We start from the raw sequence: 224822 nt of genomic DNA, 5'->3' as shown, positions 1-224822 counted from the left end.
GCAGCAGCTCGGCGCAGGGCGGGCAGCCGGGCGCGAAGAAGCCGACCAGGGCGGGCGTGGCGAGGGTGTCCCGGGAGACGGTGGAGCCGTCGACGGCGGTGACCGAGAAGGGGCCGGCGACCGCGCCGATGCTGGCCGCGTCCGAGAGCCCGTCGTGGGCGGGCGGCTGCGGTGCGCCCTGGGCGTTGAGCCGCCGGACGATCCCGAAGGAGAGCACGAGGTTGAACAGGCCGAGTGCGCCCAGCAGGACGACGGCCGAGATCAGCACGGGCATGGCGGAGCTCCTAGCGGGAGGGGGCGAAGAGGGCGGCGAGGTCGTCGAGCGTGGCGGCCGCGGTGGCGGCCAGGGCGCCGGCGCCGACCGCGAGGAGCAGGGCCGCGGCCTGCGCGCCGCCGTCCGGGGGCGGCCGGTGGACGGCGGCCAGGGCGGTCAGCGCGGCGGCCGCCAGCAGGGTGTTGCGCACCAGGTGGCGGACGCCGAGCGGTGCGGCGGCGGCTCCGAAGCAGGGGCAGGGGACGACGGCGCCCCGGCGCAGGGTGACCGCGATCGACGCGGTGAAGCCGGCGAGCAGCGCGGCGGCCAGCAGCAGTCCGGCCGTCACGGTCGCGGGCACGGCCAGCAGCACGGGCAGCGCGGCCTCCGCCGCGACGACGAGCCGGGCGGTGCGGCGGACGTGTCCGGACGGCACCAGCCGCATGGCGCGCAGCGCGGCCTCGAACGCGGAGAAGGCGCTGCGGCTGCGCGCCTTGGAGACGGCGGAGGCCGCGAACACCAGGGCGAGCAGGACGCGGCAGGCGACCGCTGCGTAGTACATCGGAAGTCCTCTCCACGGGCGGCGAAGTCGCAGCGTAGGAAAGGGAGATACACGGCGCGTACTGTGCGGGCGAGAGGTGTGCTGTATGCGGGGCGGTTAGCGTCCACGGCTGTCCGGCCGCACTCGGCGGTCGGTGGGAGTGAGGAGTACGTGATGAGCAAGCTCCAGCAGTTCGCGGATGCCGTGGCCGCCCGTTTCGCGCCGAAGATCACGGCGGACGCCACCTGGTGGTACCAGACCCGCTGCGTCAGCTCGTCCGGCTGCGGTGTCCGCAACCTGCGCCTCCAGCAGAACAAGTGCTGGGACAGCAGCTTCTGCACCGGCTGGGAAAACACCGGCAGCTGCTGCTGAGTCGCGCGGCGCCCGGGTGCGCGGACGGTGGCGGCCTGCGGGCCGCCGCCGTCCGCGCGGGCGCTTCGCCGGCAGGTCGTTTTTCAGGTTGGCATCGGCAGGCGCAGTGGCGCGAGGAGGACGTCCGTGCAGGACCGATCGGGGCTGCGGGCCCACCGTGCGGTGGCCCGCGGGATCGGCCACCATGCGCTGCCGCTGGTCTCGGCGGCGCTCGCGGTGCTGGTGGCCGCGGCGGCGGTGACGGTACTGGCCGCGCTGTCCGGCCGTGCCGTGACCGACGGTGTGCGGCGGCAGTTGGCGGGCGACCGGCGGCTGTCGGTGGCCGTGCAGACGGAGCTGGGCGCGACCGGCGCGCAGGCGGCGGCCGACCGCTCGGTGCGTGCGGCGTTCCGGCGGGTGCTGGCGGGTGTCCCGTACCGGGTGGAGACCGCCGCGCGGACGGGCGCGCCGCTGACCACGGCCCGGCCGGCCGGGCAGCCGGCCCTGCCCTCCGGGTCGGTGCTGCTGCCGGTGGGTGTCGCGGACCCCGGCCGCCATGCGCAGCTGACCGCGGGCGACTGGCCGGCCGGCGGGATCGGCGGGGAGGTGGCGGCGGCGCTGCCGGACGAGCTGGCGCAGCGGTTGGGCGTACGTCCGGGCGATGCGCTGGTGCTGACCAGCTCCCGGAACCACACCGTGACGCTGCGGATCACCGGCCGGTACCGGGTGCTGCCGCAGGGCGGCGCGTTCTGGCAGGGCCTGGCCGAGCCGGGCCGGGACGTGGCGCAGGTCGCCGCCCTGGTCTCCCCGGCGGCGTTCGGCTCGGAGCCGGCGCTGGCGGACAGTGCTCTCGCCGAGTGGGTGGCGGTGCCCGACGCCTCCGGGCTGCGGGTGGCCGGGCTGGCGGGGCTGCGGGCCCGGTCGGCCGCTTTCGGCACGGGCGACCCGGTGCGGTCCGTGTACCGGGACGCCCCGCCGCCCGTCGGCGGGACGACTGTCCGCACGGCGCTGCCGGAGTTGCTGGCGGACACTGCGCTGCCGATGCTCGCAGCCCGTTCCTCGCTGTACGTTCCGGTCACCCTGCTGACCGTGCTCGCGGCCCTGACCCTCGCGCTGACGGCTCGTCAGTTGAGTGACGGCAGGGCGTCAGAGACGGTGCTCCGGCTGGCCCGGGGTGCGGGCGGCGGGCAGCTGCTGCTCACGGCGGCGGCCGAGTGGTCGGCGGTCGCGTTGCCGGCCGCGTTCGCCGGGGCCGTGCTGGTGGCGCCGCTGGTGATGGCCGGCGCGGGCGTCTCCGCCGGTTCGGTGGCCGCGGTCGGCGTGATGCTGCTGGTGCACGGCGCCGCCGTGCTGCTGCCGGTGGCCCGGCTCGCCCTGTCCGGTGCGCGGGACGGTGCGGTGCGTCGCCGTTCGGCCCGTCGGACGGCCGCCCAGCAGGCCGGGGTGGACCTGGCGCTGTTGCTGGCGGCCGTGCTCGGTTACCTCCAACTGCGGCACTACGGCGGTCCGGTGGCCGATCCGGGCCGGGTCGGGTTCGGCACCTGGGCCGACCCGGTGCTGGTCCTCACCCCGGCCGCCGTGCTCGCCGCCGGCGCCCTGCTGCTGCTCCGGCTGCTGCCGCCGCTGATGCGGCTGGCCGAGCGGCTGGCGGCCCGCAGCACCGGTCTGGTGCTGCCGCTCGGCAGCTGGCGGATCAGCCGCCGGCCGGGCGGCCCGGCGGCCTCGATGCTGCTCTCGGTGCTGGCGTTGGCCGTCTGTTCGTTCTCCGCCACGGCCCTCGCCTCGCTGGGGCCGAGCTACCGCGACCGGGCGGCCGTGGCCGTCGGCGCTGACCTCGCCGTCGGCGGCGGGGACCTCCCGTCGGACCGGCGCTTCACTGCCCTGGCGGCGCTGCCCGGTGTCCGTGCCGTGACGCCGGTGGTCGAGGCCCGCGCCGACATCGGCAACCTGCCGGTGCAGACGGTGGCGGTCAACACCCGCACCGCGCAGCAGACCCTCTCGCCAGCGGGCACGGTACTGCCCGCGCTGCGGGCGGACCTCGCCGACCGGCCGCTCGCCGCACTGCTGCCGCTGCTGCGGGGCGGCACGCCCGAGTACGGTCTGCCCGTTCCCGAGGGGACGACCGGGCTGGAGCTGTCGGTGAGCCTGTCCGCGGACGGTCCGCTGCCCGCCGACGCGGTGCGGCTCGCCCTGCTGATCGAGGACGCGGACGGGCTCGCCCGCACGCTCACCGCCCCGCTGCCCGCCGACGGCACCGCACGGACCCTTCGGCTCGATCTCTCCGCCGCGGTCACCGCCGACCGGCCGGTGCGGGTCGCCCGCATCGCCGTGCAGCCCGCGGCGGAGCTGCCAGGGCGGCGCAGCCTCACGCTGGACGTGGAACGGCTCACCGCCGTCGGTGCGGCCGCCCGGCACGACCTCGCGGTGCCCGCCGGCAGCGGGTGGACGGCCACCGCTCCCGGCGCGGGCCGCCCGGAGAACATCGGCTGCCCCGGACACCCCGCGAGCAACACCGCGGCCCGCATCCCCGACACCAGTGACGACCTGGCCGGCCCGTGCACCGTCGCGGAGCGGCCCGGCACGCTGCTGCGGGCCGTGCTGCGCACCCAGCAGCCGAACGGGATGAGCGACGGCCGTGCCCCCGAGGTGGCGTACACGGTCACCGCCGACCCCGACGCGCCGCCGCTGCCGGTGCTGGCGAACGACGCGCTGCTCGCCACCGGGCTGCGGGTGGGCTCCGCGCTGCTGCTCGCCTCCGGCACCGACCCGGTGGTGCGTGCCGTGGTCGTCGGGCGGATCGCGGCCGTCCCGGGCCTGCCGCGGGAGCGGCCGGCGGTGCTGGCCGACTCCCGGGCGTTCGCCGCCCAGCGGATGCTCGGCGGGGCGCAGCCCGCGCCGGAGGCCCGCTGGTGGCTCGCGGCCGGGCCGGACGGCGGGCACGCCGCGCAGGCGGCGCTGCGCGGACGGCCGGACCTGGGCGCCGTCCGGAGCCTGCGGGACGAGGCCGGGGCGCTGGCCGCCGGTCCCTACCAGGCCGGGCTGCGCCGTGCGCTGTGGCTGTGCCTGCTGCTGGCGCCGGTGTTCGCGCTCGCCGGTGCGACCGTGCAGGGGGCGGCCGAAGCCCGGTCGCGCAGCCGGGAGTTCGCGGTGCTGCGGGCGATCGGTGTCGCGCCGGGCCGGCTGGCCGCGGTGCTGCGCCTGGAGACGCTCGCCCTGACCGGTCTGTCGGTGCTGCTCGGCTCGGTGCTGGGCGTGGCGGCGGCGGCCGTGCTGCTGCCGCTGGTCGTGGTGGACGGCGGCGCCGGGGCGGTGTTCCCGGCGCTGCGGACGAGCCCGGGGTGGGCGGCGACCGCGGCCGCCGCACTGGCCACGGGCGCACTGGTGGGTGCCGGCTCGTCGGTGCTGGCACGGCGGTTCGCCCGCGTCGACCTGGCGCGGGCGCTGAGGGCAGGGGAGGACGGATGATCGCCGGCCGGTGGCCGCGGGCCGTATCGCGCCGACTGCCGCTGTACACACTGCAGTTCGTCCTGGTGGCGGTGCTGGCGGCGTTCGCGGCGGCCTGGGAGCCGTCGTACGACCGCCTGGCGACGCGGGCGCTCGCCCAGGAGGTGGAGCAGGCCGGCTCGGACGGGCCGCTGGTCGCGGTCAGGTCCGGGCTGCGGCCGCCGGCGGCCGACGACGGGTCGTCGGTGGCGCCGAAGTTCGGCAGCCTGGAGCAGGACCTCGGCCGGCTCGCCGAGGGGATGGCGCGCGGGGCGGGCCCGCGGCTCGCGGCAGCGCTCGGCGCGCCGGCCGCGCGGATCGAGACCGGGCCCGTCCCCGTCGGCGGCCCCGCCGTCCGGCAGCCGTCCGGCACCGTGCCGACCGGCCAGCTCGTCTACGCGCAGGACGCCGGCCGGGAGGTGCGCTGGACGGCCGGGCGGGCACCGGGCACCCCGGCGGGCGATCCGGCGCTGAGCCCCGTCGAGGTCGCCCTGTCCGGGCCCAACGCGGACGCCCTCGGGCTGGCCCCCGGCCGGCGCGTCACGCTCCGCGGGCCCGGGCTGGACACCGAGGCGGTGGTCGTGGGCGTCTTCGAGCCGGTCGCGGAGACCGCCGACCTGTGGCAGCAGTTCCCCTCGCTGGCCAGGCCGTTGGTGAGCGACACCACCCGGGGGCGGCGCACCGCCGTCGAGTTCCTGGTCGGCGCGGCCGGCATCGAGGCGATCGAGGCTCGCGGCACGGCCGGCCCGTCGGGGCTGGCCCTGACCCTCGGCTACCGCGTCCGGGTGGACGGCGGCGGTGATGCGGGAGCGGCCGGGCGGCCGGGCGAACTCGGGCGCGAGGCGACCGCGTTCGTCCAGGGTGCGGCCGTCGGCGTGTGCGGCGACCGGACGCTGGCCACCCTGCCGTGCAAGCTCGACCTGCGCCGGGTGTCGCCGCCGCAGGTGACCGAGCGGCTGTCCGCCGTGGTGTCGGCCTTCGAACGGCGCAGCGCGCGGACGCAGGCCCTGCGTTCGTTCGCCCTGGCGGGGCTGATGACCGTCGCGGTGATCGGCGCCCTCGCGGGCGCCCGGCTCGCCGTGCGCCGCGAGGCGGGCGAGCTCGAACTGCGCCGCGCCCGCGGGGCGGGCCTGGCCGGGCTGGCCGGCCTGCGGCTGCTGGCCTGCGCCCCGGCGGTGCTCGCCGGGGCCGTCGCCGGCTGGTGCACGGCTGCCGCGACGGTCGGCGGGGCCGGCCCGACCGGGGCGCCGGGCCGGGCCGTTCTGGCGGCGGCCGGGGCGGCGGTGCTGCTGGTGTGGTGTGCGCCGCCGGGCACGGTCTGGGCCCGGTACCGCGAGCCGAGGCGGGGTGCGGCCGGCCGCGGGCCGCGCACGCCGCTGGCGCGGCGCCTGGTCCGGGACGCGACGGTCCTGCTGGTGGCCGCGGCCGGGGTGCTGTCGCTGCGGCTGCGCGGGAACTCCGTCGACGCCTCCGACCCCCAACTGTTCCTGCTCCCGGGCATGCTGGGGGCGGCCGCGGTGACGGTGCTGCTGTGGGTGTACCCGGTGCCGGTGCGACTGCTCGGCCGGTGGGCGCGGCGGCGAACCGGGGCGGTACCGCTGGTGGCGTTCGCCCGGGCCGGGCGGGAGGCGCCCGCGGCCGGGGCGGCGGTGCTGGTCCTGGTGCTGGCGCTGTCCGGGGCCGTGCTGGGCGGGCTGGTCTCCGACTCGGTACAGAGCGGCCGGGAGCGGGCCGCGGCCTGGCACACCGGCGCGGACGCGGTGGTGCTCGGGCCCGCCGGCCTGGACTCCGCGGCGAAGGACCTGGCGCAGCTGCCGGGGGTCGCGGGCACGGTCGCGGTGACCGGGGCGGCCCGGGACCTGCTGGCCTCCGACGGCGAACTGCTGCACTCCGCGGCGGTCGTCCGGGTCGACCCGGCCGGGCTGCTCGCCGCCGTGCCGGGTTCGCGGCTCGGCCGGGCGATGCGGTCGGCGGGGCTCAGGTCCTCCGGGAACGCGGATGACGTGCCGACCGTCGAGGTGCTGGCGGACCGCGAAGTCCCGGACGGCGAACTGGAGGTCGTCGAGGCGGGCCGCACCGTGCTCCGGCTGCGGATCGCGGGCATCCTGCCGGCCGCCGCCCGGCAGGACCCGGTGCTCGGGCCGGTGCTGGGCGAACTCCCCTCCGGCGGGCCGCTGCTGGTGGCCGCCGCAGGCCCGCGGCCGGACGGCCCCACCGTGCGCACCGCGGTCCTGCTCCGCACCGGCCCGGCCGCGGCGCTGCCGGACGCCGAACGGCTCCGCCGGATCTCGGGCGACGCGTACCGGGCCTCGGCGGCCGCGGGTGCGCCCGGCGAGGTGCTGCGCCTGCAGGTCCGCAGCCGGGCGGCGGAGTCGGTGCGGCTGGGCGGCGACGGCCTGGTGCGCGCCCTGGACGGCGCCTCGCTGGTCTGCGGCGTCGCCGCCCTGCTCGTCGCGCTGCTGGTGGTGGCCGTGGACCTGCTGATGAGCGCGCGGGAACGGGCCCGGACGGTGGCCTGCCTGCGTACCCTCGGCATGGGCAGCCGGGCCGCGGCCGGGCTCCAACTGCTGGAGCTGCTGCCGCTGGTGGTCGCGGCCGGCGTCGGCGGGACGGCGCTCGGGCTGCTGCTTCCGGCGGCGCTGGGCCCCGCCCTGGACCTGGCGGACCTGACCGGCGCGCCCGGCGGGTCCGGGCCGTCCGTCGACTGGGCGCTCACCGCCGCGCTCGGATCGGGGCTCGTTGTGATGGTGCTGGCGGTCGCGGTGCTGGAGACCGTGGTCGGCCGGCGGCGCCGGCCGGCGGCCGTGTTGAGACTGGGGGAGGCCCGGTGAGTGCGATGTCGGAGGCACCTTCGCTGGAGCGGCTGCATGCGGCGGCCGCCCGGCGCCCCGAACGGGAGGAGGGGATGGTGGTGTGCGAGAACCTGGTGCGGATCTTCCGCAGCGAGGGCGTCGAGGTGCAGGCGCTCCAGGGCCTCGATCTCACCGTGGCGGACGGCGAGTTGCTGGCGCTGGTCGGCGCGTCCGGCTCCGGCAAGTCGACGCTGCTGTCCATCCTCGCGGGGCTGGACGTGCCGACCGCGGGCAGCGCCTCCGTGGCGGGCCGGGACCTGCTGTCGATGCGGCGGCGCGAACGCCTCGAGTACCGGCGGCGCACCGTCGGCTTCGTCTGGCAGCAGACCGCGCGTAACCTCCTGCCCTATCTGACGGCGGTCGAGAACGTCGTGCTGCCGATGCGCTACGCGGGCCTGCCGCGTGCGCAACGGCAGTCCCGTGCCGAGGAGTTGCTCGGCCTGCTGGGGCTCGGCGGCAAGCTCGGCCGGCGCCCCGGGGAGCTCTCCGGCGGCGAGCAGCAGCGGGTGGCGATCGCGGTCGCCAACGCCAATGCGCCGGCGCTGCTGCTGGCGGACGAGCCGACCGGCGAGCTGGACAGCGCCACCGGTGAGGAGGTGTTCGCCGCCCTGCGGTCCGCCAACGAGGAGTTGGGGGTCACCGTGGTGATCGTCACCCACGACGCGATGGTGGCGGAGCAGGTGTCCCGTACGGTGCGCATCCGCAACGGCCGCACCTCCACCGAGGTGCTGCGCCGGCAGGAGGGCCGCCCGGGTGTGGAGTACGCCGTGCTCGACCGGGCCGGGCGGCTCCAGCTGCCCGCGGAGTTCACCCGGGCGCTGCGGCTCTCCCGCCGGGTGCGCCTGGAGTTGGAGAAGGACCACATCGGTGTCTGGCCGGTGGCGGACGGACCGGAGGAGGAGCCGCGGTGACGGATGTGATGGTCTCGGCCGAGGACGTCCGGCGGAGCTTCGGCAGCGGCCCGCAGGCCGTGCACGCCCTGCGCGGGGTCTCCTTCGAGGTCCGCCGCGGCGAACTCACGGCACTCAAGGGCAGATCCGGGTCGGGCAAGACCACCCTGCTGAACCTGCTCGGCGGGCTGGACGCGCCCACCGCCGGCCGGATCACCCTGGACGGCACCGACCTGGCCGGGCTGGACGAGGAGGGCCGGCTGGCGTTGCGCCGCGACCGGATCGGGTTCGTCTTCCAGTCCTTCGGCCTGATCCCGGTGCTGACCGCGGCCGAGAACGTCGGTGTGCCGATGCGGTTGCGCCGGATGCCGGCGAAGGAGCGGGACGAGCGGGTCCGCCTGCTGCTGGCGCTGGTCGGGCTGGCGGAACACGCGGACCAGCGGCCGGCCGAACTCTCCGGCGGACAGCAGCAACGCGTCGCGATCGCACGGGCGTTGGCGAACGAGCCGGCCCTGGTGATCGCGGACGAGCCGACCGGCCGGCTGGACTCGGAAACCGGCCGCTCCATCATGGAACTGCTGCGCGCGGTGGTCCGCAGCGAGGGCGTCACCGTCCTGGTCGCCACCCACGACCCGGCACTGATGGAACTCGCCGACCGGGTGGTGGAACTCGCCGACGGCCGCGTGGTGGAGCACTGCCTTTGAAGGTCAGGGCAACCACTCGGGGGCGCGCCGTCCGAGTGCCCCGCCACAGGGCGTGCGGTCAGCCCACCGGGACGGGAACGTCGGTGACCAGCCGGCGGTAGAGCGCGTCGAGCCGTACGCCGGGGCCGGTGCCCAGCTCGCGGCGGTGGGCGGCCTCGGCGGCCCGGTACGCCGCGGTGAGGCCGTCGAACTCGCCGAGCCTGTGGTGGGCCCGCATCCGCAGCTCCCATGCCCGGCTGCGCAGCGGGGCGGCGGCGAGCAGGCCGGCGAGGTCGCGGAGCGCGGAGCGCGGTTCCGCGAGCTGCAGTTGGGCGTCGGCGAAGTCCTCGACGGCGCGCATCCGCTCCTCGTCGAGGTGGCCGAGCCAGGCTTCGAGGGGCCCGTTGCGCGGGACGCCGACGGCGGCCTCGTCGCCCTGCCACAGGGCGAGTGCGCCGGCGAGGCAGGCGGCGGCGCGGTCCGGGTCCCCGGCTTCCAGGGCGGCCCGCCCGGCGCCGGCCCGGTCGAGGAAGCGCAGGTGGTCGCACCGGTCGGCGTCCGCGTGGAGCTCGTACCCGCCCTCGGTGCCGAGCAGCGGGGTCTGCGGGTCGAGCGACTGTCTCAGCCGGCTGGCATGGGTGCGGATGTTGGCGACGGCGGAGCGGGGCGGTTCCTGGTCCCAGAGGGCCTCGGCCAGCCGGTCGAGGGTGACGGTGGTGCCGGCCCGCAGCAGCAGGGTCACCAGCAGGGCGCGTGCCTTGGCCCCCTTGACGTCGAGGGGCGCGCCCGGCCCGTGGTCGGGCTGCAGGCGGACTCTGCCGAGAATCTGGAACGTCGTCACCGGCTCGTCGTGCTCACTTCCTGGCGTGGGTCCGCCCCCCGCTGGCCGGCCCCGGCGGGGTAGAGCCTGCCTGCGAACGGATTCCATTTCAAGGGTGTTGCAGCAAGTTTCGGCAAGATGTTGCATTGTGGACGCACTCATGGGGCATACACCCCCATAGCCACTCCGGTCGGAACATCGGAAAATCCGTCCGCCGCGGGGGCGGTTCGGCGTAGCTTTCCGGCCGTGACACTCTCCTTCGGCGGCCGAAGACTGCTGCCCGCAGCCGGCCTCCTCGCCCTCGCCCTGTTCAGCGCCGCATGCGACCCGGCGGCCACCGCCGCTCCCCCGCCGGCCCGGGTGGCCTCCACCGCGGCCGCCACCTCCCCGACGCCCACGGCCACCGTCTCCACGGAGCCGGCACCCACGCCGTCGGCCGTGCAGAGCAGCGCCGAGGCCCCCTCCCCCGCGGCCGCACCCACCACCGCACCCGCCCGGACGACGGCCCCCGCGCCGGCCCTCCCGCCAGGACCACGAGCCGGCCCGCGGCCGCACCCACCGCCGCGGCCGGCCGGTGCGCCCACCACACGACCGGGGCCTGCGGCTGGGACGCCGGACTGAGGCCGGTCTCCTCCTCGCAGATGGCCGAGTGCAAGGACGGCACGCCCTCCTACTCGGCGAACTTCTCCGGGACCTGCTCGGGCCACGGCGGCGTCCGCTACTGGTTCAAGTAGTCGGCGTCCGCGCGGCCGGGAGTCAGCCGGTCCCGAGCGCTTCGCCGGTCAGCTCCGCCGCCCGGGCCAGGGCGGCCCGGGCGTCCGTACGGAACAGGCCGTGGGCCCGTTCGGCGAAGCGCTCGGGCGCCCCGGGCAGCCGCCCGGCCGCGTCGACCGCGCCCTTCTCGTTGATCAGCCAGCGCCCGGCCCGGCCGTGCAGCGCCTGGGCGAGCAGCCCGACCACCCGGAACAGGCAGCCGTGCACATAGGCGGTGTCGTGCGGGGCCTTCGCCGCATTGGCGAGGGTGAACGGCGCCTCCCAGCGGGCGGCCGCCACCAGGGCCTCGCCGAGCGCCGGCGGGTAGGCGGCGGTCTCGGCCCGGAGCCGGGACAGTTCGCCGGTGGGGTCGGCCAGCACCCGGCCGAGCGCCAGCTCACCGGGGTAGGCGTGGGAGGCGAAGCCCAGCGGGTGCCCCGCCTGGATGCCGGTCTCGTACCGCCCGGCCCGCGCCTCGTCCCAGCAACGGCGCACCCGGTCGACGTCCCGGTAGATCCAGTCGACCCGGGCGCCGCCGATGGTCAGCCAGGCCCCGCCGTCCACCCACGGCCCCCAGCCGCCGGGCTCGGTGACCTCCACCGGCCGGCCGGCCGCTTCGGCCGCCAGGGTGCGCAGTGCACCGGTGTCCAGCGGGCCGCGGTAGTAGAGGCCCAGGTCGTGGTCGGAGTCCGGCCGGTGGGTGCCGCGGGCGCGGCTGCCACCGAGGCAGACGCCCACGACACCGTCCACGGCGGCGAGTTCGGCAGCCAGGCCGGTGACGGCCGAGGTCGACAAATCGGCGATCTGGTCCATCCACCGATGATCCGACAGCGCCGGGTCAGCCGTCGAGCGGCTTTCCCATGCAGACGCTCTGCTCGGAGTCCTTGTAGTAGCCGAACTTGGTGATCGGCAGGTAGCCCTCCGAGCGGTAGAGGGCGATCGCCTCGGGCTGCTCGGTGCCGGTCTCCAGGACGAACCGGGTGCGGCCCGCCTCCCGGGCCGTGCCCTCCAGGTGGCGCAGCAGGACGCGGGCGAGGCCGCGCCCGCGGGCCCGCTCGACGACGTACATCCGCTTGAGTTCGGCGTCGCCGTCGAGCAGCCCGTCGCCGTTGCCCTCCTTGACGCGCCAGCCGCCGCAGGCGACCGGATCGCCGTCCAGGTAGCCGACGACGAAGAGGCCGTACGGCGGGTCGAAGTGGTCCTCGTGCATGGACGTCTGGTCGATGTCCCCGTAGCGGCGGACGTACTCCTGCTGGACCTCGGCGGCGAGCTTGGCGGCGTCCGGGTGGCCGTAGCCGGTGGTGCGGATCTCCAGGGCCGAGGCGGCCGGGGCGTTCGACGTGTTCGACATGGGCACCAAGCCTAGGGCTTGCGATCAGCGGCCCTCGAACCGGGCGACCAGTGCGTCCTTGCCGAACATGCGGGCGGTGTCGAGGGCGGAGGGGGTGCCGGCGGCCGGGTCGGCGCCGCCGTCGAGGAGGGCGGCGACCACCTCGTCGTAGCCCTTGAAGACGGCGCCGGCGAGCGGCGTCTGGCCGCGGTCGTTGGCGCGGTCGGCCTCGGCGCCGTGCTGCAGCAGGGTCTGCACGGCGGCGGTGTGGCCGTGGTAGGCGGCGAGCATCAGCAGGCTGTCGCCGCGCTCGTTGGAGAGGTCGGCGGGGGCTCCGGCGTCGAGGTAGGCGGCGAGCATGGCGGCGTCGCCCGCGCGGGCGGCGTCGAAGAGCCGGCCGGCGAGCTCGACGACCTCGGCGTCGGGGGTCTGCGGGGTGTCGTCGGTCATGAGCGGCCCTTTCCGATGTCGCTTCCGGGCGCACCTCGGGTGCGCGGATTCCGGTACGCACCGTAGCGGACGACGACGGCGCCCAAAGGTCACGCATCCGTTCGGGCGAATTTCCCGATTCCGCCGAGGGCGATCACGCCGCGGGGGGACGCCTTGGAGCGCACGGCCGGGGCTCGGTGCGCATACCTCCGAACGCTCCGGACACGAGCAGGTCCACCCGTTCGCACGCTCCATCAGCTATTACCTTTTGTCACGATTAAGACACTTTCGGTAACACTGTCCCCGCCCCCTCACGAGGAGCTGACCACGTGATCCTCTCCATTTCCGGCATCGTCCTCTTCGGCACCATCGCCTTCCTCTTCTTCCGCCGGGACGGACTCAAGGTCTCGCACGCCCTGGTCTGCGCACTGTTCGGGTTCTACGTCGCGGGCTCCTCCATCGCCCCCAGCATCACGGCGGGCGGGGCGACACTCGCCAGCCTCATCGGCGGCATCAAGTTCTGATCCCACGGCACGACTGCGGCCCGGGAGCGGACCCCACCGCCCCGGGCCTTCCTCCTTCCGCCCCTGTCCCACCGCTCGGGGAGCCCGCCATGTCCCTCACCCGCCATCTCAACCGCGGCCGCGACCTCGCCCGCACCGCAGGCGACCACGCCGCCGACATGTTCGCGCCGCTCACGCTCATCGGCCGCGGGCTGCGCCACCACCTCGGGTGGACCAAGAGCCGCTGGGCGGCCACCCCGAAGGAGCGGCGCGGTCCCACGCTGTTCCTGACGGCGGCCCTGGCGCTGGGCGTCTTCCTGCTGCCGCACGGCCTGCTGTTCACGCTGGCCGCACTGATGGCGAGCGCCGCCTGGGCCGGCCGCCGCCCCAAGGCCGCCGCCGCCCCCGAGCCCGACGCCGGCGACCTCAAGCTCGCCGCCCTGTACACCGCCCTCACCCCGTACCTCGCCGGGCCGGACGACATGAGCCCGCTCTACAGCCTCGACGGGCACTACAAGAACGCCTTCGGCGGCTGGGAGTTCGACGGCGACGGCCGGCTCGCCGCCCTCGAGATCGCCTATCCGGCGTACTTCACCGACACCGAGCCCGCGGCCCGCGCCCGGATCGAGCAGGTCGTCCAGGGCAAGGCGGGCCGGGCCCGCGAGTACCGCTTCGACTGGGACGAGGAGTCCAACCGGCTGCGGGTGACCGCGCTCGCCCCACTGGCCACCGACATCACCGCGCAGCGCTTCGTCACCGCCCCCGGCGAGATCGTGCTCGGCTTCACCGACACCGCCGGCAGCAGCCGCACCATCCCGGTCACCCAGGGCGGCACCGTCACCCAGCAGCCGCCGGTGGTCTGGCGGGTCGGCCCGCGCAGCGCCGAGCCGCACCTGCTGGCGCTCGGCTCCACCGGCTCCGGCACCTCCACCCTGTTGCGCTCGGTCGCCCTGCAGGCCCTGCCGCACGGCGACCTGGTGGTGATCGACGGCGCCGGCACCGGCGAGCACGCCTGCCTGGTCAACCGGCCCGGGGTGCACACGGTGGAGACCAGCCTGCACGGCGCGGTGGCCGCACTGGAGTGGGCCGCCAAGGAGACCGAGCGGCGGCTCGGCCTGCTGAACGCCGCCCGGCACAGCGGCATCGCCGCACCCGAGGACGCCACCCGGCCGCTGTGGCTGCTGCTCGACCACCCCACCGAGCTCAGCGAGCTGGCCCAGGCCGAGGAGCGTCCCGACCCGCAGGACCTGCTGGAGATCCCGCTGCGGCACGGCCGCGCCGCCCGGGTCACCGTGGTGATCGCCGAGGACGTCGAGGCCTACAACCGGCTGCGCCCGACCGTACGGGCCGCAACCCGCACCAAGGTGGTGCTCGGCCCGGTCACCCCCGACCTCGGCCGGGCCGCGCTCGGCGCCGCGCTCGACATCACCCCCGCCGCGCACACCCCGGCCGGCCGCGGCTACGCCCGGGTCGGCACCGCCGCTCCCGTCCGGCTGCAGGTGCCCGCCACCGTCGACCCGCTCGACGAGGACGCCCCGGCGCAGCTGCGGGACGCGGTGATCGCGCTGCTGCCGCACCGCGACACCCGGACGGAGGCGCCGGCACCGTCCGCGGTCACCGACCGGGCCGAGAAGCTGGTCGCGGAGCTCGGCGCCGACCTCGGCGTGGAACTCGGTGCGGAACTCGGTGTCGAACTCGGGAAGGACACCGGGACGGTCCGGCCGCGTCCGGTCTGGTGAACCGGCCGGGGCTTCACGGTGTCGGCCGTTCGTGGAGCCCGAGTGGGTCGTCCGGGTGATCGCTGTGCGCACCAGGAGTGGTACGCAGGGTGACATCCCCGATCAGATGTGACAAATCGGGCGCCGATGGGTACAAACGTGGGCGGCACGACAGGCGACGCATGTCCCCGGACGGGAATCTTCGTCGACGGCCGAGCGTTGACCGAACGACGAAGACAGCGACCACTAGTCCTGTGGGCCATAAGCCCGGGAGGCACGATTCATGAGCGAGCGAGCTCTCCGCGGCACGCGACTCGGGGCCACTAGCTACGAGACCGACCGTGGTATCGATCTGGCTCCCCGCCAGACCGTCGAGTACGCATGTCAGAACGGACACCGCTTCGAGGTCCCGTTCTCCGTTGAGGCGGAGATCCCCTCGGTGTGGGAGTGCCGTTTCTGCGGCCAGGAGGCCGTACTTCTCGACGGCGAGGAGCCGGAAGAGAAGAAGACCAAGCCGACGCGCACCCATTGGGACATGCTGATGGAGCGTCGGACACGCGAGGAACTGGAGGAGGTGCTGGCCGAGCGGCTGGCCGTGCTCCGCTCCGGTGGCATGAACCTCGCGGTACACCCGCGCGACAGCCGCAAGAGCGCGTGACGCCGTCCCCGGCCCAGCCGGGGGTGGCACCGAGAAGGGCCCGGGCAATGTCGCCCGGGCCCTTCGGCGCTCCCAGCAGCCGTCGGCGTTCCCCGGCCCTTCGGCAACCGGGAAAGCCCTTCGGCAACCGGAAACGGCCGGGGCCTCCCGCACGCAGCGGGAGGCCCCGGCCGTTGTGCCCGCAGGCTCAGCCGGTGATCGGCGGACGGTACTCGGTGTCCGGGCGCGGGCCCGCGCCCGGCTCGACGACCTCGCCCTGGATGACCGTGCTGCCCGGGCGGTGGATGCGCAGCTGCTCCTGCAGCCGCATCGCATCGGCGAAGCGGTCGTCACCGACCGGGGCGGTGGAGCGCAGCGCGCCCTCCGCCGCACGGCGGGCGCCGGCCCGCCACAGCGCCCTGGTGGGCGGGAAGAGCAGGGTCAGCGCCAGCGCGTCCGACAGGAAGCCGGGCAGGATCAGCAGCACGCCCGCGAGCACCGTCATGGTGGTCGGCGTCTGCGCCTGCCTGGGCTTGGGGTCGCGGCTCTGCTCGACGGCCGCGCTGAAGGCGCGCATCCCGGCGCGCTTGATCAGCCAGCCGCCGAGGAACACGCCGCCGAGCAGCAGCAACAGCACGGTGAACCAGCCGGCAGCCGATGCGACGACCGTCAGCAGCCAGATCTCCAGGACCAGCCAGGCGGCGATCAGCAGGGGCAGCACCCGGCGCAGGGTGCTGCGCCGGGCGGGGCGGGCCGGGGTGGCTTGCTGGGTCACGGTAGGAATCCACTCCATCGGGGTGCTCTCCCACCGGCCGGCTGCTCCGGCCGCGACTACGGCACCACCCGGTTCAACGGTTCCGCGTCCTCGGGTGTTCCGCCCGAGCGGCGCCGGCGGACGGCGCCCGCCGCGACGGCGCCGCAGGCCAGCAGCCCGGCGACGGCCAGCGCCCACTCCGGCGCGGCGCCGACCCGGTCCGCCACCGTGCGGGAGTCGCGCAGCGGCACGGTCGCGTTCAGGACGGCCGGGGTGAGCTCCTGGGTGCGGGAGACCACCGAGCCGTCCGGGGCGATCACGGCGCTGATGCCGCTGGTGGCGGCGATCAGGACGGCGCGGCCGTGCTCGACGGCGCGCAGCCGGCTCATCGCGAGCTGCTGCTCGGTCTGGCCCTTGCGGTTGTAGGTGGCGTTGTTGGTCTGGACGACGATCACGCGACCGCCGTCGTTGACGGTGTCGCGGACGATCTCGTCGTAGGCGATCTCGAAGCAGATCACGTCGCCGATGCGGGCCGGGCCGAGCTGCATGACGCCGTTGTGGTCGCCGGGGTAGAAGTCGCGGGCGACCCGCTGGAGGCGCTCGATCACCTTGGAGAGCTCGGCGCGGAACGGCACGTACTCGCCGAACGGCACCGGGTGCTGCTTGGTGTAGGAGGCGCCGGGGCCGGTGGCGGGGCTCCAGACGATGCCCTCGTTCTGGACGTGCTGCGCGTCCGGGCCGTCGACCAGGGCGCCGACCAGGGTCGGCACGCCGATCGCCCGGACGGCCTGGTCGATCCGCTGGTAGGCGGCGGGCTCGGAGAACGGGTCCAGGTCGGAGGCGTTCTCCGGCCAGATGACGACGTCCGGCTTGGGGGCGCGGCCGGCCGCGACGTCCGCGGCGAGCTTCTCGGTCTCGGTCGCGTGGTTGTCGAGGACCTGCATCGGACGGCCGAGGAAGTCCATGCCGGGGCGCGGCACGTTGCCCTGGACCAGGGCCACCTTCACCGTGTCGTCGCCCTTGGTCGGGACGGGGACGACCAACCCGGCCAGCAGGGCTGCGACGGCGCCCAGCCCGGCGAGGGCCGCGGCCTTCGGCGAGCGGCGCGGGCCGCGGCGCAGCCGCAGCACCGCCCAGGCGAGCAGGGTGCCGCAGAGCGCCACCGCGAAGGTCACCAGCGGGGCGCCGCCGAGGGCCGCGAGCGGGGTGAAGGGGCTGGCGGTGTTGGCGAAGGCGAGCCGGCCCCACGGGAAGCCGCCGAGCGGCAGCCGGTCGCGGGCCCACTCCTGGGTCACCCACAGGCAGGCCCCCCACAGCGGCCAGGCGCGCAGCCGGGAGGTGGCGGCGAGGCCCGCGCCGAGCGCGGCGAGGAACAGCGCCTCGATCACCGACAGGCCGACGGTGGCGTCCCAGCCGACCACGCGCAGCCAGGCGAGCAGCCCGAGGAAGAACGGCAGGCCGAAGGCGAAGCCCGTCCAGGCGCCCTGACGGAGCGTGCGGCCGCGGGTCAGCAGCGACAGCGCCGCGACACCGGCGATCGACAGCGGCCAGAGGTCGTACGGCGGGAAGGCTGCGACGAGGAGCAGCCCTGCGAGGACCGCCAGCGCCGTCCTGGGCAGGCTCGCGCGGATGCGGGCGAGCCGGCCGGGCCGCTGGGCCTCCTCGGGCCGCGGCGGCCGCGCGGCGGTGTCCGCCTCGTTCGCCACCGTGCGCTCCTGTTCCACCGGCACTGCCACCTGCGCACCGTCTCTCTGGCTGTACCGCCTGGATCGTCGGTCCGCCCCCGGTGGCGTCCCGTCCGAAGACGGTACCCCGGATCAGTGTGCATCCGGAGGACGGGGGTGCGGCCGGGGAGCGGTCCGGTCGGGGCCCCGGCCGCGGCAGGGCGACGGCGGGGTCAGGCCGCGGCGGGTCAGGTCGCGGCGGGAGCGGCTTCCGCGGGCGCGGGGCGGCGGCGCTGGCCGGGCAGGCGCAGCGGCGGCAGCGGCGGTGCGGCCGTCGGCGGGCGGAGCAGCAGCAGGGCGGCGCCGGTCAGTGCGGCGGCCACGATGCCGTCCAGCCAGTAGTGGTTGGCGGTGCCGACGACGACCAGGAGCGTGACGGCCGGGTGCAGCAGCCACAGCAGGCGCCAGCGGGAGCGGGTGGCGGCGATCAGGCCGACGGCCACCGTGAGGGCCCAGCCGACGTGCAGCGAGGGCATCGCGGCGAACTGGTTGGAGAGGCTGTCGGTCGCCGGGTCGCCGTAGACCGCCGGGCCGTAGACGCGGGCGGTGTCCACCAGGCCGGTGGCCTCCAGCATCCGCGGCGGGGCGAGCGGCACCAGCAGGTGCAGGGCCAGGCCTGCGCCGGTGAGGACGGTCAGGACGCGGCGTATCCACACGTAGTGGCCGGGGCGGCGCCAGTACGTCCAGAGCAGGAAGAGCACGGTCGCCGGGAAGTGCACGGTGGCGTAGAAGGCGTTGGCGGCGTGCACCAGCAGGTCGCTGTGGAGCAGGACCCGCTGGATGTCGCCCTCGCCGGGCAGGTGCAGGGTGCGCTCCAGACTCCAGACGTCGGCGGCATTGCCGAACGCCCGGGGGACGTGGCCCTCCGCGGCGATCCGGCCGAGCCGGTAGACGGTGTAGAGCGCGGCTATGAGGAGGAGTTCGCGCAGCGGGTGGGGGCGGAGCCGGCGCCCGGCGGGCGGCACCGGCTCGGTCGAGGTGTTGGGTGGCATGTCCGTCCTGTGGGAGGTGCGGTCCGGGAGGCGGGGTCAGAGGCCGAGGGCGGGCAGGACCACGGCGTCGACGTAGTGGGCGAGGTACTCCGGGTCGGCCTCGACGCCCTCCAGCAGGGGGCGGGCGGAGAGTGCGCCGAGCACCATGTGCGGGACGAAGGGCGCGGCCGGGCAGTCCGGGGCGAGTTCGCCGCGGCGGACACCGCGGTCGAGCATGGCGCCGAGGGCGGCGGTCTCGGGCTCGACCACGAGGCTGCGGAAGGCGCGGAGCAGTTCCGGGTCCTTGTGCATCGCCTGGCCCAGGGCGCGCATCAGGGCGGCGTCGCGGAGCGAGGTCGCGCAGCGCAGGCGGAGGAGTTCGCGGAGGTCACCGCGGAGGGTGCCGGTGTCGATGTCGGCGGCGGTGATGGGGCGGCCGCTGCGGAGGGCTGCCGCGACCAGCTCGGGCTTGCCGTTCCACTGGCGGTAGAGGGTGGCTTTGCTGGCGCGGGTGCGGGCGGCGATGGCGTCCATGGTCAGCGCGTCGTACCCGACCTCGCGGAGCATCTCGATCACGGCCTCGTACAGCTCGTGCTCGCGCTCCTCGGTGAGGCGGCTGCGGCGCGCTCGCGGCTCGGCGTCCGATGTCACGGCGGCCTCCCGGCGAACGAGAGGGAACGAAACGGTTTCGTACCCGTTCACACCCTACGCCTGCGAACAGGCCCGGTCCCGCCGGGGCCACCCCCGCGCGCCCGTTGGGGGTGGCCCCGTGTGTGGGGTGCGCCTGTCAGGCCCGGTGGACGGTGCGGCCGCGGACGACGGTGCGGAGGCAGGTGGGGAGGGGGTGGCCGGGGGTGAGGTCGGGGAGGCCGGGGGTGCCGGAGCGGGGGTCGGTGGACCAGCCGGCGACGCGGGAGTCGGGGGCCTGGACGACCAGTTCGTCGGTGTCCCAGACGGCGTAGCTGGCGACGGCGCCGGGCACCAGGACGCCGTCCGCGTCGCGGCCGAGGGCCCGCCAGCCGCCCCGGGTGTGGGCGGTGAAGGCGGCGCGGACGGAGATCCGGTGCTCCGGGGTGCGGTGGAAGGCGGCGGCGCGGACGGTGCCCCACGGGTCGAGCGGGGTGACGGGGGCGTCGGAGCCGAAGGCCAGCGGGACGCCGGCGCGGAGCATCGCCGCGAAGGGGTTGAGTGCGGCGGCCCGCTCCGCGCCGAGCCGCTGGACGTACATGCCGTCCGGTCCGCCCCAGGCGGCGTCGAAGGCGGGCTGGACGGAGGCGGTGAGGCCGAGTTCGGCGAAGGCGGCGATGGACTTGTCGTCCAGGTGCTCGGCGTGTTCGACCCGGTGCCGCAGGGCCCGGACCCGGTCGATGCCGACCCGGTCGGCGGCCGCGCGGACGCCCGCCACGACGGCGTCGACCGCGGCGTCGCCGATGGCGTGGAAGCCGGCCTGCAGGCCGGCCTCGGTGCAGGCGGCGACGTGGTCGGCGATCTGGTCGGCCGTCAGGTAGGCGGTGCCGTGGACGGGGGCCTCGGCGGTGCCGGCGTCCCGGTAGGGGGCGTGCAGGCAGGCGGTGCGGGAGCCGAGCGCGCCGTCGACGAACAGGTCGCCGCCGGCGCCGACCGCGCCGAGGCGGCGGGCGGTGTCGACGGCTCCGAGCTCGCCCCAGTAGCCGAAGACCTCGGGGCCGTTGCCCTCGGCGGCGAGGGCGAGGAGTTCGGCGAGGTCGTCCTCGGAGGAGATGTCGGGGCCGGCGCACTCGTGCAGCGCGCCGATGCCGAGGGCGGCGGCGCGGGCGAGGGCGGCCTGCTGGGCGGCGCGGCGCTGAGCGGCGGTCAGGTGGGCGAGGGCGGTGCGGCGGACGGCGTGGTGGGCGTCGCGGCTGAGCGGGCCGTCGGCGTCGAAGCCGGGGAGGTCGGCGAGTCCGGCGGCGAGGGCGCGCAGGGCGGTGGAGGCGAGCGCCGAGTGCACGTCGGTGCGGGAGAGGTAGGCGGGGGTGCCGGCGGTGGCGGCGTCGAGTTCGGCGAGCGTCGGCGGGCGGCCCTCGGGCCAGCCGCTCTCGTCCCAGCCGTGGCCGATGAGGACGCCGTCGGTGGCGCGGGCGGCCTCGGCGACGCGTTCCAGGGCCTCGGCGAGGGTGGGGCAGCCGGTGAGGTCGAGGCCGGTCAGCGCGAGGCCGGTGGAGGTGGCGTGCACGTGGGCGTCGACGAAGGCGGGGGTGACCAGGGCACCGTCGAGCTCGACCACCTCGTCGGCGGTGTCGGCGTACGCCTCGGCGGCTCCGTCGCTGCCGACCCAGGCGATGTGTTCGCCCTCGACCAGCATGGCGGTCGCGAAGGGGTCGGCGGGGCTGTAGACGTTGCCGCCGCGCAGCAGGACGGTCCGGAGGGTGCGTTCGGTCATGGGGTCAGTCTGCACCCCGGGGGCGCCCGGTCAGAGCTTCGGGGGTCGCGCCTCGTACGGGGTGGACAGGACGACGGTGGTGCGGGTGGAGACGCCGGCGGCGGAGCGGATGCGGGCGAGGAGGTCCTCGAGGTCGCCGGGGGCGCCGACGCGGACCTTGAGGATGTAGTTCTCGTCGCCGGCGACGCTGTGGCAGGCCTCGATCTCGGGGAGGCCGACGAGGCGCTCGGGGGTGTCGTCGGGGGCGCTGGGGTCGAAGGGCTTGACCGAGATGAAGGCGGTGAGCGCCAGGTCGACGGCCTCCGGGTTGATGATCGCGGTGTAGCCGCGGATCACCCCGCGCTGCTCGAGGCGGCGCACCCGCTGGTGCACCGCCGAGGTGGACAGGCCGGTGGCCTTGCCCAGGTCGGTGTAGCTCATCCGGCCGTCCTGGAGCAGCAGCTGGACGATGCGCTGGTCGAGATCCTCCACAACGCGCAAACCTACTCGATGGTGCGAGTGCGCGTCGCCACCGCATCGGGGGCGCTTCCGGGCGCGGGTGCGCCCGGGACGTGCGGCGGGCGGGTCAAGGGCGCACGGAGGCGGCTTGGCGGGCACATGCCACCGGAATGTGGCGAAGGCCACAGGCCGTGCATCACCGTGCGCCGCTCTGCAGGGTTATGACCCCCTGTCGGCGGGAAGTGCTGCTGGTGGCCGGGTCCGACGTAGGCCCGGTCCGATCCGAGGGGGATCACATGTCTGTTACTGACCACCGTCCGCGCAGCGAGGACGAGGAACGCACCGAGTTCGAGTACACCCTGGGCGCGGACCCGGGCGAGGCCGACACCTGGGAGATCGTCCGGGTGCACTGCCCGTCCTGCGACCGCCCGATCGCCCTGATCGGCGACGAGGAGCGGCTGCCGCAGCACGCCGTGCTGCCGACCGCCTGGCACCCCTTCTCCGCGGCGCTCTGCCCGGGCAGCGGCGTGCCGACCGACGAGCTCGCCGAGTGCGACGAGCCGGCCGACGACGCCGACGCCGGCCTCGCCGCCCTGCTCACCCTGCCCGCCGAACTCGACTGGCGCACCCAGCCGTTCTCGCACGCCGGGGCTCCCGGCGACGGCCCCGCGCGGATTCCCGCGCAGCGCTCGCGTTCCCACCGGCGCTGACCGCCCGGCGAACGCTTCCCCGGCGCCGGGCTCCACGCCCGGCGCGCATCTTCCCTCGCCCCCGGTGGTGCACCTGCCGCTCGACCGCAGCTGCACGCGCGGGTGATCCGCTCCCCGGGCCGGTTGACGCCTCAGGCAGGCCCGCAGGTCGGGCGGGTCGCCGACCACGGCCCGGGCGGCAGTGCGGGTGCCCGGCCGAGGTGTTCCGTCGCGGGTGGTGCGCCGCCGTACGCTGGCGGCATGACGGAACTCGGTGATCTCGCGACCCGGCTGGCGGCACTGCCGCCGTCCCTGGGGCCGGTCCGGCTGGTCGCGGTGGACGGGCACGCGGGCTCGGGCAAGACCACCTTCGCCGATCGGCTGGCGGCCGAACTCGGCGACGCGCCGGTGGTGCACCTGGACGACCTGGCCACCCACGAGGAGCCCTTCGGCTGGGCCGGCCGGCTGCACGACCAGGTGCTCGCCCCGCTCGCGCGGGGCGAGGACGGCGCGTACGAGGTGTACGACTGGACGCTGCGCCGCTTCGGCGAGGTGCGCGCGGTGCCGGCCGCGCCGGTGGTGCTGGTGGAGGGGGTGGGCGCGGGGCGGCGCGCGGTGCGCCCGGTCCTCGCCCAGCTGCTGTGGATGGACCTTGACGCGGCATCGGCCAACGCCCGCGGGCTGCTGCGGGACGGACCGGAGCTGGCCGCGTTCTGGCAGGGCTGGATCAGGGCGGAGCGGGCGCATTTCGCGGCCGATCCGAGTCGGCCGCACGCCGATCTGGCGGTCGACGGGATCACCGGGAGGATCGTCCGTTGCACCCACGGTGAGCATCCATCCCCCTCTTGACCTGGGGTGTTGCCAGGTCTTAAGTTCAAGGCGTCGCGAGATTAGTTGATCTCGCAACCTTCAGACACGGCATCTCCGGCTTGTTCCCCCGTGAGCCGGAGATGCCGTTCTGCGTTCGCGGCGGTGCCGCCCTCCCCCAACGCCCGCGCTGCCACGGATATTTGACCCGGCGCGGCACCCTTCCGGATCAGCCCCGCCCCGGTACGATTCCAGGCAGGCGCGCATGCGCCCCGGGGGCTGCGCGAACTGACGGAAGGTCCGTCCGGCGATCCGTCGGCCGACCGGGCCTCGATGCACACTGCGGGGGGCGTGGGGTGACGGTGGACAGCGGCAACGGTTCCGGCGGCACAGGACCGCACAGGCAGGCCGACCGCGCATGGCTGCGCGCGATGGACGCCTACGCGGCGGGCTCCTACGCCCGCGCCGAGGAGGAGTTCCGTACGGCGGTCCGGCTGGACCCGGGCATGGCCGACGCCTGGCTCGGCCTGCACGCCCTGCGCTGCGACACCTCCGGCGCCCTGCTGGCCATGCACCGCCACCGCGACCGGTTCGGCGAGCAGCGGCTGCGCCACCGGCGTCCGCTCAGCTCCTGGTACTGGCTGGGCTGGTGGGTGCAGCCCGTACTGGAGGACGCCCGCGACCTGGCCCTCGCCCACGCCTCGCACTGGCTGGACGGCCGCCACCTCGCCGAGCTCGACCGGGCGCTCGCCGACTGCCCGCCCGCCGACCAGGACCCGTCGGTGCGCTTCCTGCACGCCTGCCGCTCCTACCTGGTCAAGGACTGGGAGCAGCTGATCCGGGACACCGACCGGCTGCTGGACGACCCGCTGCTGGGCATCGAGGCCGGGCTGTTCGGCGGCATGGCCAGAGTCAGGCTCGACATGTGCGCGCAGGCCCAGACGCCGCTGGCCGCCTCGCTGGCCCGCTGCCGCTCCGAGCAGCCGCAGCGCAAGGAGCTGCGCTACTGGCTGGCGCGCGCCTACGAGGGCGCCGGGCGCAGCGCCGCCGCGCTCCCCCTGTACCGGGCGGTGCACCGGGCGGACCCGGCGTTCATGGACACCGCGGCCCGGCTCGCCGCGATCACCGCCGAGGACGGGGTGCTGGACGGCCTGCTGGACGGGGTGGAGCCGGTGGACGGCCCCGACGCCCTGGACCCGCTGGACGTGCTGGAGACCGCCCCGGAGATGCTGCCGCCGGCCCTGCCGTCCGGTTTCGGGGAGCTGTCCGACGGCCCCGACCTGCCCGGTTTCGTGGACCTGGGTGATCTGTCGGACCTCGCCGAGCCTGCGGGCCGGCCGGCGCCGGCCGGGCTGTCCGGGGCGTCCGCTCCGCCGGCCGAGCCGGTGGCGGAGCGCTCGGGCGGCGGTGAGGGCCTGTCCGCCGCTCCCCCGCGCACGCCCGGCGAGGCCGAGGCCGCCGCCGGGCAGGCGCCGGCCGTCTCCGCGGCCGGGCTGAGCCTGCAGCAGGAGCTGGACGCGGCGCTGTCCGAGCTGGAGCGGATGGTCGGCCTGGAGCCGGTGAAGCGGCAGGTGCGGGCGCTGTCGGCGCAGCTGCGGATGTCCCGGCTGCGGGCGGAGCGGGGGCTGCCGGTGCAGCCGCCGAAACGGCACTTCGTGTTCTCGGGGCCGTCCGGCACCGGCAAGACGACCGTCGCCCGGATTCTCGGCCAGGTCTTCCACGCGCTGGGCCTGCTCTCCGGCGACCACCTGGTCGAGGCCCAGCGGGCGGACCTGGTCGGCGAGTTCCTCGGCCAGACGGCGGTGAAGGCGAACGAGCTGATCGACTCGGCGCTGGACGGGGTGCTGTTCATCGACGAGGCGTACAGCCTGTCCAACTCCGGGTACAGCAAGGGCGACGCGTACGGCGACGAGGCGCTGCAGGTGCTGCTGAAGCGGGCAGAGGACAACCGGGACCGGCTGGTGGTGATCCTGGCCGGTTACCCGGAGGGCATGAACCGGCTGCTGGCGGCCAACCCCGGGCTCAACTCCCGCTTCACCACCCGGGTGGACTTCCCCAGCTACCGTCCGGTCGAGCTCACCGAGATCGGCCGCACCCTGGCGCTGGCGGGCGGCGACGGCTGGGACGAGGACGCCGCCGAGGAGCTCGCCTCGATCTGCGGGCACGTGGTCACCGAGGGCTGGATAGACGAGCTCGGCAACGGCCGGTTCATCCGCACCCTGTACGAGAAGTCCTGCGCGTACCGCGATCTGCGGCTCAGCGCCCACCGCGACCTCCCCAGCCGGGAGGACCTGGCGACGCTCCGCCTGCCGGACCTGCTGCAGGCGTACGGCGAGCTCATCGACGGCCGCACCGGCTGAGCCCCTCCCCCCGCGGCGCCGGCTGAGCCGTTCCGGTGAGCCGCCCCGAGCGGGCGGCCCGTCGCCGGTGTTGCGCGCGGCCCGCCTGGTACCAACAAGGGTGCTCGCGACGACCCGGCGCCCCGCCCCGCAGACCGTGGCGCTGCTGCTGCTGACCGCGGTCACCGGCATGGTCGAGGCCGCGAGCTTCCTGGGCCTCGGGCACGTGTACACCGCGGTGATGACCGGCAACATCCTCTTCCTGGGCTTCGGGCTGGGCGGTGCTCACGTGTCGGTGGCCGGCGCGGGGTTGGGCCTGGCCGCGTTCTCCCTGGGTGCACTGCTCGGACACCTGATCAACGACGGGCTGGTGCGGCAGCGCGGCAAGCTGTGGACACCGGTCGCGGTGGCCGGGGTCGGGATGCTGCTGGCGGTCGGTGCGGTGGCCGCCATCGGTGTGGAGAAGCAGCAGGATCTGCCCTCGGGCCGGGCGCTGGCGGTGCTGGGCGTGCTGGCCCTGGCGATGGGCTGGCGGAACGCCATCGCGCTGCGGATCGCCGCCCCGGACCTGCCGACCACCGTGCTCACCCGCGGGCTGACCGGCCTGCTGCGGGTGCACGCCGAGATGGACTCGCGCGAGCGGGAGGCCGCCGCGGTGGTCGTGATGTGCGGCGGGGCGGCGCTCGGCGCCCTGCTGCTGCGGGCCGGTCCGGCGGTGCCGCTGGCGGCCGCCGCGGCCGTGGAGCTCGCCTCCGCCGCCGTGTTCGCCGTGTTCGGCAGCCGGAAGACCGCAGGCCCCGCGCGGTGAGCGCGGGGCCTGCGGACCGGAGTGCGGCCGCTACAGTGCGGCGCTGCGGTGGTCCGGGTCGTGGACCTCGCCGACGAGCTCCTCGAGGACGTCCTCCAGGGCGACCAGGCCGAGCTGGCGCCCGTCGGCGTCGACCACGGCGGCCAGGTGGGCGGCGGCCCGGCGCATCGCGCCGAGGGCGTCGTCCAGCGGCAGCCCGGCCCGCACGACGGTGATCGGGCGGCGCAGCCGCTCGGGCATCGGCGCGTCCGGGTCGTCCGCGTCGAGCACGTCCTTGACGTGCAGGTAGCCGAGGACGGTGCCGCCGGCGTCGACCACCGGGAAGCGCGAGAAGCCGGTGCGGACGGCGAGCCGCTCGATCTCGCGCGGGGTGACGCCGAGCGGCACGGTGACCAGCTGGTCGGGCTGCAGCAGGACCTCGGTGACCGGCCGCTCGCCGAGCTCCAGGGCGTCCTCCAGGCGCTCCTGGCGGCGCTCGTCGAGGAGGCCGGCGTCGGCCGAGTCGGCGAGCAGGTGCAGCAGTTGCTCACTGTTGAAGACGGACTCGACCTCGTCCTTGGCGTCGACCTTGAACAGCCGCAGGACGCCGTTGGCGAAGGAGTTCAGGAAGGCGATGAAGGGGCGCAGGATCCGGGCCAGGCGGTCGAGCGGCGGGCCGAGCCAGAGCGCGGCCTTCTCCGGGCCGGCGAGGGCGATGTTCTTGGGCACCATCTCGCCGACCACCATGTGCAGGAAGACCACGACGGCGAGCGAGACGGCGTAGCTGAGCGGGTGCATCAGCGACTCGGGCACGCCGACCGCGTGGAAGGGGTCGTGCAGCAGGTGGGCGATGGTCGGCTCGGCGAGGGCACCGAGGCCCAGCGAGCAGACGGTGATGCCGAGCTGGGCTGCGGCGAGCATCGCGGAGACGTTGGACAGCGCGTGCATCACGGTGCGGGCGCGCCGGTTGCCGGCGTCGGCGAGCGGTTCGATCTGGCTGCGGCGCACCGAGATGACGGCGAACTCGGCGCCGACGAAGAAGGCGTTGCCGAGCAGCAGGAGGACGGCTGCGGCCAGTTGGAGCGCGGTCATCGGCCCTTCCTCCCGTCCGTGTCGGTGTCGTCGCCCGCGAGGTCGCGGTCGATCCGCTGGATGCGGACCCGGCCGGTGCGGTGGCGGTCGACGGCGAGGACGGTGAAGCGCCAGCCGGGCAGGTCGGCGGTGTCGCCGACGGCGGGCAGCTTGCCGAGCAGGTCGGCGAGCAGGCCGCCGAGGGTCTCGTAGGGGCCTTCGGGGGCCTGCAGGCCGATGGCCTCGAGCTGCCCGGTCCGGGTGAGGCCGTCGGCCTCCCAGACGGGCAGGCCGTACTCGGGCGGCATGGGCCGCAGGTCGGGCAGGTCGGCGGGGTCGTGCTCGTCCTGCACCTCGCCGACGATCTCCTCGACGATGTCCTCGACGGTGACCACGCCGGCGGTGCCGCCGTACTCGTCGACGACGATGGCCATCGGCTGCTGGCGGCGGAGGCGCTCGAGGAGCTGTTCGGCGGGCAGGGTCTCGGGGACGAGCAGCGGAGCGGAGGCGAGGTGCGCGACGCGGGTGTGCGCGCGGCGGTCCTCGGGCACGCCGAGCGCGTCCTTGAGGGTGACGGTGCCGGTGACCTCGTCCAGGCTGTGCACGTACACCGGGAAGCGGGAAAGGCCGGTGGCGCGGACGAGGTTGACGACGTCGGCGGCGGTGGCGTCGTGCTGCAGGGCGACGACGTCGACGCGCGGCGTCATGACGCTCTCCGCGGTGAGCCGGCCGAGGCCGAAGGTGCGGACGAACAGTGTCGCGGACTGCTGGTCTATGGCGCCCTCGCGGGCGGAGTGCCGGGCCAGGGCGACGAGTTCGGCCGGGGTGCGGGCGTGGCCGAGCTCCTCCTGCGGCTCGATGCCGAGGGCGCGGACCATCCGGTCGGCGGAGCCGTTCAGGAAGCTGATCAGCGGGCGGCAGGCGGCGGAGAAGGTGCGCTGCGGGCCGACGACGGCGTACGCGACCTGGAGCGGCCGGGAGATCGCCCAGTTCTTGGGGACGAGCTCGCCGATGACCATCTGCAGCACGGTGGCGCCGATCATGCCGATCACCACGGCGGCGCCGCGGGCGGCCGCGTCGGACAGGCCGACGGCGGTGAACACCGGGGAGAGGATCACGGAGAGCGCCGGCTCGGCGAGCATACCGACCACCAGCGAGGTGATGGTGATGCCGAGCTGGGCTCCGGAGAGCTGGAACGAGAGGTGCCGCAGGGCCTTGGAGAGGTTCTGTGCGCGGCGGTCGCCGGCCTTGGCGGCGCGTTCGACGCTGCCGCGCTCGACGGTCACGAAGGCGAACTCGGCGGCCACGAAGAGGCCGTTCGCGAGGATGAGCAGGAAGGCCGCGAACAGCAGCAGCCAAGCGGTGATCATCGGGCCGTCTGCTTTCCGGAGGTCGGATACCAGGCGGCGCAGGTACTACCGGACGGATCGTCCATGGACGGGGAGTGTCACTCCTCAGGTCGTTCGGGGGGCGGCGGGCACTTTTGCCCCGGCTTTACCAGCCGTCACCAGCCTAGACGATACCGAACGAGCGTAGGGATCTTACCCCGGCGGGCCTCAGCGACGCGCCGTTCCGCGTGCGTCGACGAGGTCGCGCAGGGTCCGGGCGGCGGTGATCGCCTGCTCGCGGCCGCCGGCGGGCTGGATGCCGACCGCGGCGAGCGAGGTGCCGTCGGCGAGGTCGAGGACGACCCAGGGGTCGCCGGCCCGCAGGTTGACCCGGACGATCTCGGCCCAGGCGAGGCGGCGGCTGCGGACGAAGTTGACCACCGTGACGCCGTTCTCGTCCGCGCTGACCCGGGGCCGGGCGAGCATCAGGCCGACCGCGGCGAAGAGCAGCCCGCTGACCACCATCATGGCGCGGTCGTTGGCGTGCCAGTTCGCCGGGAGGATGAAGGCGAGGACGGTGAAGACGATCACCAGCACGGCGCAGAGCGGCAGCAGCACGAGGCGGGTGCGGCGTGGCGCCCAGGTCACCGGCAGGGCGGCGGCGGGGGTGGACAACGGGTGACTCCAGTGCGCGGGGCGGGGGCCGGCCGGCCCCCGCCCTGGGGTGGTTCGGTCAGAGGCGGCAGGCGTGGATGTTGGTGACCAGGATGGCGCGGGCGCCGATCCCCCAGAGGTCGTCCATGATCCGCTGGGCCTCCTTGCGGAGGACCATGGCGCGGACGGCGACCCAGCCCTCGGTGTGCAGCGGGGAGACGGTCGGCGACTCCAGGCCGGGGGTGAGGGCGACGGCGTCGCCGACCCGCTCGGCGCGGATGTCGTAGTCCATCAGCACGTACCGGCGGGCCACCAGGACGCCCTGGAGGCGGCGCAGGAACTGCTCGACGGCCGGGTCCTCGCCGGAGCCCTTGGGGCGGATCACCACCGAGTCGGACACCAGGATCGGGTCGCCGAAGACCTCCAGGCCGGCGTTGCGCAGGCTGGTGCCGGTCTCGACGACGTCCGCGATGACGTCGGCCACACCGAGCTGGACGGCCGTCTCGACCGCGCCGTCCAGCTTGGTGACCGTCGCCTTGACGCCGCGCTCGGCCAGGTGCTGCTCGACCAGGCCGGTGTAGGAGGTGGCGATCCGCATGCCCTCCAGGCCCTGCACGTCCTCGACCTCGACGCCGAGCGGGCGGGCGAAGCGGAAGGTGGAGCCGCCGAAGCCGAGGGCGAGCACCTCCTCGGCGTCCGCGCCGGAGTCGAGCAGCAGGTCGCGGCCGGTGATGCCGACGTCGAGCCGGCCGGAGCCGACGTAGACGGCGATGTCCCGCGGCCGCAGGAAGAAGAACTCGACCTGGTTCTCCGGGTCGACCAGCACGAGTTCCTTCGGGTCCTTGCGCTGGCGGTAGCCGGCCTCATGCAGCATCTCCGCCGCGGGACCCGAGAGAGAACCCTTGTTGGGAACGGCGATGCGGAGCATGGGGAATGAGTCCTTCGCTGTGGGAGGGGTGGCTGACACGGTGCGGTCAGAGGTGGGCGTACACGTCGTCGAGCGTCAGCCCGCGGGCGATCATCATCACCTGAAGGTGGTAGAGGAGCTGGGAGATCTCCTCGGCCGTCTGCTCGTCCGACTGGAACTCGGCGGCCATCCACACCTCGGCGGCCTCCTCGACGACCTTCTTGCCGATCGCATGGACGCCCTGCTGGACGAGCTGCGCGGTGCGGGAGGACGAGGGGTCGCCGTCGGCGGCCTTCTGCTGGAGCTCGGCGAAGAGCTCCTCGAATGTCTTCGAAGCCATGATGAGCTCACCATACGGGGTGCGGGCTGACCGACGGTAAACAGTTCCGGACCGTGGACAGTCCGGTGGGACAATCCCCCGCCTACCGCCGGGGCTCGCCGGCGCCGCGCAGCGCCACCGCGGTGGCGACGGCGGCGGTGACCGCCTCGTGGCCCTTGTCCTCGGCCGAGTCCGGCAGGCCGGCGCGGTCCAGCGCCTGCTGCTCGTTGTCGCAGGTCAGCACGCCGAAGCCGACCGGGACGCCGGTGTCCACGGCGACCTGGGTCAGGCCCAGGGTGGCGGCCTGGCAGACGTAGTCGAAGTGCGGGGTGCCGCCGCGGATGACCACGCCGAGGGCGACGACGGCGTCGTAGCCGCGGCCGGCGAGCTGCTTGGCGGCGACCGGCAGCTCGAAGGTGCCGGGCACCCGCAGCACGGTCGGCTCCTCGATGCCGAGCTCCTTGAGGGCGCGGTGGGCACCGTCCAGCAGGCCGTTCATCACCTGGTCGTGCCACTGCGCGGCGATCACCGCGACCCGCAGGTCGGCGCAGTTCTTGATGGTCAGCTCGGGGGCTCCGTGGCCGCTCACGTCGTACTTCCTCTGTCTCGAAGGCTGTGCTGGTGTGCGAAGGCTGTGCTGGTGGTGGTGCGGGTGGGTCAGGAGTCGGCGTCGAGCCACGGCAGGTCGTGGCCCATCCGGTCCCGCTTGGTGCGCAGGTAGCGCTCGTTGTGCTCGCCGACCCGGACCTCGACGGGTAGCCGGCCCTTCACCTTGAGGCCGTGCTCGGTGAGCGCGTTCTGCTTGTGCGGGTTGTTGGTCAGCAGGGTGAGCGAGCGGACGCCGAGGTCGGCGAGCATCTGCGCGCCGATCGAGTAGTCGCGGGCGTCCGCCGGCAGGCCGAGGTCGAGGTTGGCGTCGACGGTGTCGCGGCCCTGCTCCTGCAGCTCGTAGGCGCGCAGCTTGTGGCTGAGGCCGATGCCGCGGCCCTCGTGCCCGCGCAGGTAGAGGACGACGCCGCGGCCGGCCTCGGCGACCTGGCGCAGCGAGGCCTGCAGCTGGGGGCCGCAGTCGCAGCGCAGCGAGCCGAGGACGTCGCCGGTGAGGCACTCGGAGTGCAGCCGGACGAGGACGTCCTCGCCCTCGGGGAGGCGGCCGTCGGCGTCGAGGCCGCCGGCGACCAGCGCGAGGTGCTCGACGCCGTCGATGGTGCCCTTGTAGCCGACGGCGGTGAAGTCGCCGTACTCGGTGGGCAGGGCGGTGACGGCGGCCCGGTCGACGTGCAGTTCGGTGCGGCGGCGGTAGGCGATCAGGTCCTCGATGGAGATGATCGCGAGGCCGTGCTCGCGGGCGAAGGCGACGAGTTCGGGCAGCCGGGCCATGGTGCCGTCGTCGTTGACGACCTCGGCGATGGCGCCGGCCGGGGTGAGGCCGGCGAGCCGGGCCAGGTCGACGGCGGCCTCGGTGTGGCCGGGCCGCACCAGCACGCCGCCGTCGACGGCGCGCAGCGGGAAGACGTGGCCGGGGCGGGTGAGGTCGGCGGCCTCGGTGCCGGTCGATGACAGCAGCCGGATGGTGCGGGCGCGGTCGGCGGCGGAGATGCCGGTGTCCACGCCGTCCCGGGCGTCGACGGAGATGCTGTAGGCGGTGCCCTTGCGGTCCTCGTTGACGGCGGTCATCGGGGGCAGCTTGAGCCGGTCGAGCTCCTCGCCGGTCATCGGGGCGCAGATGACGCCGGAGCTGTAGCGGATGGTGAAGGCGAGGAGTTCGGGGGTCGCGGCGGAGGCGGCGAAGACGATGTCGCCCTCGTTCTCGCGGTCCTCGTCGTCGACCACGATCACGGCGCGGCCGAGGGCGATGTCGGCGATGGCGCGCTCGACCGGGTCGAGGGCGAGCTCGTCGGGGTGCTGGATGGTCATGCCGTGACTCCCTGCGGGACGTTGGCGGTCGAGGGACGGGCCGTACGGGTGCTCAGCCACCAGGCGCGCAGGCCGAGCAGAACCAGCACGAAGTAGATGCTGTAGGTGAGGCCGGAGAAGGCGTAGCCGCTGTTGAAGGCGAGGGGGACGCCGACGATGTCGACGGCGATCCAGGCGAACCAGAACTCGATCCAGCCACGGGCCTGGGCGTACATCGCGGCGAGCGTGCCGACGAAGATGTAGGCGTCCGACCAGGGGCTCCAGGAGAGGTCGGGGTAGGCCCGGAAGAGCAGGGCGAGGCCGACGGTGCCGGCGGCGGTGGCGGCCGCAAGGGCGGCGCGCTCGGCCCAGGAGGCGAAGCGGACGGCGATCTCGCCGGTGTCGCGGCGGCCGCGCTGCCACTGGGTCCAGCCCCAGGCGGCGGCGACGATCACGATGAGCTGCTTGCCGATCAGACCGGGCACGTGGCCGCCGAGGTAGGCGGCGACGAGCACGGCGCCGGAGAGCAGCTGGACGGGCCAGCTGAGCACCGAGCGGCGCCAGCCGAGGGCGAGGGCGGTCAGGCCGAGCAGGTTGCCGATCATGTCGGCCCACTTCACCTGCTCGCCGAACGCGGTGAAGGCGACTGAGGTCAGCGCGGTCACGAGGCGTCCTTGGCGAGGTGTTCGGGCAGGGTGCGGGTGTCGAGCAGCCGCTCGACGTACTTGGCGAGGACGTCCACCTCGAGGTTGACCGGGTCGCCGACGGCCTTGGCGCCGAGGGTGGTCAGTTCGAGGGTGGCGGGGATCAGCGAGACGCTGAAGGAGTCGAGGGCGGCGTCGACGACGGTCAGGCTGACGCCGTCGACGGTGATCGAGCCCTTCTCGACCAGGTACCGGGTGATGGACTGCGGCAGCGAGAAGCGCAGCACCTCCCAGCGGGGGTTGCCGTCGGCGTCGAGGTCGCCGGGGGCGCGGGAGAGCAGCTCGCCGGTGGCGTCGACGTGGCCCTGGACGAGGTGTCCGCCGAGCCGGGCGCCGAGGGCCATGGCCCGCTCCAGGTTGACCCTCGAGCCGGGCTCCAGGGCGCCGAGGCTGGAGCGGTGCAGCGTCTCGGCCATCACGTCGGCGCTGAACTCGCCGGTTTCGGCGGCCAGTTCCTCGGGGCTGTCGACCACGGTCAGGCAGACGCCGTTCACCGCGATGGAGTCGCCGTGCTTCGCACCGGAACAGACCACCGGGCCGCGCAGGCGGATACGCGAGGAGTCGCCGATCTCCTCGATGGAGACGACCTCGCCGAGCTCTTCGATGATGCCGGTGAACACCCGGGTTCTCCTCGCGCTTAGGGGCGCGGACTCCGGGGCGGCATGGGAGATGACGCGGACAGCACGGCGAGGAGGGAACCCGCCTCCGGCGCCGTCGCCGAAGAGAGCTCTCCTGCACACTCACCACGACCCGTCGCCGGGACGTGGAACTGCTCGTCCGCCGCGCACGCCTCCCATCCGGACTTTAACCGTCGGTCCAGGAATTTCACCTGGTCAACCGGCCGCTGGCTGCGGACGGGTCGCGGACTGTAACCGCCGGTTCGGATTTTCACCGACCCCGGAGTGCGCTGAACGTCACTACTTCTGCCGTCATTCTGCCATGATCGGCCGCGTCGCAGCAGGGGGTGGGACTGTGGTCTGTTTCACTCGGCGACCACCCGGTCACGGGAATAGACCGCCCGGCCGGCCGGGCCCGCTCCCCGCGCGGCTGTCGGACCGTCAGGAGGCCCCGGCCGCCGGGGCGGCGGAGGGAATGCGGCCGGCACGGCCCGCAGCCGCAAGGTTTGCGGCCGGGTGCCGGAAAGTCCGGACGTTCTCGCCTCTGGTCATCGGTGCGACCGTACGGAATGATCCCGCCACAACCCTCACCCCGTTCTGGAGGAACCGTGCCCCGTTCCGCCCGCACACCCCGACTCGCGGTGGCCACCGCCGCCGCGATCGCCACCGCCGCCGGCCTCGGCGCCGTACCCGCGGCCGCGAAGACCGCTCCGGCCGCCTCTGCCGGCCCGGTGGGCCAGGTCTTCATGGTCAACCCGGTGCAGTCCACCGGCGACGAGAGCCTGACCGACGGCAAGGACGCCGCCACGGCCGTCCCGGCCTCGGCCTACGCCACGGTGGCACTGCGGAACCTGGACGGCAGCGGCCGTCTGTCCGGCCGCTGGGCGGTCGTCCGCTCGGAGACCGGCACGCCCGCCTCCTCCGCCTCGGGCGACTTCCGCTACACCCGGGACGCCGACCAGTTCGAGCAGGTGATGGCGTACTTCTGGGTCAACGAGGCGCAGGAGTACCTGCAGAGCCTGGGCTTCGGCAGCGAACTGCCCGGCGCCAACGACCGGGCGCAGCCGGTGCGGATAAACCAGTGGGGCTCGGACAACTCCTTCTTCACCGACAAGAAGGACGAGATCCGCTTCGGCAAGGGCGGCGTGGACGACGCCGAGGACGCCGAGGTGATCGTCCACGAGTACGGGCACGCCGTGCACGAGGCCCAGGTGCCCGGCTTCGGCACCTCCCCGGAGGCGGGGGCCATCGGCGAGGCGTTCGGCGACTACCTGGCGGTGGCGGTGGGAGCCGCGGCCGACGCCAAGTACGGCTGGGTCTCGCTCGCCCCGGAGGCGTGCGTGGCGGACTGGGACTCCACCGGTTACACCGCCGGCCCGGTGCACTGCCTGCGGCGCCTGGACACCGGCAAGGTGTACGGCGACAAGGTCGGCGAGGTGCACGCCGACGGCGAGATCTGGTCGCAGGCGCTGTACGACATCCGCAAGGCGCTCGGCGCCCGCACCGCGGACCGGATCATCGTGAACGCCCAGTTCTCCTTCGCCCCCGACACCTCCTTCTCCGCGGCCGCCCTGGCGACCGTGGACACCGCCCGCCGGATGTACGGCGCGGGGGCTGCGGACACGGTGCGGCAGGCCTTCGCGGCCCGGCAGATCCCCGGCCTCTGACCGGTAGGGCCCTCGGGTGTTCCGGACGGGGCCCTCGGGCGTTCCCGACGGGGCGCCCGAGGGCCCTAGGCTCGTCAATATGACGAGCGGTGACGTCCTGGTGGTGACGACGACCCATGATGCCGAGGAGAAGGCCCGGGAGCTGGCCGGGCTGGTGGTGCGGGAGCGGTTGGCCGCCTGCGCGCAGGTGTACCCGGTGGCTTCGGTGTACTGGTGGGACGGCGAGGTGCAGTCGGGGCCCGAGTGGCGGATCGACTTCAAGACCCGGGCGGAGCTCGCCGACCGGCTGACGGCCTTCGTCCGCGAGCACCACGGCTACGAGACGCCCGAGGTGGTCGCCGTACCCGTGGTGGCCGGCTCGGACGCGTACCTGGCCTGGGTGGCCGCGGAGACCGCCCGCTGAGGCCGGCCGTCCGCGCCCTGACACGCCGTCGGCTCCTTCGGCCGGGGCCGGCCGGTGCTGTGCCAGCATGGGGGCGACGGACGTCCGGAGCCGGGAGTGCACCATGCGGAAGATCGTCCTGATGATGTCGGTGTCCCTCGACGGGTACATCGAGGGGCCCGGCCGGCGGATCGACTGGCACCGGGTCGACGACGAACTCCACCAGCACATGAACGACGTGCTCGGGGAGATGGGCGGTTTCCTCCACGGCCGGGTCGTGTACGAGCTGATGGCCGACTTCTGGCCCACCGCGGACGCCGACCCCGACAATGCCGGCCCGGTGGCCGAGTTCGCGGGCATCTGGCGGGACAAGCCGAAGATCGTCTACTCGCGGACCCTCAAGGCGGCCGACTGGAACACCACGATCGTGCGGAACGTCGTACCTGCGGAGGTCGAGGCGCTCAAGGCCGCACCGGGCGGGGACCTCGCGCTCGGCGGCGCGGACCTCGCCGCATCCTTCCTGAAGCACGACCTGGTCGACGAGTACCGGGTCTACGTCCACCCCGTCCTGATCGGCGAGGGCAAGGCGCTCTTCCCGCCCGCCGCGGCGGACCGCCCGCTGCACCTCATCGGAACCCACACCTTCGGCAACGGCGTCGTCCTGCTGCACTACGGGCGCCCCGAGGCCTCCTGAGCCCGGCCGGAAGGTCGGCCGACGGCCCCCAGGACGGCCCGCAGGTCGGCCGGGGTGCGGTAGTGCAGGCCGGTCATGCCGAGGGCGGTCGCGGCATCGACGTTCGCCGCGCTGTCGTCGACGAAGAGGCAGCGCCCGGGCGGGACTCCGGCCCGGGCGGCGGCGGCCTCGTAGATCCGGCGGTCCGGCTTGGCGGCACCGACCTCGGAGCTGTTCACCACGGCGTCGGCGAGGCCGGTGAGGCCCTGCCGGGCGAGGTCCTCGTCCAGCCAGACGGTGGCATTGGTGACGATCAGAACCGGGCCGCTGCTGCGCGCGGCACGGAGCAGGCCGACGACCTCGGCGTCCACCGAGACCGGTGAGTCGGAGAACGCTGCGGCCAGGGCGCGGGCCTCCTCCGGCAGGACACGGTCGGCGAGTCCGGCGGCGATGGCGTCCCGCCACTGCGGGCGGGTGAGCCGGCCGAGGACGAGGGGCGTGAGAACGCCGGGGGCGAAGGCGGTACCGGCGGTACTGCCCTCGGAAAGTCCGGCGGCGCGTTCCAGGCGGGCGACCTCGGCGTGGTCGAAGAAGCGGACCACCCCGTCCAGGTCGCACAGGACGGCGTCGAAGGACGTCACTCGAAGTCGCCCGATCTGACCCCGTCGAGGAACGCCCGCCAGGCCTCGGCGCTGAACACCAGCGCAGGCCCGGACGGGTCCTTGCTGTCCCGGACGGGGACGACGCCGCCGAGACCGCCGGCGACCTCGACGCAGTCGCCGCCCGTACCGCCGCTGAAGCTCGACTTCCGCCAGATCGCGGCCGACAGATCGGGTGTGTTGCTCACGCCTCGTACCCCTTCTCGACCGCCGCTTCGATCACGGCCAGTGACGCGCTCGGCGGCAGGGCGTCGGCCTGGAGGTGATCGTACGCCAAGACACAGAGCGCCAGATCGCTCGAATTCTCGATGACCTGGCCGAAGTTCGGACCTTCGACATAGGCGACGTCGGGCCCCTCGGCGAACGACAGCAGGGTCAGCGGGCCCTCCACCGAAGTGTGCTCCCCGCTCGCGAAGGGCAGCACCTGGACGACCACCCGCGGGTGCTGCGCGCACTCCAGCAACCGGACCATCTGCTGCCTCATCACCTCCGGCCCGCCCACCGGGCGGCGCAGGACCGCCTCGTCCAGGACCACCCACAGGTACGGGCGGTCCGGGCCGTCGAGGATGGCCTGCCGCCCGAGCCGCGCGGCCACCCCCTCCTCGACCCGCTCCTCGCTCTCGCCGACCAGCCCCTTGCGCAGCAGCGCCCGCGCGTAGTCCTCGGTCTGCAGCAGGCCGGGCACGGTCTGGGCCTGGTACTTGCGGATGGAGGTGGCCGTCGCCTCCAGCTCGACGAACCCGCGGAACCACGGCGGGAACACGGCACGGTTCAGCAGCGGCCAGATCCGCGCCAGGGCGCCGTCCGTACCCAGTGCCGCGTCGCAGCGCTCGGTGAACTCGAGGGACGGCTTGCGCCTGGCCGTCTCGATCAGGCCCACCAGGGAGCCCGTGTAGTTGATGACCTCGCCGAGCCGTTCCTGCGTCAGCCCGGAGGCCTCGCGCAAGCGGCGGAGCTCCGACCCGAAGAAGCCGAGCACGGACGACGAGGGGTCCAGGTCACGTGTCGAAGCCAACTGCGTCTCCCCCGGCCTACAGCGCCCACTGTTGAGCGCCGAGCACTACCGAGCGTATCCCCGGCCGTTGATTCTTGTGACGGACTGCGCAGATCGCGCCGGTCCGTGACCTGATGGAGCTCTTGCATGCACGACGTCCCGGCCCGTCCGCCGGCCGACCGGCCGCCGCCGGCCACCGGCAGTACGCCCGACGCCCGCTGCGCGGACGGCCCGGACGGCCCGGACGACCCTGATGGTTGGGACGGCCCGGACGGCCCTGATGGTTGGGACAGCTTCGGCGGGCGGTACGACTTCTGGATTCCCGCGCAGCGGGCGTCGGTCCGCGAGGCGCGGAGGCGGCTGCGCGACCTGATGACGGTCTGGGAGCCCTGGGACGCGGACACCGCCGCGCACTTCACCGACAGCGGCTGCCTGGTGCTGTCCGAACTCGCCACCAACGCCGTCGTGCACGCCCACGGCCGCGCCGGCGGACGGGTGCACATCCGCGTCCGGTACGGGCCGCCGGGGCTGCAGGTGGAGGTCTCCGACCCGGGCGGCGGGGCCGTACCGGGCGGCTGGCACGGGCAGGACGGCTGGCGCGGGAGGGATGGCGGGCGCGGGCCGGGCGGTGAGCACGGGCAGGACGGCTGGCGCGGGCCGGGCGGTGCGTCCCGGATCTCCGAGGAGTTCCCGGAGGGCGGGCGGGGCCTGGAGATCGTCAACGCCCTTGCCGTGTCCTGGGGATGGCGCCCCCGGGTGGGCCGGCCGGGCAGAACCGTGTGGGCGCTGGTCGCCCCGCTCGGCATCGCCGGCTGACCGTCCGGCCTGCGGGCTGGGCCCGGCCCCTCTCGCCCGTGCGGCGGCGGGCGTGGGCGGAAATTGTCGTTCCCCGGCGGCCGGTGCTCGGCTAGATTTCCACCATGTGATCACACAACCCGCGGCGTCCGGCCGCATCTTCGACGCCCTGCAGTCCGCCGCCCTCCGGGAGGTGTCCGAGCTGCGCGAGGTGTACGAGCAGCCCGGCGACCACGCCCGCCGCAAGCAGGTGGACCGGATTCACGACGTGGCACGGCAGTTGATCGGCTGCTCGTCGCTGGTGATGGTGGCGAGCACGGGCACCGACGGCCGGTGCGACGTGTCGCCGCGCGGCGGCCCGGCCGGGTTCGTGGCAGTGCTGGACGAGCGGACGCTCGCCGTCCCGGACGCCACCGGCAACAAGCGCCTGGACAGCTTGCAGAACATCATCGAGACCGGGCGGGTCGGCCTGCTGTTCGTGGTGCCCGGCCGGGACACCACCCTGCGGGTCAACGGCCGCGCCTGCATCTCCACCGACCAGCGGCTGCTCGCGCAGCTGACGGCGGTGGGCAAGCCGCCGCGGAGCGCGATCGTGGTCGAGGTGGAGGAGGTGTACGGGCACTGCCCCAAGGCCTTCCTGCGCGGCTTCGCCTGGAAGCCGGAACAGTGGCTCGCCAAGGACGCCCAGCCGACCTCCGCCCAGGTCACCCTCTCCCACCTGCAGGACCCGGAGCTGACGATCGAGCAGATCGAGCAGGCGGAGCGGGAGGCACTGCTCTACCGCTACGAGTGAGCCCGCCGGCCCCCGGCGGCGGTGTGCTGCCGGGGGCTCGCACGGTGGCGTGCGGCGGGGCCCACTGTGGTGTGCCGCCGGGTGCGGCGGTGCGGTCACATAGGCAGTTCGGCCCCGGCCCGGTAGGAGCGCACCTCGGCGCCGCCGTCCGCGGCCGGGCGGACTACGTGGACTCGGCCGGCGCCGCGCACCTGTGCCGTCGTGCCGTCCACGGCGATGGCGGTGTTCTCGTCGATCGCCAGGCCGTACGGCACCGAGCCGCGGGCGACCGCCTCGACCAGTCGGCCGAGGGTGCCCCACTGGGCGGCGTGGACGTCGACCGCCGGCACCAGCAGCCCGATCCCGTCGCGGACCTCGATCTCCTCCAGGTCCTCCGCGGTCTCCTCCGGGCAGACCGGCACCCCGTCGGACAGCCAGCCGCCGACCACTGCACGCTGCGACGCGATCGCGGCACCGGCCGAGAAGCCCGCATAGGGCAGCGGCTGTTCGGCGAGCCGGCGGCCGAGCGGTCCGGCCAGGGCAGCCGCGTACTCGGGCGTGAGCCCGCCACCGACGAACACGGCGTCCGCGCCGTCCAGCGCGGCAGGGTCGAAAACAGCGCCGGGCAGCACGGGCACGGCGCGCGGCCGGCAGGGCGCGGCCGCACCGAGCGCGGCCGACCAGCGCTCGAACTGCTCCGGCACGTCCCCCTCGTCGAACAGCAGGCAGGCCACCTCCGGGTTCGGCCCGGCCTCGGCCAGGAACGGCCCGTACAGCTCGGCGTACCACTTCTCGTCCCGGCCGCCGCCGACCAGATGGATCGTCATCGCTCCCCCTCTTCGTTGTGCATCCGGGGCACGCTAGAGCGCCCGGTGCCCCGGCAGCCAGCGGTTTTCCGTGCCGGGCGGTGCGGCGCGGCGCGGTGCTGGGTGGTGGGGCGCGGTGCTGGGTGGTGGGGCGCGGTGCTGGGTGGTGGGGTGCGGTGCTGGGTGGTGGGGCGCGGTGCTGGGTGGTGGGGTGCTGGTGGGGTGCCCGACGGGACCGGGCGGTGGGGTGCGGTGCGGTGCGGTGCAACGGTCAGTTGACGTCGACGTCGTCGAAGAGTTCGAGCATCCGGGCGAGCACCTTGACGCAGGTCGCCACGTCCGCGTCGGTGAGGTCGCCGCCGATCTGGCGCAGCAGGGCGTGCTCGCGGTCGGTGACCGCGGTGATGGCGGCGTTGCCCTCGTCGGTCAGCCGGATCAGCGAGGAACGCTGGTGCGCCGGGTTGGGGATGGTCTCGACGAGCTGCCGGGCTGCGGCGTCGTTGACCATGCGCTGGACGAACTGGCGGCTGAGCGCCTGGGCGCGGCCCATCTGCGGGACGGTCATCGGGCCGTGCTCACGGAGCAGCTCGAGGACGGCGCGCACGCCGACGGAGAGTCCCTGGAGCGGCGCGTCCTGTTCGACCTTGCGCTGCACCCGCCGGTAGAGCGGGCCCACCAGGGCGAAGACCTCCATGAGTCGGGGGCCGAGGTCGTCGGGCGGCAGCGGGGCTTCGGTTTCGGTCACGCGGCCATGATGACACCTCGGGTGCCATCTCACAGCGGAAGATGACAACTCAGTTGTCACATCTCGAAGAATATGGCACCTTAGTTGTCATGAATGACGCCTCGGGTATCACCACCTTTGCTTCTGCCGACGGTCTCCTCGCCTACCGCGAGACCGGCACCGGCCGACCGGTCGTCCTGCTGCACGCCGGCTTGACCGACCGCACGATGTTCGACGAGCTGGTGCCCGCCCTCGCCCGCCACCACCGCGTGATCACGCCGGACGCCCGCGGCCACGGCTGGTCCGCCAATGCGAGCAAGCCCTTCCGGCAGACCGACGACCTCGCCGACCTGCTCCGCCACCTCGGCACCGGACCGGCCGTCCTGGTCGGCGTGTCGATGGGGGCGAACATCGCGGTCGACACCGCCCTGGAGCACCCCGACCTGGTGAGCGCCGTGGTGGTCAGCGGCGGCGGCACCGGACTGCCCGAGTTCCACGACCCCTGGCTGCTGGAGCTGGAGGCGGCCAAGGCCGCGTCGATGGCTGCCGGCGACATCCCCGGCTGGGTGGACGGCTTCGCGCTCATCGCGGCCGGACCGCACCGCGCCATCGAGGACGTCGCCCCGGACGTCGTACGCCGGGTGAAGGCGATGGCCTGGCGCACCCTCTCCAAGCACACCGCGGACGAGCAGGACCACACTGTGGCCGTGCCCGACACGGCGGCGCGGGCCAAGGAGATCACCGTCCCGGTGCTGGCCCTGAACGGCGCCCTGGATTCGCCCGATCTCATCGCCGTCGCGGAGAACCTGGCCCGCGCCGTCCCCGACGGCCGGGTCACGACCCTCGAGAACGCCGCCCACTTCCCCAACATGGATCAGCCGGGGGCATTCCTCCGGGCCGTCGAGGAGTTCCTGCAGGAGCTCGGGACCGACGAGCAGTAACCGGGCGGGCCGGGGACCGGCCTGGCCGGGTGTGCGCTCGATCAAGGGTCCGCGGGCGCAGGTCGGGTGCCGCCCTGTTCGCGCAGGTCGGCTGCCCTATTCGCGCAGGTCGGCACCGCAGCGCGGGCACTGCTCAGGTCGCCGGGCCTCCAGCACCGCATCGCAGGACGGGCAGAGCATCGCCAGCAGGCAGGCCGGCTCCCCGCCCTGCTCATCCGCGGCGCGGCCGGCCTCGGCAGGGCGGTTGCCCTCCGCGACGCGGCCGGCCTCCGCGGGGTTGCCCCGGCCCATCGGCTCCTCGTCCATGCCCACAGGCTAGCCGCTGCCCGTTCGCCGGTGACAGGGCGTGACCGATCGGCGGTGACAGGGCGTGGCGGCGTGCGCAATCCCTGAGGTGGTGGTGTCCTGGAAGGGACGGGAAGGGCCCCAGGAAGACGCGGGGTAGCGGCCAAAACCGTGCACCGCGCAATCAGGATCCGCGAGAAGCGGGTAGCCCCTTCCCGTCGCCGCATGTCGGCACGCCGCACGGCAGGGCCAGGCGCCGGGCCGCCCGCCGAAGTTCCTGCTCGGGGCACCCCTGGAGGAGCCATGACGTCACCCGTCGGAAGCCGCCCGATCGTGGTCGGCGTCGACGCGGACGACCCCGCCTCACCGGCGCTCGCCTGGGCCGCCGACGAGGCCGTCCGCCGGGGCCTGCCGCTGCGGTTGGTGCACGCGGTCCCGCCGACCGGTCGGGACGTGCGCGGCTTCGACGAGGGCCAGTACCGGGTGGCCCTCCACGAGGCCGGCGAGGCTGCACTCGGCGAGGCCCGACTGGCGATCGAGGAGCGGTACTCGGGGCTCGACGTCAGCGTCGTCCTCGCCGACGGCCAGCCCGGACAGGTGCTGTGCCGCCGTGCCGCCAACGCCGAGATGATCGTGCTGGGCTCGCGCGGGCTCTCCCGGATCGAGGAGATTCTGAGCACCTACTCGGTCACCGTGCCGGTCACCGCCCAGGCCACCTGTCCGGTCGTGGTCATCCGCGAAACGGAGCACACCACCCAGGACCCGCCTTTCCTGGTGGTCGGCGTCGACGGCAGCGGCGGCTCCGCGGCCGCCATCGACCATGCCTTCGACTCCGCCGAGCGGCGCGGCGCCGAACTGCATGCCGTCTGGGTGTGGCACGCGCCCACCATCCTGCCGATCGACAAGGAGACCGCCCTGCAGGAGATCCGGCGGCAGCTCCACGCGGCCACTGCCGGGCGCACCGCCCTCCACCCGGACGTCCGGGTCACCCACCACGTGGTCACCGGGCACCCCGTGGAGGAGCTCGCCAAGGCCTCCGAGCACGCGCTGGCACTGATCGTCGGCCGGCGCGGCCACGGCGGCTTCACCGGGCTGCGGCTCGGCTCCGTACCGCACGGGCTGCTGCGCCGCGCCATCTGCCCACTCGTCACGGTGCCTGCCGAATCCGAGTGAACCGGATCAAGCGACTGCAGGACCGCTTCGCCCTCCCCCAGCTCATCGAGACCCACGACCCCAGCCTCGTCAAAGCCTGCTACTCGGCGGTCAACTCCTTCCTGTCCGTCGCCGTCATGGCCCTGGTCGCCCACTTCACCCACGAGCCCTTCCTGTTCCCCTCCCTCGGGCCGATCGCGTTCCTGCTCTTCTACACACCCACTCGCGCCGACCGCCTCGCCGCGCAACACGGTGTACGGGCACCTCATAGGCGCCCTGTCCGGCTTCGTGGCGCTCGCCGCCACCGGGCTGCTGGACGTGCCGCCGGACCTCACCGACATCACCTGGGCACGACTGGCCGCCGCCGCGATCACCCCTGGGCCTGACCTGCGGACTGATGCCGCTGCTCGGCACCGCCCACCCGCCGACCGCAGCCACCACCCTCATCGTCGCCATGGGCCTGCTGCGCACCCCCGCCCAACTGGCGGTGGTGATGCTCGCCGTGGTGCTCCTCGTCCTCCAGGGCCTGGCGGTCAACCGCCTCGCCGGCCTCCCGTACCCGTTGTGGCGGGCCAGGAGCTGACGCACGCAGGGGCGGGATGCTTCGGCCCTGGGGCTCGGCGCCGGGAGGCGGAACGCGGCGGCGCCGGGAGGAAGGTCACGGCCGTGGTGCGGCAGGGCAGTGCCTCAGCGGGGGCAGCAGCTCAGTAAAAGCAATAACTCAGCAGTCGTGCATCACCTCGCCTCCGGTCAGTGCTTCGGCCTGCTTCAGAGTCCGTGCCGCTGCGTCGGTGTCGCCCGCACGCCGCTGGTGGGCCGCCAGATCGGTCAGTGCGGCAGCCCGTTGCCCGGGATCGTCCTGGAGCGAGGCGAAGAGCCACCGCGCTCGGGCGGCCTGCGGATGGTCGCCGAGTGCCGCGAACTCGACCGCGAGTCCGTCCAGCAGCGATGCGTCGCGCGGACCTGCATCGTCGAGCAGGCGGATCAGCGCGGCACGGGCAAGCTCGGTGCGGCCCTGACGTCGGGCCAGTGCGGCCCAGGTCAACGGAGGCTCGGCGAACGGCTCCCGGCCGTCCTGGGCCGCCCCGTACTCGGGCTCGTACCCGGGCTCGGGCCGGGTGCTCTCCCCCAGCAGTGCGCGCAGCATCGACGTGTCGTCCGGGTTCCGGTCGTACCGGGCGGCCCACAGGACGCCTTCCCGCCTTGCGGGATCAGCGGCAACCGTGGCAACCGGTGTCCGATCGGCGCGCAGTGCCGCGAGGTCGGCCTGGCCCGGGGCGAGGACGGTCTGCCACAGGGGCAGCCGCGGCAGGCCGTCCAGCAGCCCGTGGGCCAGGCCTTCCTGCGAGTTCAGCAGCAGGAAGTCGGGCTCGGTGCGCAGTAGGGCGCGGTGCAGGCGGCGGACAAGGACGGGCGCCGGCAGCTCGCGCAGACCGAGGGCGGCGAGGAGGCGGCTGCGGTCCGCATCGAGTTCGGGGCCGTAGAACTCGGAGAGCTCCTCCTCGGTGACGGCTGCGGTGAGCGTGTCGTCGTCGGCGTCCGGCGGGATGTGGTGCAGCAGGTCGTGCCAGCAGGGCAGGCCGATCAGCGTTTCGAGCGCCTCGTCGATGCTGTCGCCGATCAGCCCTGCCGAGCCGTCGGAGGAGGCGTAGAGCACCTGTCCGCCTTCGCAGTGGAAGTACGTACCGCCGGTGTCGTCGCCGGCCCACGCCTCGATCGGGACGCCGGAGGCCAGGTGGACGGCCTCCAGGTGGTCGGCCCGGTCGAGGTCGACGTTGAAGGGGTACGCGGCGAGTTCGGCCAGGTCGGGGCTGGTGCGGAGGGCCTCGAGGGCGTGGCTGTTCATGTCCGGGGCTCGCAATCTGCTCGATCCGGTGGCGGTCGAGCGACACCGTAGTGGCCCGGTACGACCACGACGGCTGCCTGTGGATAACTCCGGAGGGACGCGAGGTTTTCCACAGGCCGGCGCCGGGTTGCGCCCGGCACCCGGGTGCGGGTCTACCGTCCGCAGGGAGGTCGCCGATGCCCACCTGGGCCGTGACGACGAACACCGGATGGCGACCGTGAGGAGGTCGGGCCGATGCCCCGGGTGCTGGAGAAATGCACGCTGCCGTCGGGGCTGTACCGAAGGCCGGCGCTGCCCGGGGCTGTTCACCGAGAAGCGTCCGCGTCACCGGGCCAGCAGCAGGTTGACGTCGCCGAACTCGTGCCACAGGTAGCGGTGCTCGAGGGCTTCGGCGTAGCACCGGGCCAGCAGGGGGCGGCCTGCGACGGCTTCCAGCATGAGCAGGTGGGACGCGAGGGGTTCGTGCAGGCCGGTGAGCAGGCCGTCGACGGTGCGGACGCCGCGCTCCGGGGTGATGACCAGGTCGGTCCAGCCTTCGGCCGCACGGACGCGCCCGTCCGGGCCGGTGGCGGATTCGAGTGCGCGGACGGCCGTGGTACCGACGGCGATCACCCGGCCCCCGTCCGCGCGGACGTGCTCGACCAGGCGGGCGGTGGCTTCCGGGATGCTGAACCGCTCGGCGTACGGGGCCTCGTGCGCCTCCGGGGAGGCGACCCCGGTGTGCAGGGTGATCGGGGCGATCAGGATGCCGCGGGAGACCAGGCGGGCCACCGTGTCGGTGGTGAACGGGCGCGCCGCGCTGGGCATTTCGCTGCTGCCGGGCACCGCGGCAAAGACCGTCTGGTAGGCCTCGATCGGCCAGTCCCGGTCGACGTAGCTGTACCGGATGGCGCGCCCGTAACGGGCGAGGTAGCCGGTGAGTTCGCCGGGCAGGGTGAGTTCGGCGTGCCAGAGGCGCGGGGTGAAGGGCTCGGTGAGTTCGGCAATTGCGCCGCCGGGGAGAGCGATCCGCAGTCCGGGGCCGGCGGGCGAGGTGCCGGGCGCCCAAGGGGCGGTGGCGCCCTCGGTGGGCCGACGCAGTTCGACGAGGTGGTGGCCTCGCGGGTCGGGCTGTGCGGAGGACAGGTGCAGGACGACGGACGTGCCGTCGCGGAGGGTGCCGTTGAGTGCAGCGGGCAGGGTGGCGGAGTTGTTGACGACCAGCAGGTCGCCGGGGTTCAGGAGGTCGGGCAGGTCGGTGAAGCGGTGGTGGGAGGCGGTGGTGCCCTGCCGTCGGCCGGCCAGGAGGCGGACGCCGTCGCGGCCCAGTCCGCGCGCCTCGGCGGGGGCACGGGCGGAGAGTTCGGGCGGGACGGTGAAGTCGTAGCCGGTGTCCACGGCGGTCGTCATCTCACTCACCGGCCGGGTTCGGGGCGGCGTCGGCCGAAACTGTGGTGGCGTCTGCGGGCGCCTCCGCCTGGTCGCCGGGCGCGGCGGCGGACGGCTCTGCCGGCAGGTCTGCGGCCCGGTAGCGGCCACCGGCCGGCCTGTCGCGGAGCAGGCCGAGCAGTGCCGGGACGACGGTGGCGGGCAGCGGCCGGTCGGAGATGTCCTCGCCGGGGAAAGCCTCCTGATGCATCCGGGTGCGCATGTCGCCGGGGTCGACGGCCCAGACGGCGATGTCGGGTTCCTCCGCCCCGAGCACTGCCGAGGCGTGGTCCAGGGCGGCCTTGGACGCGCCGTATCCGCCCCAGCCGGCGTAGGCCTCGACAGCGGCGTCGGAGCTGATGTTGAGCACGGCGCCGTGGTGGGCACGCAGCTGCGGCAGGAGCAGTTGCGTGAGCGCGATCGGGCCGAGGACGTTGACCTCGAAGGTCTCCAGCAGCCCGGGGAGCGGGAAGTCCGCGAGGGCCGGCAGCGGGGCTCCCGCCAGGTCGTAACCGGTGAGAGTGGAGGCGTTGTTGACCAGGAGCGAGGCGCCGCCGAGCGCGGCCGCAGCCTCGGCGAGGAGCTCGCGGTGGTCGTCGTCCACGACGGAGCCGGCCGGGGCGGCGACCTTGGTGACGGCGGCGAGTTCGGCCTCGGCGGCGGCGAGTTCGGCGGCGTTGCGAGCGGTGATCACCAGCTGCCAACCGTCCCGGGCGAGCGCACGGGCGAGTTCCAGCCCGAGGCCACGAGAGGCTCCGGTGACGACGGCGACGGGCTGGGCGGGCTGGGTCTGCGGGGTGCCGGTGGTGGCTGTCGGCGCAGCGGCGGTGTCCATGGCTTCACTCTCGCCCCGCACCAGGCCCGGCCGGATCGGCCGCCGGCCCGGGTACCCCGGGGTCCTTGGGCCTACGGCCGCGGTCGTAGGGCGGTGAATGTTGGGCGGTGAATGTTGGACGGTGGAGCTTGGACGGTGGAGCTTGGGCATTGGGCATTGGGCACGCGGCGGTGGGCGTTCGGTATCGGGGCTCCGGAACGTTCGGCCGCCGGGGCCTGTCCTAGGGTGCTCATCCGAGCGTGGGCTCCGGGCGAGGGCTCCGCGCACTCCGGGCCGGACACCGACGCTGCGTGCCTGCGGCAGGTACGCGAGCAGCAGCGATACGCAGCGGCAAGGCTGCCGACGCGGAGGCCCGAGAAGATGCTCCGCCTGGCGCCCGGTCTGGCCGCTGCGCCGAGCCTGGACCTCAGCCCGGTCCGTCAGGAGACACCCGGCAGGCGCAGCGGTGTGCTTCGCCCTCGCCGAGTACGGCCGTCGCCTCGGCGCACCGCTGGCGGCCCTGCGGCTGTGAGGGTCGGGCGGCATCGCCGGTCCCCGGCGCCTGCCCCGGCCTCGCCGTCCTCGGCATGCCCGCACCCCGGGCCTCGCCATCCTCGGCATGCCCGCGCCCCGGGCCTGGCGCGTGATCCGGAGAACCGGCGCGCAGGACGCGCCGAGCGCGGCTTCTGGGCATACGTCGCACACTGACCTAACATCAGACGATCCGCCCAGATGATCCTCCCGGTCCGATGCGGAAGGCTGCGCACACACCATGACGATCAGCGAGGCCCTGACGGTCGACCAGGTGATCGACCGGATGGAGCGGTTGCAGGCGACGCTCCCCGACGGGGACGGCGTCGAGGTCTTCAACAGCATGTATCTGCGGGTGACCCGGCTGGTCGCCGAGCGACTCGCCGACACCTACTTCGCCGATCCGGCGGGGATGGCCGAACTGGATGCGGTGTTCGCCGCCCGCTACCTGGAGGCGGTGGAGGCAGCCGCGAGCGGTCGGCGACCGCCGCACTGCTGGCGGCCGCTGTTCGAACTGCGCGGCCGGACGGGCATCCACCCGCTCCAGTTCGCGCTGGCGGGGATGAACGCCCACATCGAGCACGACCTGCCGTTGTCGGTGCTGGACACGTGCCTGCTGCTCGGCCACGAGCCGGAGGACGTCCGCGCCGACTACCACCGGATCAACGACGTGCTGGCACAGGTGGAGGCCGAGGTACGGGAGGAACTGCTGCCATGCCCCGACGCGGTGCACGCCGCCGACCGGCTGCTGCACGTGGTCGGCGTGTGGAGCATCGACCGGGCCCGGGACGCGGCCTGGGCCAGCGTGCTCGCGCTGTGGGAGCTGCGGCACGCACCGGTGGTGGAGGACGCGGTCGCCTGCACCCTCTCCCGTTCGGTCGGGATGGTCAGCCGGGCCCTGCTCACCCCGGTGGACTGACCGGTGGCCGCACCCTGACACACCTGGGCACCCATGGGCACCCAGCCGCACGCGACTCCTGAAACGCCGCGTCCGGCCGCACCCTCGGTGCGGCCGGACGCAGGATCGTTACGCCCGGCTACCGCCAGCCGAGCCTGTCACGCCCGGCTTGCCGTAACCACGGCTGCCGTTACCAGCTGGAGTGCAGCGGCTTGCCCTCGGCGTAGCCGGCCGCGCTCTGGACGCCGATGATCGCCTTCTCGTGGAACTCCTCCAGTGTGGAGGCGCCGGCGTAGGTGCAGGAACTGCGGACGCCCGCCACGATCGAGTCGATGAGGTCCTCGACTCCAGGGCGGGCCGGGTCGAGGAACATCCGCGAGGTGGAGATGCCCTCCTCGAACAGGGCCTTGCGGGCGCGGTCGTAGGCGGACTCGTCGGCCGTCCGGTTGCGGACGGCGCGCGCCGAGGCCATGCCGAAGCTCTCCTTGTACTGGCGGCCGTCGGCGGTGGTCTGGAGGTCCCCGGGCGACTCGTAGGTACCGGCGAACCACGAGCCGATCATCACGTTGGAGGCACCGGCGGCGAGCGCCATGGCGACGTCGCGCGGGTGCCGGACACCGCCGTCCGCCCAGACGTGCTTGCCGAGGCGGCGCGCCTCCTCGGCGCACTCGAGGACGGCCGAGAACTGCGGGCGACCCACACCGGTCATCATGCGGGTGGTGCACATCGCGCCGGGGCCGACACCGACCTTGAGGATGTCCGCACCGGCCTCGACCAGGTCGCGCACGCCGGCCGCGGAGACCACGTTGCCCGCCACGATCGGCACCTGCGGGTCCAGGCCGCGGACGGCCTGCAGCGCGCTGATCATCGACTCCTGGTGGCCGTGCGCGGTGTCGACGACGAGCACGTCGGCGCCGGCCTCCAGCAGGGCCTTGGCACGGCCGGCCACGTCGCCGTTGATGCCGACGGTGGCGGCGATCCGCAGCTTGCCGTTCGCGTCGACGGCCGGGGTGTAGAGGGTGGCGCGCAGCGCGTTGCGGCGGGTGAGGATGCCGACCAGGGTGCCGTCGGCGGCGACCACGGGGGCGAGCTTGCGGTGCCCCTCGTTGAGCTTCTCGAAGGCGGCGCGCGGGTCGATGCCCTCGTCGAGCAGCAGCAGTTCGCGGGACATCACGTCGGCGAGGCTGGTGAAGCGGTCGACACCGTGGCAGTCGCCCTCGGTGACGACGCCGACCGGGCGGCCGTCCTCGACCACGACGAGGGCGCCGTGCGCGCGCTTGGGCAGCAGCGACAGCGCGTCGGCGACGGTGTCGCCGGGGCTGAGGGTGAGGGCGGTGTCGTGCACCAGGTGGCGGCGCTTGACCCAGCCGATCACCTCGGAGACGACCTCGATCGGGATGTCCTGCGGGATGGCGACGAGGCCGCCGCGGCGGGCCACGGTCTCGGCCATCCGGCGTCCGGCGATGGCGGTCATGTTGGCGACGACCAGCGGGATGGTGGTGCCGGTGCCGTCGTGGGAGGAGAGGTCGACACCCTGCCGGGAGCCCACCGCGGAGCGGCTGGGGACCATGAAGACATCGTCGTACGTGAGGTCGTACGCGGGCTTGAGGTCATTCAGGAAACGCATGGAAGGGCTCTCTGGCTGGGCGGAAGGTACACCTCGGGCGCGGTTGCGGCTCGGCCGCGGGGCGCTCTCGGGCGCCCCGCACCCAACCGTCAATGTTCATCGATACCCCGGGTGCAAAGCCAGCTCACCCGGAAACCTTGAAGATCCACACAAGCCACCGCGACCTGCCGACGACCACGCTTGGAGGAACCTCCAGACGGTCGGCCGGACCAGGCCCCGCAGTCGCAGTTGAACGCGTTCAAATTCTCCGCCATGATGCTGCCACAAGGTCCGGGAGCATCCGGGGCCGGGCGCCGCCGTGCTCCTGCACGCCCGGCGCCGGACGAGAGGGGGGCACGTGTCCGACACGTGGAGCAGGCGTCTCGCGGCCGCCGCGGTCGCGCTGATGTGGTGGTACGAGGGCTTCTGGTGCAAGGTCTTCCCGGGCCGGGCGGACCAGCGCGCCATCGTCGAGGGCGTTCCGCTGCTGCCCGCCGGCGCGGTCACCCCGCTGCTGGTCGCCATCGGCCTCGCCGAGGTCGCGCTCGGCGTCTGGGTGCTCACCCGGCGCCGCCCGTACGCCGCCGCCGCGGTGCAGACCGCCCTGGTCGCGGGCTTCAACACGGGCGGGCTGCTGTTCGGCGCCGAGCACATCCCCGAGCCCGGGCGGCTGGTCGTGCAGGACGTCGCCTTCCTCGCCCTGATCTGGCTGGTCGCCGGCCGGAGCGCCGGAGCACGCCCTGCGCCGACCGCTGCACGGGAGGCGGTGGCGACCGCATGAGGCTCCTGCACGCAGTCGACACGCGCGCCACCGACCCGAGGGACGCCGCCCGCCGCACCACAACCCCCCGCACCGGCACCCCCTGGAGCGCAGGCCGCCTGCTCGCCGGGCCGGCCGGGCAGCCCCGCATCCTGTTCGGGCGGATGTACGAGGACCCGGCCGTGGAACTCGCCGCCTTCCCGCCCGGAGCCCGGGTGCTGTGCATCGCCTCCGCCGGCGACACCGCCGCCGCCCTCGCCGCGGCCGGCCACGAGGTCACCGCACTCGACCTCAACCCCGTCCAGCTCGCCTACGCCCGTGCCCGGTTGGAGGGCGGCGCACCCGCCCTGACCGGAACGGCCGAGCGCCTCACGGCCGTCGGCCGCCGCACCGCGAGCACCCTGCTCCCCGCCTGGCGGCCGGACGCCCTGGAACGCTTCCTGCGCCTCGACGACCCCGCCGAGCAGCGCCGCCACTGGGACTCCGTGCTCGCCGGCCCCGGCCTGCGCCTGCTCGCCGGCGCCGGGCTGCGCCCCGCCGGGGCCCTCGCCACCGCGCTGCGCCCGGGTTTCCGCTGCGCCGTCCCGCGCAGCTTCGACACCGTGCTGCTGCACCGGATCGCGGGGACGGTGTCCCGCCACCCGAACGCCGCGAACGACTGGGCCTGGCGGCTGCTGCTCGGCCGCGAACGCCCCGGCTCCGCAGCGGTGTTGGACACCGGCGGCAACACCGTCCGGCTGGTGCTCGGCGAGGTCGTGGAGCACCTGGAGCGCTCCGCGACGGGCTCGTACGACGCGGTGACGCTCTCCAACGTCCTGGACGGGCCCGGGCCGGCCTTCGCCCGCCGGCTGCGTGCCGCGGTGGAGCACGCCGTGCGGCCCGGCGGCATCGCGGTGCTGCGCAGCCTCCGCGAGCCGGGCCCGGCCGGCCCGGGGCAGGCCGCCGAGGACCGCTCGATGATCTGGGGCACCGTGCGGGTGGTCCGCATCGGGACGGCCGACGGGAGCACCCGATGAGGCATCTGCTGCAGCGCCACCCCTTCCCCATGCGGACCCGCTTCGCCCACTCGCTGGTGCTGACGTACGCGCTGCCGCCGGACCTGCTCCGGCCGCTGCTGCCGCCGGGGCTGGCCCTCGACACGTACACCGACCCGGCGGGCGCCGAGCACGCCTTCGTGGCGGCCGCCCTGGTCGACACCCGTGACCTGCGGCCCGCCCTGCTGCCGGCCGGGCTCGGCATCGACCGCATGCTCACCGGGTACCGGATCTTCACCCGCTTCCCCACCCCGGGCGGGCGGACCATGCGCGGGCTGAAGATCCTGCGCAGCGACACCGACAGCCGGGTGATGGCCCTCGGCGGCAATGTGTTCTCCCGCTACCACTACCGGCTCGCCCGGATCGGCAGCCGGGTGGTCGGCGACACCCTCGAGTTCAAGGTCGTCAGCCGGGACGGCCGTGCCGACCTGCACGTCCGCGCCGACCTGTCCGGGGCGCCGGCCGCCCTCCCCGCGGGCAGCCCGTTCGCCACGGCACGGGACGCCCGGAGATTCGCCGGCCCGCTGCCCTACACCTTCGAGTACGAGCCGCAGACCCGGTCGATGATCGTCGTCAAGGCCGTCCGGACCCGGTGGGAGCCCACCCCCGTCGCGGTGGAGCCGGTGCAGCGGCCGACCTTCTTCCAGCACGGCCCGTTCGCCGGCACCGAGCCCGTGCTCGCCAACGCCTTCCACGTCGCCGGCCTCGAGTACGGCTGGGAGGCCGGGCAGCGGCGCGGCGAGAACGGGGCGCAGCTGTGAGGCGGGCCGGGACGCCGACCACGGCGCAGCGCCCGCCGCGACCCTCCGGTGTGCGGGACGTTTTCCGCTACAACTGGCCGATGTACGCGGTGGGTTGCCTGGCCGCCGGGGCGGGTTGGGTGCTCGCCCGGCGCCTTCCGGGCCCGGCCGCGGTCGCGGCGCGGGCGGGCGCTTCGGCCGCAGCGGCACTGCTCGTGAGCAGCACCGCCGCGAGCTGGTGGGTCTACGACCGCTCCGACCTGCACTCCTTCGACTGGCTGGACGACCTGCTGCCCGACGGCCCCGGCGACCATGTCGTGGTCTCCGCCGGGCTGGACGAGGCCAGCCGTCCGCTGGCGGCCCGCCGGCCGGACGCGGCCCGGCGCGTGGTGGACCTGTACGACCCGGTGCTGATGACGGAGGGGTCGATCCGGCGGGCGCGGCGGCGGGTGCCGCCGGTCGCGGGCACCGTGGCGGGGCGGCCGGACCGGCTGCCTGCGGCGTCCGGGTCCGCGGACACGGTCTTCGTGGTGTTCGCCGCGCACGAGCTGCGGCGGGCCGCCGACCGGGAGGCGCTCTTCGCGGAGTGCGTCCGGGTGCTGCGGCCGGGCGGCCGGCTGGTCCTGGTGGAGCACCTGCGGGACGCGGCCAACACGGCGGTGTACGGCCCCGGTGCCTGGCACTTCCTCCCGCGGCGGGAGTGGCTGCGGCTGGCGGCCGGGGCCGGTCTGCGGAGTGCCGGCGAGCGGCGGATCGGCGGTCTGGTGACGGCGTTCTCCCTCGCCCGCCCGGAGGTGGCGGACGGTGGGTGAACTTCTCGGCATGGAAGGCCAGTTGCGACTGGTGGGTCTCGCCCTGGTCGCCATGGGTGCGGTGCACCTGGTGCTGCCGCGGCTGATCGGCTGGCCGACGGACCTGGCCGGCACCAGCCTGCTGACCCGCCAGGTCGCCGGTGCGCACCTGTTCTTCGTCGGGCTGACCTGTGTGCTGCTCGGCCTGTTGCCGATGTTCCTGGCGCCCGAGCTGCTGGCCGGCGGGCGGCTCGGCACGGCGCTGCTCGCCGGGCAGACGCTGTTCTGGGGCATCCGGTGGGTGTTCGAGTTCGCGGTGTTCTCGCCGAAGCTGTGGCGGGGCGACCGGCTGCGCACCACCGCGCACGTCGGGCTGTCGGTGCTGTGGACGTGGGTCACGGTGGTGTTCGCGACGGCGTTGGCGTCGGTGCTCGCCGGGTGACTCCCGGCCACGGAATCGGGTGGCACCGGGCAGTGCGCAGGTCGGTTCAGGACGCGGGTCGGTTCAGGACGCGGGTACGGCGGCCTCCGTGCGGTCGGTCACCGACACCACGCCGTCGACCGAGCGGCAGAGCCGCACCACCAGCGGCGCCAGCAGGGGCGGTTCGATGACACCGCTGAGGACGACCCGTCCCTGCACGACCTCCACGCCCACCCGGGCCGGGCTCACCCCGTCGACCCGGCCGAGCACCTCCTCGACGATCTCCCGGTGGATCAGCCGGTCCTCGCGCAGGAACACCCGCAGCAGGTCGCCGCGGCTGACCATGCCCACCAGGCGGCCGTCCTCGTCCACCACCGGCAGCCGCTTCACCCGGTGCCTGGTCATCAGCCGGGCCGCCGCCACCACGCTCGCCCCCGGGGTGGTGCACACCACCGGCCCGGACATCAGCTCCCCGGCGGTGACCGCGGCACCGTCCGCCCCGGCGGGGCCATCGGCGGGCCAGGTCTCCGCCGGGCCGGACACGGGCGGGTCGTCGTCGTCCTGGGCGGCCAGGGTGCGCAGCAGGTCCGCCTCGGACACGATGCCCACCGGCCGGTCGGCGGAGTCCACCACCGGCACGGCCGTGATGTCGAACTCGGCCAGCACCGCCACGATCTCCCGGAACCCGGTCTCCGGCGCGACCCGTACGACATGCCGCGTCATCACCGACTCCACCGCACGGTGTCCCATGACCGCCTCCCTGCTGTCCGTACCCCGATCCTTGCCCGACCCCGCCCCCGCGCGGTAGGGGCCAAGGACCTGTTTGGATGCGGACGATTCTGTTCCGGCAGCGGACGGGGCGGGTTCCGCGGGCGTCAGTCGGGCAGCAGGACGGCGACGCCCGTGATGCGGTCGGCGGCCAGGTCGGCGAGGGCCTCGGGGGCGCGGCTCATCGGGTAGCGGCGCACGTGCACGGTGGGCGGGTGTGCGGCGGTCTCGGTGAGGTAGGCGCGGCCGTCGGCGCGGGTGTTGGCGGTGACGCTGCGCAGCGTGCGCTCCTGGAAGAGGTACTGGCGGTAGTCGAGGCGGGGGATGTCGGTGAGGTGGATGCCCGCGATCGCCAGGGTGCCGCCGCGGTCGAGGGCGGCGAGGGCGACCGGGACGAGGTCGCCGACCGGGGCGAACAGGATGGCGGAGTCGAGCGGCTCGGGCGGGCTGTCGTACGCGCCGCGGGCGGAGGCGGCGCCGAGGTCCTGGGCGAGCCGGCGGGCCTCGTCGGAGCGGGTCAGGACGTGGACGCGGGCGCCGCGGGCCAGGGCGAGCTGGGCGGTCAGGTGCGCGGACGCCCCGAAGCCGTACAGGCCGAGGCGACCGCCGGGCGGGAGTTCGGCCCGCTCCAGTGCGCGGTACCCGATGATGCCCGCGCACAGCAGCGGGGCGAGTTCCTCGTCGGGCGGGCCCTCGGGGAGGCGGTAGGCGTAGTCGGCGTCGACGACGGCGTGGCCGGCGTAACCGCCGGGGACGTCCCAGCCGGTGTAGCGGGAGTCCGGGCAGAGGTTCTCGCGGCCGGCCAGGCAGTACCGGCAGACCCCGCAGGTGCCGGCCAGCCAGGCGGCGCCGACCCGGTCACCCTCGGTGAACCCGGCGGCCTGCGGGCCGGCGCGCAGCACCCGTCCGACGATCTCGTGGCCGGGCGGGCAGCCGGGCAGGCGCGGCGGGAGGTCGCCCTCGGCGAGGTGCAGGTCGGTGCGGCAGACGCCGCAGGCCCTGACCTCGAGCAGCAGGCCGCGCGGGCCGAGCGGTTCCAGCGGCCGTTCCACCCGGCGCAGCGGGCGTTCGGCGGCCGGGGCGGGGTGGTCGACGACCCAGGCGGTGGTGGTCCCGGTGGTCGTCCCTGGTGCGGCAGCCATCGGCTGTGGCCTCCCGTCGGCACGGCCTCCCGGCGGATCGGCCGGGCGGCGGACACGGTGCGGCTTCCGTCTCCAGCATGCACCGCGGCCGGTCCGGGCAGGTACCGCAGCCACCGTGCCGAAACGGGTCCGGGACGGGTCCGAGACGGGCCGGGTGCGCCGTCCGGGGCGGCGAGGGCGGCCACCGAGCGTGGCGGGGTGCCGGTGGGGCCGGTTGGAGAGACGCTTGAGTCCGAAGCCGGCGGCAGGAGGAGGCGTACCATGCGCACCCACTTCCCCGGCCGCCGCGGGCATTCCCGGTGGCGGCGACTGGTGGTGCATCTGCGGCTTGCGGTCGGCGCGGACGCCGGACCGCTGTGGCGGCCGGTGGACCGGTCCCGGAGCCGGGCCCTGCTGGCGGCATGGCTCGCCATGGTCATGGCGGCGGTCGGCGCGGGCGCGGCGGCACTGTTGCTGTACTGGTCGGCGCAGGGTGACGCGGCCCGGGCGGCCGCCAAGCTGCACCGGGTACCGGCGGTGGTGCGGACCGAGCCGCAGCAGGCGGACCTGACCGCCTCGGGCGCCCCGGCGGGCGGGTACCGGGCGCAGGCGACCTGGACGTACCCGGCCGGACACACGGTGACCGACGAGACGGCGGTGCCGAGTACCGCCTCGCCGGGATCGAAGGTGCTGGTGTGGGTGGACGATGCCGGCCGGGCAGCGACCGGGCCGCGGTCCACCTCGGACATCGTGGCGACCACCGGGTTCATCGTGCTGGGCGGCTGGGCGGGTGTGGCGCTGGCCTGCTCGGTGGCGTACAGCGTGCGGCGCAGCCGGCTCCAGCGGCGGGCCGAGGAGGAGTGGCAGACCGACTGGGCGGTGGTCGAGCCGACCTGGACGGGCCGCGCGGGCGGCCGCAACGGCTCTGCGGACTGAAATGCGGGGGTCATCGGTCAGGAGCTGACCTGGACCTGATCGGGCCCCCTTGCACAGTTCCCCGCGTCCCTGAGGGGCCGATCCGCGCCCCTGACGGGCTGACCCGTCTCTGATCGGTCGGTGTCAGAGGCGGCGGAGGACGGCGACGACGCGGCCGAGGATGGTGGCGTTCCCGGCGGGGATGGGGTCGTAGGCGGGGTGGTGGGCGATCAGCCAGGTGCGGAGGCCGTCGGACTTGAGGCGTTTGACGGTGGCCTCGCCGTCGATCATGGCGGCGACGATGTCGCCGTTCTCGGCGACGGGCTGGCGGCGGACCGCGACCAGGTCGCCGTCGCGGATGGCTGCGCCGGTCATCGAGTCGCCCCGGACGGTGAGGGCGAACACCTCGCCGTCGCCGACGAGTTGCCGGGGCATCGGCAGCACGTCCTCGATGTCCTGGTCGGCGGGGATGGGTTCGCCGGCGGCGATCCGGCCGACGAGCGGGACGTCGACGGTGCCGGTCGGCCGGGTCCGGGGTTCGGCCGCGCTGTCCTGGCGGACGCGGTAGGCGCGGGGGCGCCGCGGGTCCTGGTAGAGGACTCCCTTGGCCTCGAGTCGGCGGATCTGGTGCGCGACCGAGGAGGTGCTGCTCAGTCCGACGGCCTCGCCGAGTTCCCGCATCGACGGCGGGTAGCCGCGGCGGGCCACGGTGTCCCGGATCGCCGCGACGACTGCGCGCTGCCGGTCGGTCAGTCCGTCGCCGCCGGGGCGGCCGCCCGGTGGCCGGCCCGGGTGTCCTTCCTTCGGTGCCGGCATGCTGACCCCCTGATCGTCCCGGTCGCGGCAAGGCGGCGGCGCGCTTGCGCCGTACGACGATTCGATCACCTTTTCTCCGCAAACGGAATTCCTGATGGCGGATCGGCTGCCGGCCGGAGCGCCCGGCGACCCCGGGCGGGTGGCCGCGGGGTCGCCGTTCCGCCCGGGGGCGGGGTCAGTTGATGTGCACGGGCGGGTTGCCCGTCCGGCTGGTGTCAGTGACGGGTCCGTAGGCGGCGGAGAAGTAGCCGTCGGCGGGACACAGGCTCGAACCGCTGCTCTTGGCGAAGTGTTCGTTGCGGAAGGAGAGGCTGTGGGCGGTGTTGTCGGCGCTTCCGGTGAAGTCGCCGCTGAGCCGGTAGGTGCAGGTCAGGGTGCCGAACCAGGTACTCAGTACGGCGGTGGCCTCGATCGGCCCGGTCGGACCGGCGGTGAGGGCGACGGGGAGTCCGGCGGAGTCGGCGACCGAGACGGTGTAGGGGAGGTTGCCGACGGTGAGGCTCTTCACTGCGGTGACGCCGGTGACGTTGCTGGTACAGGAGCTGAAGGCCATTCCGGTCAGGGACTCGGTGGCGGTGCCGGGTGCGTCGGGATTGGTGAGCACGGTGGCGGTGAACTGCGAGGCTCCGCAGGTGACTCCGGTGGTGCTGGTCGCGGTCGAGTAGAAGGTGGCGCGGGTGCCCGTGGTGAGCGGTGCGGCGAGCACGTCGCCCGCGGCGACCGCGGCGCCGTCGGGTCCGCCGGCGGTCAGGACGGGCACGGCGGCGGGCGCGGCCGGCGGGCCGGGCACGGCGGGTGCGGCGGAGGCGGGGAGGGCGCCGACGGCGACGGCGGCAGCGGCGGTGATCAGGGCCAGGCAGCTGGACGGACGCATGGGAGGGCCTCTTCCTCGGTGAGGGGGTTCGAGAAGACGCACGTTCACTGCTCCGGACCGGTCGGGGGCACCGGGAGGGGAGCTCCCTTCGTTGTAGATCCATGGCTGTACACCGTCAAGGCTGCTCGCACGACGTGTTGACGATTCGTCAGCAAGAGCCCGGCGCTGCGGGCGCGGAGTACCGGCGGAAATGCCGCTGAGCAGCGGCAGGCGCTCTGGTAGCGTCGTCCGGCCGGCCGCGGGACTCCGGTGCGACTTCCGGAAGGCGCCTCTACAGCGATGATTCGCAGTTCGTGCCCCCATTCCCCGGCCGGCATCCACACCGATGGGGGGCGAGCCATGGAGACCCTGGGCGATCTGGTCGCCGCCGAGGACGTGCTGCTGTTCGTGAACGCGGCCGTGACGGCGACCGGCCAGCGCGAGTTCCACGCGGACGCGGCCGAGCAGCGCCTCTCGCTGGACTTCCTGCACGCGTACATGCTGGGCAACTACCGCGAGCTGTACGCCGCGGTGCTGGCCCTGGACATCAACGACCACAATGCCGCGCTGATCGTGCGCCGGCTGCTGGAGAGCTCGCGGGAGGCCACCGGGGAGCAGCGCCGCACCGAGGGCCGGCTGATCGCGCGGCGGCTGGCGCTGCTGCCGCCGCAGCGGGTGTACCGGCTGTTCGGCGAGCTGCGGCGGGCGAGGGTGAACAACCGGCGGACGCGGGCGCTGATCCGCGACTGGGTGGCGGCGCGGCCCGATCCGGTGCTGGACGCGGTGAAGTACCGGGGCGGTTTCCGTACCGCGCTGCGCCACGCGCACCTGGTGCCGGCCGTGCCGGAGCTGGGTGACTTCGCGTTCGGCGGCGGCGGGCACCGCGGGCGCTCGTTCGAGGAGCCGCTGCTGGACACCTGGCGGCGGGCCCACTACGAGAAGTCGGCGGTGTACGAGCTGCCGTACACGGTCGCCGAGGGTTTTGCGGCGAAGCACGGCATTCCGCGGGCGGCCTTCCTGGAGCGGATCGCGCCGCGGATGACCCGGCTGGAGCTGCTGCGGCTGCAGGAGTCCGCGCGGGAGGCGGGGGCGTCGGCCGTGCGGGCCGACCTGGGCCGGATGCCGCTGACCAGGCTGGCCTCCTACGTGCTGGGGCTGCCGCTCGCCGAGCGGGCCGAGCGGCGCATTGAGCTGACGGCGGCCCTGGAGGCGGCTGCCCGGCGCACCGCCGGTGCGGAGCGGGGCACCTGGGGCCGGGTCGCGGCGGTGCTCGACGACAGCTTCTCCTCGTACGGCTCCGGGCAGAAGCGGCGCCGTCCGCTGGCGGTGGCGCTGGCCTGCCACCACCTGCTGGGCGCACTGGCCGGCGAGTACACGGCGCTGTGGACGTCGGGCCGCCGGGATGCGCTGCTGGTCAGGCCGTCCGGGCCGACGCCGCTGGGGCGGCGGATCGTGGACGCGCTGGAGACCGCGCCGGAGCGGCTGGTGATCGTGTCGGACGGCTGGGACAACGCGCCGCCCGGCCTGGCCGCCGAGGTGCTGCGGGTGTGGCGCACCCGGCTGGACCCGGCGGGCGCGACCCGGATCGTGCACCTCAACCCGGTGTACGACGCGGACGGCTTCGACGTGCGCCGGCTCGCGCCGGGTGTCCCGACCGCGGGCATCCGGGACGCCGAGGACCTGGCGCCGCTGGTCGGGATCGCCCGCTTCGCCGAAGGCCGGACGGGCCTGGCCGAGCTGACCGCGCACCTGGCCGCCCGGACGGAGGCGTTCCTGGCCGGCGGTGGCCGGAGCACGGGCGGCGGCCGGAGCACGGGCGGCGACCGGGCCGCGTACGGCACGCCGCCGCGACAGGAAGGGGAGCTGCGATGACCGCGTCGGACCTGACCGTGCTGGACCCGGCCGGCCTGGCCACCCGGCCGGCCCAGGTGTGGGGCGGCGTGCGGCTGGTGCCGCTGGTGCGGGAGGAGCCGATCGCCGATCTGCGGCTGCACCGCCGGCTGTACGGCGACACGCACGCCTCGGTGAACCTGGGGCAGGGCGAGCGGTACACGGCGTACGTGCCGCACGGCTTCGTCGCGGACTGGACGTCCGACGGTTCGGCGGCCGCGTACGGCACCTCGCTGGGCGAGCAGGTGCCGCCGAGGGTGCCGGTGCGGTCGCACAGCCGGCTGGCCCTGAAGGAGTCCTCGACCCGGCTGCGGTTCCTGCCTCTGCACCTGGCGCTGGAGGGCTATCTGGCGCTGCACTTCGGCGGGCCGACGGTGGTGTGGGAGGAGTGGTCGCAGCGGGCGGTGCGGGCCGGGCTGTCGCCGCGGGCGGAGGAGGCGTACCGGGGTGCGCACGTCCGCGGGCTGGCGGAGGCGCTGCGGGTGTTCGAGATCCACCCGGGCCAGTGCGGGGTGGTGCTGTACGTGGCGGACGCGCTCGCCGCGGCGTTCGCGGTGCCGCACCCGGAGGACTACCGGGCGCTGCATCCGACGCTGGTGCTCGACCTGTTCGGCGAGCTGATCCACCACTACGCCCTGCTGTCCGCGCCGGTGCCGGACTTCCGGGCGGAGATCCCGGGCCCGGGCATCCGTTCGCTGGCCGACCTGCGGGCGGCGGCCCGGGAGCAGGAGCGGGCGTGGGCGGAGTTCCACGACTCGACGATGGCCGGGTCCGTGTTCGGTGCCGAGGTGCGGATGCGGAAGGTGCACCGGATGGGCCGGTTCACGCTGGGCCGGTTCCTGCCGGAGTTCCGTCCGGGCCGGGAGAACCACATCGGCGAGACGATCACCGACGAGTCCGGCCGGATCGCCTATCTGAAGACCTTCCGGCTCTCGGAGGCGCAGGTCCGCCGCGGGTACCTGCTGGACACGCTGGCCGCGCACGACTGGCACCTGGCCTCGGCGGCGGCTGCGCTGGGCATCACCGAGGCGCAGCTGGGGCTGCGGCTGGAGGCGGCCGGGTTCGGGGCGCTGCTGCGGCAGGACGTGCTGGACCGCTACCGCCGGCAGGTCCGGACGGGTCAGGCGGCGGCGAGCCGGCGGCCTTCCTCGAGGTAGCGGGTGAGGGCGTCGGCGCCGCCGAGTTCGCGGACGGTGCGGGCGGCTCCGAACGGGGCGTTCCAGAACGGGCCGCTGCGCGGGGTGTGCGGGCCGACGTAGGCGTAGGGCTCGGGCTGGTAGCCGTCGCCGGCGGAGACGCCGTAGTTGACCTCGTCCAGGGTGATGCCGATGTCGAAGTGCTCGGGCCAGAGCACCGGCTCCGCGTCGGGGGCGAGGCGGCGCAGGGCGGTGTCGCCGGCGCCCAGGCAGTGGGCGATCCACTGGGCGGCCTGCGGGTCGGCGTCGACGGGGTCGTCGGGGTCGGCGCCGGAGCCGTCGTGGTAGAGGCCCTCGGGCGGTCCCGGCTCGACGCCGACGGCGGCCGCGAGGGCGGCGCAGGTGGTGCGCTGCAGGGCGAGCCGGTGTCCGGGTGCCATCAGTTCGCCGCCGATGACCTGGAGGAACGGCTCGGCACTGGTGGCGAAGCCGCCTGGGTAGGCCCGCAGCCTGATGGTGCCGCTGGCCCGGTACTGCGGCCCGGCGAGCACCGTCTCGGCGACGGCGTGCAGGGCACGTCGGGTGCGGACGACCGTGTCGATGTCCATGCCTTCATGGTGGCCTGCGGTGGCCGGGGCGGCACAACCCGTCGTCCGTGGCCAGGTGTCGACAGGTCGATGAGGCGACATGTCGCCGGGACGCCGTGTGCAACGGCGTCCCGGCGGCGGTTCAGCGTGCCGCGCGGCGGCGGCGCAGCAGCAGGATCGCGGCGGCCGCGGCCGCTGCGACGACGGCTGCCGCGGCGGCGAGCACACCCGTCCAGGCGCTGTCGGTGCCGGCGGCAGCGACCTCGACCGTCGCGGTGGCCTGCTTGCCGGAGGCGGCGGGTGCGGGCGTGCCGGTGGCGGTGGAGGACGGGACGGGTGCGACCGGTCCGCTGCTGGGGGCGGTGCCGGGGACGGCGGTGACGTCGAGCTGGGCCTCGCCGCGGCCGAGCGCGGGGAAGCCGGATTCGACGGTCACCTTCCAGTGTCCGGGCGGAAGTTGGAGGGCGGTGGTGTAGGTGCCGGTCTTGCCGGCGACGGCGACGAGCGGCCAGGGGCCGACGGCGCGGCCGTCGGCGGCGACGGCGTTGAGCGTGCCGGCGATCTTCTCGTCGACCGGGTCGTGGTCGTTCTCCCAGGTGGCGACGGCGGTGATGTGGCCGTCGACCAGGCCGGAGACGGCGAAGGCGATGGTGTCGCCGTGCGCGCCGGCGGGCTGGGCCGTGCCGAGCACGGTCAGGCCGGTGAGGGCGGTGGCGGCGGCGAGGGTGCGCAGGCGCATGGCGGTGGCTCCTGGTCGGGCCGGCGGGGCGGGAGGGTCGGTTCCCGCCCCGCCGGGTCCTGGGGCGCCTCGTCAGGAGGCGGGCTGGATGGTCCAGTTCTGGTAGGACTGGCCGTTGGGCTGCTGCAGTTCCAGCAGCCAGCCGCCGTAGTACCAGCGCTTGCTCGTGCCGAGGACCAGCGAGGAGCCCTTGGCGGTGAGCGCGTAGCCGCTGCCGGCGGAGTCGACCTTCCACTTCTGGCTGTCGACGGAGGAGCAGGGCTGCTGCATCACGTACTGGCCGGCGACGGCCTGGCCGCCGATCTGCAGGCACTTGTCGGAGCGGGCGGAGCGGATCTGCAGGTAGCCGTCACCGGCGTCCTCGAACAGCCACTGCTGGTTGGAGTAGCCGTGGCGCTGGTAGCCGATGAGCACGGCGCCGTCGCGGGTGGAGCCGCCCCACATGTCGGCGGCCTGGCCGGTGAGGCTGTTGAGCATCAGGTACCGGGTGCCGGGCTTGGTGGGGCCGGGGCCGGCCGCCTTGGCGGTGCGGAAGGCGGTGGTGCGGCCCGGCTTGGCGGTCTTGCCGGACGCGTCCTTGACCGCGACGGCGACCTTGTACTCGGTGTCGGGCTTCAGGTTGACCAGGCGGACGACGGTGGAGGTGACGGTCGCGATGGTGCGGCCGTTCAGCTGCAGCTCGTAGCCGGCGGCGCCGGTGGCGGCGGCCCAGCTGAGCACCGCCGAGTTCGGGGTGATCTGGCCGACGGTCACCTTGGGGCCGGTGGTCGTGGTCGACGTCGGGCTGGGGCTGGGCGTCGGGTTCGAGCCGGTCGGGCTGGGGCTCGGGCTGGGCGACTTGGTCGGGTTCGGCGTCGTCGGGCTCGGGCTGGGCGACTTGGTCGGGTCGGGGTTGGGGTTGGTGCCGCCGTTCGCGAACAGGAACTGGTTGTTGGCGATGTTCCAGTGCGTGGTCAGGTAGCTGCCCGGCTGCGGGTTGGTGTTGAAGTAGTCGTCGTGGTTGCAGTCGAGCCGCTCGTCCTCGGCGCGGTTCGGGCAGAGGGTCTGCATCTTGGGGTAGTACGGCGAGTCGGAGTAGCACATGATGTCCCACTCGTCGACGCAGTGCGCGCCCTTGCTGGTGTGCGGGGCGCTGTTGTTGACGGCGCCGAGGTTGTGGCCGAGCTCGTGGGCCGCGGTGGAGCCGCCCCAGCAGCCGTTGTCGGTGCGGCCGTACGAGGGGCCGAAGTTGGACAGGTTGTCCTGGCCGGGGCGCTCGTCGCCGTTGAAGGTGCCGATGCCGCAGTAGACCTTCGCGTCGGCGAAGATCATGTACTTGCGGTCCTTGCGGTTGAAGCCCTGTGCGGCGAGCGCCTTGTTGCTGGCGCCGAACTCCTGGAGGGAGGAGGCGGACAGCTCGACGTTCAGCACGGACGCGGTGCAGTCGGACTCGGTGACGAAGCGGATGTGCCGGACGCCGCCGGTCTCCTGGGCGCTCGCGTTGTAGATGGTGTCGGTGTCCGCGGCCCACTTCTTGAAGGAGGCGAGGTACTCGGCGAACCGGTCGTTGCCCGGGGCGTGGACGTACAGCACCTGGACGCGGTTGCCGGTCGAGCCGTCGCCCTCGCAGACCACCTTGGAGCCTTCGGCCGCGGCCCCCGCTCCGGCCGAGGGGGTGCCGGCGGCGGGCGTGGCGGAGCCGCCGAGGGACTTGCCGGTCTGCACGTCCAGGACCGGCGGCGCGTCGCTCAGCAGGTCGGCGGAGGACGGCGGCGCGGCGGCCGCGGTCGGCGCCAGGTCGGCGGGCTTGGCGGTGGTCGCAACCGCGGGCGCGGTGTCCTTGTGGACGTCGATGCCCTTCGGCGGAGCGTCCGGGCCGTGGCTGCACAGGCCTTCGTCGTTGACCTTGTAGCTACCGACGCAGCGCTCACCGCTGGCCGCGGGCACGAGGCCGCCGTAGACGAGACCGCGGGCCGGGTCGTCCTTGGGTATGGAGGTGACCGGGGTCGGCTCGTCCTGGTAGAGCGGGGCGGCGGCGGGCGAGGGCTCCAGCTCCTGGGCGATCGCCGCGTCCGCGGAGGTGCGGAGCGGCTTGTTGCCCTCCATCACGGAGCCGATGGTGAAGGCTCCCGCGATCAGTCCCGCGGTGACGGCGGTTGCGGTGAACATCAGTCCACGGCGATTGCGGCGACGGTGCGACGCTTTCCTGTGTGACATGTGTCTCTCCTCGTCGGCCGGTGGGGTGTGGTGCTTGCCGACACATGGGAGATCCGTGGGGCGCCAGGGGATAACAGGAATCTCAAACGTTTTTTCGGAGTTTTCTTTCGACGGACCGTCAGGAGTGCGACGATCGGCCTCGTTGACGGACCGTCCGAGTACGGAGGAAGAGGAGATCCGAGTGGACGAGCGACAGGTGGCGGCGTACCTGGACCGGATCGGCGCGCGACGCCCCGAGCGGGCGGACGCTGCGGCGCTGCGCGAGCTGCAGCGGGCGCACCTGGCCGCGGTGCCGTTCGAGAACCTGAGCGTGGTGCTGGGCGAGCCGATCGTCCTGGAGCCGGACGCGCTGTGGGCGAAGATCGTGGAGCGGCGGCGCGGCGGCTTCTGCTACGAGCTCAACGGCGCCTTCGCCGCGCTGCTGGAGGCGCTCGGCTTCCGGGTGGAGCTGCTGTCGGCCCGGGTGTTCGGGAAGGAGGGCCGGGTCGGGCCGCCCTTCGACCACATGGCGCTGCGGGTCGAGCTGGACGGGCCGTGGCTGGCGGACGTGGGCTTCGGGCGGTTCAGCCACAATCCGCTGCGGCTCGACCGCACCGGCCCGCAGGCCGACCCGGCCGGGGAGTTCACCCTGGCCGGGCACGGCGACGGCGGGCTGGACGTCGTGATGGACGGCGATCCGCAGTACCGGCTGGACCTGCGCCCGTACGCGCTGGCGGACTTCTCCCCCACCTGCTGGTGGCAGGCCACCTCGCCGGACTCGCACTTCACCCGGTCGACGACCTGCTCGCGGCTGGCGCCCGAGGGGCGGATCACGCTCGCCGGCACGCGGCTGATCCGCACCGGTCCGGACGGCTCCCGCCGCGAGGAGCAGCTGTCCGAGGCGCAGGCGCTCGCCGCGTACCGCGAGCACTTCGGGATCGCGCTGGAGGAGCTGCCGGTGGTCAGCGCACTGCCGCGACCAGTGCGTCGCTGACCGACCGCCAGGCGGGGCCGGCCTCCCGGAAGCCGGCCTCGACCAGGCGGGCGGCGTGCCACTCGGCGGGGTGGCTGTCGCCGTCGGCGTGGCTGCCGTGGATCGCGAACCGGGCCGCCACGGCGTCGGCCAGGGCCGGGTCGTCGGCCGCGGCCTTCCACCAGCCCTCCCAGTCCAGGACGCCTTCGGCGCGCTCCCGCTCCTGCCGGGTGCGCTCGAAGGCGGCGTGGGCGGCGTTGAGCAGCGGGGTGCCGGTCTGCGGCATGTGGTCGGCGTTGAGGAAGAGGCCGCCGGGGCGGATCAGCGGCACCAGGTCGCGGTAGAGGCGCAGCAGCCGGTCGGTGGACAGCCAGTGCAGTGCGGTGGCGGTGAGCACCGCGTCGTAGGGGCCGCCGCCACCGGGCAGCCGCTGCGCCCAGTCGGGGTCGTTGAGGTCGGCGGTGACCAGGGTGAGGCGCGGCTCGTCGGCGAAGTGGCCGCGGGCGATGGCGAGCAGTGCCGGGTCGACGTCGACTCCGGTGGAGACGGCCGCGGGGAAGCGGGCGAGCAGCCGTTCGCTGATCGAGCCGGTGCCGCAGGCCAGGTCGAGGAGACGGGGTGCGGGGCCGGCGGTGGCCTCCACGAGGTCGAGCATCACCCGGAACCGCTCCTCGCGGTCGGGCAGGTACCACTCCTGCTGGCGGTCCCAGCTGCGCTGCCAGTCGTCCCAGGTCTGCACGGTCCACCTCTGCCTGTAATTGGCCGATTTCCCTAGCGGTTATTACGCTAGCCCCGGTCCAGTAACCATCACAAGGCAGGTGCAGGTATTACTTTTCGCCCCGCGTCCGGCCGCTCCCGTAGCATTCGCCGGTACAAGCGGCGCAACGAGGGAAGCAGCAGCAGTCATGACGGCGGGCCCGGACACCCAGACCCAGATCAGGACCGAGCAGGATCAGGCGGCCGAGGAGGACATCGACCACGGCCCGGGCATCGACCCGGAGCGGCTGGCCCTGTGCCTGGACGTGCTCGCCGAGCTCGACGACCTGCACGTGGACCACCCGGACGCGATCACCGTCCGCAAGGCGGTCGGCGGCATCTTCCGCACGCTCAAGCAGCGCCGCCGCCAGGAGACCCGCGCCCGCAAGACCGCCAACGACCGGCTGGTCACCTCGCGCACCGCGACCGGCGCACCCGGCCGGATCGACGACGAGACGGCCGGCGCCTTCGGCCTGATCACCGAGACCACCACCGAAATCGCCGGGATACTCGAGCGCCCCCGCTCCTGCTACACCTGCAAGCAGCGCTACGTCGAGGTCGACGCCTTCTACCACCAGCTGTGCCGCAGCTGCGCCGCGCTCAACCACGCCCGCCGCGCCGCGCGGGCGGACCTGACCGGACGGCGCGCCCTGCTCACCGGCGGCCGTGCCAAGATCGGCATGTACATCGCGCTCTGCCTGCTGCGGGACGGCGCGCACACCACCATCACCACGCGCTTCCCCAACGACGCCATCCGCCGCTTCAAGGCGATGCCGGACAGCGACAAGTGGATCCACCGCCTGAAGATCATCGGCATCGACCTGCGCGACCCGGCCCAGGTCATGGCGCTGGCCGACGAGGTCGCCGCGGACGGCCCGCTGGACATCCTGATCAACAACGCGGCGCAGACCGTCCGCCGGCCCCCCGAGTCCTACCGGGAACTCGTCGCCGCGGAGTCGGCCCCGCTGCCCGCGGGCGAACTGCCCTCCTCCACCGTCATCGGCCGCTTCGGCAGCGGCAGCGTCGACGTCCCGGCGCTGCCCGGCCAGGCCACCGGCAACAGCGACCGGATCAGCGCCGAGGACGTCACCTCCCTCGCCCTGGTCACCGGCTCCGCCTCGCCCGCCCGGATCGAGGCCGGCACCGCCATCGACGCCGGCGGGCTCGTCCCCGACCTCTCCCCCACCAACAGCTGGGTGCAGACCGTCGAGGAGGTCGGCCCGATGGAGCTGCTGGAGGTGCAGCTCTGCAACTCCACGGCGCCGTTCATCCTGATCAGCCGGCTGCGGTCGGCGATGGCCGCCTCCGCCGCCCGGCGCAAGTACATCGTCAACGTCTCCGCCATGGAGGGCGTCTTCAGCCGCGGCTACAAGGGCGCGGGCCACCCGCACACCAACATGGCCAAGGCCGCGCTGAACATGCTCACCCGCACCAGCGCCGAGGAGATGTACCGGACCGACGGCATCCTGATGACCGCCGTCGACACCGGCTGGATCACCGACGAGCGGCCGCACCCCGACAAGATGCGCCTGCACGACGAGGGCTTCCACGCCCCGCTCGACCTCGTCGACGGCGCCGCCCGGGTCTACGACCCGATCGTCCGCGGCGAGCTCGGCGAGGACCTGTACGGCTGCTTCCTCAAGGACTACTCCAAGGCGGCCTGGTGACCGCAGGCCCGGGCGCCGGAGGCCCGATCATCGGTGCGGGGGTGATCGTGCCCACCACCGACGGCCGGGTCCTGATCGGCCGCCGCACCACCGCCGGGGAGCCGCCCACCTGGAGCCTCCCCGGCGGCAAGGTCGACGGCACCGGCGAGTCCTTCGAGGAGGCCGCCGCCCGCGAACTCGCCGAGGAGACCGGCATCGTGCTCCCCGCCGACGCGATGCGGGTGCTCGCCGTCCTGCTCGACCACGAGCTCGGCCGGCCCCGGCTGACCGCCGCCGTACTGGCCCCGCCCAGCGACGCCCCGGCGTACGTCACCGAGCCGCACAGCTGCGCCGGGTGGGAGCGGTTCGCCGTGGACGAGCTGCCCGAGCCGATGTTCCACCCCTCGGGGCTGGTGCTCGCCCGCTGGCTGCCCGACTACCCGGGGCCGGCCGGCGCACACGCCTACCCGCTGGCCGCGCGCTGAACTCCCGCCCCGCTCAGGGCCGCTGCCGACGGACCAGCAGCACGAAGGTCCGGGCGTAGGCGGTACCCGCCTCCGGCCGCGGCCAGTCCAGGGCCAGCAGCGCCTTGGACGCCTGCTCGTGCAGTTCGCCGTCGACCCGGACCTCGGCGGTCTCCTCGCCGGCCCCGCCGCCGAACAGCAGCGAGACACCGACCAGTCGGTCCCGGGCGAAGCCGTCCGCGAAGGCCCCGGCGAGCCGCGGCAGGACGGGGCGGTTCAGCATCCAGTCCTGGACGGCGTTGTGGCGCTCGCCCGAGCCCCAGGCCACGATACCGCCGTGCACGGCGTGCCAGCCGGGCAGCCCGTCCGCGTCGTCCGGGTGCAGGTGGCCGGCGAACCGGCCGTTGTGGGCGAGGAGTTCGAGGACGGTGACACCCGCGGTCGCGGCCCACACCTCGACCGCGCGGCGCGCCGCGGGCTCCGAGGACGCCCCGAACCCGGCGACGCAGTCGGTCACCGCGCCGGCCTCCGGGCGGGACGCGTCCAGGAGGACGGTGAGGTCGAGGTGGGCAGGGCCGTCGCCGTGCAGTGCGGCGGGCACCACGGCGATCGTGCCGGGCCCGGTGGCCGCACCCGGCCCGGCCGTCCAGCGGTCGCCGCTGATCTCCGTCAACTGCTCGGCCACCAGGGCGAGTACCGCCTCCTCGGTGGGCGGAGCAGTGTCGCTGTGCCGATTGCGGGAGGCTGCGGAGGAGCCGCGCCACCAAGATCCCAACCCCATGGCGCCCACCGTAGCGGCGCCGCCGCCCCGCCCGCCACAGGAACGGCGATCACGGTTCCGGCGGCGGTGCGGGACACGTCGCCACAGGCAACGGGGCACCCGAGGGGCACTGCCGGGCGGGTGGGGCCGCCCGGCAGCAGGGGGTGGTGGAGCGGACGGGCGGGTCAGGGCTTGTAGGTCACATCGGCCGCGGTGTAGAGGCAGTTGGTGCCGTCCGGTCCGCTGCCGGCCTCCTTGGGCTCGCCCGAGGTGACGCCCGTGAAGCGCTGGCAGACCGTGATCTTCCTGCTGCTGTCGCCGACGACGGTCAGGCGGGTGATCCTCGCGGTGTCGCCCAGGTTGGAGTTGATGCCGACGATCTTCTTGCCGGGGGTGGTGGCGATCACGTTGTCGATGACGACGTGCCGCGGGTACTGCGTCTTGCAGTTGCCGCAGGAGCGGTAGAGCTTGCCGAAGTCCTCGACCCGGAAGTTCTTGATGACGAAGGTGCCGGGGCCGTTGTGCTGGAAGACCTTGTCCGCCGCGCCGCGCGCACCGCCGCCGTCGACCGTCATCACCTGGGCGGCCGAGGTGCCCTTGAAGGTGGCGGCGTCCTCGCCGACGTTCTCCCACCACACGTTCCGCAGGGTGCAACTGCCCTTGCAGTGCACGCCGTCGGCGGCCGGGTCGCCGAGGATCACGTTCTGGAGCACGGCGCCGTCGGCGAGTTCGAACATCGCGGGCTGGCTCTCCGACTGACCGCCGGTGCCCAGGGCGCCCTTGCCGACGAAGCGCTTGCCGCCGCCGTCGAAGAGCTTGGCGACCTGCTGGGTCGAAGTCAGCGGCACGTCGGCGCCCTGCGGGGTCGGCCAGGCCGGCACGGCACCGGTCCCGGTCCCACCGGTGGCGGTGGCCGTGGCGGTCGGCTTGCCGGTGGCCGTCGCCGTGGGCTTCGCCGTCGCGCTCGCGCCGGGCTTGGCGATGGCGCTCGCCGTGGGGGTCGGCGCGGTGCCGGCCGTCTTGAACGCCCAGCGCTTGGCCGCCGCCGAGTCGCAGGAGTTCTGCTGCACCGGGGCACCGGCGGCGGTGGAACCGTCCTTGACCGCAAGGCACTTGCCGCTGCCGGCGTTCACCACGCGGAAGCCGCCCTCGACGGCCGTCACCGTCCAGCGCTGCGAGGCGGCCGCATCGTCGCACGCCTCCTGCTGCACGGCCGCACCCGCACCGGTCTTCGCGTCACGGACGCCCGCGCAGGCACCGCCGTGCGCGGCCACCAGCCGGAAGCCGCCGCCGGAGGCGGTCAGCGTCCAGGTCTGCGCCTGGCCGCCACAGCCCGCCTGGGTCAGCTGCACACCGTCCGCGCCGGCGGTCGGCGGCGCCTGCAGGCACAGCCCGCTCGCGGCGTTCACCAGGGTGTAGGCGGTGCCGGGGGTCGGCGCCGGTGCGGCCGCGTCCGCGCCGGCCCACAGGCCGCCCGCGATGCCGGCGGTCATCAGGGCGGCCACGCCGCCCAGGGCCGCGATCCTGCCGCGCTTGGGGCGTATCGCTCGCTTGCTCACGTCTCACGAATCCTTGGCAACTGTCGGTACAGGGAAGGCGCGTACCCCGGGAACTCCGGAGCCGCTCGACACCGGAACGCCGCGCCCGACGGCCCGACGGCCCGGTGTCTGCCCCCTGGTTGCCGCCCGCCGGCGGAAGGTTGCCGAAAGAAGGAAGGTTTTTGACGAGCCGTCCGGAGACCGGTCGGCCGGGGCCGTACGGCTCAGCCGGTACGGGCGAAGTCGCCCCAGACCGCGGCGGGGCCGCCGGGGGCGGTGGCGTCGGCGCGGTAGGCGTCGTCCTTGGCGTCGCGGCCGCCGTCGGCGTGGTTGAACTGGCCGGCGAAGACGTGCTCTCCGGCGGGCAGGCTCCGGCCCGGCCCGAGGGTCCACCGGTAGACCAGGAAGCCGGACTCCTCGCGCACGGTGACGGTGAAGTCGTCGGCGGGGCGGGTCTGCCAGTGGCCGGTGTCCTTGACACCGGCGGTCAGGGCGATGCGCAGCTCCACGGTGAGGGCGGTGAGCGGCTGCCGGGTCTTGAGGGTGACGTTGCTCTGCGTCCAGGAGGGGAGGCTGTGCGGGTCGACGGAGCCGTCGGCCCAGAGCGGTCCGTCCTCGGTGCGGCTGCCGGCCGCGGGGGGTGCCGGGGAGCGGTCGGGGGTGGCGGAGGCTCCGGCGGAGCGGGTCGGGGTGCTGCTGGGCCCCGGCGCGGTCGGTGAGTTGTGGGAGGGCCCGGCGGACGGGGTGGGGTCGGCGGGGGCCGCGCTGCCGGTCGCCCCTCCGGTGGCCGAAGCCGTCGGGGCGGCGGCCGCGGTGGGCGGTGGCTGGGGGGCCGGGGGCTGCACGATCGCGGCGACGGCGAGTCCGCCGGCCGCCATCACACCGGCCGTGGCGAGGGAGGCGAGCAGCACCTTGGGCCAGGAGAGGGCGGTGCTGCGGCGGCGGGTGCCGCCCCGCGCGGGGCCGGCCGCGGCGCGTTCGATCCTGGCCAGCATCCGGGCCCGGTCGGGGCGGTGGGCCTCGGCGGCCTCCCGCAGCAGGCCGCGCAGTTCGTCGTTGATCGGTCCGTCCGTCATCGGTTCCTCCTCCCCAGCAGTCCGTCGGCGGCCCGGGTCCCGAGCTGCCGTTGCAGTTCCGCCGCACCCTTCGCGGTGCGGCGCTCCACCGTACCGACCGCCGTGCCCAGGACCTGCGCGGCCTCCACCGCCGGGAGGTCGAAGGCGTACCGGAGCACCACGCAGACGCGCCGGCGGAAGGGCAGTCGTTGCAGTGCGGCCAGGACGTCCCCGCCGCCCGCCGCCGGTGCGGTGCGCCGCCGCCTCGGGGCTGCGGCGCGGTCGCCGGCCCGGGCCAGGCGGACGACCTCGCCACGGGCCCGGGCGAGCGGGGAGCCGGTGCGCAGCACCTGCTCCCAGTGGCGCCCGAGCCCGGCCAGGGCGTCGGCGGCGAGGTCGTCGGCGGCCTCCGTCCCGCCCGTCAGCAGGTGGGCCAGGCGGGCGAGTTCGGCGTGGTGGCGGTCGAAGAAGGCGTGGAGGTCCGCGGTCGCCTCGTCGGGGATCATGCCTGTGGTGCGCCCTCTCGATGGGCTGTGAGCGTTCCCGGGAAGGGAGGAGGCGGCAGCGTAACAGCCCGACAGCACACCCTTTCGACAGGTCCAGACCCCTGCTACCGACGAGTAGAAGGCGGGGCGGAGCGGGTCAGCCGACCGGGTTCCAGCCGTCGGTGCCGGCCAGGTAGGCGCGGGCGGTGTACGCGGCGGCCTGGACCGCGGTGAGCTGCGGCCGGGAGGCGTTGACGGCCGCGCCGGGGCCGGTGTTGGCGTACTCGGCGAAGCGCGCGGACTTCCAGGAGAAGCCGCCCATGTCCGTCCACGGGGCGGCGGTCTTCACCGCGGCGGGCAGCACGGTGTTGCGGATCACGAGCTGCCCCACGGCGGTCGGGCCGGTCCGCCAGGGGCGGCCCAGGTGGAAGGTGTTCGCCTTGGCGCTGCTGCTGATCGTGCTGTCGGTGACGAGGATGCCGTACTTCTTGGCCGCGTCGGTGCTGGGCGCGGCGAGGTAGCCGTTGTTGCCGCCGGCGGCGGCGCCGCGGTCGCGCAGGGTGATGTTGACCCGGTCGTAGACGGCGGTGGCGTTGCCGAAGACGAAGTCGACGTCGCCCGCGACGAAGGAGTTGCGGAAGTACTGGCGGTACTGGCCGGTGGCGCTGGGCGCCCAGTTCAGCACGGTGTCCTGGTGGCCGATGAAGCGGGAGTTGAGGTACTGCTGCCGGTCGCCGCGGGCGGCGAGGGCGACCGCCTGGGTCGCGGTGATCTCCGGGTGGGCGGAGCGCTCGAAGGTGTTCTGCACGGTGAGGCCGGTGACGGTGGTGTCGTTCGCCGACACGGTGAGGGTGGCACTGCCCTCGGTGCCGTAGGTGCCGCCGCCGGGCCGTGCCGTGCCGGCCGCGTTGTCGTGGCTGAGGACCACGTCCTCGGCGTTGCCGGTGGCGCCCCTGAGGGTCAGGCCCTTCTTGGCGGCCGGGACGTTGACCGTCCCGCGGTAGGTGCCGCGCGCGATCAGCACGGTGTCGCCCGCGGCGGCGGCGTCCACGGCGGCCTGCACGGTGCGGTACGCGGCGGAGCCGTCGGCGGCGACGGCCAGGGTCCGGCCGGTCGTCGCCGGGGCGGTGGCCGTGCCGCCGCTCTCGGTGAGCACGCCGGCGCCGGCCTTCTTCGGCAGTTCGGCGGGCAGCGCGGCGGCGGGCTCGAGGCCGGCGGCGAGGGTGGGCCGCCAGTCGGCGGTCGCCTTGATCTTCTTGGAGTTGGCGGCGTTGTACGCGGCGACCAGGTCCACCGTGCTGCCGTTGACGAGGTTGCCGCTGCCGGCGAACGCGCCGGTGCCGTCGCCGCTGAGCAGTTGGGCGGCCTTCCGGTCCGACGACAGCCGCCAGTGGTTGTTCTGCGCCACGATCTGGGCGCCGGCCCGGGAGTTGACGCTGTAGCCGTGCGCGTAGCCGTTGAGCTTGGTGGTGTCGTAGTAGTTGTCGTACAGGTGGATCTGCCCGACGCGGGCGAGCGGGGCGCGCTGGACGATGCCCTCGAAGACGTTGTGGTGCAGGGTGACTCGCAGCTTGGTGTCCTTGTCGCTGCTGCCGATCAGCATCGTCTTGTCGTGGTTGCTGAACCGATTGTACGAGGCGGTGACCAGGTCGGAGGCGTTGGTGATGTCCAGCGCGCCGTCGTGGACCTGGTACTCGCGGCCGAAGCGGGTCGGGTTGGCCGCGTCGAAGTGCGGGGCGTCGGAGAAGGTGTTGTGGTCGACCCAGACGTGGGTGGCGCCGCGCAGCGAGACGGCGTCGTAGGCGGAGTTCCAGTTGCCGGTGGAGCCGTCGGTCGGGTCCCACTGCGGGAAGCAGTCGCGGACGTCGGTGAGGGCGAGATTGCGGACGATCACGTCGTCGGCGTCCTTGACCACGAGGCTGCCGCCGGTGATGCCCGCGCCGGTGCCAGGCACGCCGACGATGGTGGTGTGCGAGGGCACGGTGATCACGACGCGGGCCGCCTGCCTGGCCTGGGCCGCGCGGCGGGCGTCCTCCTGCCCGCCGGAGGGCAGCTTCGTCCGGCCCCACACCGCGGGGTCGTAGGCCTTGAGGTAGGCCGCGAGCGAATACCCGGTGCCGGCGGCGTAGTTGTCGCAGCCGAGCGGCTTGCCTGCGTCGTCCGTGTTGGCGTCGACGGTGCCCTTGACCCGGATGATCCGGGGCGCCCCGGACGGGCCGGCGGCCAGCGCCTTCACCAGTTCGGCGCGGGTGGAGACGGTGAAGGTGTGCGCGGCGTCCGCGGCCCGGCCGCCGGTGGTGCCGGAGCCCTCCGCCGCCCAGCCGTCCTTGACGGGCAGCACCGCCCGGCCGAGATCGCCGACCGTGGCGGCAGCAGCGCCGGGGGCGGGGGCCGCGGTACCGGTGGCGGCGCCGGCGTGCAGGGCCAGCGGGACGGCGCCCAGGCCGAGCGCGGCCACGGCGCCTCCGGCGGCCAGGGCGAGCCGGCGGCGGCCGGGCGGACGGCGGTGCGGGGAAGCGGACATGCAGGTGCCTCCGGGAGTGAGGGGATGCGTCTGCCCCTCAGTTGCCGCCGCGCCCTGAGGGGTTGCCGCCGATCGGCGCCGGATTCCGCCGGGGCCGCGCGGCAACCTCCCGGCCCGCGGCGGCAACCGACAGGCGACACCACCGGCCGCCGGAGCCCTCACGTCGACCGAAGGCCCTCAGCCATGGCCACCGGACGCCACCGCCACTCCCGCACCCGCACCCGCCTCGGCGCAGCCGCCGTCGCGCTGGCCACCCTCGCCGCGGCCGGCACCTAGGGCTTCGCCGGCAGCGGCTGGAGCTGCACCTGGGACACCCACCGCTCCGGCGACACCGTCGGCTGGGGCACCGCCTGGGCGTGGAGCGGCGGGCCCACCGAGGTCAAGTCGTACGCGAGCACCGTGCTGGGCTGACACTGGGGCTGGCAGAGCAAGCCCGAGCACGAGGTCATGGTCTGGCTGAAGCGCGGCGGCGGCGGCGCAGGGCCGCTGGGCACCAAGCGGCAGACCGTCAGCCTGGAGGGCACCACCTGGGGACCTGTACGTCGGCAACATCGGCTGGAACGTCTACTCCTTCGTCCGCACCTCCGGCACCTCCGGCGCCGACCTCGACCTCAACGCCTTCCTCCAAGCGCTCGTCCGCCGCGGCCTGATGCAGCGCACCGACTGGCTCAGCAGCGTCGAGGCCGGCACCGAGGCCTTCACCGGCCGCGCCCAGCTCGGCACCGAGTCCTACTCCACCACCGTCGGCTGACCGGCAGGAACCGGAGGAGGGACCAATGGACCGGCGACCACGGCCCTGTGGTCCTGGGACGGGGGCGCGCGGCGCAGCAGAGTGGAGGGGTCAGCGTTCGTGCCGGCCGACCGGCCGCAGCGACTTGGAAGGCAGCGCCATGACCCGACCCGTCATCGCCGGTATCGACACCTCGCCGGGCAGCCTGACCGCAGCACACTGGGCGGCCGAGGAGGCGGCCGGACGCGGCACCGAGCTCCTCCTCGTGCACGCCGGTCCGCCGACCGGCCGCGGCAGCCGCGGGGAGCCGGCCGATCTGCAGGCGGCGGCCCGGCAGTTGCTGCGGGACGCCGAGGCGGCGATCGCCGCCGCCCACCCCGATCTGCCGATCCGCGGCGAACTCCTCGACGGCCGGCCCGCCGAGGCGCTGCTCGACGCGGCCGGCGACGCGGAGCTCCTGGTGCTCGGCACCCGCGGACTCGGCGGGTTCCGCGGCCTGCTCGTCGGCTCGGTGAGCCTCGCGGTCGCCGGCCGGACGGACTCCCCGGTCGTCCTCGTCCCGCAGGGCGCGGGACGGCCGGGCGGCGAGCGGCGCGAGGGCGGCGAGGGCGCGGAGGCGGCGGAGATCGTCGTCGGTCTCGACCCGCAGACACCCGCCGACGCGGTGCTCGCCTTCGCCTTCCGGGAGGCCGGCCTGCACGGCGCAAGGCTCCGCGTGGTGCACGGCTGGGACCTGCCGCCGACCTACGGCTACGCGGGCTGGGTGCCGCCCGAGAGCGAACTGCGCGAACTCGGCACCCTGGAGACGGCGCTCGTCCGGGAGGCCGTGCTGCCCTGGCGGGAGAAGCACCCGGAGGTCGAGGTCGCGGAGACCGTCAGGCCCGGCGGCCCGGCCGGCGTGCTGGTCGAGGCCTCGGCGGGCGCGGCCCTGGTCGTCGTCGGACGGCGTACCCGCGCGCACGGCCTGGGTGCACGCCTGGGATCGGTGGCGCACGCCGTCCTTCACCACGCCTCGGCACCGGTCGCGGTGGTACCGCACGCCTGAGCCCACGGCGACCGCGGGAGGGACGGGCACTAGGGACCTTCGGCCCTCCCCCAACGCCTTTCGATCTGATGGGGTGTCACCCGCTCCGTCACCGGCCGGGTTTGCGAGGAACCCGGCCGGTGGCGGACACCCACCCGAGCACCACCGCACAGGAGCCTTCCTTGCCCCTCCCCGTACCGCACGCCGAGGCCGGAATCGCCTCGGTCACCCGCCGACCCGCCGACCGCCGCACCGTGGTCGCCCTGCACGGCGAACTGGACCTCCACACCGTCACCCGCCTGGAGCCCCGGCTGCTGCCCCTGCTGGAGAACAGCAGCGGCGGGCTGGTGCTCGACCTCGCGGCGGTTACCTTCTGCGACAGCGCGGGGGCCGACCTCTTCCGCCGGCTCAACGAACACTGCGCCGCGGACGCGGCGGTCGTGCTGCAGGGGATTCCCCGCCAGCCGTCCCGGGTGATCCGCCTGATGGGCCTCGACCGCTCGCTCCGCTGCGAGTTCGGCCGGACGCCGCCCTCGGCCGCACACCAGAACTGACCGCCCGGGCGGATCACCCACAGGGGCGCGGGGAACTGCGCAATTCGGGAGTGTCACACCGTACGAACCAAGGCCGACCGCTGGTTCGCACGGCGGCCCTCATCCCGATTGCGCAGTTCCCCGCGCCCCCGGTGGTTGCTCCTCAGGCCGGGTCGAGGGGGGCGGACCAGGTCAGGCGGGTGCCGCCGTCCCGGGGGGCGGTGAGGGCGAAGCGGCCGCCCACGCCTGCCGCCCGTTCCTCGAGGTTCCGCAGACCGCTGCGCCGCCCCTGCTCCGGGATGCCCACGCCGTCGTCCTCCACGGTGAGGACGACCTGCCGGCCGGTCGCCTGCAGCACCACCTCGACGCGCCGCGCCTTGGCGTGCCGTGCGGCGTTGCTGAGCGCCTCGCCGAGCACGGCCACCACCTCGTCGGCGAGCCGTATCGGCACGTCCGTGTCCAGCAGGCCCTCCATGCTGAGCCTGGACGCGAAGCCGAGGGCGGGCTGGGCCTCCCCCACCACGGCGACGACGCGCGAGCGCAGGCCCTGCCGGCCCTCCTCCTCGCGGGCCCGCAGGCCGAAGATGGTGGACCGGATGATCTTGATGGTCTCGTCGAGGTCAGCCACGGCGCGCAGCACCCGGTCGGAGGCGCCGGAGTGCTCGATGAAGCGGGCCGCGCTCTGCAGGGTCATCCCGGTGGCGAACAGCCGCTGGATGGCCAGGTCGTGCAGGTCGCGGGCGATCCGGTCGCGGTCCTCGAGCATGGCCAGCTGTTCGGCGTCGCGCCGCCGTTCGGCGAGTTCGAGGGCGAGTGCGGCCTGGTCGGCGAAGCCGGAGAGCGGGCCGATCTCGCGGTCGGTGAAGGCCGGCTCGCCGAAGCTCCGGGCGAGCAGCAGGACGCCCTGGATCTCGCCCGCGTGCCGGCCGAGCGGGACGGCGACGGCCGGGCCGAGGCCGTGGCGGGGGTCCGTGCCGCCGCCCGGCAGGGCGTCCCCGAGGTGGCCGGTGGTGACCGGGGCGCCGTCGGTGTAGGCCCGGCCGGGGAGGGAGCCTTCCAGCGGGAGCAGCTGTCCGAGCCGGTCGGCGGTGTCGCCGCCGAGGGCGAGCTCGAGGCACAGTGCGCTGCCGTCGGCGGTGGGTACGGCCATGTCGGCGGTCCGGGCGCCGGTGATGGCGAGGGCACGCTGGGCGATCAGTTCGACGACGCTGGTGCGGGAGGTGCCGGAGAGCAGGCTGCGGGTGATCTCGGCGCTGACGCTCAGCCAGCGCTGCTGGCGCTGGGCCTCCTCGTAGAGGCGGGCGTTGTCGATGGCGACGCCCGCGGCGACGGCGAGGGTGGAGATGACGGACTCGTCGTCGGCGTCGAAGCCCTCGCCGTTGCGCTTGTCGGTGAGGTAGAGGTTGCCGAAGACCTCGTCGCGGACCCGGACGGGCACGCCGAGGAAGGTCCGCATCACGGGGTGGTGGGCCGGGCAGCCGTGCGAGGCGGGGTGCGCGGCCAGGTCCTCCAGGCGGAGCGCCTCGGGGCGGCGGATGAGTTCGCCGAGGATGCCCTTGCCGGTGGGGTACGGGCCGATCTCGGCGATCTCCTCGTCGGAGAGGCCGACGGTGAGGAACTGGGACAGGGTCTCCCCGTCGGGGCCGATGACGCCAAGCGCGGCGTACTTGGCGTCGACGAGGACGGCGGCGGCCTCGACGATCCGCCGCAGGACATGGGTGAGGTCGAGTTCGCGGCCGACCGAGAGGACGGCCTCCAGGAGGCTGTGCACGCGGTCCCGGGTGCCGCGCGCGGCATCGATGCGGGCCTGCAGCTCCTCCAGCAGCTCGTCGAGCCTCAGCTGCGGAATCCGCGGCCTCATCTCGTCCTCGCTCACCTGGGTCTCCTCACGTCTGCCCGCCGGACGGTCGATTCTCGCAGACCCGGGCGGCCGAGGAGGGCGGTGGGCCGGAGTCGGCGGCGCGGGTTCGGTGTGCCCCGCCGGCGCGGCCCGCCGGCGGTGCCGGGGGGCGGCCCGAGCGGGCGGTGCTCGGTGCAGTCGTCGACCGGCTCGCGGCGAAGCGTTCGCGCGTACCGGCCTTGACGCCGCCGTCACGGGACGGCCTTCGGCCGACGCAGTCGAAGGGTGCGGTCAGCCGACGTGGACGTGCGGGCGGCGCGATCGGTCGGATTCGGCCTCGCGCAGGACCTCGCGGGTGACCGGGGCGACCTCGCCCTGGCCGAACAGGAAGAACCGCAGGAACTGCGCGAAGGGGTTGCCCTCGGTCCACTCGAAGTAGATGTGCGGCAGCTGGCCGGTGGTGTCCCGGACGTGCAGCAGCAGGGCCGCCAGGGCGTTGGGGACGCTGGAGTGCTCCAGGGTGAGCACCCGGTACCGGTCGTGGACCACCTCGCCGTGCACCAGCAGTTCGGCCTCGAAGTCGGACGGGTCGCGGACGGTGACCTCGACGAAGACCAGGTCGTCCTCGGCGGGGAGGGCGTTGTCGGCACGGATCTGGTGGAGCTTGTCGCGGTACTCGGCGAGGTCGCGGGCCTCGGGCTCGTTGGCGATCAGCCGGATCGAGCGGTGGGCGCTGTCCCGTACGAAGCGCTCGGCGAGGGTGTCGAGCACGACGTCGGTGACCCGCAGCTCGAAGGCGCGGGCGAGGCGGGAGGTCAAGGAGATCAGCATGATGGCGGCGATGAAGCAGGCGCCGATCTTCACGCCGTCCGGGCGTTCGGCGATGTTCGCGGCCGTGGTGTAGATGAACACCGCGGCGATCACGGCGAAGCCGATCGTCCAGCCGTGCTGGCGGGCCCGCCGGGCGGCGATGGTCACCGCGACCGCCGCCGAGGTGATGAGCACCAGTACGCCGGTCGCGTAGGCGCCGCCCTGCTTGTCGACGCTCGCGTCGAAGATCCAGGTGACCAGGAACGCCACCGCGGTGAGCACCAGGACGGTCGGGCGGACCGCCCGGGCCCAGTGCGGTGCCATGCCGTAGCGCGGCAGGTAGCGGGGCATCAGGTTGAGCAGGCCCGCCATCGCCGAGGCGCCGGCGAACCACAGGATGGCGATGGTGGAGATGTCGTACACGGTGCCGAAGGCATTGCCCAGGTACTCGTGGGCGAGGTACGCCAGGGCGCGGCCGTTGGCCTGTCCGCCGGGCTCGAAGGCGGGCGCGGGGATCAGCAGGGTGGTGATGAAGCTACTGGTGATCAGGAAGACGCTCATGATCAGGGCGGCGGTGGTCAGCAGCTTCCGGGCGCCGCGGATGCGCCCGGTCGGCTTCTCCTCGGTGTCCTCCGGGTCGCCCTTGATGTGCGGCATGACGGCGACACCGGTCTCGAAGCCGGACAGGCCGAGCGCGAGCTTGGGGAAGGTGATCAGCGACACCCCGATCATCGCGATGACGCTGCCGTGCTCCGCCGTCAGCGCATGCCGCCAGTCGGTGATCAGCTCCGGCGCGGTGAGGACGTGCCACAGTCCGGTGCCGACGACGACCACGTTCAGCCCCAGGTAGACGGCGACCAGCACCACCGCAACGCCGATCGCCTCGCTGAAGCCCTTCAGGAAGACCGCGCCGAGCAGCGCGATCAGCAGCAGCGTGATGACCACCTGGTTGCCGCGCAGCGACTCCGCCAGGTGCGGGTTCTCCACCAGGTGGGCGGTGGCGTCGGCCGCCGACAGCGTGATGGTGATCAGGAAGTCCGTCGCCGCGAAGCCCAGCAGGACGAGGACGAAGAGCTTGCCCTGCCAGAAGCTCAGCAGCCGCTCCAGCATGGCGATCGAGCCCTCGCCGTGCGGGGACTCCTTGGCCACCCTGCGGTAGACCGGGAGCGCCCCGAAGAGGGTGACGGCCACCAGGACGACGGTCGCCACCGGCGACAGCAGGCCGGCCGCCAGGGCGGCGATGCCCGGCTGGTAGCCGAGGGTCGAGAAGTAGTCCAGGCCGGTCAGGCACATCACCCGCCACCAGCGCTGCCCGTGCTCCTTCTTGACCTCCGCGTGCGGGCCGGGGTGCTGCTTGGCGGTCTCGGCCAGGCCCTCGAGCAGCCACGCCCGGAAGCGCTGCCGTCGCGACGGCGCCGCACCCTGACCTGCAGGAGCCGAGGAGACCACCGTTGCACTCCCGTCAGCACGTGGCAGCCGGGCCGGACCGGCGGCGGACCTCGCCAGCGTAGGCGACCCGCGCCCGCACCCCCGGTAGGCCGAGCCGCACACTCACCCGGCCGCCGTCCCGTCACCTGCCCCGGCCGTGACACGCCACAAGTGCCACGAGCGGCGCGACGCCAGCGCCGCCAGAGCGGCACCGGCCGCGTTGAGCAGCACGTCGTCCACCGAGGACACCCGGTCCAGCCACAGGACGTACTGTGCGGTCTCGACCAGGACCGAGCAGCCCGCGGCGAGCGCCAGGACCCGTGGCACCGACGCCAGCGCCGCGAACCGCAGTGGAGCCAGGTACCCCAGTGCCGCGAACACCAGCAGGTTGCCGACGATCTGGACGGTTGCCGTCGCCGGGCTGCCTGCGAGGATCGTGAGCAGGTCCCGCAGTGGCACCGGGCTCACCCGCCTGGGGGCGGTGCCGGCCCCGCCGCCCGGCAACATGATCATCCATATCCACGGCACCGTCCCGTACACGATGCCGACCTCGGCCAGCGACTTGCGCCACGCCCACGCCGGCGCGGCGCCGGTCGCTCTCCGACGGTGCGCCAGCATCCACACCGTCAGCGCGGCCACCGGCAGTGCCGCCACCGTGAGGAGAACCACGCCGCTGATCGTGCCGACCCACTCGTGCCACCCCCCGCCGTGGTGGCGCAGCGGCCGCTGCAGGACGAAGGCGGCGGCCGCTGCGCCCGGGATCGCCAGACCGGCGAGCACGATCCTGCGTGCGCGACGGGCCGGTGCTGACAGTGCTGCGGTGCGGCTCATGGCTCCACTGAAGGCTGAAGAGTGCTGTGACGACTACCCACCGGACGCCGCAACAGGGACACCGGTTCCCGGTGTGGTTCGGGGGGCGGCGGGAGTGTGCCGTACAGGGCCGTACGGCCCTCTTTGCTTCGTCCGAACAGTCCATGATTTCAAGGGAGTTGGCGTTGGTTAGGCTTCACGCATGGAGATCACGAGCCGCACTGAGTACGACAGCTTGCTGGCCCGGCACGACGCGATGCGCCTTCGGCGGCAGATCCTCGCACCGGCCGTGCCGACCCCGGCCCTGCCGCCGGCGGAACGGGCCGGGTACGGCCACGACGCCCGCGCGGACCAGGAGCTGATCCTGCGCCATCTCGACGCGGTCACTCCGTTCGACCTTCTCATCGAGCACCTCTACGACTTCATGTTCCTGCGCAGGCCGTACCTTCGGCGCCTGTTCCCCGAGTCCATGGAGTTCCAGCGCGAGCACCTCGGCCGGATGTTCCGGTACCTGATCGACAACCTGCACCGTCCGGACCACATGTCCGCGGTGCTGCAGCAGTTGGGCAGGGACCACCGGAAGCTCGGTGTCTGGCCGGCGCACTACGACGCGTTCGAGGAGGCCCTGTGCAGCGCACTGCGGAGCCGGGCCGGGCGAGCGTGGAGCGCCGACGCCGAGGGCGCGTGGCTGCGGATGCTGCGGTTCGCGGTCGGTGAGATGGTCGCTGCCGCAGAGTCGGCACTCACCGAACCCCCGTACTGGCTCGGCGTGGTGACCGCCCACCGGCCGTACGGGACCGATGCCGCGATCCTGCAGGTGCGGACGGGTGAGCCCTACCCGTACCGGGCCGGGCAGTACGCCACGGTGGAGTCCGCCCTGCTGCCGCACACCTGGCGGCCGTACTCGATCGCCTGCGCCCCCCGCACGGACAACGTCCTGGAGTTCCACGTACGGCGTTCGGGGGCGGGCGGGGTGAGCGCCGCGCTGGTGGACGGCACCGCGGTCGGTGACACGCTGCGGCTCGGGCCGCCGCGGGGAGCGATGACGGTGGACGTGGACGGTGATCCCCGCGATCTGCTGCTGGTCGCCCACGGCACCGGGCTGGCCCCGATGAAGGCGCTGGTCGAGGACCTGTCGGAGCGGCGGGTGCGGGGACAGCGGGTGCACCTGCTGGTCGGGGCCCGCGACCGCGCCGATCTCTACGGCTGGGACGCCCTGGCGGATCTGGGTGTGCGCCGCCCGTGGCTGGAGCTGGTCCCGGTCCTCGGGCACGAGGCACGGCCCGGCGGTGCCCTGTGTGCGGCTCTGGCGGGCTCCGACTGGTCCGGGCACCTCGCCTTCGTCGGCGGCCCGCCTGCCGTGGTCGAGACGGTGCAGGGTCACCTGCTCGCAGCCGGCGTGCCGGGGGACCGGATCCGCCACGACCCGCTGCCGGCCGCCGGTCGCGGCTGACAGCGGCCCGCCCGGCGGCCGGGGGTGTCAGCTTCGGGCCGTGCCCCGGCGGGCGAGGATCGCGGCCTGCCGCTCGTCGAACCGGGCCGCCTGGGCGGTCAGGCCGTCGAGGTACTCGCCCAGGTGCTGCTGGGCCTCGAGCCCGTCCGGGCCGAGCCCGCCGAGCTCCGTGATCCCCAGGTGGCGCAGCACCGGCTGGAGGACGTCGTCGTGGTGGACGCGCAGGTTGTAGACGCCGCCGAGCGCGATCCGGACGGCGGCGCGTTCGAAGCCGGGCATGCCGTGTCCGGGCATCCGGAAGTTCGTCACGACCTCGTCGACGGCCTGCATCGCCTGGTCCGGGGCGAGTTCGAACGCCGCCTTGAGCAGGTTGCGGTAGAAGATCATGTGCAGGTTCTCGTCGTTGGCGACCTGTGCCAGCATCCGGTCGCACACCGGGTCGCCGGAGCTGCGGCCGGTGTTGCGGTGCGAGATGCGGGTGGCGAGCTCCTGGAAGGCGACGTAGGCGACCGTGTGCAGCGGGGAGTGCCGGTTGTCGGAGACGAAGCCGTTGCCCATGTGCGACATCCGGGCGCGTTCCAGCTCGACCGGGTCGACCGCGCGGGATGCGAGGAGGTAGTCGCGCAGCACGATGGAGTGGCGTGCCTCCTCGGCGGTCCACTGGTGCACCCAGGTGCCCCATGCGCCGTCGCGGCCGAAGAGGGTGGCGATCTCGTGGTGGTAGCTGGGCAGGTTGTCCTCGGTGAGCAGGTTGACCACGAGCGAGACCCGGGCGACCTCGGTGAGCGGCGACTGCCCGACCGACCAGGGCTCCCCGCCGAGCGGTCCGTCGAAGTCCCGGCCCCGGCTCCAGGGCACGTACTCGTGGGGCATCCATTCCTTGAACACGCGCAGATGGCGGTTCAGTTCGCGCTCGACGACCTCCTCCAGGTCGTGCAGCAGGCGGGTGTCGGTCAGCCGGGGACGGGCGGGGGTGATGCTCACGTGTGCCAACTTCCTGGACGTACCAAAGAACCTACGGTTGCGTAGGTAGCGCCACCGTAGGTTTGCCGGACGGCCGCTGTCTGGGGTCGTTCGGCCCTGCCGTCGGCCCCTGGGCCGGCCCCGAGGGGAGGCCGGCCCACCGGGGTTGCGCCCTGTGCCGGTCAGCCGGCCGGGACGGTGAGTGCGGCCAGGATCTCCTCGGCGGCGCGCTGCGCGCCGGCGATGCAGGAGGGAATGCCGATGCCGTCGTAGACGGCACCGCAGACCGCGATTCCGGGCAGGTCGGCGATCGAGCGGCGGATGCGTTCGATCCGGGCCGGGTGGCCGACGGTGTACTGCGGCAGTCCGTCGGTCCACCGGGTGACCTCCCCGGCGACGGGCTTCGCGGTGAGGCCGGTTGCGTCCGACAGGTCGCGGAGCGAGGCCGTGACGAGGTCGGCGTCGTCGCGGTGGAGCTGCCCGTCGCCGATCGAGGTCCGCAGGACGAAGAGGTCGGGGGCCGCGTCCGAGATCCAGCGCCACTTGTTGCCGGAGAAGGTGGCGGTCGTGATGGTGCGCCCGTCCACGGGCGGTACGAGGAAGCCGGAACCCGCCGGCAGTGCCGTGAGGTCGGCGCGGCTGAACGCCGTGGTCACCAGGGCGATCGAGGCGTACTCGACCTGGGACAGTTCGGCCGCCGCACCCGGCGCGTGCGGTGCGAGCAGGGTGGCCGCCGCGCGGGCCGGCGTGGCGAGCACCACGGCGTCGGCTGCCAGCACCCGGTCGTCGGTGCGGACCTCCCACCCGGCAGCGCTGCGGGCGAGGCCGCGTGCGGGCCGGTTGACGAGGAAGCTGCCACCGGCGGCGCGGACCTTGCAGGCGACCGCGTCGGCGAGCAGCCCGACGCCGCCGTCGACACCCATGAAGAGCGGCCCCGCGGACCGGCTCGTCCGGGCGGCGGCCGCGCGCCGGAGCTCCCCGACCGCCTCCAGCAGGGAGGCGTGCTTCCTGGCCGCTTCGAGGAGCTGCGGCAGGACGGCACCCGTCGAGACGCGGTCGGCCCCACCGGCGTACAGGCCGAGCAGGGGTTCGACCAGCCGGTCGACCACCTCACGGCCGAAGCGCTGCGCCACGTAGCTGCCGATCGCGATGTCGTCGCCGACCGCGGTGGGTGGCAGGACCAGGTCCTCGGCGGTCCGGGCGAGGCCTGCGGCGGAGAGCACGCCGGAGGCGGCCAGTGCTTCGAGGTCGCCCGGCACGCCCATCAGGTGGCCGGCGGGCATCTGCCGCAGCTCCCCGCGGCTCCACAGTGATGTGGCCGTGGTGGCGGCGGGCTGCAGCCGGTCGGCGAGGCCGACCGCCCGGGCCAGTTGGACCGCTTCCGGCTGCCGTGCGAACAGCGCCTCCGCGCCCAGGTCGGTCGGCGCTCCCGCGATCTCGCCCGCCCGGAGCTTGCCGCCGACCCGGCCGTCCGCCTCCAGTACCGTCACCCGCAGGCCCGCGCCGGTCAACCGGAGGGCGGCGGTGAGTCCGGCGATTCCGCCACCGATGACGACGACATGGCCCGAACGGCGTGTGCTCGTTGTGTTCATGGCCGCCACCCTCCGCGGGCCGCCCGCACCCCGGCCAGGGCCGATCGGCCCTGAGCGGCCGGATGGGGGCCGGAGGGCCCTACTGGCCACCGCGCGCAATGGGCAGACTGCCGGGCGAACGCCGTTTCCGCAGCTCATCGCTCCGGAGCCTGCAGGTCGCCTGCGGCGGGCTCCGCCCGTCCGCTCGCGCCGTCGGCGCGCCGTGCCGGAGCCGACACGTCGACGACCGGCACCGGGTGCTGACCGCGTGACGGCGGGAGCAGGTATGCAGGAGGTATGGCATCTCGGTGGCGATTGGATCTGCGGTGGCCGCGACAACAGGGCCGCATGCTGATCATCATCCCCTTGGTGATGATCGTGGTCATTTCCGCCGTGGACATGCTGGCGCCGTCGGAGGTGCACCTCGGGCCGCTGCTGGTCGCAGCCCCGGCGATCACCGCCTCCTTCGCCGGCCCCTGGACGACCGTCGCCGTCGGTGCGGCGGCCGTCCTGGCCCAGGGAATCGTCGCGGTGGTGCGGACCACGTTGGTCGACCTCAACCACTCCGTCCAGATCGTCGCCCTGGCGTTGATCTCCCTGCTCGTCGCCCTCTTCGCCCATCTGCGCGAGCAGCACGAGAAGGAGATGACACAGCTGCGTTCGGTGGCCGAGGCCGCGCAGGCCGTGCTCCAGCGACCCATCCCGGCCCGGATGGGCCCGCTGCGCATTGCATCGGTGTACCTCGCGGCGGAGGCCGAGGCCCAGATCGGCGGCGACCTGTACGCGGCCGTGCGCACCCGGTGGGGCAGTCGGTTCCTGATCGGCGACGTGCGGGGCAAGGGCCTCGAGGCGATCGGGGAGGCGTCCTTGGTGCTGGGTGCCTTCCGGACCGCGGCCTACCGGCAGGTCGACCTGCCCCTGCTGGTCACCCATCTGGAGAAAGCGGTCTTCGGAGACACGGACAATCCCGGCGACCCGGCAGACGAGACCACGGACGCCGACGGCAACGAGTCGTTCATCACCGCAGTCGTTCTCGACATTCCCGACACCGAACCGGTCATCCGCCTCGCGGACTGCGGGCACCCGCCCCCGCTGCTGCTTCGCGCCGGCGAAGTGACGCCGCTCGACGTCAGCCTGCCCGCCCCGCCGCTGGGCCTCACCGAGCTGGCCGCCGGCTCCGGTGTCCAGGTCGAGAGCTTCGCCTTCGAGGAGGGTGACATCGTGCTGCTGTACACGGACGGTGTCATCGAGGCGCGTGACGAGTCGGGCACCTTCTACCCGCTCACCGATCGCCTGGCCTCGTGGCCGCCCGGCGATCCCCACACACTCCTGCAGCGGCTCTGCCGGGACCTCCTCGCCCACGTGGGCGGGCGGCTGGGCGACGACGCGGCGATGGTCGCCATCAAGCGCGACACCAGGGCCACGGACTGCGGATTCCCGCAACCGATCTTCCCTCCCCCGTAGGGTCACCACGGGGTGCCGGAGGGGGACCACTGTGGATTCCCAACGGCGGGAGCAGCTCGGCGGACCGGCCGCTGCCCGACCGCGGGTCGAGGATCCCCGGCCCGGCCGCGGTCCCGGACCCTGGCCACGCTGTCACGGGTTCCGGCCGCAGCTGCCGAGTCGGCCGGGGCCCTGCACAAGCCGACCTCGGCCCACCACAGCAGCACCAGCGCGCTTCAGGCCAGTTATTGGCCCGACCTCGAAGCCCGGATACTGCCGCCAACCGAACCGAGTCGGCGTGGCCCCGCCGATCCCGTTGCCGTCAGGTCCGGGTGCCGCGGTGGCGGCACCCGGACCTCGCCGCTCAGCCGACCTTGAGGGTGACGGCGGCGGTGTGGAGCCGGCCGGCGGTCTGGAACTGGAGGAACAGGCGCCAGTTGCCGGGCTGGGGGAACTCGGCGTGGAAGGCGAGATCGGGGCCGCCCCGGCCGCCGTTCTTTGCCTCGCTCTCGGGGTGGAGGTGGGCGAAGGCCATGTCGCCCTCGTGGAAGGCGGTGAGGTGGGCGTAGGTGTCAAGGTAGGGCTGGAGGTCGGTGACCGGCTTGCCGTCCTTGGCGACGGTGACCGTCATGGGGTGGGCCATGTTGGCCATCGGGGTTCCCTGGAGGGTGACGGTGTAGCCGTCGACCTGGGCGGTGGTGGATGCGGGCGGCAGCGCTGCCGGCTCCGCCTTGCCGTCGACGTTCACGGTGCGCGAGAGGATCAGGGCGGTGCCCTTGCCGTCCCCGCTGTCGGGGGTGAAGGAGGCGTAGGTGCGCCAGGAGCCGGGGGTGAGCGCGGCGAGCCGGGCGGTCCAGGTGCCGTCGGCGGCCATGGCGGGGTGCAGGTGCTGGAAGCCGGTGAGGTCGGAGCGGATGGCGTAGAAGTGCATCTGCTTGGTCTGCTCGACGGCGAAGGCGGTGACCGGCTTGCCGTCGGGGCCGGTGATGCTGAAGCGGTAGTCGGCCGGCTGCCCGGCGGGCAGGGTGGCGTCGGCCGCGGTGAGGCGGTAGCCGGCGCGGTTGTCGGCCGGTGCGCCGGCGCCTTCGGCGCCGGGCATGCCGTGGTCCGTGCCGGGCATGGAGTGGCCGCCGGTGGCGGAGGGGCTCGCCGGGGCGGCGTTGCCGTGGTTCATGCCCGCCATGTCGTGGTCCGTGCCGGACGAGCTGCAGGCGGCCAGGGCGGTGGTGAGGAGTGCGGCGCCCGCGAGGGCGACGGCGCGGCGGGGCAGACGGGAAGTGCGCATCGGAAGTCTTTCGGAAGGGCGCGCCGAGGGCGCGGCTGTGAACGGGGCCTGCGGATCGATCCCTGCGTGCGGGATCGACCGGGCCCTGTCACGTCCGCGCGACACACACCTGGAGAAGAAGGGAACGGCCCCCGCCCGGAGGGCCGCGTCGGCGCAGCCCGGCGGCTCCCGCCGCGCACGCAAGAGCGCCCATGCCTGCGAGCGGCACCAGGGCCAGGACGGCCACCTGCGGCGGAGCTGCCGGAGTGACGCGGCCGTGGGCCGGTGTCGAGAGGCAGGCCGCACCGCTGTGCGTGGTGGCCGGGGTCGGTGCCGCGCTCGGCCCGCGGTCGATGGCGACGGCACCGGCGGCGTGTGCCCGGTGCGGGGAGGCCATGCCGGGGGCCGCGACGGCGTGAGTCATGTCGTTGTGGCAACCGCCGGCCGCCACGGGCGCGCCGTGCATGAGGAACAGTCCGAGCAGCAGGGTGCACACCGCGAGAAGCCTGGCCGTGGCCGGGCGCGGGGTGGTGTGCATCGGGTTCCTCTGGATTCCTGTCCGGGAAGGCGCGGGAGTCGTGGTCCGACGATACCCCTCCCCCGTACCGCTGTGGGTCCTCGGTACTGCGTCGGGGTGAGCGGGGCGGGCGGGCAACTCGGGCGCGGCCTGCACGATGCCGGTGACGAGGGCGGCGGTGGCAGGGGGTTAGGATCACGCCCATGCCCGCCGCCCTCCCCCGCCCGCGTCCCGTCGGCTCGCTGCCGACCGGTGCGGGTCGGTGCTGGAGCTGGGTGGCGACACTGCTGGCGGTCCTCGCGCTGATGCTCTCCCACGGGCTGGAGGGCGAATCGCCCACCGGGCACCTGTCCACCGGCGTCCACGCCGTGGCGGTCGCCGGCCATCACGAGGACGGCCACGACGAGCATGCGCACACGCAGACGTGCGATGCCCTGACATGGACACAAGCGGCGGCGCCGGTCCCGGTCGACGACGACCACCACAGCCATTCCGGGCACGTATGCCTGGCCGGTGGTCCCACTCAGGCTCCGTCGCTGCCCGGCCTGTGGCCCGCGCCGACCGTCGCGGCCGTGCTGCCCGCGCCCGCTGCACCGGCCGTCGAGTCCGCGCACCGCACCGCGGGCGGCGAACAGGACCGCCTGGCCGGCATCCAAGTCCTACGGGTCTAGAGGATCCCGCGCCCGAAGCACCCTGCCGGACGGCTGTCGCACCCGTGCAACACCCGTACACGAACGTGCCGTGCCGCCGTGCCCTGCTCCGAGCGCCCCGACGCCCGCCTGCCCACCCGGCACGCGGGCCGCCTCCCACCCGCGCTGACCAAGGGCTTCCCATGACCGTCGCCACCGCGTCCACCGACGACCGCTCCCACCGGCCGACTCCGCCCGGCGGAGGAAGGGCCGCCGCCCGCCGGGCCCGCCCCGAACCGTCCCTGATCGGCCGTTATCTCGGCTACATCGGCTACTTCGTCGGTACCGGCCTGCTCAGCGGGGCGATCGTGCACCACCCCCTCGACCCCGCCCGCTACACGCTGATCGGTGCGGCCGGCGCCGCCCTGTTCCTCACCGCCGCCATCGCCGCCGAGAAGCGGCAACCGGGCAGGCTCACCGCGCTGCGGATCGTCGCCGTCGTCGGCACCTCGTTCGGCCTGTCCTTCGGCATCGGCATGCTCAGCGGCGGCATGCAGCACTTCGAGGACTTCCCCGACCGTGCCGCCGTGCTCATCCCGGCCGGCCTCCTGCTGTCCTTCGTCGCGTTCACCCTCAAGGAGGCCCGCCGCCCGCTGCGCAGGATCTTCGGCCCCGTCGGTCTGGCGGTCCTCGTCGTCAGCGCGGGCGGGTACCTGGGCCTGCAGCAGGTCGCGGCCGCGATCCCTGCCGAGTCCGGCGGCCACCACCACGGCACACCCGCCGAAGGCGGCCACGAGGACGGCGCCGACGAGCACGACCACCAGCACGAGGAGGCCCCGGCGTCCCCGGCCGCCGATCCGAGTGCAGCACCGGCCGCCACGCCCGCGCCGTCGACCGGAACCTCCAAGCCGGCGGCACCCGCCGCGTCGCCGAGCGTCCCCCCGCACGGCAGTCCCGGCCACCACCACTGACCGTGCCGCGTTCGCGGTCAGCCTCCGTCTCCGCCTCCGCCCCGCACCGAGCCCTGCCCCGTGTACCGCCCGGGTTCGGCGTCGTACGCGGCGGCACAGCCGGAGGAGCAGAGGTACAGCCGGCCGCCGGGCCCCTCGCGGGTCTCGGCGGCATCGCCGGGGCTGATGGACATGCCGCACACGGGATCCGTGACCGTCGTGGGTCCCGCACCGGCCGGCGCCTGCTCGTCACGGCGGTCGTCGGGAACCTCCACCCGTGGTTCGACGGCCGCGGGCATCGCGGCGGGCAGGGGCTCGGGGTGCCAGCGGCGCAGCCGGTTGGAGTTGGTGACCACGGACAGCGAGGACAGGGCCATGGCGGCGGCCGCGATGATCGGGCTGAGGCGGATGCCCCAGATCGGGTAGAGGACGCCGGCGGCGACGGGGATGCCGACGGCGTTGTAGACGAGGGCGAAGAACAGGTTCTGGCGGATGTTGCGCATGGTGGCGCGCGACAGCCGGACGGCGGTGGCCACGCCAGCCAGGGAGCCGGAGATGAGGGTGACGTCGGCGGCCTCGATGGCGACATCGGTGCCGGTGCCGATCGCGAGGCCCACGTCGGCGGCGGCGAGGGCGGGAGCGTCGTTGATGCCGTCGCCGACCATGCCGACCGTACGGCCCTCGGCCTGGAGCCGGCGGACCTCGTCGGCCTTGTGCTCGGGCAGGACCTCTGCCAGCACCCGCGTGATCCCGACCTCCCGGGCGATGGCGGCGGCGGTGCGCCGGTTGTCGCCGGTCAGCATCACCGTGTCGGCTCCCAGGCCGTGCAGCGCCGCGACCGCCTGGGCGGAGTCCGGTTTGACGGGGTCGGCGACCGCGAGGACGCCGGCCGCCCGCCCGTCGACCGCGGCCAGGACGGGGCTCCTGCCGCGGGCCGACAGCTCGGCAGCATCCTCCTGCAGTGCCGCCGTGTCGATGCCGACGTCGGCGAGCAGGCGCCTGCTGCCGACCAGGACCGCTCGGCCGTCGACGGTCGCCTGCACGCCCTTGCCGGTGACCGAGTCGAAGGCGACGGCCTGCGGGAGGTCCAAGCCCCGCTCGCGGGCGCCGGCCACGATCGCCGCGGCCAGCGGGTGCTCGCTGGGTGCCTCCGCGGCAGCGACCAGCCGCAGCAGCTCCGCCTCGTCCGGCCGGCCGGACGGGCGGACGTCGGTGAGCACGGGTGCTCCGGCGGTGACGGTACCGGTCTTGTCGAGGACGACCGTGTCGATCTCGTGTGCGCTCTCCAACGCCTCGGCGGAGCGGATCAGGATGCCCGCCTGCGCGCCCTTGCCGGTGGCCACCATGATGGACAGCGGGGTCGCCAGGCCCAGCGCGCACGGGCAGGCGATGATCAGCACCGCCACCGCCGCCACCAGCGCCGGCGTGAACGCCGGGGACGGGCCGACGGTGAACCAAACGGCGAACGTGCCGATCGCGACAGCGATCACGGCGGGCACGAAGTAGGCGGAGACCGCGTCCGCGAGCCGCTGGATCGGCGCCTTGGACGCCTGGGCCTTCCGGACCAGGCGGATGATCTGCGCGAGCATCGTGTCCGCTCCGACCTTGCTCGCCCGTACCCGCAGCGCCCCCGTCCCGTTGACCGTGGCGCCGATCACGGTGTCGCCCGCGCCCTTCGTGACCGGCATCGGCTCGCCGGTGACCATCGACTCGTCCACCGCGGACGATCCGGAGATCACCTCGGCGTCCACCGGCACCTTCTCGCCGGGCCGGACGAGCACCACGTCCCCGACCAGAACCTCCTCGATCGGCACCTCCGTCTCCGTGCCGTCTCGGACCACCCGGGCGGTGCGTGCCTGCAGGCCGAGGAGTTCCCGGATCGCCTCACCCGTACCGGCCTTCGCCCGCGCCTCCAGGAGCCGGCCGAGGACGATGAGGGTGAGGATCACGCCGACCGCCTCGAAGTACACCTCCCGCACGTCCTCCGGCAGCAGGCCGGGCGCGAGGGTGACCAGCAGGCTGTAGCCGTAGGCGGCACTGGTGCCGAGCGTGATCAGGGAATTCATGTCCGCGCCGCGGTGGGCGAGGCTCAGCCAGCCGATCCGGTGGATCGGCCGGCCGGTGTAGAACATCACCGGGGTGATCAGGGCCAGCTGCAGCCAGTGGTTCAGCATCCAGGCGGGCACCCAGTCGGCGCCGAACACCTCGTGCGCCATCACCACGAACAGCACCGGCGCGGTCAGCACCGTACCGACCGCCACGCGCCGGGTCAGGTCCGTGATCTCGGCCTGCCGCTCCGCCGCCTCCGCGTCCTCTCCGGCCACCGAGTCGGACGGGCCCGGGGCCTCGGCAGGTGGAACGGCCCCGGGCTCCCCACCGCCCGTCGTCACCTCGACCGCCGTGCCGGTGCCGCTGCCGCCGTCGGGCACCTCGCCGTCCGGTTCGACCAGCAGAGTGCCGTGGATCATGTTCATCCCGCAGGCGAAGCCGAACGAGCCCGTCTCGGCCGGGACGAGGGAGACGGTGGTGCGCCGGTGGGCGGGCAGCGCGGCGCTGACCCGCAGGTCCGGGAACACGACGCGGGAGGTGCACTCGCCGCTCTCCTGCCGGTCGAAGACCAGCTCCGCGGGCACGCCCTGGCGCAGGCGGATCACGTCCGGTTTGTAGCCGCCGCGCACGGTGACGTCCACCCGCTGCACCCGGCCCTCCAGGCGGGCGTTCTGGGCGCGGCGCGGGCCGAAGAAGTACCAGCCCAGGCCGGCGATCAGAAGGGCGGCTGCCACGACGACGACCACGTCGGCGACACCCATGACGGCACTCACCTCCACGCTTCGTCCGGTCCTTCCACTGTCCCTCCCCCACACCCCCGGGGGGCAGGGGTCCAGTGGACGGCGAGCAGGGACCGATAGGCCCATACCCCCCGTGGCGCGGCGCAGCAGCATGGAGGTGAGGGAGAAGGCTGGAGGCGATCTCGATGATGTACTGGCACAACGGCGGCATGAGCAGCTGGGGCTGGTTCGGGATGAGCATCGGCATGCTGGTGTTCACCGCCCTGATCGTCTTCGGCGGCGTCCTGCTCTTCAGAGCCCTGGACCGCTCCACCAGCCACCCCGCCCCACCGGCCCCACCGACCGCCGCCGGCCGTCCATCGGCCGAGCAACTGCTCGCCGACCGGTTCGCCCGCGGCGAGATCGACGACCAGGAGTACCGCAAGCGGCTCACCGCCCTGCGCGACACCGCCCACCCATGAGCCGTCGCACCGGCACCGGCGCGAAGACTCCCCGGCCCCGGGTGCGCCATGAGGAACAACCGCGCTCACCACCGTCATCGTGGTCCTCTCGGCAGTGGTCTACGACGCGGCGCGGCTCATCGGCCCCGACGAGCCGCGCCGCCCGCCACCGGCCGGGCTGCGCGGACGCCGTACCGCCCTTGAGGCCGCCGAAGGCCGGTGCGCGGGACTCCTGCTGAACGGCCGCATCGACCGGGCCGCCTACCAGCGGCGCGCTGCCGACCGCGCCCGGCGCGGCCCGCACCCCGAGTAGCCGAGGACGCCGCCGTGTTCCCCGTCTGGACCCTGACCGCTCTCCAGGCCGCGACACTGCTCGTGGCGGCCGTTCGCCTCACCCGGCGCCACCGGGAGGACTTCGACCGCTTCCCGCAGACCCTTCGCCGGACCTGGCCGCCGCTGCTCGCCACCGGCCTTCTCCCGCTCGCGGCCCTGCTTCCCGCCCGAGCGCCGACCGGAGTCTGGGGAGTGTGGGGCGCACTCACCGTCGCCTCCGCCCTCGCGTACGCGCTGGCCGACGCCTACCGCGACATACCCCCGGCGCCCGCACGGGCGGGCGGGGCGGCAGGTCCTGGGCGGTCACCGTGAACCGGACGCGGGCACTGTCCCAGTCTCCGGCGGACCGCCCCGAGCGATGACCGCGCCTCGCCTGCCGCAGCCCCGGCCGCAGAGTCGGGCCGGGGGCTGCCGTTGTGGTGCGGTTGCTCAGAGGGCCTTGCCGTTGACGAACAGCTTGGCCGGGCCGCTGGGTTCCTTGCGCCGGCCTCGGCGGCGCCGTACGTGATCGCGCCCTCGGTGACCGCGCCGCCGGCGATGCTGCCGGGCGTGATGGCGCCGTCGACGACGGCGCCGTCCGTGACGGGGCCGTCGGTGATCGCGGCGGGCGTGATGACGTTGCTGAGGGCCGTGATCTTGTCGGCGTTGGAGCTGCGGCGGCAGTCGTCCGGGTTCTCGCCGGGAGCCGCGTCCCACGCGCCCCAGTCCACACCGGCCACGGGTTCGAACGTGTAGTCGCCGAACTCGTAGTCACCGAACGCGTAGTCGCCGAACGACCAGCCACCGAACGACCAGTCACCGAAGGACCAGTCACCGAACGTGGGGGCGTTCCAGTCGGCGTTTCCGGCCTCGTACGACGGCTCTCCCTTCCAGCCCTTGAGGCCGGTGTACTGGTTGGCCTTGCGGGCATCGACGTCGATGTCGTAGCCGAGGCTGCCGGAACGATTGCCGGTCCGGGTGCCCTCGCGGGAGGCGTCCCGGCTGCCCTCGCGGCTGCCGGCGCGCGAGCCGGTCCGGGTGCCGGTGCGCTCGCCGTCGCGCACTCCGTCGCGGTGGAACGTCTTGGTGCCGTTGCCGTTGGTGAACGTGCAGGTCAGGTCCTGCGAGACGACCTGGGTGGCCGCCTGGGTGCCGGCCTGCGCCGCGGACTGGGCGCCGTCGCGCTCACCGGCGCCCTGGTGCTGGGCGTCGGGCCGGCCTTCGCGGCCAGCCTGCACTTCATCTCCGCCTCGGCCTCCTTCGCGTCCGCGTCGAGTCCCAACCTCAACGTGAACTTCAAGGAAGCCAGCCTCGGCGACACGGTCACGATCAACTACACGGCCAGTGCCGACGCCACGGCCACCTACGCCTGCATCAACGGCGGCAACAACCACCCGCAGGCCGCGAACAAGGCGACGGTGAACGGGCCGGTCAGCTCCTCCGGCGCCTTCAGCTCCGGCAAGAACGGGTCGATCACGGCGAGCCTGACCCTGACCCCGCCCAGCGCGGGTTCCTTCAGCTGCCCGAACGGGCAGCGGCTGGTGCTGGCGGACGTGAGCTACACCAACGTGGCGATCACGGACACCACCAACAACGTGTCGAGGAGCATCGCCGGTACGTTCTCCAAGACCCTCTTCAACTTCTGGACCGGGAGAACCGTCCCGGAGCGTCCTCGGTCCGCCGCGGCCGCCGCGCTGCCGTCAGTGCAGCGGCAGGGGCGGCCCACCACGGGCGGTGCGCGCGCAGTTGCGGGCCGCACGGAAGGCCGCCTTGCGCCGGAGGGTCCGGGCAGTGCTTGAACGCGGCCGGCCGAAGGTGGGGCGCAGCTCATGGCGTTCTTCGAACAAGGGAGGGTCTACCGGCATTTCGAGAACGGGAGGCCGTCCGAACTCGGTGTGTTCGTGGTCGTGTGGGTGGGCCGTGCCCCGGCGGGCTTCGAGGTGCCGGAGCATACGTGCGGCGTGGCGTTCGGCTGGCGACGGACCGTCACGGCGCCCACCGCCGACACATCGGAGGGAGAACCTGCGGGCGCCTACATGACCTGTGACCCCACCGGTTGGTACGAAGTGACGAACGGTGAGCTCGCCGCCCTGCTGCCCAGTCCCATTCCCGAAGCGGCATGGCACCCCCACCCTCGCGGACAGGCGGCATCCTGACCACCTGGCCGGCGAGCGCACCGGCGCCGGGCCGGTGCCCCGCTCGAGCCCGCCCGCCGGCCACGGAGCGTCGGCGGCGGCCGCGGCCGGTCCGTGACCTCCGGCCATCCGCGGGTACCGTTTGCCGACAATCCGCCAGGTGCGGGTTGACTTGACCGCATCACGGTGGAAGCGTCAGAAGTCGGACCGGCGCCGCACCTGGCGCGGCACCGGTCGGTCAGGGATTGCGCCCGGTGCAGGAGCAGCGCGGGCCGCAACAGCCTCCTCCTGCATCGGCTGTGTCCCGGAGGGCAGGTGTGAAGTGAGTACGCATGTGATGAGGCGTGTCGCCACCGGAGTGGCGGCCGCTGCAGCGGCTGTCGCCCTCGGTGTGGGGACGGCTGCCACCGCCGAGGCGAAGATCCAGCAGGTGGACGTGTCCTGCACCAACAACGGCGGCCAGCAACCGGGCGGTCAGCAACCCAGCTGCACCGGGGGCGGGTTGACGCAGGACAGCGAGAACCAGAACCCCGCGAACCACGCGCCGCCCGGACAGAACAGGTGACGTCCTGACACGGATTCACGCAGCGCAGCAGCAGCCGCCCCGAACGCTTCGCCCCGGGGCGGCTGCCCCTGTACGGTGCCCACCCGCCCCGGCGCTCGGGCAGCGGGTCGAACAGAGACTTCCGCAAAGCCGACCACGATGAGTCGTCACGTGGCGAACTGCCCGGGCCACCCCGAACGGGACGCACCACGGGACGCCTGCCCGCCCGTGGGACCCTGCCGGCCCGGGGAAGGTCAGCATCCACCCGGGCCGTATCCGAAAGGGCCCGGGTCGGACCGAGGGCGAGGGGTGACGTGGCAAGGATTCTCCGTCGACAGATCGCTGGACGGCCCACGAAGCCCACTCGTGCGGGCGAGAGGCCGTGTCACAGGCCCCCTATACGGCTGCTGCCGAACCACACCGGGCAAGGCGGATCACGATGATGATCGCGAGGAACACGCTCACGCTGACCGAGTGCTCTATATCCTCACCCCTGGTACGCAGTTGACGTGACGTCGAGAGAGTCCGATGAGGGCCGGCCCGCACTTTCGGTGGGTATGCCAGAGCGCTGCGCCACGGAAGAACGCTTGGTCACGTCCGCCGGAGTGGTGTATCGACGGCCACTCGGTGATCCGGTTTCAGGCTAGGCGGTAAGGGCTGTCGTGATGGTCTCGTCGGGGGTTTCTCCCTCGATCGGGTGGAGGCGGCAGCGGCCGAGGATCTCGGATCCGATGTAGCGGCGCTGTTCGGCCCATTCGTCGCTCTGCTCGGCCAGGACCGCGCCGATCAGGCGGACGATGGCGGCGCGGTCGGGGAAGATCCCGACGACGTCGGTGCGGCGCCGGATCTCCTTGTTCAGGCGCTCCTGCGGGTTGTTCGACCAGATCGACTTCCAGACCGTTCGGGGGAAGGCGGCGAAGGCGAGCAGGTCCTCGCGGGCGCTCTCCAAGTGCTCTGCGGCTTTGGGGAATCGCTCGTCGAGGGCTGCGATGACGGTGGCCATCTGCTGGCGCACGGCCTTCGCGTCGGGCTGTTCGAAGACGGTCCGCAGCAGGGTGGCGACCCAGGGCTGGGCGGACTTCGGAACCTGCGAGAGCAGGCTCCTGGCGTAATGCGTTCGACAGCGCTGCCAGGACGCGCCGGGCAGGGTGGCGCCGATCGCGTTGACGAGACCGGCGTGGGCGTCGGAGACCACCAGCTTGACCCCGCTCAGGCCGCGGGCGACCAGGGATCGGAGGAAGGCGAGCCAGCCGGCGCCGTCCTCGCTGGAGGCGACGTCCAGGCCCAGCACCTCGCGCTGGCCCTCGTTGTTGACGCCGACCGCGACCAGGCAGTGGACGTTGACGACCCTCCCGCCCTCGCGGACCTTCTGGGTCAGGGCGTCGACCCAGACGAACGTGTAGGGGCCCTGGTCGAGCGGGCGGCCTCGGAACTCGGCCACCCGCTCGTCCAAATGCTTTGCCATGTCGCTCACTTGTGACTTCGACAGCTGGGTGACGCCCATGGTCTCGGCGAGCTTCTCCACCCGCCGCGTCGAGACGCCGAGCAGGTAGCAGGTCGCGACCACGCTGATCAGCGCCTGCTCGGCCCGGCGCCGGCGCTCCAGCAGCCAGCTGGGGAAGTACGAGCCCGAGCGGACACGCGGGATCGCCAGATCGATGGTGCCGACTCGGGTGTCCCAGTCCCGATGCCGGTAGCCGTTGCGGGAGTTGACGCGCTCCTCGCTCGGCCGTCCGTACTCGCCGCCGCAGGCGCGGTCGACGTCGGCGGACATCATCGCCTCGGCGAACGTCTTCACCATCGCCCGCAACAGATCGGGACTCGCCGAGGCGAGGTTCTCCTCCAGCAGGGCGGCGAAGGGCACACTGTCAGGTGCGGTCATCGTGCTGTTCTCCTTCAAGAGCTTGGTCGTTCTCGAAGGATCAGCCGGTGGCCGTCTTACGTTCTCAGGCGACACCCGCTACCGGGACGAAACCCCCGGAACGGGTGGAACCCGTACACCACTTCCCTGGACGCAACCACGGCCGCGTCTCGCAGGCCACCGTACTGCGGCTGCTGCGCGACGAGGGCCCGCGGCTGGAGGCGAACCGCCGGCGCGAACGACGCCGGCTCGCCGCACGCCGCAAAGCCGCTTTCGCGAACGAGCCGACCAGCCCGAACCAGGTCCGGCAGCTGGACTTCTCCGAGTCCGAGACCACCGGCTGCGGAGCCTGGCGCCTGGCCGGCTGCCGCGACTACTGGTCGAATACTTCGGCGTGGACGCCGCGACCCTCGGCTTCTCCACCCAGGACCTGCTGCTGCGCAGTTCGCCCGCGCTGTACCCGCCTGCCGGCGTGCTGCTGCGTGTCGGCCTGCTGGCCGCCGTCGGCTACCACCTGGTGACCCGGACGATGCGCAGCGGCGCGGGCGGCCGCCGGATCGTGCGTCGGACCTGCCGGGTGGTGGTGGTCGTGCCACTGTTGGTGCTGGGCTTCCTCGCCGGGTTCGAGGTGATCGACGCCGGCCCAATGGGCACCCCGCTGTTGATCGACGGAGCGCTGCTGGTGCTGCTGGCCCGGCTGCTGGCCGTCCGAGCGGGCGGTGCGCCGTACCCGCTGGCCGGGGAGCGGGCGGCGCTGGGCATCAGTGTGGCGCTGATGGTGCTCTGTTCGTCCTGGGCCGCAGGCGGCTTCGCCCACCAGACCGGCGCGACATCCTCCAGGCGGTCGCACGAACGTCACCGGACTCCTGGCCGACCTCCGGGCCCGGCAGGACGAGGCCACGCCCGCGCCGACGAACTGCGCGGCCGGATCGAGCACCTCACCGCCGCCCTCACCGAGACCGAAGCACACCTCGCGGAGCTGGCCACCACCCGGAAGGTCGTCGCCGGGCTCGTGCCGACCGGGAGCGCACCGGATCCGCCCGAGTCGACCGCCGCCCACCAGGCCATCGTGAACGCCTTCAACCAGCACCCCGACCAGGTGTTCCGAGTCCGCGACCTGCACGAACTCCTCGGCATGCCCACCGACGACCCGGCCCTGAACGTCACCCGCAGCCACCTGGGACGCCTCACCCGCCAAGGTTTCCTCGCCCAGCCCGGCCGAGGCCGCTACCGGAAACGGACTTACCGGCCTCTCGTCGGCACCCGGCAGCCCCCGAGGACGCCGGACCGCGACCCGCCCGGCACCTGGCCGTCGGCCCCTGCGAGCGACCGACCCACCGCCGCCCGCACCCACGGCCACCTCGCCCGGTTCCTCGCCCGGTGCAGCAGCCGACGTCCGCCGGTCGGGATGTCCCGACCGGTCGGCGCGCCCAGTGGATGTGAAGCCCAGGCCTGTGGCAGATGGTGAGGGGTCCGGCCGACCGCCCGAGGAGCCTCGATGCGACCACCCGTTCCCCATGACCTGCCCCGGCGCCGGCCGTGGCAGGCGCTGCTGTGGATGCTCGCGCCGGTGGCCGTCACGCTCGGCCTCTACTGGTACGGCCGCACCCACACGCCCGACTACGCCAGCCGCCTCTTCGGTCGGCAGGGCAATGACGCCACCGAGCTGAAAGCCCAACTGGGCAGCGTGCTGTTCGGCCTGGCGCTCGTCCAGCTCCTGCTCGCGCTGTGGATGTACGGACGGCTGCCGGGCGCGCCCCGCCCGGCACCAGGACCCGTCCCGACCGTCCACCGGCTGGGTGGACTGATCGTCTTCCTCCTCTCGCTGCCGATCGCCCAGCACTGTCTGGTCACCTACGGCGTGCAGCTGAGCAGCCCCCGGGTGGCACTGCACTCGGTCACCGGATGCGTGCTGTACGGCGCGTTCGTGGCCAAGGTGATCGTGGTGCGACACCGCCGACTGCCCGGCTGGATGCTGCCGCTCGTCGGCGGCGCGCTGGTCTGCGCGATCGGAGTGCTGTGGTACACGGGCGCGCTCTGGTTCCTGAACGGGTACCAGGCCCCCGGCCTGTGATCACCGGCGGACCGACACGGAGCCCAGCCGTGCGCGGGTGAACGCCTGCACCCTCCTCCACGTACTGGAGGGTATGCGGCTCGCCGGCCGCCGCACCGGGGCCGGCGGTCCGCCGAAAGGAGAGACGACCATGCGACGTCTCATCTGGGCGGCCGCGATGCTGCCCGCCCTCGCTCTGGGAGCAGCGGCCTGCGGCAGCGGCGGCTCGAACTCCGGTCCGGCACCGGCCACCGCCTCCCCGCCGGCTGCCTCCGCCCCGGCTCCCGGATCCCAAGCCCCCAGCCAGCCCAGCGCCACCGGCACCCTGGTCGTGGTGCACGACTCGAAACTCGGCAGGATTCTCACCGACAGCCAGGGACGCACGCTGTACCTCTTCGAGAAGGACAGCCCGACGATGTCCGCCTGCGACGGTGCCTGCGCCGTCGCCTGGCCCCCGCTGACCACCACCGGCACCCCGCAGCCGGGCCCCGGGGTCAGCGCCGCCGACCTCGGCACCATCACCCGGGCCGACCACCGCACCGAGGTCACCTACCACGGCCACCCGCTCTACTACTACGTCGGCGACCACAATCCCGGCGACACGAACGGCGAGGGCTCCACCGCCTTCGGCGCCGGCTGGTACGTCCTCGACCCCAGCGGCAACAAGATCGACAACGACTGAACGCCCAAGGGCCGGTGCCGGACCCGCCAAGTCACCAATTCACACGCCAGTCAGCCGTCTTGGCCCTCCTGCTCCGGCCTCCGCACACGCCAGAACGGCCTACGTCGTCAGTGCGGCCTCGACGGCCGCGGTCGGCCCGAGTCGCCGCAGCAACCGTAACCAGTGCTTGTTACGGTCGTAACATGACATCGAACGGGACGTTGCCGGGCGAGGACCGGTTCCTGCTGGTCAGCGTGAGCACCGCCGGCGCGTCCGCCTCCACCCGGGTGCGGGTGTGGCGCAAGCTGCGCTCGCTCGGTGCGCTGTACGTGCAGCAGTCCGTGTGCCTGCTGCCCGACCGGGACGCCACCCGCAAGCAGGTGCGGCGCCTGCTGGCCTCGGTGCGCGAGGACGGCGGCACGACCCGCTGCCTGACCATCACCGTCCCGGACGGCGGCGAGCGTGCGGACCTGGTCGCCGAGTTCAACGCCGAACGCGACACCGAGTACGCCGAGGTCGTCGCGCGCGCCCCCGCCCTGCTCGCCGAACTGGAGGCGGAGACCGCCCGCGGCCGCGTCACCTACGCGGAGGTCGAGGAGTCCGAGGCCGACCTGGAACGCTTCGACCGCTGGATGGCGAAGATCACCGACCGGGACTACTTCGGCGCCCCCGGCCGCAAGGCCGCAGCCGACGCGGTCGAGGCCTGCCGCAGCGCGCTGGAGGCCTTCGAGGCCGCGGCCATGGCCGCCGACACCACCGACCGCTCCGCGGTCGGCCCGACCGACGGACGGGCCCGCACACTCCGGATCGTCGGCGAGGAAGGCTGAGCGTGATGTGGCTCGACCTCCTGATCGGTGTCGGCAGCGCCGTCCTGCTGACCTGGCTGCTGCTGATCGCCGCCCTGCTGCCGGCCCGGCCCGACAAGCAGACCGTCACCCAGGCCGCCCGGCTGCTGCCCGACGTGGTGCGCCTGGCCGCGCGGCTCGCCCGCGACCGAACCCTGCCGCGCAGCGTTCGGATCGCGCCGTGGCTGCTGCTCGGCTACCTCGCCTCGCCGATCGACCTGGTCCCGGACTTCATCCCCGTCCTCGGCTACGCGGACGACGCCGTCGTGACCGTGCTCGCCCTGCGCTGGACCGCATGCCGCGCAGGAACCGAGGCGCTCGCCCGCAACTGGCCGGGCACACCCGACGGCTACGCCGCGCTGGCCGAACTGGCCGGCCTGCCCACCCCGGTACCGCCCCACGACAGCAACCGGCCCTGACGTTCCGCCTGGTACGAGACCCCGTCGGCCGACGACAGCAGCCCCGGCCCATGCCTGCAGGAGTCGGTGGCGCAGAGGTCGAGGATGTCGGACGTCTCGGCCGAGCCCGGGCCGCCCGCCTCGACCCGGGCGGTGATGTCGCCTGCGGCGTTGACGCCCTTTCACCGACGTGGAGGGCCGCGCCCGGTGCAGCAGCCGTACCGCGTGTTCTCCACCGGGCGATCGTCGATCCGGGCCACCGCCCGGCCGCCCACCACCCGTAGTGCTCCTGCGCCAGGCCGACGGGGCACCGAGTGCCGGCAACACGTCGGCGGAGGTCAAGTGGCCGTTTCTTGAGGGGTGCCGGACGGGGCCGGACGGAAAGCCCACCATCGTCGGCACGCCACTCGACTTCGACGCCCACGTCGCCGGCACCTGCAAGGCCCGTACCACTGTGGGGCAACGTGATCCTCACCCCCGGCGACATCAGTGACGGGGCCACCAGCACCACAACCACACGCCACCCATCACTGTGACGCCATGTGGCCAGGCGGGACGAATTTCCCGGTTCCCGTAGAGGAAAGCTACTTCTCGGGAAACCCTTGCGCTTTGTCAGGGGCGCGCCTAGCGTTTGTGGCAGCGAGTGCGTATAACGCACCAAGCCCCCTGATACAAAACGGCGTTGGATCGTTGACGAGTCACCAACGCGAACCCTCGGAGAGTGACCCGTCTGCGGCTGTAGCCGCAGACGGTAATTCTTGTTTGCCCTCCGAACGCGAACACCCTGTGTTCGAGGAACATCACACCTCGGAGTCCGGCCTGTTGAGAGGTCTACAAGGCAGGGCTCCGCCAGGGAGAAATCATGGTCCGCATTCCACTGCGACTCATTCTTCTCGCCGCAGGCCTCCTCGGTCTCATGCTGAGCGTGGCCACACCCGCGCTCGCCTCCGGCCTGCACTTCTTCCAGAACAAGACACCGACCATCACGGTGAACGGAAACACCGTACGAGCGACCGGACAGGTCGCCGGGGCGGGGACCTTCATCGTCGCCGGCCTGACGGTCAACTTCACCTTCCCGGTCAGTTGCTTCAACCCGGGCAATGACGCCGGGCCGGTGCCCGGCCATTCGGGGAGCGGGTCCCTGACCACGCCTCCGCAGACCATCCAGGCGGTTCACGGCAACGCGAGCTTCGACCTGACCGCCACCGTCAACCCGACCGCCCCCTCCAACTCCTGCCCGAACAGCAAGTGGACTGCCGTGGCCGGACCGGCCACGATCACCAGCGCCACCGTCAACATCAGCAGCAGCAACGGGGGAACCCTGGTCTTCACCAAGAACTTCTGATCGGCCACGTGGCTCTCGGATCGACCGAACCGGCGAAACCGCGACCTTAGGCCACAGGCGAACCGCACAGCGGCTGCCGGCCGCTCCGCGCAGGGACGATTCCGTCCCTGCGCGCGCTTGTGCAACACAGGGGCGCAACCAGGTCGAAGCCGGTCGGTTCGCCTCCGAGGAAGCCCTCGAAGCCCTCGACGCGACCCTCGCCTCCGTCCTCCGGCCCCCGACTCCCTGAAGGCGGCCCGGCCACAGCGCCCGAGCCCGACAGCCGACCGGACGATTCCCTTGCGGTCGGCACCCGAGGAACGGCCGCGGTGACATCCACGTACCGGTTCCTCAGGTCATCGCTCACGCCCCCGCGGTTTCAGCGGAAGCGGGGGCAACTCCGGGGCCTGCAGGCGGTCACCGGCGTAGCCGTGCACCTCGCCGAAGCGGGTGCCGGCCTGCCAGGCCTCGCGGGCCTCGGCGATCTCCTCACCGGATCGGCCGACGAAGTTCCACCACATGACGAGCCGTTCCTCGAAGGGCTCGCCGCCGAGCAGCAGCACGGAGGCGTCGGTGCGGGCGAGCAGCGGCAGTTCGCGGCGCCCGCAGCCGAGGTAGAGGATCGAGCCGGGCTCCACCCGGACGCCGTCCACGTCCACGCCGCCGGTCATCGACAGCACCGCGTACTCGAAGCCGGGGTCGAGCGGCAGTCGGTGCTCGGTGCCCTCGTGGAGGGTGAGGTCGGCGCCGACGATCGGGGTGTGGGTGGTGCCGGGGGAGGTCGCGCCGTCGAGCTCGCCGAGGATGACGGTGGCGTGCAGGCCGGCGGCGGTGATCTCGGGCAGGTGGGGGTGGTGTTCGAAGGCGGGGTCGGTGTGGCGGTGGGTGTCGGGGAGGGCGACCCAGAGCTGGGCGCCGTGCAGGAGGCGGGCGTGTTCGCGGGGTGATTCCTCGGAGTGGGCGATGGCGCGGCCGGAGGTCATCAGGCCGAGTTCGCGGGGGCGGACGGTCTGCAGGCTGCCGAGGCTGTCGCGGTGCAGGACCTCGCCCTGGTGGAGCCAGCTGACGGTCTGCAGTCCCATGTGCGGGTGCGGGGGCACCTGCATGCCGGGTTCGTCGGCGATGTCGTCCGGGCCGTAGTGGTCGACGAAGCACCAGGCACCGACCATCCGCCGCCCGAGTGTGGGCAGCAGTCGGCGTACGACGGTGGATTCGCCGAGCGGCACCAGGCGGCCGGTCAGCAGCTGCTTGACCGGCCCCTCGGAAGCCTCGCCGCCGCAGCGGGCGGCCGTCGGGCGGAGGTCGAGGTTGCTCATGCCGCGAGTATCCCCCGCACGTGCGCCGTCGGCCGTGAGCCGCGGCCGCCCGGCGGCTGGCCGTTCGGGCTCCTTCCGGACCGGGTCCGGCTGCCGGGCGAGGGGCCGCTCAGGACTGCCGGGCGAGGGCCTGCCCGAGGAAGGCGGTGGCGTCCGGCAGCACCCGCCGCCAGAAGCCGTCGGTGTGGGCGCCGCGCGGGAAGTGCGTCTCCGCGGCCCGGTCGGCGAGCGTCCGGGCGGCCGGGCAGAACGGGTCCTCGGTGCCGCACCAGACGGCGAGCCGCCGGGTCAGCGGGCGGTCCAGGTGGCGCAGCGGCTCGTGTTCCAGCCAGTCGGCCTCGTCCTGGAACGCGTCGAGCGGGCGGGCCGCACCCCAGGAGGTGAACAGGGCCGGGCTGAGCAGGGCCGCGGCGGCGAGGCCACCGTTGCGGGCACGGGCGTACTGCAGGGCGCCGGAGCCGCCCATGGAGATGCCGAGGACACCGGTGGGCGCGGCGAGGCCGCGGGCGGCGAGCCAGCCCGGGACCTCGTCTAGCAGCATCGCCATCGGGTCGTCGGTGCCACGGCGGCGGTGCCAGTAGCTGGCGTCGCCGCCGTCCACGGCGACCAGGTGGAAGGGCGGCACACCCTTGCCGGTGGCGGCGGCCAGGAACTGCGGCAGCCCGAGCTCGAGCAGGCCGGCCGCCGAACCGCCGCGGCCGTGCAGTGCCAGGCAGACCGGCAGCTTGCCGGGGTCGGCGGTGCCGGGCGGGGTGAGGATGCTCAGCTGGACGCGGGTGCCGCGGGCCGCCGAGGCGAGGTGCTCGGTGCGGACGGGCCCGGGGGTGGCGGCCGGCACGGTGCCGTCCGGGCCGGTCATGCCGGCGGCACGGCGCAGCCGGGGCCCGCCCGGCAGGACGTCCTCGATCATGGCGCCGCCGACGGCTGCGGTGCCGACGCCGGCCACCAGCAGCGCACGCAGGAACCTGCGGCGGCCGGTGCCGGTCCCGGCAGGGCCGGAGTCCGGCGTGTCCGTGTCGGACGGCTCGGACGGCTCGGCCTGCACCGTCCGGCGGGCCCTGCGGGACTGCGGCGGCACCGTCCCGGTCGGCGCCGGCGCCTCGGCCGTCCGCTCGTCCCCGCTCTCCCCCAAGGCCCCTCCCCCGATCGATCTTGGGCCCCTACTCTACGGGGCGTCAGATCCGCCCAGGGCCACGGGCGGTCGTGCAACCACAGGGGCGCCGAGGTGCCCCCCAGCGCCCCTACGGGTTGCCTGACGCGGCGCTAGTGGCGGCAGGCCCATGGGGCGGTGGCGGTGGCTGCCTCGGCCTGGGCGCGGAGGGCGCGGACGGCCTCCGCCGGGTCGTCCGCGTTGTAGACGGCGGAGCCGGCCACGAAGACGTCGGCACCGGCCTCGGCGCAGCGCTCGATGGTGGACGCGGCGACGCCGCCGTCGACCTGCAGCCACAGGTCGAGGCCGTGCTTGGAGATCAGCTCCCGGGTGCGGCGGATCTTGGGCAGCATGATGTCCAGGAAGGCCTGGCCTCCGAAGCCGGGCTCCACGGTCATGATGAGGACCATGTCGAGCTCGGGCAGCAGGTCCTCGTAGGGCTCGATCGGGGTCGCGGGGCGCAGCGCCATGGCGGCGCGGGCGCCCTTGGCGCGGATCTCGCGGGCCAGCCGGACGGGTGCGGTGGCGGCCTCCACGTGGAAGGTGACGGAGCCGGCGCCGGCCTCGACGTACTGCGGGGCCCAGCGGTCGGGCTGCTCGATCATCAGGTGGCAGTCGAGCGGGGTGTCGGTGGCCCTGGCGAGGGACTCGACGATCGGCACGCCCAGCGTGAGGTTGGGGACGAAGTGGTTGTCCATCACGTCCACGTGGAGCCAGTCCGCGCCGCGGACGGCCTCGGCCTCGTCCGCCAGGCGGGCGAAGTCGGCGGAGAGGATGCTGGGGTTGATCTGCGCCATATCCGGGTACCTTCACAGCTCGGTGCGGGCGGTCGTCTGCGGCCACCTCCTCCCATCATCCCGTGAAGCGGCGGCCGGAGGGGAACGCCAGGGTGTCGGGTGACCCGCATCACAGCAGGACCGGCTCGATGCAGGACTCGCAAGGGGGCGCGGCAGCAGTGTGCGCCTCGGCACGCACCGGGAGCCCGCCGGCTCCAGAGAGGCTGTCCGTCAGTGGCTGAACACGTCCATCCCGCCCGTGCCCTGTGGTGGCTCTTCGAGCCCGTGCACGCACTCACCTACTTCTCGCCCGAGGGCCGGGCCGCCTACGAGGCGGTCGGCCTGCGCGGCTACTGGCGCGGGTACTTCGGCGGCCGTTCGGCGCCGCTCGGCCCGGTGGACCCGGCCCCGGTGGTCGCGGCGTTCTTCAACTTCGCCCCGGCGATGGTCGAGCGCGCGCTGCCGGACATCTGGCACCGCGCCTCCCCGGACGCCGCCCTGGAGGCCCGTCTCGCGGGTGCGACCGCCGCGCTGGAGCGCGTCCTGGAGGCGGTGAAGCCCGATCTGGTCGACCGCTCGGTGGAGCTGCTGGAGCGCGCCGTCGACGGCCTGGACTGTTCCGGCCGCGTGCTGGCCGCCGCCAATGCGGTGCTGCCCCGCCCGGAGGGCGGGTACGGCCGGCTCTGGCAGGCGACGACGGTGCTGCGCGAGCACCGCGGGGACGGCCATGTCGCCGCCCTGGTCTCCGAGGGCCTGGACGGCTGCGAGGCGCTCGTCCTGCGCTGTGCCCTGGACACCCGCCGCGAGGTGCTGCAGCCGCACCGCGGCTGGACGGACGAGCAGTGGCAGGCCGCCACGGACCGCCTGGTCGAGCGCGGCTGGCTGCAGTACGGCGGTGCGATCACCGCCGAGGGCCGCTCGCGGCACCGGGCGCTGGAGGCGGTGACCGACCTGGCCGCCGCCCGGGTGTGGGACGGCTTCCACCGCACCGAACTCGACGAACTGGCGACCGCGTTGCGTCCGGTCTCCACCGCCTGCCGGGCCGAGCTGCCGCAGTTCAACCCGATCGGCCTGCCCACGGCGAGCTGAGCGCGGTTCAGAGGGCGGCGGGTGCGGTCCGGGCTGCACGGGCCGTCCACCGGCCGTCGTGGCGGGCAATGCTGATGGGGTGTCCGAAGCAGGCGCTGATCAGTTCGGTGGTGATGACCTCGTCGACCGGGCCGGCCGCCACGCAGGCGCCCTCGCGGAGCAGCAGGGCGTGGGTGGTGGTCTCCGGCAGCTCCTCCAGGTGATGGGTGACCAGCACGGTGGCGAGCTGCGGGTGGCGGCGGCGCAGCAGGTCGAGGCTGCCGAGCAGGAGTTCGCGGGCGGTGAGGTCGAGGCCGGTGGCGGGCTCGTCGAGCAGCAGCAGGCGGGGCTGCGGCATGAGTGCCCGGGCGATGAGGACTCGGCCGCGCTCGCCCTGGGAGAGGGTGGTCCACGGGTCGTCGGCGCGTTCGGCCATGCCCATGGTGTCCAGCAGGTGGTCGGCGTGTGCGACCTGGTCCGCGGTGGGGTGCCGGCGGGGTTCGGGTTCGATGCTGTTGGTGAGGCCGGTCAGCACCACGGTGCGGACGGGGAGCGGTGAGCGCAGCGGGTGGCGGGGGTTGACGTGCCCGAGGTGGGTGCGCAGGGCGCGGATGTCGACCCGGCCGAGCCTTCGGCCGAGGACGTGGACCTCGCCGTGGGTGGGGTGGGAGACCGCGCCGAGCAGGGCGAGCAGGGTGGACTTCCCGGCGCCGTTGGCGCCGAGCAGTGCCCAGTGCTGGCCGGCCTCGACGGTGAGGGAGACGTCCCGGAGCAGGTGGCGCCCGTCGCGCACCACGTCCACGGACCGGGTGCGCAGCAGGGGTGCGTCGGTCAGTGGTTCGGCACTGGTCACGGCAGTCTCCCGGGTGTTCGCGGCGCGGGCGCCGGCCGTCCCGCGGCGCGGCCACGCTAGCAGTGCGCCGGCCGCGGCGGCCGGGATGCTCACGGTACGGACGACCCGCGCCGGTGTGCGGTACGGCTACTCGGTGCGGCGCGGGGTGGGCGGGCCGAGCAGGATGCCGCGGCCGGCGTAGAAGCGTTCGAGGTCGCCCCACGGCACCCGGGCGTGCTGCTGCGACTCGCCGGGGAAGCCGGAGGGGTTGTGGATGAACAGGGCCTCGTCGTCGGCGCCGACGGCGAGCACCAGGTGCCCGCCGGTGCGGGGCGGCGCGGGTTCGAGGGTGCGGATCGAGGGGTGGACGGAGATCACCGGGAGCCGTCCGCCGGCGAGGTGGCTGCGCAGCTCCTCGGCGGGGAGCGGTGCCCGGGCGTCCGCGTACAGGCCCCAGCGCTCGCGGACGTAGGTGGCGAAGGGGCCGTGGATGAGCCCGTCGAGCCGCCCGTCGGGGTGCCGGACGTACGCGCCGGCCTCCCGGCTCTCCTCGGCGAGCCGGACGATCGGCGGGGCCACGCCCCACCAGTGGTCGAGGGCCATCCGCAGGCAGGCCATGCCGCAGGCGCGCCAGGACCAGTAGGCGTACTCGGCCGGGTCGGGCGCGCCGGACTCCTCCCAGCGCGGGTCGTCCTCCGCGAGGAGGGTGCCGTCGAGGATGTCCGGGACGAGCTCGGGGGATTCCCACTGCGCGTAGTAGGGAACCGGGTGGCTGATCGGCTGCACAATGATCATTCTGGCGCACCCGGGCAGCGGCCGCCTCGGGTGCGGGCCCGGACGCGCATGCGCGCAGGCAGACCCCCATGGTGCGCCTGCGGCCTTCCGCGCTCCGGCGCACCCTGCCCCGGCCGGCTCGTTTCCCGGGTCGCGCTCCACGGTGACGGAGCCGTCCGCAGGCGGCCCGTGTCGCACGCGGAGTTGCGGACCCCCGGCCCCTCAGACGATGCCCGCGCCGCGCAGCAGCCAGCGGTTGGTGCGGCCGACCAGGCCGGCGCGGTCGAGGACGCCGACCACCTTGGCGGCCATCTCGGTCTTGGCGGCCCGCCAGTGCGGGTTGCGGCGGGCCGCCCGGCGGCCCTCCTTGGGGTCGATGCCGACGGCCGCGTACACCCGCGGGTTGATGAGGTGGGTGGTGGCGACGTGGATGACGATGCCCATCAGCAGCTGCTCCACCCTGCGGCGGACCGGCCCGAGGTCCTGGCGCACCAACTCCTCGCGCGCATAGGTGATGTGGCGGGACTCCTCGATGACGTGGATGCGGGCGACCTGGCGGGACAGCGGCTGGAGCGACTCGTCGGCCATCATCTCGCGCTGGAAGGCGTCCAGGATCTCCTCGACGTACATGGTGCCGCCGAAGGTCTGGCTGTGCGTGGAGATCGCCTTGAAGACCCGGCCGAGCTCGTGGGCGAGGCGGCCGGGGCCGTACGCGGGCGCACCCATCCACGCGATCATGCGGGCGAACATCACGGAGTGCCGGCACTCGTCGGCGATCTCGGTGAGGGCGTACTGGACGTGCGCGGTGGTCGGGTCCCGGTCGAAGGCGTGCCGGAGCAGCATCTGCATGAGGATCTCCTCGAACCAGATGCCGACGCTGGCGACGCAGGCCACCTCGTGCTTGCTGAGCTCGATCCGCTGCTCCTCGCTGAGGCGCTCCCAGAGCTCGGTGCCGTAGAGGGAGATCCGGTGCGGGGTGATGTAGTAGGCGCCGGGGACGGGCTCGCTCGCCCAGTCGACGTCCTTGAGCGGGTCGAAGGAGAGCTTGGCGGAGGAGGCGAGGAGGCGCTCCGCGGTGCGCCGGCGCTGCCGGTCGCGCTCCTCCAGGACGGTGGTGGTGTCCTTGCGCGCGGTGGTGGCCATGGGGGTCGGCTCCTCGGTCGCTCGGGTGGGGTCTGCCGAGACCGTAGACCGTATTAGATTGACCGTCAATAACTCGCACGGCGAAAGGGGTCGCCCCACACGCCCCCGAATTGATCGCCCGTGCGTCCTAGAGGTCGATGCCGAGGACGTAGACGGTGTCGGACGCCCGGTCGAGCAGGAAGGACGCCTGGGCCGGTGCGGGCGTGGACAGTTCGCTGTCGAGGGACGGGCAGCCGACCCAGGATGCGCCCTCGGGTGCGGCGTCGGCCAGGCCCTGCAACCAGTCGCTGTCCAGGTCCGGGGCCCCCACCGGCGTGCACTCCCGGCCTGCCGTCAGTTCGGCGACCCGGCCCGGCTGCAGCCGGAAGAAGCCGGCCAGCCCCGGGTCCGGCGAGGGCAGCAGGTCGCGCGGGCCGTCGGTGGACCGCCATGTGCCGGAGACCGCCGGGGCGAGCCGCGGGAAGCTCCGGTCGAACCAGTCGGTCGAGGTGTAGCGCTCCTCGGCGCGCGCCTCGTCCCGCTCGACGACCAGTGTGCAGCCGCCGACGACCACCGCCCAGAACGCGGCGAACACGCCGACCGGCACCCACAACGACCTCGGCACCACGCTCTTCTGCTCCTGCATGCCGCCCCCTCCCCGAGTACCCGCCCGGGCGCGGGTTGCGCCCGGGCAGGTCACCTGTTCTACCAGGCGTAGTCCTCGGGGGCGGTGCGGTGGCCCGGGAAGATCTCGTCCAGGCGCTCCAGCGTCTTCTGGTCCAGCGTCAGCTCCAGCGCGCGACCGGCCGCGTGCAGCTGGTCCAGGGTGCGCGGGCCGACGATCGGGGCGGTGACGCCCTCGCGGGAGAGCAGCCAGGCCAGGGCGATGTCGCCGGGCTCGTGGCCGAGTTCGGCGGCGAGGTCCTCGTACGCCTGGATCTGCTCGCGGTGCTTCTCCAGGGTCTCGGCGGCCCGGCCGGAGGCACGCCGCACGCCCTCGCGCTCCTTGCGCAGGACGCCGCCGAGCAGGCCGCCGTGCAGCGGCGACCAGGGGATGAGGCCGAGACCGTAGTGCCGGGCGGCGGGCAGCACCTCGAGCTCGACGCTGCGCTCCAGCAGGTTGTAGAGCGACTGCTCGCTGGTCAGGCCGAGGAAGTTGCGCGCCCTGGCGGCCTCCTGGGCCTGCGCGATGTGCCAGCCGGCGAAGTTGCTCGACCCCACGTAGACGATCTTGCCCTGGGCGGTCAGCACCTCCATCGCCTGCCAGATCTCCTCCCAGGGAGTCGCCCGGTCGATGTGGTGCATCTGGTAGAGGTCGATGTGGTCGGTCTGCAGGCGCCTGAGGCTGGCGTCGACCGCGCGGCGGATGTGCAGTGCGGAGAGCCTTCCCTCGTTGGGCCACTCCCCCATGTCGCCGTACAGCTTGGTGGCGATGACGGTCTTCTCGCGGCGGCCGCCGCCCAGGGCGAACCAGTTGCCGATGATCTCCTCGGTGCGGCCCTTGTTCTCGCCCCAGCCGTAGACGTTGGCGGTGTCGAAGAAGTTGATGCCCAGCTCGTGGGCGGTGTCCATGATCCGGTGGGCGTCGGCCTCCTCGGTGTGCGGACCGAAGTTCATGGTGCCGAGGCAGAGCCGGGAGACGGTGAGGCCGGTGCGGCCGAGGTGGGTGAACTCCATGGGTCCCACCCTCTGCCACCCGGCCTCCGCTGTCCAGGATTTCGTTCGCGCCGTGGATCAATCCCGCCGGCGGCGCCGCACCCGGCCCGACTGGCCGTCAGCGGGGCGGCGCCGCCGGGGGCGCGGGCGTCAGGCCGTCCGGCGCAGCAGTGCGAGGTACATCGCGTCGGTGCCGTGCAGGTGGGGCCAGAGCTGGACGTCCGGGCCGTCGCCGAGGGCGGGGACACCGGGCAGCAGCGGGCGGGCGTCGATCCACTCCAGGCCGCTCTCGCCGCGCAGCACGTCGTCGACGACCGCGCGGGTCTCGGCCAGGTGCGGCGAGCAGGTGGCGTAGCCGACCACGCCGCCGATGCGAGTGGCGCGGATCGCCCCGCGCAGCAGGTCGCGCTGGAGCGGGCCGAAGCCGGCGATGTCGTCGGGGCGGCGGCGCCAGCGGGCCTCCGGGCGGCGGCGCAGTGCGCCGAGGCCGGAGCAGGGCACGTCGACCAGGACGCGGTCGAAGGTGCCGGGCGCCCAGGCGGGCCGGGTGCCGTCGGCGGCGATCACGGTGTACGGACCGGGGTTGCCGGCGAGGGCGCGGGCGACCAGGCGGGCGCGGTGCGGCTGCTTCTCGGAGGCGACCAGGGCGGCGCCGCGCTCGGCGGCGAGTGCGCCGAGCAGGGCGGCCTTGCCGCCGGGGCCGGCGCAGCCGTCCAGCCAGAGGCGGTCCGGGCCGTCCAGCGGGGCGGCGGCTAGGGCGAGGGCGACGAGCTGGCTGCCCTCGTCCTGGACGCCGGCCCGGTTCTCGCGGACGGCGGCCAGCCCGGCGGGGTCGCCGCCCTCGGCGAGCCGCAGCGCGTACGGGGACCAGCGGCCGTCCCCGGCCTCGGGGAGGGCCTCGCGGAGTTCGGCGACGGTGACGCGGCCGGGCCGGGCGACGAGGGTGACCTCGGGGCGGTCGTTGTCGGCGCGCAGGAGTTCCTCGATGGCGGTGCGGCCGGAGGCGCCGGGCTGCCAGCGGCCGAGGGCGTCCCAGAGCGAGGAGACCACCCAGCGGGGGTGGGAGTGGACGACGGCGAGGTGGTCCTCGGCGTCCTCGTCGTACGGGGGCGCGACCTGCTCGATCCAGGCGTCGAGGTCCTGGGCGCTGATCCGGCGGAGCACCGCGTTGACGAACTTGGCCCGCCCGTCGCCGAGCACCGCGCGGGCGAGTTCGACGGTGGCGGAGACCGCGGCGTGGGTCGGGATGCGGGTGGCGAGCAGCTGGTGGGCGCCGAGCGAGAGCACGTCCAGGACGGGCGGGTCGACCTCGCGCAGCGGGCGGTCGATGCAGGCGGCGATGATCGCGTCGTAGGTGCCCTGGAGGCGCAGCGTGCCGTAGACGAGTTCGGTGGCGAGGGCCGCGTCGCGGCGGTCCATGCCCTTCTGCTCGGCCTCGCGGAGCAGCGAGGGCAGGACGAGGTTGGCGTAGGCGTCGCGCTCGTCGACGGCGCGCAGGGCGCGGAAGGCGACGATCCGGGCCGGGTCCTTCTTGGGGCGGCGGTGCGGGCGGGGTGCGCGCTTGGCGCTGGGCGTGGTCACAGGTGCCTCGAATGTGCTGCGGAGGAAGGGTGGTTCGGGTTGTTGCCGCAGGGGCGGCGGGTTTGCGGCGGGGTCAGGCGCCGAGCCGCTCGCCGGACTCGATCCGGACCCCTCGGGCCCAGTCTGCCGCCCGCATCTGCTTCTTGCCCTGCGGCTGGACGTCGCCGAGTTCGATCTCGTGGCTGCCGGTGCCGACGCGGACGCTGTGCTTGGTCACGGCGAGCTCGCCGGGGGCCAGCTCGGAGGAGCCGGTGACCAGGGTGACCGGGCCGGCGAGCTTGAGCCGCTCGCCGCGGAAGACCGTCCAGGCACCGGGGGCGGGGGCGCAGCCGCGGACGAGGCGGTCGACCCGCAGAGCCGGGTGGTGCCAGTCGATCAGGGCGTCCTCGACGTTGATCTTGGGAGCGACGGTGACGCCGTCGGCGGGCTGCGGGACGGCGTGCAGGTTGCCGTCCTCGATGCCGTCCATGGTGGCGGCGAGCAGGCGGGCGCCGGAGTGCGAGAGGCGGGTCAGCAGGTCGCCGCTGGTGTCGGCGGGGCGGATCTCCTCGGTGACGACGCCGTACACCGGGCCGGAGTCCAGGCCCTCCTCGATGAGGAAGGTGGAGGCGCCGGTGACCTCGTCGCCGGCCATCACCGCGTGCTGCACCGGGGCGGCGCCGCGCCAGGCGGGCAGCAGCGAGAAGTGCAGGTTGACCCAGCCGTGCCGGGGGATCTCCAGGGCTGCGGGGCGCAGCAGGGCGCCGTAGGCGACCACCGGGCAGCAGTCGGGGGCGAGTTCGGCGAGGCGGGCGAGGAAGTCCGGGTCGCTCGGCTTCGCGGGCTTGAGCACCTCGATGCCGGCCTCCTCGGCGCGCTGGGCGACCGGGCTGGCGACCGTGCGGCGGCCGCGGCCGGAGACCGCGTCGGGGCGGGTCACCACGGCGACCACCTCGTGCCGGTCGGAGGCCAGCAGGGCGTCCAGGGCGGGGACGGCGACCTCGGGGGTGCCGGCGAAGACGAGGCGCATGGGTGCCTTTCTCGGAGCGGTTCCTCGGGCCCGGCGGGGGCGGCGGAGGAGGGTCAGCGGGCGGAGCCGAAGGTGGAGTGCGGGGACAGCCGGACGGTCGGGGCCGGCCCCTCGCCCCAGTCGGCCTCGCGGATGGCCTTGAGCGCGGCCTTGCGCGCCTCGCGGTCGAGGCGGTCGACGAAGATGATGCCGTCGAGGTGGTCGGTCTCGTGCTGGATGCAGCGGGCGAGCAGCTCGGTGCCCTCGATCGTCACCGGGTCGCCGTGCATGTTGAAGCCCCTGGCGACGACGCCGTAGGCCCGCTTGGTGTCGAAGCGCAGGCCCGGCAGCGAGAGGCAGCCCTCGGGGCCGTCCTGCTCCTCCTCGGTGAGCGACAGGTCGGGGTTGATCAGGTGGCCGACGACGCCGTCCACGTTGTAGGTGAACACCCGCAGCGATATGCCGAGTTGGGGTGCGGCGAGGCCGGCGCCGGGGGCGTCGAGCATGGTGTCGGTGAGGTCCTTGACCAGGCGCCGCAGCTCCTTGTCGAAGGTGGTCACCGGCTTGGCCGTGGCGCGGAGCACCGGGTCGCCGAAGATCCTGATCGGCTGGATCGCCATGGCTGCGGGGGCTCCTCGGGGCGTCGGCGGCGGAGAACGTACCCGGAGAGTCTATGCAATGGGCGCGGCCCGCCGGGGCCGGGTTCGGCGAGGTCGGGGCCGGTGGGCGGTGGTCGCGGAATTCCCACCGACCTTCTCGGACGGGCGCGTTACCCGGGCCAGGGGTCGGGCGTTGGTCAAGTGGAATTGACCGGGACGCAGCGGCGTCACGGTCCCAGCCGACGGTACGGAGAGGTGGCGCCGAGGCCATGGCCGAGCAGATCAACCACGATGCAAGGGCGCGGGCGAGCCTGCACCTGCTGGTGCGGGACATCGAGCGGGTCCGGCGCCAGGTGGACGCCCTGCGCACCCTGACCGCCCAGCTGGGGAACGTCTACCGGCCGCGCCGGCCCAGCACCTCGGCGGGTTTCGTCGTGTACGGGCGGGCTCCCGCGCCGACCGTCCGGCTGGCGCAGGAGCTGCGGGAGAGCGTGGAGACGCTGGTGGCGGCGGCGGTCGAGTTCGACCGGGCGCTCGGCTTCTCCTGGGACTCGGTGGGCTCCGCGCTCGGGGTGACCAAGCAGGCGGTGCACCGCCGGTACGGGATGCGCCGGCCCGCCAACGAGCTGCTGGCGGCGGTCTCGGTGCCGGCGGTCTCGGTGCCGCGCGAGGAGCGGTCCGCCGAGCCGGTCCACGAGCGGGCCGAGGCCCCGGCGGCCGGCGACCTCTCCGGGGCGGTGCCGCAGGCCCGGCAGGGCGGGCTGGGCGTCCCGCACGGCGCCCGCATCGCCCGCTGACCCGGCGGCCGCGGTCTGCCGTCCCGCCCGTGGGCGCATGCAGACCGCGGGCGCGGGGCGGGTGTCAGCGCCCTGCCTCCTCGTAGGCCGCGACCTTCTCCGAGACGCCCTTGAGCAGCGGCTCGAGCCGGTCGACCAGCTTCTGGTACTCGGCGACCCGGCCGTCGGACCACTGTCCGAGCCCGACGACCATCGCCCGTCCCTGTCCGGTGAACGACTGCACCATGCCGCTGTCCGGGGGCAGGGTGGGCAGGCCGGAGCCGGGCGGCGGCGCCTGCGCGCCGACCTGGTAGGAGTCGAAGGCCATCGTCAGCCTGGTGACCAGCTTCACGGTGTCGGCCGGGTCCTTCATGGTGAAGACCGCCAGGTTGAACTGGTTGTTCTGCGCGTCCTTGTAGAGCGCGACCTGCTCACCGACGCAGCCCCTGCTCTCCTCGATCATGGTCGCCAGCAGCGGGCCGACCGAGTCCGGCTCGGTGCAGCTCTTCAGCACGACGGCGCCCACCTTGGTGAACACCGCGCCGCCCGCTCCCTTCACCTGGGCGGGGAAGGCCTCGGTCAGCGGCACCATCGGGCGGTCGGAGAGCGGCGCGGCCGAGCCGCCGGTGCTCGGCGAGCCGGAAACGGTCGGCGACGCGGGGGCCGTCGGCGACGCGGAAGCGGTCGGCGGGGCCGCCGGGGTGTCCTCGTCGGCCGGCTGCCCGAGGAACGTGAACGCCGCGAACGTGAACGCCGCGGCCGCCGCGGCGAAGGCGACGTTGCGCGGCCACGCCCGCTTGGGCCGGTCCGGCACCGGAGGGCCCGGCACCGGGCCCTCCTTGACGGTCGCGGCCCGGACGAAGTCCTCGTCGAGCACCACGTCGAACGGGTCGTCGGACGGCCGCTCCGGGCCCTGATCACTGTTTCTTCTCGACACGGAGCAACCCTAGTGATCAGCGGGTTTGTGCCGACAACCCGCCGGTCACGGCTTGATCACCGTTTTGGATCAACCGATGTCGGGCGGGTCGACGCGAATCCGCACCGGATCGGCGCCGCGCAGTGCCAGCCGGGCGATCTGCGCCGCTTTCAGGGCCGAGGCCAGCGCAGCGCCCTGCCCCGGCGCGACCCGCAGCAGCACCCGCTCGACCTCCTCCGCCCTGCCCCCCGGCACCGGCACCGGGCCCAGGACGTCGGCGCCCTCGGGCAGCCTGAGCAGGCCGAGCAGGTCCGCCACCGCCCGGGGCGACCCGGTGACCGAGGCCATCCGGGAGACCGGCGGGAAGTGCAGCAGCTCCCGTTCCTCCAGCTCGGTGGCGGCATGGCCGGCCGGGTCCCAGCGGACCAGGGCCTGCACCGGGCGGGCGGCCGGCTCGGCGACCACCACGACCGTGCCGCCCTCGGCGGCGGGCCGCACCAGGGCGGCGGCGGTCAGCCAGCGGCGCAGCGCCTCCTCGCCGGCCCGCAGGTCGGGGCGGGTGAGCAGCGCCCAGCCGTCCAGCAGCAGGGCGGCCGCGTACCCGCCCTCGGCGACCGGTTCGGCCCCCGGGGTGGAGATCACCAGTGCGGGTGCGCCCGGGACGGCGGCCAGCACCGACTCCCGCCCGGAGGTCCGTACTGGCACCCGGGGGAAGGCCTTGCCGAGTTCCTCGGCCGTCCGCCGGGCGCCGACCACCTGGGCGCGCAGCCGGAACGAGCCGCACTCGGCGCAGTGCCAGTCCGGCTCGGCCGTGCCGCACCAGACGCAGGTGAGCGGCGCCTCGGCCCCGGCCGACTGCAGCGGGCCGCCGCAGGGCCGGCAGCGGGCCGGTGTCCGGCAGCGTCCGCAGGCCAGGCTCGGTACGTATCCGCGCCGCGGCACCTGGATCAGCACCGGGCCGCGGGCCAGCGCCTCGCGTGCCACCTCCCAGGCCACCGTGGGCAGCCGGGCGGCCTGCGCCGCGGCGTCCCTGGCCTGGTCCTGGTCGGTCACCGTGCGCACCCGCGGGGCCAGTGCGCGGACGGTCTCGCGTTCGGCGGCCAGTGGCCGCGCCCAGCCGGTCTGCAGCAGCCGGGCCGCCTCGACCGTCGTGGAGAGCCCGCCGAGCAGCACGCCGGTGCCCTCCTCCGCGGCCCGCAGCAGCGCCACCTCCCGGACGTGCAGGTACGGGGCGTTCGGGTCGCTGTGGCTGCTGTCGCCGTCGGACCAGACGGCGATCAGCCCGAGGTCGCGCACCGGTGCGAACACGGCCGCCCGGGTGCCGACCACGGCGCGCACGGAGCCGCGGCTCACCGCGAGCCAGCTCCGGTACCGCTCCTGCGGGCCGGCCTCCGCGGCCAGCACCGTGTGCCGGCCCGTGCCGAGCAGGTCGGTCAGTGCCTCGTCGACCCGGGCGACGGCCCGGCCGTCCGGCAGGACGACCAGTGCACCGCGGCCGGAGGCCAGGGCGGCGGCCACGGCCCGGGCGATCTCGGCGGGCCAGCCGGGGCCGGGCAGTGCCGTCCACACGGCGCGCGGGGCGTGGCCGGCGGCCAGTGAGTCGAGGAAGGACGGGCCCTGCGGGTAGTGGGTCCAGCTGCCCGGCTCCGGTGCGGCGGGCGGCGGCAGCGGGCGCGGGGAGGGCTCGGCCTCGGCACCGGCGTGCCGCGGCGGCACGGCGAGTTGGAGGACGTCGGCGAGGCTGCCGGCGTAGCGGTCGGCGACGGCGCGGCACAGCCGCAGCAGGGCCGGGGTGAGCACCTGCTCCGGGGAGAGCACCCTGGCCAGCGGCGCCAGCGGGCCGGCGTAGTCGGAGGTGGCGCGGCGTTCCACGACGAAGCCGTCGTGCAGGGCGCCGCCCTCGCGGCGGCCGGAGGCGGCGACCCGGCCGCCGAACCGCACGCGGACCCGCACCCCGGGCCGGGCGTCCTCGGCCATCGCTGCGGGCACCGCGTAGTCGAAGTACTGGTCGAGGCTGAGCACGCCCTTGTCCACCAGCACCCGCGCCACCGGGAGCTCGGCGGCGAGCTCGACGCCCCGGGCGGCCCGCGGCCTGGCCTTGCGCACCGTCTCCCGGATGAACGCCAGCTGCTCGCCGGCGCCGTCTTGGCCGCTCATCCACCCTCCGCACTACCCGTCCGCCGCCAACATAGCCGACCGCGCCGACAGGTCCGCCCGCCGCGCGGACCGGCCGCGGAGGCCGCCGTCCGGCCGGGTGCGGAAAGCCGGGTGCGGGAACGCCGGAGGCGGCAGCCCCCGAGTGGGTGGCTGCCGCCTCCGGCGACGGCTGGGTCAGGCGCTGACGGCCTTCTTCAGCTGCTCGACGCGGTCGGTGCGCTCCCAGGTGAAGTCCGGCAGCTCACGGCCGAAGTGGCCGTACGCGGCGGTCTGGGCGTAGATCGGCCGGAGCAGGTCCAGGTCGCGGATGATCGCGGCCGGGCGGAGGTCGAACACGTCGGTGACGGCCTTCTGGATGTCCAGGACCGGAACGGTCTCGGTGCCGAAGGTCTCGACGAACAGGCCGACCGGCTCGGCCTTGCCGATCGCGTACGCGACCTGCACCTCGGCGCGGCGGGCGAGGCCCGCGGCGACGATGTTCTTCGCCACCCAGCGCATCGCGTACGCGGCGGAGCGGTCGACCTTGGACGGGTCCTTGCCGGAGAAGGCGCCGCCGCCGTGGCGGGCGTAGCCGCCGTAGGTGTCGATGATGATCTTGCGGCCGGTGAGGCCGGCGTCGCCCATCGGGCCGCCGATCTCGAAGCGGCCGGTCGGGTTGACCAGCAGGCGGTAGCCCTCGGTGACCAGCTTGATGCCCTCGTCGGCGAGCGCCTTCAGCTCCGGCTCCACGACGAACTCGCGGATGTCCGGGGTGAGCAGCGACTCCAGGTCGATGTCGCTCGCGTGCTGCGAGGAGACGACGACGGTGTCGAGGCGGACGGCCTTGTCGCCGTCGTACTCGATGGTGACCTGGGTCTTGCCGTCGGGGCGCAGGTACGGGATGGTCCCGTTCTTGCGGACCTCGGACAGGCGGCGCGAGAGGCGGTGCGCGAGGGTGATCGGCAGCGGCATCAGCTCCGGCGTGTCGTCGCACGCGTAGCCGAACATCAGGCCCTGGTCGCCGGCGCCCTGCTTGTCGAGCTCGTCGTCCTCGCCCTCGACCCGGTGCTCGTGCGCGGTGTCGACACCCTGGGCGATGTCCGGGGACTGCGACCCGATGGAGACCGACACGCCGCAGGAGGCGCCGTCGAAGCCCTTCTTCGAGCTGTCGTAGCCGATCTCGAGGATCTTGTCCCGGACGAGCTGCGCGATCGGCACGTAGGCCTTGGTGGTGACCTCACCGGCGATGTGCACCAGGCCGGTGGTGATCAGGGTCTCCACGGCGACGCGCGAGGAGGGGTCCTCCTTGAGGAGGGCGTCCAGGATGGTGTCGCTGATCTGGTCAGCGATCTTGTCGGGGTGTCCCTCGGTGACGGATTCCGAGGTGAACAGGCGGCGAGACACAGCGCTCCCTGGGGTTGCAGCGGCTGCTGACTGAATGCCCCGGTCCTCGGGGCATCCGGAAAGACTTGATTCCTGGAGTGTAACGGGGGACCACCGACATCGGGCACTCCCCCACTGTGGCAGTCGTGTGACCGTCACCCGGGCTGGTCAGCCGAGACGGGCGGCCACGGCGTCCCAGACGGCGTCGGCGAGGGCCTCCTTGGGGCCGTGCGGCACCGGGGTCTCGCCGCCGTCGGCGGCCAGGATGGTGGCGGCGTTGGTGTCCTGGCCGAACGCCTTGCCGTCGCCGACCTCGTTCACCACCAACAGGTCGCAGCCCTTGCGGGCGAGCTTGGCGCGGCCGTTGGCGAGCACGTCGTCGGTCTCGGCGGCGAAGCCGACCACCAGCTGGTCGGGGCGGGCCCGCTCGGCGGACAGCTCGGCGAGGATGTCGGGGTTGCGCACCAGGACGACCGGGGCGGGGTCGACCCCGTCCACCTTCTTGATCTTCCCGGCGGCGTACTCGGCGGGCCGGAAGTCGGCGACCGCGGCGGCCATCACCACCGCGTCCGCGTCCGGCACGGCCTTGTGCGCGGCCTCCCGCAGCTGCAGCGCGGTGGAGACCCGCACCACGTCCACGCCCGCGGGGTCGGGGAGCTCGACGTTGGCGGAGAGCAGGGTGACCCGGGCGCCGCGGGCGGCGGCGGTCGCGGCCAGCGCGTAGCCCTGCTTGCCGGAGGAGCGGTTGCCGAGGAAGCGCACCGGGTCGAGCGGCTCGCGGGTGCCGCCCGCGGAGACCACCACGTGCCGGCCGGCCAGGTCCTGCTCGGCGGCACCGCGGGAGAGCACCCGGCGGCAGGCCTCGAAGATCTCGGCCGGGTCGGGCAGCCGGCCCTTGCCGGTGTCCTTGCCGGTGAGGCGGCCGACCGCGGGCTCCAGCACCACGGTGCCGCGGCGGCGCAGGGTGGCGACGTTCTCCTGGGTGGCCGGGTGCTCCCACATCTCGGTGTGCATCGCGGGCGCGAGCACCACCGGACAGCGGGCGGTGAGCAGGGTGTTGGTGAGGAGGTCGTCGGCCAGGCCGTGGGCGGCCTTGGCGAGCAGGTCGGCGGTGGCCGGGGCGACGACGACCAGGTCGGCGTTCTGGCCGATCCGCACGTGCGGCACCTCGTGGACGCTCTCCCAGGTCTCGGTGGCGGCCGGGCGGCCGGAGAGCGCTGCCCAGGTCGCCTCGCCGACGAAGTGCAGGGCGGCCTCGGTCGGCACCACGGTGACCTGGTGGCCGGACTCGGTGAACCGTCGCAGCAGCTCGCAGGCCTTGTACGCGGCGATGCCGCCGCTGACGCCGAGGACGACGCGCGGTGCGTTCATGGTGGCTGTGTCTCCTTCGGGGGCCGCCCGGGTGGGCTCGACCTCACCCTACGGCGCATCAGACGGCGCGTGCAGCATGACCCCGGGCACAGCGAAGGGCCCGCCGGAACACGTCCGGCGGGCCCTTGTGCAAGGGGAGGCTCAGGCAGCCTCGACCGCCTCGGCGGTGAGCATGCCGGCGTTGATCTCGCGCAGCGCGATCGACAGCGGCTTCTCGTGCACGTGGGTGTCGACCAGCGGGCCGACGTACTCGAGCAGGCCCTCGCCCAGCTGCGAGTAGTACGCGTTGATCTGGCGGGCACGCTTGGCCGCGTAGATCACGAGGCTGTACTTGGAGTCGGTCGCCTCGAGCAGCTCGTCGATCGGCGGGTTGATGATGCCCTCGGGCGCGGTCATCGAAGAGGACACGCGAAAACCTTCCGAAAGTGGATTGGTTGATCACACACTGCCTGACGACCGACTCGACGAGCCGATCCGGTCAGGCTACACCGAGCAAGGCTAGCAGTTCGGCCGCTACCTGCTCGACGGAGGTGTTGACAAGGGTCGTGTCGAACTCCGACTCCGCGGCCAGCTCGACCCTGGCGGCGTCCAGCCGCTGGTCGATCACGTGCTGCGGCTCGGTGCCCCGCCCGGTCAGCCGGCGGACCAGCTCCTCCCAGCTCGGCGGCGCCAGGAAGACCAGCTGGGCCTCGGGCATCGACTCGCGGACCTGGCGGGCCCCCTGCAGGTCGATCTCCAGCAGGACGGGCTCGCCACGGTCGAGCCGGTCCTGGACCGCCTGCCGGGGGGTGCCGTAGCGGTTGCCGGCGAAGACGGCCCACTCCAGCAGCTCGCCGTTGGCGATCAGCTTCTCGAACTGGTCGTTGTCGACGAAGTGGTACTGGACCCCGTCCCGCTCGCCCGGCCTCGGGTGGCGGGTCGTCGCCGACACCGAGAGCCAGACCTCGGGGTGCATCTTCCTCATATGAGCGACGACCGTGCTCTTGCCGACCCCGGAGGGGCCGGAGAGCACGGTCAGCCGCGGACGCTCACTCATGCACCGATTATCCCGGATCGCGGACCGTCCGGGGACCAGGGGGCCGGAGTCAGGAGGCCGCGCCGCCGAACTCCCGCTCCAGGGAGGCGATCTGGTTGGTACCGAGACCACGCACGCGGCGGCTCTCGGAGATGCCGAGGCGCTCCATGATCTGCTTGGCGCGCACCTTGCCGACGCCCGGGAGGCTCTCCAGCAGGGCGGAGACCTTCATCTTGCCGATGACCTCGTCATCGGCCTTGCCGGCCTTGATCACGTCGTGCAGCGACGCACCGGAGTGCTTGAGCTTGTTCTTCACGTCGGCGCGCTTCCGCCGAGCTTCGGCGGCCTTGGCGAGCGCAGCGGCGCGCTGTTCGGGGGTAAGGGGCGGAAGAGCCACGCCGTTCACCTCAGGTGTGAATGGAAGGGATGAGCTATGACTGGTGGTGCCCGGCCTCCGGAGAGCAGGCTCTGACCTGCGCAGCGTCGGAAATCCGCCGCCTTCCGGTGACCTACCGCCGGACACTACCCAACTTAGGCCGCCACGTCAGGAAAAGAACACGAAAAGTCCTGGTCAGCCGGGGCAGACACAGGACTTTTCGGGTCAAATCCACCCCCCTCCGGGGAGGTTTCTCAGCCGTTTGTGACGCCGCTCACATCCTTGACGAATCGTTCCGCCGCCTCGCGCAGACCGTCGACCGACGGTCCGTGCTTCAGGATGTCGCGGCTGACGCTGGGCAGGACGTTCTTCACCGAGGCCCCGAAGACCCTCGGCAGGTCGGCCGCGGTGGCACCCTGCGCACCCACGCCGGGGGCCAGCAGCGGGCCGTTGATCGCGAGGTCCACGCCCGCCTCGGCGAGGGTCGCGCCGACCACCGCGCCGAAGGACCCGAGCGGCTCGGCGCCGGCGTTCTCCGCCGCGAGCCGGCGCAGGATGCCCTGGGCCACGCTCTCGCCGTCCGCGGCGACGGCCCGCTGCACCTCGGCCCCCTCCGGGTTCGAGGTGAGCGCGAGCGCGAACAGGCCGCAGCCGTTCGCCCGGGCCAGGTCCACGGCGGGCTGCAGCGAACCGAAGCCGAGGTACGGGCTGACGGTCAGCGCGTCGGAGAACAGCGGGCTGCCCGGGGAGAGGAAGGTCTCCGCGTACGCGGCCATGGTCGAGCCGATGTCGCCGCGCTTGGCGTCCATCACGACCAGCGCACCGGCCGCGCGGGCGTCGGCGACGCAGCGCTCCAGCACCGCGATGCCCTTGGAGCCGAAGCGCTCGAAGAAGGCGGCCTGCGGCTTGAGCACGGCGACCCGGTCGGCCAGCGCCTCCACCACGGTGCGCGAGAAGGACTCCAGGCCGGCGATGTCGTCGCCGAGACCCCAGGCGGAGAGCAGGGAGGCGTGCGGGTCGATGCCGACGCACAGCTGCCCCCGGGTGTCGAGGGCCTGGCGCAGGCGGGCGCCGAACGGGGCGAGGGTGGTCATGGGTGTCCTCCGGTCGTCGGGGCGGGCAGAGCAGAGCTGTGGTCGTACGGGGGCGGCGGGTCAGTCCCGGCGGTGGGCCAGGCCGACGGCGTCGGTGAACGCGGCCAGGCCGCGGGCGGCGAGCGCGCTGCGCAGCTCGTCCAGGATGCGCAGCGGTGCGGTGGGGTCGTGCAGGAGCGCGGAGCCGATCGCGACGGCGCTCGCACCGGCCGCCGCGAAGGCCAGCGCGTCCAGGCCGCCGGTGATGCCGCCCATGCCGAGGATCGGCACGGTGGGCAGCCGGCCGGCGAGCATCGCCGAGTGGACCAGGTGCACGCAGCGCAGCGCCACCGGCCGGACGGCGGGCCCGGAGAGCCCGCCCGGGCCCGCGGCGAGCGCCGGGCGCAGGGTGTCCGGGTCGATCTCCAGCCCCGGCACCGTGTTGATCATCGAGAGGCCGTCCGCGCCGGCCCGGACGCAGGCGGCGGCGATGTCGGTGATCGACAGCACGTCCGGGGCGAGCTTGGCGTAGACCGGCAGTTCGGCGGGGGCCGCCCGGCGCACCGCGCGGACCAGGTCGTAGGAGATCGCCGGGTTGGCGGCGAAGACCAGGCCGAGGTCGGCGTGGCTGGGGCCGCCGATGTTCAGTTCCAGGCCGACCACGCCGGGCAGGCCGCCGAGCCGGCCGGCGAGGGCCGCGAACTCCTCGATCCGCTCCCCCGCGATCGACACCACCACCCGGGCGCCGCGCTCGGCGAGCCAGGGCAGCTCCCGCTCGACGAAGGCGTCGATCCCCGGGCCCGGCAGGCCGAGGGCGGTGAGCAGGCCGGCGGGCGTGGCGGCGGCCCGCGGCGTCGGGTGGCCGGCCCTGGGCCGCGGCATGACCGTGCGGGTGGTCACGGCGCCCAGCGCGTCCAGCGGGACGAACTTGGCGAGCTCGCGCCCCGCGCAGCCCGCCGCCGTCAGCAGCGGGTTGGGCAGGGCCAGCGGGCCGAAAGGCGCGCGGAGGTCGACGTCCTGCGGCTCCATCACGCCCCCTCCAGGTCGGCCGGCACCGTGCCGATGTCCGCCCAGCGGACCCGGGTGCCGTCGAAGACCGGGCCCTCGGTGCAGGCCCGGGCGAAGCGGCTGACCCCGTCCGCGCCGATCACCGGGACGACGCAGGCGGCACAGAGGCCGGTGCCGCAGGGCAGGTCGGTGGCGAGCAGCGCCCAGCACCGGATTCCCAGGTCGGCCGCGACCGTGGCGGTCGGCGCCAGCACGTCGGGCGGGCCCGCGGCGAAGACCACCGAGGCGTCGATGGCCCGGGCGGCCTGCGCCAGCGGTTCGAAGACCAGGCCGGTGAGGCCGGCCGAGCCGTCCTCGGTGACCACCAGGACGTCCTGGGTCAGCGCCCCGGCCTGCTCCACGCCGTGCAGCGCGGCGGCGGTCGGGGCGCCCAGCAGGAAGCCGAGCTGGCCGCCGCGGGCCTTCAGCTGCTCGCCGAGGGCGGGGAGCGGGGCGCCGTGGCCGCCGTGGCCGACCAGCAGCGCCCGTACCGGCTCGTCGGTGAGCGGGAAGGGCGTGCCCAGCGGGGCGATCAGGTCGACGGTGCCGGTGCGGGGGCCGTCGGCGACCACCAGTTCCAGGGTGCCGGTCGCGGCGTCGGCCCGGGCGATCGGGACGGCGTCCCGGACCACCGGGTGCTCGCCCGCCAGTGAGGCGAAATGGCCCGGCCGCACCCGGGACGCGGCCTCGGGCGCCCGCAGCACCAGACGCTGGTACGCGCCCTCGGCGGCACACCCGACCACCTCCGCCCGGCACCGCACCGGATGGGCCATCGCTGCTACCTCTCGATCGAACGATTGCGGTCGACCTGCGTCCACACGTGCAACGGGCCGGTATGCCCGCAGGTCACGGCACGATCCTCCCGCCTCGCGCGGGTCTACGCCTTGGCGGTGCCGACCGCGTCGGCGATCGTCCGGTGGCCGCTGGCGCGCAGGCGGGCGGAGAGGCCCTTGTGGACGCGCCGCATCCAGAAGGGGCCCTCGTAGATGAAGGCGCTGTAACCCTGCACCAGGTCGGCGCCGTGGAGGATCCGCTGCCAGGCGTCCTCGGCGGTCTCGATGCCGCCGACCGAGACGATCGCCAGCCGGCCCTCGGTGCGGGCGCGGAGCCGCTGCAGCACCTCCAGCGAGCGGGCCTTGAGCGGGGCGCCGGAGAGGCCGCCCATGCCGATCTCCTCGATGCGGGAGGCGTCGGTGGCCAGGCCCCCGCGGCCGATGGTGGTGTTGGTGGCGATGATGCCGTCCAGGCCGAGGGTGAGCGCCATGTCGGCGATCTCGTCGATGTCCTCGTCGGCGAGGTCGGGGGCGATCTTCACCAGCAGCGGGACGTGGTGGGTGGTGACCTCGTCGGCCGCCTTGCGGACGTCCCACAGCAGCGGGCCGAGGATCTGCACGGCCTGCAGGTTCCGCAGGCCCGGGGTGTTCGGCGAGGAGACGTTGACGACCAGGTAGTCGGCGTGTGGGGCGAGGCGCCGGGTGGACTTCAGGTAGTCCTCGGTGGCGTCGGCCTCCTCGACGACCTTGGTCTTGCCGATGTTGACGCCGACGACCGGCGTGTAGCTGGTGCGGACGCGGCCGGCCAGGCGGGCGGCGACCCGGGCCGAGCCCTGGTTGTTGAAGCCCATCCGGTTGATCAGGGCACGGTCCTCGATCAGCCGGAAGAGCCGCGGGGCGGGGTTGCCGGGCTGCGGCTCGCCGGTGACGGTGCCGATCTCGACGAAGTCGAAGCCGAGCATGGACAGGCCGTCGATGCCGATGCCGTCCTTGTCGAAGCCGGCGCCGAGGCCGAACGGGCCGGGCAGGTCCAGGCCGAGCGCGGTGGTCCGCAGTGCGCGGTCGCGCGGGGCGAGCACCAGCCTGACGAGCTGCCGCAGGCCGGGGACGGAGGCGGCCAGCCGGATCCAGAAGAAGGCGAGGTGGTGGGCCTTCTCCGGGTCCATCTTCTTGAAGACCAGGTCGAACAGGAGCTTGTACACAGCGCCCTTCCTGAGCGTGAGCAGGGCTGTGGGGGGCACCAAGGTCTCCGGTGCCCCCCACGGTGGTCGGACTACTTGCGGCCGGCGTTGATCAGGGCCGCGTGCTCCTGGAGCGACATCACGCCGACGTCGCCGCGCAGCAGGGCGTCGATGCCCTGCACGGCCGCGCCCATCGCCTGGACGGTGGTCAGGCAGGGCACGCCGCGGGAGACGGCGGCGGTGCGGATCTCGTAGCCGTCGAGGCGGCCGCCGGTGCCGTACGGGGTGTTGATGATCAGGTCGACCGCGCCCTCGTGGATCAGCTGGACGATGGTCTTCTCGCCGCCCGGGCCCTCGCCCTCGCTGTGCTTGCGCACCACGGTGGCGGGGATGCCGCCGCGCTGCAGCACCTCGGCGGTGCCGGTGGTGGCGAGCAGTTCGAAGCCGAGCTCGGCGAGCGCGCGGGCCGGGAAGACCAGGTTGCGCTTGTCCCGGTTGGCGACCGAGACGAAAACCTTGCCCTTGGTGGGCAGGGCGCCGTAGGCGCCGGCCTGGGACTTGGCGTAGGCGGTGCCGAAGACCCGGTCGATGCCCATGACCTCGCCGGTGGAGCGCATCTCCGGGCCGAGCACGGTGTCGACGCCGCGGCCGGCCACGTCACGGAAGCGCGACCAGGGCAGCACGGCCTCCTTGACGGAGATCGGGCAGTCGGCGGGCAGGGTGCCGCCGTCGCCCTCGGCCGGGAGCAGGCCCTCCTGGCGGAGTTCGGCGATGGTGGCGCCGAGCGAGATCCGGGCGGCGGCCTTGGCCAGCGGGACGGCCGTCGCCTTGGAGGTGAACGGCACGGTGCGGGAGGCGCGCGGGTTGGCCTCCAGCACGTAGAGGATGTCGCCGGCCAGCGCGAACTGGATGTTGATCAGGCCGCGGACGCCGACGCCGCGGGCGATCGCCTCGGTGGAGGTGCGCAGCCGCTTGATGTCGTAGCCGCCGAGGGTGATCGGGGGCAGCGCGCAGGCGGAGTCGCCGGAGTGGATGCCGGCCTCCTCGATGTGCTCCATGACGCCGCCGAGGTAGAGCTCGGTGCCGTCGTAGAGGGCGTCGACGTCGATCTCCACCGCGTCGTCGAGGAAGCGGTCGATGAGCACCGGGTGCTCGGAGATCAGGCCGGCGTGGCGCTCCAGGTAGGAGGCGAGCGAGGCCTCGTCGTAGACGATCTCCATGCCGCGGCCGCCGAGCACGTAGCTCGGGCGGGCCAGCACGGGGTAGCCGATCTCGTCGGCGATGGCCTTGGCCTCGTCGAAGGAGAAGGCGGTGCCGTGCTTGGGGGCGGGCAGGCCGGCGTCGCGCAGGACGCGGCCGAAGGCGCCGCGCTCCTCGGCGAGGTCGATCGCCTCGGGCTGGGTGCCGACGATCGGCACGCCGTTGTCCTTGAGCGCCTGGGCGAGGCCGAGCGGGGTCTGGCCGCCGAGCTGGACGATGACGCCGGCGAGCGGGCCGGCCTGCTGCTCGGCGTGGACGATCTCCAGGACGTCCTCCAGGGTGAGCGGCTCGAAGTAGAGCCGGTCGGAGGTGTCGTAGTCGGTGGAGACGGTCTCCGGGTTGCAGTTGACCATCACGGTCTCGTACCCGGCCTCGGCGAGCGCGAAGGAGGCGTGCACGCAGGAGTAGTCGAACTCGATGCCCTGGCCGATGCGGTTGGGGCCGGAGCCGAGGATGATCACCGCGGGCTTGGTGCGCGGGGCGACCTCGGTCTCCTCGTCGTAGGACGAGTAGAAGTACGGGGTCCTGGCGGCGAACTCGGCGGCGCAGGTGTCGACGGTCTTGAAGACCGGACGGATGCCGAGGGCGTGCCGGACCTCGCGGACGACGTCCGGGCGCAGGCCGCGGATCTCGCCGATCTGCTGGTCGGAGAAGCCGTGGCGCTTGGCGTGGCGGAGCAGCTCGGGGGTGAGCTTCTCGGCCTCGGCGAGCTCGCCGGCGATCTCGTCGAGCAGGAAGAGCTGGTCGACGAACCACGGGTCGATCTTGGTGGCCTCGAACACCTCCTCGGGGGTGGCGCCGGCCCGGATCGCCTCCATGACGGTGTTGATCCGGCCGTCGGTCGGGACGACCGCCTTGGCGAGCAGCTCCGCCTTGTCGCCGACGGGGCCCGTCCAGGAGAACTGGCTGCCCTTCTTCTCCAGCGAGCGGAGCGCCTTGTTGAGCGCCTCGGGGAAGTTGCGGCCCATGGCCATGGCCTCGCCGACCGACTTCATGGTGGTGGTGAGGGTGGCGTCCGCGGAGGGGAACTTCTCGAAGGCGAAGCGCGGGACCTTGACGACGACGTAGTCGAGGGTCGGCTCGAAGGAGGCCGGGGTCTGCTCGGTGATGTCGTTGGGGATCTCGTCCAGGGTGTAGCCGACGGCCAGCTTGGCGGCGATCTTGGCGATCGGGAAGCCGGTGGCCTTGGAGGCGAGCGCCGAGGAGCGGGAGACGCGCGGGTTCATCTCGATGACGATGACCCGGCCGTCCTCGGGGTTGACGGCGAACTGGATGTTGCAGCCGCCGGTGTCGACGCCGACCTCGCGGATGACGGCGATGCCGATGTCGCGGAGGATCTGGTACTCGCGGTCGGTGAGGGTCATCGCCGGGGCGACGGTGATGGAGTCGCCGGTGTGGACGCCCATGGGGTCGAAGTTCTCGATGGAGCAGACGACCACGACGTTGTCGTGCTTGTCGCGCATCAGCTCCAGCTCGTACTCCTTCCAGCCGAGGATGGACTCCTCCAGGAGCACCTCGGTGGTCGGCGAGAGGGCCAGGCCCTGGCCGGCGATGCGGCGCAGGTCCTCCTCGTCGTGGGCGAAACCGGAGCCGGCGCCGCCCATGGTGAAGGAGGGGCGGACGACGACGGGGTAGCCGCCGAGGGTCTCGACGCCGCGGAGGACGTCGTCCATCGAGTGGCAGATCACCGAGCGGGCGGACTCGCCGTGGCCGATCTTGGCGTTGACGGCCTCGACGACGCCCTTGAAGAGGTCGCGGTCCTCGCCCTTGTTGATCGCCTCGACGTCGGCGCCGATCAGCTCGACGCCGTACTTCTCGAGGGTGCCGGCCTTGTGCAGGGAGATCGCGGTGTTGAGCGCGGTCTGGCCGCCCAGGGTCGGCAGCAGCGCGTCGGGGCGCTCCTTGGCGATGATCTTCTCGACGAACTCGGGGGTGATCGGCTCGACGTAGGTGGCGTCGGCGATCTCCGGGTCGGTCATGATCGTGGCCGGGTTGGAGTTGACCAGCACGACGCGCAGGCCCTCGGACTTGAGGACGCGGCAGGCCTGGGTGCCGGAGTAGTCGAACTCCGCCGCCTGGCCGATGACGATCGGGCCGGAGCCGATCACCAGGACGGACTTGATGTCGGTGCGCTTCGGCACGGGTCAGCTCCCTGCGGTGGTACGGGCCGGGGCGCCGGCCATCAGGTCAACGAAGCGGTCGAAGAGGTACGCGGCGTCGTGCGGGCCGGCCGCCGCCTCCGGGTGGTACTGCACCGAGAAGGCGGGCGTGTCCAGGCACTGCAGGCCCTCGACCACGTCGTCGTTGAGGCAGACGTGGGAGACCTCGACGCGGCCGAACGGGGTCTCGCTGACCTTGTCCAGCGGCGCGTTCACGGCGAAGCCGTGGTTGTGCGCGGTGACCTCGACCTTGCCGGTGGTGCGGTCCTGCACCGGCTGGTTGATGCCGCGGTGGCCGTACTTGAGCTTGTAGGTGCCGAAGCCCAGGGCGCGGCCGAGGATCTGGTTGCCGAAGCAGATGCCGAAGAACGGGGTCTTCCGCTCGAGCACGCCGCGGGCCACGGCGACCTGGTGGTCGGCGGTGGCCGGGTCGCCCGGGCCGTTGGAGAAGAAGACGCCGTCGGGGTCGACCGCGTAGACGTCCTCGAGGGTGGCGCCCGCGGGCAGCACGTGCACCTCGATGCCGCGCTCGGCCATCCGCTGCGGGGTCATCGCCTTGATGCCGAGGTCGAGGGCGGCGACGGTGAACTTCTTCTCGCCGATCGCCGGGACGACGTAGGGCTCGGTGGTGGCGACCTCGGCGCACAGGTCGGCGCCCTTCATCTCGGGCGCCTCCAGCACGCGGGCGAGCAGGGCCTGCTCGTCGGCGAGGGCCGGGCCGGAGAAGATGCCGACGCGCATCGCGCCGCGCTCGCGCAGGTGGCGGGTGAGTGCGCGGGTGTCGATGCCGCTGATGCCGACGACGCCCTGGTCGGCGAGCTCCTCGTCCAGCGAGCGGCGGGAGCGCCAGTTGGAGGCGACCCGGGCGGGGTCGCGGACGACGTACCCGGCGACCCAGATCTGCTTGGACTCGTCGTCCTCGTCGTTCCAGCCGGTGTTGCCGATCTGCGGGGCGGTCATCACGACCACCTGGCGGTGGTACGACGGGTCGGTCAGGGTCTCCTGGTAGCCGGACATGCCGGTGTTGAAGACCGCTTCGCCGAAGGTCTCGCCGACGGCGCCGTACGCCTGGCCGCGGAACGTCCGGCCGTCCTCCAGGATGAGCACGGCGGGCACTCGCTCCCGCCTGGTGCGAGGCGTGGTGGGGGCAGGTGCGGTCATGGGGCGGCCTCTTCCGTCTTCTTCGTCTTCGTTCGTTCGATCAGAGCCTCGACCGCCTCGACCCAGGCGGGGTGCTCGTCGGGGTGGTCGGCGCGGAACCCGGAGTCCAGGGCGGTGCCCCGGTGGTCCCAGGTGACGACCAGCAGCCCGGAGGGGACGACCTTGCCGGCGATCCCCGAGTCGCGCCGGGCGCCGGTGAGCGCCTCGGCGGGGATCCACAGGTCGGCGTCGCCGGGGCGGCGGACCAGCAGGCCCTGCCCGGTGAGGGTCAGCTCGGCCAGGCTGCGGTTGCCCAGGCCGTGCGCGACGACCCGGTCCAGCCAGTTACCCGCGGTGGTGGTCCCGTGGTAGCGCCCGGCCGCCTCCAGCAGCGGCGCCCCGGGGTCGTCGGGGGGCGCGGGCAGCGGGGGCAGGTCGGACTGCAGCGTGCGCCGCCAGTTCCAGCCCTGCCGCATCAGCCAGTAGACGAGCGCGATCAGGATCAGCAGACCGACCGTCCAGCCGATGTAGCCCGGCCAGTTGGTGACCCTGGCCTGCTCGGTGGCGAAGGCGGTCACGCCAGCCCGTCCCGGTCCGCCAGATCGCCGGCGAGCACGGTCGCCCTGCCGCGCAGGAAGGTGGCGTGCACGCGTCCGGGCAGGTCGAGGCCGCGGTACGGGGTGTTTCGGCTGCGGGTGGCGAAGCTCTCGGGATCCACGGCACCACGGTACGCGGGATCGAAGAGCACCAGGTTCGCCGGCTCACCCACCGAGATCGGGCGGCCCTGGCCGGTGAGACGGCCGATCCGCGCCGGGCGGTACGACATCCGGTCGGCGACGGCCTCCCAGTTCAGCAGGCCGGTGTCGACCATGGTCTGCTGGACGACCGACAGCGCCGTCTCCAGGCCGACCATGCCCATCGCGGCGACCGCCCACTCGCAGTCCTTGTCCTCCGCGGGGTGCGGGGCGTGGTCGGTGGCGACCGCGTCGATGGTGCCGTCGGCGAGCGCGGCGCGCAACGCCTCCACGTCGGCGGCGGTGCGCAGCGGCGGGTTGACCTTGTAGACCGGGTCGTAGGTGCGCACCAGCTCGTCGGTGAGGAGCAGGTGGTGCGGGGTGACCTCGGCGGTGACGTTCCAGCCCTTGGACTTGGCCCAGCGGACGATCTCGACCGAGCCGGCCGTGGAGACGTGGCAGACGTGCAGGCGGGAGCCGACGTGCGCGGCGAGCAGCACGTCGCGGGCGATGATCGACTCCTCGGCGACGGCCGGCCAGCCGCCGAGCCCGAGCTCGCCGGAGACCTGGCCCTCGTTCATCTGGGCACCCTCGGTGAGGCGGGGCTCCTGGGCGTGCTGGGCGACGACGCCGTCGAAGGCCTTCACGTACTCCAGGGCGCGGCGCATGATGACCGCGTCGTCGACGCACTTGCCGTCGTCGGAGAAGACCCGGACGCCGGCCGCGGAGTCGTGCATCGCGCCGAGCTCGGCGAGCTTCTTGCCCTCCAGACCGACGGTGACGGCGCCGACCGGCTGCACGTCGCAGTAGCCGGACTCCTGGCCGAGCCGCCAGACCTGCTCGACGACGCCGGCGGTGTCGGCGACCGGGAAGGTGTTGGCCATCGCGTGGACGGCGGTGTAGCCGCCCTTGGCGGCGGCCTGGGTGCCGGTGAGGACGGTCTCGGCGTCCTCGCGGCCGGGCTCGCGCAGGTGGGTGTGCAGGTCGACCAGGCCGGGCAGGGCGATCAGGCCGTGGGCGTCGATGTCGACGTCCGCCTCGACGGTCAGGCCCTCGCCGATCGCCGCGACGACGCCGTCGGCGATGTGGATGTCCTTGGGGGCGCCGCCGAGGATCTGGGCGTTGCGGATCAGGTAGCTGGTCACTGGGCGGTCTCCGAGGAGTCGGTGCGGGGGCTGTCGGCGAGGGTCGCGCCGCCGAGCAGCAGGTAGAGGACGGCCATCCGGATGGAGACGCCGTTGGCGACCTGCTCGACCACGGTGCAGCGCGGCGAGTCGGCGACCTCGGCGGTGATCTCCATGCCGCGGACCATCGGGCCGGGGTGCATCACGATGGCGTGCTCGGGCAGCTGCGCCATCCGGATGCCGTCCATGCCGTAGCGGCGGGAGTACTCGCGCTCGGTGGGGAAGAAGGCGGCGTTCATCCGCTCGCGCTGCACGCGCAGCATCATCAGCGCGTCGGTCTTCGGCAGCACCGCGTCGAGGTCGTAGCTGACCTGGCAGGGCCAGTTCTCGATGCCGATCGGCACCAGGGTGGGCGGGGCGACGAAGGTGACCTCGGCGCCGAGCGTGGTGAGCAGGTGCACGTTGGAGCGGGCGACCCGGCTGTGCAGGACGTCGCCGACGATGGTGACCCGGCGCCCGGCGAGGTCCCGGCCGAGGCCCGGGTTGAGGTGGCGGCGCATGGTGAAGGCGTCGAGCAGGGCCTGGGTGGGGTGCTCGTGGGTGCCGTCGCCGGCGTTGATGACGCTGCCGTGCAGCCACTCGGACTGGGCGAGCCGGGCGGGCGCGCCGGAGGCGTGGTGCCGGATGACGACGGCGTCGGCGCCCATGGCCTGCAGGGTGAGCGCGGTGTCCTTGAGGCTCTCGCCCTTGGAGACCGAGGAGCCCTTGGCGGAGAAGTTGATGACGTCCGCGGAGAGCCGCTTCTCGGCGACCTCGAAGGAGGTCTTGGTGCGGGTGGAGTCCTCGAAGAAGAGGTTGACGACGGTGCGGCCGCGCAGGGTGGGCAGCTTCTTGACGGCCCGCCCGGAGAGCTGCGCGAGCTCCTCCGCGGTGTCCAGGATCAGCAGGGCGTCGTCGCGGGCGAGGTCGGCGGTGGAGACGAGGTGGCGCTTCACGCGGGTCACTCCGGGAGGTGCGTTTCGGCGGCGAGCGCCTGGGTGGACCGGGCCGAGAAGTCGCGGTCGCCGACCAGGACGGCGTCCCGGCCGTCGGCGTCGGCGAGCTGGACCTGGACGGCCTCGCGCAGCGAGGTGGGCAGGTTCTTGCCCACGTAGTCGGCGCGGATGGGCAGCTCGCGGTGGCCGCGGTCGACCAGGACGGCGAGCTGGACGGCGCGCGGGCGGCCGATGTCGCTGAGGGCGTCGAGCGCGGCGCGGATGGTGCGGCCGGAGAAGAGCACGTCGTCGACGAGGATGACCAGCTTGCCGTCGATGCCGTCGGCCGGGATCTCGGTGTGCTCCAGGGCGCGGGCGGGCTTCAGCCGCAGGTCGTCCCGGTACATCGTGATGTCCAGGGTGCCGAGCGGGATGTCGCGGCCGGTGATCTGGGTGAGCCGGGCGTGCAGCCGGCGGGCCAGGTGGACGCCGCGGGTGTGGATGCCGAGCAGCACGACGTCGTCGGCGCCCTTGGCGCGCTCCACGATCTCGTGGGCGATCCGGGTGACGACCCGGGCGACGTCGCTCGCGTCCAGCACCTGGTGCGGCGGACGCGGAGCAGCGGGATTGTCTGTGGTCATGCCGAAGCGGACCTCCTTCCCCGCCTCACGGGACGGGTCTTAAAGGATGTCTGGGATTGGCGTCCGGCGCACCGGAGCCGCGCCCATGCTATCAGTGCGGTTCGCACGCCCCGGGAAGGTGCTGTTCCGGTTGGCGTCACCGCAGGTCAACCGGGCCACCGGGGCCCGGTTCACGGGCCGGTCGCGCGCTATTCGCACGACTGCCCCATTCGGCTTGACGCGACTACCTCACTCTACGTAACCTCACAGTGAGTTACGGGACCGGCGCCGTACCCACCGGTTCGGAGGACGGTCCGCGGTCACCACCCGCGCTCTCGTGGCTCGTCACTGCACGCGAAGCAATATTGTCCGGGGAGATCAATGTCCAGCGACTACGCGAAGCAGCTCGGGGCGAAGCTCCGGGCCATCCGCACTCAGCAGGGTCTCTCCCTGCACGGCGTCGAGGAGAAGTCCCAGGGTCGCTGGAAGGCCGTCGTCGTCGGTTCGTACGAGCGCGGCGACCGCGCCGTGACCGTACAGCGCCTCGCCGAGCTGGCCGAGTTCTACGGCGTCCCGGTCCAGGAGCTGCTGCCCGGCGGCACCCCGGGCGGTGCGGCCGAGCCGCCGCCGCGCCTGGTCCTCGACCTGGAGAGACTGACCCAGGTCCCGTCCGAGAAGGCCGGCCCGCTGCAGCGCTACGCGGCCACCATCCAGAGCCAGCGCGGCGACTACAACGGCAAGGTGCTGTCGATCCGCCAGGACGACCTGCGCACCCTGGCCGTCATCTACGACCAGTCGCCCTCCATCCTCACCGAGCAGCTGATCAGCTGGGGCGTGCTGAACCCCGACGCCCGCCGCGCCGTCCGCGAGGAAGACGCCGGCTGATCCCCTCCTCCTCTGCAGAAACGTCACGGCGGGGCGTGCGGCACCGGCTGCACGCTCCGCCGCGGCGTGTCCGGCGCCCCTGCGCCTCCCCCGCGGCACCGCGGTCAGCACACCGTCCCCAGACTGAAGCCCGGCCGGGCCGCCACCTCGTCCAGCTCGACCGCCGCCGGCACGTAGCCGTGCCCCTCGCTCTGCCAGGCCCACGCCACCTGCCGGTACTCGCCGCAGGCGCCCGCCGCCCCCTGCGAACCGTGCAGCAGCGCAGCCCCCGGCAGTTCGCGGTACAGCCCGGCACAGAGCACGGCGCAGACCAGGTCCAGGTCCTCGTCGTTGATCCGCACCACACCGTCCTCCCAGTGCAGGATGCGGGCCTCCGCCTCCAGCCTCCCGCCAGGGGCCTCCACCGCGCACAGGAACCGGTACGCGCCGAACCCGGCCCCCACCAGCATCCGCCGGAACAGCTCCGACGCCTGCTGGTGCGACTGCCGCACCCGCTGGCCCGTCTCTGGCCCGCCGTCGCCGTCGCCCAGCAGCAGCTCGATGTGGCGCAGCGTCAGCCCGCTCTCCCGGGCCCGGACCAGCCGCGGCACGAAGTCGCCGACCAGCTCCTCGCCCTGGTAGGGCAGCAGTTGCGTCTGCAGCGGCGGATTGACGAGGTACCTGTCCCGCGAGGCCGGCTCCGCCGGGTCCAGGCGGTGCAGCAGGCAGAAATCGGCGAAGTCGTCGGGGTGGAACATCCGGGCCTGCACGGTGCCGTAGGTGCGGCGCGCCTCCGCGAGGAGCACGGCGGTGTCCAGCAGGTAGCTGTCGAAGTCCGCGGCGTCGGTGAGGTGCCAGGCGCGGGCCCGCTCGAAGTCCTCCCGGCAGGTCAGGATGCCCGTGACGAAGGCCTCGTCGCCGTGCGGCCGGCCCGCGGGGGCGTGGGCGCAGCGGGAGGGCCGGGGAGTGCGGGGGTTGCGGGGCATCGTGGCTCCTGCGGGGTGGGGCGTGTCGGTCGTCGACGGCTGTCCGTCGCAGCTCTTCCTCCCCACCCCCGCGGATCGCACACACACCGGGTGTCACAGCCCTGTAACTGAAAGCAACGAACGCGAGTGCGGGCCGACCGCCCGGGGCATTGGGGCAACCCCGGGTGCCCCCACGCGCCCCTGATGGGTTTTCCCCGAGGGTCGGCTCCTGCCGGATTGCGCAGGCGAGCGGGGCGGCAGTAGGTTCGCCCACCGATCTTGCCTCTTCGCCGACTGGAGCCGTTCGCCGTGCCGCTGCTGGAGATATCCGACCTGGTGGTGGCCCGCGACCCGGTGACGGCCGAGCGGCTGCCCGTCCGCAGGGACGAGGTCGTGGCCGAGCTGCTGGCCGCCGGCGACCGCCGCGGTGCCCGGATCGCCGCGGCGATGCCTGCGGTCGACGGCGTGCTCGACCCGCTGGCGGTGGACCGCCGACTGGTCGCCGTGCACACCGAACTGCAGCGCCTCAGCGAGGAGTTGCGGATCGGCGATCGCCTCGCCGACCTCCTCGTGCCGCTGCTGGCCGCCGTCCGGGCCGAGCGGGCGGATGCCGCCCCGCTGCAGGTCGTCGACATCGGCTGCGGGCTGGGTTACCTGGTCCGTCGGCTGGCGGCCGACGGCAGGCTCGGTGCGGACGTCGAACTGGTCGGCGTCGATCTCAACGCCGCGCTGGTCGCCGAGGCCGAACGGCTGGCCCGGGACGAGGAGTTGCCCTGCCGCTTTGTGCACGGCGACGCCTTCCGGCTGCCCGAGCCGGCCACCGTGTACGTCTCGACCGGCCTGCTCCACCACATCCGGGGCGCCGCGCTGGAGGCGTTCTTCGCCGCACAGGCGGGGCCGGGGACGGCGGCCTTCTGCCACTTCGACATTGCCGCCAACTCGCTTGCCCCGATCGGTGCCTGGGTCTTCCACCGGGCCCGGATGCGGGACCCGCTGGGACGGCACGACGGCGTGGTCTCGGCGCGGCGGGCGCACGGCGACGCCGAGTTGCTGCAGGCCGCGGCCCACGCCGGGCCGCTGGTACCGCTGTTGTACGAGCCGCGGGGGCGGGGCAATCCGTTCTGCACGACACTGCGGCCCGTGCTCGGCATACGGCCGGGGCTGGAGGCGCCGTTCCGTGCGGCGCTGGGGCCGCGGGGTTCGGCCCGGCTGGTGGGTGCGGCATGAGTGCGGTGCTGCTGGTGCTGTTGGCCGTACTGGACGCGGCATTCGCCGGATTCCGGGCCTCGGCCGGGCGCGACGCGCGCATCCGCAAGCGGCGGGCGAACCTCCGGGCGGCCCGGCGCGGGCTGCTGGTGGGGGTCCCGCTGCTGCCGGCGGCGGCGCTGGTCGCCGGTGCGGTGCTGGTCGCGGCCGACGACCGCACCGCCCGGTTCCGCGAACTGGTCGCGGCGGGCGACCGGGCGGCGCTCGTCGTGGTGCCGTACGCGCTGGTGGTGTTCGCCGGGCTGGGGTGCTACCTGCTGGGGCCGTTCCGGGTCGGCACCCTGGCGATGGTGATCGGGCTGGGGCCGTTGACCATGCTGCGGCCGCTGGTGGTGGTCGGAGCGGTTGCCGCTGCCGGCTGGCACTCCCCCGCAGGCGCAGCCGTCACGGCCACCACCGGCCTCGGCCTCCTCCTGGTCGAACCCCTGGTCCACCGCCGCTGGTACCCCGCCCCCACCTGACCCGGACGGGGGCGCCGGGACGGCGACCGACCACTCAGGGACGCAGGGAACTGCGCAACCCAAGAGGCAGAGCCAACCACCCAGGGGCGCGGGGAACTGCGCCATCAGGGAGCGGTCCACCTGACAGCACAGGCCCGCCACAAGTGTCCCGCACCTGATCGGCCGGCCGCTCCCACATTGCGCAGCTCTCCACGCCCCCTGGGGCTCAACGTCGCGGGGCGCGGGCGAGTTGGCGGGACTGGGCCACCAGGCGGCCGGCTTCGTCCCAGATCTCGCAGTCCTCCTCGAAGTAGCCGCCGGCGAGGTTGCGGGTGGCGTGCGAGACGCGGAGCCAGCCGGGGGCGGGCTTGGCGCGGAGGTGGACGGTGAGTTCGATGGTGGGGGCCCAGCCGGGGAGGCCCAGGTCGAAGGTGACCGGGGGCAGGGCGTCGGCGACGAGGAGGAGCAGCAGCGGGTCGGGGCGGCGACCGTCGGCGAGGCGGAACCAGCCCTGGATGCGGCCGTTGCAGGAGGGCTGTCCGAGGGCCCAGCCGACGGTGGCCGGGTCGAGCCGAAGGTCGAACCGCTGGAGCAGGGCGGCCTGTTCGATGAACTGCGGCGGGGCGTGCTCGGCGCCGATGCACTCGTCGGGCAACGGCATGACCGGCGGCTTGGCGCTGGTGGCGACGTCGCCGTCGAGGGCACCGAGGTCGCCGTAGGTGGCGAGGACGCGCAGCCGCTCCTCGCCGTCCTGTTCGAGGACGGCGGTGCCGGTGGTGAGCGTGCGGCCGCGGCGGACGGTCTCGGTGCGGACGGTGGCCGGGCCGGGGCGGGAGGCGGAGAGGTAGTGCCCGGTGATGGAGAGCGGGTCGGGGTGCCCGCCGTGGGAGAGGGAGAGGGCGTGACCTGCGACGGCGAGCAGCAGGCCGCCGTTGACGCCGCCGCCGATCTGCCAGCCTTCGCCGAGCTCGGCCCCGTACGTGCCGGGTTCCGTGGCGTGCGGGGTCAGCGCGATGCCCTGGTCGAACTCGCTGCGGGTCGCCGTGGTCATGGGTGGTACGCCCTTCGCCTAAGACATTACTGATGAGTAGCCTACGCCCCCGTCGGTAACGTGCGAAGGCCGCCGGACCCATCGGTACGGCGGCCTCTCGCGGCGTCGGTGCGGTGTCGCTCAGTCGCGGCGGATCTGCGGCTTGAGATCCATGAACCGGGCGAGCAGGCCGTTGACGAACGCCGGGGACTCGTCGGTCGAGTACTCCTTGGCGATCTCCACGGCCTCGTCCAGGACGACCGCGTCGGGGACGCCGTCCTCCCAGATCAGCTCGTAGGCGCCGATCCGCAGCACGTTGCGGTCCGCGATCGGCATCCGGTCCAGCGTCCAGCCCACGGAGTAGGTGGCGATCAGCTCGTCGATCCGGCGGGCGTGCTCCGAGTACCCCTCGATCAGCTGCATGGTGTACTCGCCGATCTGCGGGGTGGTCTCACCCGGCTTGGCCTCCCGCGCCCGGCCCACCCACTCGGCGAGCACGCGCTCGGGCGCGACCCCCCGGTGGTCGGCCTCGAAGAGGATCTGGAAGGCCCGGGTGCGGGCCTTGGTGCGCGCGTTGGACACGATTACTTGACCCGGCCGAGGTAGCTGCCGTCGCGGGTGTCGACCTTGACCTTCTCACCGGTGGTGACGAAGAGCGGGACCTGGATCTCGGCGCCGGTCTCCAGGGTGGCCGGCTTGGTGCCGCCGGTGGAGCGGTCGCCCTGGACGCCCGGCTCGGTCTCGGCGATGGTGAGCTCGACGGCGGCCGGGAGCTCGACGTACAGCGGGACGCCCTCGTTCTGGGCGACCAGGGCCTCGAAGCCCTCGAGCAGGTACTTGGCGGCGTCACCGACGGTGGCGGAGTCGACCGGGACCTGGTCGTAGGTGTCCATGTCCATGAAGACGAACGCGTCGCCGTCGCGGTACGAGTACTGCATGGTGCGCTTGTCGACGTTGGCGGTCTCGACCTTGATGCCGGCGTTGAAGGTCTTCTCGACGACCTTGCCGGTGAGGACCTCCTTCAGCTTGGTGCGCACGAAGGCCGGGCCCTTGCCGGGCTTGACGTGCTGGAACTCGACGACGGACCAGAGCTTGCCGCCGTCCAGCTTGAGGACCATGCCGTTCTTGAGATCGTTCGTGGAAGCCACGGGCGCACTTACTCCTGATATAGCTGTCAAGGAACCAAGGGTGCGCGGCCGTGCCGCCGGGGCGGCTACAGCGCGAGGAGCTCCTTGGTGGTGATGGTGAGCAGCTCGGGCCCGCCCTCCTCGAGGGGGCGCACGACGAGCGTGTCCTCGATCCGGACTCCGCCCCGCCCCGGGAGGTGAACCCCCGGGCCGACGGTGACCGGCACGCGGTTGTCCAGTTTACCCATGTCGGCGGGTCCCAGGCGCGGCGCCTCCCGGATCTCCAGGCCGATGCCGTGTCCGAGCGGGTGCGCCGGGTTCTCGGTGTGGCCCGCGGCCTGCAGCACCTCACGGGCGGCCAGGTCGGGTACGGACTCCGAGACTCCGGGGCCGAGGGCCTCGCGGCCGGCGCGCTGGGCGCGGAAGACCAGGCGGTGCAGCTCGACCTGCCAGGGCGCGGGGGCCGCGCCGATGACGAAGGTGCGGGCGGTGGAGACGCCGTAGCCGCGGTAGCAGGCGCCGAGCACCACGGTGAGGAAGTCGCCCTCCTCGACCCGGCGGTCGGTCGGCTGGTGGGACTCCAGGCCGGAGTGGCTGCCGGTGCCGACGGACACCGGGAAGGCGGCCCGGTCGGCACCGTGGTCGATCATGCGGCGCTCCAGCTCCATCGCCAGGTGGCGCTCGGTGCGGCCGACCAGGATGGACTCGAGCAGTTCGCTGAGCGCCTGGTCGGCGATCTCGGCGGCGATCCGCAGGTCGGCGATCTCGTGCTCGTCCTTGACCACGCGCATCCGCTCGACCGCGGTGCCGAGGTCGGCGAGCCGGACGCCCTCGGCGATGCCGGCCACCGCGCGGTGGCGTTTGACGGTGAGGTCGTGCTCCTCTACGGCCAGGTCGGCGACACGGAGCCGGCCGGCGGCCTCGGCGGCGGCCAGTGCGGTGTCGGTGTCGGCGGGCACCAGCAGCTGGGCGACGTCGGGGCCGAGCAGGTGCTCGCCGCTCTCGTCGGGCGGCAGGTCGTCGGGCAGGGCGAGCAGGGAGCGCTCGCGGGTGATCAGCAGGCTGGCACCGCAGGGTGGGCAGCCGGTGAGGTAGCGGACGTTGGCGGCGCGGGTGATCAGGGCCGCGTCCACTCCCGAGGCACTGCAGTACTCCCGCAGGTGCTCCCGCCGGGCCTCGTACGCATCGGACATGCCACGAGCGTACGAACTGCGGACGTCGCGCGCCCGTCGAGCAGGGCAGGCGGCCCGCCGCTGCGCGAAAAGGGCCGGAAGAGTGCCCGGGGAGGGCGCGCGGAAGCTCCGGGCGCGGGTCGGGGCCCTGTCCTGCCCCGGGTCGGCTCCGGCGGGAATGGACGGGCGCCGGGCTGCGTTGGAGCCGTATGAAAACGACTTCCGTTCCCAGAAGAAGCTCCGGAGGGGGCCCGGAGCGGAGGTCCGAGCCCGCGAGGAGGACAGATGGCCCGCAGCGAACTCCGCCCGGTCGTCCGGCTGAGGTCGACCGCCGGCACCGGCTTCACCTACGTGACGCGCAAGAGCCGCCGCAACGACCCCGACCGGCTGGTGCTGCGCAAGTACGACCCGGTCGTGGGGCGGCACGTCGCGTTCCGCGAGGAGCGCTGACCGCCCGCATCGACCGCACGCCCGCCCGACATCCCGTCCGACCCTCCGAAGGAGCAGCCGCATGAAGCACGGCATCCACCCCGCCTACCGTCCGGTCGTCTTCCGCGACAAGGCCGCCGGCACGTCCTTCCTCACCCGCTCCACGCTCGGCTCCGCGTCGACCGTCGAGTGGGAGGACGGCACCGTGTACCCGGTGTTCGACGTCGAGACCTCCTCGGCGAGCCACCCCGTCTGGACCGGGCGGGCCCGCGTGCTCGACCAGGCAGGCCGCGTCGAGCTGTACCGCCGCCGGTACGGCCGCGGCTGACCGCACGGAAACGGCGCCCCCTCCCGGCCGGGAGGGGGCGCCGCCGCATGCGGGCGGGCCGGTCAGCGCGGGGGCGGCGGCACCGACACCACGAGGGTGAGCCGCACGGGCACCTCGCCGTCGTTGCGGTAGCCGTGCGCGGTGGCGGCCTCGTAGGAAGCGGTCGAGCCGGCCGGGACGCGGTGCTCGCGGCCGTCCAGGGTGAGGGTGAGCTCGCCCTCGTCGACCCGGGCGATCTCCACGGTGCCGGCCGGGTGCGGGTCGGAGCCGTGTCCCTCCCCCGGCAGGATCAGCCACTCCCAGAGCTCCAGCGGGCCGGGCGCCTCGATGCCGTTGAGCAGCACGCCGCTGCCGCCGTTGGCACCGGCCCACAGCTGGACGGCCTCGGAGTCGGGCACGATCCGGACGGTGGAGGTCTCGTCGTAGTCGAGCAGCCGGGCGATCGAGACGCCGAGGGCGTCGGCGAGCCTGACGACCGTGCCGACGCTGGGGTTGGTCCGCCCCTGCTCGATCTGCACGATCATGCCGCGACTCACCCCGGAGCGGGCGGCGAGGGCGTCGAGGGTGTGACCGCGGTCGGAGCGCAGCCGCTTCAGGTTGCGGGCCAGGGCCTGGGTGATGACATCGGGGTCGGGCATACCAGTCCAATATATTGATTCGTCTGGATCACTTTGCTGATCTACTCTTCCGGGACACGACGAGTCCAATTGACCGTACTCCGGAGTCCACTGTGCTGTCCCAGCTCCTCGCTCTCTCCGCCAGCCTGCTGTGGGGCGTGGCCGACTACGGCGGCGGCGCGCTGACCCGGCGGATGCCGGCGCTGACCGTGGTGCTCGCCTCGCAGGTCACCGCGGCGGCGCTGCTCGTGGCGGCCGTCCTGGCGACCGGCGGCCCCGGCCCGTTCACGGCCGGCCTGTGGTCCGCCGTCGCCGCCGGCGCGATCGGGCCGTTCGCCATGCTCGCCTTCTACCGGGCGCTCGCCCTCGGGCCCATGGGCGTCGTCTCGCCGCTGGCCACGGTGGGCGTCGCGGTGCCGGTCGGCGTCGGCCTGGCGCTCGGCGAACGGCCGGGCCCCGCCCAGGCCGCCGGGATCGCCGTCGCCGTCCTCGGGGTGGCCCTGGCCGGCGGCCCGCAGCGCGGCGGCGGCGCGGTCGGCGCCAGGGTGCTGGTGCTGACGCTCGGCGCGGCCTTCGGCTTCGGCGCGGTGATGGCGCTGATCGCCCACGCCTCGGCCGGCGGCGGCCTGCTGCTCGCCCTGTGCGTGCAGCGGCTGTGCAACATCGCGGTGGGCGGCGCCCTGCTGCTGGCCCGGGGCCGCGGGCGCTGGCCGGCCGGGCCCGGGGCCGTCCTGCGGCACCTGCCCGTACTGACCGCCGTGGGCGTGGCCGACGTGGCCGCCAATGCGACCTTCGCCGTCGCCTCCAACAGCGGGCCCGTGGCGGTGGCCGCCGTGCTGGCCTCGCTCTACCCGGTGGTCACGGCGCTGATGGCCCGCGGGCTGCTCAAGGAGCGGCTGCAGCGGGTGCAGGTGGTCGGCGCCGGCCTCGCGGTGGCCGGCACGCTGCTGCTGGCGGCGGGCTGACGCACCGTCCGCCCGCGCACCGGGCCGGCGGCCCGCGCCGCTCAGGCCTGCCGCTCCGGCGCCCACCGCTTCTCCACCCCGGCGATCCGCCAGTAGCCGATCGCCACCGCCCAGACCACCACGAACAGGCCGACGATGACGAAGCCCACGTTGTCCAGGCTCAGCCCGGCGACCCACCCCGTCACCGGGTCGGCCAGGCCGAGCTTGTCGTGCAGTACCGCCACCAGCTCGATCGTGCCGATGACGAACGCCACCGCGATCGACAGCCCGGTGATGGCCAGGTTGTAGAAGACCTTCCGCACCGGGTTGGAGAACGCCCACTGGTAGGCGAAGTTCATGAACGTGCCGTCCAGCGTGTCGAACAGGCTCATGCCCGCGGCGAACAGCAGCGGCAGGCAGACGATCGCGTACCAGGGCAGGCCCGCCGCAGCACCCGAGCCCGCCATCACCATCAGGGTCACCTCGGTGGCGGTGTCGAAGCCGAGGCCCAGCACCATGCCGACCGGGAACATCTGGCCGGGCCGGGAGATCGAGCGGGTGGCCCGGCCGAGGATGCGGTTCATCAGGCCGCGGGAGTCCAGCTGCCGCTCCAGCTCCGCCTCGTCGTACGAGCCGGCGCGCATCGCCCGGAACACCCGGAGGATGCCGAGCAGCGCGACCAGGTTCAGCGCGGCGATCAGATAGAGGAAGGCGCCGGAGGCGGTGGTGCCGATCGTGCCGAGCACCTGGTGCGTCGCCGACCCGTCGTCCATCAGCACCCCGGCCAGCTGCGCGCCGCCCGCCACCAGGGCGGCCATCAGCACCACCATCGAGGAGTGCCCGAGGGCGAACCAGAAGCCCACCGAGACCGGGCGCCGGCCGTCGGCCATCAGCTTGCGGGTGGTGTTGTCGATCACCGCGATGTGGTCGGCGTCGAAGGCGTGCCGCATGCCGAGGGTGTAGGCGGTGATGCCGAGGCCCGCGCCGAAGACCTGGGTGCCCACCTCGTACTTCTCCGGCACGACCAGCAGGAAGAGCGTGCCGAAGGCCGCGACGTGCATCGCGAGGATGACCGCCATCAGGCCGGCGGTGCGCAGGGTGTCCTCCCGCCGCCAGCGGAAGGCCGGCGGTCCGGGGGCGGTCGGCGGCGCGGCCGTACCGGTTGCGGGCAGGGTCATCTGCGGATCACGCTCCAGCACCTCGTGGAATGACGTCGTGAGATGCCGTGGCCGGTCTCCTGGCTCACGGGGAGGTTCCGACGGTGCCCGTACCCGGCCTTCCCAGGCGCGCTGCTGCGCCCAGTGACCCGCAAAGGGGTACGGATTGACTCCCCGTTCACAGTGGCGAGGGCCGCTCCGGACTCGGACCCGCGAGGGTCCTCCACCGGTCTTCCCGAACACCACGGCTGCTCCACCGTAGGGGTGACGGACCGACAGCTGCAAGCCTGCAGACCTGCGCAGGTGTCTGAGATCACGGTCGGACGGCCTGCAAGAATGCCGCCATGCACCTCGTCCCCGCCGACCGCACCGACCACCGCACCATCGACGGGCACCGGGTCTGCGAGGCCATCGCGGCGATCGGCGACACCGCCCGTGTCCGTACCTGGGCCGACCGCTTCGCCCTGCTCGCCGACCCCGGACGGCTGTCGCTGCTGCTCGCCCTGCACACCACGGGGCCGCTCGCCGTGACCGACCTCGCCGTCGCGGCCGGCATGCGCGACCCGGCGGTCTCCCAGGCGCTGCGGCTGCTGCGCGCCGCGGGCGTGGTCGCGGGCGAGCGGGACGGCCGCGTGGTGCGGTACCGGCTCACCGACCCGGCGGTCGCGGAGGTGCTGGAGCACGGCGTGCTCGGCCGTCCGGAGTGAGGGCCGCCCGGGTCGGAGCCGCCCGGCCGGGGGCCGTCCGGAGTGAGATCGGCTGCGCCGCACGCAGTATGACGGGGGATCGGCTTCGGCCAAGTTTTCTTGTCATGTCACCTTGAAGCAGCTCCGGTGGCCCATGCTTCCGGAGGCGGCCCGTCCGGGCCGCCGTTCCCAGGCTCCTGACGAGGAGACACCGTGAAGCTTCGCCGTACGTTCGCCGTGGGACTGCTGGCCGCAGCCGCCGCCCTGATCCCCGCGCACCAGTCCGGCGCCGCCGCCGGCGGCGGCCTGCCCTTCGGCTCGGCCACCACCGTCGGCCTCCACAACACCTACGACCCGGCCGCGTTCCCGTTCCTCGCGCAGAGCCTGGACACCGGCACCGGAATGATCGAGCTGGACGTCTGGACGGACACCGTCACCAAGGAGTGGAAGGTCAGCCACTCCAACCCGCTCGGCAACGCCAACAACTGCACCGCCGCGAGCAACCCCGCCCAGCTCTACAGCGGCGGCACCAACAAGAACCTCGAGCACTGCCTCGACGACATCCGGGTCTGGCTCGGCGCCCACCCCGGCAGCGGCCCGCTGGTGGTCAAGCTCGAACTCAAGGGCGGCTTCGCCGCCAACCGCGGCATGGGCCCGGTGCAGCTCGACAGCCTGATAGCCGCCCACCTGGGCAGCACCGCCTTCCGCCCCGCCGACCTGCTCGCCAGGCCCGGCGGCGGCTCGTACGCCACCCTCGACGAGGCCGCCCGGGCCGGCAACTGGCCGACCCGCGCCGCACTGGCCGGCCGGGTGCTGGTGGACGTCATCCCCGGCACCTTCGAGGAGGGCAACCCCTTCGACACCCTGCACACCGACGTCGAGTACGCCCGCCACCTGCGCGACCTGGCCGCGGCCGGGAAGATCGGCCAGGCCCAGGTCTTCCCGGTGGTGCACGGCGCCGCCTCGGGCGACCCGCGCGGCAAGTACGGCGAGACGAACATCCGGCCCTGGTTCGTGGTGTTCGACGGCGACGCCTCGGCGTACGTCGGCGGCATCGACACCGCCTGGTACGACAGCCGCCACTACCTGCTGGTGATGACCGACGCCCACAACGTCGCCCCCGCCATCAGCGGCACCGACCCGACCGCCGACCAGGCCCGGGCCCGGGTCTCCCAGCTCGCCGCCGCCCACGCCAGCATCGTCTCCAGCGACTGGCGGAAGCTGCCCGAGGTGCAGTCCACCGTGCTGCCGCGCGGCTGACGGCCCGTCGCGCCCTGCCCTGCCGCTACGGCAGGGCAGGGCGCGGGTGCCCGCCCGTCAGCGCTGCTGGCAGCCGGGGCACCAGAAGAGGTTGCGGGACACCAGGGACTCGGTGCGCACCGGCGTCTCGCAGACCAGGCAGGGCATGCCGGTGCGGCGGTAGACGTACACCTCGCCGCCGTGGTCGTCCACCCGCGGCGGGCGGCCCATGGCCTCCGGGGTGTGCTCGGGCCGCACGGTGTCGATCCGCCCTGCGCCGACGCCCTCGTGCATCAGGGCGACCAGGTCCGCCCAGATCGCGTCCCACTCGGCACGGGTGACGTCCTTGCCGGCCCGGTGCGGGCTGATGCCCAGCCGGAACAGCACCTCGGCGCGGTAGACGTTGCCGACCCCGGCCAGCACCTTCTGGTCCATCAGCAGGGCGGCGACCGTCGTCGAACTGCGGGCCATCCGGCGCCAGGCGGCCTCCGGGTCCGCATCGGGGCGCAGCGGGTCGGGGCCGAGCCGGTTGTGGACGGCCTTCTTCTCGCCGGGGCCCAGGAGTTCGCAGGTGTTGGGGCCGCGGAGGTCGGCCCATCCCTCGTCGTTCGCCATCCGCAGCCGGACCTCGCCGACCGGCGCGGGCACCTCGCCGGTGCCGAAGGCGAAGTTGCCGTAGAGGCCCAGGTGGATGTGCAGCCAGTCGTCCCCGAAGCCGAGGAACAGGTGCTTGCCGTGGGCCTCGGTCTCGTCCAGGGTGCGGCCGTCGAGCAGGGCGGCGCCCTCGGCGAAGCGCCCCTGCGGGCTGCTCACGCGTACGGGCCGGTCGGCAAAGGCTCGGTGGTTCTCTCGGGCTAGGCGGTGGATGATGTGGCCCTCGGGCACGGGCGTCAGCTCCTCGTCTGGTCCGTTGCGGCCCCTCCATCATCCCAGCCCCCTGTGACACCCCGACCGCCCGCCCGGGCGGTCGATCCAGGGGCGCGGGGAGGCACCTCCCGGCCGGAGGCCGGGGGAGAACTGCACAATCCGGACGCGGGCCACCGTACGGATCACGGCCTGGCCCACGCCGTCGTGATCACCACATCCGTATTGCGCAGTTCCCCGCGGCCCTACACGTCTGGTCGGAGGCGGGATCACACCACGCCGTCGGTGTCGGGCGGGGCGGTCACGGGCGGCCGGCCAGGCGGGACATGATGGCGCGGTCGAGGGCGGCGGCGGTGGCGGCGACGTCCAGCTGGGAGTTGTCGATGATGGGCAGGCCCGAGGTGCGCCAGCCGGCCATCCGGCCGTGGATGCGGGCGACCTCCTCGTCGCTCAGCCGGCGGTTGCCGCTGCGGCGGGCGTTGCGGGCGAGCACCGAGTCGAGGCCGGGGAGCAGGACGACCGGGATCATGCCGGGGCCGATGTGGCGCTTCCAGCCGCCGAGGCCGATGGCCGGCCGGTCGGGGAAGACGGCGTCGTCGATGATGCAGGAGATGCCGTTGGCGAGGTAGTTGCGGCAGGCGAAGCCGCAGGTCCGCCGGGCGAGGCGGTACTGGGCCTCGGAGGCGTTGTTCCAGCCGGACTGCGGGTTGGCGAAGCCGGACTGCACCCACTCGCGGACGTCGTCCAGGCTGATGTGGGCGGTGGGCATCGGCTGCCGCTCGGCCCAGTGCCGGGCGACGGTGGTCTTGCCGGCACCGGCCGGGCCGATCAGCAGCACGGCTATCGGGCCGGTCGGCAGCTGGTGCTGCGGCGGGTGCGCGGGGAGCTGGACGGGTGCGCCGGCCGGGAGGACGAAGTGTCCGGTGGCGCCGGGCGGCACGCTCATCGCGGGCGCCGCGGGTGCGGGCGCCGCGGGCATCGGGGCCGGGGGCGGCGCGGCGGGCTGCGGCTGCCGGGCGGGCGGCTGCGGGTACGGCGGCTGCGTGCCGGGCCTGGCCGGATACGGTGGCTGCGCCCCTCCTGGCCTGGCCGGGTACGGCGGCGCGACGGGTCGCGGAGGCATCGGTCCTCCCCCTGCGTACTGCGACATCGTCACCTCCCGAGCGGGACACTACACGTCGGCCCGGTGGCGGGCACAGTCCGCCACCGGGCCGAATGATCACGTGTCAGCGGGAGGTGAGCTGCTCCGCGAGGGCGCGAAGTGCCAGCTCGTACGAGCCGAGGCCGAAGCCGGCGATGGTGCCGGAGGCGATCGCGGCGATCACCGAGTTGTGCCGGAAGGTCTCCCGGGCGTAGGGGTTGGAGATGTGCACCTCGATGAGCGGCGCGGTGCGCTGGGCGGCGGCGTCGCGCATGGCGTACGAGTAGTGCGTGAAGGCACCGGGGTTGATGACGACCGGGGTCTTCGCGTCGGCGGCCTGGTGCAGCCACTCGACCATCTGCAACTCGGAGTTGGTCTCGCGGACCTCCACGTCCAGGCCGAGTTCGGCGCCGAGCGCGGTGCAGCGCTCGACCAGCCCGGCGTACGAGGTGGCGCCGTACACGTCGGGTTCGCGGCTGCCGAGCCGGCCGAGGTTGGGCCCGTTGAGGACGAGCACCCGTGTGGTCATCCGGACACCTCCGCGTAGGCGGCGACCAGCAGGGACGGGTCGGGCCCCTCCAGGACGGAGGTCTTCGCGAGGCCGTCCAGGACGATGAAGCGCAGCAGGTCGCCGCGGGACTTCTTGTCGATCTTCATGGCGTCGAGCAGCCGGGGCCAGGCGTCCGCGCGGTACGTCAGCGGCAGCCCGACCGAGCCGAGCACCCGCCGGTGCCGGTCGGCGGTCTCGTCGTCCAGCCTACCCGCGAGGCGTCCGAGCTCCGCGGCGAAGACCATGCCGATGGAGATCGCCGCGCCGTGCCGCCACTTGTAGCGCTCGTTGCGCTCGATGGCGTGGCCGAGGGTGTGGCCGTAGTTGAGGATCTCGCGGCGGCCGGCCTCCTTGAGGTCGCCGGAGACGACGTCGGCCTTGACCTGGATGGCCCGGCGGATCAGCTCCAGGGTGTGCGGGCCCGCCGGGGTGGTGGCGGCCTCCGGGTCGGCCTCGACCAGGTCGAGGATGACCGGGTCGGCGATGAAGCCGGCCTTGATCACCTCGGCGAGGCCGGAGACGTAGTCGTGCTTGGAGAGCGTCTCCAGGGTCGCCAGGTCGGCGAGCACGCCGGCCGGCGGGTGGAAGGCGCCGACCATGTTCTTGCCCTCGGCGATGTTGATGCCGGTCTTGCCGCCGACGGCCGCGTCCACCATGCCGAGCAGGGTGGTCGGCATGGAGATCCAGCGCACGCCGCGCAGCCAGGTCGCGGCGACGAAGCCGGCGAGGTCGGTGGTGGCGCCGCCACCGAGGCCGACGATCACGTCGCTGCGGGTGAAGCCGGTCTGGCCGAGCACGGACCAGCAGTAGGCGGCGACCTCGGCGCTCTTGGCCTCCTCGGCGTTGGGCACCTGGAGGGCGATCGCCTCGTAGCCCTCGGCGGCGAGGTCCTCGCGGATCGCCTCGCCGGTGGCGGCCAGCGCCTCCGGGTGGATGACCGCGACCCGCTTGGCCTTGCCGCCGATCAGCGGGGCGAGTTCGCCGAGCAGCTGGTGTCCGACCAGCACGTCGTACGGGTCGTGTCCGGCGCTGCCGCCGACGTGGATGGTGACGGTGTCGGTCATGCCTGCTTCAGCTCCAGTGCTTCCATTACGGCGTCCGCGACCTGCTCGGGGGTGAGCCCCTGGGTGTCGACGACGGCCTTGGCCACCTCCAGGTAGAGGGGGCGGCGGGCCTCCATCAGCTCGCGCCAGCGGGCCCGCGGGTTGACGGCGAGCAGCGGGCGCGGCGCGTCCAGGCCGACCCGCTTGACGGCGTCGCCGAGGGCGACCTCCAGGTAGACCACCGGGAGGCCGGCCAGCAGGGCGCGGGTGGCGTCGGCCATCACCGCGCCGCCGCCGAGCGCGAGCACGCCGGGGTGGGCCTCGGCGGCCGTGCGGACGGCCCGCACCTCCAGTTCGCGGAAGTGCGGCTCGCCCTCGTCGATGAAGATCTCCGGGATCGGCTTGCCCGCCTGCTCCTCGATGTCGGCGTCGGTGTCCCGGAAGCCGACCCCGAGGCGCTCGGCGAGCAGCCGGCCGACCGTGGACTTGCCGGCCCCGGGCGGGCCGACCAGCACGACGACCGGCGCGCTCATCGGACGATCAGGTGGTCGAGGTAGGACTGCACGTTGCGGCGGGTCTCGGAGACGTTGTCGCCCCCGAACTTCTCCGCCACGGCGTCCGCGAGCACCAGCGCGACCATCGCCTCGGCGACGATGCCGGCAGCCGGCACGGCGCAGACGTCGGAGCGCTGGTGGTGGGCCTTGGCCGGCTCGCCGGTGCGCACGTCCAGGGTCTGCAGGGCGCGCGGCACGGTCGCGATGGGCTTCATCGCGGCGCGCACCCGCAGCAGCTCGCCGGTGGACAGGCCGCCCTCGGTGCCGCCGGAGCGGCCGGAGGAGCGCCTGACGCCCTCGGGGGTGGGGACGATCTCGTCGTGGGCCTGGGAGCCGGGCACCCGGGCCAGCTCGAAGCCGTCGCCGACCTCGACGCCCTTGATCGCCTGAATGCCCATCAGGGCGGCGGCCAGGCGGGCGTCCAGGCGGCGGTCCCAGTGCACGTGCGAGCCGAGGCCGACCGGCACGCCGTACGCCAGCACCTCGACGACGCCGCCGAGGGTGTCGCCGTCCTTGTGGGCCTGGTCGATCTCGGCGACCATCCGCTCGGAGGCGTCGCCGTCCAGGCAGCGCACCGGGTCCTCGTCGAGGCGGGCCTCGTCGGCGGGCAGCGGGTAGACGCCGAGCGGGGCCTTGGCCGCGCCGAGCTCGATCACGTGCGAGACCAGCTCGATGCCGCAGGTCTCCTTGAGGTACGAGCGGGCGACGGTGCCGATCGCGACGCGGGCCGCGGTCTCGCGGGCGGAGGCGCGCTCCAGGATCGGACGGGCCTCGTCGATCGAGTACTTCTGCATGCCGGCGAGGTCGGCGTGGCCGGGGCGCGGGCGGGTCAGCGGCTCGTTGCGGGCGAGGCCGGCCAGGATCTCCGGGTCGACCGGGTCGGCCGACATGACCTGCTCCCACTTGGGCCACTCGGTGTTGCCCACCATGATCGCGACCGGGCTGCCCATGGTCAGGCCGTGCCGGACACCGCCGAGGAAGGTCACCTCGTCCTGCTCGAACTTCATCCGCGCCCCGCGGCCGTAGCCGAGCCGGCGGCGGGCCAGCGCGTCGGCCACCATCGCGGTGGTGACCGGCACACCGGCCGGCAGGCCCTCCAGCGTCGCGACCAGTGCGGGGCCGTGCGACTCCCCCGCCGTCAGCCAGCGCAACCTACCCAACGGAGCTCCTTCGTCAGCGGCCCGGCCCGCGCAACGCGGGCCGACCGGGGCTTTCGTCCGGCGGGCCCGCCCTCGGGCAGGAGGCGACGGGGCCCGCGCTCTGCCCCGATCCTTTCATGCCGCGGGACGGGACCGGCGCGTGGTCCGCGTGGCGGACACCTGTATGGACACTCACAGGTTTACCGCGCCGGGCCCGGGGTAGCCTGCTCAGCCCTCCGCGAGCGCCGCCTCCCCGGCCGCGCGCATCGCCGCCAGCGGGCCCGGCACGCCGGTGAACGCCTCGAACTGCAGCACCGCCTGGTGCACCAGCAGGTCGAGGCCGCCGAGCACCGTCCCGCCGCGCTCGGCGCAGGCGGCCGCCAGCCGGGTCGGCCACGGGTGGTACAGCACGTCGAACAGCACCCCGGGCCCGCTCGGCAGCACGTCGGCGAAGCCGTCGGTGGCACCGACCGGGGTGGTGGAGATCGTCAGCGGGGACTCCAGCGCCCGGGCGCCGTCCTCCCAGGCGACGGTGCGAATCCGCAGGCCGAGGCGCTCGCCGAGGGCGAGCATCTCGGCGGCCCGCTGCTCGCTGCGGACGTGGACGGTCACCTCGCCGGTGCACACCTCGGCCAGCGCGGCCAGCGCCGAGGAGGCGGTCGCCCCGGCGCCCAGCACCGAGGCCGCCTCCACCTTCTCCACGCCCCGCTCGCGCAGCGCATTGACCAGGCCGGGCACGTCGGTGTTGTCCCCGCTGCGCCGCCCGTCCGGACCGAAGACCACGGTGTTGACGGCGTCCACCGCCAGTGCCGTCCGACCGACCTCGTCGAGCAGCGGGATGATCGCCCGCTTGAGCGGCATGGTGAGCGACAGGCCGGCCCACTCGGCGGGTTCGATCCTTTCGATGAATTCCGGCAGCCCCGCCTCGTCCACCTCGAACCGGTCGTACCGCCGCTCCGCCATGCCCAGCGCCGCGTAGCCGGCGCGGTGCAGCACCGGCGACAGCGAGTGCGCGATCGGAGAGCCGAGCACGGCGGCCCGCAGTTGTGTCGTCACGTCAGTCCCATCGTGGGCGTTGGATCAGGACAGGATCACGGCGGATTCGGCCACGTCCGGCAGGAGCAGTGGCCGAGCGGCGGATCGTGGGCACACCATTCGACTGCACACCCGTTCGATTAACCGCATCGGAGACCGGATGTCCCGCATCGTACGCATCGCCGCCGCCGGCGTGCTGACCCTGTCCGGCCTGTGGCTGGGAACCGCCCCGGCAGGCGCCGCCTCACTGCCCACCTGCACCGCCCGGCTGAGCCTGACGACCATGCCCACGACCGCTTCCGGGTCCGTGGACTGCCGCCTCGCCTACGGTCACACGGGCGACGGGGTCAAGGCCCTCCAGGAGAGCCTCTACTTCTGCAACGGCGAGAACATCGCACGCGACGGGATCTTCGGCAACGCCACCAAGGCGGCCGTCCTGCGGGTCCAGCAGCGCGGCGGCATCAGCCAGGACGGCGTGTACGGGCCGCAGACCCGCGACCACATGAGCTTCATGACCTACGGCAGCTCGACCCCGCGCTGCACCGCCTGACGCAGCGGCTCCCGGCCGGCCGGGGCGGCCGGCCGGGAGGTGCGGCAGGCCGGGAGGTGCGGCTACTTGCAGACGCCGAGCTGCTTGTCGAACGCCTGCCCGTGGGCGGCACAGTTCTCGGCGACGTTCTTCAGGTGGTCCTCGTACGTGACGGCGAAGCGGGTCTCCTCCTCCGACATGGAGTACCAGTAGATCCAGTCGCCCGGCGTCGGGTTGAGCACCGCATTGATCGCCAACGTGCCGGGGTTGCCGATCGGGGTCGGCGGCAGGCCCTTGACCACGTACGTGTTGTACGGGCTCTTGTTGGTCTGGAGTTCGGCGTTGGTGAAGTGGACGCGGCCCAACTGGTACTGCAGCGTGGTGTCGAGCTGCAGCTTCCCCTGGGTGGCGTTGCTGTTCAGGCGGTTGTACAGGGCCCGGGCCATCTTGCCGAAGTCCTTGTCGTACTTGCCCTCCGCCTGGAGGATGCTCGCCTCGACGAGCACCTCGTAGCCGCTCTTGAGGCCGACCTTCTGCGCGCCCTGGTCGAGGTTCAGGTCCTGGTAGTGCTTCACCGCATTGGCGATCATCTGCTTGAGCAGGTCCTCGGGCTTCATGCCCTGGGCGACCGAGTACTTGTCGGGGAACAGGAAGCCCTCGATGTTCCCCTTCGCGTAGTCGGGCAGGCCGAGGTTGTTCAGCTGTTCCTTCGCCACGTTGGCGGTGGTGCCCTTGGGCACGTTCAGCTTGCCGTCGATGCGCTGGTAGATGTCGACGGCCTTCAGGCCCTCCGGGAGGATCAGCGCGTTGCCGCCGGCCGAGTCGACCAGCAGCTTGACGGCCGCCGCACCGGACATCTCGCGGGCCATCGTGTAGAAGCCGGGCTGGATGCTGCCGGACTTCGGGTCCTTGTTGAAGGCCGACACGAAGGCGTCGACGCTCTTCACCACGCCGGACTTGAAGAGCAGCGAGCCGATGGCCGTGCCGCTGGAGCCGGCCGCGATCTCGATGTGCACCGAGCCCGTGCCGGAACCCGCGTAGTCCGGCGGCGGGCCGAAGTGGTTCTGGTAGAAGCCGTAGCCCCACCAGCCGGCGCCGCCCATGCCGCCGAGCAGGACCAGGGCGACCACCAGGCAGGCGCCGCGGTTGCGGCGACCGGCCTTCTTGCCCTTCTCCTTGCGCTTGCGCTCGGCCTCGCGGGAGCCGTCCTCCTCGCCGTCGAAGAAGGAGCTGCCCTCGGTGGGGTCGTCGTCCTCGGCGTACTCGTCGAAGTCGTCCTCCCACTCCTCGACCTCCGCCTCGGCGGGGTCGTCGAGGGCGGCGGCCTCGGCCTCCCAGTCGATGCCGTCCGGGCCGGGGCCCGAGGGGCGCGGCTGGGCGCGGCGCGGCGGCGGCACCGGGGCACCGGGCTGCGGCGGACGTCCCGGCTGCTGGCCCGGCTGCTGCGGAAAGCCCTGCTGCACGCCCTGGCCGGCTGCCATGCCCTGGCCCGCCCGCGTGCCCGGGCCGGCCTGCATCTGCCCCTGCTGGGGCGGCATCGGCCCGCGGCCGTAGCCCTGCTGCTGTATGCCCTGGGACTGCATGCCCTGCTGCTGCATCCCCTGCTGCCGGAGATCCTGCGGGATCTGCCAGCCGCCGGAGTTCTGCTGCTGGAACTGCTGCTGCTGGTACTGCTGCTGGCCGTACCCCTGCTGCTGGTAGCCCTGCTGCTGCGGCATCTGGGGCTGCTGCTGCATCTGCTGCTGCGGGTAGCCGTGCTGGCCGTACGAGGGCTGCTGCTGCCAGCCCTGCTGCTGGGGGTAACCCTGCTGGCCGTACTGCTGCTGGCCGTACGCGTCGGGTTGCACCTGCCACGAGCCGGTCTGGTCGACGGGCTGCGGCTGCTGCGGGATGCCGTACCCGGGATCGCCCGGGTGCCACGGCTGGTCTCCCTGGGGGCGGTAGCCCCCGCCCTGGTCAGTCATCGAACCCCTTATGCGTACCGCCAAGTCGAACCGGCGTGCTACGGCATCATCCGGAGGGAGACGTTACCGTACCGCAGCATTCGCGATTCGCCGCATGCGCACCCTCAGTGACCGCCCTCCGCGGGCGGGGAACTCTGTTGCTCCTGATAGGCGTTGAACTCTGCGACATTCTTCTGCTGCTGTTCGAAGCTGTCGGTGAACCTGGTGTCGCCGGGACGCACGGTGACGAAGTAGAGCCAGTCGCCCTCGGCCGGGTCGGCGGCCGCGCGCAGGGCCTCCCGGCCCGGATTGGAGATGGGGGTCGGCGGCAGGCCGGTGTGCAGGTAGGTGTTGAACGGCGAATCCAGCTGGGTGTCCGTGGTCGTGGTGGTCAGCGTGGAGCGGCCGAGCGCGTAGTTGATCGACGAGTCCAGTTGCAGCGGCATGTTCTTGGCCAGTCGGTTGTAGATCACCCTCGCGACCTTGGCCATGTCCTCGGCGTTGTCGGCCTCGCCCTGCACGAGGCTGGCCACGGTGAGGACTCCGTAGGGGCTCTGTGCGAATGCGGTGGCCGCCGCGTCGACCCCGCCGGATTCCAGAGCCTTGCCACTCTCCGTGACCATCTGCTGGAGCAGGCCGAGCGGCGTGGTCTCGCCGGTCACCGGGTAGGTCGACGGGAAGAGGTACCCCTCCGGGTTGCCCTGGGCGGACTCCGGCAGGCCCAGGTCGCCACCGTGCTCCTTGGCGACGCCCTTGGTGGTGCCGGGCGCCAGGTGCAGCCGCTCGTCGATCGCGGTGTACACCTGCTCGGCGCGGCGCCCCTCGGGGATGGTCAGCGCATTGGCGTTGGCCGGGTCGAGCAGCACGCCGAGCGCGGAGGCCACCGACATCTTCAGCTTCAGCGTGTAGGTGCCCGGCTGGATGCGGTTGCCGGCCGGGTGCTGGGCCGCAGCGTCGGTGAACGCCCTGGTGCTGGCCACCACCCCGTTCTTGACCAGCGCCTTGCCGATCGCGGTCAGCGTCGCGCCCTGCGGCACCGACACCTCGACCGTCCCGTTGCCGCCGCCCGCGTAGTCGGGCGCCTCCGGCTCGGGCTCGGGCCACACCAGGTAGACCGCCAGCGCCAGCACACAGGCCACCCCGAACAGCGCCAGCACGCTCAGGCAGCAGGCCACCCCGGTCCGGACCTTCTCCGGGTCCGGCGGCTCCACCGCGTACGGCTGCCCGGGCGGCCGGCCCTCGGGCTCCTCCGCGGGGGCGCCGAGGTGGCCGGGGGTGACGCCGGGGCCCATGCCGGGTGCGGTGTACGGGTCGGTCACGAACGGCCCCTCCGTCGGCAGCCGGCAGTGCCGGCCTGCTCCAACAACGGCGACAACGGCGAAGGGGTCCGTGCGGACACCTCCGCACGGACCCCTTGTGGGACGTTAGTACGAACTGCTCAGACGGCCGGCTCGACACTCTCGCCGGGCGCCCGGCCGCTCACCCGTTCGGCTTCGAGCGCCGCCTGCAGGATCACCACGGCCGCCGCCTGGTCGATCACCGACCGGCCCTTCTTCGAGGACCGGCCCGAGGCCCGCAGGCCCTGGGCCGCGGTGACGGTGGTCATCCGCTCGTCCACCAGCCGGACGCCGACCGGCGCCAGCAGCGCCGCCAGCCGCCCGGCGTACGCCCGGACCTTGGCCGCGGCCGGCCCCTCCTTGCCGCTCAGCGAGCGGGGCAGGCCGACCACGACCTCGATCGCGTCGTACTCCTCGACGATCTCCTTGAGGCGCGCCTGGGAACGGCCCCCGGCGGGCACGGTCTCCACCGGCGTGGCGATCAGCCCGTCGGGGTCGCAGGACGCGACCCCGATCCGGGCGTCGCCGACGTCGACGGCGATCCGCCGGCCCCGCCGGAAGACCTTCTCGGGCAGCTGCTCGGTCATCAGGAGGCGCGCTCCGCGACCAGGGCGCGGACGGCGGCGATCGCCTCGTCCACCGCGGCCGGGTTGGAGCCGCCGCCCTGGGCGACGTCGTCCTTGCCGCCACCGCCGCCGCCGAGCGTCTTCGCCGCGGTGCGGACCAGCTCGCCGGCCTTCACGCCGCGGGCGCGGGCGTCCTCGTTGGTGGCGATCACGGTCAGCGGGCGGTCGTTCGCCACGGTGAAGGCCGCGACCACGGCCGGGCGGGAGCCCAGGCGGCCGCGGATGTCCAGCACCAGCTTGCGCAGCTCGTCCGCGCCGGTGCCGTCGGCGACCCGGGCCGCGACCAGGGCCACGCCCCGGACGTCCTCGGCCGCGTCGGCCAGACCGGCCGCCGCCGCGAGGACCTTCTCGGCGCGGAAGCGCTCGATCTCCTTCTCGGCGTCCTTGAGCTTGGTGAGCATGCCGGCGATCTTCTCCGGCAGCTCCTCCGGGCGGCCCTTGACCAGCTCGGTGAGCTGGGAGACCACGGTGTGCTCGCGCGCCAGGAACTTGTACGCGTCGACGCCGACCAGCGCCTCCACGCGGCGCACGCCGGAGCCGATCGAGGACTCGCCGAGCAGCTTCACCAGGCCCAGCTGGGCGGTGTTGCCGACGTGGGTGCCACCGCACAGCTCCTTGGAGAAGTCGCCGATGGTCACCACCCGCACCGAGTCGCCGTACTTCTCGCCGAACATCGCGATGGCGCCGGCCTTGCGGGCCTCGTCCATCGTCATGACCTCGGCGGTGACGTCGAGTTCGCGGACCAGCACCTCGTTGATCTTCTGCTCGACGTCGGTCAGCACCGAGCCGGGGACGGCGGCCGGCGAGCCGAAGTCGAAGCGGAAGCGGCCCGGCGCGTTCTCCGAACCGGCCTGGGCGGCCGTCGGGCCGAGCGCGTCGCGCAGCGCCTGGTGGGTGAGGTGGGTGGCCGAGTGGGCGCGCGAGACCGCGCGGCGGCGGTCCACGTCGATGGTGGCGTACGCGGAGGCACCGAGCACGACCTCGCCGAAGAGCACACCGCCGGAGTGCACGGTCACGCCGGGCACCGGCTGCTGCACGTCGCGGATCTCGACGACAGCGCCGGAGTCCAGGCGGATCCGGCCGTGGTCGGCGAGCTGGCCGCCGCCCTCGGCGTAGAACGGGGTGCGGTCGAGGACGATCTCGACCTCGTCGCCCTCGGTCGCGGCCGGCGCCGGGGTGCCGTTCACCAGCAGGCCGACCACGGTGGCCTCGCCCTCGGTGGCGGTGTAGCCGGTGAAGACGCTCGCGCCGGACTTGTCCGCCACCTCGCGGTAGGCGGCCACGTCGGCGTGGCCCATCTTCTTCGCCTTGGCGTCGGCCTTGGCGCGGTCCCGCTGCTCCTGCATCAGGCGGCGGAAGCCGGACTCGTCCACCTGGAGGCCCTGCTCCTCGGCCATCTCCAGGGTGAGGTCGATCGGGAAGCCGTAGGTGTCGTGCAGCTTGAACGCCTGGTCGCCGGAGAGCACCGCGCCGCCCGACTGCTTGGTCTCGGTGACCGCGGCGTCCAGCAGGTTGGTACCGGCCTTCAGGGTCTGCAGGAAGGCCGTCTCCTCGGCGGTGACGACCGTCTCGATGCGCTTGCGGTCGGCCTCCAGCACCGGGTACTGCGGGGCCATCGCCTTGACGGTGATGTCGGTGAGCTCCTTGGCCACCGGCTCGGTGGCGCCCAGCAGGCGCATGTTGCGGATGGCGCGGCGCAGGATGCGGCGCAGCACGTAGCCGCGGCCCTCGTTGCCGGGGGTGACGCCGTCGCCGATCAGCATGATGGCGGTACGGAAGTGGTCGGTGACCACGCGCAGCGAGACGTCCGACTTGTGGTCGGCGCCGTAGCTGTGGCCGGTGAGCTCGGCGGCGCGGTCGAGGATCATCCGGCTGGTGTCGATCTCGAAGAGGTTGTCGACGCCCTGCAGGATGGCGGCGAGGCGCTCGAGGCCGAGGCCGGTGTCGATGTTCTTGCTCGGCAGGTCGCCGAGGATCTCGAAGCCGTCCTTGCCGTCGCCGTGGCCGCGCTCGTACTGCATGAAGACCAGGTTCCAGATCTCCAGGTAGCGCTCGCCGTTGACGGCCGGGCCGCCCTCCTCGCCGTACGCGGGGCCGCGGTCGTAGTTGATCTCCGAGCACGGGCCGCACGGGCCGGGGACGCCCATCGACCAGAAGTTGTCCTTCATGCCGAGGCGCTGGATGCGCTCGGACGGGACGCCGATGACGTCGCGCCAGATCTGCTCGGCCTCGTCGTCGTCCTTGTAGACGGTGATCCAGAGCTTCTCCTTCTCCAGGCCGTAGCCGCCGTCCGCGACGGGAGTGGTGAGCAGCTCCCACGCGAACTTGATGGCCCCTTCCTTGAAGTAGTCGCCGAAGGAGAAGTTGCCGCACATCTGGAAGAACGAGCCGTGCCGGGTGGTCTTGCCGACCTCCTCGATGTCCAGTGTGCGGACGCACTTCTGGACGGAGGTGGCGCGGGAGTACTGCGGCTTGACCTCGCCGAGGAAGTACGGCTTGAACGGCACCATGCCGGCGTTGACCAGCAGCAGGGTGGGGTCGTCGGCGACGAGCGACGCCGACGGTACGACGGTGTGGCCGCGCTCCTCGAAGAAGCGCAGCCAGCGGCGGCGGATCTCAGCCGACTCCATCAGTGGTCCTTCCGGTTGGGTTGCTGCCCGGCAGCGCCCGGCGCTGGCGGGGCTCGGCAATGCTCTTGGTGGTGGTGCTGCGCTTCGGGGGCAGGGCGGCGGCCGGGGAGCCCGGGGCCGCCGAGATAGCTCGGTGGCCGGGCTCGGGGCGCAGCGCGCGGCGGCGGCGCGGCGGCTCGACCACAGCGGTGCCGTCGAGGCCGAGGTCGGCGCGGAGCTCCTGCTCGCGCTCGGCCATGCCGGCCTGGACGTCCTGGGCGAAGCGCTTGGCGGCGTCGCCGAGCCGGAGGGCGCCGCGGGCGGCGGTGCCGGAGATGCTGTCGGGGGTGAGCCGGTGCACGGCCTCGTTGGCCTTGCCCATGGCCCAGACGGCGGCGCCGGCGCCGACCGCCATCCAGAAGATGCGTCGAACCACCGTGGTCAGCCCCTCACCGCTCGGCGGACGCGGGCGAGCAGCCCGCCGCTGCGCGGCGCGGTCGCCGCGCGGACCTCGGCCCGGATCAGCCGGGCGAGCGCGTCGCGGTCGGCGGCCTGCTCGGGGAGGGCGGCCGTGCCCTGCTGGCGGGCGACGGCCTTGCGGACGCCGTAGCTGAACGCGGCGACCTTGACCAGCGGGCCGCCGATGGTGGCGGCGACGGTGGAGGAGAGGGCGTTGGCGTTGGCGGCGGCGTCCTGCACGTTGGCGGTGATCTCGTCGACCCGCTCCAGCTGCTCGTTGGCGCTGCGGACGGCCGCGCCGGCGTCGACCAGCAGCGGCACGGCCTGCTCGGTGACGGCGGAGACCAGGACGGTGGCCTCCTTCAGCACCTTGGAGAGCCGGACGAGCACCACGGCGAGCAGCGTGACCAGGACCGCCCAGAACACGGCCACCAACAGGCCGGCCAGTTCTCCCACGGACACCTTGTGCGCTCCCTCGCCTTGCAGCTTCCTCCGAAGGGAACCCTATCGTGACCACGGGCGGTTTCCCGACCGGATAAGCGCCGCCCCGCCGCCCCGCCCGGGCGCGGGGCGGGGCGTGACCCGTCGGCAGGTCACCTCGTTGATCGGAACGGGCCGGCCCGCTGGCCGGCCCGCACACCATCCCACCGACGACATGGGGGCCCGGTTGTCCAGCGAACCCGCGGCGGACGGGCAGCGGCGGACGGCCCGCGGACGGCTGCCCGCCGATCTCACCAGCTTCGTCGGGCGCCGCACCGAACTCGCCGCGCTGACGCGGCTGCTCGGCACCTCGCGGCTGGTCACGGTGACCGGCCCGGGCGGTGTCGGCAAGACCCGGCTGGCCCTGCGGGCGGCCACGGCGGCGGCCGGCCGGTCCTTCCCGGACGGCGTCCGGCTCGCCGAGATCGGCCCGGTGCAGGACGGGCTGCTGCTCGGCCACGCGGTGCTGGAGGCGCTGGAGCTCACCGACTCCACCGCACGCCCGCCGCTCGACGTGCTGGTCGAGCAGCTGTCGGACCGGCGGATGCTGCTGGTGCTGGACGGCTGCGAGCACCTGGTGGACGCCTGCGCCGAGCTGGTCGACGTACTGCTGCGCGGCGCGCCGGGCCTGCGGGTGCTGGCCACCAGCCGGCAGTCGCTGCGGGTGGACGGCGAGCACCTGCTGCCGCTGGCGCCGCTGCCGGTGGACTGCCCGGACGGGCGGCGTCCGGACGCGGTGCGGCTGTTCGCCGACCGGGCGTCCGCGGTGGTGCCCGGCTTCGAGCTGACCGCGGAGAACCGGGAGGACGTCGCCGTGCTGTGCCGTCGGCTGGACGGCATCCCGCTGGCGGTGGAGCTGGCTGCCGGCCGCCTGCGGGCGCTGTCGGTGGAGCAGATCGCGATCCGGCTGGACGACCGGTTCCGGCTGCTGACCGGCGGGGCCCGGACGGCTCCGCCGCGGCACCAGACGCTGCGCACCACGATCGGGTGGAGCCACGAACTCTGCTCTCCGCAGGAACGTTTGCTCTGGGCACGGCTGTCGGTGTTCTCCGGCGGCTTCGACCTGGAGGCCGCCGAGTACGTCTGCGCCGGCGAGGGGCTGGACCCTGAATCGATGACGGACCTGCTCGCCGACCTGGTGGACAAGTCCGTACTGCTGCGGCTGGACGCGGGCGACACCGTGCGCTTCCGGATGCTCGACACCCTGCGCGAGTACGGCGCGCACTGGCTGGCCTCCGCGGGCGAGGAGCAGCGGCTGCTGCGCCGCCACCGCGACTGGTACCTGGGGGTGGCGACCTGGGGCGAGGTGGAGTGGTTCGGGCCGCGGCAGGCGGAGACCGCCGAGCGGACGCGGCTGGCGCACTCCAATCTGCGGGCGGCGCTGGAGTTCTGCCTGGCGGAGCCGGGCGAGGAGCAGCAGGCGCTGGTGCTGGCCGGCACGCTGTGGTTCTACTGGGTGGGCTCCGGGCACCTCGGCGAGGGCCGGCACTGGCTGGACCGGGCACTGGCGCTGGCGCCGGAGCCGACCGCGGCGCGGGCGAAGGCGCTCTGGGTGACCGGATACATGGCCACCCTGCAGGGCGATCTGGCCGGTGCCGCGCCTGCGCTGGAGGAGTGCCGCCGGCAGGCGCTGGAGACCGGGGACGACCGGGCGCTGGCCTACGCGGTGCACCGGCAGGGCTGTGCGGCGCTGATCGCGGACGACCCGGTGCGGGCGGCCGAGCTGTTCGAGGAGGCGCTGTGGCACTACAACGCGCTCGGCGAGCTGAACAGCAACGTCCTGATGGCGATGTTCGAGCTGGGTCTGGCGCACCTGTTCCAGGGCGACGCGGAGACCGGCGCGGCGTGGATCGAGCGGGTGCGGGAGATCTGCGAGGAGCACGGCGAGCAGTGGGCGTACGCGTACGGGCTGTACGCCTACGCGCACGCCCGCTGGACGACGGGCGAGCTGCGGCAGGCCCGGGCGTACGCGCGCGAGTGCGTGCGGCTCAACCACCGGTTCCGCGACCTGCTGGGGATCGTGCTGGGCATGGAGCTGCTGGCGGTGCTGGAGACGGAGGGGCCGGAGGCGGACCTGGTGGAGGCGCGGGTGCTGCAGGGGGCGGCGCACCGGATCTGGCAGGGCGTGGGCACGCCGTTCTTCGGTTCGCGCAGTTTCAACGGTCCGCACCGGGAGGGTGCGGAGCGGGCCAGGTCGGGGCTGACCGAGGACGAGTTCGAGGAGGCGTTCGCGCGCGGTGCGGCGCTGGACCTGGACTCGGCGGTGCGGCGGGCACTGAGCGGCGGCGAGTTCCCGCCGGGCCTGCCCTTCGGCACGGACGGTCGCCCGCCGGACCCGTGCCCGGTCGAGCCGTCGCCGGTGCCGGCCCACTGAGGGGGCGCCTGCGCGGAAAAGGGGTGAGCCCCCGCAGCCGGTGGGGCTGCGGGGGCTCGGTGCTGCAGTGGTACCGCTCGCGGGTCAGCGCGAGTAGTACTCGACGACCAGCTGCTCGTCGCAGACGACCGGGACCTCGCGGCGCTGCGGCGCGCGGTCCAGGCGGAAGGCCAGGGCCTTCAGGTTGACCTCGAGGTACTTCGGGGTCTGGCCCTCGCCGGCGTTGCCGCCCTCGCGAGCCACCTGGAAGGGGACCTTCTCCTTCGACTTCTCCTTGACCGTGACGACGTAGCCCGGCTTCATCTGGAACGACGGCTTGTTGACCTTGCTGCCGTTGACCTCGATGTGGCCGTGCACGACCATCTGGCGGGCCTGGTAGATGGTGCGGGCGATGCCCGAACGCATGACCAGGGCGTCGAGACGGACCTCCAGCAGGGCGACGAGCGCCTCACCGGTCTTGCCCTCGACCTTCTTGGCCGACTCGAAGGCGCGGGCCATCTGCTTCTCGCTCAGGTCGTACTGCGCGCGCAGACGCTGCTTCTCGGTCAGACGGACCTTGTAGTCAGAGTTCTGCTTGCGGCCGCGGCCGTGCTGGCCGGGCGGGTAGGGGCGGGCCTCGAAGTACTTGACGGACTTCGGGGTCAGCGGGACGCCCAGGGCACGAGCGATCTTGACCTTGGGGCGCTTCTGGTTCGCCATGGAACCAATACCTCTTTCGGTGTGCGAATACGGCTTCACCAGGTGTTGACGGAGGCCGCTTCTCGCGACCCGGAGAAAAACCACCGGGGTGGTCAGCCGCTCTCCGAGCCGGGCACGTGCGTGCTTGCACACGAGTGGCCCACCGACCGCGGGGGTGGTGGGCTGCCCGCGACACCGGAACCGGTGCGCGACGCTCCTGGAGGCACTCCCGGAGGAGGGACCTCATGGCCGGTGCCCCGCTGGTGCGGACGGTCGGCCGGTTCTCACCCGCCGCCGTGCCCGGGACATGGCACTCCGGTCGAGTATACCGCCGGCCCGCCGGTCCGGATCACCGCCCCGAAGTCGCCGTGCCCGGGCCGCGCCGGGGCTCACTCCCCCTTGAGCCGGGCCCTGGTCCACTCGACGGTGTCGGCGTAGCGCGCCTCGCCGCCGCGCCGGGTGGGGTGGTAGTACGCCTTGCCGTGGACCGCGTCCGGCGCGTACTGCTGGGCGGCGATGCCCTCGGGGAGGTCGTGCGGGTACTGGTAGCCCTTGCCGTGGCCGAGTTTGCCGGCGCCGCCGTAGTGGGCGTCGCGCAGGTGCGGCGGGACGGCGCCCGCCGTCCCCTGCCGGACGTCGGCGAGGGCCGCGTCGATGGCCAGGTAGGCGGCGTTGGACTTGGGCGCGAGCGCGAGCGCGATGGCGGCCTGGGCGAGGATGATCCGGGCCTCCGGGAAGCCGATCATGGCGACCGCCTGGGCGGCCGCGACGGCGGTGGAGAGCGCGGTGGGGTCGGCCAGGCCGACGTCCTCGCTGGCGGAGATCATCAGGCGGCGGGCGATGAACCGCGGGTCCTCCCCCGCCTCGATCATCCGGGCCAGGTAGTGCAGGGTGGCGTCCACGTCGCTGCCGCGGATCGACTTGATCAGGGCGCTGGCCACGTCGTAGTGCTGGTCGCCGTCCTTGTCGTAGCGGACGGCGGCCTGGTCGACGGCGGTCTCGGTGGCCGCCAGGGTGATCTCCGCCGCGCCCTGCTCCAGCGCGGCGCCGGCCGCCGCCTCCAGGGTGGTCAGCGCCCGGCGGGCGTCGCCGCCGGCGAGGCGGACGAGGTGGTCCTCCGCCTCCGCGGTGAGCTCGACGGCACCCGCCAGCCCGCGCTCGTCCGCCACGGCGCGGCGCAGCAGCAGGCGGACGTCCTCGTCGGTGAGGGACTCCAGGGTGAGCAGCAGCGAGCGGGAGAGCAGCGGGGAGATCACCGAGAAGTAGGGGTTCTCGGTGGTGGCGGCGATCAGGGTGACCCAGCGGTTCTCCACGGCGGGCAGCAGGGAGTCCTGCTGGGCCTTGGAGAAGCGGTGGATCTCGTCGAGGAAGAGGACGGTCTCGCGGCCGGTCATGCCGACGGCGCGGCGGGCGCCGTCGATGACCGCCCGGACCTCCTTGACGCCCGCGGTGATGGCGGAGAGTTCGACGAAGCGGCCCTCGACGGCCTGGCTGATGACGTGGGCGAGGGTGGTCTTGCCGGTGCCGGGCGGGCCCCAGAGGATCACCGAGCTGGTGGCGGCCGGGCCCTTGGCGCCGGCGACGAGGCGGCGCAGCGGGGAGCCGTCGCGCAGCAGGCGGCGCTGGCCGGCGACCTCGTCCAGGGTGCGTGGGCGCATCCGTACGGCGAGCGGGGCGCGGCCGGGTTCCTTGGCCTGGCGTTCCTCGGCGGCGGCGGTGAAGAGGTCCGGTTCGTCCACGGGCGCAAGGGTATGCGAGGGCGCCGACGGCCAGGGCGGGTAGTTCGAATTTGAACCTGACCGCGTAGGCTGGGTGGCCTCCCCCGCTGTCGAAGGAGTGCCTGCCATGTCCGTCCGCCGTCTGAACCACGCCGTGCTGTGGATACGCGACGTCGACCGATCGGTCGCGTTCTACACCGACGTCTTCGGTTTCCGGGTCGACCACCTGATCGCGGGCCGGGCGGCGTTCCTGTCGGCGCCCGGCACGCTCAACGACCACGACCTGGGCCTCTTCGCGATCGGCGCGGACGCGCCCGGCCCGGAGCAGGGCCGGGTGGGCCTCTACCACCTGGCGTGGGAGGTCGGCACGCTGGGCGAGCTGGCCTCGCTGGGTGCCCGGCTGGCGGAGCTGGACGCGCTGGTCGGCTCCACCGACCACCTGGTGTCCAAGTCCTTCTACGCCAAGGACCCGGACGGCAACGAGTTCGAGGTGATGTGGCGGGTGCCGCGCGAGGACTGGCCGGCGGCGGACTCGGGCGCCCGCCCGGGCCCGCTCGACCTGGCGGCCGCCCTGGACCGCTGGGGCCCGGACCTGGCCACCGGCGCCGCGGCCGGCTCGGCGACCTGAGCGGTCAGCCCCGGAGCGTCGAGGCGTGGTCCGGGACGTACGTCTGGAGGTCCCGGGGCGGGCGGCGGTAGCCGGTCGGCCCGGGGCGGGGCGGCAGGCTGACCGCGGGCGGCTCGATCGCCTTGTAGGGCACGGTGGAGAGCAGGTGGGCGATCATGTTGATCCGGGACCGCCGCTTGTCGTCGCTCTCCACCACGTACCAGGGCGACTCGGGGATGTCGGTGTGGGCGAACATCTCGTCCTTGGCCCGGGAGTACTCCTCCCAGCGGGTGATCGACTCGACGTCCATCGGGGAGAGCTTCCAGCGCCGCATCGGGTCCTCCAGGCGGCCCCGGAAGCGCTTCTCCTGCTCCTTGTCGCTCACCGAGAACCAGTACTTGCGCACCAGGATGCCCGCCTCGATGAGCATCTGCTCGAAGATCGGCGCCTGGTGCAGGAACAGCCGGTACTCCTCCTCGGTGCAGAAGCCCATCACGTGCTCCACACCGGCGCGGTTGTACCAGCTGCGGTCGAACAGGACGATCTCGCCGGCGGCCGGCAGCTGCTCGACGTAGCGCTGGAAGTACCACTGGCCGCGCTGGCGCTCGGTCGGGGCGGGCAGTGCGGCGATCCGGGCGAGGCGCGGATTGAGGTACTCGGTGACCCGTTTGATCGCGCCGCCCTTGCCGGCGGCGTCCCGGCCCTCGAAGACCACGACCAGCCGCACCCCTTCGGAGCGGACCCACTCCTGGAGGCGGACGAGCTCGTACTGGAGCCGCAGCAGCTCCTGCTCGTACGGTTTCTTCGCGAGCCTCTTCGCCACGGGTGCCCTCCGTTCGCCGGTGGGCACTCACGCTACGGCCGATCCGGCCCCCTCGCAGGGATTCCGGCCGCCGACCGCACGGTGGAGGGCACCGGCAGCCCCCTGCACCGCCGGTACCGCTCCCCCCGTGAAGCGCAGACTCTTCCGCAGCCCGGCCGCGCGGTCCAATTCCGTGATCCATACCCTGTGGGCATGGACATCGACACCCGGCTGCTGCGGTCGTTCGCAGCGGTGTTCGAGGAGGGGCAGCTGACCGCCGCGGCGGCCCGGCTGGCCGTGTCGCAGCCGACGCTGACCAAGCAGATCCGGCTGCTGGAGAAGCAGCTGGAGGTGCGGCTGTTCGAACGGTCGCGGGCCGGGATGGCGCCCACCCCGGCCGCGCACGAGCTGGCCGCCCGGGTGCCGGCACTGCTCGCCGGCTGGGCGGAGGCGCTGCGGGCGACACGTGGCGCGGCCGGGCACTCCGGCACGCTGCGGGTGGCCTTCGAGGGGGCGACGATCAACCTGGTGGGCCGGGCCACCGTGGAGGCCTTCGGCCGCCGGATGCCCGGCTGGCAGGTCAGGCTGCGGCAGTTCAACGTCTTCGACTCCGCCGCCGCACTGGACTCCGGCGAGGTCGACCTGGCGCTCTGGCACGCCCCGCCGGAGGACGGCGACGACACGGCGGACGGCCGGTACGGCTGCGCCCCGCTCGGCCTGGACGAACGGTGGGCGGTGCTCCCCGCGGACCACCCGCTGGCAGGGCGGGCGGAACTGGAGATGGCGGAGCTGCTGGACGAGGCGGTGGTGGCGGTGCCGGCCGCGGCCGGCTTCTGGCGCGACCACTGGCTGGGGGCGGACGCCCGCGGCGGGCGCCCGGTACGGGTGGGTACGGTGGCGCACAGCCCGGACGAGTGGCTGACGGCGGTGGCCTGCGGCCAGGGCATCGGCTTCGCGCCGGCCTCGATCAGGGCACTGGTGGGGCGTCCGGACGTGGTGTTCAGGCCGGTGCGCGGTCTCGGGCCGAGCCGGGCCGGCCTCTACTGGCGGGCGGACCGGCCGGTGGGGCCGGCCATCGAGGCCTTCGTGCGCAGTTGCCGGGAGACGGTGGCGGTGGGCGGCCGGGTGCGGCCGCCCGTGGGCCCGGGTGCGGATCAGACGCCGTCGAAGGGGGCCGGGTAGCGGCAGAAGCCGCGCGGCGTGCCGTCGTAGCCGGCCAGCGGCAGGGCGAGGAAGCAGTCGTCCTGCACCTCGTAGGGGCCGGTGATCTCGTGGCGGGAGGCCGGGATGAACCCGAAGCGGGAGTAGTAGCCCGGGTCGCCGAGGACGACGACCATGCGCTCGCCGGCCTCCTCGGCGGCGGTCAGGGCGGCGCGCACCACCAGGGCGCCGATGCCCTTGCGCTGCCACTCCGGCGCGACGGCGACCGGGGCGAGCGCCAGCGCCCAGCCGTCGCCGACCTGAAGGCGGGTCAGCAGGGCGTGAGCCAGGACGAGTTCGTCCTCCACCGCGACAACGGAGAGGTCCGGCATCCACGCGGGGTCGCGGCGCAGCGCGTCGACGAGGTCGGCCTCGTCGGGGCCGGGGAACGCCGCCATGTGCACCCGCCGGGTGGCGGGAGCATCCGACGGGAGCTCGACTCTGGTACGGACGGCCATGTGGTGCACTCCTCTGTCGTCGCACGCCGTTGTGGACCGGCCCCGGTCGGTGCGGTGCACCGACCGGGGCCGTGACAGGGTAGCCGACCTGGGTCAGGCCTTGGGCTCGGTCTCCGACTTGGGCTTGGCGTCGACACCGGCCTCGCGGCGCTGCGCGGGGGTGATCGGGGTCGGCGCACCGGTCAGCGGGTCGCCGCCGGTGGACGTCTTCGGGAAGGCGATGACGTCCCGGATGGTGTCGTACCCGCCGAGGAGGGTGACGATGCGGTCCAGGCCGAAGGCGACACCGCCGTGCGGCGGCGGGCCGTAGTTGAAGGCGTCCAGCAGGAAGCCGAACTGCGAGGACGCCTCCTCCTCGGAGAGGCCGATCGCGTCGAAGGCGCGCTTCTGGACGTCCCGCTGGTGGATACGGATCGAACCGCCGCCCAGCTCGGAGCCGTTGAGCACCAGGTCGTAGGCGTTGGAGAGGGCGCTGCCCGGGTCGGTGTCGAAGCTCGCCAGCGACTCGGCGGTGGGCGCGGTGAAGGGGTGGTGCACCGCGTGCCAGCCCTGGAAGTTGCCCTTGTCGTCCTCGATGGGCTCGAACATCGGGAAGTCGACGACCCAGAGGAAGGCCCACTGCGACTCGTCGATCAGGTTGCAGCGGCGGCCGATCTCCAGGCGGGCGGCGCCGAGCAGCTCCTGCGAGGGGGCCTTCTTGCCGGCCGCGAAGAACACCGCGTCGCCGGGCTTGGCGCCGGCGGCGGCGGCCAGGCCGGCCAGGTGCTCCTCGGAGAGGTTCTTGGCGACCGGGCCGCGGAGCTCGCCGGTCTCGGCGTCGACGAGGACGTAGGCGAGGCCGCGGGCGCCGCGGGCCTTGGCCCAGTCCTGCCAGGCGTCGAGCTGCTTGCGGGGCTGCGAGGCGCCGCCGGGCATGACGACCGCGCCGACGTACGGGGCCTGGAACACGCGGAACTCGGTGCCGGCGAAGTACTCGGTGAGGTCGGTCAGCTCCTGGCCGAAGCGGACGTCCGGCTTGTCGGAGCCGTAGCGGGCCATCGCGTCCGCGTAGGTCATCCGCGGCAGCGGGTTGGGCACCTCGTAGCCGTGCACCTCGCGCCAGATCGCGCCGATGACCTTCTCGCCGAGGGCCAGGACGTCCTCCTGGTCGACGAAGGAGGCCTCGATGTCGAGCTGGGTGAACTCCGGCTGGCGGTCGGCGCGGAAGTCCTCGTCGCGGAAGCAGCGGGCGATCTGGTAGTAGCGCTCCATGCCGGCCACCATCAGCAGCTGCTTGAACAGCTGGGGCGACTGCGGCAGGGCGTACCAGTGGCCGGGCTGCAGGCGGACGGGGACGAGGAAGTCGCGGGCGCCCTCGGGGGTGGAGCGGGTGAGGTACGGCGTCTCGATGTCGAGGTAGTCGTTCTCCTCCATCACCCGGCGGATGATGTTGTTGACCTTGGAGCGCAGGCGCAGGGCGCGGGCCGGGCCCTCGCGGCGGAGGTCCAGGTAGCGGTAGCGCAGGCGGACCTCCTCGTTGACCGTGCCGGGCTCGTACTCGGCGACCGGGAACGGGACGGGGGCGGCCTCGGAGAGCACCTCGATCGCGCTGACGACGACCTCGACGGCGCCGGTGGCGATGTCGGGGTTCTCGTTGCCCTCGGGGCGCACGCGGACCTCGCCGACGACCTTGACGCAGTACTCGGCGCGCAGGCCGTGCACCGAGTCCAGGTCGCGGACGACGATCTGCACGGTGCCGGAGGCGTCGCGCAGGTCGATGAACGCCACACCGCCGTGGTCGCGGCGGCGGGCGACCCAGCCGGCCAGGGTGACGGTCGTTCCGGCGTGCTCCGCGCGGAGCGTGCCCGCGTCGTGCGTGCGGATCACAGCTGCTTCTCCTTCAGGGTGGATACGAGTGCTTCGAGTTCGACGGGGACCTGTTCGCCGGTGGCCATGTCCTTGAGCTGGACGACACCGGCGGCGAGATCTCGGTCCCCGGCGACCAGCGCGAAGCGGGCGCCGGAGCGGTCGGCGGACTTCATGGCGTTCTTGATGCTCTTGACGCCGAAGGCGAGGTCGGTGGCCACCCCGGCGCGGCGCAGCTCGACCACCTTCGCGAAGAGCACGTTCTTGGCCTCCTCGCCGAGCGCGACGGCGTAGACGGCGGTGGGCGCGGGCAGGTCGAGGACGACGCCCTCGGCCTCCATCGCCAGATAGGTGCGGTCCACCCCGAGGGCCCAGCCGACGGACGGCAGCGCGGGGCCGCCGATCATCTCGGACAGCCCGTCGTAGCGGCCGCCGCCGCCGATCGCGGACTGTGCACCGAGACCGTTGTGCACGAACTCGAAGGTGGTGCGGGTGTAGTAGTCCAGGCCGCGGACGAGCTTGGGGTCGTCGGTGAACGCCACGCCGTTGGCGGTGAGCAGTTCGCGGACCTTCTCGTCGTAGGCCTTGCACTCCTCGCAGAGGTAGTCGCGCAGCATCGGCGCGCCGCCGAGCTGGGCCTGCACCGACTCGCGCTTGTCGTCGAGGACCCGCAGCGGGTTGATCCCGGCGCGGCGGCGGGTGTCCTCGTCGAGCTCGAGGCCGGTCAGGAACTCGACCAGGGCGGCACGGTAGACCGGGCGGCACTGCTTGTCGCCGAGGCTGTTGAGCAGCAGCGTGTAGTCGCTCAGGCCGAGCGAGCGGAAGGCGTCGTCGGCGAGGACGATCAGCTCGGCGTCGAGCGCCGGGTCCTCCGCGCCGATCGCCTCGGCACCGATCTGGGCGAACTGGCGGTAGCGGCCCTTCTGGGCGCGCTCGTAGCGGTAGTACGAGCCCGAGTACCAGAGCTTGACCGGCAGGTTGCCCTGCTTGTGCAGGTTGGCCTGGAGGGCGGCGCGCAGCACGGAGGCGGTGCCCTCGGGGCGCAGCGCGAGCTCGTCGCCGCCCTTGGTGGTGAGGTTGTACATCTCCTTGGTGACGATGTCCGTGGACTCGCCGACACCGCGGGAGAAGAGCTTCACGTCCTCGAAGACCGGGGTCTCGATGTAGCCGTACCCGGCCAGGCGGGCGGGCGCGGAGAGGCGCTCGCGGATCGCCAGGAAGGTCGCGGAGCTCGGGGGCAGCAGGTCGTAGGTGCCCTTGGGGGCGGAGAAGGTGCTCAACGTCTCTTCCGTCACATTCCTCGTCGCGGGTGGGCCGGAGCATCCAGCGCACCGGCCGCCTGCAGGAGGTACGGGTTGGTGGCGCGCTCACGGCCGATGGTGGTCTGGGAGCCGTGGCCGGAGAGGACCACGGTCTCGTCGTCGAGGGGCAGGCACACCCGGGCCAGCGATTCCATGATCGCCTTGCTGTCCCCGCCCGGGAGGTCCGTACGCCCGATGGAGCCGGCGAACAGCAGGTCGCCCGAGAACAGGACCGGCGGGATCTGGTCCGACGAGGGCGTCCGGAAGGTCACCGACCCCCTGGTATGGCCCGGCGCGTGGTCCACGGTGAGCTCCAGGCCGGCCAGTTCCAGCACGCTGCCGTCGGTGAGCTCGCGGACGTCGTCCGGCTCGCCGACGGTGATCGACCCCATGATCTGCTGCCCGAGGGAGCGGCCCAGGCCGCGGCCCGGGTCCTTCATCATGTAGCGGTCCTCGGGGTGGATCCAGGCCGGGACGCCGCGGGCGCCGCAGACCGGCACCACGGAGGCGATGTGGTCGATGTGGCCGTGGGTGAGGAGCACGGCGACCGGCTTCAGCCGGTGCTCGCGGATGAGCTCCTCGACGCCCTGCGCGGCCTCGTGGCCCGGATCGACGATCACGCACTCCTCGCCGGCGGCCGGCGCGACCAGGTAGCAGTTGGTGCCCCAGGCTCCGGCGGGAAATCCGGCGACGAACACGCGAGTCCTTCTGTCGGGAGGGAGGCGGGCCCGTGATGTCACCGCCCGGTCACACCGCAGCCTACCGGCGGCACGGCACCGGGAGCGAACCAGATAGGCCCCGTCCTGCCCAACCTCGGCGGCGTTTGATCTCGTACTTACGCTCGGGGTCCTTACACTTGGCCGCCTGCGGATGCGATGATCCGCACCGGAACCCCCCAACCCCCGCATCAGCACTCAGGAGACACGGCCGGTGGTCAGCAGCGAACAGCGGCGGCGGCAGCTCGCCCGCGAGAAGTACGAGCGCCAGATGGAGCGGCGTGCCGAGGCCCAGCGGCAGGCGCGCAAGCGCAACCTGCTGGTCGGCGCCGCCGTGGCCGTCCTGGTGGTCGGCGTCGCCGGTGCGACCTGGGCGCTGAGCGGCTCGGAGGAGAAGAAGGACCCGGCCGCGGCCCCGACGCCGACCGCGGCGGCCACCCCGGTCAAGGGCTGCACCACCCCGGCACCCGGCTCGCCGAACGGCAAGCAGTTCAAGGCCGAGCCGGCCATGACGGTGGACACCAAGGCCAACTACACGATGTCGCTGGACACCAGCTGCGGCAAGATCACCATCGCGCTGGACGCCGCCAAGGCCCCGCACACGGTGAACTCCTTCGCGTTCCTGTCCAACGAGAAGTACTTCGACCACACCAAGTGCCACCGCCTCACCACCGAGGGCATCTACGTGCTGCAGTGCGGCGACCCGACCGGCACCGGTTCGGGCGGCCCGGGCTACCAGTTCGCGGACGAGAACCTGACCGGCGCGACCTACCCGGCGGGCACGGTGGCCATGGCCAACGCCGGCCCGGGCACCAACGGCAGCCAGTTCTTCCTGGTCTACAAGGACACCCAGCTCCCGCCGAACTACACCCCGTTCGGCAAGGTGACGGGCGGCCTCGACGTCGTGCAGAACATCGCCGCGGGCGGTGTCCAGGGCGGCGGCGGCGACGGCGCGCCGGTGGCCGACATGGTGCTCAACTCGGTGACCACCGCGAAGGGTTGATCCGCGCGGGCGTGCGCCCCGGCCGGCCTGCGGCCGCCGGGGCGCACGCTTCCCGGGAAATCACCCGGCCCGGATGCGGACAGCACCGACGCTGGTCGCCTATGTTGCTGTTGTATAGGGTGCCCTGACCGTCGGCCGTCACCCTCGGCAGCACTCGGCGGCAGGACGGCGGACTCCATCGGTCCGCCGCACATTCAACTGTGGACGACGTCCCCCGCCGCCGCGGCGGGCGGGCGTCATTGGAGGAGGCGCTGTGAGCAGCGACCCGTGGGGCCGTGTCGACGAGCAGGGGACCGTGTACGTCAGGACCGCCGAGGGCGAACGCGTCGTCGGTTCCTGGCAGGCGGGCTCCCCGGAGGAGGCCCTCGCGTACTTCGAGCGCAAGTACCAGGGGCTGGAGGCCGAGATCGGCCTGCTGGAGCACCGCGTCCGCAAGACCGACCTGGCCGCCAAGGAGGCACAGGTCGCCCTCGACCACCTCAAGGCCCAGGTGGCCGAGGCGCACGCGGTCGGCGACCTGGACGCGCTGGCGAAGCGCCTCGACACGCTGAGCGGCGAGATCGAGACCCGGCAGAGCGAGCGGCGCGCCGCCCGCGCCAAGGCCCAGGAGGAGGCGCGGTCCTCCAAGGAGGCGCTGGTCGCCGAGGCCGAGCAGCTGGCCGAGTCCACCCAGTGGCGGGAGGCCGGCGACCGGCTGCGCGCCCTGGTGGAGACCTGGAAGGGCCTGCCCCGGCTGGACCGCAAGAGCGACGACGAGCTGTGGCACCGCTTCTCGCACGCCCGCTCGGTGTTCTCCAAGCACCGCAAGGCGCACTTCGCGGCGCTCGACAGCGAGCGCGAGCACGCCCGGGTGGCGAAGGAGAAGCTGGTCGCCGAGGCCGAGGCGCTGTCCGACTCGACCGAGTGGGGCGAGACCGCGGCCCGCTACCGCGACCTGATGGCGCAGTGGAAGGCCGCCGGGCGCGCGCAGCGGGATGCCGAGGAGGAGCTGTGGGCGCGGTTCCGCGGCGCCCAGGACGTGTTCTTCCAGGCCCGGTCCTCCGCGTTCAGCGAGCGGGACGCCGAGCAGGGCGAGAACCAGAAGCTCAAGGAGGCGCTGCTGCTGGAGGCCGAGGCGATCCTGCCGATCACCGACCTCAAGGCGGCCAAGGCGGCGCTGCGCGACGTCAACGAGCGGTGGGAGGCGATCGGCCACGTACCGCGTGCCGCCCGCGGCCAGCTGGACGGCCGGCTGAACGCGGTGGAGCGGGCGATCCGCGAAGCCGAGGACGCCGAGTGGAAGCGCACCAACCCGGAGGCGAAGGCCCGTGCGGCCGGCATGACCGGGCTGCTGCAGCAGGCCGTGGACAAGCTGCAGGCCGACCTGGACAAGGCGCGTGCGGCCGGCAATGCGAGCCGGGTCGCCAAGCTGGAGTCCGAGCTGGCCGGCCGTCAGGCCCTGCTGGAGCAGGCGCAGAAGAGCCTGGAGGAGTTCGGCGGCTGACGCCCCGCTCCCCCGCGCACGACCGGAGGGCCCCTGCCGCGGCGGGGGCCCTCCGCATGTCCGTCGGCGGGCGGCGGGTCACCGCCGCGGCGGGTCACAGCGGCCAGGTGCGGGCGTGCGCCCAGTCGGCGAAGCCCTGCCAGCCGACGTCGGGGTGGTCGCGGCGCAGCGCGGCGGTGTCGATGTCCAGGCCGGTCTCGGTGAAGTAGCGGAACATCGCGGCGAGGTCGGCGGAGTAGGCCTCGATCTCGGCGAGCGGGAGGCGGCGGAAGCCGATCGGCCTGCCGGTGGCGGAGCCGAGCACCTCGGCGATCTCGGGGCAGGTGAGGGCGTCGGAGGCGATGTCGATCCGCCGGCCGGCGAACTCGACGGGGCGGGTGATCGCAAGGGCAGCGAAGGCACCGATGTCGCGGGCGGGGACGAGTGCGAGCGGGCGCTCGGGCGGCATGGGGAGCACGAAGCTGCCCTCGCGCAACCCCTGCAGGGTCCACTCCCCCGCGTAGTTCTCCATGAAGGCGGCCGGGCCGAGGACGGTCCAGGGCACGCCGAGTCCGGCGAGGCGTCGCTCGATCCGGTACTTGCTGTCGAAGTGCGGGATGCCGGTGTCGCGGTCGGCGTGCGCGGCCGAGGTGAAGACGATGTGACCGACCCGGGCGTCGGCGGCGGACTCGACCAGGGCGGTGCCCTGGCGGACCTCGGTGGCGAGGTCGGTGCCGAAGGGCGTCGACATGGCGAAGAGGGCGCCGGCGCCGGCGAGGGCGGCGTCCAGGGACTCCCGGTCGTCGAAGTCGGCGGCCACGACCTGGGCTCCGGCGGCCCGGAGGGCGCGGGCGGCGGCCGAGTCGGGGGTGCGGGTGAGGGCGCGGACGGACAGGCCGTGCGCGAGGAGGGCGTCGACGACGGCGGCGCCCTGGGTGCCGGTGGCTCCGGCCACCGCAACATATGATGTCTGCGTCATGCAGACACTGTAGGACAAGTTATCTGCGTCGCGCAGATATTTATTCGGGAGGATGCCCATGCCGCCGCACGACCTCGAGGCCGACTCCCGCCGCTACCTCGCCTCGTACGCACTGTTCAACCAGGCGGTGGCGGACCGGCTCGGGCTGCACCCCACCGATGTGCAGTGCCTCAACCTGCTCGGCCTGGAGGAGGGCCCGCTCACCACCGGCCGGATCGCCGAACTGACCGGTCTCACCAGCGGCTCGGCCACCCGCCTGGTGGACCGGCTGGAACGGGCCGGCTACGTCACCCGGCGGCGCGACGAGGAGGACCGCCGCCGGGTGCTGGTCGAACCGGTACCCGCGGCGGCGGCCCGCCTCGGCGAACTCTGGGGCGAACTCGGCGAGGGCTGGGCGGCCATGCTGGCCGAGTACAGCGAGGAGGAACTCGCCTTCCTCGCCCGCCACATGCGCCGCACCACCGAACTCGCCGAACGCCAGATCCAGCGCCTGCGCGAGGGCGGGTGAACGGCAGGGGCGCGGGGACTGATCCCCGCGCCCCTGACTGCTGCCTTGTCGGCCCCGCCTACTTCTTCGCCGAGGTCACCCGGTAGACGTCGTACACGCCCTCGACGCCGCGGACGGCCTTCAGGACGTGGCCGAGGTGCTTCGGGTCGCCCATCTCGAAGGTGAAGCGGCTCATCGCCACCCGGTCGCGGGAGGTCTGCACCGCCGCCGACAGGATGTTGACGTGCTGGTCGGAGAGCACCCGGGTGACGTCCGACAGCAGGCGGGAGCGGTCCAGCGCCTCGACCTGGATGGCCACCAGGAAGACCGAGGACTGGGTGGCCGCCCACTCGACCTCGATCATCCGCTCCGGCTGCTGGGACAGCGCCTCGACGTTGACGCAGTCCGAGCGGTGGATGGAGACGCCGTTGCCGCGGGTCACGAAGCCCACGATCGGGTCGCCCGGCACCGGCGTGCAGCAGCGCGCCAGCTTCACCCAGAGGTCGTCGACGCCCTTGACGATCACACCCGGGTCGCCCTTGGCGCGGCGGCGCAGCGTGCGGCTCTGGTGGGTCGGGGTGGCCGTCTCGGCGAGGTCCTCGGTCGCACCCTCCTCGCCGCCGAGCGCCTGCACCAGCTTCTGCACGATGGACTGCGCGGCGACGTGGCCCTCGCCGATCGCGGCGTAGAGCGAGGAGATGTCGGGGTAGCGCATCTCGTGCGCGAGTGTGACCAGGGAGTCGCCGGTGAGGATGCGCTGGATCGGCAGGCCCTGCTTGCGCATCGCCCGGGCGATGGCCTCCTTGCCGTGCTCGATGGCCTCCTCGCGGCGCTCCTTGGAGAACCAGGCGCGGATCTTGTTGCGGGCACGCGGCGACTTGACGAAGGTGAGCCAGTCCCGGGAGGGGCCGGCGTTCTCCGCCTTGGAGGTGAAGACCTCGACGGTGTCGCCGTTCTCGAGCTCGGACTCCAGCGGCACCAGGCGGCCGTTGACCCGGGCGCCGATGCAGCGGTAGCCGACCTCGGTGTGCACCGCGAAGGCGAAGTCCACCGGGGTGGCCTTCGCGGGCAGCGCTATCACGTCGCCCTTGGGGGTGAAGACGAAGACCTCGTTGCTGGAGAGGTCGAAGCGCAGCGACTCGAGGAACTCGCTCGGGTCCTCGGTCTCCTTCTGCCAGTCCAGCAGCTGCCGCAGCCAGGCCATCTCGTTGACGGCGTCGGCCTTGTCGTGCTTGCGGGCGTGCACCGGGGTGTCGGTGCGGACCTTGGAGGCGCCGGCCACCGCGCGCTGCTTGTACTTCCAGTGCGCGGCGATGCCGTACTCGGCGCGGCGGTGCATGTCGAAGGTGCGGATCTGCAGCTCGACCGGCTTGCCGCCGGGCCCGATGACCGTCGTGTGCAGCGACTGGTACATGTTGAACTTGGGCATCGCGATGTAGTCCTTGAACCGCCCCGGCACCGGGTTCCACCGCGCGTGGATGGTGCCCAGCGCCGCGTAGCAGTCGCGGACGGTGTCGACCAGGACCCGGATACCCACCAGGTCGTAGATCTCGGCGAAGTCGCGGCCCCGCACGATCATCTTCTGGTAGACCGAGTAGTAGTGCTTCGGCCGGCCGGTGACCTGCGCCTGGATGCGGGCGCCGCGCAGGTCGCCCTGCACCTGGTCGATGACGGTGGCCAGGTACTCGTCGCGCTTGGGGGCGCGCTCGGCGACCAGGCGGACGATCTCGTCGTACATCTTGGGGTAGAGGATCGCGAAGCTCCCACTTGATGGTGTTCATGCCCAGCCGGTGCGCCAGCGGGGCGTAGATCTCCAGCGTCTCGCGGGCCTTCTTCTCCTGCTTCTCCCGCTTGAGGTAGCGCATGGTGCGCATGTTGTGCAGGCGGTCGGCGAGCTTGATCACCAGGACGCGCGGGTCCTTGGCCATCGCCACGACCATCTTGCGCACCATGCGCTACCTCAAGCGGAGAAGCAGGAGAAGAAGGCCCGCGAGACGCTGGAGATCTACGCCCCGCGACGGCTGGGCATGAACACCATCAAGTGGAGGACCTCGCCTTCGCGATCCTCTACCCCAAGATGTACGACGAGATTGTCCACCTGGTCGATGACGGTGGCCAGGTACTCGTCGCGCTTGGGGGCGCGCTCGGCGACCAGGCGGACGATCTCGTCGTACATCTTGGGGTAGAGGATCGCGAAGGCGAGGTCCTCCAGCTCCCACTTGATGGTGTTCATGCCCAGCCGGTGCGCCAGCGGGGCGTAGATCTCCAGCGTCTCGCGGGCCTTCTTCTCCTGCTTCTCCGCTTGAGGTAGCGCATGGTGCGCAAGATGGTCGTGGCGATGGCCAAGGACCCGCGCGTCCTGGTGATCAAGCTCGCCGACCGCCTGCACAACATGCGCACCATGCGCTACCTCAAGCGGGAGAAGCAGGAGAAGAAGGCCCGCGAGACGCTGGAGATCTACGCCCCGCTGGCGCACCGGCTGGGCATGAACACCATCAAGTGGGAGCTGGAGGACCTCGCCTTCGCGATCCTCTACCCCAAGATGTACGACGAGATCGTCCGCCTGGTCGCCGAGCGCGCCCCCAAGCGCGACGAGTACCTGGCCACCGTCATCGACCAGGTGCAGGGCGACCTGCGCGGCGACCAGGCGGACGATCTCGTCGTACATCTTGGGGTAGAGGATCGCGAAGGCGAGGTCCTCCAGCTCCCACTTGATGGTGTTCATGCCCAGCCGGTGCGCCAGCGGGGCGTAGGCGAGGTCCTCCAGCTCCCACTTGATGGTGTTCATGCCCAGCCGGTGCGCCAGCGGGGCGTAGATCTCCAGCGTCTCGCGGGCCTTCTTCTCCTGCTTCTCCCGCTTGAGGTAGCGCATGGTGCGCATGTTGTGCAGGCGGTCGGCGAGCTTGATCACCAGGACGCGCGGGTCCTTGGCCATCGCCACGACCATCTTGCGGACGGTCTCGGCCTGCGCGGCCTCGCCGAACTTGACCCGGTCCAGCTTGGTCACGCCGTCGACCAGCAGGGCCACCGAGTCGCCGAAGTCGCGGCGCAGCGTCTCCAGGCCGTAGTCGGTGTCCTCGACGGTGTCGTGCAGCAGACCCGCCATCAGGGTGGGGGCGTCCATGCCGAGCTCGGCGAGGATGGTCGCCACCGCCAGCGGGTGGGTGATGTACGGGTCGCCGCTCTTGCGCTTCTGCCCGCGGTGCCACTTCTCGGCGACCGCGTACGCCTTCTCGATCTCCTTGAGCAGGACCGGATCGGCCTTCGGGTCGTTGGCCCGGATGGTGCGGAACAGCGGCTCCAGGACGGGGTTGACCGCAGTACTGCGCTGGCCGCCGAGGCGGGCGAGACGGGCCCGCATCCCGCCGGGGGACGGCCGGTGGGCGGCGGGCGGCGGCGTGGGGCGCGCCGGGCCGGCCCCGGAGGGCGTCGGACGGCTCTCGGGGGCAGCGGCCTCCGCGGTGGGCACAACCTCGTCGGGCAAGGACACTCCTCGGGGGCGCACGGCCTCCCCCTCGTTCGGGCGGTCGCGCCATCGGTCGCACCCGTCGGTCGTACAACCGGGAGGGGATGAATCTTCATGGTACCGAGAGTGCGGCCCGGCCGGTCGGCCGCCCGGCGCGGAAGGGCCGTGGGCAGACCGCCGGGGGCGCACAGGGCACCCCCGGGCGAGTTGGCGAAAGTCCAGTCAGACGGTGACCAGCGCCTCGAGCGGTGCCCCGGCGAGGTGGGGGGCGAGACGTGCGCGGCCGTCCAGGAAGCCGAGCTCCATCAGCACGACCACGCCGGCGAGCTGCGCGCCGGCCTCGCGGACGAGGTCCAGCGAGGCGCCGAGGGTGCCGCCGGTGGCCAGCACGTCGTCGACCACCAGGACCCGCTCGCCGGCGGCGAAGGCGTCGCACTGGACCTCGAGCGTGGCGGAGCCGTACTCGAGGTCGTAGGAGCGGGCGAAGACGTCGCCGGGCAGCTTGCCCTTCTTGCGGATCGGCACGAAGCCGAGGCCGGCGGCGACGGCCGCCGGGGCCGCCAGGACGAAGCCCCGGGCCTCCAGGCCGACCACCTTGGTCGCCCCGAGCTCGGCCGCGCGGGCGGCGAGCGCCCCGGTCAGCGCGCCGAACGCCTCGGCGTCGGCGAGCAGCGGCGCGATGTCCTTGAACAGCACGCCGGGCTTCGGGTAGTCCGGGACGTCCCTGATCCGGCTGGTGAGCAGCTCGGCGAGGGCGGGGTCGGGGGAGGTCACGTGGGTTCCTTCGGGTCTGCGGGCCGTGCCGGCCGGCGGTTGGCGCTTCGACCCTACCCTCCGCGACGGGTGGTGAACGGACGAGGTCCGGCCGGCCCGAGGAGACTCGGGCCGGCCGGACCTCGCGGGGTCGCGTCCGGTCAGCGCTTGCCGGACGGACGGCCCTTGGAGCGCGAGCGGCCGACCGGCTGGTTGCGCTGGCCGACCATGCCGGCCGGGACCTCGTCGCCGTCCTCGGCGCCCTGCGGCGCGTCGGCGGACTCCGCGGCCTTGGCGTCGGCGGCGCGGCGCTGGGCGACGCGCTTGGCGAGCGCCCGCATCTCCGGGGTCTGCTCCTTGAGCTGCGCGAGCAGCGGGGTGGCGACGCAGATCGACGAGTAAGCGCCGGCCGCCAGACCGATGAACAGCGCGAGCGAGATGTCGTTCAGCGTGCCGGCGCCGAGCATGCCGCCGCCGATGAACAGCAGGGCGGCGACCGGGAGCAGGGCGACCACGGTGGTGTTGATCGAACGCACCAGGGTCTGGTTGAGGCCGTGGTTGGCGGCCTCGCTGTAGGTGCGCTTGTTCTGCTTGGTGATACCCCGGGTGTTCTCCTTCACGGTGTCGAAGACGACGACCGTGTCGTAGAGCGAGTAGCCGAGGATCGTCAGGAAGCCGATCACCGTACCGGGGGTGACCTCGAAGCCCACCAGGGCGTACACGCCGATGGTGATCAGGAGGTCGTGGATCAGCGCGACCAGGGCGGCCAGCGCCATCCGCCACTCGAAGGCGATCGCGAGGTACACGGTGACCAGCACCATGAACACGATCAGGCCGAGCAGCGCCTTCTGGGAGATCTGCTGGCCCCAGGAGGGACCGATCACCTGGGCGTCGATGTCCTTGGTGGGGACGCCGATCTCCTTGGAGAGCTCCTGGGAGAACGCCGGGCCGCTGATCTTCTCCTCGGAGCTGACCTGGATGCGGATCTTGCCGTCGCCGGTCTTCTGGACCTGCGGGGTGGTGTCACCGGCGATCTTGTTGGCGGCGTCCTGCGCCTGGGAGACCGACAGGCCGGCCTTCTCGACGGTGTAGACCGAGCCGCCCTTGAACTCGATGCCCAGGTGCAGGCCCATCGCCAGGCCGATCGCCGCGACGAGGACGATGACGCCCGAGATGGAGTACCAGATCTTGCGCTTGCCGACGAAGTCGAAGCTGACCTCGCCCTGGTAGAGCCGGTGGCCGATGTTCCGAAGGGACATGGCGTCAGGCCTCCTTGGGGGCGTTGGCGGAGGAACGGCGACGGCTGCCGCGGATCGGCGGGCGGGCGCCGAGCCGCTTGGGGTCGAGACCGGACCAGGGGTGGCCGTTCGCGAAGAACTTCCGCCGGGCCAGCAGGGTGATCAGCGGCTTGGTGAACAGGAAGATCACCACGATGTCGAGCAGCGTGGTCAGGCCGAGCGTGAACGCGAAGCCCTGGACCTTGCCGACCGAGACGATGTACAGCACCGCGGCACACAGGAACGACACGAAGTCGGAGACCAGGATGGTGCGGCGGGCGCGCGGCCAGGCGCGCTGGACCGCCGGGCGCAGCGGGGCGCCGTCGCGGACCTCGTCGCGGATGCGCTCGAAGTAGACGATGAAGGAGTCCGCGGTGATGCCGATGGCGACGATGGCGCCGCAGACGGCCGGCAGGTTCAGCGCGAAGCCGATGCTGCTGCCGAGCAGGCACATGATCGCGTAGGTGAGGATCGCCGAGACGACCAGACCGCCGATGGAGACCAGGCCGAGGCCGCGGTAGTAGACCAGCGAGTAGACGACCACCAGGACGAGGCCGATCGCACCGGCGATCAGGCCGGCCTGCAGCTGGTCGCCGCCGAGCTGCGGGGAGACGGTGGTGACGTCGCTCATGTCGAAGGTCAGCGGCAGCGCGCCGTAGCTCAGCACGTTGGCGAGGCCCTTGGCGTCGTCCTGGGTGAAGCTGCCGGAGATGGTGGCCGAGCCGCCGGTGATCGACTGGCTGACGTACGGGTGGGAGACCACCTTGCCGTCCAGGACGATGGCGAACTGGTTGGCCGGGGAGGCCTGGGTGGCGAGGGTGCCGGTGGTGCTCGCGAAGGCCTTGGAGCCGGTGTCGTTGAACGACAGGTCGACCTGCCAGCCGCCGGCGCGCTGGGTGTCGTAGAGGGCCTGCGCCTTGGAGACGTCGGAGCCGTTCACGGCGACCGGGCCGAGCGCGAACTTGTACCAGACGCCCTGCTCCTTGTCGTAGGAGCAGCCGACCGCGTTCTTCTTGGGGTCGGTCTGGTAGTCCTTGCGCTGCTCCGGCTTGGAGCAGTCCAGCGCGGCGAACTGCTGCTGGACGTCGGCGGGGACGGTGCCCTGGGTGAGCGCGGCGGTCAGCTGCTCGGGGCTCAGGCTGGTCGGCGCGGACGGGGTCGCGCTGCCGCTCGGGGCGGCGGCGGCCGAGCCGGAGGCGGTGGCGGACGGCGAGGCCGAGGCGGTCGGGTCGGCCTTCAGCGCGTCGCTGACGGCGCGGCCGGCCTTGCTGGCGCTGGCGCTCGCGGACGGCTTGGCGGACGGGCTGGCCGAGGTGCCGGCCGCGGCCGCCGAGGAGCCGGCGGACGGGCTCGCGGAGCCGGACGGCGAGGGCGAGCCGGTGTTCAGCGCCGAGGGGTCGACGCCGGTGGGCGCGAGCGCGACCACGGGACGGAAGTAGAGCTTGGCAGTCGTGCCGATCTGCTCGATCGCCGCCTGCTTGTCACCGCCATTGGGGATGTTGACGATGATGTTGCTGTCGCCCTGGGTCTGGACCTCCGCCTCGGAGACGCCCATACCGTTGACGCGCTTCTGGATGATGCCGGTCGCGATGTCCATGTTGGACTTGTTGATCGCGGCCTTGTCATCCGACTTCGCGGTCAGGGTGACACTGGTGCCACCGGCGAGGTCGATTCCGAGACGGGGCGTCTTGTCGCCCGTCCAGAACATGAGGGCGACCAGGCCGACGGCGACCACCAGGATCAGGGCCAGCGCCCGCCCCGGGTAGCCGTCGCGCTGGCGCGACTTGGGTGTTGCCACCTTGCTCGTTTCTCCCTGTCCATGCCGCCGCGGGCCGCGCCCCGGTCCGGCGCGTGGCGGGACGGAGGACGGCGGCGCAGGGCGGCCCTGAGGTCATGTGGGCCGGCGGCCGGGTGCCGCACGGCCTGAGTGAGCCCGACCGTACTACTTGGTCTCGGGGGTCTCGCCGTCGGCGGGGGCGCCGTCCGAGTCCTTGGCGAGGCTGAGGGGCTTGTCGGCGTCCTCGGCCTCGATCGGCTCCTCGTCGGCGGGGCGGCCGTTGATGATCGCGTCGTACTCGAGCGGCTCGAGGACGGCGGCGATGGCGCCCTTGGTGTAGTAGGTCACCACGCCCGGGGCGATCTCGAGCTCGACGGTCTCGTCGTTCACCGCCTTGACCTGGGCGTACATACCGCCGATCGTCCGCACGCCGGCGCCCGGCTGGAGGGTCGCCTGCATCGACGCCTGCTGCTGCTGCCGCTTCTTCTGCGAGCGGAACATCAGGAAGATCGCGACGATCGGGAGGATGAGGATGATGAGATTAGCCACAGCCAGGGTCCTTTGCGGGCCGCCTCGCCCGGCGGCCTGGTATACGTCGGCCCGTCGGTCGAGAGGGGCGGTCCGGCGGAGTCTAGGCGACCCGCACTGTACGGACAACGCCAAGCATGCCAGTGTGCCGCCGAAAGTGGCGACCCTTGGCATGCCCCCGTTTTTCGGCTGTCGGTTACAGGCCGTCCGGGAACAAAACCGCCTGGTCCGTCGTCTTCACGCCGCCGGCCTGCGCGGGAGGCGCCATCCCGAGGTGCCGCCAGGCGGCGGCGGTGGCGATCCGGCCGCGCGGGGTGCGGGCGAGCAGGCCCTCCCGGACGAGGAACGGCTCGGCGACCTCCTCGACCGTCTCGGCCTCCTCCCCCACCGCGACGGCCAGGGTGGACAGGCCGACCGGGCCGCCGCCGAACAGCCGCAGCAGCGCGTCCAGCACCGCGCGGTCCAGCCTGTCCAGGCCGCGGGCGTCGACCTCGTACACGGCCAGGGCCTGCGCGGCGATCTCCCTGCTGACCCGGCCGTCGTGCCTGACCTGCGCGTAGTCGCGGACGCGGCGCAGCAGGCGGTTGGCGATGCGCGGGGTGCCGCGGGAGCGGCCGGCGATCTCGGCGGCGCCGTGCGGGTCGATGTCGACGTCGAGCAGGGTGGCTGAGCGGTGGACGACGCGCTGCAGCTCGGCCGGGGCGTAGAACTCCATGTGGCCGGTGAAGCCGAAGCGGTCGCGCAGCGGCGGGGGCAGCAGGCCGGCCCGGGTGGTGGCGCCGACCAGGGTGAACGGGGGCAGCTCCAGCGGGATGGCGGTGGCGCCGGGGCCCTTGCCGACGATGACGTCGACCCGGAAGTCCTCCATCGCCATGTAGAGCATCTCCTCGGCGGGCCGGGACATCCGGTGGATCTCGTCGAGGAACAGCACCTCGCCCTCGCTCAGCGAGGAGAGGATGGCGGCGAGGTCGCCGGCGTGCTGGATGGCGGGGCCGGAGGTGATCCGGATCGGGGCGCCGAGCTCGGCGGCGATGATCATCGACAGGGTGGTCTTGCCGAGCCCGGGCGGGCCGCTGAGCAGCACGTGGTCGGGGGCGGTGCCGCGCTGGCGGGCGGCCTGCAGCACCAGGGAGAGCTGTTCGCGGACGCGCTCCTGGCCGATGAACTCCTCGAGCAGCTTGGGGCGCAGTGCCGCCTCGACCGCCTGGTCCTCGCCGTCGGCGGCCGCGCCGACCAGCCGGTCGGCGCCCGGGCGGTCGGCGGGGTCGGTGTCGTACGGGCTCATCGGGACTGGCTCCAATGTCGACATGACGACTGGTCGTCAGATGGTCAAAGCGTCGGCGGTCGGGATGCGGCTGCCCCGGTCAGCGGGCCCGGTTCAGGCCGCGCAGGGCGGCCCGGAGCAGGGCGCCGATGTCCGGGACGGCCTGGGCCTCGGCCTCGGGGGCGACCGCGGCCACGGCCTCGTCGGCCTCGCGGGGAGCGTAGCCCAGGCCGACCAGCGCGGCGTGCAGCTGCTCGTGCCACGGGGCCGGGCCGGCCGCGGCGGGCTTCTGCGCGGGAACCGTGCCGAGCGGGGCGCCCAGCTTGTCCTTGTACTCCAGCAGCAGTTTGGCCGCCTTGGCCTTGCCGATGCCGGGGACGGCGATCAGGGCCTTCTCGTCGCCGCCGGCGACCGCGGCGCGCAGTGCGTCCGGGCTGTGCACGGCGAGCATCGCCTGGGCGAGCCGTGGGCCGACCCCGGGCGCGGCCTGCAGGATCTCGAACAGGCCCCGCTCGTCGTCGTCGGCGAAACCGTACAGGGTCAGCGAGTCCTCCCGGACGACCAGCGAGGTGGCGAGCCGGGCGCTCTCGCCGAGCCGCAGCCCGGCCAGGGTGTTGGGGGTGCACTGAACCGCCATGCCGACCCCGCCGACCTCGACGACGGCCGTGCCGGCCGCGATGTGGGCCACCGGGCCCTGGACGAAGGCGATCATCGGCGGTACTCCTGACGTGCGGCGGGACGGCGGGCCGGGGGCGCGGCGGGCGCGGGTGCGGCCTTGGCGAGTGCGGCGGCGATCCGGCCCTGGGCACCGCCGCGCCAGATGTGGCAGATAGCGAGGGCCAGGGCGTCCGCCGCGTCCGCCGGCTTGGGCGGGGCGTCCAGCCGGAGCAGGCGCTGCACCATGGCGGTGACCTGCGCCTTGTCGGCGCGGCCCGAGCCGGTGACGGCCGCCTTGACCTCGCTCGGGGTGTGCAGGGTGACGGGGATGCCGCGGCGGGTGGCACAGAGCATGGCGACCGCGCTGGCCTGGGCGGTGCCCATCACGGTGCGGACGTTGTGCTGGGCGAAGACCCGCTCGACGGCGACCAGGTCGGGCGTGTGCTCGTCCAGCCACTGCTCCAGGCCCTGCTCTATCTGCAGCAGCCGCACGCCGATCTCCGCGTCGGCGGGGGTGCGCACCACGCCGACGCCGACCATCCGCAGCGGCCGGCCGGGGGCACCCTCGACCACGCCGACGCCGCACCTGGTCAGCCCCGGGTCCACGCCCAGTACCCGCACTCCGCACCCCGTCTTCGTCTCGTCACCCGTGATCCCCCGCAGGGTACCGGGCGGCACCGACAACGCCCGCGCCACCGCACCCGAACACGCCGCCGCCCGGCAGTCGCGGGACTGCCGGGCGGCGGAGGAGCGGCGGGATCAGGCGTCGAGCTCGGCCATGATCTCGTCGGAGACGTCGAAGTTGGCGAAGACGTTCTGCACGTCGTCACTGTCCTCGAGGGCGTCGATCAGCTTGAAGATCTTGCGGGCGCCGTCGGCGTCCAGCTCGACCTGCACGCTGGGCACGAAGTTGGCCTCGGCCGAGTCGTAGTCGATGCCGGCGTCGACCAGCGAGGTGCGGACGGCGACCAGGTCGGTGGCCTCGGAGATGATCTCGTAGGACTCGCCGAGGTCGTTGACCTCCTCGGCGCCGTGGTCGAGGACGACCTCGAACAGCTTGTCCTCGTCCACGCCGTGCGTGGACCCGGTGATCGCCGGTGAGTTCGGGGTGGAACGAGGTCGCGAGCAGGTTGCCGTGGCGCACGGCGATGATCGTTCCGTCGCCGAGCTGTGAGAGGACCTCGACATTGGTGCCGACCGATTCCACCCATGGTGCGCGGATGAAGACGCCCTCCACCGGGCCGCCGGCGACGCCGGCGAAGTCGACGGCCGCCTCGAAGGACTCGTTCTGCCGGCCGAAGGCGTTGCGGCGCACGGTCATGTCGATGCCGCCGACGGTCTCCTGGTCGTCCCGCCCGTCGAGGATCTTGTCGGCCAGCATGATCATGCCGGCGCAGGTGCCGTAGACCGGCATGCCGTCGGCCACCCGGCCCGCAGCGGGTCCATGACGCCGAAGAGCAGTGCCAGCTTGGACATGGTGGTGGATTCGCCGCCGGGGATGATCAGGCCGTCGATCTCGGTCAGCTCCTCGGCCCGGCGCACCGGGCGGGCGACCGCGTCGGCGGCGGCCAGCGCGATCAGAGCGCGGACGAGGTGTTCGCGGACGTCGCCCTGCAGGGCGAGCACGCCGATGATCGGGGGTGCGCTCACGGTGGCGTCACCAGCCGCGGTTGGCGTAGCGCTCGGCGTCGGGCAGGGTGTCGCAGTTGATGCCGACCATGGCCTCGCCGAGGTTGCGGGAGGCGTCGGCGATGATCTTCGGGTCGTCGAAGAAGGTGGTGGCCTTGACGATCGCGGCGGCGCGCTTGGCCGGGTCGCCGGACTTGAAGATGCCGGAGCCGACGAAGACGCCCTCGGCGCCGAGCTGGCGCATCAGCGCGGCGTCGGCCGGGGTGGCGACACCGCCGGCGGAGAACAGCACGACGGGCAGCTTGCCGAGCTCGGCGACCTCCTTGACCAGCTCGTACGGGGCGCGGAGCTCCTTGGCGGCGGCGTACAGCTCGTTGTTGTCGAAGCCGCGCAGCTTGGCGATCTCGTTCTTGATCTGGCGCAGGTGGCGGACGGCCTCGACGACGTTGCCGGTGCCGGCCTCGCCCTTGGAGCGGATCATGGCCGCGCCCTCGGCGATGCGGCGCAGGGCCTCGCCGAGGTTGGTGGCGCCGCAGACGAAGGGGGTGGTGAAGGCCCACTTGTCGGAGTGGTTGACCTCGTCGGCCGGGGTGAGGACCTCGGACTCGTCGATGTAGTCGACACCGAGCGACTGGAGGACCTGGGCCTCGACGAAGTGGCCGATGCGGGACTTGGCCATGACCGGGATGGAGACCGCGGAGATGATCTCCTCGATCATGTTCGGGTCGGACATCCGGGCCACGCCGCCGTCCTTGCGGATGTCGGCGGGCACGCGCTCCAGGGCCATGACCGCGACGGCACCGGCGTCCTCGGCGATCTTCGCCTGCTCGGCGTTGACCACGTCCATGATCACACCGCCCTTGAGCTGCTCGGCCATGCCGCGCTTGACCCGGGCGGTGCCGATCTGCGGCTGGTCTGCGGTGACGGGGGTGGTGGCGCACCGCGTCGTTGTGGAAGCGCCGCGCCATCGGCACCCGGCGCACCGCGGCCGTGAGATCCGTCACGGCCTCCTTGCCGCCCGGCGCCTCCAGCAGCACCGCGACCTGCTCCGGCTCGGCGAACACCGCGCGCAGCGCCAGGCTCAGCTCGCTCTCCGCCACCTCGCGGTGCTCGTCCTCGGCCTGCCGCGCGGCGTGCGAGGCCTCGTACAGCAGCAGCGAGGCGGCCGGGTCGAGCAGCGAGGAGGTGGCCAGCTCCTGCGCCACCGAGGCCCGGCGCACCAGCTGGGCGTCGAGCGAGGCCCGAGCCGCGTCGATCCGCGCGTGCAGGCGGTCCAGCCGCCCCGCCGTCCAGCTCAGATACATCGCGAACAGCACGACGGCCAGGGCGGCCCAGATCCAGGTAGTCACGGCCGGTCAGGCTACAGGGCGGCCGCGCGGTAGACGGCGCCGTCCAGCTCCACGACGTTGACGGCCAGGTGCACCGGCCCGGCGTCGACGTGCCGCTTCAGCAGGTCGAGCACCGCCTCGCTGAGCTCCGTCCGGGTCTCCGGGCTGCGCCCGGCGAGGATCTTCAGCTCCAGGTACACCGTGGCGCGCCCCGGGTCGCCGTCGCCGACGAAGGTCTCCTCCGCCGGGCGGAACCGGGTCTTGCACGCCTCCACCGTGGTGCCGATCAGGGCGGCCACCAGCGGGTGCAGCTCCGCTGCGAAGGCCCGCCGGTCGAAGCCGAGGCTCGGGGAGTGGTCGACGGAGATCTGCGGCACGAGGGCCCCTCTTTCCTGGTCCGTGGTCAGTCCCGGGCGGCGAGGCCGAAGCGCTCCCGCCAGCCCACCCGTTCGTCCTCGGCCACCGGCGGCATGCCGTCGGTGACCGTCTCGTACACCGACAGGATGTCCGCGCCGACCGTCTCCCAGTCGAATCGGCGGACGTGCCGGGAGGCGGCCTCGCGCAGCTCCAGCAGCCGCGCCGGGTCGCCGAGCAGCTTCACCGCGGCGGCGGCCAGTCCGTCGGCGTCCTCCACCGGGAACAGCTCGCCCGCCCGGCCGCCGTCCAGCACCTGCCGGAACGCGTCCAGGTCGCTCGCCAGCACCGGGGCGCCGGCCGACATCGCCTCGACCAGGATGATGCCGAAGCTCTCGCCGCCGGTGTTGGGCGCCACGTACAGGTCGACGCTGCGCAGCAGCCTGGCCTTCTCCTCGTCGCTGACCATGCCGAGGAACTCGACCTGCGCCCGCACCTCGGGGGCCAGACCCTCCACGGCCTCCTCGCGGTCGCCCTTGCCGGCCACCAGCAGCCGGGTGCCCGGCCGCTCCTCGAGGATCCGCGGCAGCGCCGCGAGCAGCGTCGGCAGGCCCTTGCGCGGCTCGTTGATCCGGCCGATGAAGCCGATCGTCGCCGCCGAGTCGGTGCCGGCGGTGTTGTCGCTCCGCGCCTCCGGGATGATGCCAGCGCGGGTCGGGCTCGGCGTCGGCGAAGAAGCGCACGTCCACGCCGTTGGGGATGACCACCGCGTCGCCGCCGAGGTGTTCCACCAGGGTGCGCCGGGCGTACTCGCTGACCGCGATCCGGGCGGACATCTTCTCCAGGCCCGGCTGCAGGATCGGCGAGGCCGCGATCATCGCCCGCGAGCGCGGGTTGGAGGTGTGGAAGGTGCCGACCATCGGCCCGGACGCCGACCAGGCGGCCAGCATCGACAGGCTCGGCGAGGACGGCTCGTGCACGTGCAGGATGTCGAAGCGCCCGTCGTGCAGCCAGCGCCGCACCCGGGCCGCCGACAGGATGCCGAAGCTGAGCCGCGCCACCGAGCCGTTGTAGGGCACGGCGACCGCGCGGCCCGCCGAGACGACGTACGGCGGCAGCGCCGACTCGTCCTCGGCCGGCGCCAGCACCGACACCTCGTGGCCCCGCGCGATCAGGTGCTCCGCGAGGTCGCGGATGTGGAACTGCACGCCGCCGGGAACGTCCCAGTCGTACGGACAGACGATGCCGATCCTCAACTCCGTGCCCCCTCGCCCGCCTGTGCCGCCCGATCGGTGCCGAGGTCGGCCAGCCACAGCTTCTGCAGCATGTGCCAGTCCTCCGCGTGCTCCCGGATGCCCTGCGCCCACACGTCGGCCAGCGCCTGCACCATCACCGCGGTGCGCTCGCGCTGCTCGCCCTCGGCGGGCGGGACGATCTCCGGGTGGATCTCGGCCCGCATCACCGGGCCGTCGTACCAGAGCGTCACCGGGAAGAGCGCGGCGCCGGTGCGCAGCGCCAGCGCGGCCGGGCCGGCCGGCATCCGGGTCGGCTCGCCGAAGAAGTCGACCTGCTGGCCGGCCGCGGACAGGTCGCGGTCGCCGAGCAGGCAGACCAGCTTGCCCTGGCGCAGCCGCCGGGCGAGGGTGCCGATCACCGACACGTCGGAGCCGGTCAGCGCCAGCACCTCCATGCCCAGGCCCTCGCGGTAGGCCACGAACCGGTCGAACAGCGACTCCGGCTTCAGCCGCTCGGCGACCGTGGTGAAGGGGTGGCCGCCGGCCGAGGCGATCCAGGCGCCGGCCAGGTCCCAGTTGCCCATGTGCGGCAGCGCGAGGACCGCCCCGCGGCCGGCCGACATCGCCTCGTCGAGCTGCTCCAGGCCCTTGACCGACATCGCGTCGGCGATCCGCTGCAGGCTCCAGGTGGGCAGCCGGAACGACTCCATCCAGTACCGCATGTACGAGCGCATGCCGGCCCGGGACAGCTCGCGCAGCCGTGCCTCGTCCGCCTCGGGGTGCACCCGCCGCAGGTTGGCCTCCAGCTGCAGCACCCCCTTGCCGCGCCCGCGCCAGACCTTGTCCGCGATCCGCATGAACAGGGCGCGCGCCGCCCGCTCGGGCAGGTGCTTCACCACCGCCCAGCCGAGCGCGTACAGCCAGTCGACCAACCGGTCCTTCACGCCGCCCCCTCGACTCCCGCCGTCTCCCGGTCGGCCTCCTGGGCCTCCCGCCGCACCGTCAGGATGCGCTGCATCACCGTCACCAGGCTGCCCGCCGCGACCACCCACAGGGCGAACGGCAGCAGCCACTCCACGTACGGCAGGCCGAACGCGTGGAGCCCCGCCAGACCGGCCGCGACCAGGCTGATCACCAGCCGCTCGGCCCGCTCGACCAGCCCTGAGACGTTCACCGGGAAGCCCAGGCTCTCACCACGGGCCTTGGTGTACGACACCACCTGGCCGCTTGCCAGGCAGAACACCGCAACGGCGCAGAGCAGGTCGTTGTTCCCGGTGCCCGCGTACCACATCGCCAGACCGCCGAAGATCGCCGCGTCGGCGACCCGGTCCAGCGTGGAGTCCAGGAACGCTCCCCACTTCGAGGAGCGCCCGGCCTGGCGGGCCATGTTGCCGTCGACCAGGTCGGAGAAGATGAAGAGGGTGATGATGATCGTGCCCCAGAAGAACTCCCCGCGGGGGAAGAACACCAGGGCGCCCGCCACCGAGCCGGCCGTGCCGATCAGCGTCACCGCGTCGGGGCTGACGCCCCAGCGCAGCAGCATCGCGGCGAACGGCGTCAGAACACGTGTGAAGAAGGCACGCGCGTATTTGTTGAGCATGGCCTTCCCGACCGCTCCGATCCCACCGGTCTCCGCCCGCGGCCCCTGTGCCGCCGGGCGGCCGAGCGGATCGGCCCGCCCGGCCGGACAATGGTATCCACGCTGATCGCGGGGCTCCGCCGCCCCACGCCCCCGAGCAGCCCGCCGGCCCGACCGGCCCACCACGCACGGCCCCGCGGCACCGCCGCCGGGCCCGTGAGCACCGCTTGTGACCCGCGCGAGCGCGCCGCAGCCACCCGCGAACAGCAGGAGAGCAGCCATGGCGGACCGAGCAGCCACCCACACCGCGGCCCCCACCGTCGAACGACCCGACCGGCTCCGCAACGTCGTCCTCCTCGGCGGCACCGGAGCCGGCAAGACCACCCTCACCGAGTCCCTTGCGCTGACCGCAGGCGCCGTCACCCGGGCCGGCAGCGTCCCGGACGGCACCACGGTCGCCGACCACGAGGAGATCGAGCACCAGCAGCAGCGCTCCGTGCAGCTCGCCCTGGTCCCGCTCGCCTGGCAGGACTGCAAGATCAACCTGCTGGACGCCCCCGGCTACGCCGACTTCGCCGGCGAGATGCAGGCCGCGCTGCGCGCCGCCGAGGCCGCCCTGCTGGTGGTGTCCGCCACCGACCCGGTCTCCGCGCCCACCCTGGCGCTGTGGCGCGAGGTCCGGCTCCGCAACCTGCCGACCGCGATCGTGCTGACCCACCTCAACGCCGTCCGCGTCCACCTCGACGAGGTGCTCGCCACCCTGCAGGATGCCCTCGGCGAGGGCCACCCCGACACCGTGCTGCAACTCCACGACAGCGCCCTGCGGGACGGCCGGCTGCTCGGCTCGGTCGAACTGCTCACCGGCCGCACCTACGGCGAGCCCGGCGACATCCCCGGCATCGAGGAGGACCGCAGCCACCTGGTGGAGGCCATCGCCGGCGAGGACGACGCCCTGCTGGAGCGGTACGTCGCCGGCGAGGAGCTGGACGCCGCCTCGCTGGGCGACGCGCTGCGCCGCGAGTTCCTGGCCGGCGCCGTCCACCCGGTGCTCGCCACCGCTCCCCCGGCCGACCCCACCGGCACCGCCCCCGGCGCCGCCGAACTCCTCGACCTGATCGCCGCGGTCTTCCCCTCCCCGCTCGACCGCGCCGACGACATGCCCCCCTGCGACCCGGACGCCCCGCTGACCGCCCAGGTCGTGCACACCGGCGAGGACCCGTACGTGGGCCGGCTCAGCCTCGCCCGGGTGTTCTCCGGCACCCTGCGGCCGGACACCACCCTGCACGTGCCCGGCGGTGCGGACGAGAAGGTCTCCGGCCTGAGCTGTCCGTTCGGCAAGCAGCAGCGGCCCGTCCCGCACGCCCTGCCCGGCGACCTGGTCTGCCTGGCCAAACTGACCGGCGCCCGCACCGGCGACACCCTCACCGAGGGCACCGAGGCCCTCGAACCATGGCCGCAGCCCGAGGCCCTGCTGCCCGCCGCCGTCGAGGCCCACAGCAAGGCCGACGAGGACAAGCTCGCCCAGACCCTCGGCCGCCTCACCGCCCAGGACCCGGCCCTGCGCGTCGAACAGAACCCGGACACCCACCAGTTGGTCCTCTGGTGCACCGGCGAGGCGCACCAGGCCGTCGTCCTCGACCGGCTGCGCAGCCGCTACGGCGTGCACGTCGACACGGTGGACTACCGGGTCGCCCTCCGCGAGACCTTCGCCGCCAGCGCCACCGGCCATGGCCGGCACGTCAAGCAGTCCGGCGGGCACGGCCAGTACGCGATCTGCGACCTGACCGTCGAACCGCTGCCGGGCGGCGGCTTCGAGTTCGTCGACAAGGTGGTCGGCGGCGCGGTGCCGCGCAACTTCATCCCCTCGGTGGAGAAGGGCGTACGTGCCCAGCTCGCCCACGGCGTGCTCGCCGGCTACCCGATGGTCGACGTGCGGGTCACCCTCACCGACGGCAAGGCGCACTCGGTGGACTCCTCCGACGCGGCCTTCCAGACCGCGGGCGCACTGGCGCTGCGCGAGGCCGCCGCCAACGGCCGCATCCAACTCCTGGAGCCGGTCGACGAGGTCCAGGTGCTGCTGCCCGACGAGTACCAGGGCGCCGTGCTCAGCGACCTCTCCGCACGGCGCGGCCACGTGCTCGGCACCGAACCCGGCGGGCCCGGCCTCAGCCTGGTCCGCGCCGAGGTGCCCGAACTCGAACTGGTCCGCTACCCCGTCGAGTTGCGCTCCCTCTCGCACGGCACCGGCCAGTTCTCCCGCAGCTACCTGCGGCACGCCCCGATGCCCCCCAACCTCGCCGCCCGCTACGAACACGCCTCGTAGAAGGACAAGCCGGGGGCGCGTGGGGCACCTGTGGCTACCGTCGCCCCCGGGCTACCGCGTCCTGGCTCTGCCGCCGCCGCGGCATCGCGCAGGCGGGTGTCCCGCCCGGCAGGGCGCGCCGGTTGCGGGCGACCCAGCGGTAGGCGGCTTCGGCGAGCGGCCTGACCGGGGGCAGCGCGAGCACTGCGCCCGCGTACGCCCAGGCGCCGCCGGAGCGCATCAGCAGCCGTGCGACCGCCTGTGCCCCTCCGTACACCCGGCCGCCGGGGGTGACCCACAGCACCTCCCGGCCGGCCCGCTCCTCGGTGACCAGACCCCGCCCGCCGACCCGGGCGTCCAGCGCCGCGAGGTCCGCGAACTGGTACGGCACGGCCTCCCAGCCGGCCGAGGACAGGCTCGCCCGCGGGTAGCGTTCGGCCCAGGTCACACAGCTGGTGCAGAAGGCGCAGTCCCCGTCGTAGACCAGCACCGGGTCGCGCGCGATGAACTCGGACATGCCCCGATCCTCCCGCACCCGCGGCCCACCCCGGCGCGCCCGACACCCCGGAGGATCGAACCGGCCGCGAAGTGGGCATGATCCCGGCACGGTAAACGGCGTCAACCTGCTGACGCCGGTTCAGACGATCATGCCCACGGGCGGCCGACGGCGCGATAACCTGCGGCTGACAAGGGGAGATCCAGGGGAGGAGGGGCAGCCGCCGTGACCCAGCTCGACATGACCCCGGGTGCGCAGATACCCCGCACGGACGTCGGCCCGCAGACCGCCGTCACCTCGGCGCTCTCCTCCGCCGCCTACCGCGACGGCAGTTTCCGCGAGCTCGGGGAGAAGCTCGGCGCCAAGCTCAAGGACGGCCGCTTCGAGCTGTTCCGGCCGAGCGTCGGCGAGGCGTTCAGCCGGGCCGTGATCGACCGCACGCTGCCCGCCAAGCGGAATCCGCTGGTGCCGTCGCACGGCACGGACGTCCGCATGGTGGTCGAGCACTGCCTGGCCGCGAACGAGCTCCGCAACGCCCGGGACCGCCAGCTCGCCCTGGTCACCGTCGTCTGCGGGCTGCTCTTCCTGCCCGGTGCGCTGATCTGGCTGGCCGCCTTCCAGGTGCGGGCGCAGCTGAAGAAGACCCACCCCGCCAGGGAGGGCTTCTACGGCACGCTGGCGCTGCTGGCGGCCTGCGGGCTCGCCCTGCTGTTCGCGATCCGTCCGCCGGTCGGCGGCCCCTGGTCGCTGTACTTCCGGCTGATGATGCTCGCGCCGGTGGTCGGCTGGTTCGTCGCCAAGCGGATCTGCCTGCGCAGCACGATCGACCTGCGGGCGCGCTGGCAGGCGCTGCTGGACGGCGGCGCGGTGGCGGCGACGGTGCCGCAGGCCGTCCCGCGGGACGACCTCGACCGCAAGGCCACCGACCTGCGGGCCAGCCTGGAGCGGCTGACGGCCGAGCAGGAGACCAACATCCACCACTACGCGGGCCGCAAGGGTGTGCTCGGTGCGGGTGCCCGGTGGATCGCGGTGGAGATGAACGAGGACCTGCGGCCGGCCGAGGGCCATGCGGACTTCCGGACCTTCCACCGCTGGGACCTCGCCCGCAAGATCGCCGAGCGGCTCGGTTCGGTGGCGGCGAGCGAGGTGCCGGGCGGCACCATGCCGCACGTCGCCGTGCACCACTGGGTGGTGCAGGACATCCCGGAGGGTGCGGACGAGATCGCCCGCCCGTCCACCCCAGAGATGGACGGCTACCGGATGCGGGACTTCGGCATCCAGCAGATCGCCAACCGGCAGACCATCGGCACGGACACCGACAGCAGCGTGGTCGCGCAGCTGGTGATGCACAACGGCCAGGTGGTCGCGACCGTCATGGTCAAGATCACCGTGCTGGGCCGCAACCTCCGGGTCTCGGTCTACGGGCACGCCCTCGGGCCGCTCAACGGGCTGTTCACCACCAAGCCCAAGCCCAAGGAGCAGAACGTCCCGAAGACCGGCAAGTTCTGGGAGGAGAAGACGATCATCCTGCCGCTGGTGGACGACGACGAGGTGGTCCGGCAGGCGGTCCGGGCGCCGTTCCACCGCATCCCCGGTCTGCTGAACTGGCTCGGCGGCTCGCTCACCCTGCCGGAGCCGTTCTGCCTGCGCCAGGCCTGGGCGGACCCGACCTGGGCGAGCCGCGCCAAGAGCGACGCGGTGCTGTACAGCGCCCAGCCGATCTTCAACGCGGTGCAGGCCACCACGATCGAGTTCCTCGCCGACCACGACGTGGACGTGGAGCGCTTCACCAACCGCTCCAACATCAGCCGCTCGGAGAACCAGGCCGTCCGCCCGTTCAAGGCGGACGCCTACGACGCCGGCTGACACCGGTGGCCGTCGGGCAGTGCAGAAGGGGCGCGGAGATCCGCGCCCCTTCTGCACTGCCCGACGGGTTCTAGCCCTGCGGCCAGGCGTCGGCGAGCATCTTGCGGGTGTCGGCGAGCAGTTGCGGCAGCACCTTGGTGTGGCCGACCACCGGCATGAAGTTGGTGTCGCCGCCCCAGCGCGGCACCACGTGCTGGTGCAGGTGGGCGGCGATGCCGGCGCCGGCTGCGGCGCCCTGGTTCATGCCGATGTTGAAGCCGTGCGCACCGGAGGCGGCCCGCAGGGCCGTCATCGCGTGCTTGGTGAAGACGGCCAGCTCCGCCGTCTCGGCCTCGTCGAGGTCGGTGTAGTCGGCGACGTGCCGGTACGGGACCACCATCAGGTGGCCGCCGTTGTACGGGTAGAGGTTGAGCACCGCGAAGACGGCGGTGCCGCGGGCGATGACCAGGCCCTCCTCGTCGGTGAGCTTCGGGATGCTGCAGAACGGGCAGCCGTCGTCCGGGGACGGGCCGGTGGGCTTGTTCTCACCCTGGATGTAGGCCATCCGATGGGGGGTCCACAGGCGGCGGAAGCCGTCCGGCTCCCCCACGCCCCGCTGCAGTTCGGGCTCACTCGTCATGCCGATCAGCATATGCGTCCCGACAGGGGAGACGAACAGGCCGGGGCAGGTCCGTGCGGACCGCCCCGGCCCGTTGCGTCCGAGGTCAGACCTGGATGCGGCGCTGGACCGCGTCCACGATCTCGGCGACCGCGTCGGCGACCGGCACGCCGTTCTTCTGCTCGCCGTCGCGGTAGCGGAAGGACACCGCGCCCGCCTCGACGTCGTCGTTGCCCGCGATCAGCATGAAGGGGACCTTCTGCTTCTGCGCGTTGCGGATCTTCTTCTGCATGCGGTCGTCGGAGGTGTCCACCTCGACCCGGATGCCGTGCTTCTTCAGCTCGGCCGCGACGTCCAGCAGGTACGGCACGTGCTCGTCGGTGATCGGGATGCCGGTCACGGTGACCGGGGCCAGCCACGGCGGCATGGCACCGGCGTAGTGCTCCAGCAGCACCGCGAAGAAGCGCTCGATCGAGCCGAACAGGGCGCGGTGGATCATCACCGGGCGCTGGCGCGAGCCGTCCGCCGCGGTGTACTCGAGGTCGAACCGCTCCGGCAGGTTGAAGTCGAGCTGGATGGTCGACATCTGCCAGGTGCGGCCGATGGCGTCCTTGGCCTGGACGGAGATCTTGGGGCCGTAGAAGGCCGCGCCGCCCGGGTCCGGGACGAGCGGCAGGCCCTGCTTCTCGGCCACGCTCGCGAGGACGGCGGTGGCCTCCTCCCAGGTCTCGTCCGCGCCGACGTACTTCTCCGGGTCCTTGGTGGACAGCTCCAGGTAGAAGTCGGTCAGGCCGTAGTCGCGCAGCAGGTTGAGCACGAAGGTGAGGGTCGAGTCGAGCTCGTCCGCCATCTGCTCGCGGGTGCAGTAGATGTGCGCGTCGTCCTGGGTGAAGCCGCGGGCGCGGGTCAGGCCGTGCACCACGCCGGACTTCTCGTACCGGTACACCGTGCCGAACTCGAACAGGCGCAGCGGCAGTTCGCGGTAGGACCGGCCGCGCGCGTCGAAGATCAGGTTGTGCATCGGGCAGTTCATGGGCTTGAGGTAGTAGTCCACGCCCTCGTCGAGCTGCATGGGGGGGTACATGCCGTCGGCGTACCAGTCCAGGTGGCCGCTGGTCTCGAACAGCTTCCCCTTGGTGGCGTGCGGGGTGTAGACGAACTCGTAGCCCTCCTCCTCGTGCCGGCGGCGCGAGTAGTCCTCCATGGCCCGGCGGATGATGCCGCCCTTGGGGTGGAAGACGGCGAGGCCGGAGCCGATCTGCTCCGGGATGGAGAACAGGTCGAGCTCGTTGCCGAGCTTGCGGTGGTCGCGCTTCTCGGCCTCCACCAGGAAGTCGAGGTGCGCCTTCAGTTCGTCCTTGCTCGGCCAGGCGGTGCCGTAGATGCGCTGCAGCATCGGGTTCTTCTCGCTGCCGCGCCAGTAGGCGGCCGCGTTGCGCATCAGCTTGAAGGCCGGGATGTACCGGGTGCTCGGCAGGTGCGGGCCGCGGCAGAGGTCGCCCCAGCACTGCTCGCCGGACTTGGCGTCCAGGTTGTCGTAGATGGTCAGCTCGCCGGCGCCGACCTCGACGTCGGCGCCCTCGCCTGCGGTGGCGGCGGAGCCCTTGAGGCCGATCAGCTCCAGCTTGTACGGCTCGGCGGCCAGCTCCTCGCGGGCGGCGTCGTCGGAGACCACGCGGCGGGAGAACTTCTGCCCGCGCTTGATGATCTCCTGCATCTTCTTCTCGATGGCCTTGAGGTCATCGGGGTGGAAGGGCTTCTCGACGTCGAAGTCGTAGTAGAAGCCGTCCTTGACCGGCGGGCCGATGCCGAGCTTGGCCTCCGGGAAGAGCTGCTGCACGGCCTGCGCCATCACGTGCGCGGTGGAGTGCCGCAGGATGTCGAGGCCGTCCTTGCTGGAGATCTCGACCGGCTCGACCTCGTCGCCGTCCTGCACGGCGTACGCGAGGTCCTTCAGCTGGCCGCCGACGCGGGCGGCGATGACCGTGCGGTCGTCGGAGAACAGGTCGGCGGCCGTGGTGCCCGTGGTCACCACGCGCTCTTCCCGATCGGGTTCGCGGTTGATGATGATCCGGACGTCGGTCACCGGTCTCTCCTGACATCTGTGGTCCGCAGCACTCTGCTGCGTCCCTCGATGGTACCGAGACCTTCAGGTACGGTGCGCACCGCTCTCTCCCCCGTGCCGCGGCCGCCCCACCGGCCCGTCCGGCCCCGGGCGGACCCTTCTGCCGCAGTTCTGCCGACCCTGTGCCGCCCCGGCTGCCGCGGGAGTGCCCCGGCCTGCGGTTGAGCGGCCGTCAAGTGCGGTATCACCAGGGCAGAGCCCGGCGCGCCCCCGGTCCTCGGCGGCGCGCCGGGCAACACCCCGGCGGCACTTGAGGGGCAGTCATGCAGCACTTCCGACCCTGGTACGAGGGCCCGATCGCATCGTTCGACACCGAGACCACCGGCGTTGACGTGGAGCACGACCGGATCGTGTCCGCCGCGCTGGTCCTGCAGTCCGCCGCCGGCACGGCTCCGGCCACCACAACCTGGCTGGCCGACCCCGGAGTTCCGATCCCCGACGGCGCCCGTGCGGTGCACGGCATCAGCGACGAGCAGGTCCGGCTGCACGGCCGCCCGGCCCGCACGGTGGTCGCCGAAATAGCCCGGGCACTGGCCGAGCAGGCCCTGGCCGGCGTCCCGCTGGTGGTGATGAACGCTCCGTACGACCTGACCCTGCTCGACCGCGAGCTGCGCCGGCACCACGGCAGTTCGCTGGTTGCCGGCCTGGCCGGCACCGAACTCCTTGTGCTGGACCCGCGGGTGCTCGACAAGCACGTGGACCGCTACCGCAAGGGGCGCCGCACCCTCACCGACCTGTGCGCACACTACGGGGTCCGGCTCACCGGTGCGCACGAGGCGGCAGCGGACGCGACGGCCGCCCTCGACCTGGTCCGCGCGCTCGGCGCCCGGTACCCGGAGCGGCTCGGCGCGATGAGCACCGGCGAGCTCCACCTGCGCCAGGCGGTCTGGCACGCCGCGCAGGCCCGCGGACTGCAGAACTGGTTCGACCGGGAGGGCGCCACCGAGCAGGTCGACACCTCGTGGCCGCTGCGCCCGGCCCGCTGCGGCTGCGGCCGCCGGCTCTCCGCGGAGCACAGCTGCGAGGCCGCGGCCTGAGCCGAGGCCCGCCCGACGCCCCGACAACGACAGAGGCCCCGGCCGCACTTGGCGGCCGGGGCCTGCTGCTCGGTGGGCGATACTGGGATCGAACCAGTGACCCCTTCGGTGTGAACGAAGTGCTCTCCCGCTGAGCTAATCGCCCGGGCAACGAGAAGAACAGTACCACCCCTGCGGCCGGGCTCCCTAATCGGTTCCCGGCCGGGCCCGCCCGACGCTCCCCCAGATCGCCTCCACCGCAGCTTCGGTGATTAACCGTCAGACAGTCGGAACTGTTCGGAAATCATCGGAAAACAACATAAGGCCCGGACCGGAAATGGTCTGGGCCTTACGTCGTGCAATGCATTCCGGTGGGCGATACTGGGATCGAACCAGTGACCCCTTCGGTGTGAACGAAGTGCTCTCCCGCTGAGCTAATCGCCCGGGTGCAGGGAAAACATTACCCCATCCGCGGGGGTGCTCCGAACACCCTCCCGGTCAGTGCAGCTTCCACGGCAGCACCAGCCCGTACTGCCACAGGTACCAGCCCAGCAGCGCGCCGATCACCACCAGGCCGATCACGGTCAGCGTGATGTTGCGGCGGCGCACCTTCGGGTCCAGCGCCCGCTCGGCGGCCTCGGTCACCTTGCGCCGCGTCCAGCGCAGCACCAGCTGGGCCCAGACGAACTCGGTCGCCCAGATGCCCATGCCCAGGAAGATGACCACCCAGCCCGGCCCGGGGAGCGGCAGCATCACCACGCCGAGCCCGACCACGGCCAGGCCGATGAGGAAGATCACCACCTGCCAGCTGAGGTGCAGCGCCCGGTACCGCTTGATGAACTCCGGCGCCCGCGAGCCGAGCGGCCGGCCCCCGTCCTGCCGGTCACCGTCCCCGCCCTCGCCGCCGTCCGACGCCATGGGTGCCCCGTCCTCGACCCGGTCAGGATTGTCGTTTCGTACAGCCATGCGGGAAAAGTACCCGAGATACCCACCGGTACGGGGCCCGACGCCCCGCCTCCGGCGATTCCGCAATGCGCCGGAAGGGGTACGACTCGGCGTTGAATCGGGACAGACGGGTTTACACCGGGCTTTCGGGTGGGATGGTCCGTTCGCCGACGTGCGATTCCCCGAGCGCACACTGAGCGAAAGGCCCTGGCGCTTATGAACACCACGGTCAGCTGCGAGCTGCACCTGCGCCTCATCGTGTCCAGCGAGTCCTCCCTGCCCGTCCCCGCGGGCCTGCGCTACGACACCTCGGACCCCTATGCCGTGCACGCCACCTTCCACACCGGTGCCGACGAGACCGTCGAGTGGGTGTTCGCCCGTGATCTCCTCGCGGAGGGGCTGCACCGACCGACCGGAACCGGCGACGTGCGGGTGTGGCCCTCGCGCAGCCACGGTCAGGGGGTCGTCTGCATCGCCCTGAGCTCTCCGGAAGGAGAAGCCCTGCTGGAAGCCCCGGCGCGGGCGCTCGAGTCGTTCCTCAAGCGCACCGACGCCGCCGTGCCGCCCGGCACCGAACACCGTCACTTCGACCTCGATCGGGAGCTGTCCCACATCCTCGCCGAAAGCTGACCGCGCCGAGGCGGGTCCGCCTCGGCGAGGCACGCCCACTGCGTCCGTCCTACTCGGGGGCACGGTCGCACACGCCGCCACGCACACCAGGCGGCCTCGGGGTCACCGCCGGTCCGTTCCGGACCCGGCGGTGGTGGCGCCCGGCAGTACGGCCGGCCATCCCTCACCGGGTGGCCGGCCGTACTGCCGGGCGCTTTCCTTCGCTCGGGCGCCGCAGCCCGGTAGAGTCGCGGGTGACGACCGACGAGGGGCCGGTGCGCCCCCGCCGCGCGAGGAGCCCCACGTGCTGATCACCCATGACACCGAGTGCGCGCTGAGCATTCTGGTCGAGCTGCTCAACACCGCCCCCGAGGCGTGCGGCTCGGAGCAGCTGCCGGACACGGCCGCCCTCGACGCCTTCGTGGTGAAGCAGGAGATCAGCGAGGTCGACTCGCTGACCGGCGCCGACCTCGCCGCCGTCCAGGCGCTGCGCGGCCGACTGCGCGAGGTGTTCTCGGCCCGCTCCACCGAGGAGGCCGCCGAGCTGGTGAACGCCGTGGTCGCAGCGGCCGGCACGACGCCGCGGCTGACCAACCACGACCACCACGACTGGCACATCCACTACTTCGCCCCGCACGCGGCGATCGGCGACCACCTCGCGGCCGAGCTCGGCATGGCGCTGGCCTTCATCGTGATGGCCGGCGAGCGGGAGCGGCTGCGCCGCTGCGAGGCGCCGGACTGCGAGCGCGTCTTCGTCGACCTCTCCCGCAACCGCTCGCGCCGCTACTGCGACAGCCGTACCTGCGGCAACCGGCTGCACGTCGCCGCGTACCGGGCCCGGCAGCGCTCGGCGGAGGCCGTCACGACGGGCTGACCGGCCACCGGACGGAACACCGGCCGTCCGCCGGATGGAACACTGGGGGCATGACCGACGCCTCCCTCCCCCGCCTCGAGTTCTGGTGCGACCTCCAGTGCCCCGACTGCCGCACCGCCCTGGACGACGTCCGGGCCCTGCGTGCCGGCTACGGCGACGAGCTCCGCATCGAGCTCCGGCACTTCCCGCTGGAGAAGAACAAGCACGCGTACGCGGCCGCGCAGGCCGCCGAGGAGGCGTTCGCGCAGGGCAGCGGCTGGCCCTACGTCGAGGCGCTGCTGGAGCGTACGGAGGAGCTCGCCAGGGACGGCGAGAAGGTGCTGCTGGCGGTCGCCGGCGAGCTCGGCCTGGACGCCGACGAGATCGACACCGCGCTCGTCGACGGGCGGCACACCCTGCTGGTCGACGCCGACCAGGCCGAGGGCAAGGCCATCGGCGTCAGCGGCACGCCGACCTATGTGATCGCCGGGCAGCGCCTGGACGGCGGCAAGAGCCAGGCCGGGCTGCGCGCGCGGATCGTCGAACTGATCGAGAAGAACCGGGGCTGAGCCCCTCCCGTCCGGCGGCCCTCACAGCAGCTGTTTGCCGAGGGTCCGCCGGGTGACCCGGTAGCCGAGCGAGTCGTACAGGGCCGTCGCCACCGTGTTCCGGCTGAACACGTTGAGGCCCAGGTCGTGCACGCCGTGGGCCAGGCACTCCCGCTCGGCGGCCAGCATCAGGGTGCGGCCGTGGCCCCTGCCCCGGTGGGCCTCGGCGACCTCCACCACCATCACCCAGGCGAGCGGGCTGCCGTCCGGCAGGAGGTCCTGGCGCAGGTGCAGCCAGAGGCTGCCGAGATCGCCGCCGCCCGCGTCGGTGAGCCGGCGCAGCGCGGCGCCCGGGGTGTCCGGGCCCTGCGGGAGGACCTGGCGGTGGTCGGCGTCCGCCTTGGCGGCGGCCTGGCGCTCGGTGAGCCCGGAGCCCAGCAGGTCGTGCAGGTACCCGGATCTGGCGCCGGCCAGCCACTCGGGGAACTCGGCCCGGCCGATCGGGCGCAGCGTCAGCCCGCCGGGCAGCTCCGGCGGCCGGTCCAGGTGCTTGGCCAGGTTCCGCATCCGCTCGGTGTAGCCGAGGATGCCGGCCAGGGCGAGGGCCTCCCGGGCCTCCGCCGGGACGGTGACGTCGATCCGGCTGCAGCCCCAGCCGCGCAGCACCTCTTCCGCGGCCAGCGCGCCGACCGTGCCGCGGCCCCTGCGGCGTCCCTCGGCGACCTCCAGTTCGGAGATCTCGCCCCACCACTCGTCGCCGCGCGGCAGCGCCGTGGTGCGCAGCCCGCCGACCGGCCGTCCGTTGACGCAGATCTGCCAGCGGCGGGTGCGGCCGCCGCCGGCCAGGGGCTCCTCGGCGCCCCCGGGGCGCAGCGTGGTCGTCATACCGGCTCCCCTGCCCAGGCGGTGGCGGCGCTACGCCTGCGGGGCGGACCCGCAGGCGTCGGCGCCGATGCCGGCTCGGGAGCCGTGGCCGGCTCAGGGGTCGAGGTCGTCCCCGCTGCGCTCGGCGAACTGGGCCATCGCCTTCAGGGTGACCGGGCCGGGGGCGGGCAGCTCGCGGTCGTCGACCCGGTGCACGCCCTGGACGTCGCGGAGGGTGGAGGTCAGGAAGACCTCCTCGGCGTCGAGGAGCGCCTCGAACGGGAGGTCGGCCTCCTCCGCTCCGCTCCACTCGACGACGAGCTGCCTGGTGATGCCGGCCAGGCAACCCGAGTCCAGGCGCGGGGTGAGCAGCCGGCCGCCGAGGACGACGAACACGTTGGAGCCGGTGCCCTCGCAGAGCCGGCCGGCGGTGTTGGCGAACAGCGCCTCGGAGGCGCCGGCCCGGTGGGCGGCGGCCAGGGCGACGACGTTCTCGGCGTACGAGGTGGTCTTGAGGCCGGCGACGGCGCTGTGCTCGTTGCGGCGCCACGGGACGGTGAGGACGGCGGTGGTGTCGGGGCGCGGCTTGGCCGAACCGAGGGCGACCACCAGGGTGGGGGTGTCCTCGCCGCGCTCGGAGCCGAGCGGGGAGGTGCCGCCGGTGTAGGTGATGCGCATCCGTCCGAGCGGCATCGGGTTGGCCCCGAGGACCGCGGCGCAGGCCTCCCGGACGGTGTCGTGGTCCGGGTCGGCGAGGCCGAGGCCGCGGGCGGAGCGGGTGAGCCGGTCGAGGTGGCGGGTGAGTGCGAACGCCCGGCCGTCGACGGCCTTGACCGTCTCGAAGACTCCGTCGCCGACCGTGAGGCCGTGGTCGAGGACGGAGACGGCGGCGGCGCCGTCGTCCACGAGGTTTCCGTTGACCCAGATCATCGAGGGCTGCTCCTGGGGTTTCAGTGGGTGCTGGTGCCCGACGCTATCGCGACCAGGCGGGCGGCCTTGAGCTCGGTCTCGTCCCACTCGCGGTCCGGGTCGGAGCCCCAGGTGATGCCGGCGCCGGTGCCGAACCGCAGGACGGGCGCGCCGGTCGTCCGGTCGATCCAGAAGGTCCGGATGCCGACGGCGAGTTCGGCCTCGCCGCGGTCGGCGTCCACCCAGCCGACGGCGCCGCAGTAGGGGCCGCGCGGGGCGGTCTCCAGGGCCTCGATGATCCGCAGTGCGCTGGACTTGGGCGCGCCGGTGACGGACCCGGGCGGGAAGGTGGCGGCCAGCACCTCCGGCCAGCCGGCGCCCGCCCGCAGCCGTCCCTCGACGGTGGAGACGAGGTGGACCAGGCCGGGGTGCTTCTCCACCGCGCACAGGTCGGGCACGGTGACGCTGCCGGTCTCGCAGACCCGGCCGAGGTCGTTGCGGACCAGGTCGACGATCATCACGTTCTCGGCGTGGTCCTTCTCCAGCAGGTCGGCCTCGGTGCGGCCGGTGCCCTTGATCGGGCCGGAGGAGACGGTGCGGCCGGTGCGGCGCAGGTAGAGCTCGGGCGAGGCGGTGGCGATCTCCACACCGTGCTCGGGCAGCCGGATCGTTCCTGCGTACGGGGCGGGGTTGCCGCGGGCGAGCAGGCCGGTCAGCGCGTCGATGTCGCAGCGCGCCGGGTCGGGCAGCGGTGCGGAGAGCACCCGGCAGAGGTTCGCCTGGTAGACCTCGCCGGCCGCGATGTGCTCACGGATGCGCCGGACGCCGGCGGTGTACGCCCCGCGGTCGAGAGAGCTGTGCCAGTCCGCGGGTGCCGGGCCGAGCCACCGGTCGGTGGCCGGGGGCACCGGGTCGGGGCGCACCTCGTCGAACCGGGCGCAGGTGAGGAGCCCCTCGAAGTCGTACGCGACCGCCCAGAAGCCGCCGCGCTCGAGGGCCGCCGGGTCCGAGGCGACCTCGCGCAGCCCGGTGGCGAGGCGGCCGCCGAAGCGGGCGATCGGCTGGTCGGGGCTGAAGGGTGCGGTGCGGCCGGACACGGTTCTCCTGCGCGGGCTCGGTGCTGCTCCGCGCGGGTGTCGCGCGGGTGTGGGGGTGGGGGTATCGGTCCCAGAAGTGTAGGTCGGGCGCCCGTGCGGACCGCCGCGGGCGGGCCCCCGGAGCTGCGCCCCGGCCCCGCCCGGCGGGCGCTCGCAGACCCCCCGCGAGCCGCCCGGACGGCTGACGGAGCACCATCTTCCGGCCACCCCCGCGCCACGCTGCGGGAACGGATTTTTAGCTGGCCCGGGAATCCGCTAGAGTTCAACACGTCGCCGGGACGCGGAACCGAAGAAAAGCGGGGAAGCAACCGGGAGACAGGCGGACGTGGCTCAGTTGGTAGAGCATCACCTTGCCAAGGTGAGGGTCGCGAGTTCGAATCTCGTCGTCCGCTCGATGGAGAACAGGGTAAGATCGTTCTCTGAAGTTGCCTGGTGGAGTGGCCGAGAGGCGAGGCAACGGCCTGCAAAGCCGTGTACACGGGTTCAAATCCCGTCTCCACCTCCAAGAGGTGCCCCCGGTTCGCCGGGAGCCCTCCCCGCGCGATTAGCTCAGCGGGAGAGCACTACCTTGACACGGTAGGGGTCACTGGTTCAATCCCAGTATCGCGCACTCGAACCCTTCGGGGATCGGCATCCCAGCGCGATTAGCTCAGCGGGAGAGCACCACCTTGACACGGTGGGGGTCACTGGTTCAATCCCAGTATCGCGCACTCGGGTCCTTCGGGGCTTGACAACCCTGCGCGATTAGCTCAGCGGGAGAGCACTACCTTGACACGGTAGGGGTCACTGGTTCAATCCCAGTATCGCGCACCGAAGATCGAAGGCCGCGGTCCACCAGGACCGCGGCCTTCGTCGTGTGTTGCCTGCACGGAAAAGCAGGTGCCGGGTACGCACGCCCTCACCGGCGTCGCGCACCCGGCCCCTCCTCCTGCCGGGGTTGCACCGCATGTCCCGTCCACGTGTCCTGCGGTGCCGTGCCCGGCCGGCGCGGACCCCTCCCCTGGGGTCAGCGCCCGATCAGATCGGCGACGGCCTTGGCCTGTGTCGCCAGTTGTTCCCATCCGCCGAAGAGCGCCAGCAGCAGCACCGCGCACGGCACGGCGATGGCCAGCGCCACCGCGGGGTGCCTGTCGCCGGTGGGCGACTGGCCGCCGAACGGCCGGCGGCGGCGCCCGGTGCCGGTGATCTGCGTGGCCATGGTCGTCTGCTCCTGCTCGTCGCCCGGAGCGGCCGCGGGGCCGTGCGCAGGGCGGGTGGGTGGTCGGAACGGCGGGCCGGGACCTCGGGGGACGAGTAGCGGCCCGCCGTTGAGATCAACGTTAGGCGGCGCCGCGTTCCGGGGCGTCATGCCCGCGCACGGTTCTCCGGGCCTCCCGGAGGAGGAGGCCGCGCCGCGCCGCCTACTACTGGAGGGGGAGACCAAACCGATCACATCCCCGAGGCAACCCTGAGACCCACCCGGAGGGGGCTCTCGGCAGCGGGCGGGAGCCGCTCCCGGAAGGCCTGCGCAGGCGGGGCCGGCCCGGCCGTTCGCGTGCGTCGGGAACGCCCGCGGAACGGATCGTCCGGGTACCCCGCCGGGGCCGTCCGGCGGAGATCGGACAATCCGACCGCCCCTCGGGGTGTTGCGTGTCAGCGCAGCACTGCGGCCAGTCCGTAAGCTGTCCCGGACAGGATCTGACGACGGCCCATTCGACGGGCCCTCACTCCACGGGCTGACGGGGACGAGTATGGCGATGATGCGGCTGAGGCGTGAGGACCCCCGCATCGTCGGACCGTTCCGACTGCACCGGCGGCTGGGCGCCGGCGGCATGGGCGTGGTCTACCTGGGCTCCGACCGGAAGGGCCAGAAGGTCGCCCTCAAGCTGATCCGCACCGAGCTGGCCGGGGACGCCGAGTTCCGCACCCGGTTCGCCCGCGAGGTGGCCGCCGCCTCCCGCATCCGCGGCGGCTGCACCGCCCGCGTGGTCGGCTCCGACCTGGAGGCCGACCGGCCGTGGCTCGCCACCGCGTACGTCCCCGGGCCCTCGCTGTACAAGCGGGTCACCGACGAGGGCGCGCTGCCCTGGCCGGAGGCCGCCCGGATCGGCGCCGCGCTCGCCGACGGGCTGGTCAAGGTGCACGAGGCCGGGGTCGTCCACCGCGACCTCAAGCCCTCCAACATCCTGCTGTCGCCGCGCGGTCCGCGGATCATCGACTTCGGCATCGCCTGGTCCCGCGGCGCCTCCACGCTCACCCACGTCGGCACCGCGGTCGGATCGCCCGGCTTCCTCGCGCCCGAGCAGGTGCGCGGGGCGGCGGTGACCCCGGCCACCGACGTCTTCGCCTTCGGCGCGACCCTGGCGTTCGCACTGACCGGGGAGTCGCCGTTCGGCTCCGGCGCCTCCTCCGAGGTGATGCTCTACCGCGTGGTGCACGAGGAGCCGGACCTGTCCGCCGTGCCGCCGGTGCTCGCGCCGCTGGTCCGCGCCTGCCTGGCCAAGGAGTCGGCGGAGCGGCCCGCGGCGGCCGCCCTGCACGAGCGGCTGACCGAACTGGCCGCGCGGGGCACCCTGCTCGGCGGCGGGCGCTCGCGCGGGCCGGTGCCGCAGGGCACCACCGGGCAGGGGCCTGCATCGGGACAGACGCCTGCCGCTGCGCAGGGGCATCCGTCGGGGCACGGACATGCTTCCGGCCAGGGGCAGCGCCCCGGGCCCGGACCGGGTTCGGCGCACCCCGGGCGAGGTGGCGGGCCCGGCCACGGGCATGCCTCCGGTGCCGGACGGCGGCCGGGCCCCGGCGGGCGGCCGGTGCCGAACGGCAGGCCCGGACGCACCCCCGGGCAGCCGTCGACGGCCGCCATGCCGCAGCCGGACACCCACGACACCCTGCGGGAACGGCACCGCACCCCGGCTCCCGGCCGCCCGCGGGACCGCCAGCACACGCCCGTGCCCGGCCGCACCTCGGCGGACTCCCGGCGCCGGCTGCTGCGCCAGCGCCTGGTCGTCTTCGTCACCGTCACCCTCGGCGTGGCCCTCGCCATCGCGACCGCCCAGGGCTGCGAGAACCGCAGCAGCCAGGGACGCGGCCCGGCCGCCCCGCCCTCCCCCGCCGCGGCATCCTCCGCCCCGGCGCTCTCGCTGGACGGCGCCACCCCGGCCGCGCAGAGCGGTGGAACGGCCACCGGTTTCGGCCCGGCCGCCGGGAAGCTGCCGGTCGTCGACTGGGCCAACCGCGGCTACGCCGACCCCGCCGGCGGGCCCGAGATCCAGCTGCGCGACGGGCGGGCCGGCGGCGACGGCGCGCAGATCGCGCTCAGCACCGTCCTGCCCACCCGCTACCGGGACGCGCCCGCAGCCCTCGTGGTGCTGCGGCGGACCGAGGGCTCCGTCCCGGTCGACCTGGTCGAGCTGTTCGGGTTCACCGCCGACGTGCCCGTCCTGGTCTCCTCCCGTGCCTCCGCAGCGGATCCGCTGGCCGCAGCCGCCTGGCGCCTCGAGAACGGGGCCCTCGTCCGCGAGGAGAAGGTCTCGCTGACCGGCGCCGTCTCCTCCACCCGGTACACCGCGCGGGCGGACGGCGGGCTGGAGGAGTCCTGGCCGGGGGCCGGGGTGTCCGGCGGCAGCCGCTGACCCCCGGACCCGGGGTGTTTCAGAGGTTCCTCGGGCGGGTCGCGTAGAAGGCCACGGCCGAGGCGGCCGCCACGTTGAGGGAGTCGACGCCGGCGTCCATGGGGATGCGGACGTGGTCGTCGGCCGCGGCGAGCGTCCTGGGGGCGATCCCGTCGCCCTCGGTGCCGAAGACCAGGGCCAGCTTCTCGTCGTTGCGCGCGGCCAGCTCGTCCAGGGAGATCGCCTTGTCGCTGAGGCACAGGGCGGCGACGGCGAAGCCCGCCGAGCGGAGCGTCCCGATGTCCACCGGCCAGGACTCCAGGCGCGTCCACGGCACCTGGAAGACCGCCCCCATCGAGACCTTCACCGACCGCCGGTAGAACGGGTCGGCGCAGCGCGGGGTGAGCAGGACGGCGTCGACGCCGAGGGCGGCCGCATTGCGGAACGCCGCACCGATGTTGGCGTGGTCGACGATGTCCTCGAAGACCGCGACCCGGCGGGCGCCGGGGAGGAGGTCGGCGGCCGGGGGCAGCGGGCGGCGCTCCATCGAGGCGAGGGCGCCGCGGTGCACGTGGTAGCCGGTCACCTGCTCGGCGAGGGCGGGCTCCACCACGTGGACGGGGGCGTCGGTGGCGGCGATGACGTCGCCCATGACGTCCAGCCACTTGGGGGTGAGGAGCATCGACCGCATCCGGAACCCCGCGTCGACGGCCCGGCGGATGACCTTCTCGCCCTCGGCGATGAAGAGGCCCTCGGCGGGTTCGCGGCGGCGGCGGAGTTCGACGTCGGTGAGGTCGGTGTAGTCGCCGAGGCAGGGGTCGGCGGGGTCGGTGACGGTGCGGGGTTCGGACACGGGAACGATCCTGCCGGGTGGGGCGGGGCGGGGCCAAACCGGCGGGGCAGGGGGCGGGGAACCGGGCGGCCGCCAGGAGGGGCGGGCCGGTCCCGGGTGCCCCGCGCCCCGGGTGTGCCTACTGCGGCGCGAGGACGTTGACGACGTCGCCGATGACGATGACGGCGGGGGGCTTGATGCCTTCGGCGGCGACGGTGGCGCCCACGGTCGCGAGGGTGGCGTCGACGCGGCGCTGGCCCGCGGTGGTGCCCTCCTGGACGACGGCGACGGGGGTGTCGGCCGGGCGGCCGCACTCGACGAGCTTGGCGGCGATCGCGCCGATCTTGTCGACCGCCATCAGCAGCACCAGGGTGCCGGTCATCCGGGCGACGGCGTCCCAGTTGGTGAGGGAGCGCTCGTCCGGGCCGACGTGGCCGGAGATCACGGTGAACTCGTGGGTCATTCCGCGGTGGGTGACCGGGATGCCGGCGGCCGCCGGGACGCTGATCGAGCTGGAGATGCCGGGGACGACGGTGACCGGCAGCCCGGCCTCGGCGCAGGCGAGCAGCTCCTCGCCGCCGCGGCCGAAGACGTACGGGTCGCCGCCCTTGAGGCGGACCACGAACTTGCCGGCCTTGGCGTGGTCGATGAGGGTCTGGTTGATCGCCTCCTGGGCCATGTAGCGGCCGTACGGGATCTTGGAGGCGTCGATCACCTCGACGTGCGGCGGGAGCTCGGCGAGCAGCTCGCGCGGGGCGAGGCGGTCGGCGACCACCACGTCGGCGTCGGCGAGCAGGCGGCGGCCGCGGACGGTGATCAGGTCCGGGTCGCCGGGGCCGCCGCCGACCAGGGCGACGCCGGGGGTGCGCTCGCGGTACTGGCGGGCGGCGAGGGAGCCGTCCCGGAGGCCGTCCACGATGGCGTTGCGCAGGGCCGCGGAGTGCCGCGGGTCGCCGGTGAGGACGGCGACGGTGGCACCGCCGTCGCGGCCGCTGGCCGGGGTCCAGGCGGTGGCGGCCGAGGCGTCGTCGCTGCGGGCGCAGAACACCCGCTGCCGCTCGGCCTCGGCGGAGACGGCGGTGTTGACCTCGGGGTCGTCGGTGGCGACGAGCGCGTACCAGGTGTCGGCGAGGTCGCCCTCGGTGTAGCGGCGCTCGTGCCAGGTGATCTCGCCCGCGTCGGCCATGGCGTGCACGGCCGGCGTGGTGGACGGCGATATCAGGTGGATGTCGGCGCCGGAGGCGATGAGGGCGGGCAGCCGGCGCTGGGCGACCTGGCCGCCGCCGACGACGACCACGCGGCGGCCGGCGAGCAGCAGGCCGACCGGGTACGGGGTCAGGCCCTCGGTGCTGGGGTGGGGTGCGGGCGCGTTCATGGGCAGGGCTCCTGGGTGGGGGGCGTGACGGGTGCGGCGAACCCCTCCCGCACCGGCGCGCCCTCGGGCCGGTGCGGGAGGAGCCGGACGGCTCAGGCCTTCTCGGTGACCCCGGCGGAGTCGAAGGTGGCTACATCGTGCATCGCGCGGGCGGCGCTCTGCACCAGCGGGAGCGCGAGCAGCGCCCCGGTGCCCTCGCCGAGGCGCAGGTCCAGGTCGATCAGCGGGCGCAGGCCGAGCTTGGCGAGCGCGGCCTGGTGGCCGGGCTCGGCGGAGCGGTGGCCGGCGATGCAGGCGGCGAGCGCCTCCGGGGCGATGGCCTTGGCGACCAGCGCGGCGGAGCCGGCGATGACGCCGTCCAGGATGACCGGGGTGCGCAGCGACGCGGCGCCGAGCAGGAAGCCGGCGATCGCTGCGTGCTCCAGGCCGCCGACGGCGGCGAGGACGCCGATCGGGTCGGCCGGGTCCGGCTGGTGCAGGGCGAGGGCGGCACGGACGACCTCGACCTTGCGGGCGTGGGTGGCGTCGTCGATGCCGGTGCCGCGGCCGGTGACCTCGGCCGGGTCGGTGCCGGTGAAGACGGAGATCAGGGCGGCGGAGGCGGTGGTGTTGGCGATGCCCATGTCGCCGGTGATCAGCACCTTGTTGCCGGCCGCGACCAGGTCGCGGGCGGTCTCGATGCCGACCTCGATCGCCTGGACGGCCTCCTCCCGGCTCATCGCCGGACCCTGGGTCATGTCGTCGGTGCCGGGCTTGACCTTGCGCGGCAGCAGGCCGGTGGTGCGGCCCTGCTGGATGGCGTCCGGCAGGTCGGCCTTGACGCCGACGTCGACCACGCAGACCTCGGCGCCGACCTGGGCGGCGAAGGCGTTGACCACCGCTCCCCCGGCGAGGAAGTTGGCGACCATCTGGCCGGTGACCTCCTGCGGCCAGGGGGTGACGCCCTGGGCGTGCACACCGTGGTCTCCGGCGAAGATCGCCACGCAGCCCGGCTCCGGGATCGGCGGCGGGCACTTGCGGGCGAGGCCGCTCAGCTGGGCCGCGATGATCTCCAGCACGCCGAGCGAGCCGGCCGGCTTGGTCATCCGCTTCTGGCGGTCCCAGGCGTCGCCGAGCGACTTGGCGTCCAGCGGGCGGATGCCTCGCAGGGTGTCGGCGAGCAGGCTGTGCGGCTCCTCGCCGGGCAGCGCGCGGTTGCCGTACTGCTCCTCGTGGACGACCCAGGACAGCGGGCGCTTCTTGGCCCAGCCCTGCTGCTGCAGCTCGGGCTCGTCCGGGAAGGCGTCGACGTAGCCGACGCACAGGTAGGCGACGACCTCCAGGTGCTCGGGCAGGCCGAGCTCGCGGACCATCTCGTCCTCGTCGAAGAAGCTCACCCAGCCGACGCCGAGGCCCTCGGCGCGGGCGGCCAGCCAGAGGTTCTCGACGGCCAGGGCGGCCGAGTACGGGGCCATCTGCGGCTGGGTGTGCCGGCCCAGGGTGTGGCGGCCGCCGCGGGTGCGGTCGGCGGTGACCACGATGTTCACCGGGGTGTCGAGGATGGCCTCGATCTTGATTTCCTTGAACTGCTTCGCCCGGCCCTTGGGCAGCGAGTCGGCGTAGGCGTCGCGCTGGCGCTGGGCGAGCTCGTGCATCTTCCGGCGGGTCTTGCGGGACCGGATGACGACGAAGTCCCAGGGCTGCGAGTAGCCGACGCTGGGCGCGGTGTGGGCCGCCTCCAGGACGCGGAGCAGCACCTCGTGCGGGATCGGGTCCGGCCGGAAGCCGTTGCGGATGTCCCGGCGCTCCCGGATGACCTGGTGGACGGCCTCGCGGGCGGCGTCGTCCAGACCTGAGGCGGCCGGCGGGCGCTCGGTGTCGGCGGCGGGCGCCTCCGGCTCGGCGTCGCCCTGCTCGGGGGCCACGGTCGGCTCGGCGGCGGCCGCCTCGGGGCCGACCCCGGTCTCGGGCTGCGGCTCGGCGGCGGGCTGCTCGGGGGTGAGGGCCTCGGCGGCAGGGGCCTCGGCTGCGGCCGCGACCGGCTGCTCCTCGGGGGACGGGACCTCGGGCGCCTCGGATGCTTCCGCCGGCTCGGCGGCGGGCTGCTCGGCATCGGCGGCGGGGGCGGCCTCTGCCGCGGGCGCCGGCTGCGGCTCCTCGGCGGCGACGGGCCGCTCCTGCACGGCCTGGGCCTCGGCGGCCGGGGCGGGCTGCTCGGCCTCGGCGGGCTGCTCGGGTGCCGTGGCTGCGGGGGTCTCGACGGCAGGAGTCTCGACGGCGGGCGCCTCGGGGGCCTGGGCCTCGACCGGGGCGGCCTCGGCAGGCTGGGCGTCGGCGGCCGGCTCCTCGACCGGCGCGGGCTGCTCCTGCACCGGCTGCCCCTGGACGGCCTGCTGCTCGACGGCCTCCGGCGCGGCGGGCACGGGAGCCGCGGCGGGCACGGGCTCGGGGAGACCGTGCTGCGGAGCCGGGTCGGCCAGGAAGGCGGCGATCCGGCGCGGGGCACCGCCGGACTGGGCCGGAATAGCGGCCGGGGCACCCTCGGCGGGCTGCGCGGCCTGGACCGGCTCCATCGCGATGGCGACGGGCGCGGGCTGCGCGGCGGCCTGCTCCGCGGCGACCGGTTCCACCGCGATCGGCGCGACGGCGACCTGCTCCACGACGACCGGCGCCGCGGGGGCGGCTTCGGCGACAGGGGCCTCGGCGACGGTGGCTTCGGCGACAACGGCCTCGGCGGCCGGGGCCTGCTCCGCGACGGGCTGGGCCACGGCGGCCTGCTCCGCCACTACCGCCTGTTCCACGACGACGGGCTGCTCGACGACAGGCTGCTCGACGACCACGGCCTCCGCCGGCCGGTCGGCGGGCAACTGCTGGACGACGGCCTCGGCGGTCGGGGCCGGTACGGGGGCGGGCGCCACCACGATCGGCACGCCGTGGGCGGGGGTGCCGCCGGGGACGGGTGCGGCGGACGGGCCGCGGTCGGCCAGCGAGCGCACCGGCACCTGGCCGGTCATCACGGACGGGTCCGGGATCGGCGGGCCGGCGTGCAGCGGACGGCGGACGGGCTGAGGCTGCGTCAGCTGCTCGGCCTGGGCCGGAACGGCGATCGGCTGGGCCGCCGACTCCTGGGCGGGCGGCATCTCCTGGACGGCCCGCTCGGGCGCTCCGAGCCCGGGCGGCGCCAGCGGCGGCCAGGACGGCTCGACCGGCACGCCCGGGGGCTGCTCGGCGACGGCCTCCACGGGCGCGGCACCGGCGGAGGCGGGGGCGAGGTCGGCGGGAACGGCGCTCTCCTCGACGGTGCGCAGGGCCATGGTGTCCACCACGGGCAGGTCCGCGGCGGGCTGGGCGACCGGCTGCTCGACGGCGGGCCGGGCGGCCGGTGCGACGGTCGGCTCGAGGGCCGCCGGGTCCACGATCACCGTCTCGACGGCGCCGTGCACCGACTCGCCCCAGGCGGTCTGCGGGCCGGGCATCAGCAGCTCGTCCTCGTCCTCGTCCAGTTGGTCGGGCTGGTCGAGGAAGGTGAAGGCCGGGCGGTGGCCGCCCTGCCAGGCGTCGGTGCCGAGGGGTGCGGCGCCGGTCGCGGCCAGGCCGGGCGCGACGGCCTCGATCGGCGCGGTCAGCGGGTCCGCGCCGGCCAGGTGGTTCGGTGCACCCGTGCTGTGGCCGCCCGGAGGTACGAGAGAGCCATCGCTCGGGAGGTGGCCGCCATCGGTCATGTCCAAAGCTCCTTCCAGGCCGCTTTCGCGCCCTCGGCGACGCGATCGCCGACCGCTGCCACCCTGCCCGCCACCCGTCCCGGGTGGCGCGCCATCAGAAATAACGACTAGCCGGGGCATCCGGCACGTCCGCATCGGCCCCAGCGCATTCTCTCGGCCCGGCGGGTGCCGCGTCGAATGCCCGCGAACTTCACCCCTGGCGGTTGCGGCGCGTCGACGGGCACCGTCCGTACCGGATGGGCACGGTGCACCGACGGCCGTGCGCAACCAGGACGCCACCCTATCGGTCGGTGCCGACGGGCTCTCGAATCGGTGTCCGGATGCGACGGGGATCACCCGTGGTTGTCCGGGATACGGACCGTCAGGGGGCGAGGCCGCCCCAGAGCACGATCGTCTGCGCGCCCGGTCCCAGGGCGAGTCCGGCCGGTCCGCCGGCGCGCGTGCCGAGCGGTGTGGACTGCAGCAGTGCACCGTCCACGCGGTATCCGGCGGCGGTGGCCGCCTCCCGGATCTCCTCCGCCTCGGTGAGGGTGTGCGCGACGGCGACGAGGCGCTCGGGGCGCCGCGCGAGCACCGCGCGCACCACCTGTGCGCCCCCGTGCTCCACTACGACCGCGTCGGGCTCCGGCAGGCCCCCCAGCACGTCCGTGCCCGCCCCCTGCACCACGTCGACCTCGACGCCGAAGCGACGGGCGTTGACGCCGATCCGGGCGCAGGCGGCGCGGTCCTCCTCGACGGCGACCACGGCGGCGCCGAAGCGGGCGGTCTCGACGGCGAGGGCGCCGCTGCCGGCGCCGACCGTCCAGACCAGGTCGCCGGGGACGGGCCCGAGCCGGGCGAGGGCGAGGGCGCGGACGTGCGGGGGCAGCGCGCGCCCGCCGCCCACGGGCCGGCCCTCCGCGTCGGTTCCGGTGTACGCCTCCTCGGGCAGCGCCCAGCGGCGCTCGCCGCCGGGGAAGCCGACCGGGCGGCCGGCGAGCCAGCCCGCCGGCTCGTCGCTGCTCTGCGGGGAGCCGCCGATCACCAGGACCACGCTGGGGTCCCGCCAGTCGTGGTCGGGCACCCGGTCGGAGGTGAGGACGGTGACGTCCTCCTCGGGGGTGCCGAGCGCCTCGCACACCACGAAGGTGCGGTGGACGCCGCGGAGCATCAGGGCGAGCTCGCTGGGCCCGGCGTCGGCGGTGGTGAGGACGGCGACCTTGGGGTGGGCGCGGCAGACGTTGGCCGCGCGGCGCAGCCGTCCGCCGTGCGCGGAGACGACCTGGGCGTCCTCCCAGGGCATGCCGGCACGGGCGAAGGCCGCGGCGACCGAGGAGACGGCCGGCAGGACTTCGAGTTCGAGCCCGTACTCGGGCCGGCGGAGGGTGCGGACGACGCCGAAGAAACCCGGGTCGCCCTCGGCGACCACGACGGCGGTGCCGCGGTGTTCGGCGATCCGCCGGGCGGCGGACTGGACGCTGCCGAGTGCGATGCGTTCGGCGCCGGCCGGGACCGGCAGTGCGGCCAGTTGGTACGGCGCCCCCGCGACCAGGGTCGCCCCGGCCAGTGCGCCGGCCGCCGCCTCCGTGAGCGGTGTGCCGTCCCACCCGATGACCGTGATCCGGTCAGCCATCTGCGGCTGTTCTCCCTCGCCCGAAAATCCACCCCTGTGCGAACGGCGCGCCTGCGCGTCCACGTGCAGAGGCTACCGGGTGGGGCCTGCCGGACGGGCATCGCCGCCCCGCGGGGCGGGTGGCCGGTGGCGGTCAGTCGTGCAGGACGTACCGCTGCTCGGACCGGCTGTCGGTCTGCGGGGTGTCGAGGTCCTCGGGGAGGAGGCTCCACAGGATGAGGTCGGTGCGCGCGTCGGGGGCGCCGCGGTGGTCGGGCTCCTCGCCGCGGACTATGCCGGCGCTGCGCAGTACGCCCTCGCTGATCGCGCCGATCTTCTGGGCGACCTGCTGGGCGGCGATGTTGCCGGCGGCGGTGCGCATCTCCAGGCGGAGGAAGCCGCGGTCCTCGAAGAGCCACTGGGCGACGCCGAGGACGGCCTCTGGGGCGTAGCCCTCGCCGCGGGCCCAGGCGGCGGTGATGAAGCCGATCTCGGTGGAGCGCAGCCGCCAGTCGGTGGAGCGCAGGTCGACCAGGCCGACCAGGCGCTGGGTGAGGTGTTCGGCGACGGCGAAGACGATGCCGCCGCCCTCGGCGCGGCGGCCGGGGGCGATGACGCGGATCAGGTGCCGGGCGTGGGCGTCGGTGAACGGCGAGGGGAGGGCCGTCCAGGTGTGCACCTGCTCGTCGGAGGCGAGGGCGGTGAGGCCCGCGGTGTCGCCGTCGTCGAGCGGGCGCAGCAACAGCCGTTCGGTGCTGATGGCTGTTTCGGGGAAGCTCGCTGCCATGCCGTCTCTCCTCGCCGGGTCGTGGACACACCGTACGCCCCGCCTCTCTTCGGGCGTGTCAGGGTACCGGCATTCCGGCGACGGGCCGTCAGATCGGCTGCCGACACGGCCGTGGTGGGCGCATACTGCGCGACCGGGCCCCGGCCGCGGGTGCGGCGGGGCCCGGTCGGGCGAGAGCCGTCGGCACGTGACGCCGCGGGCCCCGTCGCCGGTCGGTCCAGGGCCGTCAGGCTCAGAAGGCGGGGATCACCGAGCCGTTGAAGGTCTCGTCGATGTACTTCTTGACCTCGGCGGAGTGCAGCAGCTCGGCGAGCTTCTGGACGCGCGGGTCGGCCTCGTTGCCCTTCTTGACGGCGAGGATGTTGGCGTAGGGGTTGCCCTCGGCCTTCTCGAGGACGATGGCGTCGGTGGCGGGCTTGAGGCCGGAGTCGAGGGCGTAGTTGCCGTTGATGACGGCGGCGTCGAGGTCGCCGAGGGAGCGCGGCAGCTGGGCGGCCTCCAGCTCCTTGAACTTGAGGTTCTTGGGGTTGGTGGCGATGTCCTGGACGGTGGCGGTGGCGCCGGCGCCGGACTTGAGGGTGATGACGTTGTTGTCGGCGAGCAGCTTGAGCGCGCGGCCCTCGTTGGTGGCGTCGTTGGGGACGCCGACCTCGGCGCCGTCCTTGAGCTCGGCGACCGACTTGACCTTCTTGGAGTAGAGGCCGAGGGGCTCCAGGTGGACGGTCCCGGCGGAGACGATGTCGGTGCCGTTCTTCTTGTTGAAGTCCTCGAGGTACGGAACGTGCTGGAAGTAGTTGGCGTCGGCCGAGCCGTCCTGCACCGCGGTGTTGGGGGTCACGTAGTCGGTGACCACCTTGACGTCGAGCTTGAGCCCGGCCTTGTCGGCGAGGTTCTTCTTGACGTAGTCGAGGATCTGGGCGTGCGGGGTGGGGCTGGCGATGACGGTCAGCGTCTTGTTCGGGTCGGCGCTCGCCCCGGCGGGGGCGGAGCTGTCGCTGCCGCAGGCGGCGAGGGTGAGGGCGACGCCGGCGGTGGCGAGGACGCTGGTGAACTTCAGGACGTTACGCACGAAAAGTGCCTTTCTCCGGTGGTGCGGTGGTCGGCGGGAGCCGGGGCTGCCGCCTGGTGCGGGCCGGGGTGTCCGGCCGCGGTCTGGGTCAGCGGGTGGAGGCGGGTTCCGCCTGCTCCTCGCCGGGGAGGTCGACGGCCTCGGGGCGGAAGCGCCGGGGCACGGCGCCGCGGTGGCTCAGCCGACGGACGAAGGAGTCGCCGATCAGCTGGATGGCGGTGACGATGACGACGAGTTCGGCGATGATCACCCACATGAAGCCGGTCTCGAAGCGCAGGTAGCCGTAGCGGACGGCGAGGTCGCCGAGGCCGCCGCCGCCGACCACGCCGGCCATCGCGGAGTAGCCGATGAGGGCGATGACCGTGGTGGTGGCGGAGGCCACCAGTGCGGGCAGCGACTCGGGCAGCAGGGTCTTGCGGACGATGGTGCCGGTGGAGCCGCCCATGGACTGGACGGCCTCGACCAGGCCGCCGTCCACTTCGCGGACGGCCGTCTCGACGAGCCGGGCGAAGAACGGGATGGCGCCGATGGTGAGCGGCACGGTGGCGGCCTGCCAGCCGATGGTGGTGCCGGCGATCGCCTTGGTGAAGCCCTGCAGCGCCACCATGAGGATGATGAAGGGCAGCGAGCGGCCGATGTTGACGATCGCTCCGAGCACCCGGTTGAAGGGGACGTGCTGGAGCAGCCCGCCCTTGTCGGTGAGCACCAGCAGGACGCCGAGCGGCAGACCGAGCAGCACGGTGGCGACCGAGGAGACGCCGACCATCTGGAGCGTCTCCCAGGTGGCGGGCCACAGGAGTTCCTGCATCTGGTCCCAGGTCATGCCGCCACCCCCTCGGTGCTGACGAGGTCGACCTGCAGGCCCTGCTCGCGCAGGAAGCCGATCGGGACGACGTTGTCCTGGTGGCCGCCGGGCAGTTCGACGCGCATCCGGCCGACCATCCGGCCGGCGATGGTCTCCACCGCGGCGCCGAGGATGTTGATGTCGATCTGGTAGGTGCGGGCGAGCTGGGAGACGAACGGCTGGGCCGGGGTGTCGCCCTGGAAGGTGATCTCGACGACGGTGTGGCCGCTGTGGCCGGAGGCGAACTCGCCGAGCGGGAAGAGGTCGCGGGCGATCCGGGAGTTGCCGTCGGCGAGCAGGTCGGTGAGTGCACCGGACTCGACGATCCGTCCGCCGCGCATCAGTGCCGCGGAGTCGCAGACGGACTTGATGACGTCCATCTCGTGCGTGATGAGCAGGACGGTCAGGCCGAGCTGCTTGTTGAGGTCGCGCAGCAGGGCGAGGATCGAACGGGTGGTCTCCGGGTCGAGGGCGCTGGTGGCCTCGTCGGAGAGCAGCACCTTGGGGTCGCCGGCCAGGGCGCGGGCGATGCCGACGCGCTGCTTCTGGCCGCCGGAGAGCTGCGCGGGGTAGTTGCGGGCCTTGTCGGCGAGGCCGACCAGGTCGAGCAGCTCGGCGGCCTTGCGGCGGCGTGCGGTGCGGTCGAGGCCGATGATCTCCAGCGGCAGTTCGACGTTCTGCTGGACGGTCCGCGAGGAGAGCAGGTTGAAGTGCTGGAAGACCATGCCGATGCGGCGGCGGGCCTCGCGCAGCTCCCGGCCGGCGCGGTTGTCGCCGCCGGGCAGGGCGGTCAGGTCGACGCCGTCCACCGTGACGGTGCCGGCGGTGGGCCGCTCCAGCATGTTCACGCAGCGGATGAGGGTGGACTTGCCGGCACCGCTGGTGCCGACGACTCCGTAGACCTCTCCCGGGCGGACGTGCAGGTCGACGCCGTCGAGGGCGGTGACCTCTTTGCCGCGTGAGCGGTAGACCTTGGTGAGGCCCTGGGTGGTGATCACGGCTGCTTTCCGTTGGTCGGGGGCGGCGGCCTCGTGGGCCGGGCGCACCGGTGCGGTCGGCGGCGTACGGGGGCACGCCTGACGAGGGGGTGTCGTGGGTGCCGCACGTCGCTCGTGGCCGCCGGGCGGGATGGACGCCTGCGGGCGTGGGCCCGACGGGTCATCGGCGACGCTGTGGCAGTGGGGGCGCCGGGACGCCGGCGCGGGTGCTCGCTTCGGGGCGCGAGGAGGGGGACGAGGGCCCTCAGCAGTGACACATGCGACAGCACATGCGGCGCTCGCCGCCCGGCACGGTGCCGGTGGGGGTGCATGTCGTGGTCGCAGTCATGGAAGACAGTTAATCAGACCTTCGGGCACGATCCCAATAAACAGGAGAGCGAGTCCGGAATACGGACACGACCCTTGTGCCACAAGGCCGACGGCGCCCGTCCCCTCAGCGGGGCGGGCGCCGTCGGCGGAGCGGGGTGGGTCAGGCGGAGGCCGCCAGCGGGGCCGGGACGGGCTTGCCGAGCGTCACCACGGACAGTCGGCCGGAGACCTCCTTGACGGAGGTCTGCACATAGCCGTGCCGGGCGTACAGCCGCAGGTTGCCGAGACTGCGGTGGCCGGTGAACAGTTCGAAGCCGTAGACCTCGTGCGCGGCCTGCAGGCGCTGCTCCACGGCGTCCAGGAGGCGGCCGCCGAGCCCGTGGCGCTGCATCCGCGGGTGGACGACCAGCCGGCCGATCCGCGCGATGCGGTCGGCGTCCACCCGGCCGCGGACGGTGCCGACCACCTCGTCGCCGAGCCTGGCGACCAGGAACTCCTGCTCGCCGAGCTCGGCCCGCAGGCTGTCCAGGGTCTGGGTGAGGGGTTCGAGGGACCAGTCCCCGTAGAGCTCCGCCTCGTCCTGGTAGCCGAGGTACTGCAGCTTGAGGATCTGTTCCGCGTCGTGCTGCGTCGCCGGCGAGATGATCACACTC

Annotated in this window: 210 protein-coding genes, 7 tRNA genes, 11 pseudogenes and 2 riboswitches (1 of these 230 cut by a window edge); of the genes and pseudogenes, 82 read left to right on the top strand and 146 right to left on the bottom strand. The window is 73.6% G+C overall.

Annotation, left to right across the window (positions count from 1 at the left end; genetic code table 11):
* Nucleotides 1-284: 284 nt before the first annotated feature.
* Nucleotides 285-815, bottom strand: a complete 531-nt coding sequence (locus ACQ614_RS31210; protein ID WP_431682287.1) for a MauE/DoxX family redox-associated membrane protein — start codon at nt 813-815, stop codon at nt 285-287.
* Between the two features lie 153 nt (nt 816-968).
* On the opposite strand from ACQ614_RS31210, the gene ACQ614_RS31205 reads away from it, so the two are divergent.
* From ACQ614_RS31205 to ACQ614_RS31185, 5 genes are all read left to right on the top strand, one after another.
* Nucleotides 969-1166, top strand: coding sequence for a hypothetical protein (locus ACQ614_RS31205; RefSeq protein ID WP_030275333.1), 198 nt, complete (start codon nt 969-971; stop codon nt 1164-1166).
* A 126-nt stretch (nt 1167-1292) separates the two neighbouring features.
* Nucleotides 1293-4610 (top strand): FtsX-like permease family protein, encoded by a 3318-nt coding sequence (locus tag ACQ614_RS31200; protein WP_431682286.1) that lies wholly within the window; start codon nt 1293-1295, stop codon nt 4608-4610.
* Nucleotides 4607-7459 carry an FtsX-like permease family protein gene (locus tag ACQ614_RS31195; RefSeq protein WP_431682284.1) on the top strand — a complete coding sequence of 951 codons (2853 nt, stop codon included), beginning with the start codon at nt 4607-4609 and terminating at the stop codon, nt 7457-7459. Before ACQ614_RS31200 ends, ACQ614_RS31195 begins: the two co-directional genes overlap by 4 nt.
* A gap of 5 nt (nt 7460-7464) precedes the next feature.
* Nucleotides 7465-8391 (top strand): ABC transporter ATP-binding protein, encoded by a 927-nt coding sequence (locus ACQ614_RS31190; RefSeq protein ID WP_431682283.1) that lies wholly within the window; start codon nt 7465-7467, stop codon nt 8389-8391.
* 8 nt (nt 8392-8399) lie between these two features.
* Entirely contained in the window at nt 8400-9074 is a 675-nt protein-coding gene (locus ACQ614_RS31185; RefSeq protein ID WP_431684075.1) for an ABC transporter ATP-binding protein, read from the top strand.
* Between the two features lie 58 nt (nt 9075-9132).
* On the opposite strand, the gene ACQ614_RS31180 is transcribed toward ACQ614_RS31185, so the two are convergent.
* Nucleotides 9133-9894: an AfsR/SARP family transcriptional regulator gene (locus ACQ614_RS31180; RefSeq protein ID WP_431682282.1), complete on the bottom strand. Its 762-nt coding sequence runs from the start codon at nt 9892-9894 to the stop codon at nt 9133-9135.
* 299 nt (nt 9895-10193) lie between these two features.
* Here ACQ614_RS31180 and ACQ614_RS31175 point away from each other — a divergent pair, with 299 nt between their 5' ends.
* Nucleotides 10194-10607: a DUF3761 domain-containing protein gene (locus ACQ614_RS31175; RefSeq protein ID WP_431682281.1), complete on the top strand. Its 414-nt coding sequence runs from the start codon at nt 10194-10196 to the stop codon at nt 10605-10607.
* Between the two features lie 22 nt (nt 10608-10629).
* On the opposite strand, the gene ACQ614_RS31170 is transcribed toward ACQ614_RS31175, so the two are convergent.
* From ACQ614_RS31170 to ACQ614_RS31160, 3 genes are read right to left on the bottom strand one after another with little or no spacing between them, the layout of a single operon-like run.
* Nucleotides 10630-11439, bottom strand: coding sequence for a nucleotidyltransferase domain-containing protein (locus tag ACQ614_RS31170; protein WP_431682279.1), 810 nt, complete (start codon nt 11437-11439; stop codon nt 10630-10632).
* Nucleotides 11440-11464: 25 nt separating this feature from the next.
* Nucleotides 11465-11941 (bottom strand): GNAT family N-acetyltransferase, encoded by a 477-nt coding sequence (locus ACQ614_RS31165; RefSeq protein WP_431684074.1) that lies wholly within the window; start codon nt 11939-11941, stop codon nt 11465-11467.
* A gap of 60 nt (nt 11942-12001) precedes the next feature.
* Nucleotides 12002-12406: an ankyrin repeat domain-containing protein gene (locus tag ACQ614_RS31160; RefSeq protein WP_431682277.1), complete on the bottom strand. Its 405-nt coding sequence runs from the start codon at nt 12404-12406 to the stop codon at nt 12002-12004.
* A gap of 308 nt (nt 12407-12714) precedes the next feature.
* On the opposite strand from ACQ614_RS31160, the gene ACQ614_RS31155 reads away from it, so the two are divergent.
* From ACQ614_RS31155 to ACQ614_RS31145, 3 genes are all read left to right on the top strand, one after another.
* Nucleotides 12715-12909, top strand: coding sequence for a hypothetical protein (locus tag ACQ614_RS31155; protein ID WP_095871811.1), 195 nt, complete (start codon nt 12715-12717; stop codon nt 12907-12909).
* An 89-nt stretch (nt 12910-12998) separates the two neighbouring features.
* Complete coding sequence (locus ACQ614_RS31150) at nt 12999-14627, top strand: FtsK/SpoIIIE domain-containing protein (protein ID WP_431682276.1); 1629 nt, start codon at nt 12999-13001, stop codon at nt 14625-14627.
* Nucleotides 14628-14889: 262 nt separating this feature from the next.
* Nucleotides 14890-15264, top strand: a complete 375-nt coding sequence (locus tag ACQ614_RS31145; RefSeq protein WP_030276069.1) for an RNA polymerase-binding protein RbpA — start codon at nt 14890-14892, stop codon at nt 15262-15264.
* A gap of 187 nt (nt 15265-15451) precedes the next feature.
* Here the strand turns inward: ACQ614_RS31145 and fxsA are convergent, their stop codons facing one another.
* From fxsA to ACQ614_RS31115, 6 genes are all read right to left on the bottom strand, one after another.
* Nucleotides 15452-16018, bottom strand: coding sequence for an FxsA family membrane protein (gene fxsA, locus ACQ614_RS31140; RefSeq protein WP_431682275.1), 567 nt, complete (start codon nt 16016-16018; stop codon nt 15452-15454).
* Nucleotides 16019-16074: 56 nt separating this feature from the next.
* The gene (gene lnt / locus ACQ614_RS31135) at nt 16075-17733 is read right to left on the bottom strand and encodes an apolipoprotein N-acyltransferase (RefSeq protein WP_431682274.1); all 1659 of its coding nucleotides are present in this window, start codon (nt 17731-17733) and stop codon (nt 16075-16077) included.
* A gap of 176 nt (nt 17734-17909) precedes the next feature.
* Nucleotides 17910-18713, bottom strand: a complete 804-nt coding sequence (locus tag ACQ614_RS31130) for a phosphatase PAP2 family protein (RefSeq protein WP_431682272.1) — start codon at nt 18711-18713, stop codon at nt 17910-17912.
* A gap of 36 nt (nt 18714-18749) precedes the next feature.
* A complete protein-coding gene (locus ACQ614_RS31125) occupies nt 18750-19343 on the bottom strand; it encodes a TetR/AcrR family transcriptional regulator (protein ID WP_363492450.1) in 594 nt (197 codons plus the stop codon).
* 136 nt (nt 19344-19479) lie between these two features.
* Nucleotides 19480-21093, bottom strand: a complete 1614-nt coding sequence (locus ACQ614_RS31120; protein ID WP_431682270.1) for an amidohydrolase — start codon at nt 21091-21093, stop codon at nt 19480-19482.
* A gap of 30 nt (nt 21094-21123) precedes the next feature.
* Nucleotides 21124-21564: an Lrp/AsnC family transcriptional regulator gene (locus tag ACQ614_RS31115; protein WP_363492453.1), complete on the bottom strand. Its 441-nt coding sequence runs from the start codon at nt 21562-21564 to the stop codon at nt 21124-21126.
* Nucleotides 21565-21827: 263 nt separating this feature from the next.
* Here ACQ614_RS31115 and ACQ614_RS31110 point away from each other — a divergent pair, with 263 nt between their 5' ends.
* From ACQ614_RS31110 to ACQ614_RS31095, 4 genes are all read left to right on the top strand, one after another.
* Entirely contained in the window at nt 21828-22241 is a 414-nt protein-coding gene (locus tag ACQ614_RS31110) for a hypothetical protein (RefSeq protein ID WP_431682268.1), read from the top strand.
* Between the two features lie 240 nt (nt 22242-22481).
* Nucleotides 22482-23069, top strand: a complete 588-nt coding sequence (locus ACQ614_RS31105) for a uridine kinase family protein (protein ID WP_431682266.1) — start codon at nt 22482-22484, stop codon at nt 23067-23069.
* A 389-nt stretch (nt 23070-23458) separates the two neighbouring features.
* On the top strand, nt 23459-25387 hold the full coding sequence (locus tag ACQ614_RS31100) for an AAA family ATPase (protein ID WP_431684073.1): 1929 nt from the start codon (nt 23459-23461) through the stop codon (nt 25385-25387).
* Between the two features lie 100 nt (nt 25388-25487).
* Nucleotides 25488-26174 carry a DUF1275 family protein gene (locus ACQ614_RS31095; RefSeq protein ID WP_431682265.1) on the top strand — a complete coding sequence of 229 codons (687 nt, stop codon included), beginning with the start codon at nt 25488-25490 and terminating at the stop codon, nt 26172-26174.
* Between the two features lie 30 nt (nt 26175-26204).
* Here ACQ614_RS31095 and ACQ614_RS31090 read toward each other — a convergent pair whose 3' ends face one another.
* From ACQ614_RS31090 to ACQ614_RS31050, 9 genes are all read right to left on the bottom strand, one after another.
* Complete coding sequence (locus tag ACQ614_RS31090) at nt 26205-27245, bottom strand: hemolysin family protein (protein WP_431682264.1); 1041 nt, start codon at nt 27243-27245, stop codon at nt 26205-26207.
* Entirely contained in the window at nt 27242-28594 is a 1353-nt protein-coding gene (locus ACQ614_RS31085; protein WP_431682263.1) for a hemolysin family protein, read from the bottom strand. The genes ACQ614_RS31090 and ACQ614_RS31085 overlap by 4 nt, the downstream gene beginning before the upstream one ends.
* 186 nt (nt 28595-28780) lie before the next feature.
* The gene (locus tag ACQ614_RS31080; protein WP_431682262.1) at nt 28781-29227 is read right to left on the bottom strand and encodes a PH domain-containing protein; all 447 of its coding nucleotides are present in this window, start codon (nt 29225-29227) and stop codon (nt 28781-28783) included.
* Nucleotides 29228-29285: 58 nt separating this feature from the next.
* The gene (gene hisG / locus ACQ614_RS31075) at nt 29286-30134 is read right to left on the bottom strand and encodes an ATP phosphoribosyltransferase (RefSeq protein ID WP_431682261.1); all 849 of its coding nucleotides are present in this window, start codon (nt 30132-30134) and stop codon (nt 29286-29288) included.
* A 46-nt stretch (nt 30135-30180) separates the two neighbouring features.
* Nucleotides 30181-30453, bottom strand: coding sequence for a phosphoribosyl-ATP diphosphatase (locus ACQ614_RS31070; protein ID WP_263102331.1), 273 nt, complete (start codon nt 30451-30453; stop codon nt 30181-30183).
* An 82-nt stretch (nt 30454-30535) separates the two neighbouring features.
* Nucleotides 30536-31021 carry a 6,7-dimethyl-8-ribityllumazine synthase gene (ribH, locus tag ACQ614_RS31065; RefSeq protein ID WP_431682260.1) on the bottom strand — a complete coding sequence of 162 codons (486 nt, stop codon included), beginning with the start codon at nt 31019-31021 and terminating at the stop codon, nt 30536-30538.
* A 68-nt stretch (nt 31022-31089) separates the two neighbouring features.
* Nucleotides 31090-32349, bottom strand: coding sequence for a bifunctional 3,4-dihydroxy-2-butanone-4-phosphate synthase/GTP cyclohydrolase II (locus ACQ614_RS31060; RefSeq protein ID WP_359982968.1), 1260 nt, complete (start codon nt 32347-32349; stop codon nt 31090-31092).
* Nucleotides 32346-32933 carry a nicotinamide mononucleotide transporter family protein gene (locus tag ACQ614_RS31055; RefSeq protein ID WP_431684072.1) on the bottom strand — a complete coding sequence of 196 codons (588 nt, stop codon included), beginning with the start codon at nt 32931-32933 and terminating at the stop codon, nt 32346-32348. Before ACQ614_RS31055 ends, ACQ614_RS31060 begins: the two co-directional genes overlap by 4 nt.
* Nucleotides 32934-32989: 56 nt before the next feature.
* Nucleotides 32990-33652 (bottom strand): riboflavin synthase, encoded by a 663-nt coding sequence (locus ACQ614_RS31050; protein ID WP_431682259.1) that lies wholly within the window; start codon nt 33650-33652, stop codon nt 32990-32992.
* A 161-nt stretch (nt 33653-33813) separates the two neighbouring features.
* A riboswitch (FMN riboswitch) is annotated at nt 33814-33941 on the bottom strand.
* Nucleotides 33942-34257: 316 nt separating this feature from the next.
* Here ACQ614_RS31050 and ACQ614_RS31045 point away from each other — a divergent pair.
* From ACQ614_RS31045 to ACQ614_RS31035, 3 genes are all read left to right on the top strand, one after another.
* Nucleotides 34258-35316, top strand: coding sequence for a M4 family metallopeptidase (locus ACQ614_RS31045; protein ID WP_431682258.1), 1059 nt, complete (start codon nt 34258-34260; stop codon nt 35314-35316).
* A 79-nt stretch (nt 35317-35395) separates the two neighbouring features.
* Entirely contained in the window at nt 35396-35719 is a 324-nt protein-coding gene (cutA, locus tag ACQ614_RS31040) for a divalent-cation tolerance protein CutA (RefSeq protein WP_431682256.1), read from the top strand.
* Nucleotides 35720-35822: 103 nt separating this feature from the next.
* Nucleotides 35823-36392, top strand: coding sequence for a dihydrofolate reductase family protein (locus ACQ614_RS31035; RefSeq protein WP_431682254.1), 570 nt, complete (start codon nt 35823-35825; stop codon nt 36390-36392).
* On the opposite strand, the gene ACQ614_RS31030 is transcribed toward ACQ614_RS31035, so the two are convergent.
* The 3 genes from ACQ614_RS31030 to ACQ614_RS31020 are packed head-to-tail and all read right to left on the bottom strand — an operon-like array spanning nt 36368 to nt 38045.
* Nucleotides 36368-37012 carry an HAD family hydrolase gene (locus tag ACQ614_RS31030; protein ID WP_431682253.1) on the bottom strand — a complete coding sequence of 215 codons (645 nt, stop codon included), beginning with the start codon at nt 37010-37012 and terminating at the stop codon, nt 36368-36370. The two genes, ACQ614_RS31035 and ACQ614_RS31030, sit on opposite strands and share 25 nt — an antisense overlap.
* Complete coding sequence (locus ACQ614_RS31025) at nt 37009-37218, bottom strand: DUF397 domain-containing protein (RefSeq protein WP_431682252.1); 210 nt, start codon at nt 37216-37218, stop codon at nt 37009-37011. The genes ACQ614_RS31030 and ACQ614_RS31025 overlap by 4 nt, the downstream gene beginning before the upstream one ends.
* Nucleotides 37215-38045 carry a helix-turn-helix domain-containing protein gene (locus tag ACQ614_RS31020; protein WP_431682251.1) on the bottom strand — a complete coding sequence of 277 codons (831 nt, stop codon included), beginning with the start codon at nt 38043-38045 and terminating at the stop codon, nt 37215-37217. The genes ACQ614_RS31025 and ACQ614_RS31020 overlap by 4 nt, the downstream gene beginning before the upstream one ends.
* A 126-nt stretch (nt 38046-38171) precedes the next feature.
* Between ACQ614_RS31020 and ACQ614_RS31015 the strand changes: the two genes are divergently transcribed.
* Entirely contained in the window at nt 38172-38840 is a 669-nt protein-coding gene (locus ACQ614_RS31015) for an ATP-binding protein (protein WP_431682250.1), read from the top strand.
* Nucleotides 38841-38976: 136 nt separating this feature from the next.
* Nucleotides 38977-39612 (top strand): MSMEG_1061 family FMN-dependent PPOX-type flavoprotein, encoded by a 636-nt coding sequence (locus tag ACQ614_RS31010; RefSeq protein WP_431684071.1) that lies wholly within the window; start codon nt 38977-38979, stop codon nt 39610-39612.
* Between the two features lie 95 nt (nt 39613-39707).
* Here the strand turns inward: ACQ614_RS31010 and ACQ614_RS31005 are convergent, their stop codons facing one another.
* Complete coding sequence (locus tag ACQ614_RS31005) at nt 39708-40418, bottom strand: hypothetical protein (RefSeq protein ID WP_431682248.1); 711 nt, start codon at nt 40416-40418, stop codon at nt 39708-39710.
* 250 nt (nt 40419-40668) lie between these two features.
* Entirely contained in the window at nt 40669-41091 is a 423-nt protein-coding gene (locus ACQ614_RS31000; protein WP_431684070.1) for a MarR family winged helix-turn-helix transcriptional regulator, read from the bottom strand.
* 140 nt (nt 41092-41231) lie between these two features.
* Here ACQ614_RS31000 and ACQ614_RS30995 point away from each other — a divergent pair, with 140 nt between their 5' ends.
* A complete protein-coding gene (locus tag ACQ614_RS30995; RefSeq protein WP_431682247.1) occupies nt 41232-42062 on the top strand; it encodes an alpha/beta fold hydrolase in 831 nt (276 codons plus the stop codon).
* Nucleotides 42063-42158: 96 nt separating this feature from the next.
* Here ACQ614_RS30995 and ACQ614_RS30990 read toward each other — a convergent pair whose 3' ends face one another.
* Nucleotides 42159-42368 (bottom strand): hypothetical protein, encoded by a 210-nt coding sequence (locus ACQ614_RS30990; RefSeq protein ID WP_431682246.1) that lies wholly within the window; start codon nt 42366-42368, stop codon nt 42159-42161.
* Nucleotides 42369-42650: 282 nt separating this feature from the next.
* Here ACQ614_RS30990 and ACQ614_RS30985 point away from each other — a divergent pair, with 282 nt between their 5' ends.
* Nucleotides 42651-43520 carry a universal stress protein gene (locus ACQ614_RS30985; protein WP_431682244.1) on the top strand — a complete coding sequence of 290 codons (870 nt, stop codon included), beginning with the start codon at nt 42651-42653 and terminating at the stop codon, nt 43518-43520.
* 355 nt (nt 43521-43875) lie between these two features.
* A complete protein-coding gene (locus tag ACQ614_RS30980; protein WP_431684069.1) occupies nt 43876-44082 on the top strand; it encodes an HPP family protein in 207 nt (68 codons plus the stop codon).
* A gap of 138 nt (nt 44083-44220) precedes the next feature.
* Here the strand turns inward: ACQ614_RS30980 and ACQ614_RS30975 are convergent, their stop codons facing one another.
* The 3 genes from ACQ614_RS30975 to ACQ614_RS30965 form a co-directional block, all read right to left on the bottom strand.
* The gene (locus ACQ614_RS30975; RefSeq protein WP_431682242.1) at nt 44221-45345 is read right to left on the bottom strand and encodes a tetratricopeptide repeat protein; all 1125 of its coding nucleotides are present in this window, start codon (nt 45343-45345) and stop codon (nt 44221-44223) included.
* A 324-nt stretch (nt 45346-45669) separates the two neighbouring features.
* Nucleotides 45670-46734 (bottom strand): S-adenosylmethionine:tRNA ribosyltransferase-isomerase, encoded by a 1065-nt coding sequence (locus ACQ614_RS30970; RefSeq protein WP_431682241.1) that lies wholly within the window; start codon nt 46732-46734, stop codon nt 45670-45672.
* A 1-nt stretch (nt 46735) separates the two neighbouring features.
* Complete coding sequence (locus ACQ614_RS30965) at nt 46736-47587, bottom strand: SDR family NAD(P)-dependent oxidoreductase (RefSeq protein ID WP_431682239.1); 852 nt, start codon at nt 47585-47587, stop codon at nt 46736-46738.
* A gap of 751 nt (nt 47588-48338) precedes the next feature.
* On the opposite strand from ACQ614_RS30965, the gene ACQ614_RS30960 reads away from it, so the two are divergent.
* On the top strand, nt 48339-49016 hold the full coding sequence (locus ACQ614_RS30960) for a DUF5995 family protein (protein WP_431682238.1): 678 nt from the start codon (nt 48339-48341) through the stop codon (nt 49014-49016).
* Nucleotides 49017-49185: 169 nt separating this feature from the next.
* Here ACQ614_RS30960 and ACQ614_RS30955 read toward each other — a convergent pair whose 3' ends face one another.
* The gene (locus ACQ614_RS30955) at nt 49186-50622 is read right to left on the bottom strand and encodes a GuaB1 family IMP dehydrogenase-related protein (RefSeq protein ID WP_431682236.1); all 1437 of its coding nucleotides are present in this window, start codon (nt 50620-50622) and stop codon (nt 49186-49188) included.
* Between the two features lie 337 nt (nt 50623-50959).
* Between ACQ614_RS30955 and ACQ614_RS30950 the strand changes: the two genes are divergently transcribed.
* Genes ACQ614_RS30950 through ACQ614_RS30930 form a run of 5 tightly spaced genes read left to right on the top strand, consistent with a single transcriptional unit; the run spans nt 50960 to nt 54368 of the window.
* Nucleotides 50960-51382 carry a DoxX-like family protein gene (locus ACQ614_RS30950; RefSeq protein ID WP_431682234.1) on the top strand — a complete coding sequence of 141 codons (423 nt, stop codon included), beginning with the start codon at nt 50960-50962 and terminating at the stop codon, nt 51380-51382.
* Nucleotides 51379-52377, top strand: coding sequence for a DUF3419 family protein (locus ACQ614_RS30945; protein WP_431682233.1), 999 nt, complete (start codon nt 51379-51381; stop codon nt 52375-52377). The genes ACQ614_RS30950 and ACQ614_RS30945 overlap by 4 nt, the downstream gene beginning before the upstream one ends.
* Nucleotides 52374-53156: a DUF2071 domain-containing protein gene (locus ACQ614_RS30940; RefSeq protein ID WP_431682231.1), complete on the top strand. Its 783-nt coding sequence runs from the start codon at nt 52374-52376 to the stop codon at nt 53154-53156. Before ACQ614_RS30945 ends, ACQ614_RS30940 begins: the two co-directional genes overlap by 4 nt.
* A gap of 50 nt (nt 53157-53206) precedes the next feature.
* Complete coding sequence (locus tag ACQ614_RS30935; RefSeq protein WP_431682230.1) at nt 53207-53947, top strand: class I SAM-dependent methyltransferase; 741 nt, start codon at nt 53207-53209, stop codon at nt 53945-53947.
* Complete coding sequence (locus ACQ614_RS30930; RefSeq protein WP_431682229.1) at nt 53940-54368, top strand: hypothetical protein; 429 nt, start codon at nt 53940-53942, stop codon at nt 54366-54368. The genes ACQ614_RS30935 and ACQ614_RS30930 overlap by 8 nt, the downstream gene beginning before the upstream one ends.
* A 63-nt stretch (nt 54369-54431) precedes the next feature.
* Here ACQ614_RS30930 and ACQ614_RS30925 read toward each other — a convergent pair whose 3' ends face one another.
* Together ACQ614_RS30925 and ACQ614_RS30920 are read right to left on the bottom strand one after the other, a co-directional pair.
* Nucleotides 54432-55097 carry a CBS domain-containing protein gene (locus tag ACQ614_RS30925; RefSeq protein WP_431682228.1) on the bottom strand — a complete coding sequence of 222 codons (666 nt, stop codon included), beginning with the start codon at nt 55095-55097 and terminating at the stop codon, nt 54432-54434.
* Nucleotides 55098-55222: 125 nt separating this feature from the next.
* Nucleotides 55223-56257 carry a zinc-dependent alcohol dehydrogenase family protein gene (locus ACQ614_RS30920; RefSeq protein ID WP_431682227.1) on the bottom strand — a complete coding sequence of 345 codons (1035 nt, stop codon included), beginning with the start codon at nt 56255-56257 and terminating at the stop codon, nt 55223-55225.
* 261 nt (nt 56258-56518) lie between these two features.
* Between ACQ614_RS30920 and ACQ614_RS30915 the strand changes: the two genes are divergently transcribed.
* Nucleotides 56519-57172, top strand: a complete 654-nt coding sequence (locus ACQ614_RS30915; RefSeq protein ID WP_431682226.1) for an Rv1733c family protein — start codon at nt 56519-56521, stop codon at nt 57170-57172.
* Between the two features lie 123 nt (nt 57173-57295).
* Here ACQ614_RS30915 and lexA read toward each other — a convergent pair whose 3' ends face one another.
* Nucleotides 57296-57967 carry a transcriptional repressor LexA gene (lexA, locus tag ACQ614_RS30910; protein ID WP_431682224.1) on the bottom strand — a complete coding sequence of 224 codons (672 nt, stop codon included), beginning with the start codon at nt 57965-57967 and terminating at the stop codon, nt 57296-57298.
* Between the two features lie 175 nt (nt 57968-58142).
* Nucleotides 58143-58841, bottom strand: a complete 699-nt coding sequence (locus ACQ614_RS30905) for a Tat pathway signal sequence domain protein (protein ID WP_431682222.1) — start codon at nt 58839-58841, stop codon at nt 58143-58145.
* 339 nt (nt 58842-59180) lie between these two features.
* Between ACQ614_RS30905 and ACQ614_RS30900 the strand changes: the two genes are divergently transcribed.
* Complete coding sequence (locus tag ACQ614_RS30900; RefSeq protein ID WP_431682220.1) at nt 59181-60692, top strand: hypothetical protein; 1512 nt, start codon at nt 59181-59183, stop codon at nt 60690-60692.
* Nucleotides 60689-61867 (top strand): ARPP-2 domain-containing protein, encoded by a 1179-nt coding sequence (locus tag ACQ614_RS30895; protein WP_431682219.1) that lies wholly within the window; start codon nt 60689-60691, stop codon nt 61865-61867. The genes ACQ614_RS30900 and ACQ614_RS30895 overlap by 4 nt, the downstream gene beginning before the upstream one ends.
* Here the strand turns inward: ACQ614_RS30895 and ACQ614_RS30890 are convergent.
* The 3 genes from ACQ614_RS30890 to ACQ614_RS30880 form a co-directional block, all read right to left on the bottom strand.
* Nucleotides 61831-62454 (bottom strand): hypothetical protein, encoded by a 624-nt coding sequence (locus ACQ614_RS30890; RefSeq protein WP_431682218.1) that lies wholly within the window; start codon nt 62452-62454, stop codon nt 61831-61833. The two genes, ACQ614_RS30895 and ACQ614_RS30890, sit on opposite strands and share 37 nt — an antisense overlap.
* Before the next feature lie 121 nt (nt 62455-62575).
* Nucleotides 62576-63172: a hypothetical protein gene (locus tag ACQ614_RS30885; RefSeq protein WP_431682217.1), complete on the bottom strand. Its 597-nt coding sequence runs from the start codon at nt 63170-63172 to the stop codon at nt 62576-62578.
* Nucleotides 63173-63244: 72 nt separating this feature from the next.
* A complete protein-coding gene (locus ACQ614_RS30880; protein ID WP_431682216.1) occupies nt 63245-65320 on the bottom strand; it encodes an RICIN domain-containing protein in 2076 nt (691 codons plus the stop codon).
* A gap of 229 nt (nt 65321-65549) precedes the next feature.
* Here ACQ614_RS30880 and ACQ614_RS30875 point away from each other — a divergent pair, with 229 nt between their 5' ends.
* Nucleotides 65550-66341 (top strand): arylamine N-acetyltransferase family protein, encoded by a 792-nt coding sequence (locus ACQ614_RS30875; protein WP_431682215.1) that lies wholly within the window; start codon nt 65550-65552, stop codon nt 66339-66341.
* Here ACQ614_RS30875 and ACQ614_RS30870 read toward each other — a convergent pair.
* Entirely contained in the window at nt 66310-67059 is a 750-nt protein-coding gene (locus ACQ614_RS30870) for a class I SAM-dependent methyltransferase (RefSeq protein WP_431682214.1), read from the bottom strand. The genes ACQ614_RS30875 and ACQ614_RS30870 overlap by 32 nt on opposite strands.
* Before the next feature lie 166 nt (nt 67060-67225).
* Between ACQ614_RS30870 and ACQ614_RS30865 the strand changes: the two genes are divergently transcribed.
* Both ACQ614_RS30865 and ACQ614_RS30860 read left to right on the top strand, forming a co-directional pair.
* Nucleotides 67226-68743 (top strand): SDR family NAD(P)-dependent oxidoreductase, encoded by a 1518-nt coding sequence (locus ACQ614_RS30865; protein WP_431682213.1) that lies wholly within the window; start codon nt 67226-67228, stop codon nt 68741-68743.
* Nucleotides 68740-69207, top strand: coding sequence for an NUDIX domain-containing protein (locus ACQ614_RS30860; RefSeq protein WP_431682211.1), 468 nt, complete (start codon nt 68740-68742; stop codon nt 69205-69207). Before ACQ614_RS30865 ends, ACQ614_RS30860 begins: the two co-directional genes overlap by 4 nt.
* Nucleotides 69208-69220: 13 nt before the next feature.
* Here ACQ614_RS30860 and ACQ614_RS30855 read toward each other — a convergent pair whose 3' ends face one another.
* From ACQ614_RS30855 to ACQ614_RS30830, 6 genes and pseudogenes are all read right to left on the bottom strand, one after another.
* A complete protein-coding gene (locus ACQ614_RS30855) occupies nt 69221-69967 on the bottom strand; it encodes a DUF6348 family protein (protein WP_431682210.1) in 747 nt (248 codons plus the stop codon).
* Nucleotides 69968-70131: 164 nt separating this feature from the next.
* Nucleotides 70132-71505, bottom strand: coding sequence for a pectate lyase (locus ACQ614_RS30850; protein WP_431682208.1), 1374 nt, complete (start codon nt 71503-71505; stop codon nt 70132-70134).
* A gap of 203 nt (nt 71506-71708) precedes the next feature.
* Nucleotides 71709-72560 carry a hypothetical protein gene (locus ACQ614_RS30845; protein ID WP_431682207.1) on the bottom strand — a complete coding sequence of 284 codons (852 nt, stop codon included), beginning with the start codon at nt 72558-72560 and terminating at the stop codon, nt 71709-71711.
* A complete protein-coding gene (locus tag ACQ614_RS30840; RefSeq protein WP_431682205.1) occupies nt 72557-73045 on the bottom strand; it encodes a sigma factor-like helix-turn-helix DNA-binding protein in 489 nt (162 codons plus the stop codon). The genes ACQ614_RS30845 and ACQ614_RS30840 overlap by 4 nt, the downstream gene beginning before the upstream one ends.
* A gap of 136 nt (nt 73046-73181) precedes the next feature.
* Nucleotides 73182-74111: pseudogene (locus ACQ614_RS30835) on the bottom strand (pectinesterase family protein); the annotation flags it as partial.
* Nucleotides 74112-74171: 60 nt separating this feature from the next.
* Nucleotides 74172-75548: pseudogene (locus tag ACQ614_RS30830) on the bottom strand (pectate lyase family protein); the annotation flags it as partial.
* A gap of 535 nt (nt 75549-76083) precedes the next feature.
* Here ACQ614_RS30830 and ACQ614_RS30825 point away from each other — a divergent pair.
* From ACQ614_RS30825 to ACQ614_RS30815, 3 genes are all read left to right on the top strand, one after another.
* Nucleotides 76084-76299: a GH12 family glycosyl hydrolase domain-containing protein gene (locus ACQ614_RS30825; RefSeq protein ID WP_431684068.1), complete on the top strand. Its 216-nt coding sequence runs from the start codon at nt 76084-76086 to the stop codon at nt 76297-76299.
* Nucleotides 76300-76438: 139 nt separating this feature from the next.
* Nucleotides 76439-77323: a universal stress protein gene (locus ACQ614_RS30820; RefSeq protein WP_431682204.1), complete on the top strand. Its 885-nt coding sequence runs from the start codon at nt 76439-76441 to the stop codon at nt 77321-77323.
* Between the two features lie 161 nt (nt 77324-77484).
* Nucleotides 77485-77856, top strand: coding sequence for an STAS domain-containing protein (locus tag ACQ614_RS30815; protein WP_431682203.1), 372 nt, complete (start codon nt 77485-77487; stop codon nt 77854-77856).
* Between the two features lie 142 nt (nt 77857-77998).
* Here the strand turns inward: ACQ614_RS30815 and ACQ614_RS30810 are convergent, their stop codons facing one another.
* The 3 genes from ACQ614_RS30810 to ACQ614_RS30800 form a co-directional block, all read right to left on the bottom strand.
* On the bottom strand, nt 77999-79696 hold the full coding sequence (locus tag ACQ614_RS30810) for a GAF domain-containing protein (protein WP_431684067.1): 1698 nt from the start codon (nt 79694-79696) through the stop codon (nt 77999-78001).
* 270 nt (nt 79697-79966) lie between these two features.
* Complete coding sequence (locus ACQ614_RS30805) at nt 79967-81934, bottom strand: amino acid transporter (protein WP_431682201.1); 1968 nt, start codon at nt 81932-81934, stop codon at nt 79967-79969.
* Between the two features lie 102 nt (nt 81935-82036).
* Nucleotides 82037-82744, bottom strand: a complete 708-nt coding sequence (locus tag ACQ614_RS30800; RefSeq protein ID WP_431682200.1) for a VanZ family protein — start codon at nt 82742-82744, stop codon at nt 82037-82039.
* A 181-nt stretch (nt 82745-82925) separates the two neighbouring features.
* Here ACQ614_RS30800 and ACQ614_RS30795 point away from each other — a divergent pair, with 181 nt between their 5' ends.
* Entirely contained in the window at nt 82926-84176 is a 1251-nt protein-coding gene (locus ACQ614_RS30795) for a globin domain-containing protein (RefSeq protein ID WP_431682199.1), read from the top strand.
* Nucleotides 84177-84203: 27 nt separating this feature from the next.
* Here the strand turns inward: ACQ614_RS30795 and ACQ614_RS30790 are convergent, their stop codons facing one another.
* Together ACQ614_RS30790 and hemG are read right to left on the bottom strand one after the other, a co-directional pair.
* Nucleotides 84204-85160: an acyl-ACP desaturase gene (locus ACQ614_RS30790; RefSeq protein WP_431682198.1), complete on the bottom strand. Its 957-nt coding sequence runs from the start codon at nt 85158-85160 to the stop codon at nt 84204-84206.
* Between the two features lie 161 nt (nt 85161-85321).
* A complete protein-coding gene (hemG, locus tag ACQ614_RS30785) occupies nt 85322-86731 on the bottom strand; it encodes a protoporphyrinogen oxidase (protein ID WP_431682196.1) in 1410 nt (469 codons plus the stop codon).
* A gap of 327 nt (nt 86732-87058) precedes the next feature.
* Here hemG and ACQ614_RS30780 point away from each other — a divergent pair, with 327 nt between their 5' ends.
* Nucleotides 87059-88174 carry a PP2C family protein-serine/threonine phosphatase gene (locus ACQ614_RS30780; RefSeq protein WP_431682195.1) on the top strand — a complete coding sequence of 372 codons (1116 nt, stop codon included), beginning with the start codon at nt 87059-87061 and terminating at the stop codon, nt 88172-88174.
* Between the two features lie 343 nt (nt 88175-88517).
* On the opposite strand, the gene ACQ614_RS30775 is transcribed toward ACQ614_RS30780, so the two are convergent.
* A complete protein-coding gene (locus ACQ614_RS30775) occupies nt 88518-89438 on the bottom strand; it encodes a hypothetical protein (RefSeq protein WP_431682194.1) in 921 nt (306 codons plus the stop codon).
* Between the two features lie 699 nt (nt 89439-90137).
* Between ACQ614_RS30775 and ACQ614_RS30770 the strand changes: the two genes are divergently transcribed.
* A complete protein-coding gene (locus ACQ614_RS30770) occupies nt 90138-90605 on the top strand; it encodes a hypothetical protein (RefSeq protein WP_431682192.1) in 468 nt (155 codons plus the stop codon).
* Nucleotides 90606-90766: 161 nt separating this feature from the next.
* The gene (locus ACQ614_RS30765) at nt 90767-91534 is read left to right on the top strand and encodes a hypothetical protein (RefSeq protein WP_431682191.1); all 768 of its coding nucleotides are present in this window, start codon (nt 90767-90769) and stop codon (nt 91532-91534) included.
* Nucleotides 91535-91551: 17 nt separating this feature from the next.
* Here the strand turns inward: ACQ614_RS30765 and ACQ614_RS30760 are convergent, their stop codons facing one another.
* On the bottom strand, nt 91552-94323 hold the full coding sequence (locus ACQ614_RS30760; RefSeq protein WP_431684066.1) for a heavy metal translocating P-type ATPase: 2772 nt from the start codon (nt 94321-94323) through the stop codon (nt 91552-91554).
* Between the two features lie 164 nt (nt 94324-94487).
* On the opposite strand from ACQ614_RS30760, the gene ACQ614_RS30755 reads away from it, so the two are divergent.
* From ACQ614_RS30755 to ACQ614_RS30745, 3 genes are all read left to right on the top strand, one after another.
* Nucleotides 94488-94763, top strand: a complete 276-nt coding sequence (locus ACQ614_RS30755; protein ID WP_431682190.1) for an SHOCT domain-containing protein — start codon at nt 94488-94490, stop codon at nt 94761-94763.
* Nucleotides 94764-94842: 79 nt separating this feature from the next.
* Nucleotides 94843-95055, top strand: a complete 213-nt coding sequence (locus ACQ614_RS30750) for a hypothetical protein (RefSeq protein ID WP_431682189.1) — start codon at nt 94843-94845, stop codon at nt 95053-95055.
* 14 nt (nt 95056-95069) lie between these two features.
* A complete protein-coding gene (locus ACQ614_RS30745) occupies nt 95070-95387 on the top strand; it encodes a hypothetical protein (RefSeq protein ID WP_431682188.1) in 318 nt (105 codons plus the stop codon).
* Here the strand turns inward: ACQ614_RS30745 and ACQ614_RS30740 are convergent.
* Entirely contained in the window at nt 95321-96292 is a 972-nt protein-coding gene (locus ACQ614_RS30740) for a hypothetical protein (protein WP_431682186.1), read from the bottom strand. The two genes, ACQ614_RS30745 and ACQ614_RS30740, sit on opposite strands and share 67 nt — an antisense overlap.
* On the opposite strand from ACQ614_RS30740, the gene ACQ614_RS30735 reads away from it, so the two are divergent.
* From ACQ614_RS30735 to ACQ614_RS30725, 3 genes are all read left to right on the top strand, one after another.
* Nucleotides 96254-96853 carry a hypothetical protein gene (locus ACQ614_RS30735; protein WP_431682185.1) on the top strand — a complete coding sequence of 200 codons (600 nt, stop codon included), beginning with the start codon at nt 96254-96256 and terminating at the stop codon, nt 96851-96853. The genes ACQ614_RS30740 and ACQ614_RS30735 overlap by 39 nt on opposite strands.
* A 30-nt stretch (nt 96854-96883) precedes the next feature.
* A complete protein-coding gene (locus tag ACQ614_RS30730) occupies nt 96884-97210 on the top strand; it encodes a hypothetical protein (protein ID WP_431682184.1) in 327 nt (108 codons plus the stop codon).
* Between the two features lie 316 nt (nt 97211-97526).
* Nucleotides 97527-97754 (top strand): hypothetical protein, encoded by a 228-nt coding sequence (locus ACQ614_RS30725; protein ID WP_431682183.1) that lies wholly within the window; start codon nt 97527-97529, stop codon nt 97752-97754.
* Nucleotides 97755-98376: 622 nt separating this feature from the next.
* On the opposite strand, the gene ACQ614_RS30720 is transcribed toward ACQ614_RS30725, so the two are convergent.
* Entirely contained in the window at nt 98377-99615 is a 1239-nt protein-coding gene (locus ACQ614_RS30720; protein WP_431676069.1) for an IS256 family transposase, read from the bottom strand.
* Between the two features lie 373 nt (nt 99616-99988).
* Here ACQ614_RS30720 and ACQ614_RS30715 point away from each other — a divergent pair, with 373 nt between their 5' ends.
* The 6 genes from ACQ614_RS30715 (at nt 99989) to ACQ614_RS30690 (ending at nt 104896) form a co-directional block, all read left to right on the top strand.
* Nucleotides 99989-101062, top strand: coding sequence for a hypothetical protein (locus ACQ614_RS30715; protein WP_431682182.1), 1074 nt, complete (start codon nt 99989-99991; stop codon nt 101060-101062).
* Between the two features lie 30 nt (nt 101063-101092).
* Complete coding sequence (locus ACQ614_RS30710) at nt 101093-101668, top strand: DUF6529 family protein (RefSeq protein ID WP_431682181.1); 576 nt, start codon at nt 101093-101095, stop codon at nt 101666-101668.
* 130 nt (nt 101669-101798) lie between these two features.
* Nucleotides 101799-102329, top strand: a complete 531-nt coding sequence (locus ACQ614_RS30705) for a COG4315 family predicted lipoprotein (RefSeq protein ID WP_431682180.1) — start codon at nt 101799-101801, stop codon at nt 102327-102329.
* 182 nt (nt 102330-102511) lie between these two features.
* Nucleotides 102512-103135, top strand: a complete 624-nt coding sequence (locus tag ACQ614_RS30700; RefSeq protein WP_431682179.1) for a Chromate resistance protein ChrB — start codon at nt 102512-102514, stop codon at nt 103133-103135.
* Nucleotides 103136-103140: 5 nt separating this feature from the next.
* The gene (locus tag ACQ614_RS30695) at nt 103141-103572 is read left to right on the top strand and encodes a YkvA family protein (protein ID WP_431682178.1); all 432 of its coding nucleotides are present in this window, start codon (nt 103141-103143) and stop codon (nt 103570-103572) included.
* An 841-nt stretch (nt 103573-104413) separates the two neighbouring features.
* Entirely contained in the window at nt 104414-104896 is a 483-nt protein-coding gene (locus tag ACQ614_RS30690) for a hypothetical protein (protein ID WP_431682177.1), read from the top strand.
* A gap of 335 nt (nt 104897-105231) precedes the next feature.
* On the opposite strand, the gene ACQ614_RS30685 is transcribed toward ACQ614_RS30690, so the two are convergent.
* The 3 genes from ACQ614_RS30685 to rpe form a co-directional block, all read right to left on the bottom strand.
* Entirely contained in the window at nt 105232-106191 is a 960-nt protein-coding gene (locus ACQ614_RS30685; RefSeq protein ID WP_431682176.1) for a pirin family protein, read from the bottom strand.
* Between the two features lie 109 nt (nt 106192-106300).
* Entirely contained in the window at nt 106301-107323 is a 1023-nt protein-coding gene (locus tag ACQ614_RS30680) for an alpha/beta hydrolase (protein WP_431682175.1), read from the bottom strand.
* Between the two features lie 131 nt (nt 107324-107454).
* The gene (gene rpe / locus ACQ614_RS30675) at nt 107455-108138 is read right to left on the bottom strand and encodes a ribulose-phosphate 3-epimerase (protein WP_431682173.1); all 684 of its coding nucleotides are present in this window, start codon (nt 108136-108138) and stop codon (nt 107455-107457) included.
* A gap of 213 nt (nt 108139-108351) precedes the next feature.
* Between rpe and ACQ614_RS30670 the strand changes: the two genes are divergently transcribed.
* Nucleotides 108352-109206 (top strand): SCO6745 family protein, encoded by an 855-nt coding sequence (locus ACQ614_RS30670; RefSeq protein ID WP_431682172.1) that lies wholly within the window; start codon nt 108352-108354, stop codon nt 109204-109206.
* 7 nt (nt 109207-109213) lie between these two features.
* Here ACQ614_RS30670 and ACQ614_RS30665 read toward each other — a convergent pair whose 3' ends face one another.
* The 8 genes from ACQ614_RS30665 to def form a co-directional block, all read right to left on the bottom strand.
* Nucleotides 109214-110038, bottom strand: coding sequence for an ABC transporter ATP-binding protein (locus tag ACQ614_RS30665; RefSeq protein WP_363492621.1), 825 nt, complete (start codon nt 110036-110038; stop codon nt 109214-109216).
* 126 nt (nt 110039-110164) lie between these two features.
* A complete protein-coding gene (locus ACQ614_RS30660; RefSeq protein ID WP_431682171.1) occupies nt 110165-110812 on the bottom strand; it encodes a C39 family peptidase in 648 nt (215 codons plus the stop codon).
* A 201-nt stretch (nt 110813-111013) separates the two neighbouring features.
* Nucleotides 111014-111934: an AurF N-oxygenase family protein gene (locus tag ACQ614_RS30655; RefSeq protein ID WP_431682170.1), complete on the bottom strand. Its 921-nt coding sequence runs from the start codon at nt 111932-111934 to the stop codon at nt 111014-111016.
* Between the two features lie 127 nt (nt 111935-112061).
* Nucleotides 112062-112559: a hypothetical protein gene (locus ACQ614_RS30650; protein WP_431682169.1), complete on the bottom strand. Its 498-nt coding sequence runs from the start codon at nt 112557-112559 to the stop codon at nt 112062-112064.
* Nucleotides 112560-112618: 59 nt separating this feature from the next.
* Nucleotides 112619-113590 (bottom strand): aldo/keto reductase, encoded by a 972-nt coding sequence (locus tag ACQ614_RS30645; RefSeq protein WP_431682168.1) that lies wholly within the window; start codon nt 113588-113590, stop codon nt 112619-112621.
* Between the two features lie 129 nt (nt 113591-113719).
* The gene (locus ACQ614_RS30640; RefSeq protein WP_431682166.1) at nt 113720-115150 is read right to left on the bottom strand and encodes an RsmB/NOP family class I SAM-dependent RNA methyltransferase; all 1431 of its coding nucleotides are present in this window, start codon (nt 115148-115150) and stop codon (nt 113720-113722) included.
* Between the two features lie 73 nt (nt 115151-115223).
* Nucleotides 115224-116159, bottom strand: coding sequence for a methionyl-tRNA formyltransferase (gene fmt / locus ACQ614_RS30635; RefSeq protein ID WP_431682165.1), 936 nt, complete (start codon nt 116157-116159; stop codon nt 115224-115226).
* Nucleotides 116160-116212: 53 nt separating this feature from the next.
* Entirely contained in the window at nt 116213-116758 is a 546-nt protein-coding gene (gene def, locus ACQ614_RS30630; RefSeq protein ID WP_431682164.1) for a peptide deformylase, read from the bottom strand.
* Nucleotides 116759-117006: 248 nt separating this feature from the next.
* On the opposite strand from def, the gene ACQ614_RS30625 reads away from it, so the two are divergent.
* A complete protein-coding gene (locus ACQ614_RS30625) occupies nt 117007-117534 on the top strand; it encodes a hypothetical protein (protein ID WP_431682162.1) in 528 nt (175 codons plus the stop codon).
* Between the two features lie 64 nt (nt 117535-117598).
* On the opposite strand, the gene ACQ614_RS30620 is transcribed toward ACQ614_RS30625, so the two are convergent.
* The 17 genes from ACQ614_RS30620 to pyrR form a co-directional block, all read right to left on the bottom strand.
* Nucleotides 117599-118450, bottom strand: a complete 852-nt coding sequence (locus ACQ614_RS30620) for a hypothetical protein (protein ID WP_431682158.1) — start codon at nt 118448-118450, stop codon at nt 117599-117601.
* A gap of 69 nt (nt 118451-118519) precedes the next feature.
* Nucleotides 118520-120586, bottom strand: a complete 2067-nt coding sequence (locus ACQ614_RS30615; RefSeq protein ID WP_431682156.1) for a primosomal protein N' — start codon at nt 120584-120586, stop codon at nt 118520-118522.
* Between the two features lie 174 nt (nt 120587-120760).
* Entirely contained in the window at nt 120761-121969 is a 1209-nt protein-coding gene (gene metK / locus ACQ614_RS30610) for a methionine adenosyltransferase (RefSeq protein ID WP_431682153.1), read from the bottom strand.
* Nucleotides 121970-122116: 147 nt separating this feature from the next.
* Nucleotides 122117-123319, bottom strand: coding sequence for a bifunctional phosphopantothenoylcysteine decarboxylase/phosphopantothenate--cysteine ligase CoaBC (coaBC, locus tag ACQ614_RS30605; protein WP_431682150.1), 1203 nt, complete (start codon nt 123317-123319; stop codon nt 122117-122119).
* A 141-nt stretch (nt 123320-123460) separates the two neighbouring features.
* The gene (rpoZ, locus tag ACQ614_RS30600) at nt 123461-123727 is read right to left on the bottom strand and encodes a DNA-directed RNA polymerase subunit omega (RefSeq protein ID WP_030056185.1); all 267 of its coding nucleotides are present in this window, start codon (nt 123725-123727) and stop codon (nt 123461-123463) included.
* Between the two features lie 70 nt (nt 123728-123797).
* The gene (gene gmk / locus ACQ614_RS30595; RefSeq protein WP_431682147.1) at nt 123798-124355 is read right to left on the bottom strand and encodes a guanylate kinase; all 558 of its coding nucleotides are present in this window, start codon (nt 124353-124355) and stop codon (nt 123798-123800) included.
* Between the two features lie 49 nt (nt 124356-124404).
* Nucleotides 124405-124731, bottom strand: coding sequence for an integration host factor, actinobacterial type (gene mihF / locus ACQ614_RS30590; RefSeq protein ID WP_363492583.1), 327 nt, complete (start codon nt 124729-124731; stop codon nt 124405-124407).
* Nucleotides 124732-124964: 233 nt separating this feature from the next.
* Entirely contained in the window at nt 124965-125804 is an 840-nt protein-coding gene (pyrF, locus tag ACQ614_RS30585; RefSeq protein WP_431682144.1) for an orotidine-5'-phosphate decarboxylase, read from the bottom strand.
* A gap of 60 nt (nt 125805-125864) precedes the next feature.
* Entirely contained in the window at nt 125865-126812 is a 948-nt protein-coding gene (locus ACQ614_RS30580; RefSeq protein ID WP_431682141.1) for a dihydroorotate dehydrogenase, read from the bottom strand.
* Nucleotides 126812-127603 (bottom strand): dihydroorotate dehydrogenase electron transfer subunit, encoded by a 792-nt coding sequence (locus ACQ614_RS30575; RefSeq protein ID WP_431682140.1) that lies wholly within the window; start codon nt 127601-127603, stop codon nt 126812-126814. The genes ACQ614_RS30580 and ACQ614_RS30575 overlap by 1 nt, the downstream gene beginning before the upstream one ends.
* Nucleotides 127604-127707: 104 nt before the next feature.
* Entirely contained in the window at nt 127708-128805 is a 1098-nt protein-coding gene (locus ACQ614_RS30570) for a quinone-dependent dihydroorotate dehydrogenase (protein WP_431682138.1), read from the bottom strand.
* A gap of 71 nt (nt 128806-128876) precedes the next feature.
* A complete protein-coding gene (carB, locus tag ACQ614_RS30565) occupies nt 128877-132185 on the bottom strand; it encodes a carbamoyl-phosphate synthase large subunit (protein ID WP_431682135.1) in 3309 nt (1102 codons plus the stop codon).
* Nucleotides 132186-132188: 3 nt separating this feature from the next.
* Nucleotides 132189-133364: a glutamine-hydrolyzing carbamoyl-phosphate synthase small subunit gene (gene carA, locus ACQ614_RS30560; RefSeq protein ID WP_431682133.1), complete on the bottom strand. Its 1176-nt coding sequence runs from the start codon at nt 133362-133364 to the stop codon at nt 132189-132191.
* Entirely contained in the window at nt 133361-133921 is a 561-nt protein-coding gene (locus ACQ614_RS30555) for a hypothetical protein (RefSeq protein ID WP_431682131.1), read from the bottom strand. The genes carA and ACQ614_RS30555 overlap by 4 nt, the downstream gene beginning before the upstream one ends.
* Nucleotides 133918-135222 carry a dihydroorotase gene (locus ACQ614_RS30550; protein WP_431682128.1) on the bottom strand — a complete coding sequence of 435 codons (1305 nt, stop codon included), beginning with the start codon at nt 135220-135222 and terminating at the stop codon, nt 133918-133920. The genes ACQ614_RS30555 and ACQ614_RS30550 overlap by 4 nt, the downstream gene beginning before the upstream one ends.
* On the bottom strand, nt 135219-136196 hold the full coding sequence (locus tag ACQ614_RS30545) for an aspartate carbamoyltransferase catalytic subunit (protein ID WP_431682127.1): 978 nt from the start codon (nt 136194-136196) through the stop codon (nt 135219-135221). Before ACQ614_RS30545 ends, ACQ614_RS30550 begins: the two co-directional genes overlap by 4 nt.
* Before the next feature lie 5 nt (nt 136197-136201).
* Nucleotides 136202-136816, bottom strand: coding sequence for a bifunctional pyr operon transcriptional regulator/uracil phosphoribosyltransferase PyrR (pyrR, locus tag ACQ614_RS30540; RefSeq protein ID WP_431682125.1), 615 nt, complete (start codon nt 136814-136816; stop codon nt 136202-136204).
* A 360-nt stretch (nt 136817-137176) separates the two neighbouring features.
* On the opposite strand from pyrR, the gene bldD reads away from it, so the two are divergent.
* The gene (bldD, locus tag ACQ614_RS30535; RefSeq protein WP_014134541.1) at nt 137177-137680 is read left to right on the top strand and encodes a transcriptional regulator BldD; all 504 of its coding nucleotides are present in this window, start codon (nt 137177-137179) and stop codon (nt 137678-137680) included.
* 104 nt (nt 137681-137784) lie between these two features.
* On the opposite strand, the gene ACQ614_RS30530 is transcribed toward bldD, so the two are convergent.
* Nucleotides 137785-138645, bottom strand: coding sequence for a hypothetical protein (locus tag ACQ614_RS30530; RefSeq protein WP_431682123.1), 861 nt, complete (start codon nt 138643-138645; stop codon nt 137785-137787).
* A gap of 258 nt (nt 138646-138903) precedes the next feature.
* Between ACQ614_RS30530 and ACQ614_RS30525 the strand changes: the two genes are divergently transcribed.
* On the top strand, nt 138904-139851 hold the full coding sequence (locus tag ACQ614_RS30525) for a class I SAM-dependent methyltransferase (RefSeq protein ID WP_431682122.1): 948 nt from the start codon (nt 138904-138906) through the stop codon (nt 139849-139851).
* Nucleotides 139848-140351, top strand: a complete 504-nt coding sequence (locus ACQ614_RS30520) for a hypothetical protein (RefSeq protein WP_431682120.1) — start codon at nt 139848-139850, stop codon at nt 140349-140351. Before ACQ614_RS30525 ends, ACQ614_RS30520 begins: the two co-directional genes overlap by 4 nt.
* Nucleotides 140352-140556: 205 nt before the next feature.
* Here ACQ614_RS30520 and ACQ614_RS30515 read toward each other — a convergent pair whose 3' ends face one another.
* From ACQ614_RS30515 to ACQ614_RS30500, 4 genes are all read right to left on the bottom strand, one after another.
* The gene (locus tag ACQ614_RS30515) at nt 140557-141381 is read right to left on the bottom strand and encodes a thioesterase family protein (RefSeq protein WP_431682119.1); all 825 of its coding nucleotides are present in this window, start codon (nt 141379-141381) and stop codon (nt 140557-140559) included.
* A gap of 120 nt (nt 141382-141501) precedes the next feature.
* Nucleotides 141502-141942, bottom strand: a complete 441-nt coding sequence (gene nusB, locus ACQ614_RS30510) for a transcription antitermination factor NusB (RefSeq protein ID WP_431682116.1) — start codon at nt 141940-141942, stop codon at nt 141502-141504.
* Between the two features lie 2 nt (nt 141943-141944).
* The gene (gene efp, locus ACQ614_RS30505) at nt 141945-142508 is read right to left on the bottom strand and encodes an elongation factor P (RefSeq protein WP_363492559.1); all 564 of its coding nucleotides are present in this window, start codon (nt 142506-142508) and stop codon (nt 141945-141947) included.
* 65 nt (nt 142509-142573) lie between these two features.
* Nucleotides 142574-143680: an aminopeptidase P family protein gene (locus tag ACQ614_RS30500; RefSeq protein WP_363492558.1), complete on the bottom strand. Its 1107-nt coding sequence runs from the start codon at nt 143678-143680 to the stop codon at nt 142574-142576.
* A gap of 264 nt (nt 143681-143944) precedes the next feature.
* On the opposite strand from ACQ614_RS30500, the gene rpmG reads away from it, so the two are divergent.
* Nucleotides 143945-144109, top strand: coding sequence for a 50S ribosomal protein L33 (gene rpmG / locus ACQ614_RS30495; RefSeq protein ID WP_431682114.1), 165 nt, complete (start codon nt 143945-143947; stop codon nt 144107-144109).
* A gap of 61 nt (nt 144110-144170) precedes the next feature.
* Nucleotides 144171-144416 carry a type B 50S ribosomal protein L31 gene (locus tag ACQ614_RS30490; protein ID WP_431682112.1) on the top strand — a complete coding sequence of 82 codons (246 nt, stop codon included), beginning with the start codon at nt 144171-144173 and terminating at the stop codon, nt 144414-144416.
* Nucleotides 144417-144478: 62 nt separating this feature from the next.
* On the opposite strand, the gene ACQ614_RS30485 is transcribed toward ACQ614_RS30490, so the two are convergent.
* Nucleotides 144479-145054 (bottom strand): XRE family transcriptional regulator, encoded by a 576-nt coding sequence (locus ACQ614_RS30485; RefSeq protein WP_431682111.1) that lies wholly within the window; start codon nt 145052-145054, stop codon nt 144479-144481.
* A 95-nt stretch (nt 145055-145149) separates the two neighbouring features.
* On the opposite strand from ACQ614_RS30485, the gene ACQ614_RS30480 reads away from it, so the two are divergent.
* The gene (locus ACQ614_RS30480; RefSeq protein ID WP_431684065.1) at nt 145150-145998 is read left to right on the top strand and encodes an EamA family transporter; all 849 of its coding nucleotides are present in this window, start codon (nt 145150-145152) and stop codon (nt 145996-145998) included.
* A gap of 41 nt (nt 145999-146039) precedes the next feature.
* On the opposite strand, the gene ACQ614_RS30475 is transcribed toward ACQ614_RS30480, so the two are convergent.
* Nucleotides 146040-147155: a HoxN/HupN/NixA family nickel/cobalt transporter gene (locus ACQ614_RS30475; RefSeq protein ID WP_431682109.1), complete on the bottom strand. Its 1116-nt coding sequence runs from the start codon at nt 147153-147155 to the stop codon at nt 146040-146042.
* 32 nt (nt 147156-147187) lie between these two features.
* Nucleotides 147188-147396: riboswitch (cobalamin riboswitch) on the bottom strand.
* 82 nt (nt 147397-147478) lie between these two features.
* Here ACQ614_RS30475 and ACQ614_RS30470 point away from each other — a divergent pair.
* The gene (locus tag ACQ614_RS30470) at nt 147479-147841 is read left to right on the top strand and encodes an ArsR/SmtB family transcription factor (RefSeq protein ID WP_431682107.1); all 363 of its coding nucleotides are present in this window, start codon (nt 147479-147481) and stop codon (nt 147839-147841) included.
* Nucleotides 147842-148033: 192 nt separating this feature from the next.
* Nucleotides 148034-149080 carry a phosphatidylinositol-specific phospholipase C domain-containing protein gene (locus tag ACQ614_RS30465; protein WP_431682104.1) on the top strand — a complete coding sequence of 349 codons (1047 nt, stop codon included), beginning with the start codon at nt 148034-148036 and terminating at the stop codon, nt 149078-149080.
* 57 nt (nt 149081-149137) lie between these two features.
* On the opposite strand, the gene ACQ614_RS30460 is transcribed toward ACQ614_RS30465, so the two are convergent.
* The 7 genes from ACQ614_RS30460 to ACQ614_RS30430 all read right to left on the bottom strand — a co-directional run bounded on the left by ACQ614_RS30460 (nt 149138) and on the right by ACQ614_RS30430 (nt 155406).
* Nucleotides 149138-149944 (bottom strand): Fpg/Nei family DNA glycosylase, encoded by an 807-nt coding sequence (locus ACQ614_RS30460; protein ID WP_431682102.1) that lies wholly within the window; start codon nt 149942-149944, stop codon nt 149138-149140.
* Nucleotides 149945-150224: 280 nt separating this feature from the next.
* Complete coding sequence (locus ACQ614_RS30455; RefSeq protein ID WP_431682101.1) at nt 150225-151046, bottom strand: AAA family ATPase; 822 nt, start codon at nt 151044-151046, stop codon at nt 150225-150227.
* A 103-nt stretch (nt 151047-151149) separates the two neighbouring features.
* Nucleotides 151150-151593, bottom strand: coding sequence for a type II 3-dehydroquinate dehydratase (gene aroQ, locus ACQ614_RS30450; RefSeq protein ID WP_431682098.1), 444 nt, complete (start codon nt 151591-151593; stop codon nt 151150-151152).
* Nucleotides 151590-152678 (bottom strand): 3-dehydroquinate synthase, encoded by a 1089-nt coding sequence (aroB, locus tag ACQ614_RS30445; RefSeq protein ID WP_431682096.1) that lies wholly within the window; start codon nt 152676-152678, stop codon nt 151590-151592. Before aroB ends, aroQ begins: the two co-directional genes overlap by 4 nt.
* On the bottom strand, nt 152675-153190 hold the full coding sequence (locus tag ACQ614_RS30440) for a shikimate kinase (RefSeq protein ID WP_431682094.1): 516 nt from the start codon (nt 153188-153190) through the stop codon (nt 152675-152677). The genes aroB and ACQ614_RS30440 overlap by 4 nt, the downstream gene beginning before the upstream one ends.
* On the bottom strand, nt 153187-154371 hold the full coding sequence (gene aroC, locus ACQ614_RS30435) for a chorismate synthase (RefSeq protein ID WP_431682093.1): 1185 nt from the start codon (nt 154369-154371) through the stop codon (nt 153187-153189). Before aroC ends, ACQ614_RS30440 begins: the two co-directional genes overlap by 4 nt.
* 207 nt (nt 154372-154578) lie before the next feature.
* Nucleotides 154579-155406, bottom strand: coding sequence for a shikimate dehydrogenase (locus ACQ614_RS30430; RefSeq protein WP_431682090.1), 828 nt, complete (start codon nt 155404-155406; stop codon nt 154579-154581).
* A gap of 139 nt (nt 155407-155545) precedes the next feature.
* On the opposite strand from ACQ614_RS30430, the gene ACQ614_RS30425 reads away from it, so the two are divergent.
* Nucleotides 155546-155935 carry a peptidoglycan-binding domain-containing protein gene (locus tag ACQ614_RS30425; protein WP_431682088.1) on the top strand — a complete coding sequence of 130 codons (390 nt, stop codon included), beginning with the start codon at nt 155546-155548 and terminating at the stop codon, nt 155933-155935.
* A gap of 62 nt (nt 155936-155997) precedes the next feature.
* Here the strand turns inward: ACQ614_RS30425 and mltG (ACQ614_RS30420) are convergent, their stop codons facing one another.
* The 6 genes from mltG (ACQ614_RS30420) to ACQ614_RS30395 all read right to left on the bottom strand — a co-directional run bounded on the left by mltG (ACQ614_RS30420) (nt 155998) and on the right by ACQ614_RS30395 (nt 163350).
* Nucleotides 155998-157878, bottom strand: a complete 1881-nt coding sequence (gene mltG, locus ACQ614_RS30420; RefSeq protein ID WP_431682086.1) for an endolytic transglycosylase MltG — start codon at nt 157876-157878, stop codon at nt 155998-156000.
* Between the two features lie 104 nt (nt 157879-157982).
* Nucleotides 157983-159176: an endolytic transglycosylase MltG gene (gene mltG / locus ACQ614_RS30415; RefSeq protein ID WP_431682083.1), complete on the bottom strand. Its 1194-nt coding sequence runs from the start codon at nt 159174-159176 to the stop codon at nt 157983-157985.
* A gap of 119 nt (nt 159177-159295) precedes the next feature.
* The gene (gene ruvX, locus ACQ614_RS30410) at nt 159296-159781 is read right to left on the bottom strand and encodes a Holliday junction resolvase RuvX (RefSeq protein ID WP_363492536.1); all 486 of its coding nucleotides are present in this window, start codon (nt 159779-159781) and stop codon (nt 159296-159298) included.
* Entirely contained in the window at nt 159781-162450 is a 2670-nt protein-coding gene (alaS, locus tag ACQ614_RS30405; RefSeq protein WP_431682081.1) for an alanine--tRNA ligase, read from the bottom strand. The genes ruvX and alaS overlap by 1 nt, the downstream gene beginning before the upstream one ends.
* Entirely contained in the window at nt 162437-162865 is a 429-nt protein-coding gene (locus ACQ614_RS30400; protein WP_344624195.1) for a DUF6167 family protein, read from the bottom strand. Before ACQ614_RS30400 ends, alaS begins: the two co-directional genes overlap by 14 nt.
* 5 nt (nt 162866-162870) lie before the next feature.
* A complete protein-coding gene (locus ACQ614_RS30395; RefSeq protein ID WP_363492534.1) occupies nt 162871-163350 on the bottom strand; it encodes a DUF948 domain-containing protein in 480 nt (159 codons plus the stop codon).
* Nucleotides 163351-163555: 205 nt separating this feature from the next.
* Here ACQ614_RS30395 and ACQ614_RS30390 point away from each other — a divergent pair, with 205 nt between their 5' ends.
* Nucleotides 163556-165742, top strand: a complete 2187-nt coding sequence (locus ACQ614_RS30390) for an ATP-binding protein (RefSeq protein ID WP_431682077.1) — start codon at nt 163556-163558, stop codon at nt 165740-165742.
* An 84-nt stretch (nt 165743-165826) separates the two neighbouring features.
* Here the strand turns inward: ACQ614_RS30390 and rpsD are convergent, their stop codons facing one another.
* Entirely contained in the window at nt 165827-166441 is a 615-nt protein-coding gene (rpsD, locus tag ACQ614_RS30385) for a 30S ribosomal protein S4 (RefSeq protein ID WP_030268492.1), read from the bottom strand.
* Nucleotides 166442-166809: 368 nt separating this feature from the next.
* Entirely contained in the window at nt 166810-168159 is a 1350-nt protein-coding gene (locus ACQ614_RS30380; RefSeq protein WP_431682075.1) for a replication-associated recombination protein A, read from the bottom strand.
* Between the two features lie 106 nt (nt 168160-168265).
* Here ACQ614_RS30380 and ACQ614_RS30375 point away from each other — a divergent pair, with 106 nt between their 5' ends.
* The gene (locus ACQ614_RS30375; protein WP_363492531.1) at nt 168266-168766 is read left to right on the top strand and encodes a VOC family protein; all 501 of its coding nucleotides are present in this window, start codon (nt 168266-168268) and stop codon (nt 168764-168766) included.
* Between the two features lie 4 nt (nt 168767-168770).
* Here the strand turns inward: ACQ614_RS30375 and ppk2 are convergent, their stop codons facing one another.
* Nucleotides 168771-169568 carry a polyphosphate kinase 2 gene (gene ppk2 / locus ACQ614_RS30370; RefSeq protein ID WP_431682073.1) on the bottom strand — a complete coding sequence of 266 codons (798 nt, stop codon included), beginning with the start codon at nt 169566-169568 and terminating at the stop codon, nt 168771-168773.
* A 192-nt stretch (nt 169569-169760) separates the two neighbouring features.
* On the opposite strand from ppk2, the gene ACQ614_RS30365 reads away from it, so the two are divergent.
* A complete protein-coding gene (locus ACQ614_RS30365) occupies nt 169761-170729 on the top strand; it encodes a LysR family transcriptional regulator (protein ID WP_431682072.1) in 969 nt (322 codons plus the stop codon).
* On the opposite strand, the gene ACQ614_RS30360 is transcribed toward ACQ614_RS30365, so the two are convergent.
* The 4 genes from ACQ614_RS30360 to ACQ614_RS30345 form a co-directional block, all read right to left on the bottom strand.
* Entirely contained in the window at nt 170702-171205 is a 504-nt protein-coding gene (locus ACQ614_RS30360) for a GNAT family N-acetyltransferase (RefSeq protein WP_431682070.1), read from the bottom strand. The genes ACQ614_RS30365 and ACQ614_RS30360 overlap by 28 nt on opposite strands.
* Nucleotides 171206-171298: 93 nt before the next feature.
* Nucleotides 171299-173071 carry an aspartate--tRNA ligase gene (gene aspS / locus ACQ614_RS30355; protein WP_431682068.1) on the bottom strand — a complete coding sequence of 591 codons (1773 nt, stop codon included), beginning with the start codon at nt 173069-173071 and terminating at the stop codon, nt 171299-171301.
* Nucleotides 173068-174330 (bottom strand): histidine--tRNA ligase, encoded by a 1263-nt coding sequence (gene hisS, locus ACQ614_RS30350; RefSeq protein WP_431682066.1) that lies wholly within the window; start codon nt 174328-174330, stop codon nt 173068-173070. Before hisS ends, aspS begins: the two co-directional genes overlap by 4 nt.
* Nucleotides 174331-174341: 11 nt before the next feature.
* On the bottom strand, nt 174342-175049 hold the full coding sequence (locus ACQ614_RS30345) for an MBL fold metallo-hydrolase (RefSeq protein WP_363492525.1): 708 nt from the start codon (nt 175047-175049) through the stop codon (nt 174342-174344).
* A gap of 232 nt (nt 175050-175281) precedes the next feature.
* On the opposite strand from ACQ614_RS30345, the gene ACQ614_RS30340 reads away from it, so the two are divergent.
* Both ACQ614_RS30340 and ACQ614_RS30335 read left to right on the top strand, forming a co-directional pair.
* Nucleotides 175282-176070, top strand: coding sequence for a peptidylprolyl isomerase (locus ACQ614_RS30340; RefSeq protein ID WP_431682065.1), 789 nt, complete (start codon nt 175282-175284; stop codon nt 176068-176070).
* A gap of 253 nt (nt 176071-176323) precedes the next feature.
* Nucleotides 176324-177553, top strand: coding sequence for a DUF349 domain-containing protein (locus ACQ614_RS30335; RefSeq protein ID WP_431682063.1), 1230 nt, complete (start codon nt 176324-176326; stop codon nt 177551-177553).
* Between the two features lie 94 nt (nt 177554-177647).
* Here ACQ614_RS30335 and ACQ614_RS30330 read toward each other — a convergent pair whose 3' ends face one another.
* Nucleotides 177648-178511: an NmrA/HSCARG family protein gene (locus tag ACQ614_RS30330; protein WP_431682061.1), complete on the bottom strand. Its 864-nt coding sequence runs from the start codon at nt 178509-178511 to the stop codon at nt 177648-177650.
* A gap of 58 nt (nt 178512-178569) precedes the next feature.
* On the opposite strand from ACQ614_RS30330, the gene ACQ614_RS30325 reads away from it, so the two are divergent.
* Nucleotides 178570-179019: a MarR family winged helix-turn-helix transcriptional regulator gene (locus ACQ614_RS30325; protein ID WP_431682059.1), complete on the top strand. Its 450-nt coding sequence runs from the start codon at nt 178570-178572 to the stop codon at nt 179017-179019.
* A gap of 58 nt (nt 179020-179077) precedes the next feature.
* Here ACQ614_RS30325 and ACQ614_RS30320 read toward each other — a convergent pair.
* Nucleotides 179078-180947 (bottom strand): annotated as a pseudogene (locus ACQ614_RS30320) (RelA/SpoT family protein); the annotation flags it as partial.
* Nucleotides 180948-181093: 146 nt separating this feature from the next.
* Nucleotides 181094-181323, bottom strand: a pseudogene (locus ACQ614_RS30315) (HD domain-containing protein); the annotation flags it as partial.
* On the opposite strand from ACQ614_RS30315, the pseudogene ACQ614_RS30310 reads away from it, so the two are divergent.
* A pseudogene (locus ACQ614_RS30310) lies at nt 181316-181636 on the top strand (HD domain-containing protein); the annotation flags it as partial. The pseudogenes ACQ614_RS30315 and ACQ614_RS30310 sit on opposite strands and share 8 nt — an antisense overlap.
* A 9-nt stretch (nt 181637-181645) precedes the next feature.
* Here ACQ614_RS30310 and ACQ614_RS30305 read toward each other — a convergent pair.
* The 16 genes and pseudogenes from ACQ614_RS30305 to pgsA all read right to left on the bottom strand — a co-directional run.
* Nucleotides 181646-182359, bottom strand: a pseudogene (locus tag ACQ614_RS30305) (HD domain-containing protein); the annotation flags it as partial.
* Between the two features lie 327 nt (nt 182360-182686).
* Nucleotides 182687-183238 carry an adenine phosphoribosyltransferase gene (locus ACQ614_RS30300; RefSeq protein ID WP_363492519.1) on the bottom strand — a complete coding sequence of 184 codons (552 nt, stop codon included), beginning with the start codon at nt 183236-183238 and terminating at the stop codon, nt 182687-182689.
* A gap of 140 nt (nt 183239-183378) precedes the next feature.
* The gene (gene secF, locus ACQ614_RS30295) at nt 183379-184476 is read right to left on the bottom strand and encodes a protein translocase subunit SecF (protein ID WP_431682056.1); all 1098 of its coding nucleotides are present in this window, start codon (nt 184474-184476) and stop codon (nt 183379-183381) included.
* A gap of 4 nt (nt 184477-184480) precedes the next feature.
* A complete protein-coding gene (secD, locus tag ACQ614_RS30290; RefSeq protein WP_431682054.1) occupies nt 184481-186292 on the bottom strand; it encodes a protein translocase subunit SecD in 1812 nt (603 codons plus the stop codon).
* A gap of 144 nt (nt 186293-186436) precedes the next feature.
* A complete protein-coding gene (gene yajC / locus ACQ614_RS30285) occupies nt 186437-186820 on the bottom strand; it encodes a preprotein translocase subunit YajC (protein WP_431682053.1) in 384 nt (127 codons plus the stop codon).
* 175 nt (nt 186821-186995) lie between these two features.
* Nucleotides 186996-188084 carry a Holliday junction branch migration DNA helicase RuvB gene (gene ruvB / locus ACQ614_RS30280; RefSeq protein WP_363496115.1) on the bottom strand — a complete coding sequence of 363 codons (1089 nt, stop codon included), beginning with the start codon at nt 188082-188084 and terminating at the stop codon, nt 186996-186998.
* 79 nt (nt 188085-188163) lie between these two features.
* The gene (gene ruvA / locus ACQ614_RS30275; RefSeq protein ID WP_363496112.1) at nt 188164-188775 is read right to left on the bottom strand and encodes a Holliday junction branch migration protein RuvA; all 612 of its coding nucleotides are present in this window, start codon (nt 188773-188775) and stop codon (nt 188164-188166) included.
* Nucleotides 188772-189341, bottom strand: a complete 570-nt coding sequence (gene ruvC / locus ACQ614_RS30270; protein ID WP_431682050.1) for a crossover junction endodeoxyribonuclease RuvC — start codon at nt 189339-189341, stop codon at nt 188772-188774. The genes ruvA and ruvC overlap by 4 nt, the downstream gene beginning before the upstream one ends.
* Nucleotides 189342-189479: 138 nt before the next feature.
* Nucleotides 189480-189767, bottom strand: a pseudogene (locus ACQ614_RS30265) (YebC/PmpR family DNA-binding transcriptional regulator); the annotation flags it as partial.
* Between the two features lie 28 nt (nt 189768-189795).
* Nucleotides 189796-190370: pseudogene (gene pdxT / locus ACQ614_RS30260) on the bottom strand (pyridoxal 5'-phosphate synthase glutaminase subunit PdxT); the annotation flags it as partial.
* A 7-nt stretch (nt 190371-190377) separates the two neighbouring features.
* Nucleotides 190378-191253 (bottom strand): pyridoxal 5'-phosphate synthase lyase subunit PdxS, encoded by an 876-nt coding sequence (gene pdxS / locus ACQ614_RS30255; RefSeq protein ID WP_431684064.1) that lies wholly within the window; start codon nt 191251-191253, stop codon nt 190378-190380.
* Between the two features lie 31 nt (nt 191254-191284).
* Nucleotides 191285-191653 (bottom strand): annotated as a pseudogene (locus tag ACQ614_RS30250) (hypothetical protein); the annotation flags it as partial.
* A 56-nt stretch (nt 191654-191709) separates the two neighbouring features.
* Nucleotides 191710-192054: a 5-carboxymethyl-2-hydroxymuconate Delta-isomerase gene (locus ACQ614_RS30245; RefSeq protein WP_431682049.1), complete on the bottom strand. Its 345-nt coding sequence runs from the start codon at nt 192052-192054 to the stop codon at nt 191710-191712.
* Between the two features lie 26 nt (nt 192055-192080).
* Nucleotides 192081-193287 (bottom strand): annotated as a pseudogene (locus ACQ614_RS30240) (glycosyltransferase family 4 protein).
* Nucleotides 193284-194210, bottom strand: coding sequence for a phosphatidylinositol mannoside acyltransferase (locus ACQ614_RS30235; RefSeq protein WP_431682046.1), 927 nt, complete (start codon nt 194208-194210; stop codon nt 193284-193286). The pseudogene ACQ614_RS30240 and the gene ACQ614_RS30235 overlap by 4 nt, the downstream one beginning before the upstream one ends.
* Complete coding sequence (pgsA, locus tag ACQ614_RS30230) at nt 194207-194866, bottom strand: phosphatidylinositol phosphate synthase (protein WP_431682044.1); 660 nt, start codon at nt 194864-194866, stop codon at nt 194207-194209. Before pgsA ends, ACQ614_RS30235 begins: the two co-directional genes overlap by 4 nt.
* Before the next feature lie 259 nt (nt 194867-195125).
* On the opposite strand from pgsA, the gene ACQ614_RS30225 reads away from it, so the two are divergent.
* On the top strand, nt 195126-197168 hold the full coding sequence (locus ACQ614_RS30225; protein ID WP_431682042.1) for an elongation factor G: 2043 nt from the start codon (nt 195126-195128) through the stop codon (nt 197166-197168).
* A 34-nt stretch (nt 197169-197202) separates the two neighbouring features.
* On the opposite strand, the gene ACQ614_RS30220 is transcribed toward ACQ614_RS30225, so the two are convergent.
* Nucleotides 197203-197664, bottom strand: a complete 462-nt coding sequence (locus tag ACQ614_RS30220; RefSeq protein WP_431682040.1) for a thiol-disulfide oxidoreductase DCC family protein — start codon at nt 197662-197664, stop codon at nt 197203-197205.
* A gap of 204 nt (nt 197665-197868) precedes the next feature.
* Between ACQ614_RS30220 and ACQ614_RS30215 the strand changes: the two genes are divergently transcribed.
* Nucleotides 197869-199509 carry a hypothetical protein gene (locus tag ACQ614_RS30215; RefSeq protein ID WP_431682037.1) on the top strand — a complete coding sequence of 547 codons (1641 nt, stop codon included), beginning with the start codon at nt 197869-197871 and terminating at the stop codon, nt 199507-199509.
* 70 nt (nt 199510-199579) lie between these two features.
* Here the strand turns inward: ACQ614_RS30215 and ACQ614_RS30210 are convergent, their stop codons facing one another.
* Together ACQ614_RS30210 and thrS are read right to left on the bottom strand one after the other, a co-directional pair.
* Nucleotides 199580-200140, bottom strand: coding sequence for an HIT family protein (locus tag ACQ614_RS30210; RefSeq protein ID WP_363496078.1), 561 nt, complete (start codon nt 200138-200140; stop codon nt 199580-199582).
* Between the two features lie 73 nt (nt 200141-200213).
* The gene (thrS, locus tag ACQ614_RS30205) at nt 200214-202193 is read right to left on the bottom strand and encodes a threonine--tRNA ligase (RefSeq protein WP_431682036.1); all 1980 of its coding nucleotides are present in this window, start codon (nt 202191-202193) and stop codon (nt 200214-200216) included.
* Nucleotides 202194-202495: 302 nt separating this feature from the next.
* On the opposite strand from thrS, the gene ACQ614_RS30200 reads away from it, so the two are divergent.
* The gene (locus ACQ614_RS30200; RefSeq protein ID WP_431682034.1) at nt 202496-203269 is read left to right on the top strand and encodes a 3'-5' exonuclease; all 774 of its coding nucleotides are present in this window, start codon (nt 202496-202498) and stop codon (nt 203267-203269) included.
* Between the two features lie 73 nt (nt 203270-203342).
* On the opposite strand, the gene ACQ614_RS30195 is transcribed toward ACQ614_RS30200, so the two are convergent.
* The 3 genes from ACQ614_RS30195 to ACQ614_RS30185 form a co-directional block, all read right to left on the bottom strand.
* A tRNA-Val gene (locus ACQ614_RS30195) sits at nt 203343-203414 on the bottom strand.
* A gap of 206 nt (nt 203415-203620) precedes the next feature.
* Nucleotides 203621-203692 (bottom strand) — tRNA-Val (locus tag ACQ614_RS30190).
* 54 nt (nt 203693-203746) lie between these two features.
* The gene (locus tag ACQ614_RS30185; RefSeq protein WP_431684063.1) at nt 203747-204166 is read right to left on the bottom strand and encodes a TIGR02611 family protein; all 420 of its coding nucleotides are present in this window, start codon (nt 204164-204166) and stop codon (nt 203747-203749) included.
* Nucleotides 204167-204409: 243 nt separating this feature from the next.
* On the opposite strand from ACQ614_RS30185, the gene ACQ614_RS30180 reads away from it, so the two are divergent.
* From ACQ614_RS30180 to ACQ614_RS30170, 3 genes are all read left to right on the top strand, one after another.
* A complete protein-coding gene (locus ACQ614_RS30180) occupies nt 204410-204823 on the top strand; it encodes an SsgA family sporulation/cell division regulator (RefSeq protein WP_030268554.1) in 414 nt (137 codons plus the stop codon).
* Nucleotides 204824-205106: 283 nt separating this feature from the next.
* On the top strand, nt 205107-205676 hold the full coding sequence (locus ACQ614_RS30175) for a CGNR zinc finger domain-containing protein (RefSeq protein ID WP_431682033.1): 570 nt from the start codon (nt 205107-205109) through the stop codon (nt 205674-205676).
* Nucleotides 205677-205726: 50 nt separating this feature from the next.
* Entirely contained in the window at nt 205727-206224 is a 498-nt protein-coding gene (locus tag ACQ614_RS30170; RefSeq protein WP_431682030.1) for a DsbA family protein, read from the top strand.
* A 21-nt stretch (nt 206225-206245) separates the two neighbouring features.
* On the opposite strand, the gene ACQ614_RS30165 is transcribed toward ACQ614_RS30170, so the two are convergent.
* The 3 genes from ACQ614_RS30165 to ACQ614_RS30155 form a co-directional block, all read right to left on the bottom strand.
* Nucleotides 206246-207088 (bottom strand): GNAT family N-acetyltransferase, encoded by an 843-nt coding sequence (locus tag ACQ614_RS30165; protein WP_431682028.1) that lies wholly within the window; start codon nt 207086-207088, stop codon nt 206246-206248.
* Nucleotides 207089-207181: 93 nt separating this feature from the next.
* Nucleotides 207182-207997 carry an aminotransferase class IV gene (locus tag ACQ614_RS30160; protein ID WP_431682026.1) on the bottom strand — a complete coding sequence of 272 codons (816 nt, stop codon included), beginning with the start codon at nt 207995-207997 and terminating at the stop codon, nt 207182-207184.
* Nucleotides 207998-208017: 20 nt separating this feature from the next.
* Nucleotides 208018-209034 carry a chorismate-binding protein gene (locus ACQ614_RS30155; protein ID WP_431684062.1) on the bottom strand — a complete coding sequence of 339 codons (1017 nt, stop codon included), beginning with the start codon at nt 209032-209034 and terminating at the stop codon, nt 208018-208020.
* A gap of 358 nt (nt 209035-209392) precedes the next feature.
* On the opposite strand from ACQ614_RS30155, the gene ACQ614_RS30150 reads away from it, so the two are divergent.
* The 5 genes from ACQ614_RS30150 to ACQ614_RS30130 all read left to right on the top strand — a co-directional run bounded on the left by ACQ614_RS30150 (nt 209393) and on the right by ACQ614_RS30130 (nt 209883).
* Nucleotides 209393-209465, top strand: a tRNA-Gly gene (locus ACQ614_RS30150).
* A gap of 39 nt (nt 209466-209504) precedes the next feature.
* Nucleotides 209505-209578: transfer RNA gene (locus ACQ614_RS30145), tRNA-Cys, on the top strand.
* A gap of 33 nt (nt 209579-209611) precedes the next feature.
* Nucleotides 209612-209683: transfer RNA gene (locus ACQ614_RS30140), tRNA-Val, on the top strand.
* A gap of 28 nt (nt 209684-209711) precedes the next feature.
* Nucleotides 209712-209783: transfer RNA gene (locus ACQ614_RS30135), tRNA-Val, on the top strand.
* A gap of 28 nt (nt 209784-209811) precedes the next feature.
* Nucleotides 209812-209883, top strand: a tRNA-Val gene (locus tag ACQ614_RS30130).
* A 196-nt stretch (nt 209884-210079) separates the two neighbouring features.
* On the opposite strand, the gene ACQ614_RS30125 is transcribed toward ACQ614_RS30130, so the two are convergent.
* On the bottom strand, nt 210080-210271 hold the full coding sequence (locus ACQ614_RS30125; protein WP_363496054.1) for a hypothetical protein: 192 nt from the start codon (nt 210269-210271) through the stop codon (nt 210080-210082).
* Nucleotides 210272-210803: 532 nt separating this feature from the next.
* Between ACQ614_RS30125 and ACQ614_RS30120 the strand changes: the two are divergent.
* Nucleotides 210804-212054, top strand: a pseudogene (locus ACQ614_RS30120) (protein kinase domain-containing protein); the annotation flags it as partial.
* 649 nt (nt 212055-212703) lie between these two features.
* Here the strand turns inward: ACQ614_RS30120 and ACQ614_RS30115 are convergent.
* From ACQ614_RS30115 to ACQ614_RS30075, 9 genes are all read right to left on the bottom strand, one after another.
* The gene (locus tag ACQ614_RS30115) at nt 212704-213516 is read right to left on the bottom strand and encodes a TrmH family RNA methyltransferase (protein WP_431682024.1); all 813 of its coding nucleotides are present in this window, start codon (nt 213514-213516) and stop codon (nt 212704-212706) included.
* Between the two features lie 118 nt (nt 213517-213634).
* Nucleotides 213635-214870: a uroporphyrinogen-III C-methyltransferase gene (gene cobA / locus ACQ614_RS30110; RefSeq protein ID WP_363496048.1), complete on the bottom strand. Its 1236-nt coding sequence runs from the start codon at nt 214868-214870 to the stop codon at nt 213635-213637.
* A gap of 92 nt (nt 214871-214962) precedes the next feature.
* Complete coding sequence (cobT, locus tag ACQ614_RS30105) at nt 214963-218571, bottom strand: nicotinate-nucleotide--dimethylbenzimidazole phosphoribosyltransferase (protein ID WP_431682023.1); 3609 nt, start codon at nt 218569-218571, stop codon at nt 214963-214965.
* 361 nt (nt 218572-218932) lie between these two features.
* The gene (gene cbiE / locus ACQ614_RS30100; protein ID WP_431682021.1) at nt 218933-220183 is read right to left on the bottom strand and encodes a precorrin-6y C5,15-methyltransferase (decarboxylating) subunit CbiE; all 1251 of its coding nucleotides are present in this window, start codon (nt 220181-220183) and stop codon (nt 218933-218935) included.
* Nucleotides 220184-220316: 133 nt separating this feature from the next.
* Nucleotides 220317-220949: a GNAT family N-acetyltransferase gene (locus ACQ614_RS30095; RefSeq protein ID WP_363496039.1), complete on the bottom strand. Its 633-nt coding sequence runs from the start codon at nt 220947-220949 to the stop codon at nt 220317-220319.
* Nucleotides 220950-221181: 232 nt separating this feature from the next.
* Entirely contained in the window at nt 221182-222018 is an 837-nt protein-coding gene (locus tag ACQ614_RS30090; RefSeq protein WP_431682018.1) for a MetQ/NlpA family ABC transporter substrate-binding protein, read from the bottom strand.
* An 88-nt stretch (nt 222019-222106) separates the two neighbouring features.
* Entirely contained in the window at nt 222107-222841 is a 735-nt protein-coding gene (locus ACQ614_RS30085) for a methionine ABC transporter permease (protein WP_431682016.1), read from the bottom strand.
* Complete coding sequence (locus ACQ614_RS30080) at nt 222838-223860, bottom strand: methionine ABC transporter ATP-binding protein (protein ID WP_431682015.1); 1023 nt, start codon at nt 223858-223860, stop codon at nt 222838-222840. Before ACQ614_RS30080 ends, ACQ614_RS30085 begins: the two co-directional genes overlap by 4 nt.
* A 469-nt stretch (nt 223861-224329) precedes the next feature.
* Nucleotides 224330-224822: the 3' portion of a GNAT family N-acetyltransferase gene (locus ACQ614_RS30075; RefSeq protein WP_431682013.1), read on the bottom strand. Its footprint extends 8 nt past the window's final position; the window shows 493 of its 501 coding nt (coding positions 9-501); its start codon lies beyond the right edge, outside the window — the gene reads right to left on this strand; the stop codon is at nt 224330-224332.

Origin of the sequence: Kitasatospora dryopteridis, assembly GCF_050749075.1 — a bacterium.
Lineage (GTDB): Bacteria > Actinomycetota > Actinomycetes > Streptomycetales > Streptomycetaceae > Kitasatospora.
This window is presented reverse-complemented; position numbering and strand designations above follow the sequence as displayed.

Excerpts from the sequence above, each read along its gene's own strand:
- ACQ614_RS30330 (WP_431682061.1), bottom strand. The coding sequence starts at position 178,511 with ATGACGCAGACATCATATGTTGCGGTGGCCGGAGCCACCGGCACCCAG.
- ACQ614_RS31015 (WP_431682250.1), top strand. The coding sequence starts at position 38,172 with ATGCACGACGTCCCGGCCCGTCCGCCGGCCGACCGGCCGCCGCCGGCC.
- ACQ614_RS30840 (WP_431682205.1), bottom strand. The coding sequence starts at position 73,045 with ATGATCCCCGACGAGGCGACCGCGGACCTCCACGCCTTCTTCGACCGC.
- ACQ614_RS30955 (WP_431682236.1), bottom strand. The coding sequence starts at position 50,622 with ATGCGTTTCCTGAATGACCTCAAGCCCGCGTACGACCTCACGTACGAC.
- ACQ614_RS30820 (WP_431682204.1), top strand. The coding sequence starts at position 76,439 with ATGACCCGACCCGTCATCGCCGGTATCGACACCTCGCCGGGCAGCCTG.
- ACQ614_RS31205 (WP_030275333.1), top strand. The coding sequence starts at position 969 with ATGAGCAAGCTCCAGCAGTTCGCGGATGCCGTGGCCGCCCGTTTCGCG.
- ACQ614_RS31130 (WP_431682272.1), bottom strand. The coding sequence starts at position 18,713 with ATGCCACCCAACACCTCGACCGAGCCGGTGCCGCCCGCCGGGCGCCGG.
- ACQ614_RS30685 (WP_431682176.1), bottom strand. The coding sequence starts at position 106,191 with ATGAGCAACCTCGACCTCCGCCCGACGGCCGCCCGCTGCGGCGGCGAG.
- ACQ614_RS30720 (WP_431676069.1), bottom strand. The coding sequence starts at position 99,615 with ATGACCGCACCTGACAGTGTGCCCTTCGCCGCCCTGCTGGAGGAGAAC.
- ACQ614_RS30455 (WP_431682101.1), bottom strand. The coding sequence starts at position 151,046 with ATGCCTCCGCGACCCGTCGCGCCGCCGTACCCGGCCAGGCCAGGAGGG.
- ACQ614_RS30890 (WP_431682218.1), bottom strand. The coding sequence starts at position 62,454 with ATGGACATCGACACGGTCGTCCGCACCCGACGTGCCCTGCACGCCGTC.
- pgsA (WP_431682044.1), bottom strand. The coding sequence starts at position 194,866 with ATGCTCAACAAATACGCGCGTGCCTTCTTCACACGTGTTCTGACGCCG.
- rpmG (WP_431682114.1), top strand. The coding sequence starts at position 143,945 with ATGGCCCGCAGCGAACTCCGCCCGGTCGTCCGGCTGAGGTCGACCGCC.
- pyrR (WP_431682125.1), bottom strand. The coding sequence starts at position 136,816 with ATGACCACAGACAATCCCGCTGCTCCGCGTCCGCCGCACCAGGTGCTG.
- ACQ614_RS30180 (WP_030268554.1), top strand. The coding sequence starts at position 204,410 with ATGAACACCACGGTCAGCTGCGAGCTGCACCTGCGCCTCATCGTGTCC.
- ACQ614_RS30985 (WP_431682244.1), top strand. The coding sequence starts at position 42,651 with ATGACGTCACCCGTCGGAAGCCGCCCGATCGTGGTCGGCGTCGACGCG.
- ACQ614_RS30900 (WP_431682220.1), top strand. The coding sequence starts at position 59,181 with ATGGAGACCCTGGGCGATCTGGTCGCCGCCGAGGACGTGCTGCTGTTC.
- ACQ614_RS30185 (WP_431684063.1), bottom strand. The coding sequence starts at position 204,166 with ATGGCGTCGGACGGCGGCGAGGGCGGGGACGGTGACCGGCAGGACGGG.
- fmt (WP_431682165.1), bottom strand. The coding sequence starts at position 116,159 with ATGCGCCTCGTCTTCGCCGGCACCCCCGAGGTCGCCGTCCCCGCCCTG.
- ACQ614_RS30755 (WP_431682190.1), top strand. The coding sequence starts at position 94,488 with ATGATGTACTGGCACAACGGCGGCATGAGCAGCTGGGGCTGGTTCGGG.
- ACQ614_RS30520 (WP_431682120.1), top strand. The coding sequence starts at position 139,848 with ATGAGTGCGGTGCTGCTGGTGCTGTTGGCCGTACTGGACGCGGCATTC.
- alaS (WP_431682081.1), bottom strand. The coding sequence starts at position 162,450 with ATGGAGTCGGCTGAGATCCGCCGCCGCTGGCTGCGCTTCTTCGAGGAG.
- ACQ614_RS30470 (WP_431682107.1), top strand. The coding sequence starts at position 147,479 with ATGCACCTCGTCCCCGCCGACCGCACCGACCACCGCACCATCGACGGG.
- ACQ614_RS30655 (WP_431682170.1), bottom strand. The coding sequence starts at position 111,934 with ATGGCCACCACCGCGCGCAAGGACACCACCACCGTCCTGGAGGAGCGC.
- ACQ614_RS31070 (WP_263102331.1), bottom strand. The coding sequence starts at position 30,453 with ATGGCTTCGAAGACATTCGAGGAGCTCTTCGCCGAGCTCCAGCAGAAG.
- hemG (WP_431682196.1), bottom strand. The coding sequence starts at position 86,731 with ATGAACACAACGAGCACACGCCGTTCGGGCCATGTCGTCGTCATCGGT.
- coaBC (WP_431682150.1), bottom strand. The coding sequence starts at position 123,319 with ATGAACGCACCGCGCGTCGTCCTCGGCGTCAGCGGCGGCATCGCCGCG.
- rpe (WP_431682173.1), bottom strand. The coding sequence starts at position 108,138 with ATGGCGCAGATCAACCCCAGCATCCTCTCCGCCGACTTCGCCCGCCTG.
- hisG (WP_431682261.1), bottom strand. The coding sequence starts at position 30,134 with ATGCTCCGCATCGCCGTTCCCAACAAGGGTTCTCTCTCGGGTCCCGCG.
- ACQ614_RS30165 (WP_431682028.1), bottom strand. The coding sequence starts at position 207,088 with ATGACGACCACGCTGCGCCCCGGGGGCGCCGAGGAGCCCCTGGCCGGC.
- ACQ614_RS30200 (WP_431682034.1), top strand. The coding sequence starts at position 202,496 with ATGCAGCACTTCCGACCCTGGTACGAGGGCCCGATCGCATCGTTCGAC.
- aroB (WP_431682096.1), bottom strand. The coding sequence starts at position 152,678 with ATGACCGACACCGTCACCATCCACGTCGGCGGCAGCGCCGGACACGAC.
- ACQ614_RS30865 (WP_431682213.1), top strand. The coding sequence starts at position 67,226 with ATGACGGCGGGCCCGGACACCCAGACCCAGATCAGGACCGAGCAGGAT.
- ACQ614_RS30700 (WP_431682179.1), top strand. The coding sequence starts at position 102,512 with ATGACATCGAACGGGACGTTGCCGGGCGAGGACCGGTTCCTGCTGGTC.
- ACQ614_RS31085 (WP_431682263.1), bottom strand. The coding sequence starts at position 28,594 with ATGATCACCGCTTGGCTGCTGCTGTTCGCGGCCTTCCTGCTCATCCTC.
- lexA (WP_431682224.1), bottom strand. The coding sequence starts at position 57,967 with ATGCCGGCACCGAAGGAAGGACACCCGGGCCGGCCACCGGGCGGCCGC.
- ACQ614_RS30810 (WP_431684067.1), bottom strand. The coding sequence starts at position 79,696 with ATGAGGCCGCGGATTCCGCAGCTGAGGCTCGACGAGCTGCTGGAGGAG.
- ACQ614_RS30485 (WP_431682111.1), bottom strand. The coding sequence starts at position 145,054 with ATGCCCGACCCCGATGTCATCACCCAGGCCCTGGCCCGCAACCTGAAG.
- ACQ614_RS30730 (WP_431682184.1), top strand. The coding sequence starts at position 96,884 with ATGGCGTTCTTCGAACAAGGGAGGGTCTACCGGCATTTCGAGAACGGG.
- ACQ614_RS31150 (WP_431682276.1), top strand. The coding sequence starts at position 12,999 with ATGTCCCTCACCCGCCATCTCAACCGCGGCCGCGACCTCGCCCGCACC.
- ACQ614_RS30945 (WP_431682233.1), top strand. The coding sequence starts at position 51,379 with ATGAGGCTCCTGCACGCAGTCGACACGCGCGCCACCGACCCGAGGGAC.
- ACQ614_RS30500 (WP_363492558.1), bottom strand. The coding sequence starts at position 143,680 with ATGTCCGATGCGTACGAGGCCCGGCGGGAGCACCTGCGGGAGTACTGC.
- ruvB (WP_363496115.1), bottom strand. The coding sequence starts at position 188,084 with ATGAGCCCGTACGACACCGACCCCGCCGACCGCCCGGGCGCCGACCGG.
- ACQ614_RS30650 (WP_431682169.1), bottom strand. The coding sequence starts at position 112,559 with ATGCAGGAGCAGAAGAGCGTGGTGCCGAGGTCGTTGTGGGTGCCGGTC.
- ACQ614_RS30915 (WP_431682226.1), top strand. The coding sequence starts at position 56,519 with ATGCGCACCCACTTCCCCGGCCGCCGCGGGCATTCCCGGTGGCGGCGA.
- ACQ614_RS30960 (WP_431682238.1), top strand. The coding sequence starts at position 48,339 with ATGACGATCAGCGAGGCCCTGACGGTCGACCAGGTGATCGACCGGATG.
- ACQ614_RS30705 (WP_431682180.1), top strand. The coding sequence starts at position 101,799 with ATGCGACGTCTCATCTGGGCGGCCGCGATGCTGCCCGCCCTCGCTCTG.
- ACQ614_RS30645 (WP_431682168.1), bottom strand. The coding sequence starts at position 113,590 with ATGGAGTTCACCCACCTCGGCCGCACCGGCCTCACCGTCTCCCGGCTC.
- ACQ614_RS30170 (WP_431682030.1), top strand. The coding sequence starts at position 205,727 with ATGACCGACGCCTCCCTCCCCCGCCTCGAGTTCTGGTGCGACCTCCAG.
- ACQ614_RS30425 (WP_431682088.1), top strand. The coding sequence starts at position 155,546 with ATGTCCCGCATCGTACGCATCGCCGCCGCCGGCGTGCTGACCCTGTCC.
- ACQ614_RS30710 (WP_431682181.1), top strand. The coding sequence starts at position 101,093 with ATGCGACCACCCGTTCCCCATGACCTGCCCCGGCGCCGGCCGTGGCAG.
- secF (WP_431682056.1), bottom strand. The coding sequence starts at position 184,476 with ATGTCCCTTCGGAACATCGGCCACCGGCTCTACCAGGGCGAGGTCAGC.
- ACQ614_RS30855 (WP_431682210.1), bottom strand. The coding sequence starts at position 69,967 with ATGGGGTTGGGATCTTGGTGGCGCGGCTCCTCCGCAGCCTCCCGCAAT.
- cobA (WP_363496048.1), bottom strand. The coding sequence starts at position 214,870 with ATGAACGCGCCCGCACCCCACCCCAGCACCGAGGGCCTGACCCCGTAC.
- mltG (WP_431682086.1), bottom strand. The coding sequence starts at position 157,878 with ATGACTGACCAGGGCGGGGGCTACCGCCCCCAGGGAGACCAGCCGTGG.
- ACQ614_RS30325 (WP_431682059.1), top strand. The coding sequence starts at position 178,570 with ATGCCGCCGCACGACCTCGAGGCCGACTCCCGCCGCTACCTCGCCTCG.
- cutA (WP_431682256.1), top strand. The coding sequence starts at position 35,396 with ATGACGAGCGGTGACGTCCTGGTGGTGACGACGACCCATGATGCCGAG.
- ACQ614_RS30990 (WP_431682246.1), bottom strand. The coding sequence starts at position 42,368 with ATGGACGAGGAGCCGATGGGCCGGGGCAACCCCGCGGAGGCCGGCCGC.
- ACQ614_RS30160 (WP_431682026.1), bottom strand. The coding sequence starts at position 207,997 with ATGATCTGGGTCAACGGAAACCTCGTGGACGACGGCGCCGCCGCCGTC.
- ACQ614_RS30360 (WP_431682070.1), bottom strand. The coding sequence starts at position 171,205 with ATGGCCGTCCGTACCAGAGTCGAGCTCCCGTCGGATGCTCCCGCCACC.
- ACQ614_RS30095 (WP_363496039.1), bottom strand. The coding sequence starts at position 220,949 with ATGGCAGCGAGCTTCCCCGAAACAGCCATCAGCACCGAACGGCTGTTG.
- ACQ614_RS30920 (WP_431682227.1), bottom strand. The coding sequence starts at position 56,257 with ATGGCTGCCGCACCAGGGACGACCACCGGGACCACCACCGCCTGGGTC.
- ACQ614_RS30530 (WP_431682123.1), bottom strand. The coding sequence starts at position 138,645 with ATGCCCCGCAACCCCCGCACTCCCCGGCCCTCCCGCTGCGCCCACGCC.
- ACQ614_RS30220 (WP_431682040.1), bottom strand. The coding sequence starts at position 197,664 with ATGTCCGAGTTCATCGCGCGCGACCCGGTGCTGGTCTACGACGGGGAC.
- ACQ614_RS30575 (WP_431682140.1), bottom strand. The coding sequence starts at position 127,603 with ATGGCCCATCCGGTGCGGTGCCGGGCGGAGGTGGTCGGGTGTGCCGCC.
- ACQ614_RS30375 (WP_363492531.1), top strand. The coding sequence starts at position 168,266 with ATGTCCGTCCGCCGTCTGAACCACGCCGTGCTGTGGATACGCGACGTC.
- pyrF (WP_431682144.1), bottom strand. The coding sequence starts at position 125,804 with ATGACCACCCTCGCCCCGTTCGGCGCCCGCCTGCGCCAGGCCCTCGAC.
- ACQ614_RS31175 (WP_431682281.1), top strand. The coding sequence starts at position 10,194 with ATGCGACCCGGCGGCCACCGCCGCTCCCCCGCCGGCCCGGGTGGCCTC.
- ACQ614_RS31060 (WP_359982968.1), bottom strand. The coding sequence starts at position 32,349 with ATGACCATCCAGCACCCCGACGAGCTCGCCCTCGACCCGGTCGAGCGC.
- bldD (WP_014134541.1), top strand. The coding sequence starts at position 137,177 with ATGTCCAGCGACTACGCGAAGCAGCTCGGGGCGAAGCTCCGGGCCATC.
- gmk (WP_431682147.1), bottom strand. The coding sequence starts at position 124,355 with ATGAGTGAGCGTCCGCGGCTGACCGTGCTCTCCGGCCCCTCCGGGGTC.
- ACQ614_RS30615 (WP_431682156.1), bottom strand. The coding sequence starts at position 120,586 with ATGAGCGGCCAAGACGGCGCCGGCGAGCAGCTGGCGTTCATCCGGGAG.
- ACQ614_RS31100 (WP_431684073.1), top strand. The coding sequence starts at position 23,459 with ATGGACGCCTACGCGGCGGGCTCCTACGCCCGCGCCGAGGAGGAGTTC.
- ACQ614_RS30765 (WP_431682191.1), top strand. The coding sequence starts at position 90,767 with ATGACCGTCGCCACCGCGTCCACCGACGACCGCTCCCACCGGCCGACT.
- ACQ614_RS31190 (WP_431682283.1), top strand. The coding sequence starts at position 7,465 with ATGTCGGAGGCACCTTCGCTGGAGCGGCTGCATGCGGCGGCCGCCCGG.
- ACQ614_RS31000 (WP_431684070.1), bottom strand. The coding sequence starts at position 41,091 with ATGGAGGTCTTCGCCCTGGTGGGCCCGCTCTACCGGCGGGTGCAGCGC.
- ACQ614_RS30125 (WP_363496054.1), bottom strand. The coding sequence starts at position 210,271 with ATGGCCACGCAGATCACCGGCACCGGGCGCCGCCGCCGGCCGTTCGGC.
- ACQ614_RS31170 (WP_431682279.1), bottom strand. The coding sequence starts at position 11,439 with ATGGACCAGATCGCCGATTTGTCGACCTCGGCCGTCACCGGCCTGGCT.
- ACQ614_RS31185 (WP_431684075.1), top strand. The coding sequence starts at position 8,400 with ATGGTCTCGGCCGAGGACGTCCGGCGGAGCTTCGGCAGCGGCCCGCAG.
- ACQ614_RS31005 (WP_431682248.1), bottom strand. The coding sequence starts at position 40,418 with ATGACGATCCATCTGGTCGGCGGCGGCCGGGACGAGAAGTGGTACGCC.
- ACQ614_RS30800 (WP_431682200.1), bottom strand. The coding sequence starts at position 82,744 with ATGAGCCGCACCGCAGCACTGTCAGCACCGGCCCGTCGCGCACGCAGG.
- ACQ614_RS30905 (WP_431682222.1), bottom strand. The coding sequence starts at position 58,841 with ATGCGTCCGTCCAGCTGCCTGGCCCTGATCACCGCCGCTGCCGCCGTC.
- ACQ614_RS30940 (WP_431682231.1), top strand. The coding sequence starts at position 52,374 with ATGAGGCATCTGCTGCAGCGCCACCCCTTCCCCATGCGGACCCGCTTC.
- ACQ614_RS30695 (WP_431682178.1), top strand. The coding sequence starts at position 103,141 with ATGTGGCTCGACCTCCTGATCGGTGTCGGCAGCGCCGTCCTGCTGACC.
- ACQ614_RS30880 (WP_431682216.1), bottom strand. The coding sequence starts at position 65,320 with ATGTTCACCGCAACCGCCGTCACCGCGGGACTGATCGCGGGAGCCTTC.
- ACQ614_RS30770 (WP_431682192.1), top strand. The coding sequence starts at position 90,138 with ATGCCCGCCGCCCTCCCCCGCCCGCGTCCCGTCGGCTCGCTGCCGACC.
- ACQ614_RS30210 (WP_363496078.1), bottom strand. The coding sequence starts at position 200,140 with ATGCTGATCGGCATGACGAGTGAGCCCGAACTGCAGCGGGGCGTGGGG.
- ACQ614_RS30975 (WP_431682242.1), bottom strand. The coding sequence starts at position 45,345 with ATGAACAGCCACGCCCTCGAGGCCCTCCGCACCAGCCCCGACCTGGCC.
- ACQ614_RS30515 (WP_431682119.1), bottom strand. The coding sequence starts at position 141,381 with ATGACCACGGCGACCCGCAGCGAGTTCGACCAGGGCATCGCGCTGACC.
- ACQ614_RS30795 (WP_431682199.1), top strand. The coding sequence starts at position 82,926 with ATGGAGATCACGAGCCGCACTGAGTACGACAGCTTGCTGGCCCGGCAC.
- ruvX (WP_363492536.1), bottom strand. The coding sequence starts at position 159,781 with ATGACCGAGCAGCTGCCCGAGAAGGTCTTCCGGCGGGGCCGGCGGATC.
- ACQ614_RS31195 (WP_431682284.1), top strand. The coding sequence starts at position 4,607 with ATGATCGCCGGCCGGTGGCCGCGGGCCGTATCGCGCCGACTGCCGCTG.
- ACQ614_RS31090 (WP_431682264.1), bottom strand. The coding sequence starts at position 27,245 with ATGACCGCGCTCCAACTGGCCGCAGCCGTCCTCCTGCTGCTCGGCAAC.
- ACQ614_RS30895 (WP_431682219.1), top strand. The coding sequence starts at position 60,689 with ATGACCGCGTCGGACCTGACCGTGCTGGACCCGGCCGGCCTGGCCACC.
- ACQ614_RS30440 (WP_431682094.1), bottom strand. The coding sequence starts at position 153,190 with ATGAGCGCGCCGGTCGTCGTGCTGGTCGGCCCGCCCGGGGCCGGCAAG.
- aroQ (WP_431682098.1), bottom strand. The coding sequence starts at position 151,593 with ATGACCACACGGGTGCTCGTCCTCAACGGGCCCAACCTCGGCCGGCTC.
- ACQ614_RS31105 (WP_431682266.1), top strand. The coding sequence starts at position 22,482 with ATGACGGAACTCGGTGATCTCGCGACCCGGCTGGCGGCACTGCCGCCG.
- cobT (WP_431682023.1), bottom strand. The coding sequence starts at position 218,571 with ATGACCGATGGCGGCCACCTCCCGAGCGATGGCTCTCTCGTACCTCCG.
- ACQ614_RS31055 (WP_431684072.1), bottom strand. The coding sequence starts at position 32,933 with ATGATCGGCAACCTGCTCGGCCTGACCGCCCTCGCCCTCGGCTGGCGC.
- ACQ614_RS31035 (WP_431682254.1), top strand. The coding sequence starts at position 35,823 with ATGCGGAAGATCGTCCTGATGATGTCGGTGTCCCTCGACGGGTACATC.
- ACQ614_RS30970 (WP_431682241.1), bottom strand. The coding sequence starts at position 46,734 with ATGACGACCGCCGTGGACACCGGCTACGACTTCACCGTCCCGCCCGAA.
- ACQ614_RS30775 (WP_431682194.1), bottom strand. The coding sequence starts at position 89,438 with ATGCGCACTTCCCGTCTGCCCCGCCGCGCCGTCGCCCTCGCGGGCGCC.
- ACQ614_RS30725 (WP_431682183.1), top strand. The coding sequence starts at position 97,527 with ATGAGGCGTGTCGCCACCGGAGTGGCGGCCGCTGCAGCGGCTGTCGCC.
- ACQ614_RS30995 (WP_431682247.1), top strand. The coding sequence starts at position 41,232 with ATGAATGACGCCTCGGGTATCACCACCTTTGCTTCTGCCGACGGTCTC.
- ACQ614_RS30490 (WP_431682112.1), top strand. The coding sequence starts at position 144,171 with ATGAAGCACGGCATCCACCCCGCCTACCGTCCGGTCGTCTTCCGCGAC.
- ACQ614_RS31145 (WP_030276069.1), top strand. The coding sequence starts at position 14,890 with ATGAGCGAGCGAGCTCTCCGCGGCACGCGACTCGGGGCCACTAGCTAC.
- ACQ614_RS30965 (WP_431682239.1), bottom strand. The coding sequence starts at position 47,587 with ATGGACACCGCCGCTGCGCCGACAGCCACCACCGGCACCCCGCAGACC.
- ACQ614_RS30845 (WP_431682207.1), bottom strand. The coding sequence starts at position 72,560 with ATGACGGACGGACCGATCAACGACGAACTGCGCGGCCTGCTGCGGGAG.
- ACQ614_RS30580 (WP_431682141.1), bottom strand. The coding sequence starts at position 126,812 with ATGGAGCCGCAGGACGTCGACCTCCGCGCGCCTTTCGGCCCGCTGGCC.
- ACQ614_RS30475 (WP_431682109.1), bottom strand. The coding sequence starts at position 147,155 with ATGACCCTGCCCGCAACCGGTACGGCCGCGCCGCCGACCGCCCCCGGA.
- ACQ614_RS30925 (WP_431682228.1), bottom strand. The coding sequence starts at position 55,097 with ATGGGACACCGTGCGGTGGAGTCGGTGATGACGCGGCATGTCGTACGG.
- ACQ614_RS30885 (WP_431682217.1), bottom strand. The coding sequence starts at position 63,172 with ATGCGCCTGCGCACCCTCGCCGCCGCCACCGCCCTCACCGGCCTGACC.
- ACQ614_RS30660 (WP_431682171.1), bottom strand. The coding sequence starts at position 110,812 with ATGATCATTGTGCAGCCGATCAGCCACCCGGTTCCCTACTACGCGCAG.
- ACQ614_RS30780 (WP_431682195.1), top strand. The coding sequence starts at position 87,059 with ATGCTGATCATCATCCCCTTGGTGATGATCGTGGTCATTTCCGCCGTG.
- ACQ614_RS31210 (WP_431682287.1), bottom strand. The coding sequence starts at position 815 with ATGTACTACGCAGCGGTCGCCTGCCGCGTCCTGCTCGCCCTGGTGTTC.
- ruvA (WP_363496112.1), bottom strand. The coding sequence starts at position 188,775 with ATGATCGCCTTCGTCCAGGGCCCGGTGGCCCACATCGCGGCCGGCACG.
- rpsD (WP_030268492.1), bottom strand. The coding sequence starts at position 166,441 with ATGGCGAACCAGAAGCGCCCCAAGGTCAAGATCGCTCGTGCCCTGGGC.
- ACQ614_RS31110 (WP_431682268.1), top strand. The coding sequence starts at position 21,828 with ATGTCTGTTACTGACCACCGTCCGCGCAGCGAGGACGAGGAACGCACC.
- ACQ614_RS30085 (WP_431682016.1), bottom strand. The coding sequence starts at position 222,841 with ATGACCTGGGACCAGATGCAGGAACTCCTGTGGCCCGCCACCTGGGAG.
- ACQ614_RS30225 (WP_431682042.1), top strand. The coding sequence starts at position 195,126 with ATGGCGGACCGAGCAGCCACCCACACCGCGGCCCCCACCGTCGAACGA.
- carA (WP_431682133.1), bottom strand. The coding sequence starts at position 133,364 with ATGACCGCACCTGCCCCCACCACGCCTCGCACCAGGCGGGAGCGAGTG.
- cbiE (WP_431682021.1), bottom strand. The coding sequence starts at position 220,183 with ATGGCTGACCGGATCACGGTCATCGGGTGGGACGGCACACCGCTCACG.
- ACQ614_RS30690 (WP_431682177.1), top strand. The coding sequence starts at position 104,414 with ATGGTCCGCATTCCACTGCGACTCATTCTTCTCGCCGCAGGCCTCCTC.
- def (WP_431682164.1), bottom strand. The coding sequence starts at position 116,758 with ATGGCGATCCAGCCGATCAGGATCTTCGGCGACCCGGTGCTCCGCGCC.
- ACQ614_RS30365 (WP_431682072.1), top strand. The coding sequence starts at position 169,761 with ATGGACATCGACACCCGGCTGCTGCGGTCGTTCGCAGCGGTGTTCGAG.
- ACQ614_RS31160 (WP_431682277.1), bottom strand. The coding sequence starts at position 12,406 with ATGACCGACGACACCCCGCAGACCCCCGACGCCGAGGTCGTCGAGCTC.
- ACQ614_RS30760 (WP_431684066.1), bottom strand. The coding sequence starts at position 94,323 with ATGGGTGTCGCCGACGTGGTCGTCGTCGTGGCAGCCGCCCTTCTGATC.
- ACQ614_RS30625 (WP_431682162.1), top strand. The coding sequence starts at position 117,007 with ATGGCCGAGCAGATCAACCACGATGCAAGGGCGCGGGCGAGCCTGCAC.
- ACQ614_RS31120 (WP_431682270.1), bottom strand. The coding sequence starts at position 21,093 with ATGACCGAACGCACCCTCCGGACCGTCCTGCTGCGCGGCGGCAACGTC.